Origin of the sequence: Qipengyuania flava, assembly GCF_019448255.1 — a bacterium.
GTDB lineage: Bacteria > Pseudomonadota > Alphaproteobacteria > Sphingomonadales > Sphingomonadaceae > Qipengyuania > Qipengyuania flava_A.
The window spans coordinates 953882-1175963 of record NZ_CP080410.1 but is presented as its reverse complement, the minus strand read 5'-3'; the positions used below and the strand labels follow the sequence as shown (position 1 = coordinate 1175963).

The window sequence follows — 222082 nt, the reverse complement described above, 5'->3', positions numbered from 1 at the left end:
CCGAACAGGACCCCTCGCCCGAAGCTCCCGCAGCCGAACAGAGCCTCGATGCACCGGCGCCACAGGAGACCACCGGCTCGCTCGCCGGTGAAGCCGTGAATGTGGACGAAACACCCGCTTTCGCGGTCTTCTTTGTCCCGCCGACCAGCTACACCAAGGGCGCCCTGGGCGATTGGAACGCGGCGTTGAACGATGCTGATACCGACCGCCTTGCTGCGGTCTTCCTGCGCGGTCTCGCCAGCCCCTTCAACCGCGCCGACGAGCTGTGGGCGCCCAAGTACCGGCAGGCCGCCGTGGGCGCGTTCCTGACCGATGCGCCCGAAGCCACCATGGCGATCGACGCAGCCTACGCCGACGTGGCGCAGGCCTTCGATTATTTCCTGTCGAGCGTGGGAGAGGACAAGCCGATCGTGCTGGCCGGCCACAGCCAGGGTTCGACCCACGTGCTGCGCCTGCTGCGCGAGAAAGTCGCGGGCACGCCTCTCGAAGCGCGCATTGCCGCGGTCTATGCGCCCGGCTGGCCGATCTCGGTTGCGCATGACTTGCCCGCCCTCCCCGTCCCGGCCTGCGCCGCGCCGGGCCAGAGCGGTTGCCTCGTCGCCTACGCCAGCTTCGCCAACGATGGCGATCCCGGACAGCTCTTGCGCCGCTACAGCGCGATCCCCGGCCTCGATGGCGAACCGCGCGGCGAGAACGATCCGATCCTGTGCGTGAACCCGCTAACGGGGATGGTGGGCGGATCGGCCCCCGCCACGGCCAATCGCGGCACGCTGGTGCCCAGCTCCGATCTCGCCACGGCCTCGCTGATCGCCGAGGCCGTCCCTGCCCGCTGCGACGCGCAGGGCCTGCTGCGCATCGGCGACCCGCCCGAACTGGGCGAAGGGGTGCTGCCGGGCGGCAATTACCACGTCTACGACATCCCGCTGTTCTGGAAGAACCTGCAGGATGACGTCCTTGAAAGGGTGAAGGCATGGACGGCGGCGCAGGCCTCGTAACCGACAACGCGCTCGATTACGGCGACGCGCTGCCCGATGGCGGTGCGCTGCTGGGTCTCGACGTAGGCACCAAGACCATCGGCGTTGCCACCTGCGATGCAGGCTGGCGCTTTGCGACCGCAGGCAAGACCATCACGCGCGGCAAGTTCACCCGCGACTGCGCGATCCTGCGCACTCTGGTTGAAGAACGCAGGATCATCGGCGCGGTGATCGGCCTCCCGCGCAATATGGACGGCAGCGAAGGTCCGCGCGCGCAGGCGAGCCGCGCTTATGCGCGCAATGTTGCCAAGGCGCTCGAACTGCCGGTCCTGCTGTGGGACGAGCGCTGGTCCACCGCCAGCGCGGAAGCGGCTATGATCGGCCAGGACATGAGCCGCGCCAAGCGCGCGGAGAAGATCGACAGCCACGCTGCCGCAGTCATTTTGCAGGGCGCAATAGACGCGCTGGCGGGTGGTGGGTTATAAGGGAAGCCGTCATGCGGCTCCTAGACGCCCTCAGGCACCTCGCTCTTGGCGAAGGCGCCGACCCGGATACCGGGCTTGAACAGCGCGAACGATCGCTTTCGCGGGCGCTGGGGATCATCGGACTGATCTTCGTTCTGCTGGGCTTTGCCCTCTTCGCCATGCTCTACAGCTGAAGCGCCGCCCGGCGCATCTGCGCCTCGCGCGCCAGCATCAGGTTCCCCGCTCCTTCTGCCTCGCGCCACAGCGCGTCCCTGTCCTCCGTGCATTGTAGCAGGCCGCTGCGCGCCTCGAAGCTTGCCAGCCGCATGCGGCCGCTGGGATGCGAGCGCCCGAAATGCTCGGCGAGGTCCAGCGCGCTGTCACCGCCAAAGGCCACGGCACACCGCAGAAAAGTTTCGCTCGCCGACGGGTTGAGCACGCCGGTCACCGCGCTGCTGTCGAGATCGAAGCCGTATTGGTCGAACCAGTCCTGCCCCGCATCGACCCGCATGATGTTGAGCGAGACTGAGGTTGCTTCCGGCGGTAGCTGCGAATGCACGTCCACATGCGCGCGGTAGTGCATGAGCTTGCCTTCGCTCAGCGCGCTGCGTTCGACAAAGCGCATGGCGGCGTGCTCCCCCCGGAAACCGGCAATCGCCCCATAATCGATCTCGTAATAGTCGCTGCGATAGCCGGGGCCGAAATAGCCCGCCGTGAGGAAGTCGAAATTGTGATCGTGCGGCAGGCCATAGACGAAGCTGTCGGCCCCGCTCGATCTGAGGCTGCTCTCGCTTTCGGCCGGCCAGATGTTGGCGCGCAAGAAGCAGCCGCCGACCAGCGGAGACAGGACGATCGCCTGCGGGCCGTAGGCGCTGTCTTCGAAGGTGTCGCGGTGACGTTCGCGCAGCTGATCGATCAGCAGATCGCCAAGGAAGCTGCGGTTGTTGGCGAGCCGCTCCAGCACCCCTGCTGCACGGTCGGTGTCGCCTACGTCGCGCGGATCGAAACCCGCGGCGAGCGCTTCGATTGTTGCTTCGAGCGAGGCGACGTCGCTCTCTCTGTTCGCGATCACGCGGGGCATGGGGTAGCCTCCAGGCGGGCAAGTTCGGGATGGGCTTCGAGCAGCTGGGCCTGCACCGCCCCTGCATGCGCGGCTAGCGGATCCAGCGGATCGGCCGCGATGGCGCGGAGAACCGGGAAGCCGGCGCCCGCATCGAGCGCGAGGCATTCGCGAAGCGCCTGCCAGCGGAAATGCGCGCTACCCTCGCGTGCCGCATCGGCAAGCACAGGGGCCGCATCGGATCGTCCCATGCGGCCAAGCAGGGCAATCATCATCTCCTGACGGCTTTCGCGCCGATCCCCGCTCGCACGGTGCACGAGGCGTCCGGTGGCGAGATCGAACTGCCGCGTGGGCCTCGGCTGCGCCGGTATTCGCGCAAGCCGCAAGGTGAGGAGCAGGCCGTGTACCTGCACGATGCGGCGGGATTGGTCCGGCCCGCTGAAGGCGAGGCATTCCCCTGCAACCACACGGCGCGGTTCGCGATCTATAGCGACGCGCTCACCGTGGTCTGCAAGGATCTCCACGAGTTCGAGATCAGCTGCTCCGGCCAGTACGATCTCGTGCCGTTCGGCATCCGGGAATGTCGCGAGCGGCGCGTCCTGAGTGGCGTCGCGCTCCTCGTGCAAGGCAAGGCTGAGAGTCGCTCGTCCCTTCCCGGCGAGCTGCACGAGATGGAAACCCTCGCGCGACTGGTGACGAAACAGCAGTTCGGCGAGCGGCTCTTCGCGAAACAAAGTGACCAGGTGATCGACCAGCGGCGTCATGGCGTCCCGCGCTGCCCCGTCGCACTCGCATAGGGCGACAAGAGCGGCGCAATCCTCCAGCGCCGCGCCCGCGCCATAGGCCTCGAGCGCCTCCAGGACCGGTTGCAGCGCTGCGTCCTCACGGCACTGCGCCACGGCTTCGGCTACTTTCGCCTGGCGTGCGTGCTGCGCGGCCCCATCACCGCGCAGCGTTTCCAAAGTCGGTTCGAAATGCATTCCTGCGCCGCCCGTCAGAGCAGCATTTCGACGAGCATGTGGTCGTAAACATAGACCATGATCACCACGATCGTGTCGTCCGAACCGGCGGAAAAGCTGCCGAACAGGCCGGTTGCAGCGTCAAGATCGGGAAGACTGCTCATGTCGATTTTGGGAAGATTCATGGATTTCTCCGTAGATGCGAGCGGACCTCGACCCCGTGTCCTCGTCCGCCGTGAGCAAAGGCTGGCTGCGTGGTCGGACGACGTGAAATTAAAACATTGTAAGGCGGGGAACCGCACGGCTATCGCCGGAAACGATGAGCGACGACGCACGCAAATTCGATCCGGCCAAGGCCACGTCCTTCTTCACGGGACGCGGGCATTCCGGCTGGCTTGGACTCAAATACTCCGACCACGGCGACGACTGGGTCGAACTGGAACTGCCCTGGCGCGAGGACCTGCTGGGCGAAGACGGCCAGCGCGTGCTCGCCTCCGGCCCGATCCTCAGCCTGATGGACATGGCCAGCGGCATGGCGATCTGGCGCGCGATGGACGATTTCCAGGCCATCGCAACGCTCGACCTGCGGGTCGATTACGTTCGACCGGCGCGCGAAGGGGCCAGCGTGTTCGGTCGCTCCCAATGCTATCGCATAACCCGCAGCGCGGCCTTCGTGCGCGGGCTCGCCCACGATGGCGATTCGGGCGATCCGGTGGCCCATATCCAGGCGGTCTTCATGAAGATCGCATCGAATGCGAGGCTCTGACATGTCGGACACGAACGAAGTCGAAGCCCTGACGCCCTACGCCCGTTCGCTCGGCATCACGCTCGATCGCTGGGAAGACGGCACGCCCGTCATGATGGTGCCGTTTGAAGAGACCGTCGAAGGCCGGCCCGAGCACTATCATGGCGGCGCGACCGGGGGCCTGCTGGAAACCGCAGGCTATTCGGCCCTGCGGGCCGAACTCGCAAGGCTTGACCGCAAGGCCGCTCTCAAGCCGATCAACATCACGGTGCAATACCTTGCCGCCGGAAAGAGCCGGACCAGCTATGCCAAGGGCCGGATCACCAAGCTGGGCCGGCGCAGCGCCAATATCACGGTCGAAGCCTGGCAGGACGATCCCTCCCGCCCCATCGCGACCGCGGTGATGAACGTGCTGATGGCGGAAACCGACGGCTAGTTCGGCGCGCCCTCTTCCAGTTCGCGAAGGCGCTCGTCGCGCCGGTTGCGGATCGCTTCGTAGCGGCGCTCGTCGGCGCGGCGGCGCGCTTCCTCTATCGCTTCCTCATCGATCGCGACGCCGTTCTCGCCGCCAAAGGTGATGTCCACCGGAATGCCGTCGATTTCGGTCGAGAAGGTGGCTTCGCCGTCGCGGATGCGCAGGCGCGAGTTGCCGTCGCCAATCGGGATGTCCTCAAGGTCCGGCACGTCGAGCGGTTCGATCGGGCCGCCCGGATCGTCCTGTTCGCGCGGGGCTGGCTGGCTTGAGACGGCGCCCACGTTCATTGCCCGGTTCATGAAGTCGCGCCAGATGCGCGCCGGCAAGCCGCCGCCGCTGATACCGCCTTTCAGCGGCGAATTGTCGTCATTGCCGATCCATACGCCGACCACCAGGTCGCCCGCATAGCCCACGAAGAGCGCGTCGCGGTTGTCCTGGCTGGTCCCCGTCTTGCCGAAATTCGGCCCGCGCAGCATGGCCGCTCGCCCGGTGCCGTTGTTGATCGCGCCGCGCAGCATGTCCTCGATATCGCCATGCGTGCCGCCCGATAGCGATTTCGAGCCGTCCCACAGCCGGTCCCACCAGCTCGATTCCTCGCGTGCAAAGGCGTGCGGCTCGATCGGGAAGCTGTTCGCGGCAATCCCGGCATAGGCGGAGGTCAGCTCGATCAGGCTCATGCTGGTCGAGCCAAGCGCAATGCTCGGATCGCCTTCGACGAACTCCGCCTCGATCCCGAAGTCGCGCGCGGTGGCAATGACCCGCTCCGAACCGACTTCGTTGAACAGGCGCAGCGTTGCGACATTGCTCGACTGGGCGAGCGCATCGCGCAGGGTGATGCTGTCCGAATACCGCCCGTTGGCGTTGCGCGGGCGGTAGCTGCCTTCGGTGATCTCGGTGTTGGCCACGCTGTCGTCAGGCGACCAGCCGTTCCGCAGGGCCGCGAGATAGACGAAGGTCTTGATCGTGGAGCCGGGCTGGCGCTTGGCCTGGGTGGCGCGGTTGAAGGGGCTTTTGGCGTAGTCCTTGCCCCCGATCATCGCGACGACTTCCCCGTTCCGCCGCATGGCCACCAGCGCCACCTGCGCTTCGCCCAGCGGCGCGCGCTGGGTCACCTGGCGTGCGATCGCCTGAAGCCGGCTGTCGAGCGTCGTGGTCAGCGTCTGGCGGGCGTAGCCCTGTTCGGTGAACTCGCGCGCTTCGGGCAGCGCCCAGTCGGCGAAATAGGTGCCGGTGGGCAAATCGTTGCGCGTGCGCACGTCGAGCGCCGGCGGTTTCATCGCCCGCGCTTCGGCTTCGGTGATGTAGCCGGCATCGACCATCGACTGGATCACGATGCGCATGCGCCGTTCGGCCCTGTCGTAATGCTTGGTCGGATTGTAGGCGCTGGGCGCCTGCAGCAGCCCGGCCAGCATGGCGGCCTGGTTGGGTTTGAGGTTCTCCGGCTTGCGGTAGAAATAGTGCAGGCTCGCGGCTCTCAACCCGTACACATTGTCGCCGAAATAGGCGTTGGAGAGGTAGCGGCTGAGAATCTCGTCCTTGGTCAGCCACCCTTCCAGCCAGAAGGCGATCAGCGCCTCGCGCGCCTTGCGGGTCAGGGTGCGTTCGGGCGTGAGGAAGGTGAACTTCGCCAGCTGCTGCGTGATCGTGCTACCACCGCCCGTGCCGGTGATCGCCGCGCGCGCAATGCCGCGCGGGTCGACGCCCCAATGCGAATAGAAGCGCCGGTCCTCGGTCGCCAGGAAAGCCTCGATCACATGGGGCGGGAGCTGCGCCACCTCGACCGGCTCGTCGGTAATGGCCCCGTTGCGGGCAATCGGCGTGCCATCGGCGGCCAGCAGGGTAATCTGCGGCGCGGCAATGGGTTCGAGGGACTTCGACAAAGGCGCGGTGATCGCCAGCCAGGCGAAGAGCACCAGGACCAGCGCCAGCGCGCCCAGCACGAGCCGCCCCGCCCACCAGCGCTTGCGGCGGCCGCGCCAGTACTCGCGCTGCCACCAACGCGTGCGCTTCTTCTCCTCGGCCGCCAGCGCGCTGTCGAGACGGTCCAGCCGGTCATCCCAGCTGTCGTAGTCGAGCGTGTCATGCGTGGCGTAATAGCCGGCGTGCGAGGGCCGCTCTTCGCCCGCATCGGGCCTGCGCCGGAAGGAATCGAGAAAACCCATTGCCTACTGTGTTAGACTAACAACACAGCGATTCATAGGGGGTGCGCGATGAACCCATCGCAACCGGACTAGCGCCGTTCGCGCGCGGTCATCTCGGACAAACGCTCGATCGCCTTGCGGTTGTCCAGATAGTCGATCAACAGCTTGTCCGGATTGGCGCGGCACTTCTCGCGCGCCTTTGCCCAGCCCTTGCGGTGATCCTCCATCATCTGGAGGAAGCGCTTGGGATCGGTGGGGATAAGCTCCCCGCGCCCGGCCACGATGGTCCGCAGACCCAGAAGCATATTTTCGAGCTGCGTCTTTTCCGGCCGGCCGCGGTCATCGACCTGTTCAAGGCTTTCCCACCAATCCGTATCCAGAGTGAAATCGGCGCAGCTGTAGCGAACCAGCCCGCCGCCCGGCTCGGACGATTTCGACTTGTAGAATTCGTAGGGCACCACGAAGGACAGCGGCATGGGCTCGCCATCAGCGTCGAGGGCCGGTGTGAACCGGGCCGAGCGTGCCGTGGCAAGCGCCGAGGCGTCGAGCAGCTCCGACTTGGTCGACTTGCGAATTTCAGCGGCAGTGACGGAACCGGTCTCGTCGATCGTGACGGAGACCCGTGCCTCGCCGTGATGGCCCAGCGCCTTGGCTTCCTCGGGATAGGGGGCGCGGTCACCCGATACGAAGGTCGGCGGGGTGATCTTGGCGCGCAGTTCGCGGGTAAGCTCGGCAGGCTTTTCCGCGCCCTCAGGCCTCGAGACCGGCTGCGGCGCTTCCTCGGCAGCAGGCGCGGCGACGGGCTGGCTGGCAGCAACCAGCGCAGCGGCAATCACGGAGAACATAAGCGACCCTCCCCTTGAAGGCGGCTAGCCCACCACGCTTTCGGGCAGGTCGTCGCCAAAGACTCGCTGGTAGTATTCGGCCACCAGCATGCGCTCTTCTTCGTCGCATTTGTTGAGGAAGGAAAGCCGGAACGAGAAGCCGACATCCTTGAAGATGGCGTAGTTCTGCGCCCAGGTGATGACCGTACGCGGGCTCATCACCGTGCTGATATCGCCATTGATGAAGCCCTGGCGCGACAGGTCGGCCACCTTGATCATGTCGCCAAGGATCTTGGGATCGATATCCGGGTTCTTCGCCTCGACGATCTTCTGCTCGGTCTCGGCCGGCAGGTAGTTGAGGCCAACCACGATGTTCCAGCGGTCCATCTGGCCCTGGTTGATCTGCTGCGTCCCGTGATAAAGTCCGCTCGTATCGCCGAGGCCGACCGTGTTGGCGGTGGCGAACAGGCGGAAGTTCGCATCGGGGCGGATCACGCGGTTCTGGTCGAGCAGCGTCAGCTTGCCCTGCTGTTCGAGCACGCGCTGGATTACGAACATCACGTCCGGGCGGCCCGCATCGTATTCGTCGAACACCAGCGCAACCGGGTGCTGCAGCGCCCAGGGCAGCAGGCCTTCGCGGAACTCGGTGACCTGCAGGCCGTCGCGCAGCACGATCGCGTCGCGGCCGACAAGGTCGATACGGCTGATGTGCGCATCGAGGTTGATGCGGATACACGGCCAGTTGAGGCGCGCGGCGACCTGTTCGATGTGGGTCGACTTACCCGTGCCGTGATAGCCCTGCACCATCACGCGGCGGTCGTGGGCAAAGCCTGCAAGGATCGCCAGCGTCGTGTCCGGATCGAAGACATAGGCTTCGTCGAGATCGGGGGTGCGCTCGTCCGGCTTGGAGAAGGCGGGCACCTGCCAGTCGATATCGATCCCGAAGGTCTCGCGCACATCGACCGTGGTGTCGGGCGCGGGGAGGACGGTTTTCGCGGCAGCGTCGAAGCTTTTGTCGGTCATATCGTTCATCGCGCCAAGCGGGTTAGACGGATGGATAGGTAGCTGCAAGCAACGAAATTTGCAGGTCGGCCCAAGCCGCGCTCGACTCGCCCGCCGGGGCTGCGCATAGTGGCCTACCAATGCCGCCGACGCCGCTCTCCGAACGCTTCCGCCAGACGCTCGTCGAGCGGGTGCGCGGGGTGTTCAACGATGTCGAAGGCGGCGAGAAGCCGGTGCCCGTTTCCGACGCGGACGCGTTGTTTCTAAAGGATACGCCGATCCGCATGGTCCACGCCGATGTCGTGTCCATGATGGTCGGCGGCATTCGCGGGCTGCTTCTGCAGATGCTCCACCCGCATGCGTTGCAGGGCGTGCTCGACCATTCGAACTTTCGCTCCGACATGCATGGCCGCCTGCGCCGCACGGCGCGCTTCATCGCCGTGACCAGCTTCGGCCACCGGGATGACGCCATGGCGGCGATCGAGCGGGTGAACCGGATCCACGCCAAGGTCTCCGGCACCCTGCCCGACGGAGCGCCCTATTCGGCGCAGGACCCGCGCACGCTGGCCTGGGTCCATGTCGCCGAATCGACCAGTTTCCTGGCCGCTTATCTGCGCCATGTCCGCCCGGACATGCCGGGAAGCGAGCAGGACGAATACTACCGCCAATTCGCGCTGGTCGCCCGCGCGCTGGGCGCCGATCCGGTACCCGAGAACCGCCGCGAAGCCGAAGCGATCTTTCGGGAGCTCCGCGCCGACCTGTCGAGCTCGCCCGCCGCGCGCGAGGTGGCCGATCTCGTCCTGACTCAACGCCCGCAAGGCGCCCCGCCTGCTGTGCAGGCTCTGCTCGGCGCCGAGGCCGTCGCCCTGCTGCCGCCCTTCGCGCGCTCGATGCTGGGGCTGGAGCGCCCCGGCCTCACCGGCATACCGGCGCGCGCGGCGACCTGGGGCATGGGCAAGACGCTGCGCTGGGCCTTCCGCCAGAATTGACGCGGGGATTTAGCATGGGCCTGCTATCTTCGCGTTTGAGAGGAGAGCAGCCATGTATGTCCAGGGATTCCTGATCGCCGTGCCCGAAGGCAACAAGGAGGCCTATCGCGAGCAGGCGGAAAAGGCCGGCGCGAAGTTCCGCGAATACGGCGTCACCGAGATCGTCGAGACATGGGAAGTGGACGTCCCCGACGGCAAGGTGACCGATTTCCGCAAGGCGACGAAGGCCGAGCCGGGCGAGAGGATCGTCTTCAGCTGGATGATCTGGCCGGACAAGGCGACCGCCGACGAGGCCCATGCGAAGATGGAAAACGACGCGTTCTGGGAGGAGGAAATGGGCGAGATGGCATTTGACGGAATGCGCATGATGTGGGGCGGGTTCTCGCTCCTTTACACGACGGGGCGCAACTGATGGCGGACTTCACCTTCTTTACCAACCCGATGAGCCGGGGGCAGATAGCCCGCTGGGCGCTGCATGAGGTCGGCGCGGATTACGAAACCGAACTGGTCGATTTCGAAAACCGGCCCGCGTCGCTTGGGCAAACCAACCCGATGGGCAAGGTCCCGACCCTGGTCCACCACCACGATGGCGATCACATCCATGTCGTGACCGAAGCCGCGGCAATCTGCCACTATCTCGCCGAAACACATCCCGCAGCGGGCCTGCTGCCGCAGGAGCACGAGAAGGCGGATTACTTCCGCTTCTTCTTCTTCGCAGCGGGGCCGGTGGAACAGGCGGTAACCGCCAAGGCGATGGGCTGGGAAGTGCCCGCCGACCGGACGGGAATGGCGGGCTTCGGCAGCTACGACAAGACGATGGACGGCCTCGAACGAATGCTGGCCGATCGCAATTTCGTGTGCGGAGATCGCTTCACGATGGCCGATGTCTATGTCGGCAGCCAGGTCGACTGGGGCCTCCAGTTCGGCTCGATTCCCGAGCGCCCCGCCTTCACCGCGTACGCCGACCGCCTGCGCGAACGCGCGGCTTACCGCGAGGCGAAGGCCATCGACATGAAGCTGATCGCGGAGGCACAGAACAATGGCTGACAACAAGCTGGCGCTTTGCCTGTGGTTCGAAAGGGGAGCGGAAGAAGCGGCGCGCTTCTATTGCGACCTGTTTCCGGACAGCGAGATCCACGCGGTCAACCGTTCGCCGACCGACTCGCCGGGCGGCAAGGCAGGCGACGTGTTGACGATCGACCTTACCCTGCTTGGCCTTCCCACGATGGCGATGAACGGCAACACCGACGACACCTTCTCTAACGCCATGTCGCTGCAGGTCTTCACGGAGACGCAGGAGGAGACCGACCGCTATTGGGACGCGCTGCTGGGCGACACCGGTTCGCCCATGGCGTGCAGCTGGCTCATGGACCGCTTCGGTATCCGCTGGCAGGTCGTGCCGCGCATCCTGATGGAGGGCCTCGGGCACGAGGACCCCGAAACGAAAGGACGCGTCTTCGCAGCGATGCAGCAGATGGTGAAGATCGATCACGCCGGCATCGAAGCCGCGCTGGCGGGCTAGGCGATCGCCCGCGCCTTCCTCAGCGTCTGGTAGGCCTCGACGACGCGGTTGAGGCGCGTTTCGTACTGCCGGTCCCCGCCGTTGCGGTCGGGGTGATAGCGGCGCACCAATTCCGAATAGCGACGCCGCAGGCGGCGACGGTCGGTGTCGAGGCCAAGGCCCATGGTCTCAAGCGCTTCGGCTTCCTCGCGGCTGAAGCGGCCGTCCATTGCCATTTCCGCCTCGCGCCGCGCGCGGCTCTTGATGCCGGCGGCGCGGGCCGAGATCGCCTCGAGCGGATCGTCAAAGTCCGCCCAGCGCGGCATCCCGTCGACGCCTGCGGTCGGGCGATAGGCCGGCTGCTCAGTGCGCCAGCCGGACGCCGGAGATTGCGCGGCGAAGATTTCTTCGGCGCTCATTCCCTCGAACCAGTCGTATCCCGCGTTGAATTCGCGAACGTGTTCAAGGCACAGCCAGCGCCACTCGCCCGGGCCGTCGAAACCGTGCCCGCGTCCGCTTGGCGCGCGGAACTCGCCCGGCTCTTGGCACGCCGGATGGGCGCACACCCGGCCGGTGTCTTCAAAACGTCCGTGAAACTTTGACTGGCGCATTCGTTCTAGGATGGGGAGCGAAGTGCGCTAAGAAAACCCCCGAGAAGGAGATTCGAACCCGTGGCAGGACCCGTTCAGCAGGAAATGGAGCGTCTTTTGACGGACGCCTTTGCCCCCACCCGCCTCGAGGTGATCAACGACAGCGCCAGCCATGCCGGACATTCGGGCGACGACGGCAGCGGGGAATCGCATTTCACCGTCGTGATCGAAGCGCCCGCTTTTGCCGGCAAGTCCCGCCTGGAACGCCAGCGCATGGTCAACAAGGCGCTCGGCGACATTCCCGGCGAACGGGTCCACGCCCTCGCCATCCAGGCGTCGGCCCCGACGGGTTGAGGCGCATCCGGTGAAGCACCTCGAGTTCCGAACCGAACTAAGCAGCGGAGCGCAAGCGGTCTGGAACACGGTCATCACCATGAACGGCATTGCCGACGAGATGCGGCCCCTTGTTCGCATGACCGCGCCTGATGGCGTGAACGACCTGAGGGAAACCTTCCAACCGGACGGCAGACCGATGTTCACCAGCCGCTTCCTCGCCCTTGGGAAGGTTCCGCTGGGCAAAACGCGGCTTTGCTTCTCCGAGTTGTCGGAAGACCTGCCCTCAGGGCGCTTCGGCTTTGTCGAGAATTCGCAGATGACCGGCATGCGCAGCTGGAAGCACGAACGCGAAGTCTCGGGCGACGCAGATACCAGCACAGTCACCGACCGGCTCGCGTTCGACCCACTTTTCGCGCCGGGCGTGGCAGAACTGGCGGTAGCCCGCTTTTTCCGGCACCGTCACAGCAGGCTTAAGGAGATGTTCGGATGAGCCAGATCGACCTCACGCTGACACCGACGACGCACGATCTCGGGCAGTTCGAGGTCCGACGTGTCTTGCCGTCCAAGGCGCGCAGCATGGTCGGCCCCTTTATTTTCGTCGACCAGTTCGGTCCCGCGCAGCTCGATATCGGCACCGGTATGGAGGTGCGCCCGCACCCGCACATCAATCTCGCCACGGTAACCTGGCTGTTCGAAGGCGCAATCGATCACCGAGACAGCCTCGGCACCTTTTCCACCATCCGGCCCGGCACGGTGAACCTGATGACCGCGGGCAAGGGCATCGTCCACTCCGAGCGCTCGCCCAAGGAAGAAAAGGATGCAGGCCCCAAGCTGTTCGGCATGCAGACCTGGCTTGCGCTGCCTGACGGGCGCGAGGAGATAGACCCGGCTTTCGAGGCGGTGAGCGACCTGCCGGTCATCGAGGACGGGCGCGCCAAGGCCATCGTCATCATGGGCGAGCTGTGGGGCGAGCGCGCGGGAACCACGACCTACGCCGATACGATCTACGCCGAAATCCACCTGGCGCCCGGCGGCGCGATCCCGCTGGAAGATGAGGCCGACGAACGCGCGGTGATGCTGGTCGAAGGCGAAGCGATGGTCGATGGCCATGTGCTCAAACGCTACCAACTGGCCGTGCTGCAGCCGGGCCGCGACATGACGCTGGAGACGAAAACCGGTGCGCGGGTCATGCTGCTGGGCGGCGAAGCGTTCGAAACGAAGCGCCACGCCTGGTGGAATTTCGTGAGCTCGCGGCGCGAGCGCATCAACCAGGCAAAAGACGATTGGCGGCAGGGGCGTTTCCCGAAGGTGCCGGGCGACGAGGAGGAGTTCATCCCCCTGCCCGACGGCGCGCCCAAGACCGTGACCTATCCATGAGGGGAGAGATATGAGTTTCGAAGGCAAGACCGCCTGGATCACCGGCGCGTCCTCCGGCATTGGCGCCGCCTTGGCGCGCGAATGGGCAAGCCGGGGTGCAAGCATCATCCTGTCGGGCCGCGACGAGGCCCGGCTTGCCGCCGTCGCCGAGGAGCTGGGGACGGACAGGCTGATCCTGCCCTTTGACGTGCGCGACGATGCCGCCATGCAGGAGGCAACCAGCAAGGCGGCCGACTGGAAGGACGGGGTCGATATCTTCGTCGCCAATGCGGGCGTTTCGCAGCGCAGCGCCGCGGTCGACACGGACATGAGCGTCTACCGTGAGATCATCGATATCGACCTCACCGCGCAGATCGCCGCGACGCAGGCCCTGCTGCCGCACGTGACAGCGCGCGGTACTGGACACCTGCTCTTCATCAGCTCCATCGCCGGAAAGGTCGGCGTACCCATGCGCACCGCCTACAGCGCGGCAAAGTTCGGCCTGATCGGTTATGCCGACGCCCTGCGTGCAGAGCTCTCGCAAAGCGGTGTGCAGGTGCATGTCGTGTGCCCCGGATCGGTCGCCACCGACGTCAGCCGCAACGCACTGACCGCCGATGGATCGAAGCGCGGGCGCAGCGACAAGGTGATCGACAACGGCATCCCGCCTGCCGAGGCCGCGCAGCGGATCATCGACGCGGTCGCGTCGGGCCAGCGCGAGATCATCGTCGCGAACGGCATGGAAGAGGCGATGGGCGAAATGCGCCGCACGCCCGACGAGCTGCTCGACCAGGTCGCCGGCATGGTCGCAGCCGGCTACATGGAGAAGATGAAGGCGGAGGGCTGACCATGACGCTCGAGCAGAAGCGGGTGGAGCTTGCCAACGGAATCCACCTCGACGTGGTCGACGAAGGCCCGCGCGATGCGCCGGTGCTGATCTTCCTTCACGGCTTTCCCGAAAGCCATCGCACCTGGCGGAACCAGATCGCCCATTTCTCCGACCGCTACCGCTGCATCGCGCCCGACCAGCGGGGCTATCGCGGATCGTCCAAGCCGCAGGAGGTCGAAGCCTACACTCCCGACAAGCTGGTGGGGGATGTGTTCCTCCTCGCCGATGCGCTGGGCGTGGAGCGCTTCACCATCGTGGGCCACGACTGGGGCGGCGCGATTGCCTGGGGCGTGGCCTATGGCGGCATGATGAACGGGCGGGTTACCCGCGCCATCATCGCCAATGCGCCGCATCCGGTGCTCTTTCCCAAGCTGCTCTACACCAACAGGGCCCAGCGCGAGGCGAGCCAGTATTTCCGCGAGTTCCGCGATACGGCGAACGATCCGCTGGTGCGCGAGCACGGGCTGGGCGCGCTGCTGATCAAGGCCTTTGGCGGCGAGCTGACGACGACGATGGAGCCCGAAGAACAGGCCGCGCTGTTGGAGGACTGGTCCAATCCGGACGCCGCCATCGGCATGCTGAACTATTACCGCGCAAGCCCGATGGAAGTCCTCTCTCTCGATGCGCCCTACGAATTGCCGGAGGATTACGAGCCCTTCCCGCTGCCCAAGCTCACGATCCCGACGCTGGTCATATGGGCGATGGAAGACTTGGCGCTTCCGCCCGAAAACCTCGACGGTCTGGACGAGGTTATCGAGAACCCGGAAATTGTGCAGGTGCCTGGCTGCGGCCACTTCGTGCAGTGGGAGAAGCCCGACGCGTACAACGCGGCGGCGGAGGCGTTTCTCTCCCGGACCGGCTGATCAGCCAGCCCACTCGATCCAGCTACCATGCGGATGCGCGGTTGCGAGGCGGCGGCGCATTTCCCCGCGCGGCCAATAGGTTACAGTGAGTTCGTGACGATGCGTGTCACGGTTCGCCTCGACGCTCACCCAGGCCAGGGGAGTATCCTCACCCGCCTTGCCGCCCGTTGATTCCATCAGGTCGACGATCGCCTCGCGCTCTTCGCGGGGGATGTATTGCCACACCACCGAATGCATCAGGACGCGGGTGGTGCCGCGTTCCTGTGGCCGCCTGAGCTGTTCGCGCAGGAAATCCAGCGCGCGCAATTTGGCAATCTTCGGAGGCGAGGCGAGAGCCGCCTCGATGGCCGCATCCATCCGGGCGAAGCGCTCGGTGAACTCCGGCCAGATATAGGCGCGAAGGCGCAGCGCCTGCTCGGGATCGGTGAGGTCCACGGGGGCCACGTCGCAACCCTGTGCTGAGACGATGTCGAAGCCCTCCTTGGGCGGGGGCGCGCCGCGCCATTCCGGCTTGAAGGCCATGCGCGCGCCGCGCGGGCCCACGCGCACGCCGCCAAGGTCGTAGCAATAATCACGCATCATCAGGTTGATGCCAGCGCTCGACCCGATTTCGAGAATGTCAAAATGCCCCGGCAATCCATGATCGACCAGCCATAAGAAGGCCGCCGCAAAGTTCGACGAACGGCCCGCTTCGTTGGTCTGCGGCGGCCCGTCGAGCCACGGCAGCAGGAAGGGCTCGTGTCGCTCAAGGGCTTCCGCGATCGTATCGGTGGGATCGCCGCTTGCCTGTCCTTCGTAAAGCGAGGCAAGCGCAGCCTCGTGTCCGCCAAGGTGCAAGGCGTGCAGACCGCCTGCAACGCGCAAGGGGAGCGCATCGGCCAACGGAGCGCCCTGCCAGCCGCGCACCTGCTCCATCACGGCGCCGCCGCGGTCGGTGTCCAGCAGCTCGAGGAGGGACTGGCAAACCTGCGCCGTGATCGGCGCGTTGTTGTCCCGGCAATAGGCGACCTGGTTTTCGAAGGCCCGGTTGACCGCATCGGCGCCCGTGGCGCCCGGCTCGGTCACGACGTATTTCGCTGTGTCGATCGCCATTGCCCTTTGGTCACCTCCTGCCTATCTGCGCACCCCATGAACGAATGCCTGACCTTCGCCGTTCCCAAGGGCCGCATCCTCGACGAGGCGCTGCCCGTGATGGCGCACGCCGGCGTGGTGCCCGAGGACGGTTTCCACGACAAGGCCAACCGCTCGCTGACCTTCGCGACCACGCGTGAGGACATGCGGCTCATCCGCGTGCGCGCGTTCGACGTCGCCACTTTCGTTGCGCATGGCGCGGCGCAGATGGGCATCGTCGGCTCCGACGTGATCGAGGAATTCGACTACGCCGACCTCTACGCGCCGGTCGATCTCGACATCGGGCATTGCCACCTTGCCGTAGCCGAGCCCAAGGAAGGCGCGGCCAGCGTCAATGGTGCAAGCCACCTGCGCGTGGCGACCAAATACCCTAACCTCACGCGCCGCCATTTCGAGCGCATGGGTATCCAGGCCGAATGCGTGAAGCTGAACGGTGCTATGGAAATCGCACCCGAACTGGGCCTTGCCGGCCGGATCGTCGACTTGGTCTCGACCGGCACGACGTTGCGCGAAAACGGCCTTGTCGAAACCAGCCGCATTCTCGACATCTCGGCCCGGCTGATCGTCAACCGCGCCGCGCTGAAGACCGATCCGCGTGTCGCCGCGCTGGTCGAAGCCTTCCGCGCGGACGCCGCCCGGCGCGAGGCCGCATAATGCAGTTCCTGCGAACCAGCGACGAAGACTTCGCCAGGAAGTTCGACCGCGTCGTGCGCGATCGCCGCGAAAGCGACGCGCAGGTCGGCCGCGACGTGGCGACCATGATCAACGAAGTGCGCGAGCGCGGCGACAAGGCGCTGGTCGAATACACCGCGCGCTTCGACCAGCACCGCCTGACCGAGGATGCCGACTGGTCCATCTCCGCCGAGGAGTGCGAAGCGGCCTACAAGGCGCTCGATAGCGAGCTGCGCGACGCGCTCGAGCTCGCCGCCAGCCGTATCCGGGCGTATCACGAAGGCCAGCTTCCCGAAGATCGCGACTACACCGACAGCATCGGCATGCGCCTCGGCGCACGCTGGCGGCCGGTAGACGCGGCCGGCCTCTACGTGCCGGGCGGGCGAGCCGCCTACCCCTCCTCGCTGCTGATGAACGCGATCCCTGCCAAAGTGGCCGGGGTCGACCGTCTGGTCGTCACCACGCCGACCCCCAAGGGCGAGAGCAACCCGCTCGTCCTCGCAGCCGCGCACATCGCGGGCGTGGACGAGATCTGGCGCGTGGGCGGTGCGCAGGCCGTGGCCGCGCTCGCCTATGGCACTCAGCGCATCGGCAAGGTCGATGTGATCGCCGGGCCGGGTAACGCCTGGGTCGCGGAGGCCAAGCGCCAGCTTTACGGCGTCGTCGGCATCGACATGGTCGCAGGGCCGAGCGAAATCCTCGTCATTGCCGACACGAACAACAACCCAGACTGGATCGCAGCCGACCTCCTCAGCCAGGCCGAGCACGATCCGACGAGCCAGTCGATCCTGATCACCGACAGCGAAGCTCTGGCCCGCCAGGTCGAGGACGCGATCGACATCGCGCTGATGAACCTCCCCACGGCCAAGACCGCCAGAGCGAGCTGGGACGCGCACGGCCTGATCGTGCTTGTCGGTTCGCTCGACGAAGCCCCCGCCCTGTCCGACCGCCTCGCCGCCGAGCATGTCGAACTGATGGTCGACGAGCCGCAGGTGCTGTTCGATGCCATGCGCCATGCGGGCAGCGTGTTCCTTGGCCGCCACACGCCCGAGGCCGTCGGCGACTACATAGCCGGGCCCAACCACGTGCTGCCCACCGGCCGCCGCGCACGCTTTGCCAGCGGGCTGTCGGTGCTCGATTTCATGAAGCGCACCAGCTTCATCGACGCTTCCGAAGCCGCGCTCGCCGCGATCGGCCCGGCGGCGGTCAAGCTGGCGGAGGCGGAAGGCCTTCCCGCGCACGCCCTGTCGATTTCCACGAGACTGAAATGAACCAGAACCCCAAATCCCAGGCCCGCAGCGCCGCCCGCCTTGGCGCAGTGCAGGCGCTTTACCAGCAGCAGATGGAGGGCACGCGCCTGCCCAAGCTGCTCGACGAATTTCACCAGCACCGCCTCGGCCGCGTGATCGAGGACGAGGAATACGCCGAGGCCGATGTCGACTTCTTCGATGATCTCGTGAGCGGCGTCGACGCGCGCCGGGACGAGATCGACGAGAAACTGACCGCGCGCCTCGCCGAAGGCTGGACGCTTGCACGGCTCGACAAGACCATGCTGCAGATCCTGCGCGCCGGTGCCTACGAACTGATCGCCCGGCCCGATGTGCCCAAGGCGAGCGCGATCAGCGAATATGTCGATGTCGCCAAGGCCTTCTTCGACGACCGCGAAGCCAAGTTCGTCAACGGCATTCTCGACGCGGTCGCCAAGGAAGCCGGGCGCTGAACGAAGCCGCGTTTATCGCCGCGCTGAAGGCGCTGGCCGATACGCCCGCCGCCCGCGGGCTGGAAGACGATGCAGCGGTGCTCGAAGTGGGCGGCGAAACGCTTGTCCTGACGCACGACGCCATGGCCGAGGGCACGCACTGGATCCCCGGCACCGATCCGTTCGACATTGCCTGGAAGCTGGTCGCAACCAACCTATCCGACCTGGCCGCCAAGGGCGCGCAACCGGTCGGCGTGCTGCTGTCGCATACGCTTGGCGAGGGCGACGAACGCTTCATCGAAGGCCTGTCGGCGATCCTTGGCGAATACGAGGTGCCCCTGCTCGGCGGTGACACGGTTGCAGCCAAGGGCCCGCGCACGCTGGGCCTGACCGCGATTGGCCGGGCAACGCACACGCCGGTCCCCTCCCGGTCCGGTGCCCAGGTCGGGGACGGCGTCTATGTTTGCGGCCTGATCGGGGAAGCCATGGCCGGCCATCACGAATTGCAACGCCTGGAGCGCGAGAAAGAGACGGGTCCCCAGCCTGAATTCGCCGGTGACATCCCCCGACCCTACGTGCCCGACCCGCTGTTCGTGGAGGCCTTCCTGCGCCCTCGCCCCCTGCTGGAGGAAGGCCAGCGTCTTGCGCCGCATGTCACGGCGATGATGGACGTGTCGGACGGCCTGTTCCTCGATGCCAGCCGGATGGCCAAGGCAAGCGGGGTGACACTCAGCATCGAAGTCGACGCCGTTCCGCATTCGGACCGTTTCCGCGAGCGCGCCGCGCAGGGCAACCAGCTCGATGTCATGTCCAAAGGCTGGCCCATGCGCATGGCCGCCTGCCGCTGGGGGGACGACTACGCCCTCCTGTTCACAGCGCCGGACAAGGCCCGCCTGCCGGTCGAAGCGAACCTAATCGGTCGGGTCACTAAAGGCACCGGTTCTCCGCTGCTTGTCGACGGCAAGCCGCCGCGCGAAGACACCCCACTCGGCTACCAGCACTGACCCGTTGCGAAACGCCGTGTCGATAAGCGCGGATTGCTGCGCAATTCGGCCTTGTCACGCAACATAGGCCCCTTATACCCACGCCCTACATGCTCCGACGTCTCCCAAGGTCGGAAAGCATAAACATAAATCGGGAGGGGAAATTTCGTGGACTTAGTGCTCATATCTATTGGGCTGGGACTGCTCGCCGTCATTTACGGCTTCGTCACCAGCCGCCAGGTGCTCAACTCGGGTGCCGGCAATGAGAAAATGCAGGAAATCGCCAGCGCCATCCAGGAAGGCGCGCAGGCTTACCTGAAGCGTCAGTACACCACTATCGGCATGGTCGGCGTCGTCGTCGCCGTGCTGGTTTTCGTGTTTCTTGGCCCGTGGCCGGCTGTCGGCTTCGTGATTGGCGCCGTTCTTTCGGGCGTCGCGGGCTTTATCGGGATGAATATCTCGGTGCGCTCGAACGTGCGTACGGCTGCTGCCGCACAGAGCGGGCTGCAGCAGGGCCTCACCCTTGCATTCCGCGCAGGCGCCATCACCGGCATGCTCGTGGCAGGTCTCGCCCTGCTCTCGATCGCGGTGTTCTTCTGGTACCTCGCAGGGCCCGCAGGCTTTGCCGCCGATAGCGATGAAGTGGTCTATGGCCTTGTCGGCCTCGCCTTCGGCGCCTCGCTGATCTCGATCTTCGCGCGTCTTGGCGGCGGTATCTTCACCAAGGCTGCCGACGTTGGCGCCGACCTCGTCGGCAAGGTCGAAGCAGGCATCCCGGAAGACGATCCGCGCAACCCGGCCGTGATCGCCGACAATGTGGGCGACAACGTCGGCGACTGCGCCGGCATGGCTGCCGACCTGTTCGAGACCTATGTCGTCACCGTCGGTGTCACCATGGTCCTGACCGCGATCCTGTTCGGCACCGCGCTGGGCGATCTGTTTATGCCGCTCATGTCGCTCCCGCTGCTGATCGGCGGCGCGTGCATCGTGACCAGCATCATCGGCACCTATTTCGTGAAGCTGGGCAACGGCAGCACGAACGTGATGGCCGCGATGTACAAGGGCTTCATCGTCTCGGCCGTTCTGGCCATCCCGCTGATCTACTTCGTGATGGACTATGCCCTTGGCGGCATGGCCACCGAGATCACGCGTGACGGCGGCGCGACCTTTACCGGCATGGACCTGTTCTGGTGCGCGGTCATCGGTCTCGCCATCACCGGCCTGATCATCTGGATCACCGAGTACTACACCGGCACGAATTATCGTCCGGTGCGCTCGATCGCCAAGAGCTCGGAAACGGGCCACGGAACGAACGTGATCCAGGGCCTCGCCATCAGCCTTGAATCGACCGCCCTGCCGACGATCGTGATCGTTGCAGGCATCATCGCCACCTTCCAGCTCGCAGGCCTCATGGGCATCGCCTATGCGGCCACCGCAATGCTGGCGCTGGCCGGCATGGTCGTGGCGCTCGACGCCTACGGTCCGGTGACGGACAACGCAGGCGGCATCGCCGAAATGGCCGGTCTCGACGACAGCGTTCGCGAGAAGACCGACATGCTCGACGCGGTGGGTAACACCACCAAGGCCGTGACCAAGGGTTACGCGATCGGTTCGGCGGGCCTCGGCGCACTGGTGCTGTTCGCAGCCTACACGACCGACCTTGCCAAGCTGTTCCCGGATGCTGACGTGAACTTCAGCCTCGAGAACCCCTACGTCATCGTCGGCCTGCTGCTTGGCGCACTGCTCCCGTACCTCTTCGGTGCGATGGGCATGACCGCCGTGGGCCGCGCAGCCGGTGACGTGGTGGTCGACGTGCGCGAGCAGTTCGCAGCCGATGCCGGCATCATGGCCGGCACCAGCAAGCCGAACTACGCCAAGACGGTCGACCTGGTGACCAAGGCCGCCATCAAGGAGATGATCATCCCCTCGATGCTGCCGCTGCTCGCACCGATCGTGGTCTATTTCGCGATCAACCTGCTTGCAGGCCAGGAGAACGCCTTTGCAGCCGTCGGCGCACTGCTGCTCGGCGTGATAATCGGCGGTATCTTCGTCGCACTCTCGATGACCGCCGGTGGCGGCGCATGGGACAATGCGAAGAAGTACATCGAAGACGGCAACCACGGCGGCAAGGGCTCGGAAGCCCACAAGGCTGCCGTGACCGGCGACACCGTGGGCGATCCCTACAAGGACACCGCGGGTCCGGCCGTGAACCCGATGATCAAGATCACCAACATCGTCGCCCTGCTGCTGCTGGCAGCACTCGCGGCCGGCTGATCCGATGCACTGAGGCAGGAGCAATCCTGCAACAAGGCCCCGCGCGGTGCGAACCGCGCGGGGCTTTTGCGTGGTGCTTTGCTCGCGCGTTAAGCCTTTTTCAGCCCCGCTCGGCTAGGAATGCCATGGTAAACGCCAAGCGGGGGGACCTTTCGTGGTCAGACCAACCTATTCGCGCGAGTTCGTGGCACAGGGTCCTGCGCCCGCTCGGCTGCGCATCTTTGCCGCAACGGAGGCGGGCTGCGCCCTCGTTCCCGACGAGTGGGCCGACCTTGCGGCCGAGGCGAGCGAAGCCAACCCCTTCCTGGAAAGCTGGTACCTTTTGCCGTCGCTCGAGCAGTTCAACGCCGACGGCAAGGCCATGCTGCTTGCTTACGAAGTGGACGGGACCCTTTGCGGCCTGATGCCGCTTTCCAGTGTCGCTAGCTATGGCGGGAAACCGCTCTTGCACCTGAGGAACTGGGCTCACGCCAACATGTTTCTGGGCACTCCGCTGGTCCGTCGCGGCCATGAACATGGGTTTTGGCGCGCTACGCTCGCCCATGCGGATAGGGCCACGAACTACGCGCTATTCCTGCACCTCCAGTGCCTTTCCCTCGATGGCGAGGTCTTCGCAGCGCTTCAGTCTGTCTGCGACGAAGAGGGACGCAAACTGGGTGTGGTCGACGCGTTCGAACGCCCGGTGCTCGACACGGCGCTTGGCGCGGAGGCTTACCGGGAGACCACCCTGTCGAAAAAGCGCCGCAAGGAGTGGCGCCGCCAGGCCCGGTTGTTGGCAGAGCGCGGCGAGGTCGCCTTCCGCTGGCATGCGGGGACAGACGATATCGAACGCTGGATCGGGGATTTCCTGCGGATCGAAGCGTCGGGCTGGAAAGGGGAAGCGGGATCGGCGCTCGCCTGCGACCAACACACGCGCTCGACCTTCGCCCAAGCGCTCGCCAAGGGCGCCGGCGAAGACGCACTGATCCGCTGCGAACTGACGCTGGATGGCCAGCCGATCGCCATGCTGGTCAACTTCCGCGCCGCCGATGGACGCACCACCTTCGGCTTCAAGACAGCAATCGATGCCGCCTACCGAAAATATTCGCCGGGCGTGCTGCTCGAAAACGCCTATTTCGAGATCCTCGATCAGGATCAGGCGACCTGGTGCGACAGCTGCGCGGCCGCCGACCACCCGGTCATGACCAAGCTGTGGAATGGCCGGCGGCAGATCGGCCGGGTTTCGGTCGCCATCGGCGGTCCGCTCCGCCGCGCCGCCTTCTCCCCCCTGATTTCCTACGAATGCCGCAGGTCTATTGAATCATGACGATGCAATCCAAACCCGAGGCCTTCGTGGCCGACAGCCTGTTCGACAGCCAATCGCGGGCACGGTTCGCGGAAGCCTATCCCGAGACGGCGCACACGCTTTCGCACACGTTCCACACCCATCCGCTGATGACGCTGGATGCGCTGGGCGATCTCGCCGACCGCCTCGACCCGAAATACATCGAGTCGAACCTTGGCGCGCAGCCTGTTGGCGTGACCGACCGGCCCGAGCAGCTGCTCGAGAATGTCGGGGACCGGATCCGCAATATTGCGACGAGCGAAAGCTGGGTGGCCCTGCGCGAAGTTGACCAGGACCCCGCCTACCGCGCGCTGCTCGAGGACATGCTCACCGAGCTGCGACCCGCGATCGAGGCGAAGACCGGCCCCGTGATCAACATCCAGGGCTTTATCTTCGTCACCTCTCCCGGCGGCGTCACGCCCTATCATTTCGACCCCGAGCACAACATCCTGTTCCAGCTGCGCGGCACGAAGACCTTCACGCAATTTCCGGCTGGCGATCCGTTTTACGCGGCAGACGAGTGCCACGAGCGCTATCACGCGGGCGGACCGGCGGAACTGCCCTGGCGCGACAACATGGCCCCTGGTGGCCATTCCTGGCACCTCGGCCCTGGCGATGCGCTGTTCGTGCCTGTCATGGCGCCGCATTTCGTGCGCAACGGCCCGGAAGTTTCGGTTTCGCTGTCGGTCACGTGGCGCAGCGAATGGAGCTATGCCGAGGCCGGCGCTCGCTCGTTCAACCGGCTCGTACGCAAGCTGGGCGTCCATCCCCAGCCACCCAAGCGCTGGCCGGCCAGCAACCAAGCGAAATCGCTCGCCTTCCGGGCATGGCGAAGGGCTTTCGGCGCAGGCAACTGAACGCTAATGGGCGTTATGGATCCTGCCGACCCACAGGCGCGCGCGGCGGCGATGATCGACGCGCTGGCCGAAGCCGACGCTGCCGAGCGACGGTTTCTGCGCGCCCGTTGGCTGTCATCCCGCCGGCCGGCACCAACCGACCTCTTCGTTGCGGCAGCGTCCGACGGGGCGCCCCTCGCCGGATTTGCTCTTGGCGAACGCAAGATAGGCCCTTTCGCCATTCGCGAGATTGCCGGGGGCTACTGGCCGTTTCGCGGCGTGCCGGTCGCGGCCGCAACGCCGATCAGTGATCTCGCTGACGCCCTTGCGCGAGATAGCAAGCGCCTCGGCCGGATCTGGCGCCTTGGCCCCGCCATAGCTGGCGACCCCGCACTGGAACTGCTGCGGAGCGCCGCCGAGCGTGCCGGATGGCACGCGATCGAACGGCCACTTGGCCAACTCTACGAGCTCGATCTCGCGGCGCTGGCCGAAGACGAACCCTGGCCTTCCACCAAGACGCAGCGCAAGAACCGTTGGCGCAAGCGCCGTCTCGAAGAAGACGGTGGCCCCATCCGTATCGAATTCTTTACAGGCGCCGACTGGACCACCGCCCAGCGCGACGCCATGGGAGCGATTGAGGCGGCTAGCTGGGTCGGCAAACTCGAAGATGGCGGCGACACCAAGTTCCTCGACCCGGAGATCCGCGCCTATTGGGAAAGCCTGTGCGCAGATCCTGTCCTGGCGGCCATGATCTGCGGCAGCGTGATGTGGATCGGCGACGTCCCGGCGGCTTTCGCCTTCGGCATCGACACAGGCGACGTCCGCTACTGCATCGCCAACAATTTCGACGAGCGCTTCACCCAGTTCGGTCCTGGACGCGTGCTCCTTTACGATGACTTCGCCCGCGCTGCCGAAATGGGCACCAGGCGGATCAGCTGGGGAGTGGGCGATGCGGGATACAAGGGCGAAATGGGCGCCCAACCGGGTGAACAGCTAGTCGATCTCCTTTTCGTTCGCGGTTCGCTTTGGCGCCGGCTGCTGAAGCCGCTGTGGGTCCGCTCCGCATGAGCGCGCCGGTCCTTCGGGTTCTCGCCGCAGCCGGCGTGCTGATCGCCTTCATGATCGGGGTCGCGGTATACGAGGGTGTGGCCCTGGGGCTGCACTTTGCGCGTGAGGTCGAACCGAGCTTCGATGCCTGGAGCATCGCCAAGCTGGCCCTCACCGCCGTGCTAAGTCTTGTACTGGTGGCGGCCATCGCGGGCACGGGGAGCTGGCCTGAAGGGATCGGCAAACGCGCCCTCGCCCTTGCCTGGGTGACCATGCTGGTTTCGGTCGGCAGCCTGGCTCTCCTTCGCGCGAATCCGCAACAATTCGCTACAGTGGGCGCTGAAGACAGCGCCATCGAGTGGCTTTCGGCGGCGCTTCTCTTCGCTGCCTCTGCCTTCATGGCGCAGCGCACGCTGCGAAGCTGGCGCGAAAGTGCAACCACGCGGTTTCGCAAGCTTCACCTGATGATCGCGGTCGGATTCGCTTTCCTTTTCTTCCTCATGGGAATGGAGGAAGTCAGCTGGTTCCAGCGCCAGATCGGTTTCGAAACGCCAGCGGGCGTTGCCGAACGCAACTGGCAGGGCGAGTTCAACCTGCACAATTTCCAGACCGACATCGCCGAATTGCTACTCTATTCCTCGACCGGGCTGTTTCTCGTCCTGCTGCCACTCGTCCGGGAGAGCGCGCTGGCGCGCCTGCCGGTTCTCGCCCCCTTCGCCTCGTTCTTGCCCGACCGGACGGTAGCGGCAATTTCTGCACCCATGGTCGTGTTCACATACAGCCACTGGACCCTGCTTCCCGTGCAGGCGACCAGCTGGATCACCCTGGGTGTCTGCCTCGCTTTTGCAGCCTCCAGCTCCACTACGAAGGGGCGCGCGTTTTGGGCTGCATTGGCCCTATGGGTTACGGGCGGGCAGGCCGCTATTCTGGTGACCGGCGACACGATGCTGATGATGTACGACAGCTCCGAATATCGCGAGCTGTTCATCGCCATCGGCCTTGCTGCCTACGCCTTTCGGCAGTGGACGGTCCCGGGCCGCTTGACGGACGCGTAAAGCGCCCGCAAAGCCAAGCGGGTGAGTAGCGAAAAGAAACCCGAAGAGCTGGTGGACGGCTTCGTCCGCCTCCTGACCGTATCGCGCGATGGCGAGGACGCCTTCACCGGCCGCAAGCAGCCTGGCGGGGTTGGCCGCGTGTTCGGCGGCCAGGTCATCGCGCAGGCCCTGCAGGCCGCCCAGGCGACCGCGCCCGAGGGGCTCGAGGCACACTCGCTCCACGCCTATTTCCTGCGCGGGGGCAAGGAAGGGGTCGACATTTCCTATAGCACCGCGCGCGATTTCGACGGGCGCAGCTTTGCCAACCGCCGCGTGGTCGCAAGCCAGCCGGACGAAGAGGGCAACCCGCGCCCGATCCTCAACCTCACCGCCAGCTTCCAGAAGCCGGAAGAGGGCCTCAGTCACGACGATGTGACCATGCCCGATGTCGCTCCGCCGGAAGAGCTCAAGAGCGATATGGAGATGCGCCACAAGATGGTCGAGCGCGCGGGCGACCGCATGACCGAACAGCAGCGCGCCCTGGTCCTGCGCCCGCGTCCTATCGACATGCGCACTGTCGACCGGCTGCACTGGATGAACAGCGAGCCGCGCGAACCGCGCGCACACAGCTGGTTCCGCACCGTTGCCCCATTGCCCTCGATCGAAGACAATGCGGCGCTGCACCGCGCCGTCATCGCCTATGCGAGCGACTACACGCTGCTCGGCACCAGCGCGCTGCCGCACGGCCTATCCTGGATGCGCGGGGAGCTGGTCGGCGCGAGCCTCGACCACGCGATCTGGTTCCACCGCCCGGCACGCGCCGACGAATGGCTGCTCTACGCCACCGACGCCCCGTGGAGCGGCGGCGGGCGCGGCTTCAACCGCGGCCGCATCTTCAACCGCGCCGGCGAACTGGTCGCCAGCGTGGCGCAGGAAGGCATGATGCGGCGGCGGGTGAAGAAGGGCGATTAGCCGCGCCTTTTTGGGCCCGGATCGGCACCGCAACACGCGTTCCATTTCGCACCTGCAAAATAATGCGGGCTATTTGCGCGCAAGCTGTGTATAGGGCCGCCAACTGCGGGCCCCTGCCCGCCACATGGCGCGCCGCCCTTTCCCTTTTGCAGGCGCGCGAAACCGAAAGACCGACATGTCCTTTTCCCACCTCCCGCCGGTGATCGGCGAGGCCTTGGCCGAACGCGGCTATTCCGCCCTCACCCCCGTGCAGGAAGCGGTTTCCGCGCCCGATGCGCAGGGCCGCGACCTCATCGTTTCCGCGCAGACCGGCAGCGGCAAGACCGTGGCCTTCGGCCTTGCGCTGGCCGACCAGCTGCTCGCCGAACTGGGCGGTTCGCCGCTGGTTGAAAGCCCGCTGGCGCTGGTCATTGCGCCCACGCGCGAACTGGCGTTGCAGGTGAGCCGCGAGCTCGGCTGGCTCTATGCCGGTGCGGGCCTTCGCATCGCGACCTGCGTCGGCGGGATGGATGCCAGCAAGGAACGCCGCAACCTGCGCGGTGGCCCGGCCATCGTCGTCGGCACGCCCGGCCGCCTGCGCGATCACATCGAACGCGGCGCGCTCGACCTGTCGGGCCTGATCGGCGTCGTCCTCGACGAAGCGGACGAGATGCTCGACATGGGCTTCCGCGAAGACCTCGAGGAAATCCTCGACGCGACGCCCGAAACGCGCCGCACGCTGCTGTTCTCAGCCACCATGCCGCGCCCGATCGAACGCCTCGCCGAGCGTTACCAGCAAGACGCGCTGCGCCTCAGCCTCGTCGGCGAAACGCGCGGGCATGGCGATATCGCCTACCAGGCTGTCACCGTCGCTCCCTCGGAGATCGAGAACGCGGTGGTGAACCTGCTGCGCTTCCACGAAGCGGAAACCGCGATCTGTTTCTGCGCCACGCGCGAAAGCGTGCGCCGTCTCCACGCCACCTTGCAGAACCGCGGTTTCGGGGTCGTCGCGCTGTCGGGCGAGCATTCGCAGAGCGAGCGCAACCAGGCGCTCCAGGCGCTTCGCGACCGGCGCGCCCGTGTGTGCGTGGCCACCGACGTTGCCGCACGCGGCATCGACCTGCCGACGCTCAGCCTCGTGATCCATGTCGAGATTCCGCGTGATGCCGAAACCCTCCAGCACCGTTCGGGCCGCACGGGCCGCGCGGGCAAGAAGGGCACGGCGGCCATCGTGGTGCCCTACAACCGCCGTCGCCGTGTCGAAGGCATGCTGCGCGGCGCGCGGATCGAGGCGGAATGGATGGACGCGCCCACCGCCGAGGCCATTCACGCCAAGGATCACGCCCGCCTGCTGGAAACCATCACCCAGCCGCGCGAGGTCGAGGATCACGACCGCGAGCTGGCCAGCGAGCTGATGGCGCGCATGTCGCCCGAGGACATTGCCGCAGCGCTCGTCCAGGCACACCGCGCCGAACTGCCGCAGCCCGAAGAGCTGCTCGCCAACACGCCTGAAGCACGCGAGAAGGCCAAGACCGAACGCCATCGTCCCGGTTTTGAGGACGTGGTCTGGTTCCGCATCGACATCGGCCGCCGCCAACAGGCCGAACCGCGCTGGATTCTCCCGATGCTTTGCCGCCGCGGCCACATCACGCGCAACGAGATCGGAGCGATCCGCATTGGCCAGCGTGAAAGCTGGTTCCAGATCCCGCGCCCGATCGCGGCCAAGTTCGCCGACACCGTCCAGCGCACCGCACAGCCGGACCAGGAAGAGCAGGACGCCATCCTGATCGAGGAAGCACCCGAAGGCCCCCGCGTTGGTGCGCGGGAGAACCGTCGTCAGTTTTCCGGCGGTGAGGTCCAGCCCCGCCCCCACGGCAAGCCGCCGCGCGGCAAGCCGGGCTATGGCAAGCCGCACGGGAAACCGGCGTTCCGCAAGGGCGGCAAGCCCGGCGCCAAGGGCAAACCCCATGGCAAGGGCGGCGGCAAGGGCAAGCCGGGCGCGTTCAAGCGCGCCCAGTAAGCCCTCAGTGCTTCAGCAGCAGCGGGACGCGCACGTCCGATAGCATCGAGCGCGTCACCCCGCCGAAGATGCGCTCGCCGATCCGCGTGTGGCCATAGGCGCCCATCACGAGCAATCCGCAGCGACGCAGCTCGGCGGCCTCGTTCAGCGCGCCCGCAACGCCGTATTTGCCGGGCTCGCCAAGCTCGACCACCTCGCAGGCGATGCCGTGGCGGGCCAGGTAATCGGCCCCGCCCAGCGCCGGTAGCTCGGGTTCGGCTGTGCCCCGTTCGGCGACGCTGGCGAGATAGACCTTCTCCACCTTGCGCAGCAGCGGCATGGCCGCACGCAGCGCATGGCTCGCTTCGGCCGACCCGTCCCAAGCGACAAGCGCGGGCGCTTCGTGTTCGTAACGCTTGCAGTCTTCGGGCAGCACCATAACCGGGCAGCTCGCCGAAATCGCCAGCTCGCCCGCGGTCCACGAGGGCGCCTTGCCCTTGTCGATCGGCTCACTGGCACCCAGCACGATCAGGTCCATGAGCGAGGAATGCCGCAGCAGCGCAAGCGCCGCCGGGCCGGAGGCTTCGCGCCAATCCCAGGGCACGTCTTCGTTGGCCATGTCGGCCTCCACCCGCTCGCGCATTTCAGCGGCCGCCTCCTTCCAGATCGGCGTCATGGCGGCAAAGGCCGCGCCGTGCAGGTCGGTCATGGTGCCCGAGGAATAGGGAAAGGCGTGCAGCAGGCTGAGATGCCCCTCGAACACGCGAGCAAGGTCAAGCGCGACATCGAGCCGCTTGCCAAAAGCGCCATCATCGTGAGCGTGAACCAGTATCGATCGCATGGGTCTCTCCTCTGCCGTTCGCCGGGCCGTCCCGGCCTGTTTCGTAAGCATTGGAGTACGCCTCGGCGCCCCTGAGCGCCTTGATGCAGATCAATCTCGTGAATTGCCGGCCAATTATCGATTGCCGCGAGGCCGCGCGGAAACCAGCTGAGCGCTCACCCGCCCGCGTGGTAGAAGTCGTAAATTTGCTGCGCCACGCCCTCGCTGATGCCGGGCGCGCGTTTCAAATCGTCGAGCGCAGCCGCCCTGACCTTCCCCGCCGTCCCGAAATGCAGCAGCAGCGCGCGTTTGCGGGCCGGGCCGATGCCCGGGATCTCGTCGAGCGGGGAAGCCGTGATCGCCCGGCTGCGCTTGGCGCGGTGCGCGCCGATGACATAGCGGTGCACTTCGTCGCGCAGGGTCTGGAGATAGAACAAGAGCGGCGAATTGACCGGCAGCGTCTTCTCGCGCCCGTCGGGGAAATGGAACACCTCGCGCCCCTCGCGCCCGTGGTGCGGGCCCTTGGCGATGGCGATCAGCGGCACGTGCTCGATCCCCATCTCCTCCAGCGTATCGCGCACCGAGGACATCTGCCCCTTGCCGCCATCGATCAGGACGAGGTCGGGCCACACGGTTTCGTGGCTGTTGGCCTTGCCGGTTTCGCCATCAGGGTTTTCGGCCAGGTTGCGGAACCGGCGTTCCATCACCTCGCGCATCATCCCGAAATCGTCGTTGGTCTGCGCGCTCTTGATGTTGAACTTGCGGTACTGGCCCTTTTCGAAGCCTTCGGGGCTGGCGACGACCATCGCGCCCACCGCCTTGGCCCCCTGGATGTGACTGTTGTCATAAACCTCGATCCGCTGAGGCACCTCATCGAGCTCGAGGAATTCCGCCAGCTCACGCAGGATCTTCGCCTTGGTGCCGCTTTCAGCCAGCCGCCGGTCGAGCGCCTCGACCGCGTTGCGCTGGGCCTGTTCCATCAGCTTGCGCCGATCGCCGCGCTGGGGGATCGAGATGGCAACCGCGTGGCCCGCCTTTTCGGCCAGCGCCTCGGCGACCAGCTCCTGTTCCGGCAGTTCTCGGTCGACAAGGATCGTGCGCGGCGGGGGCACCTCCTCGTAAAATTGCAGCAGCACGTTGGAGAGCACCTCGGCTTTTTCGAGGTCACCCGTGTTGCGCGGGTAGAAGGTGCGGTGGCCCCAGTTCTGGCCGCCGCGGATGAAGAAGGCCTGCACGCCCACCTGCCCGCCCTTGGCGGCAAGCGCGAAGACATCGGCGTCACCCACACCGGCCGCATTGATCGCCTGGCTGCCCTGGATGAAGGTCGCCGCGCGCAGGCGGTCGCGCAAGATCGCCGCGGTTTCGAAATCGAGATCCTCGGCCGCCTTCGCCATCTGCTTTTCGAGGTCCTGCTGGACCGCGCTCGACTTGCCGCCGAGAAAGTCCTTTGCCTCGCGCACCAGGCTTTCGTAGCCTGCCTCGTCGATCCGCCCGACGCAGGGGGCGCTGCAGCGCTTGATCTGGTAAAGCAGGCAGGGCCGGTCGCGGTTGTTGAAGAAGCTATCGGTGCAGCTCCTCAGCAAGAACAGTTTCTGCAGCGCGTTCAGCGTCTTGTTGACCGAACCGGCGCTGGCGAAGGGGCCGTAGTAATTGCCCTTGGCCTTGCGCGCGCCGCGGTGCTTCTGGATGCGCGGATAGGCATGATCGGCGCGCAGCAGGATGAAGGGGAAGCTCTTGTCGTCGCGCAGCAGCACGTTGAACGGCGGGCGGTAGCGCTTGATCAGCTGCGCTTCCAAAAGCAGCGCCTCGGCCTCGGAGTTCGTCACGACGATCTCCATCGCGCGGCACTGGCTGACCATGCGCTGGAGGCGGTTCGAAAGGCCCTTCACCTGCGTGTAATTCGCCACGCGCGCCTTCAGGCTACGCGCCTTGCCGACATAAAGTACGTCGCCGCGGGTATCGAGCATCCGATAGACGCCGGGGCGCGGTTTCAGCGTCTTCACCGTCTCGCGGATGGTCCTGATACCGGTTTCCAGATCGGGCTGCGCGCTGGCCACGACTTTGGTGGCGCGTTCCTCGTTGAAACGCTCCTTGCCTCTCGGATCGTGGGGAGAACCGGCTTTCGTCCGCGTCATGGGGCAGCAGATAGGCGGTAGCGGACCATTTCACAATCGCGGCGCTTGCCAAGCCCTCGTCATGCTGTATTGCTACACAAATACACTAACGAGGAACGACTATGCAGGCCAGCGCCGCCATCCATCCGATGGAAGAGAAATCGTCCGCCAACTGGTGGGTCGTGCTTGAGGTACTCGCCTTTACCGCACTTGCTTTCGGGTCGCGGCTGGTATTTGCCGAGATTGCCTGGGCGTACTCCGGGCCGATGTCGCTCCTTCTGACGCTGGTGGTGCTGACGCTCTACATGCGCGCCCGCGGCGTGACCTGGCGCGACATGGGCCTCATCCGTTTGCCAGGGTGGAAGGCGAAGGCGCTGGTCCTGCCGAAGGCGCTTGTGCCCTTCGCGCTGTTCGCTTGCGTCGTCGCGCTCGTGCTCTTCGTCGGAGAGCCCATGGGCCTGACCCGCGGCGACACCTCCGGGGTCGAGGCGCGCTTCGGCAGCGTCGAGGGCAATCTCACCATGCTGCTCGTGTGGCTCGCCATCGTCTGGACCAGCGCGGCCTTTGGCGAGGAAATGTTCTTCCGCGGCTACATGGTCACCCGCCTTGCCGACGGACTTGCGGGCGTGCCTGGCCGGCTCGCAATCGCCGTGCTGCTGCCCGCGCTAATCTTCGGCTACGGGCACTATTATTACCAGGGCCTCTTCGGGCTGGTGATGACCGGGCTGATCGGCCTCGCCCTCGGCATTTCCTTCCTACTGCTGAAGCGCAATTTGTGGCCGCTGGTGCTGGTCCACGGGATGATCGACACGATCAATTTCGTCGCGCTCTATCTCGGCGAGACCTGAGCCTTCCACAAGCGCGCTTGCGTGCCCGCGCGATTGCGGGCACCTCCCGTGCATGGACGGGACCAAACTCGCACCGCCGCGCACAGTCGGCTTCTGGGGCACCTCGCTCTTTCCGCTGAACGGCATGATCGGCGCAGGGATTTTTGCCCTGCCCGCCGTGCTGGTGGCGGCGGTTGGCAATTTCGCGCCGTGGATGATGCTGATCGGCGGGATCCTCTTCCTGCCGCTGGCGCTGTGCTACGCATGGATGGCGAGCCGGTTCGAGCATAGCGGCGGCTCGGTGCTCTATGGCGAGGCCGCGTTCGGGCGCTTCGTCGGCTTCCAGGCGGGCTGGGCGCGCTACGCAAGTGCCATCGTGACGGCGGCGGCGAACATGCACGTGATGGTCGCCTATCTCGCCGCGGTCTTCCCGTGGCTGGGCGAGCCGGGCGTGACGCCGATCGCGGCCGGCATCGGGCTGGCCTTCATCACCATCATCAACCTCTACGGCATGCGCGCCTCGGTCGGCACCCTGGGCTTCATGACCGCGATCAAGCTGATCCCGCTCGGCCTGCTGGTTATCTCGGCCCTGTTCGCAGGCGACGGCATGGGCGCAGTCACCCTGCCCGAATTCAGCGCGGTCGAGACCGTTATCCTCCTCACCTTCTATGCCTTCATCGGCTTCGAAGGCGTGGTCGAGGCGGCGGGCGAGTTCAAGAACCCCAAGCGCGACGTACCGCTCTCCATCGTCACCATGGTGAGCGGTGTGACGCTGCTCTACATGGCGATCATCTGGGCCTTCATCGCTATCGGGCCCGAGTTCGCGGGCGAGAACAACGCGCTGGCCGGTGTTGCGGGCGCATCGATGGGCCAGATCGGCTCACTCGCCATCGTGATCGCGGCGAGCTTTTCCATTGGTGCGAACAACTTCGCAAGCGGCGTCGCCCAGCCCCGGCTGATGTACGGCATGGCCGAGCGCGGCATGCTCCCGCGCTGGTTCGAATACGTCCACCCGAAGTTCCTGACGCCCTTCAACGCGATCCTGTTCTACGGCGTGGTCGCGATCCTGTTCGGCCTGTGGGAGGGCTTCGAGGTGCTAGCCGTCGCTGGCACGCTGGTGCGGCTCGTCACCTACATCATCACCAGCAGCGCCCTGCCCGTGCTCGAGTACCGCGAGGGGCGCATCGTGCCGCTGCACCTGGCCTGCGTGATCTTCGCGATCGGCAGCTCGCTTTTCATCGCGGCGCAGGCGCAGGCCCAGTCGTGGATGGTGCTCGGCGGCTTCGTCGCGACGGGCACGCTGCTGTTCTTCGTGGCTGCGCGCCAGAAGCCCGAATACCCGCTCGACGAGGCCTGACGGGGCCCGTTTCTTCAGGCGTTGGTCGCGCCGCCGAAACGGCTTGGCGAAAAACGCCCCGGCAGTTGCGCGAGTAACATCCTCTAATCAGGGACGTTAACCATTCTTGTTAACGAATGTCAGCCGGCACCTTCGGCTGCGCGGCGAACTTCTACAATAATCGCAACGGCTTGAAGGCCACACTTTCCGTCATCGAGTCGAGAAGAGTTAAGAAAATCCGCCGATTCCGGCGGCGTACGGTCGCGCCCGCATTCTGTTGCAAATCAGGAGACCGAATGATGTCCGCTCACGAGCACCATGGCATGAAACCCCTCGAAGGCATGGACGCCTTTTGCAAGCGCGCCCACTATTCCGACACCGACCAGAGAGACGATCGTTTCGGGCGTCTGTTCGGCACATTGCCGCCCGCCTATACGCCCAAGGGAACGCTGGAAGCGATCGGGCGCAAGGGCGGCCCGATGGACGGAGGATCAGGCAGCGACCGGACCGACAGCGTACCTGTTGGCATGGTGTTCTTCGGCCAGTTCCTCGATCATGACATCACGCTGGACGCCAGCACCACCTTCGACAGCGTGGTCGACAACCCGGGGGAGATCGCAAATGTGCGCACCCCGCAACTCGACCTCGACTGCATCTACGGGGTCGGCCCGGAGGCGCAGCCCTACCTGTTCAGCCAGACCGGACCCTTCGCGGGCGCGAAGCTGCTGACCGGGGCCGATAATCCGAACCAGGCCGGGGAGCGCGACAACGACTTGCTGCGCAGCCCCAACGGCCGCGCGATCATCGGAGATCCGCGCAATGACGAGAACCGGGTCATCAGCCAGATCCAGCTGGCGATCATCCGCTTCCACAATCACGTCTGCGACGTGCTGCACGCCGAAGAGGGATACGAAGGGGCCGAGCTCTACGAACACGCCCGCCAGGAAACCACCTGGCATTACCAATGGGGCGTCGTGAACGATTTCCTCGCTGTCATGTGCGGCAAGCCCCTGGTCAACCGCATCCTCGGCTGCGGGCGCAGCCACTATTGCGCGCAGGTGCCCTTCATCCCGATCGAATTCTCGGTCGCAGCCTACCGCTTCGGGCATTCGATGATCCCGATGAAAGTGCAGGTCCAGAAGGGCAAGCCGGCGCTGGAGCTGTTCGGCACCATTCTGGGCCGGGGCTTCGATGCCCTCACCGATCCGAAGGGCGTCGTTGACTGGCACGAGTTGCTCTTCACGCCTGAAAATCGCCAGGTGGAACGCGCGCAGAAGCTGGACCTCACCATGGCAGGCGACCTGCTCGACCTGCCGTTCATCACCAACGCCGAGAGCTCGCTTGCCACACGCAACCTGCTGCGCGGCAACACCTTCTTGCTCCCCGGCGGAGAAAAGGTGGCGGCCGCGATCGGCTGCGACCAGGCGACGATCGACAAGGTCGTCGCCCGCATCGTTTCTCTTGGCGAAGGGATTGGGAGCTACGGGATCCCGTTGTGGCTCTACATCCTCGCCGAGGCCGAGGTGATCGGACGCGAGGAGGAGAACGGCAGCACCAAGGAAGGCGAAGGCCTCGGCCCTGTGGGAGCGACGATCGTCGCCGAAACCCTGATCGGATTGCTGGAGCTGGATGATCACTCCTATCTCGGCAGCAACCGCAACTGGGCTCCCCGCCCTGAGTGGGACACGCTTGGCAAGCTCGTCACCGCGGCCCAGCCCTAACGAGGGTTTGCGCGCCGCGCCAAGGCGTCTAGGGCGCATCGCATGGAGCACAGCTACGATGCGATCGTCCTGGGCGCTGGGGCCGCGGGCCTCATGTGTGCGGCCCGCGCGGGCCAGCGGGGCAAGCGCGTGGTGGTGCTCGAACGAGCCGAAAAGCCGGGCAAGAAGATCCTGATATCGGGCGGCGGGCGGTGCAATTTCACCAATATCGGTGCGGGGCCTGCGAACTACCTGTCGAGCAATCCGCACTTCGCCAAGTCGGCGCTGGCGCGGTACACGTCGCGCGATTTTCTCGAACTCGTCGAAAGCTACGGCATTGCCTGGCACGAGAAGACGCTCGGCCAGCTGTTCTGCGATGGCTCCGCCAAGCAGATCGTCGCCATGCTGCTGGAGGAATGCGCGAAGGGCGATGTGACCCTACGTTGCGGCGAGGAGATCGCCTCGGTCGAACATGGCGAGGGTTTCACCGTCACCACGCAGACCGGCACCTACAGCGCGCCCGCGCTGGTGATAGCCACCGGAGGCCCCTCGATCCCCAAGATGGGCGCGACCGGCTTTGCCTATGACCTCGCGCGCCAGTTCGGCCTCAAGGTTGTGGAGCCGCGCCCGGCCCTTGTCCCGCTGACGCTAGGCGGAGAGGAAGTGCTGTTCCGCGATATCTCCGGCGTGTCGGCGCCAGTGGTGGCGAAAGCGGGCAAGGCCGCCTTTCCCGAAGCGGCGCTTTTCACGCACCGCGGCCTGTCGGGTCCGGCCATCCTCCAGGCCAGTTCCTACTGGCGCCCGGGCGAGCCTCTGCTGGTCGATTTCCTGCCCGATGAGACCGCCGAATGGCTGCTCGACGCCAAGCGGGGATCCCCGCGAACGGCCATCAAATCGCTGCTTCGTGACCGTCTTCCGGCGCGCCTCGCCGATATTCTTGCGGAAAAACTCGGTCTCGACGGCGATCTAGGCAGCCTTCCCGACAAGAAATTGCGCGCAGGCGGCGAGCGGCTCAAGCGCTGGGAATTCCGTCCCAACGGCACCGAAGGTTTTGCCAAGGCAGAAGTCACCGTAGGCGGTATCGCCACCGCGGAGCTGTCCTCCAAGACCATGGAAGCAAAGCGAATTCCCGGCCTTTGCGCCATTGGCGAGGCCGTCGATGTGACCGGCTGGCTGGGCGGCTACAACTTCCAGTGGGCCTGGGCCAGCGGGGTCGCGGCGGGCGACGCTCTCTAGGCGACCTCCCTATAGGGAAGGCGTTTACGGGGACGGCAAGTTGACGCGAAACTGTCACCTGTTAGCGTCTGCAGCATACGGACCGGCAAAAGCCGGCCGTTTCCCGATCAACGGGACACAGGAGGATGGATGCAGCAGCTCCAGGGCATGGATGCGAGTTTTGTCGCGCTCGAGACGCGCAACTCGCCGATGCACATCGGGTCGATCCTGATCTACAACCCTGCGACTGCGCCGGGCGGTTTCGTCCGCTTCAAGGATATCCTAGCCTTCTTCGAAAGCCGCCTGCAGCTTTCCACCACCATGCGCCAGCGCCTGGTGCGCGTGCCCTTCGACCTCGATTATCCCTACTGGATCGAGGACCCCGATTTCGATCTTGAATACCACGTGCGCCACGTCGCCCTGCCCGCTCCGGGCGATTGGCGGCAGCTGTGCATCCAGGCCGCGCGCATCTTCGCGCGCCCGCTCGACCTCGACCGACCGCCCTGGGAATTCACCGTGGTCGAGGGTCTCGACAATGTCGAAGGGCTGCCCAAGGGCTGCTATGCCTACATAACCAAGGTCCACCACGCCGCCATCGACGGGATGAGCGGAATCGACCTTATGGAAGCGACCCACACGCTGCGGCCCGACGAACCGCCGCCGCCCGGTCCGGACGAATGGAAGCCGGAAAAGGTCCCCAACCCAGTCGAGCTGCTCGGCAAGAGCTATTTCAACGCGATCACCAATCCATTGAAGCAGCTCGAAGTCGCGGCCAAGGCTGCACCGGGGCTGGCCAAGGCGCTCAAGGGACTGGCAGCCAAGGATTTCGACGTCTCGAGCGAAATGATCGCGCCGAAGACGCGCTTCAACAAGAAGATCAGCCCGCACCGCGTGGTCGAAGGCGTGAGCGTGCCGCTTTCCGACATCAAGGCGATCCGCACCGCGCACGAAGGCGCCAAGGTCAACGACGTCTTCCTAACGATCATCGGCGGGGCCATGCGCCGCTACCTTGAAAGCAAGAACGAGCTCCCGAAGAAAACGCTTACCGCGATGGCGCCGATTTCGGTCCGCTCGAAGGACGAGAAGAACGCGATGGGGAACCAGGTGGCCGCGATGATCGCGCCGCTTGGCACCCATATCGAAGATCCGATCGAGCGCCTTGCCTATGTCAACGACCGGACGACCAATTCCAAGGCCATGACCGACGCGATGGGCGCGCGCAACATGACCGAGATGAGCAAGGTCAGCCCGGCGCTGTGGATGAGCCTCGGCGCGCAGCTCTACACCCGCCTCAGCCTCGCCAACCGCGGGGTCGGCCCGATTTTCAGCACCGTGGTCACCAATGTGCCCGGACCGCCCGTACCAATCTATTCCGCCGGCGCGCGGATGGAGAGCATGATGGGCTTGCTGTGCCTGACCGACGGCCTGGGCCTTGGTCACGTGGTGCAGAGCTACACCAAGGAAGCCACCATCGCCTTCACCGCCGACCGCGAGATGATGGACGATCCCGAATTCTACGCTCAGTGCATCCGCGACAGCTTCGAGGAAGTCCGCGATGCCGCTACGGACGCGGTTGCCCCGGCACCCAAAAAAGCTGCACCCAAAAAGGCGGCGCCCAAGAAGGCCGCCGCTCCCACCAAGGCCCGAAAGCCCGCCGCCAAGAAGCGGGCCGCGCCGAAGAAAAAGCCTTCCGAACCCGCAAAAGGAGGCACCAAGACCTCCACCCGGCGTTCGAAGCCCAAGGCTGCCCAACCCCTGAAAGGTCCGACCAAAGCATGACGACAACCGCAATCGAAGCCCGCCCGCCCAGCCGCCTGCTCACGCTGGCCGAACCGGGACGGGCCATGGGCGAACTGGCGAGCTTCTACGCGCTGCGCCCGCTGCTGTCGGGCCTGCCCCGCGGCGATGGTCACGGCGTCCTCGTGCTGCCAGGCTTCATGGCCTCCGACTACTCGACCGCGCCGCTGCGCTCGCTGCTGTCGGACTTGGGTTATGAAGCCGCCGGCTGGAACCTGGGCCGCAACGTGCGCGTCGACAACGCCCGGATCGAGGCGATGATGGGCTGCGTGGAGGAGCTGCACGAGCGCACCGGCCGCACAATCTCGATCGTCGGCTGGAGCCTTGGCGGCGTTTTCGCCCGCGAGCTCGCCAAGATGGCACCGGAAAAGGTTCGCAGCGTCATCAGCCTCGGTTCGCCCATCAGCGATGACCGCAACCACACCAACGCGCGCCGCCTGTTCGAATATCTGAACGGCGAAGAGCCCGAGCCGATGCAGGGCGGGAATTTTCGCAAGCTTGCCGAAGCGCCGCCGGTGCCCACCACCTCGATCCTCACCCGGACCGACGGTGTCGTCCATTGGCGCGGATCGGTGCAATGCGGCGACCGCGAGGATTGCGAGAACATCGAAGTGCATGCCAGCCACTGCGGCCTCGGCGTCAACCCGGCGGCGATCTACGCAATTGCCGACAGGCTGGCGCAGGACGAAGGCGCGTGGAAGCCGTTCCGCGCAACCGGGCTCGCCGCGCTGCTGTTCCCGCAGCGGGCGCTGCACTGAGCGCCTAGAACATCTTCCTCAGATCGATGCCGATGTAGCGGCCGACCGGGTCGATACGGCGCGGATCGTAGGCGTCGGGCACGGCGCCGGTTGCATCGACCACCCGGCGCTGCCCGTCGAACACGTTGTCGAGCACGAAGGCGACGCGGAAGCCTTTGAGGAAGCCTTCGTTGCGGTCGAGCACCTGCCCGAGATTGGCAAAGACGCGGATATCGAAGGTTACGAGGTCGCCGAAGAACAGGTCGCTCGATCCCGGTACGCCGCTGCCGCGAAGGACAGCTTCGCCCAGATAGCGGCCCGACAGGCGCACACCGTATCCGTCCATGAACAGCCCCGCTTCAAGCCGCGTGCTGTGCTTGGGGATGGCGCCGCTGCCGATCACGAATCCGTCGAGCTGGTCGAACACCGGTCCGCCCGCTGACAGCACAACTTCATTCTCGAGCGCGATCGTGTGGTTGAGGTTGAGGAAATAGCGGCCACCCCCGCCCCCGCGGCGGGCAAAGGGGTTCATCATCGGCGGTCCGCCGCTGCCTGCACCGGGACGAGCGCCTTGCTGGGGAGCGCCCGCACCACCATCCGAACACATGCGCGCGCGGGCCTGGGCCAGCCGCTCCTGGTCGATCTCGCCATCTTCGCCCCTCAGGCGTGCCTGCATCGGCGGCGGCAATTGGTCGATCTGCGGCGGGTTCGCGCACAGCGCAGCGCGCATGGCCGCCCGGCGATCCTCGTTCGGTGCGCCGTCTGCGCTGCACAGCCGCTGGCGGGCCGCCGCAATGCGTTCGGGATCCGGATTGCCATTCTCATCGACCAGCCGCGCACGCATGCGCTCGGGCAGGCCGGAGATATCGGGCGTGTTGGTCGTCGAAGCAGAGCAGAACTGCTCGCGCATGCGGGCGAAGCGTTCGGGATCGAAGCCCTGCCCGCCCGCGCCGCCGGGCCTCCCGCCGCGCGCCTGTTCGCCGCCACGGCTGCCGCCACCAAGACGGCCGCGCGTCGACAAGCCGAAGCTGAGCGTGCGGCTGCGCGTTTCGAAAAGGGTCACCGGTCGCTGATCGATGGCGAGCAGATTGCCGGCCCCGTCGCGCGACACACGGCCAGGGAACGCCTGCTCGAACGCCGAAGTGAAGGCAGGCGACGACAGCGTCACATCGCGCGAGCGGTTGATCGCGTAATCGGTCTGGAGCCGCGCGCCGTCCCAAAAGGGCAACTCCCAATTGGCACCGAACTTCCAGTCCGACTGCGTTTCGCGCACCAGCGCCGGATTGCCGCCGCTGACGACCGTTGCGAGCACGTCTTGCCCGCTGGCGAAATCGAAGACGGGAACGTTGAAGCGGTCGACCCGCGGTGCGCCCAGCGCGCTGAGGCCCGGCGCCACTTCGCGCCAGATGCGGGTGGCCTGCAAGTTGAGGCTTTCAAACGGCGACCAGTTGAGGCCCAGCGTCCAGTCCTGCAGCGTCCCGAAGTCGGAAAGGTGGTTGATGCCCGCCTGCCCGGTGATGGACAGATCGCCAACCGCCTCGAGAAAGCCAGTACGTCGGCTGGTGAGCGGGACCACGATGTTGACGCCTGCGGACAGGTCGCCGCGGGTCAGGTCCGTCGGCACCAGCGTGCGCGTGTCCTCGCTCTCGATGCGGCGCCAGTCGTAGCCGAAATCGAAGGTCGTCGCGATTTCACCGGCCGGGATTTCCAAGGCAATGCCGCGGACGGTGGCAAGGCTGGTTGCGTTCCACACGGTCGAACGCGCGGTGTCGAAGCCGCTCGCGGCGTTGCGGTCGATCTCGGTGCGGGTCCTGGTCCGTCCGCCATCGAAGGTTGCGGTTAGGCGGAAGTCGCCCAGCGGGCGGGTGTAGCTTGCCGCCGTTGTCAGCGCGTCGGTGCGCTGGCGCCGCTCGATCGGCTCGGTGATGCCGCCGATGCTCCGCAGGCCCGACAGGTCTAGCTCTTCAGAGCGGGTACCGGTCACATTTAGGCTGATCGACGAACCGCTGTCGATGAAGGCCTTGGCGTAGTTGGCTGTCGCTTCCACTTCGTAACTGTCGGAGACGAGGCTGCGGAACGGCGCTTCGTCGGCTACGCCGGGGATTGCCGAGGGCTGCGAGAGGCCACGCTCGTCTTCGGTCAGCAGGCTGACGTCTTCAACGTCGAGGTTGAGGTTGATCCGCGCCCCATCCTGGATCGAGAGGTAGCCCACCTCCTGCTCGTTGCGCCAATAGCCGCCGCGCGAGGGGCTCTCCGCTTCCACTTCCAGCGTGAGCGAGCCGAAGCTTTCCTTGAGCACGATGTTGACGACGCGCTGGTCGGGCGAAAACCCGAAGCGCTGCGCCACCTCTTCTGCAAAGACCTCGACCTTGGCGACGCTTTCCGGTGGGTAGCGGAAGAATTCGCGGAAGCTCGACACGCGGATGCCGTTGATGAGGAAGATCGGCCGCCCGCCGCCGCGCCCGCCGCGCGCGCTGCCGGTCGCGGGTTCGATCGCGGCGATAATGTCGGAGATGGAGCTGCCACCGAAGGCCGCAATGTCTTCCTCGTCATACTCCGCGATCGGCGGCTGGTCGACGATCAGCTGCCCGCGGATACGCTGGCCGGAGACGACGATCGTGCCGGGGCTGGAGAGGATCTCCTCCTGCTCTTCAGGGGATAGCTCGGGCGTTTGCGCGCTCTCCTGGGCGAGGAGCGCGTTGCTCCAGCCGAGCGCCAGCAGGGAGGATGCGAAAAGGGGCAGGGATTTCAACGCAAGTGCCTTTCGTACTGGCCAGTCTGGTCAGCCCCCTCCGACGAAGACCGTTGCAGGCTAAAAACACCGGCGACAAGGCAGGTTCCCGTATCGGATTGTCGCAGATCAGGCGCGCATGGCGGTTCATCGAAGGACGCGCGCACCGCCAAGGCTTCCCTTTTTGCCCCTTCGCCGCTAAAGGCCGCCGCTCTTACTGCATCAGCAAACGGACACGATAGACTACATGGCGAAAGAAGAACTTCTCGAAATGCGCGGCAAGGTGGTGGAATTGCTGCCTAATGCGATGTTCCGCGTCGAGCTCGAGAACGGCCATGAAGTGCTCGGCCACACCGCCGGCAAGATGCGCAAGAACCGCATTCGCGTGCTCGTCGGTGACGAAGTCCTTTGCGAACTGACGCCTTACGACCTGACCAAGGCGCGCATCACCTACCGCTTCATGCCCGGCCGCGGCGGCCCCGGCCAGGGCCCCGGTCCGCAGTAAGCCTTCGTGGGCCAGCCCACTCTCATTCTAGCATCGGCAAGTCCCCGCAGGCGCGAGCTGATTGCGCGCCTGGGCCTCACGCCGGCTGCCATCAATCCGGCCGATATCGACGAGACTCCGCACAAGGGCGAGCTGCCCCGCGAGTACGCCAAGCGCATGGCCCGCGAAAAGGCAGAAGCCGCGGCGAGCGCTGACGGCCATGTGCTGGCGGGCGACACGGTGGTCGCCGCCGGACGCCGCATCCTGCCGAAAGCCGAAGACGAAGCGACGGCGCGCAAGTGCCTCGAACTGCTGTCAGGCCGCCGCCACCGGGTTCTCTCCGCAATCGCCCTGCGCGCGCCCGACGGCACGCTGCGCGAGCGGCTGAGCGAGACGGTGGTGATCTTCAAGCGCCTCTCCGCGGACGAGATCGACGCCTACATCGCCAGCGGCGAATGGGACGGCAAGGCGGGCGGCTACGCCATTCAGGGCATTGCCGAAGGGCTAATCAGCCGCATTCAGGGCAGCCATTCGGGCGTGGTCGGCCTGCCGCTCTACGAAACGCGCGCGCTGCTCAAGGCAGCCGGGTTCGACATTGCCTGAATGGCTGATCGAAGAGGGCATCGGCGAGCGCCGCGCCCTGCTTGTCGACAAGGACGAAGTGCTGGCCGCGAAACTGCGCTGGGACGGCGAAATGGCCGCTGGCGACGCTTTCGAAGGAAAGCTGCTCCGCAAGACCGGTACGCGCGGACTGGCGCTTCACCCAACGGGGCGCGAGGTGCTGGTCGACAAACTCCCCCGCGATGCGAGCGAGGGCGCTTCCTACCCTTTCACCATTACCCGCGCCGCCATGACCGAGCGTGGGCGGTTCAAGCTTCCTTCTGCCCGCCCGTCGGATGCAGCGAACCAGCCGGTCGATACTCCTTTCGCCAGTGGCAAGACCCTGCGCCACTTTCCTTCAGGCGAATGGGAAGATGTCTGGCACGCGGCATCTTCGGGCGAGGTAGCCTTCGATGGCGGTTCGCTGCTGTTCGCGGTCACGCCTGCAATGACGCTGATCGATATCGACGGCGCCCTGCCTCCGCGCGAACTGGCGCTGGCCGCCGTGCCTTCGATCGCGCGCTGGCTGCCGCTGTTTGACCTGGGCGGTTCCATCGGGATCGACTTCCCGACCCTGCAGACGAAGGCCGACCGCAAGTCCGTTGACGAAGCGCTTGAGGAAGCCCTTGCCGATTTCCCGCACGAGCGCACCGCAATGAACGGCTTCGGCTTCGTGCAGATTATCGCGCGGCTGGAAGGCCCCTCCCTGCTCCACCGCTTTGCCACGTCGCGCGTCGGCATGGCCACGCGCATGGCGCTGCGCCGGGGCGAAATGGTCGAGGGACCGGGCGTGACGCTGCTGACCGTGCACCCTGCGCTCAAGGCCAAGCTCAAGCCGGAATGGCTTGCCGAACTCGAACGGCGCACCGCGCGTCAGGTGCGGATAGAGACCGATCCGGGCCTTGCGATCGAGGCGGCCACCGCCCAGATCGTAGCCCATGACTAAGCCTGCCAAGCCCTGCCCCATCTGCAAGAAACCGCGCAGCGAAGAGCACACGCCCTTCTGTTCCAGCCGCTGCCGCGACCGTGATCTTTCGCAGTGGTTCGGCGATGGCTATGCCGTGCCCGGACGCCCTGCGCTGCCCGAGGAAATCGCGGCCGAGGTTACCGGGGGCAAAGAAGACTAATTACCCCTTGCCAAGGCCCGCCAGCTTCGCCATAGGGCCGCTCTCACCGCTCGCGGGGCTGGTTCAGCCCCTTCGCCGAAGCAGTGTGCCCGGGTAGCTCAGTGGTAGAGCAGACGATTGAAAATCGTCGTGTCGGTGGTTCGACTCCGCCCCTGGGCACCACTTCGCTACCCGAGCGATCCCAGACAGTGAGATACCATGCCCACGCTGCGATCCAGCGCGTCCAGATCGCGCGGGCGGGTCAGCCGCACGACGTGGCAGCCAGCGACGATTCGCGCTGCCAGGACGGCCTGCTCGTTCCACCGCCCCATCTCGCCGAGCGCTTCGGGCCGGTAGATCGTGCCTTTCAGGACCGCCGCCACCGCCTCGGCGCCGCGCAGCGGTTCGATCCGGTGAGTCTCGCCGGTTTCCAACACTACGATCAGGTCGAGCGCGCAGGCGGAAGCAAGGTCCGGGCTTTCCGGCACTGAGCAGTGGAACTTGTCTTCGCGGCGCCAGTCGCGGTGCAGTACGCGCTCGCGCCAGCCGAAATGGTCGACCGCCTCGCCCCACAGCTTGAGCCGCTGCGAAGACGGATAGAGGAGCGGGCCGGACGCATGCGGCTCGACCCGGCTGAGATCGTCGGCGACCAGATCAGCGCCGGCATCGACCATCGCAGCGCCCATAGTGCTTTTGCCCTCGCCCGCATCGCCGCAGAACAGCGCCGTGCGCCCGTGCAGCTTCGCGGCGCTGCCGTGCCACATGGCGTGTCCGCGCTGGTATCCCAGCATCCCCCAGGCGCTTCCAAGCGTGAAGAGGCGCAGTTCTTGCGCGTCGGCGCCTTGCCGGGGCGTCAGCGTGATGGACTGCCCGGCTTCGATGGTCCAGCCGCCGACCTCCTCGACCCCGAACCGGACCCGCTCGTCCTCTACCAGCAGCCGATCGCCGATATCGGGAAAGGGCGCATCCGGGGTGACCGATATGCGCACATCCGCCTCGTCATCCGCTTCGCGGGCGAATGCGGCCCATTCCGGCAGCTCGATCTGGGAGGCCACGAGAAGGCCCGAATGGCGGTAGGTGAACATCCCTGCGGCATGGCGAATGCCGACGTGCGGGGCAACCGCTCGCACACCTGCGCTCCGATTGCTTTCGCGAGGCGGCTTCTGTATGGGACGCGGGCACGCCCCGGACGGTGCAATCGCCAGCCGATTGTCTCGCCGGGGCGGCTAGCTTTTACGCGCGAAGGAACACGTCCATGGCACGTCGCCGCCAGATCTACGAAGGCAAGGCCAAGATCCTCTATGAAGGCCCCGAACCGGGCACGATCATCCAGTATTTCAAGGATGACGCGACCGCCTTCAACGCCGAGAAAAAAGGCACGATCAACGGCAAGGGCGTGATCAACAACCGCATCAGCGAGTATGTGTTCACCCGCCTTTCGCACATCGGCATCCCGACGCACTTCATCCGCCGCCTCAACATGCGCGAGCAATTGGTGCGCCAGGTCGAAATCGTGCCGCTGGAAGTGGTCGTGCGGAACGTGGCCGCCGGCACGCTGTCGAAGCGCCTCGGTATCGAGGAAGGCGAACTGCTGCCGCACACGCTGATCGAATATTGCCTCAAGGACGATTCGCTGGGCGACCCCAAGGTCTCGGAAGAGGAAATCGCCTGCTTCAACTGGTGCAGCCATGAAGAGCTGCAGGACATGTCGAGCATGGCGATCCGCATCAACGACTTCCTGTGCGGCATGTTCAGCGCGATCGATATCCGCCTGATTGACTTCAAGCTGGAATTCGGCCGCATTTGGGATGGCGATTACAGCCGCGTGATCCTGGCCGACGAGATCAGCCCGGACGGCTGCCGCCTGTGGGACATCAACACCGGCGAGAAGCTCGACAAGGACCGCTTCCGCCGCGACCTTGGCGGCGAGAGCGAAGCCTATCAGGAAGTCGCGCGCCGTCTCGGCCTGCTGCAGGGCGACGACAATGGGCCCGGTGAAGTGCTCGACATGAACGCGCATCGCGGCCGCCTGCGAACACCGCCCAAGCCCAAGAAGTAAGCCCGCGGAGCGCTACCCGGCGTAGCTTCATGCCGTTAACGGGCAGCGCCACGCCGCCTGCCGATTAGCACGCCGCGCGCCCTTGGCAGGGCGTCAGGCGATCCATAGGGTGCAAGCCATGGCTGCACCCTCGTTTCGCCGCGTCCTCGCGGCGCTCCCGCTTCTTGCCCTGTCGATGCCCCTTCACGCCCAGGATACCCCCGTCGCGACCGAGGGTGTGCAGCAGCAGGATGTCACTGGCTGGGGTCATCCCGTGTACGACATCGCTCCTGACGCCGCCGTGCGTTTCGGCATGCTCGAAAACGGGCTGCGCTACGCCATCCTTGCCAACGACACGCCCAAGGACACAGCCTCCGTCCGCCTGGGTTTCGATGTGGGCTGGATCGACGAGCGCGACGACGAGCTGGGCCTTGCCCACATGCTCGAACACATGGCCTTCAATGGCTCGCGCAACGTGCCGGAGGGCGAGATGGTCAAGCTGCTGGAGCGGCTCGGCCTGGCGTTCGGGGCCGACACCAACGCCTCGACCGGCTTCGAGGACACGATCTACAAGCTCGACCTGCCGCGCACGGATGAGAAGCTTGTCGACACGGCCCTGATGCTGATGCGCGAAACAGCGAGCGAGCTGACCATTGCCGATGACGCCGTCGACCGTGAACGCGGGATCATCCAGTCGGAAACGCGCGCGCGCAACACCTTCCCGATCCGCCGTTTCAAGCACTATTTCCAGTTCGTTGCGCCGCAGACCCGCTACGCCCAGCGGTTCCGCGCTGATGGCACCGATGCCATCATCGACACCGCTCCCGGCCAGACCCTGCGCGACCTCTACCGCCGGTTCTACCGGCCCGACAACGCCGTGCTGGTGGTGGTTGGCGCGCTCGATCCCGATACGGTCGAGGAGAAGATCCGCTCGCGCTTTTCAAGCTGGTCTGCGCCCTCGCAGCCGCGCACCGAAATCGCCAAAGGCACGCTCGACCTCCAACGCGGGCCGGATGCGGCCAATTTCGTCGATCCCGATGTCCAGTACGTCGTCGTGATCGACCGTTTCGCGCCCTACGCCATTCGCCGCCCGAACGTTGCGGATTCCGAACAGTCGCGCCTGGTCGCGCTCGGCACCGCCATCCTCAACCGCCGCCTGCAACGCATTGCCAACGCCGAGGATGCGCCGATCATCAGCGGGCGTGCCTCGTCCTCCGATTTCTTCGACATTCAGCGCAGCGCGCAGGTGCAGATGCAGGCGCGCGAAGGCGAATGGGAGCGCGCGCTGGAGGTAGGCGAAACCGAATGGCGCCGCGCGGTCGAACACGGCTTTACCGAAGCCGAGCTTGCCGAACAGATCGCCAATTTCGAACAGCGCGCGCGCGATGCGGCGAGCCAGCAGGATACCCGCCGCAACCGCGCGCTTGCCGATGGCCTCCTGGGGACGGCCCGGCGCGAGCGGCTCTTCGTGACGCCGCAGACAGGCTACGAGCTGTTCCTGGCGCACAAGCCGCAGATCACGGCAGCAGCCGTGTCGCAGGCCTTTGCGGAGCATTTCGCGCTTTCCGATCCGCTGATCCATGTCTCCACCAAGGAAGCGATCCCCGAGGCGCGGGAGACTATCCTGACCGCCTGGCGCGCGGCGGCCGCCAGGCCGGTCGAACCGCCCGAGGATGCGAGTGGCCTCGCCTTCGCCTACGCCGATTTCGGGGAGCCCGGCACCATTGCCGAGGATGGGCGGATCGAAGATCTGGGCATTCGCACCATCCGCTTTTCGAACAACGTCCGCCTGAACCTCAAGCCGACCGATTTCGAAACCGGGCGGTTGCGCTTTTCGATCCGGGTCGGTTCGGGACTGCTTGCCCTCCCCGACGAGGCGATGGCGGAAGGCATCTTCCTGTCCTCTGTCGGCGCGCTCGGCGGATTGGGGCAGCACAGCTATGATGAATTGCGGCAGATCTTCGCGGGCCGCCGGGTGCGCTACGGCTTTGCCGCGCGCGGCACGTCCTTTGGCCTGCGCAACAGCAGCACCATGGCCGACATTGCGCTGCAGATGCGGGTCAGCGCCGCCTATTTCAGCGATCCGGGGCTGCGCGCCGAAATGCTCACCCGCTGGCAGGCGATCCTGCCGCCCTACATTGCCCAGCTCGACGCCACGCCGCAGGCTGTGGCCGGAGCCGAGGTCGCGCGCATCGTCGCCAACGGCAACCCGCGCTTCGGCATTCCATCCGAAGAGGAACTCGGATCGGTCACCTTGGACAGCGCCCGCGCGGCGATTGCCGAACAATTTGCCAGCGCGCCCATCGAGATCGCCGTCGTCGGCGATTTCGACAGCGATGCGGTGATTGCGGCGGTTGCGGAAACCTTCGGCGCGCTCCCCGATCGGGCGGCCACGCTGGAGAGCTGGGAAGAGGCCCGCGTCGCCCGTTTTGCGGAGAGCCGCGAGGAACGGGTGCTGACCCACGCAGGGTCACCCGACCAGGCGCTCGCCATGACCTACTGGCCCACCAGCGATGATGACGATGCGCAGGAAGAGGCGACGATGCAGCTGCTCGCCATCGCCATGCGCCTCGAAATGCTGCAGCGCATCCGCGAAGAGCTTGGCGCATCATATTCCCCCGGTGCAAGCTCGCGCATGTCCGATATCTATCGCGATTTCGGGACCTTCTCGACATCGGTCATCGTCGCTCCGGGCGAAGCGGACACGGTCTTCGAGGTGGTCGAGGAGATAGCGCGGGATTTCCGTACGCAGCCGATTGACCAGGACCTGCTCGACCGCGCGCGTACCCCGCTGCTCGAACGCGTTGCGCTCAACCGTCGCGAGAACAGCTGGTGGCTCAGCGTCCTCGACGAGGCCCAGCTGCGCGGTGAACGGCTCGACAGGGTGCGCAGCTACGAAGACCGGGTGCGCGCGGTCACGCCCGATATGCTGCAGGAAGCGGCCCGCCGCTACCTGCGGCCGGAAGAAGCGCTGCGCATCCGTGTTCTCCACGAGAGCCTTGCGCCCACCCCATGAAAAAGGGCCGGGAGGATCGCTCCTCCCGGCCCCAATTCGCTAGGCTGTTGCAGCGCGATCAGTAGTTGATGCGCGCCGAGATGCCGAACACGCGCGGATCGTTCACGAAGGCGGTGTTGTTGTTGAAGTCGATGCCGCCCTTCACATTGTCCGCATTGGTGATGTTGCGGACGAAGGCAGCAACCTCGAACAGACCGCTGGTGTCGGCGTAACCGATACGCAGGCCGCCTTCGATCTGGTTGTTCGCGTTGAACTCGAGGCTTTCGTAGAGGAAGAAGTTGGTCTTCCCCTGGTAGGCCCAGTCGGTGAAGAAGAAGACTTCACCCGAGTTGCTGACCGGGAAGGCGTAACGCGCGGTCACGTCGGCGATCCACTTGGGCGCGTTGGGGAACGGGTTGCCGTCCACCAGTGCGCGGGTGTTGCCCGACAGGACGACGGTCGGATCGGTGACGGTGCACTGGGCGCAGATACCCACGGCCAGCGTGCTGTCCTGGATCTTGGTGTCGTTGTACGAAAGACCAGCGGTGATCAGGAAGTCCGGGGTGACCTGGAACGCGCTGTCAAGTTCGAAGCCAAAGCCGCGACCCTTGTTGGCGTTGACCAGCTGCACCAGGTTGCCGGCACCACCCACGGCCGAGAACTGCGGGTCCTCGATCGTGTAGTAGTAGATCGCACCGTTGAGACGCACGCGGCGATCAGCAAGCTCCGACTTGAAGCCGGCTTCGTAGCTCATGATCTTTTCCGAGGTGGCGATCGACGGCGCAGCGCCGAAGGCCACGTCGCGGCCCTGGATGGTCGGCGCGCGGAAGCCGTTGGCGATGCGCGCGTAGACGCTGGCGTCGTCGCTCACGTCGAGGAAGGCCGACACGTCCCAGCTCAGGCGGTCATCCTGGACAGCGCGGAACTGCGGCGCCGGGCCCGAAATGAACGAGGGCGAGACGACGATGAACTGCTTCTCGTCGTCGGTCCAGCGCAGGCCGCCGGTCAGCTTCAGGACATCGCTTGCCTGCACGCTGACCTGGCCGAAGACCGCCCAGGCGTCGTTGGTGTGGCGCACGGTGACGGACGGCGGGAAGGTGAAGCCGACCGTGGTGACGTCGAAGTCGCTTTCGAAGACGAACATGCCGACCTGCCAGTCGACGACGCCGCCCGGGTTCGAGGCGAGGCGGACTTCATGGGTGAACTGGTCGAGATCGATCGAGTCCTGCGTGTCCGAGGGGAACGGAATGAAGCCCGGACCCATGACCGGCAGGAAGCTGGCGCCGAAGCCGCCGTCGATGTCGCCGCGGCTCGAACCGTCGCTTTCGGCCCATGCGGTGACGCTGGTGAGCGTTGCGAAATCGGCTTCGTAGTCGACCCGAAGGCTGGCAATCAGCGCGTTGTATTCGGCCACGTTGCCGCCACCTGCGTCATAGAAGACGGTGTCGCGGTCGTAATTGGCGTTGAGGTCGTTGTTGCCCGGGCCAAGGATGTTGGCGCGGAACGGGGTCGAGGTGCCGTCGAGATCGCGGAAGGCGAGCGTGCCGAGAACCGAGAGGCGGTCATCCGGCGTGATCAGCAGCTGCGCACGGCCGGCGAATTCGTCATAGCCGCCGATGGCATCGTCCTGGCCGGTGAAGCCGTTGTCGATCCAGTTATCGCGGTGCTGGTAGAGGCCCGAAACGCGCAGCGAGGCAACGCCGGGTGCGATCGGAACGGTGACGCCGCCATCCATCGACAGCGAATTGAAGCTGCCGAAGCTGACCGAATACTGGGCTTCAAAGTCGTCGCCCGGCTTCACCGTGTCGATCTTGACGATACCGGCCGGCGTGTTGCGGCCGAACAGCGTGCCCTGCGGACCGCGCAGGACTTCGATGCGTTCGATGTCGAAGATCGGGAACGACTTGAGCGTCACATTCTCGAGCACGACGTCGTCCATCACCACCGAAACCGGCTGCGAAGCGGCGAGGTCGAAGTCGGTGTTGCCAAGGCCGCGGATGTAGAAACGCGGGGCAGCACGGCCGTTCGAACTTTCGACGAACAGGCCCGGGACGCGGGCAGCGAGCGCGGTCACTTCGGCACCGGCGTCGAAGATCGTCTTCACGGTGCTGGCGTCGAGGGTAGCCGCCGAGACGGCGACGTCCTGGAGGTTCTCTTCGCGGCGGTTGGCCGTGACGATGATGGTGTTGAGCTGGCCCTCGGTGGCTTCGGGCGCCGCATCGGCGTCCTGCGCAAAGGCGGGCTGCGCCGCGATGGCGGCGACGGCGAGAGTGCTGGCGCCGAGGAAACGGGCAGCGGTCGAGCGAATAGTCATGATGGAGAGAGTTCCTGCTTGAGCACGCCGGGAGAAAATCGGGGGAGATCGGCGGGCATTTGGAGGGAGACAGCCTTGCTGGCTGATGCTGCCCTATAGCAGGTTGCGCGATGAAATGGACTTTCGCGGCGCATCACAAGGCACTTTCGTGACACATGTTGCAACCGCGCTACAGCGCGTGACTCCATTGTCACGATAGCGCCCATCCCCAAAGGAGCGCATCGCAGCGCTTGAATGCGCAGTCGTGCTGCGCCATAGGCGCGCCAACACGAAAGGCCCTGCTCGCATGAAGATCCGCGTCCATGTTTCGCTCAAGCCCGGCGTTCTCGATCCGCAGGGCCGCGCTGTCCACCACGCCCTGGAAGGCCTCGGCTTCGATGGGGTCGACGATGTCCGTGTGGGCCGCCTGATCGAACTCGACGTCGCCGACAGCACGGACGACGCAGCGCTTACCGACATGTGCGAGAAGCTGCTCGCCAACACGGTGATCGAAAACTACCGCATCGAGAAGGTCGCCTGATGGCTTTCCGCGCCGCCGTCATCACCTTCCCCGGTTCCAATTGCGACCGCGACATGGCGGTTGCAATCGAACAGGTGTCGGGCACGGCCCCGATCCGCGTCTGGCATGGTGACGCACACCTGCCCGAAGATCTCGACTTCATCGCCCTGCCGGGCGGCTTCTCCTACGGCGATTACCTGCGTTCGGGCGCGATGGCCGCAAACAGCCCGATCATGCAGAGCGTCAAGCGCCGCGCGGAAAAGGGCGTGCCGGTCCTCGGCGTATGCAATGGCTTCCAGGTCCTGACCGAAGCGGGCCTCCTGCCTGGTGCGCTGATGCGCAACGCCAGCCAGAATTTCATCTGCCGCACCGTGGCGTTGTCGGTCGAGAACACCCAATCGCTGTTCACTGCGGGCTACGATGCGGGATCGACGATCCACATCCCGGTTGCGCACCACGATGGCAACTACTTCGCCGATGACGAGACGCTGGACCGGCTCGAAGGCGAAGGCCGCGTGGCATTTCGCTACACCGAACCGTGCAACGGATCGCGCCGCGATATTGCCGGCGTGCTCAACGCTCAGGGCAATGTGCTCGGCATGATGCCCCACCCCGAGCGCGCGGTCGACGCGGCGCACGGGGGAACCGACGGTCGTGCGCTGTTCGAAAGTGCCGTCCGTTCGCTCGTGAAGGCCTGATCAGGCGCTCTTGAGACTGGCTTCAGCCGTCTTGCGAGCAAAAATCCGGCGAGCGTCCTTCGACGGCATCGGGCGACCGAAATGGAAGCCCTGGATTTTGGTGCAGCCGAATTCGCGGATCATCTTCGCTTCTTCGTCGTTCTCGACGCCTTCGGCCGTGGTCGTCATGTCAAGGCTCTCGGCCATGGCGACGACGGCACGGATGATGGCGATCGATTCGGGGCTCTGCTGCGCGGCCCCCTGCACGAACAGGCGGTCGACCTTGATGGTCGAGAACTTCATCTGGCGCAGGTAGCCGAGCGAGGAATAGCCGGTACCGAAATCGTCCAGTGCGATCGAGCAGCCGAGCGCCATGCACTGCTCCAGCGCCTTGCGGGCAATGCCCGCGTCGCGCACGAAGATGCTCTCGGTCACCTCGATTTCGAGGCGCTTGGGATCGAGCCCGCTGTGCGAAAGGGCGCGCACCACCGTGGCGGCGAAGTCCGGCTCCAGCAGCTGTTCGGGCGACACGTTGACGTTGACCTTCACATCCTCCGGCCAATGCGTGGCCGCCTCGCGGCAGGCCTCCTGCATGACCCAGGTGCCGATCGGCACGATGAGGCGCGTGTCTTCGGCAAGCGGGATGAATTTGCCCGGGCTGACGAAGCCGTGCTCTTCGCTGTTCCAGCGGATCAGCGCTTCGAAACTGACGATCTCTTCGCTGTTGGCGTCCACGACCGGCTGGTAGTGGAGCAGCAGCTCGTTCTTCTCGAGCGCGTTGCGCAGCGAATGCTCCAGCTGGCGCTTCTCTTCTGCGTTCGCGTGCAGCGAGGGTTCGTACTCGCAATGGACGCCGCCGCCGTCATCCTTGGCGCGGTAGAGTGCAAGGTCGGCGTTGCGCAGCAGCTCTTCGACCGTGCGGCCATCGCGCGGTCCAAGTGCGGAGCCGACGCTGGCGCCGACATAGAGCACCTGGTTCTCGATTTCATAGGGCTCGGAAAGGCGCTGGATGATGGCCCGCGAGAGACGTTCGATCCTGCCGCGCTCCGAAGCGTCGCGAATGACCACGGCGAATTCGTCTCCGCCGAGACGTCCGCAGACCTCGCCGTCCTGGATCAGCCCCTTCAGGCGCAGCGCCACTTCCGCGAGCATCTGGTCGCCGACGAGGTGGCCGAGCGAATCGTTGATCGCCTTGAAGCGGTCGAGGTCGATCATCAGGAAAGCACACCGTGAACGCCATTCCGCAGCGTATCCCAGCGCTTCGCCGAGCGCCTCATTGAGCATCCGGCGGTTCGGTAGCTGGGTCAGCGTGTCGTAGCGGGCGAGGTATTCGATCTTCTCCGACGATTCGCGCTGTTCGGTTACGTCGGAGCCGACTCCGCGGAAGCCCTGGTACGTGCCAAGGTCGTCGACGATCGGCGTTCCGGAAAGCTCCCACCAGCGATCCTGTCCCTCGATCGAAACCTTGACCGAAAGATTGGAGAAATTCTCCTTGCGCTTCAGCTTGTCGGCAAGCTCATGCAGGCTTGGCGGAAACTGGCCAGTCTTCCAGCCATTGCCCGAAATGAGCTGCAGGAAGGACTGGCCCTCGATCTGCGCAGGCTCCTTGCCGAGCGCGAAGGCAAAGCGCGGCGACACGGCGTGAAGGCGGCGGCGGGTATCGATCTGCCAAAGCCAGTCGGCCTGGCCTTCCTCGAATTCGCGCAGCAGCATCGAGACGACTTCGCTTTTCTCCTGCATGGCCGATTCGGCGAGGCGGGCTGCGACGGCGACCCGGGCGCTTTCGATCACGCCGAAGCTAGCCAGCAAGGTCGAAAGAATGACCACAACTGCCAGCGAAAACTGGAAGGTGATGAGGCTGGCGACCAAGCCGCCGATACCGGCCGCGAGGGTGAAAGTGATCGAGCTCAACGGCGCGCTGAACCGACTCGCAGTCGTGGCCAGGATAAGCATGGCCGCAACCGCCCAAACAATATCGGTGGTATGCCCGTCGGCAAGGAAAGCGCAAGCCACCATACCGACCGCCCAGACGACGCCCTTCGCTGCCGTTGTCCGGGCATGCGCCTTCATTTCCTGGGTGGATATGTTCCGGCTGTCGGCATCGGCGAGCTGGATATCGGCGCGAGCGGAGTACACGACCGCCGCCACCAGCGCGATGCCCCAGGACGCTAGCAGCGTCGAAGGAACGCTGCCGTAGAGCGTCGCTGCGATCAGGACGAAGCCCACCAGATGCATGGCGACTCGCACTTTCACACGTTCCTTCAGGAGCGCGTATTGCTGGCCATGGACAAGCGCCCAATCGCTGCCCTCGGGCGTTTCCAGCCCGATGACTTGCCCAATCGGCAAACTGGCCGCTCTGGCCTGCTGTTTGGTTTTCTGCTCGCTCACACTGTTACGGTTAACCGGAAAATCTTATCTCCCGGTAAAGGCCGCAGGATGCGCGTTTAAAAGAATGGCGCCTTCGTTGCTAGCGCGGCGAACTACTCGACTGTCACAGACTTGGCCAAGTTGCGCGGCTGATCGACATCGGTGCCCTTCACGCAGGCGACGTGATAAGCGAGCAGCTGCACCGGGATGGCATACACCAGGGGCGCGATCAGCGGGTGGACCTTTGGCATTTCGATGGTCGCCAGGCACCCTTCCCCTGCATGCTCAAGCCCCTCCGCGTCGGAAATCAGCACGATCTGCCCTCCGCGCGCGCGGACTTCTTCCATATTGGAGACGGTCTTTTCGAACAGCGGGCCGGACGGTGCCAGGACAATCACCGGAACATCGTCATCGATCAGCGCAATCGGACCATGCTTCATTTCGCCGCTGGCGTAGCCCTCTGCATGGATATAGCTGATTTCCTTGAGCTTCAGCGCGCCTTCCATGGCCAGCGGATAGTCCGGGCCACGGCCAAGATAAAGCACATCGCGCGCCGGCGCGATCAGATGCGCCATGCTTGCAATATCATCGTCGTGATCGAGCGCCGCGTTGAGACACGCCGGCGCTTCGAGCAGGTGCTCGACGACGTCCTGCTCTTCCTCACGGCTCATCAGGCCCTTCTTCACCGCCATATGCGCGGCGAGAGCGGCAAGGACCGCAAGCTGGCAGGTGAACGCCTTGGTCGAGGCAACGCCGATCTCCGGCCCCGCATGAGTCGGCAGCAGCAGGTCCGCCTCGCGCGCCATGGTGCTGGTCGGCACGTTTACCACCGCACCGATGGTCTGGCCGTTGGCCTTGCAATGGCGCAGGGCGGCCAGCGTGTCGGCCGTTTCACCGCTTTGCGAGATGAAGAGCGCCAGACCGCCCTCTTCCAGCACGGGCTCGCGGTAACGGAACTCGCTCGCAACATCGATATCGACCGGAACCCGCGCGAAGCTTTCAAACCAGTATTTGGCGACCATGGCGGCGTAGAAAGACGTTCCGCAGGCGACGATCGTGATGCGCCGGACGCTCGAGATATCGAAATCGAACTGGGGAAGCGCGACCGAATTGTCCGACTGGCGCAGGTAAGACCCGAGCGTCTGCGCGACCACGGTCGGCTGCTCGAAGATCTCTTTCTGCATGAAGTGGCGGTAATTGCCCTTCTCGACCGCCGCGGCGGACGCGCCCGAGGCGCGAACTTCCCGTTCGACCGCCGTGTTCTCGCTGTCATAGATAGTCGCGCCATCGCGCGAAATGACGACCCAGTCGCCTTCTTCGAGGTAGCTGATCTGCTGGGTCAGCGGCGCCAGCGCCAGAGCGTCGGAGCCGAGGTAGGTTTCGCCCTCGCCATAGCCCACAACCAGCGGCGAACCCAGTCGCGCACCGATCAGGAGATCAGGATGGTCGCGAAAGGCTATGGCGAGCGAGAAGGCTCCGCGCAGGCGCGGCAGGACTTCGGAAACCGCGTCCTGCGGCGACTTGCCCTGCTCCACCAGCCAGGAGATGTGGTGCAGCACCACCTCCGTGTCCGTATCGCTTTCCAGCGTACGGCCAGCCTCGCGCAGCTCGGCCCGCAGTTCCTTGTAGTTTTCGATAATGCCGTTGTGGACCAGCGCCACATGGTCGGTCGCATGCGGGTGGGCGTTGGTCGCGGTCGGAGCGCCATGCGTCGCCCAGCGCGTGTGGGCGATGCCAACCGTGCCATCGACCGGGTTGTTCGCCAGCTCGACGACGAGATTGTTGAGCTTGCCTTCCGCACGCCGACGCACCAGCTCTCCGTCTGCGATTACGCACACACCGGCGCTGTCGTAGCCGCGGTATTCCATGCGGCGCAGGCCATCGACCAGGCGATCCGCCACAGGCTCCTTGCCGACGATACCGATAATTCCGCACATGCGCCGTATTCTCCGAACTGAAAGGCAAAGCCGAGACTTAGCGGCTTGGCCGCGGCAATCAATCGGCTCGCTCGCCCTATCCGGTGCCGGGACACAGTTAAGGTACCGCCCGACATGGTAAACGCGGGTCAAGAAGCCTCTGCCATTAGGGAAAAATCAAGGTTTCCTTTTTATTCACCACGCTTCGAGAGACAGGCTTTGCCGTGAATGGGCAGGGTCGCGTTGTACGAATCAAGTGTTACCTCGGGGGTTACCGGAATGAGCGCATTCGGACGGAAGAACGGGCCGGCAGGTATGGGTGCCGGTGCACGTCCGCAGTTCGGGGTGGCCAAGCCTATGCGGGGCGGCGGTGGATCCGCGGCGCCCAAGGAAGAGAAGGCCAAGGGCGGCGAGCAATTCCCGCCGCTTCCCGAGAATGCCCCGCCCCCTCCGGGTGCCGGTGGCGCAGGCGCCAGCAGCGATGCCATGAGCCGCCTCGACGAGCGCATGAACACCACCCATTCGGGTGAAAGCGAAGTCGGCGGCTTCGAGGCAAGCGTCCACAAGATCAAGGAACAGGTGCTCCCGCGCCTGCTCGAACGCGTCGATCCCGAAGCAGCCGCCACGCTGTCCAAGGATGAGCTGTCGGAAGAATTCCGTCCGATCATCATGGAAGTGCTGGCCGAGCTGAAGGTCACGCTGAACCGCCGCGAACAATTCGCGCTCGAAAAAGTCCTGGTCGACGAACTGCTCGGCTTCGGTCCGCTCGAAGAGCTGCTGAACGATCCCGACGTGTCGGACATCATGGTCAACGGCCCGGACCAGACCTACATCGAAAAGAAGGGCAAGCTGGTCATCGCGCCGATCAAGTTCCGCGACGAGACCCACCTTTTCCAGATCGCCCAGCGCATCGTGAACCAGGTAGGCCGCCGCGTCGACCAGACCACGCCGCTGGCCGACGCCCGTCTCAAGGACGGCAGCCGTGTGAACGTCATCGTTCCGCCCCTGAGCCTCAAGGGCACCGCGATCTCGATTCGTAAGTTCTCGGAAAAGCCGATCACGCTCGACATGCTCAAGGACTTCGGTTCGATGAGCGACAAGATGTGTACCGCGCTAAAAATCGCGGGCGCGTGCCGAATGAACATCGTGATCTCGGGCGGTACCGGTTCGGGTAAGACGACGATGCTCAACGCCCTGTCGAAGATGATCGACCCGGGCGAGCGCGTGCTGACCATTGAGGACGCCGCCGAACTCCGTCTGCAACAGCCGCACTGGTTGCCGCTCGAAACGCGTCCGCCGAACCTTGAAGGCCAGGGCGCCATCACCATCGGCGACCTCGTGAAGAACGCCCTGCGTATGCGCCCAGACCGCATTATCCTGGGTGAGATTCGCGGCGCGGAATGTTTCGACCTTCTTGCCGCCATGAACACGGGTCACGACGGTTCGATGTGTACGCTTCACGCCAACTCGCCGCGTGAGTGCCTCGGCCGTATGGAAAACATGATCCTGATGGGCGACATCAAGATCCCGAAGGAGGCCATTTCGCGCCAGATCGCGGAATCGGTCGACCTGATCGTGCAGGTAAAACGCCTTCGCGACGGTTCGCGCCGCACCACCAACATCACCGAGGTGATCGGGATGGAAGGCGACGTGATCGTCACGCAGGAACTCTTCAAGTTCGAATATCTCGACGAGAGCGACGACGGCAAGATCCTTGGCGAGTTCCGCTCGTCGGGCCTGCGTCCCTATACGCTGGAAAAGGCGCGCCAGTTCGGCTTTGACCAGGCGTATCTGGAAGCCTGCCTCTAAGCAGCCAGCCCTGGAAGAACGGCGAGTTCATACAATCGTTTAGTGCGATCTTCGGCCATACCCTCGACAGGGTAGGACGAAACCGATGCTCAACAAGATATTCATTCCGAAGGACGCGCGGCCGCAGCGGCGGCCGCAAAAGCCGGCATGCGACGACGAGAAGCGCTTCGAGGCGCTTTACGTTCGCAGCTTTTCGGACATGCGGGCGCGCAGCCTGCGCCGCTGACAAGGCCTGTTAGGCCTGCAGGATCGCGGGGATTGCCGCCGCCAGCAGGCCGCCGCCAATCACGGCAAACATCACGAACAGGCCCATCCAGGGGACCCAGCCGACGCGGTTGATCTCCGTACGCTTGGTCCGGCGACGCTCCATCACCATGCACACCAGGGCCATGAACAGCGCAGCCACGCCCCAATAGGCGGCAATTTCGGCATCGCTGGCAAAAAGGAGGAAATCGGGCTCGGTCACGCGTGCGCCATATGGGTTGGCCCGAGCGCGGGCGCAATGCCCGCTGGAACCGGTCTTTAACCTGCCCGTTCTAGCCCTTGTACTTGAGCCAGAAAGCCCTTTGGGAAGGACACCATAATGATCAAGAAAATCCTGCTCGCACTTGGCATCACCTCGATGACCCTGACCGCAGCCGCCTGCAACACCGTCCGCGGCGTCGGCAGCGACCTCCAGTCCGCCGCCAATGCGGTCGACGAAGAAACCTGAGTCTTTCCCCAGGACGAACGCAAACGCCCGCCCCCACCGGCGGGCGTTTCTGTTTGGGCGTCAGGCGGCGCGGTAGACGAGCGTGAGGTTGTTCGCCGGCATCGAGTGACGCGCCGTGCGCGCCAGGCCGTTTGCCGCTGCCAGCGCGTCGATAGCCTCCACTTGGCGGAGCCCCCAGTCGGGATTGCGCGCGCGCAGGCTGGCGTCGAACGCCTGGTTGGATTCAGCGGTCGGCGTCTGCTCTTCGATGAAGGGGCCGTAAAGCACCAGGGGAGCGCTAGGCGCCAGCAGGCGCCCTGCCCCCGCGAACAGCCCCTCGGTCGCAGCCCAGGGGCTGATGTGGATCATGTTCACGCACAGTACCGCGTCAGCGCGCCCGATCGGCCAGTCCGGCTGCGACGCGTCGAGAGCGCATGCGGGCAAAAGGTTCGGATGACCCGTCTCTTGCGCCCAGGCATCGACCGATGCGAGCGCGTCGGGATCAATATCGCTCGGCTGCCAGGCCAAATCGGGAAAGCGCGCCGCCATGAACACGGCGTGCTCCCCCGAACCGCTTGCGATTTCGAGCAGTAGGCCGGTGCGTGGCAGCTCCTGCGCCAGCACTGCCGCGAGCGCTTCGGAATTGCGCGCCGTGGCGGGCGCATGGCGTTTCATCGTGGCCGCCCTCAGTTGACCTGCCGGTCACGCCCTTCCCAATAGGGCGCACGCAGCTCGCGGCGCAGGATCTTACCGCTGGCGTTGCGGGGCATTTCGGGGATCACGTCGACGGTCTTGGGGACCTTGAACCCGGCCAGCCGTTCGCGGGTGAAGGCGATGATGTCATTGGGATCGACCTCGCTTCCCGGCTTGGGCACGACGCAGGCCTTGACCGCTTCGCCCCAGGTGTCGTCGGGCACGCCGATGACGGCGACCTCGCCCACCGCCGGATGGCCGTAGATCGCGCTTTCGACCTGTGCGGGATAGACGTTCTCCCCGCCCGAGATGATCATGTCCTTGATGCGGTCCTGAATGTACACATAGCCGTCTGCGTCCATGTAGGCGGCATCGCCGGTGTGCATCCAGCCGTCCTTGAGTGCACCCTTGGTGGCATCAGGCAGGTTCCAGTAGCCCAGCATGTTGGAGGGACTACGACAGATCAGCTCGCCCACTTCGCCAAGGGGAAGCTCCTCACCGTCTTCGCCCACTACCTTGAGCTCGGCTCCGGGCACCGCCTTGCCGGCCGACTTCATCCGCTCGTTGCCTTCCAGCGTGTGGTCATCGGGGGGCAACATGGCAATCGTGCCGGTCGTCTCGGTCATGCCGTAGCACTGGAGGAAACCGGCCTCGGGAATGGTCTGCACCGCCTCGCGCAGCAGGTCGAGCGGGATCGGTGCAGCGCCGTACATAACGTATTTCACCGCCGACATGTCGGTGCTTTTTGCGCGCGGGTGCTGGATCACCATCTGCAGCGCCGCGGGCACGATGAAGAGGCGGGTAATGCCCTGCTCGAAGCCGTCGAGGACCCCATCGGGCGTGAATTCGGCCTGCACGATACCGCGAATACCGGCGGCCATCGCCATGATACCCAGCCCCGTGCCGCCGATATGCGCGCAGGGCATGCAGACGAGGATCGCCTCGTTCTCGCTCCATTGCGACCAGGGCTGCGCGGCCTCTTCCGCCGGTTGGCGCAGCGAGAAGAGGTTTGCGTTGGTCAGCACCGCGCCCTTGGGATTGCCCGTCGTGCCGGAGGTGTAGAGCTGAAGCACCGCATCGTCCGGCCCCGCTCCCTCAATCGGGTCCGCCGGGGCTGCCGCAATCTCTGCAAGCGCGCTTGGCGTGTCGATGATTTCGGGCGGGTTATTCATCTCCCCGCAGGCCTTGGCAGCAAGCTCGTCGAACCCATGGTCGATGAACAGCGCCTTCCCGCCTGTGTCGCCGAGGATATAGGCGATTTCCGGTCCGGCGAGGCGCCAACCGATCGGCACCATCACGACGCCAAGGCGCGCTGCCGAATAGAACAGCTCGAAATAGTGCCGGGCGTTCTTGCCCAGCCAGGCGATCCTGTCGCCCTTGGCAAGACCATGCGCGCGCAGCATCGCCACGATGCGCCGCGAGCGCTCCTCGAGCTCGGCGAAGGTGATGGCATCGCCATCCTGTTCGAGCGCTACCTGACCGGGCTTTTCGGCCGCCCAATGCCGGATGAGCTCATCGAAGGTGAGCTTGTTCGTTTCGGCCATCTATCCTCTCCGCTGTTTTCAGCTGTGAGAGGTATCATGGCAGCCCGGTTGCTTTGCGCAACCTGTTTTCCTTGGGCGATTACTGCCAGCGCCCCTGCGCCCGGGCGCGCTTTTCGCGGATGACGAGCCAGAGGAAGAGGCCGAGCGGTCCCGCCATGAGTGTGGCGAACAGGATCGGCGCCTGGATGATCCGCGAAAAGCCCTTTGCGTCGGCGTCGCGCGCGATCCAGAGACCGACGAAAAGATCAAAAGCGAGGTAGTGGATCCAGCCTACGGTCACGCCGCCATCGCTGGCGAAGATGCCCCGCACCCCCTCGATACTGCCGAAATCGAGCGTCGCACCCGGTCCGCCGGGATCGAGCGTTCCGGTAACGATCCCGATGAGCCCCGCAGCGTAGGCAAAGCAGAGCAGGCCAACGCCGGCGTAGAGGATCGCGGCCAGAAGAGCCGGCCAGCGCGGCAGGAAGACGAGCGCGACCCAGAACACGAGCGCCGCAGCGTTCGCGACCGAAAAAACCGTATCCCACATGGCGCTATTCCTCCCTTTCGCTGCGGCGGCGCCAGAAGCTCGCCAGCAGGCTCCCGATGACCACGTGATAGACCGCCGAGATCGCGCTGGGAACCGGTGCGAGCGCAGCCTGCAGCGGCGTGGCGAATTGCGCGGCGAAGCTGGGGCTCGAGGCCAGCGTAGAGCCAAGTCCGCTGTTCTGCATGCCCACTTCGATGCTGACGGTCCGCGCGCACTCCTCGTCAAACCGCAGCGCGCGAGTGACAAGGTAGCCAAGCGCGAAGCCGGTGAGGTGGAGCAGCAGCAAGGCTAGAAGCAGCACCCCGGCGTGCTCGCTGATAAGGTCCTTCGAGCGCGCGACGATGCCGCTCACAATCAAAACGACGAACAGGATGGAGACCAGCGGCGCGACCGGTTCGATACGGCGGGTGACGCCGGGCAGAAGGGCGCGCAGGGCAACCCCCAGCACGACCGGTACCAGCACCACCGCCACCATCGAGCGGAACAGCGCCCAGCGGTCGATCTCGACGAATACGCCCGCCAGCCATCCGGTAAGGAGCGGGGTTGCCACGACCGCAACGAGGGTCGAAGCCATGGTCATGGTAACCGACAGCGCGACATTGGCGCGGGCGAGATAGGCAACGACATTGGACGCCGTACCGCCGGGGCAGCAGGCGACCAGCACGAGTCCGACCGCAAGGCCGGGCTCGGCCAGCAGAGCGCTCGCCAGCGCAATCCCGGCCAGCGGCATGACGGTGAATTGCAGGGCGACTCCAGCCGCGACAGCCTTCGGCAGGCGCAGGACACGGCGGAAATCGTCCAGCGTCAGGGTCAGCCCCATGCCCAGCATGATGATGCCGAGCATCACGCTCACCAGCGGCTGTCCGAACGGGGTAAACCGGCCATCGACCACCCACAGGAACAGCGCGGGCTCGATCCAGGCGAGCACGGTGCCGAGCACTGTCCAGAAGGCAAACAGCCGTGTCGCCAGCCCTGCCATGTCTGCCCCCTCCCCTTTGTCCGGCCTAATCCGGTGTGTGTTCGATCTGCGGCAAGGCCTTGGCGGCGCGAAGGATCGCGTCGTGATCGTGGACGAAGCGCCCGCGCGCCGCGCGCTTGGCCAGCGACAGCGCCGCCTGGGCCACTGTTTCGGCACGGATTGCCCGGTACTTACGGTACTGCCCGTGCAGCAGCAGGTTTGCGACCGGAGCGGCGACGATCCCGAGCCGCTCGGCCGGGCGGTGATCATCCTCGCGCGAGCCGCGCAGCAGGCCCGGACGCAGGATATCGAGGCGATCGAAGCGGATCTTCGTGAGCTCGCGCTCGACCTCGCCCTTCACCCGCAGGTAGAAGGTCTTCGACATGGCATCGGCGCCGACCGAGCTCACATGGACGAAACGCTCCACCCCAAGCTCCTTGGCGGCGCGCGCGGTGTCGAGGACCAGCTCCTGATCGACGGCGCGAAACGCCGCCTCGTCCTCCCCGGCCTTCTTCCACGTCGTCCCAAGCGCGCAGATCATCGCCTTGGGGCGCACCGCCTCAATGACCTCGCCCCAATTGGCGGGATCGGCCACGAACAGCTCCATGCGGATCCCGCGCGGAAGCTTGGCCTCGCGCCGGGCGATGCCGGTGAGGCGCACATCCTCGCGGCCGATGCATTCGCGGATCACCTGCGAGCCGATCATCCCGGTCGCGCCGATCAGCGCGATGCGAATGGCGTCAGACATTGCTCAGTCCCTCGGGCGCGCGGCCGTAGATTCGGCGGCACTGGTCGATGGCAAAGCGATCGGTCATGCCGGCAATGAAATCGGCAATATGGCGGCTGCGCTGAGGTTCGGTATCCGGGAGGCTGGCCTGCCATTCTTCCGGAAGCGTGGTCGGGTCCTGGTGGTAGGCGACGAACAGGCGCGAAATGACGTCGCGCGCGCGCTCCGCCGTGCCCAGCTGTTCCTCGTGATAATAGAGCCGGTCGTACATGAAGCGTTTGAGCACGCGCTCCTGCTCCTGCATCGCGGGCGAGAAGCCGGCGAGCTGTCGCCCAGCCCCGCGCACCTCGTCCGCGCTCGTAAGGCCCTTCACCTGCTTGCGCGTGTGGGTGAGCATGTCGTTGACCATGATGCCGATCTGGGTGCGGACGAGTTCGCGCAGCTGGCGATCGCGCGGCGCGTGGGGGAAACGCTTTTCCACGGCGCGCCACTGGTCGGCCAGCCAGTCGAGCGCAAGCAAGTCGTCGAGCTGAAGGAAACCGGCGCGCAGGCCATCGTCGATATCGTGGTTGTCATAGGCAATATCGTCGGAAATGGCCGCAACCTGTGCCTCAAGCGAGGGCCAGGTCGACAAATCGAGCGGGAAGTCGCGGTCGATCTCGGCCAGTGCCCAGTTCGGCGCCATGATCGGTCCGTTGTGCTTGGCGAGCCCCTCCAGCGTCTCCCACGTGAGGTTGAGGCCCTCGTGATCGCAATAGGGGCTTTCCAGGCGCGCCAGCGTCCGCAGGCCCTGCGCGTTGTGGTCATAGCCACCCGCGTGAACCATCGCCGCCTCGAGCGCCTTTTCGCCCGCATGGCCGAAGGGCGGGTGGCCGATGTCATGGCCCAGGCACAGCGCCTCGGTGAGATCCTCGTCGAGGCCGAGTTCGCGCGCGAGTACGCGGCCGATCTGCGCCACTTCGATGCTGTGCGTCAGGCGCGTGCGGTAATGGTCGCCGTCGGGTGAGATGAAGACCTGCGTCTTCGACCGCAGCCGGCGGAAGGAGATCGAATGGATGATCCGGTCGCGGTCGCGCTGGAATTCGCTGCGCGGCCCGCGTGAGCCCTCGCGTTCCTCGGGAAATTCGCGCCCGCGACTGGCGCCGGGATCAGAGGCGTAGGGTGCTCTTTGCATGCGGCGGCAGGCTTAGGTCAGCGACCGGAATGCGACAACGTGAACGAAATGCGAACCCTGCCACTTATCGGCGAAAAGAAAGGGCCGCGCGTCCGGAAGACGCGCAGCCCGATCAAGGTAACGGTCGTGCGACCCCAGTGATCAGCGAACGCCGATCCTGTCCGCGTTACCGTCCGGGTCGCCCGCTACCGTGCGATCCCAGTCGATGGCGCCGAGCAGCAGGATGCCGGCCGCGTGGGGCGCGGCCATCGAGGTGCCCGACAGCGTAGCGTAGCCGCCGTCCTTGTAGGTCGACGGGATAGCGGAACCCGGTTCGGCGTAGTCCACCGGCGGGTTGCCGTAGTTCGAGAAGCTCGACCAGGTGTCGCCCTGGGCGAAGCTCGAGATGGTGTAGATGTTGGGGCCATTGGCCGAAGCGGGCGACTTGGTGGTCGCGCTGGTGCTTTCGTTGCCGGCGGCAAGCGTGAACTTGAGGCCGGTCGCGGCTGCCGCGATGACCGCATCGTTCAGCGCCTGGCTGAAGCCGCCGCCAAGGCTCATGTTCGCAACGTCGCCCGGACCGGCGATGTCCGCCGCGTATTCGATGCCTGCGATAACCCCGCTGGTCGAACCCGAACCGCGACGGTCGAGCACCTTGATGCCGATGACCTCGGTCCCCGGAGCGACACCGACGACGCCGATGCCGTTGCCCTTGATCGCAGCGATTGTGCCGGCGACGTGCGTGCCGTGCCCGTTAAGGTCGTCGGCCGACTTGTCACGCGTGAAGTTGACCGACAGGCCAGCATTCACGTTGAGATCGGGGTGGTCGAGGTCGACCCCGCTGTCGATCACCAGCGCGCGGCCCGATGCGGTCAGTTCGCCGCCGCCAACGCGGGCGACACCCCAAGGCGTGGTCTCGGGCGGAGCCGTACCGCCGCCACCGCCGCCGGGCTTGCCGCGCCGCTGCACGACCGACATCACCTGGTCCTGCTCGCAATAGGCAATGCGCGGGTTTCGCGCCTGCATGTTGGCGACGCCCTGCGCCGACGCGTTGACGGCAAAACCGCGGATCGTGTTGGAGTATTCGTGCTTCACCTGCCCGCCGGCGGCCTGCGCGGCGCGGTTGGCTTCGGCCTTCACATTGCCCTTGGTCACAAGACCGGGCTGAAAGACACAAATGTAGCTGTTTTCAATCTTCTGCGCCGAAGCCGGTGCAGCAAAGCTTGCTCCGGCAAGCGCGACAACGCTCGCCGCCGCAAGGCGACCCATTTTCATTTTCATATTTGCAAGTCCCTTCCCACAAGTGAGATGGGCAGCATGACCGCGGTACGACCGATCGCAAGCCGCAATTGGTTAATATGCGCCAAATTGTTCAGCGAGGCCGTCGGACCGAAATCCGGCTGCGATGAGGCGTGTCAGCCCAGAATCCAGTCCGCCGCCGCGCGGCAATGAATATCGGTTGAATCGAACACCGGCAGGATGTTGGCATCGGTATCGAACACCAGTTCCAGTTCGGTGGAGGCTAGGACGATCGCCTTCGCCCCTTCCTTTTCCTTCAGGGTGACGATCGTCTTGAGTGCACGCTCCGCATCGCGGGTAACCCGGCCGAGCATCAGCTCCTTGTAGATGATCCCGTCGACCATCTCGACATCGGCGGGATCGGGCGGGAGCAGGTCGACCCCGTGCGCGACGAGGCGCTGGCGGTAGAAACTCTCGGCCATCACGAAGCGCGTGCCGAGCAGCGCGGCGCTGGTGCAATCCGCTTCCTGCATTTCCTTGCCCACGCAGTCCGCAATATGGAGCACCGGTATCGAAACGCCTTCGGTCAGCCGGTCATAGACCTTGTGCATGGCGTTCGCCGCAATCAGCAGGCCTTCGGCGCCCGCCGCTTCGAGGCGGCGCCCGCTCTCGACCAGGGCGGCAGCAATCGTGTTCCAGTCGCCTTCGTTCTTGGCCGCAGCGATCGGGCCGTAGTCGAGGCTTTCGATAAGGAGTGGTGGGCTCGCCATCGGGGCGGCGCGTTTCTGCACGAAGCGGTTGATGCGTTCGTAATAGGCGCGGGTCGAGATCCAGCTCATCCCACCGATAATTCCAAGCTTGCGCAACGCTTACCCCCTTATCGCCGTATCGCCCGGATTGTGCCCATGGACTGGCGGTTTGTCAGAGGCTTAGAACGTACCAGTCACGAGGCAGTTCCTTCGTTCTCGTCTTCGCCCGCCGCCAGCACCTCGGCAAGCCAGGCCTGAAGGTCAGCAGCGCTGCGTTCGGGCGCTTCTTCCATCGGAATATGTCCGATGCCGGGGTAGTTGACGAGCGTGGCGTTGGGCAGGTTTTCCATGAACCAGCCCGCCGCTTCGTAGGGGATAAGCGCGTCCTCTTCGCCCCACATCACCAGCGTGGGAACCTGCATCTGGGCGACAGCCTCCGCCTCGAAGCTCTTGCGCGGCGTGGAGAAGCGCTTGCGCGTAGCCGCCCGGTTGCCGGGATAGCGTGCCATTTCCCAATAGCGATCGACCGCCTCGGGCGTGACGATGTCCTGATTGGTCACGCTCTGCGACAGGCTGCGCTCGACCAGTGAACGCGGGAGGAGCTGGCTCATCGCGTCGCCGACCACGGGCATGGCGGCCAGGCGGAAGGCAAGGTTGCCGCCGCCTTCGCGCCGGATTGGCGCGCCGCCAGCGTCCACCAGCACGAGCGCATCGAGCCGCTCGGGATTTTCGAGGGCGTAACCCATGGCGATCGCCCCGCCCATCGAATTGCCCGCGAGGGTAAAGGTCCCGACATTGAGCGCGTCGGCGACCGCATCGATATCGTCGCCGAACGCCTCGAGCGTGTATTCGCCGTCCGCAGCCGGGCCGGTCAGCCCATGGCCGCGCTGGTCAAAGCGGATGACGCGGTATTCGCTCTTCAGGGCATCCGCCCAGGCCTGCCATGTGTGGAGGTCCGCGTTGGAGCCATGCAGGAGCATGATCACCGGTGCATCGCGCGGCCCTTCGTCGCGCACATGGATGCGGCGATCCCCGTCAATCGCCAGCATCTGCGACGGCGGTGTGCCGTATTTCGCGTACATTTCGTCCGGGTCGGTATCCGGCACGCGCAGGATGAAGAACGCCAGCACCAGCGCGAGGACCAGCCCGCCAAGTATCCGCCACAGCCACTTCACGGTGCCATCTCCTCAATCCAGCGTTGCACGATATCGAGCCCCTCCTCGTCCACGGTAGCCTTGCCGAGCTCTGGCATGGCGACACCCGGTTCCGGGCTGGCCATGCGGTAGGTCAGGATCGAGGTTTCCGGCGATCCCGGGACAATGTCGAAGAGGTGCCCGCCGGCCCCGCGCCCTGCGGCGACTGGCCGCTTGCCAATACCGAGCGCTGCGGGGTCCTGCTGCTCCCACCTGAGGTCGAGGCCGCTGTTCGAAGCGGTCGCCCCCGGGCGGTGGCAATGCGCGCAGTTGACGTCGAGATAGGCGCGCGCGGCGGCAGTGAGATTGGCGTTCTCACGCTCCTCCCACAAGGGCAATTGGTCTGCCCCGTCAGGCAAGCGGTCGAGATGGCCGTCAGCGACCATCGCCTCGAGCCAGCCTTGCGCAACGTTCCGCGCTTTCGGGCCGATGGGGACAACCGCGCCGTCCAGCCCGTGGCATTCCTTGCACTGGTTCTTGTTCGGCACGCGGTAACTGATCGCCTCGCCTTTGGGCGTCGTGAGGTCCAGCCGCGCGCCCGCAATCGCGAGGCGCGCGTCCGTCTGGTCTTCGTTCCAGAGGTAGGGCAACGCCAGCCAGCCATCGGCGCGGTGCAGCAGCACGCGCGTTTCGATGAGCCGCCGCTCCTCGCCTTCGCCAAAGGCAAAAGTCTTGATGAGAGCGCCGCCGACCGGGATGTCGAGCAGCCCCTCGCCCTGCGCCGAAGCCTGCGTGCCCTCGGGCAGGTAGACGAAGCGCAGCTTTTCAGCGCCATCGGAATAGAGCGGCGTGTTGAGGCGATAGGGTTCGACGTCGATGGTCGGAACCTGCGTATTCATGCGCCGGAAAAAGCCGAATTCGGACAGCAGCCGGGGCATGCCCTCGCGCACGGCCTCGTCGTTCACCGGCTCAAGGACGATAACCGGCAAGAAGACCGTAGCGCGGGCGACCACGGCGCCAGTCAGCGCAAGGCAGGCCGCGGCAAGGATGGCTCCCGAGCGTTTCATCCCGCGATACGGGCATCCAGCTCGGCCGGCGCGCCGATACCGCTCCGGTCGAACTCGGCCGCTGGCACGGCAACCTGCAGCGGACCGGGCTGCGCGGCGGCGAGGCCTTTGCCCTGTTCGGTCAGGTTGAGGCTCCAGCCCATGGTCCCCTCGACCGCCGCGAGTGTGCCAAGCCCGTCCCACAGCACCGGCGGGAGTTCGCCGCCAAAGGCGCCCTTCAGCATTTCCGCGCCTTCAAGCTGCGGATCGTAGCCGCCGCCGTTGTAGGTGTTGTTGCCCAGCACGACTTCGCGCGGGAGCGGGTTGTAGCGCTCGTCCTCATAGGGCTGCGTATAGGCGATCACCATGACCGGCGCGGTCGGGTTCTGCGACAGGATGTTGTTTTCGACTAGCACCTTGTCGTTGGCCATCACCATGATGCCGGTGCCGCGCCGCACGCCCGCCACGATATTGCCCGGAGGCGCGAAATTGGGCGTGTCGTTGGCGACTACGAGATTGTTTGCAACGATCACGTTTCCGCCGCCCATCACGGGCAGCGCAGGCAAGTCGAACACCAGGATGCCGCCGGTGTTGCGCGTGGCGATGTTGTGTTCGACCAGCGCGTTGCGGCTGTTCTCGATCTCGATCCCGGCGACGTTGGCTTCGGCGATGGAATTGCGCACCGTGATCTTGTTCGACTGGCCGACGTAAATGCCCGCATCGCTGGCACCGGTAACCTTCACCCCGTCGACCAGCACACCCGTGCTTTCGACCGGGTAGATCCCGTAAGCGCCGTTCTCCGGGTGGGGCCCACGCGTCCAGGTCACGCGAATGCGGTGGTAGACGATGTTGTCCGCACCCTTGGACTTGATCCCGTCGCCCTTGGGGTTCTCCATCGCGAAATCGCGCAGGGTCACGTTGTCGCTGGTGACCAGCATGCCCTCGCCTGATCCCTGCTGGCTCGTAAAGTCGAGGACCGTTCCGTCCATCCCCGCGCCGCGCACGGTGACGCCGTCAACGTCAAGGCTGAGGCCATCGGTCAGCGTGTAACGCCCGGCTTCGAGCACGATCTCGTCGCCGGGTTCGGCCAGGATCAGCGCTTCCTGAAGCGCTTCCTGTGCGTTCTCACCGGGCGATACCGTGTGCGTTGCGGCAAGGGCCGGTGCGGCGCTGGCGAGCAGTGCGGCGGCAAAGGTCAGTCGAATGGTCATGAGTCTCTCCCCTTGAGGCCGCATTGTGCCGCAAGGACGAGCGATTGCAAGCCGCTCAACCGCCTGAAAACGCGCAAATCGCAGCCGAGCTCGCCGTGACCTCGACGACCTCGTTGTCGCCGATGCGGCGCACCCGTTCGAGGAACTCCGCCATGCTGAGCGGAACCACCGCTTCGCCTTCCTGCGCGCGCAGTTCTTCGAGCTTGCGGATCTGCGTGACCGACAGGCGTTCGGCCATGCGGCCCGCCATGCATTCAGCCATGGGCTGGGGAATGCCCCGCGCGACCATTTCGGCCTCCAGCCGGTCCTCCACCGTGTCCTGCAAACCGCCGCCGATGGTCGCCCACACGATCACGCCTGCAATCAGGAGCAGCGCAGCGACGATCAGCGCGCGCCCCACCCTAGTCGAGAGCCTTGACGATCTCTTCGACCATCTTCTTGGCGTCGGAAAGCAGCATCATGGTCTGGTCCATGTAGAAGACGTCGTTGTCGACGCCGGCATAGCCCACGCCGCCCATGGAGCGCTTGATGAAGAAGACCTGCTTGGCCTTGTCCACGTCGAACACCGGCATGCCGTAAATGGGGCTGGACTTGTCGGTCTTGGCTGCCGGGTTCACCACGTCGTTCGCGCCGATAATGAAGGCGACATCGGCCTGCGCGAATTCGCTATTGATGTCCTCCAGCTCGAAGACCTTGTCATAGTCGACGCTGGCTTCGGCGAGCAGCACGTTCATATGGCCCGGCATGCGCCCGGCGACGGGGTGAATGGCGAACTTCACCTCCACGCCCTTCTCCTCGAGCATGTCGGTCATCTCGCGCAGCGCGTGCTGTGCCTGCGCCACGGCCATGCCGTAGCCCGGAATGATGATCACCTTGTCCGCTTGTTCGAGCATGAAAGCCGCATCGTCCGCGCTTCCCTGCTTGTACGGCCGCGCCTCGCGCGCTTCGCCGCCGCCGGCGCTGTCATCCGCGCCGAAACCGCCCGCGATAACGCTGATGAAGCTGCGGTTCATCGCGCGGCACATGATGTAGCTCAGGATCGCGCCCGAAGAGCCGACCAGCGCGCCGGTGATGATCATCGCCGTATTGCCGAGCGTGAAACCCATCGCGGCAGCCGCCCAGCCCGAATAGCTGTTCAGCATCGAGACCACGACCGGCATGTCGGCCCCGCCGATGGGGATGATCAGCAGGAATCCGATAAGGAAGGCGAGCACCGTCAGCGCGACGATCAGCGGCATGGTCTCGGCAGGTCCGGCCATGGCGAAGAGCGCGGTCAGCACAATGATCGCCGCCAGCGTGCCGAGATTGATCACATGGCGTGCGGGCAGCAGGATCGGCGAACCGCTCATCCGCCCCGACAGCTTGGCAAAGGCGATGACCGAACCGGAGAAGGTAATCGCCCCGATGGCGATGCCGAGGCCCATCTCGACTTTCGAAACCGCGCCGATGCTGTCGCCCACGAGCAGGCCGAACGCGCCCGGGTTGAGATAGGCCGCCCAACCAACCAGCACTGCGGCGAGACCCACGAGCGAGTGGAACGCTGCGACCAGCTCGGGCATGGCGGTCATGGCGATACGGCGAGCTATGATGATGCCGATAATCGCCCCGATGGCGATGGCGATAAGGATTTCGCCGAAGGAGAATAAGTGTGAGGGGAAGTCGACCTGACAGTCGATAATGATCCCGAAGCCCTCCGAAGACTGCGGCTCCGGGCACGGCTCGTAATTGAACAGGCTTACGTGCGTCACCAGCGTCGTCACCACCGCGATCAGCATGCCGATCATGCCGAAGCGGTTGCCCGCACGGCTCGACGCGGGCGAGGACAGGCCGCGCAGCGCGAGGATAAAGAACACGCCCGATACGAGATAGGCGAGCGCGACCCACGGGTTCACTGCCTCGCCAGTCGCGGCGTGAGCAGGTGAGGCCAGCAACGCAAGGGGCGCGGCAAGGAGAAGGCGACGCATCACTTCTTCTCCTTCTTCTTGTACATCGCCAGCATTCGCGCCGTCACCGCAAACCCGCCGAAGATGTTCACGCTTGCGAGCACGATGCCGAGCAGTCCCAGCCACTTCGCCCCAGGCACATCCGCCGCAGCCGCCGCGATCAGCGCACCGACGATGATCACCGAGGAAATCGCATTGGTCACTGCCATCAGCGGCGTATGCAGCGCAGGCGTGACCGACCAGACCACGTAATAGCCGACGAAACACGCCAGCACGAAAATCGACAGGATCGAAATGAAGTCCATGTGCGGCCCCTCCCCGGGCCCGAATTACGTAGCCGAAAGCCGCTCGTTCACGACCTTGCCGCCCTGCGTCAGGCGGACAGCATCGCCGATCTCTTCATCGAGCACGGGCTTGCCAGCGTCCTTGTCCCAGAAGGCGGAAAGGAAGTTGTAGAGATTGCGCGCGAATAGCGCCGATGCGTCCGCTGCAAGATGTCCGGCGGTGTTTGAATAGCCGATAATGGTGACGCCATGCTTCTCGACCGCCTCGTCGGGCTTGGAGCCTTCGACATTGCCGCCCTGCGCCACGGCGAGATCGAAGATCACGCTGCCGGGCTTCATGCTGGCGATCTGCGCGTCCGAAATTAGCTTCGGCGCGGGCCGGCCCGGGATCAGCGCGGTGGTGATGACGATGTCCTGCTTGGCGATATGGCCGGAGACCAGCTCGGCCTGGGCCTTCTGGTATTCCTCACTCATCTCGGTGGCGTAGCCGCCCGAGCCTTCGCCCTCGATCCCCTCGACGCTTTCGACGAAGATCGGTTTGGCGCCGAGTGACTGAATCTGTTCCTTGGTCGCCGAACGCACATCGGTCGCGCTGACCTGCGCCCCCAAGCGTTTGGCGGTCGCGATCGCCTGCAGGCCCGCAACGCCCACGCCCATGACGAAGACCTTGGCCGCCTGCACCGTGCCGGCAGCGGTCATCATCATCGGGAAGGCGCGGCCATAGGTGTTGGCGGCGGTGAGCACGGCCTTGTAGCCGGCAAGGTTCGACTGGCTGGAGAGCACATCCATGCTCTGCGCACGGGTGATGCGCGGCATGAATTCCATGGAGAGCGCCTCGAGGCCGGCCTTGGCATAGGCCTCGACCAGCTCGCCGCTGCGGAAGGGATCGAAGGTCGCGGCAACCCATGCGCCAGCCTTCGCGCCCGCAAGCGCGGACACCTCTGGTGCCTGGACGCCGAGCACGATGTCGGCATCCTTCACGACCTGTGCGGCGGAGGCCACTTCGGCCCCGGCATCGCGGAAAGCGTCGTCTGTCACGGCGGCGCCCAGCCCGGCGCCCTCCTCGACAGCGACCGTGGCCCCGAGGGCAGCGAATTTCTTCGCTGTTTCGGGCGTCAGCGCGACCCGGTTTTCACCGGGAGCGCGCTCCTTCAGCACCGCAATGCGCACGCTTCGCGCTTATTCCGCGATCAGGATGACGACGAGCAGGGTGATGACGGCGATCAGCGGCACCGACCACTTCAGGTTGGCGATGAACGAGCTGTAGGTCTTGTTATGCGCCTTGTAGTCGTTGGCGGAACCCATGACGATATTCTCCGAATGGATGGAATGTTTGCACGGCGGTCTATCGTGCGCCTCGCGCTCGCTCAAGCCCTCGCTTCGCCCCCGTCCCCGCGAAACAGCCTTAATTGGACCTTTACCCAATGCTTGTAGGGCGGAGGGACGATGGACGCGCTTTTGCGTCCGTCAGACTTCGAGGGAGCACGGCAGACCAGATGGCGAATCAGGATACGCGCCTGTTGATGCTGATCGACGATGAACCGGCACAGGGCCGGCTCGTCGCCGCGCTTGCTGCCCGCGACGGCTGGCGCACGCTCACCGTCGCCAGCGGGGAAGAAGCCCTCGCGGCCCTCGCTTCGGACGAAGGCCGCAATGTCAGCGCGATCCTGCTCGACCAGTGGGTTCCGGGCGACGCCGCCTGCGACCTGATCCGCGAGCTGCGCGCTGCCCGGCCGGAAGCGCCGCTGCTGATGCTTACCGCCAGCACCTCGCCGCTGCTGGCCGTTGAAGCCATGCGCGCCGGTGCGACCGATTACCTGATCAAACCCGTGGGGCCCGAGCGCCTGCTCCAGGCCCTTGCCAGCGCGTCGCGGGTCGAAAAGCCCAACGCCGAACTGCAGCCGATGGCGGAAAAGCTCCCCCATCCGGTCGATTTCGACGCCATGGTCGGCACCGCCGCCCCGTTCCGCACCGCGCTGGCCAAGGCCGCCACTGCCGCACGCGGGCACGCACACGTCCTCGTCGAAGGCGAAAACGGTACGGGCAAGGACATGCTGGCCCGCGCCATGCACGCCGCCAGCACGCGGGCAAAGGCCCCGATGCGCGTCGTCCATTGCGCCGGCTTCCCTCCGGCATCCCTCGAATCGCTGCTGTTCGGGCATGAGAAAGGCGCCTTCCCCGGTGCCTTCGATCGCCAGGCCGGCCTGATCGAGCATTGCGACGGCGGCACGCTGATCCTCGACGACGTGGACCGCATTCCCGCCGAACAGCAGGAGCGCCTCGCCGAAGTGCTCAAGACCGGCATCGTGCGCCCGACCGGCGCGGCGCATGGGTTCAAGATCGACCTGCGCATCTTTGCCTCCAGCGATTTCGCCCTCGACGAGCTGGTCGCCGCCGGCCAGTTCTCAGAAGGCCTCTTTACCGAGCTTTCCGCCACCCGCATCCGCCTGCCGGCGCTGCGTGAACGGATGGGCGATATCCCCGCCCTCACTCGTTACTTCCTTTCCAAGATCGGCCAGCAGCCGGGGCTAAAGCACCACTCGATCGCCGACAGCGCGCTGTCGCTGCTGGAGGCTTACGACTGGCCGGGCAATGTCCGCCAGCTCCAAGCCGTGTTGTTCCGCGCCTGCGTGTTCGAACAGCGCGAGGCCCTGACCGCGCACAGCTTCCCGCAGCTTTCCGAATTGCTCGGCGACCTTGCCGACCGGGGCGAAAGCCGTGCGCGCGGGCTAGGCGTGCTCCTGTACACCGACGACGGCAACGTCCGTCCGCTGGAGGAGATCGAGGCCGACATCATCCGCCTCGCCATCGGCCATTACCGCGGCCGCATGACCGAAGTCGCCCGCCGCCTCGGCATCGGCCGCTCGACGCTCTACCGCAAGCTGAGCGAACTCGGCATCGACAACGCGGCGTGACAACGAGGCGCGATAGCAAGAACCGCAAGCGTCGTGAGCGCCTTGCGAAAGATCCGATGGTTCAGGCGGCCGCGGCCGGCGTGTCAGCATTGGCGTGCGCTGGACTTTATGCCTTCCTCCGAAGCTCTCCGGAGCGCTGGAGCAAGGTTGTCGAAAGGACCGAGCGCGAACGCCAGCAAAAAGCCGGGTGGGCGAAAGCCCGGGAACTCGACGAGGCCCGCTGGGAGCAATTCAGAGGGGATAGTGCCGCCCAAGCCCGCCTCCATCAAGACTTGTATCTCGTGATCGACGAGCCCGCCGTACCGGCGCAAACCGAGTATGATAGTACAAGCAATTATGGCCATGTCACGGAACGCTGGTCTGCAAGGCTCGGTGACGAGGTACTGGCGATTTCGCTAGATCACGATGGCGGAGGAGCTTTCCTGACATTCAAAGATCCCGAGCAGACTTACAAGGCGCTAACTTCTATCCGCGGCGCGCGCTGCGTGATCGGGACATGGGATGGGCCGCCTTCACCCGTTCAGCGCCGTGTTGCTGCCTTTGTGGGTGCGCTGCGCGATGCCGGTCATGTGGAAGGCGTTCCATGCCTGAGTGCCCCCAACTATCAGGAACTGACCGCGCGCCACTATGCGGACTATGCACGGCAGCGCGGTTGGCCCGAAGAGCGCGGCGGTGAAAGCGCCAAGGCTTGGGCAGACCGCAGTTGATGGCTATGCTGTTCAGCAAGCTGAGCGAACTCGGCATCGACAACGCAGCCTGACCTGCGTTACCCCATCGGGGTCATGCAAAAACTGAACGACATGCTGTGCGTCGTCACCGGCGGTGCGCGCGGGATCGGCAAGGCCGTTTGCGAAGCTTTCCTGGCGGAGGGCGCAAAGGTCGTGCTCACCGATATCGACGAAGAGGAAGGTAGGAAAGCCGCCGATGAACTCGGCTGCACCTTCCATCCGCTCGACGTTGCCAGCGAAACCGAGTGGGATGCGCTGGCCGCAGCCTTTCCCGCCATCGACGTGCTGGTGAACAACGCAGGCATCACCGGCTTCGAGGACGGACCCGCCGCGCACGATCCCGAGAACGCCAGCCTTGCCGAGTGGCACAAGGTCCACGCGGTCAACACCGACGGCTGCTTCCTCGGTTGCCGCTATGCCCTCAAGGCGATGAAGGCCAAGGGCACCGGCTCGATCATCAACATGTCCTCGCGCTCCGGCCTCGTCGGCATTCCCGGCGCGGCGGCCTATGCGGCGAGCAAGGCGGCGATGCGCAACCACACCAAGTCGGTCGCGCTCTACGCCGCGCAGCAGGGCTGGCAGATCCGCTGCAACTCGATCCACCCCGCCGCCATCCTCACCCCGATCTGGGAGCCAATGCTGGGCGACGGGCCGGACCGCGAGGCCAAGATGGCAGCGCTGGTCGCCGATACGCCGCTGAAGCGCTTCGGCACGGTCGAGGAGGTCGCCGCGCTCTGCGTCTTCCTCGCGAGCGAGGACAGCGCCTACATGACCGGCTCCGAACTCACCCTCGACGGCGGGCTGCTCGCGGGAAGCGCCGCCTCTCCGGGCTAGCCCGGCAGGTCGGCGAAGTCGGTCAGGGCTGCGTCCCTCAGGCCCCGCCAGACGTTGCGTGCCTGGACGGTTTCGGGGACATCGTGGACGCGAAGCAGCTGGACGCCTGCGCGCATGCCTTCGAGCGCCAGCGCCACGCTGCCGCCGAGGCGCTCCTCGACCGGCGCTTCCTTGCTCAGCGCGCCGATCATGCGCTTGCGGCTGGCACCCAGCAGCAGCGGGTGGCCGAGCGCGTGAAACAGCGGCAGCGCGTTGATCAGCGCGAGGTTGTGCGCAAGGCTCTTGCCGAAACCGATGCCCGGATCGAGCAGGATATTCCTCGCCTCGATCCCCGCCTCCAGCGCCGCATCGCGCCGCGCTCGCAGGGCATCGAACACCTCGAACACCACATTGGCGTAATCCGCGCCCTCATGGAGATCGTCGCCAGCCGCGCCCGGCGCGTGCATCAGCACCACGGGACATCCGGCAGAGGCGACCACCTCCGCGCTGCGCGGATCATGCGCGAGGCCCGAGACGTCGTTTACCAGATGCGCGCCTGCCTCCAGCGCGGCCTCCATCACCGCCGCCTTGCGCGTGTCGATGCTGACCGCTGCGCCCATGCCCGCGGCGGCCTCGATCGCCGGGACGACGCGCTCGATCTCGTCGCCTTCCCACAGGGCCTTGGCGCCGGGCCGCGTGCTCTCGCCGCCCACATCGATGATCGCCGCGCCCGCTTCGACCATGGCGGCCGCGTGTTCGCGCCCCGCTTGCGGATCGTCGAGGAAGCGCCCGCCGTCGCTGAAGCTGTCGGGCGTGACGTTGAGGATGCCCATCACCTGCGGCTGGTCGAGCGGCACATTGCGCGCGCCCAGCGTGAGCGGCGGATGCGCAAGCGTGAGGTTCGCCCACTGCTGTTCCGCATCGCCCGCAACCTCGTCGGGCAGCTGGCCCAGCACCTCGGCCATCGTATCCGGCGCGGCGAGCCAGCGTTCGACCACAGCGCCATCGCGCCGCAAGATCACTGCAAAGCGGCTCGCATAGACCATGGTGCCGGCAAGCCGGATGGCATTGCCATGCTCGGACTGCGGACCCGGCACGAGGCCGATGGGGCGGATGTAGATGCTGTCAGTCATGTTGGGACAACCCTAGCCTATTGCCCGCAGGATGGAACACATGGAACACGGTCCTGGGGGAGAAACGTGGCAGTTGACCGAATGGAGACCCGCTTGGACGAGAGGCGTGGTCGGGGTGCGCAAATCATGCAACTGCGCTAGTCCCAATACACACGGTAGGACAATAATTAGGGGCAACCTGTTCAAGATGGGTCCGTCGGCTAACGACCCGATTGCGGACGGATGAACCTTGCAAAAACGCAGGGGCTGCGCAGTTCGCTTTGTACCTAGTAGGGAAGAGCCCCGCAGTTCCCCTCGACAAGCTCGCCTGAAAAGGCCGCTCTTGCAAAGGATATCGAATCCGCCGTCGACGCTGGCACGACCCCGCGATGGTCAAGCTCCGGATAATAGACTGCTGTAACCTGCGTCCCTGCAGCACATGCGCGCCTTACGAGAGCGGCTTGCATCCGCAGCGGAGTGTCACGATCCTTTCCGCCCGTTCCGACAAACAGCGGCACCCTAAGTCCAAGCGTGGGATAACCCATTCTCGCAAAGGCCTTAACCAGATGCTCGCTCGGCGGGCGCTTGAAGGTCTCATTGTAGGATAGCCCTTCTTGAACGACTTTGGCCCGAACCTGTTTATGGCATGTTTCACGGATGGAGAGCGCAATTGGCATCGCGCGATCAGAAACATACTCCTCCAGCCGGAAATTCGCATCTGTTCGCTGCACCAGCGAGAGCGCCAGGAGATTATAGGCCAGCAAGGGATCAGCCACATCGCGCGGCCGGGCTTCTTGCAGCGCCACAAGCGTTTCGGGTGAGAAGAATGGCACTCCCGTCGCCACCACGCCCACAATCGCCAGTTCGGATGCATACTCCGGTGCGTAGGCAGCAGAAGCCACCGCTGCCCCGGCACCCTGCGACTGGCCGAATAGCAATACCTCATTCGATACTGGAAAGCTGCCCGACTGAACCGCACGGATTATGTCCAGATTGCTGTAGGCTTCGGGCCTGGTAGCCAGATAGGGGTGCGTCCCGCGTGTGCCGAGGCCTTGATAGTCCGACGCCACGACCGCGAAACCTTGCTTGAGCCAAAACTCAAGATATTCCCTGTCCTGCATCTGCCGACCATCCCACGATGGCGCGCAAACATCCGCGATCCCAACCGTACCGTGGGTCCACGCCATGAGAGGCCAGCCGCCCGCGGGCGCAGCACCTTCAGGCAAGAACAACACACCCGATACAGGCAGGATATCCTCACCTCCAAGCCCATCGGTGGAAGAATAGAGAAGCCGGATGTTTGCGCCCGCACCTGGATTGGATTGGGTAACTCCCAACTGTTCCGTTTTCAGGAGAACTCCCGGTTTGTCGATCTCGCCTTCGTAGAAATAGAAATCGGAGAGAAAGCTATCCCCTAAAGTAAGGCGATCGTCATTCACCTCCAATCGATCCGCTGCCCGTTCAGGCAGTGACGCGCAGGCACCAATGCCCATCAAGCCGGCGATCGCGCCTAATGCGGCAAGCAAATTCGAGATGGGCGAGCGTAGCATGATGGTGGAGTTGCTATCGCGCCTCTATCGCAATCGCAATGCATGCAATCGCAGCAAAGCCCCAACAACAGCTTTTCAATTCACCTACGGAGATCCGAGACGGTCGCAGGACAAACACGCTTCACACCGCAGTTTCGTTTTTAAATTAATCCTCCACCGCCAGCAGGTAGGTCTGCCGCGCGGCGTCGATGGGTTTCACATCCCCATCCACCTCGTAGTGCCAGAAGGTCCAGCCGTTGCAGCTGGGCGCGCCTTGCAGGTCCTTGCCGAGGCCGTGGATGCTGCCGGTCTGTTTCTCATGGGCGAGCGAGCCGTCGGCGCGCACGGTGGCGGTCCAGCGGCGTTTCTTGTCGAACACTTGGGTGCCCGGCTTGATGTAGCCGTTTTCGACCAGCGCGCCGAAGGCGACCTTGGGCGCGCTGCGCTTGGACTGCATCGTGGTGAGCGCGCTTTCGTCGAGCGGCAGCTCTTTCTCGATCCGCTTCAGCGCCGCATCCCGGTAGACGCCCTCGCGCTCGCAGCCGATCCATTCGCGGCCCAAGCGCTTGGCGACCGCGCCGGTGGTGCCGGTGCCGAAGAAGGGGTCGAGCACCACGTCGCCGCGCTCGGTGGTGGAAAGCAGCACGCGGTAGAGCAGGCTTTCGGGCTTTTGCGTCGGGTGGACCTTGTGACCGCCCTCCTTCAGCCGCTCCGCCCCGTTGCAGATCGGCAGGACCCAGTCGCTGCGCATCTGGAGCTCGTCATTGAGCGTCTTCATCGCGCGGTAGTTGAAGTGGTACTTCGCCTTCTCGCCCTGCGAGCACCACAGCAGCGTCTCGTGCGCGTTGGTGAAGCGGGTGCCGCGGAAATTGGGCATGGGGTTGGACTTGCGCCAGACAATGTCGTTGAGGATCCAGAAGCCCAGGTCCTGCAGGATCGCGCCGACACGGTAGATGTTGTGATAGCTGCCGATCACCCACAGCCCACCGTCGGGTTTGAGCACGCGCTTGGCTTCGGTCAGCCAGGCACGGGTAAAATCGTCGTATGCCTTGAAGGTGTCGAACTTGTCCCAGTCGTCGGTTACCGCATCGACATGGCTGCCATCGGGCCGGTTGAGATCGCCGCCGAGCTGGAGATTGTAGGGCGGATCGGCGAAGATGAGGTCGACGCTCGCATCGGGCAGCTTGCGCATGGCTTCGACGCAATCGCCGTCGAGGATCTGGCCGAGAGGCAGCTGTTCCCTGGGCGTTTCCGCCGGTTTTACAGTCGCTTTGGCGCGACTCTTCGTGGTCGTAATGACCCCCATGATGCATACCCCTGTCCGTAGTTATCCACAGGGTGAGTCCAAACGGATTCCCGGTCAAGCACGAAAATCCTCGCACACGATGGTTAACACCGGGTTGCTGAGGGAGAACAGAAGGTGTCCGCCACAAGATATTGAGTCTGCGCAGAATCTGCGGACTCAAGATGGTGGGGTGTGGCCGGGAAGACTCTACAGCAGCGCGAGTTGCGCCACCGGCGCGAAACTCTTGCGGTGGAGCGGGGTCGGGCCGTGGACCCGCAGCGCTTCCATATGCTGTTTAGAGCCATAACCCTTGTTGCTGGCCCAGCCATATTGCGGGTGCCGCTCTGCCGCCTCCAGCATCAGCCGGTCGCGGTATTCCTTGGCGAGGATCGAGGCGGCGGAGATGCTCGCCTCCTTCCCGTCGCCGCCGACGATGGGCTTCGCCTCGGGCCAGCGCCAGCCGGGCTGGCGGCCGTGCGGACTCATATTGCCATCGATCAGCACAGCCTCCGGCTCGTCCCCCAGAACCTCGACCGCACGAGTGACCGCCAGCGTCATCGCCAGCATGGTTGCCTGGAAAATGTTGATCCGGTCGATCTCCTCCGGATCGACCACGGCCAGGCCCCAGGCGCATTTTTCGCGAATTTGCGGCTCGAGGATGGAACGCCGCTTGGCCGAAAGCTTTTTGGAATCATCCAGGCCTGCGGGCGGGCTCTTGCAGAGCACGACTGCGGCCGCCACCACCGGTCCGGCCAAGGGGCCGCGTCCCGCCTCGTCGACGCCGACGACCAGGGGCGCACCGCCAAGGCCGCCAATGGGAGAATGCTTGAACATGCGTACGTCCGTCCTGCTCGCCACCCTATCCCCGCTGGTGCTGCTCGCAAGCTGCGGCAACGGCTATTCCACCGATGGCACGGCCGAGGCGGTGTCGACGCCCTCGCCCGATGGCGATTTCGACGGGACCTTTGCGATCACCGATCATGGCGAGTTCGCCGAACCCTGGGCCTCGGCCTTCATCCCGGGCACGAAGATGCTGTTCGTCACCGAACAGGCGGGCACCGCAAAGATCGTGGACACCGCAACCGGCCGCCTGATCACGGTCAGCGGCCTTCCCGAAGTGGACTATGGCGGCCAGGGCGGACTTGGCGACGTCGCCTTCCTGCCTTCGCAGGCAAGCGCCACGATGAGCGAACGCACAATCTACCTCAGCTGGGCCGAAGCGGGCGATGGCGACACGCGCGGTGCGGTGGTCGGCCGGGGCACGCTGGCCTGCCAGGAAGCGGATGCCTGCACCATCGAAGGCCTCTCGGTGATCTGGCGCCAGGCGCCCAAGGTGACGGGCCGCGGCCACTATTCGCACCGCATCGCCTTCAGCCCGGATGAAAGCCACATGTTCATCGCCAGCGGCGACCGGCAGAAGCTCGATCCGGCGCAGGATACGTCGAACACGCTCGGCACCATCGTGCGCCTCAACCTCGACGGTTCGCCCGCTGCCGGCAATCCGGTGGGCGCAGAAATCTGGTCCTACGGCCATCGCAATATCCTTGGCATGGATTTCGATGCCGCTGGGCGCCTGTGGGAAATCGAGCACGGGCCGGCCGGCGGTGACGAGCTCAACCTTGTCCAGCGCGGCGCTAACTATGGCTGGCCGACACGCTCGGACGGCGATCACTACAACGGCGACGACATTCCCGACCACACGGCCGATGATGGCTTCGTGAAGCCGGTACTGGGCTGGACCCCGGTCATCGCACCCGGCAACATGACCTTTTATTCCGGCGACCTGTTCGGCGGCATGGCGGGCGACCTGCTGATCTCCGGCCTCAGGACCGAAGCGATCGTGCGGGTTGCCATCGACGGCGATACCGCAACCGAGGTGGCGCGCTATCCGATGGACGCGCGCATCCGTTCGGTCATCGAAGGCCCAGACGGTGCGCTGTGGGTACTCGAAGACGGTGAGCAGGGCCGCCTGCTCGAACTTCGCCCGGGCTAAGCCGAAATTGATCGACTTGCCGATGCGCCGCGCGTAATCGGCGCGGCCCATGGCTACTCTCGTGCCCCTTCCCGCGATCGACCCCGCGCTGGTCGAAGAGCTGCTCGACGCCGCGTTTGGAGAAGGCCGCCACGCGCGCACCGCCTATCGCATTCGCGAGGGCGCGCCGTGCCTGGAGGCGTTGAGCTTCGCCGTTCTCGACGAGGATGACTATCTCGCCGGATCGATCCAGCTCTGGCCCGTCGCCCTTACCGATCCGCAGGGGCGCGCGCATCCGATGATCATGGTCGGCCCGGTTGCGGTTGTCCCCGGCCGCCAGGGCGAAGGCTTCGGCAAGGCGCTGATGGCGGCCAGCCTCGGCGCCATCGACGCAGGCTTCGAAGACGGCGCGGCTCCTTTGCCGCAGGTCATGATCGGCGACCCGGAGTATTACGGGCGCTGGGACTTCACGGCGCAGTTCACGGGCGGCTGGCATTGTCCCGGACCGTACGAAAAGGAGCGCCTGCTGGTGCGCAGCGGCAATCCCGCAATTCTCCCGGCCGAGGGTATGCTCGGCCCGTGGGTGGGATAGTTTTCTGTTGGGTGCGGTCAGGACATCCGTCCTGACCTTGCTTTTCCATCCCGCTCCTCCTCCCGGCCACCCATAGAATACCGTGCCGTGGGTGGCCGGGAGGGGGAGCGGGCTGAAACAGGGCGCAGCGACCGCAAGGGAGCGAACAGACGCCATTGAGAAACCCCGCCCCATCTGCCATCGCTCACGCGTGCCTTACACACCGCCCCCCGAACTCGCCGGAATGTCGCTCGGCCAGATCGCGGAGGCGGTGGCCGAGCGCAAATTGCCGCCGGTGGAGCAGTGGTCGCCCGAAAACGTGGGCGAAAGCCACATGCGGATTGCTGCCGATGGCACCTGGTATCACGACGGTTCGCCGATCACGCGCCCGGCCATGGTGCGCGCTTTTGCGGGCCTCCTCAACCGCGAGGAGGACGGCAGTTACTGGCTGGTCGTGCCCTACCAGAAGCTCTCCATCGAGGTGGAGGACGCCTGTTTCATCGCCACCGATGTGAGCGAGACCGAAGGCGACCTCGCCTTCCGCCTCAACACCGACGAGCTGGTAGTTGCGGGGCCCGACAATCCGATCCGCGCGGGGGGCGATGCGGACAGCCCCTCGCTCTACCTCCACGTACGCCGCGGCTGCGAAGCGCGCCTCAACCGCTCCACCTACGAACAGCTGGCGCAGATCGCGCTCGAACGCGGCGAGGACTGGACCGTTGCCAGCGGCGGCGAGACCTTCTCGCTCCTGCCCGCATGACGGCGATCTTCAACCGTCTCACGCAGCTGTTCGAGCATGGCCACGCCCGCGATGTGGGTGAGCTGATGTCGGACAGTCGCTTTGCCGATCTCGACCGGACGGCCGACGCCGCCGTGCTGATCGCCGTGACCGAGCGGCCCGACCCCACGGTTCTGCTCACCCAGCGTCCGCGTACCATGCGCGACCACCCCGGCCAGGTGGCCTTTCCCGGCGGCAAGCTCGATACGGGCGAAACCGCGACCGAGGCCGCCCTGCGCGAAGCGTGGGAGGAGCTTTCCATCGACCCCGTACATGTCTCCATCATCGGGACGACCGACCGCTACCAGACCGGCACCGGCTTCGACATTACTCCCGTGCTCGCCACGGTTCCGCACGACCTGCCCATCCGGCCCGACCCGCGCGAAGTGGAAAGCTGGTTCGAATGCCCGCTCGACAAGCTGATGGATGCATCGCAATGGAGCCGCAATTCAGTGTTCTGGAAAGGGGCGATGCGCGAGTATCTGGAAATGGACCACGAGGGGTACCGCATCTGGGGCGTCACAGCCGCCATTTGCTGGAACCTGTCGCGCCGGATCGACTGGCTGGAGACACGGGCATGACCGTGCATCTTCCCCGGGCCGATTGGACGCAGCGCGCGAGCCTTGCGAAACTGGTCGCAGCGCTGGGCGCAGATGACATCCGCTGGGTCGGCGGCTGCGTGCGCGACACGCTGCTCGGTCTTGAAAGCAACGATATCGACGCGGCGACGCGCCATGCACCCGCGCGCGTCATCGACCTGTGCAAGGCGGCCGGCATCCGCACCGTGCCGACCGGCATCGACCACGGCACCGTCACTGCGGTCTTCGACGACGGCAATGTCGAGGTCACCACCCTGCGCCGCGACGTCGCCACCGACGGCCGCCGCGCCACGATTGCGTTCAGCGAGCGCTGGGAAGACGACGCCTCGCGGCGCGATTTCACCATCAACGCGCTCTACGCCCATCCCGACACGCTGGCGGTTGACGACTACTTCGGCGGGCTTGCCGACCTCGAGGCCAAGCGCGTGCGCTTTATCGGCGATGCCGAAACCCGCATCCGCGAGGATCACTTGCGGATCCTGCGCTATTTTCGCTTCGCAACCCGTTTCGGCGGCGGATGGGACGAAGAGGCGAGCGCGGCCTGCAAGGCGCTGGCCCCCACGCTCAAAGGCCTCAGCCGCGAGAGGGTCGGCGGTGAGTTGCAGAGCTTGCTCGCCCTGCCCGACCCTTCTGCCACCATTGCCCTCATGCGCGAGCTTGGCGTGCTGCAGGAAGTCCTGCCCGAAGGCGGCGCGCGCGAAGTGGCGCAGCTCGCCCGACTGGTCGAGGCCGAGGGCAGGGCCCGCCTTGCCCCCGATGCCATGCGCCGTATGGCGGCGCTCCTCCCGGCCATCGCGCCGGTCGCCGAGACAGTGGCGGCCCGCCTGCGCCTGTCGCGCCAGCAGCGCGAACGGCTGATGTGCGTGGCCCAGCGAAGCCCCGATGACGCGGACCACGCGCGCGGGCTCGCCTATACGGTCGGCACCGACTGCGCGGTCGATCGCCTGCTGCTGATCGGCGCCGATCCCGCACCGGTTGTTGGCTGGGAGGCCCCGGCCTTCCCGCTCAAAGGTGGGGAGATCGTGGCGCGCGGCGTGGCCAAGGGTCCCGAAGTCGCGCGTATGTTGCAGCGCATCGAAAAACGCTGGATTGAGGAGGAATTTCCGCCCCGCTCGCGTGTGGAAGAGTTGCTCGAAGAGGAACTTGCCGCATCCTAAACCGCATGGTTTGCGTCTCTTAAGGCTCGCTTAAGGTGCAATGCAGCAAAACCGTCACGCGGTTGCAAAAAGACGCATTCCGTGAAATAGAGTGGCCGTTCCCTAGCGGAACCGGCGGGTGGCCCAGGCCAATACCCTATCCCGCTCTTTCCAGTTTAGCCGGCTCTATCGCGCGTCCCGCGTGTGGGAGAGCCGCGTGTTTCGAATACCAAGTCTTGGAGTTGCATTATGAAGTTCGCGAAGCTGGCCGTTGCTGCTGTTGCCCTCGCCGCCACCCCCGCCCTTGCCAACGACCAGGTCGTCACCGGCGTGACCGTGACCGGCCCCGAAGGCAACGCCGTGGGCACCATCGTCTCGGTCGAAAACGGCACCGCCGTGCTCGACACCGGCAAGCACCAGGTTCCCCTCGCTGTCAGCATGTACGGCGTCGGTGAAGCCGGCCCGACGATTACCGTGACGAAGGCGCAGCTCGACGGCATGATCGACGCACAGCTCGCCGAAGCCGCTGCCAAGCGCGACGCCGCCCTGGTGGTCGATGCGGCCGTGGTCGACGCAGCCAACGCTCCGCTCGGCACCGTCCTCGAAATCGACGGCGACAACATCGTTGTGGCCCGCGGCGGCGACGAAGCGAACAAGGTCACGCTGCTGCGCGAATACTTCAGCGCAACCGACACCGGCCTGATGGCTCGCCTCACCAACGCGCAGATCGACGCTGCGATGGCGCAGGCCGCTCCGGCAGCCGACGCGACCGGCGAATAAGCCGAGAGCCTTTCGGGGCTAGAAAAAGAGCCGGGAGCGTTCACGCGCTCCCGGCTCTTTTTGTTGGGTGCGAGTTTGTTTGTTGCGTGCGTGAAGCGCATCCGCACTTCCCTAGGGCTGTTCCATCCCGCTCCCCCTCCCGGCCACCCATAGAATACCGTGCCGTGGGTGGCCGGGAGGGGGAGCGGGATGGAACAGCAAGCCTTCGACGGATGTCGAAGGCGCACCCGATCACAAACCTAAAACTTGTTGTCCCGCGGGAAGCCCTGCGGCGGGAGGCGGCCGGCGCCGCCGCGCGCGACCTTCCATTGCCACATTTCGCTTTCGGTACGGGTGCGGTCGCCCTTGCCGCCCATCTGCCATGACAGGCCTTCTTCCATTGTGAAGGTCGTCGCATCGGACAGGCCGCCGTCGCGGTAGTTCTGCAGCTTGTTGCCCTGCCCCTTGGCAAGACGCGGCAGCTCTTCGAGGTTGAAGACCACCAGCTTGCGGTTCTCGCCCACCACGGCGACATGATCGTGCCCCTCCTCGATCGGGCGGGCCACCATCAGGCGCGCATCGCCCGGCAGGTTGACCACCTGGCGGCCCTTGCGGGTTTCGGCCAGCATGGCTTCGGTCGAGGCGGCAAAGCCCTTGCCCGTGCTTGCAGCAAGCAGGACCTCAAGCCCCTCGCGGTGGACAAGGACCGCCATGATCCGCGTCGCCCCGTCGATGTCGAGCGTGTTGCGCACCGGCTCGCCGAAACCGCGCGCGCCGGGCAGCTTGTCCGCGCCCAGCGTGAACACGCGGCCATCGTCACCGATCAGCAGCAGCTTGTCGGTGGTCTGCGCGTGGAGGACGAAGGCCGGGCCGTCGCCTTCCTTGTACTTGAATTCCTGGTCCAGCGGCAGGTGGCCTTTGGCCCCGCGTACCCATCCCTTCTGCGAGAGGATGACCGTCACCGGCTCCTTCTCGATCATCGCGTCCATGCTGAATTCGACTGCCGGGGCGGCTTCCTGGATGCGCGTGCGGCGCGCGCCAAGCTCGGTATCCTCGCCATATTCCTTGCGCAGGCCATTGAGATCGCGCTTCAGGCGCGTGCGCTGGCGGGCGGGCGAGCCGAGCAGCTTTTCAAGCTCGTCCTGTTCCTTGAGCAGCTCGTCCTTTTCGGTGCGCAGCTGCATTTCCTCCAGCTTGCGCAAGGACCGCAGGCGCATGTTGAGGATCGCCTCGGCCTGACGGTCGGTGAGCTTGAATTCCTCCATCATCACCGGCTTGGGCTCGTCCTCGGTGCGGATAATTTCGATCACGCGGTCGAGGTTGAGGAAGGCGATGATGTAGCCTTCGACCAGTTCCAGCCGCCGCGCGATCTGGTCGAGCCGGTGCTGGCTGCGGCGCTGGAGGATGTCGATCTGGCTGGCGATCCAGTTGTTGAGCAGCTCCTTGAGCCCCATGACCATTGGCGTGCGCGTGGCGTCGAGCACGTTGAGGTTGAGGCCGAAGCGCGTTTCGAGGTCGGTCAGCTTGTAGAGGCTTTCCTTTAGCAGCTCCGGATCGACGTTGCGGCTGCGCGGGACAAGCACGATGCGGATCTGCTCGTCGCTTTCATCGCGCACGTCCTCAAGGATCGGCAGCTTCTTGTCGGCAATGGCCTGCGCGATCTGTTCGATCAGCTTGCCCTTGGCGACCTGGTAGGGGATTTCGGAAATGACCAGCTGCCACTGGCCGCCACCCAGCCGCTCGATACCCGCATCGCGGTCCTCGGCCTTCTCGGCCTCGGCCGCGTGGAAGCGGCCGCGCACACGGAAGGACCCGCGCCCGGTCTCATAGGCAGCCGCAACGGTCTCTGCGCTTTCGGCGACGATGCCGCCGGTGGCGAAGTCCGGTCCCTTGAAGATCTCCATCAGCCGCGCATGTTCGACATGCGGGTTGTCGATCACTTCCAGCGTCGCATCGACGATTTCGGCGACGTTGTGGCTGGGGATGTTGGTCGCCATGCCGACCGCAATCCCGCTCGCGCCATTGGCGAGCAGGTTGGGGAAGAGGCCCGGCATGATCTCCGGCTCTTCTTCCTCGTTGTTGTAGGTCGGGATGAAATCGACCGTGCCGGCGTCGAGGCCTTCCATCAGGCGCATCGCCGTCTTCGTCAGGCGCGCTTCGGTGTAGCGGTAGGCGGCCGCGTTATCGCCATCGATATTGCCGAAGTTCCCTTGGCCCTCCACCAGCGGATATCGAAGCGCGAAATCCTGCGCGAGGCGGACCATCGCGTCATAGGCAGCGGTATCGCCATGCGGGTGGTACTTGCCGATCACCTCGCCCACCACGCGGGCCGATTTCTTGAAGCCGCTCGAGGGATCGAGCTTCAGCTGGCGCATGGTCCACAAGAGCCGGCGGTGGACCGGCTTCAGGCCATCGCGCAAGTCGGGAAGCGAGCGCGCGGTGATCGTGGACAGCGCATAGACGAGATATCGCTCCGAAAGTGCGCTGTCGAAGGGCGCATCGACGATGGCGTCGAAGGGGTCTTTATCGCTGTCGAGAGTCGTGTCGTTGGCGGCCATGCAATCCGCCCTACCACTGCCACGGCTCACCTAGAAGAACGGAACGGCCCGCTTTCCCCACGCATTGAACGGGTAACACGAAATCAAGGAGTTACCTATGACGAAGCGCGTTATGATCCTCGCCACCGATGGCTTTGAACAGTCGGAACTGATGGGCCCCAAGGCCAATCTGGAGAAGGCCGGTATCGAGACCGAAGTGGTGAGTCTCGAAAGCGGCGAGATCAAGGGCTGGCAGGACGGCAACTGGGGCGAGAGCGTCAGCGTCGACAAGACGGTCGACGAGGTATCCAGCTGCGAAAGCTATGACGCCCTGCTGCTGCCCGGCGGCCAGATGAACCCCGACATCCTGCGCATGAACGATCGCGCCGTCGCCATCGTCCGTGAATTCGGCATGGCCGGCAAGCCGATCGCCGCCATCTGCCACGCGCCCTGGCTGCTCTCCGAAGCCGGCCTCATCGACGGCAAGACCGTGACCGGCTGGCCCTCCATCCGCACCGACCTTTCGAACGCCGGCGCGACCGTCGTCGACCAGGAAGTCGCTCAGGACGGCCAGATCATTACCAGCCGCAATCCGGACGACATCCCGGCCTTCAGCAAGGCGCTGATCGATACGCTTGGCGCGACCATCGAAGAGCGCCAGCTCGAGGCGGCCTGATCCGCTAGATAACAGCTCACAGCGAGGGCCCCGCCGCAGCAATGCGGTGGGGCTTTTTGCTTTGCACTCAGCACCTTACTCAAGGGCGAAGTTTGCATGCAACAAGATATGTTGTAACATCAATTAAATTGTGTTTTGATTGTGTTCATATTGTGGCAAAAATAAGGCACAAATGGGGCGGGTGATGAGAGAGGAGTGCGATATGAGGAGAATCCTTCTGACATGCGCGGCTGCGCCGCTGGCCTTGGCCGGGTGCAGCGGAGCCGAAGACGCGGTCACCGAGCGGGTTGCCTCGATGGATGTCGAGGCGGCGGAGATGGCGAGCTACGACATGCAGGCCCCGCCTCCGGCACCGGCCACGGCTGAGATGCTCGAGGCGGACGCGTCCGAAGCGATCAGCGCCTCCGGCGCGATCCCCGTCGGTATGCCGCAGGTGGCTTACCGCTATGCCTATGGTTTCCGCCTCCCCTCCAACGCGATCAAGCCGCTGCAGGAACGCCACGCCGACATGTGCGAGGCCAGGGGGCCGGACGTGTGCCGCATCATCTCGATGGACCAGGCCGAAAACGAAGGCGATTACGCCTACGGCAGCCTGACTCTGGCGGTTCGCGCTCGCGACGCGCGCGGTTTCGGCAAGGAACTCGCAACGGCCAGCGGCAAGGTAGACGGCGAACTGGTGTCTTCCTCTATCGAGGGCGAGGACCTGTCCAAGCGCATTGTCGACACCGAGGCGCGGCTGCGCGCCCGTACCGTCCTGCGCGACCGGCTGATGGATGTTCTGCGCAACCGCCGCGGCACGGTTTCCGAGCTGGTCGCGGCCGAACGCGGCGTGGCGCAGGTGAACGAAGAGATCGACCAGGCGCAAAGCTGGCTTGCCGAGATGCGGGGCCGGGTCGCCTATTCGAACATGACCGTGTCCTACGAAAGCGGAAGGCCTGCAACGGGCGGCTTTGCCGAGCCCATCCGCAGCGCGTGGAATTCGCTTGGCGGGATCTTCGGCACCATGATCAGCGTCCTGATGGTGCTGCTGGCGGTTATCGTTCCGATGGGCCTGCTGGGCTGGATCGCGTTTCGCCTGTGGCGCCGAGCAGGGTTTTCGACCGGTATCGGCGAAGGCTGGCGGCGCGAGGGCAACGCGTCCGGTTCGTCCTGATCCCCGCTCAGCGAGCGCTGGTCAGAACCAGGCGCGCAGGCCGATCAGCAGTTTGAAACCGTCCGGATCCTCGCCCGCAAGGCGCGCGATATCGGCGGTTTCGCCCAGCTTCGCTTCGTATTCGACACCGATGTAGGGTGCGAACTCGGGCACGAATTCATACCGCAGGCGCAGGCCCGGCTCGATCTTGGTGAACCCCGCGCCGATACCGCGTGCGGGAATGTCCTGCGCGCTCGCCTCGATCTCGATCCGCGGCTGGAGGATCAGCTGCTGGGTGATCTTCTGGTCGTATTCGGCCTCCACCCGCGCGGTGAGGTCGCCCTGGTCGGAGAGGAACAGCGCGCCGTCGACGTGGAACATGTACGGCGCAAGGCCCTGCACGCCGACCACGGCATAGCCGCGTGTGCCGTCGATGGGGTCGAGCCGGATACCGGCCTGGAGGTCGAAAAAGGGCCCGATCGCGCGGCTGTAGAGCGCCTGTATCTCGGCGTCTTCGACCGCCCCGCCGAACTCGCCCTCACCCTCGGTCTTGAGGACGAGGCGGTTCACGTCCCCGCCATACCAGGCCTGCGCGTCCCACAGATAGCCGTCTTCGCCGTCGCCGGCATCGATGCGGGCTTCCAGTCGCTCGACCAGCACCATGCCGGTCCGCATGCCGCCGTTTTCCTTGGCGAGCTGCCGCCGGCTGGGTTCCATGGCCTCGGCACCCCAGACCGCGTCGGCGGCATGGCGCGGCCCTTCGAAGGCGCGCGCGGGCACGGCGCTTTCCGGCGCAGCATCGGGAGCAGACTTGTCGGCGCCGGCCCCGTGGGCCGAGTGGTCCATTCCGCTATGATCCATGCGCGGCGGCGCCGCTGCATCCTGCCCATGAGCACCATGGGTCGAATGGTCCATCGACGGTGCCGCCTTGTCCTCACCCTTCGGCGGGCACTTTTCGGGTGACAGGTGCCCCATCGCGCAGTGGTGGACCTCCGGCGCTTCGGCCGCAGGCGCATGCTGTGCGTGGCCCGCGTGACCGCCGTGGCCGGAGTGATCCTGCGCGGCGAGCGCGCCGGGTGTCAGCGCAGCGGCGGCAAGAAGCAACGCGCGCATCAGGCTTCACCCTCGTCCGGGAAGGGGCGCACAGTGACGACCTGCATCATCCCAGCGTGCATGTGATAGAGCAGGTGGCAGTGGAAGGCCCAGTCGCCCGGCTCGTTGGCGGTGAGGTCGAAGGTTGCCTTCCCGCCCGGCTGAACGACCACCGTGTGCTTCAGCGGCTGGTGCATGTGGTCGGCACCATTGACCAGCTCGAAGAAGTGCCCGTGCAGGTGGATCGGGTGCGCCATCATGGTCTGGTTGACCAGCGTCACCCGCACGCGTTCGTCATAGCCAAAGCGGATCGGATCGTCGGTTGCGGCGGTGAACTTCTTGCCGTCGAAGCTCCACATGTAGCGTTCCATATTGCCGGTAAGATGGATTTCCATCTCCCGGTCGACTTCGCGGTGCGGGTTCATCCGCTTGGCCTTGAGGTCGGTGTAGCGCAGGACGCGGTGCGGGACCTTGTCGAGGCCGAGGCCGGGAAAATCCATCCGGTTGACGGGGCTCGGCGCGACCATGTCGAGGCCCGGGCCGACCTTCACGTCCTCCGGCAGCTTGGAGGTGTCGCGCATCGAATGGTCCATCGCGCCCATATCGTGGCCCATGGCGGCGTGGTCCATCATGCCCATGTCGGTCATGGTCAGTGTCACCGGCTCGCGCAGCGGCGGCGGGGTCGCAATATGGCCCTTGTGGCTCGTCAGGCTGGCCACACCCATACCCGAACGGTCCATCGCCTCGGCCACGATCGCATGGCTGCCGGCGGGCGGCGCAACGATCACGTCGTAGGTTTCGGCGACACCGATCTGGAATTCGTCGACCTCGACCTCGTCGACATACTGCCCGTCGGCCTGGATGACCGTCATCAAGACGCCCGGAATGCGCACGTTGAAGAAGGTCATCGCGCTGCCGTTGATGATACGCAGGCGCACCCGCTCGCCGGGCGCGAATGCGAATTGGAGATCGTCGGACGGGCCGTGGCCATTGACGAGGTAGGTGTAGGTCGCCGCCGTCACATCGGAGATATCGCGCGGGTTCATCCGCATCTCGCCCCACATGCGCCGCATCTCGCCCGGCATCTCGCCTTCGGTCGCGGTCATCATCTGGCGGTTGAAATAGTGCTCGCCGACCTTGAGCTTGCGCATGATCTCATGCGGGTGGATCGGCGTGAATTCGCTCAGCAGCACCACATAATCCCGGTCGTAACGCGGGTCAGGATCGGCACTCTCGACGATGATCGGGCCATAGTGCCCTGCCTGTTCCTGCAGGCCGGAATGCGAGTGCCACCAATAGGTGCCGTTCTGGCGCAGCGGGAATTCGTAGGTGAAACGCTCGCCGGGGCGGATGCCGGGGAAGCTCACACCCGGCACGCCGTCGAACTGGAAAGGCAGCAACAGGCCGTGCCAATGGATCGAGCTGTCTTCGCTGAGGTTGTTGGTGACGTGGAGGCGCACGTCCTGCCCTTCGCGCAGGCGGATCAGCGGGCCAGGCACCGTGCCGTTGACGGCAAAGGCGTGGCCCATGCGGCCGCCGGTCATGAAGGAGTGCTCGCCGATCGACAGCTCGATATCGCTGCCCGACAGTTCGCCGAAGCCCTTGGATGCATGGCTCATGGAGGCTCCGCGCGCCCATGCGGGCATCGGCAGGGCGCTCGCCGCGGCAAGCGCGGCGGTGCTCTTGATCAGGGAACGGCGGGTAAGAACGGTCATCGAGAAATCTGCTGGCAACCTCAGGTTGTAGGCGATATATATACCCCCATGGGGTATGACAACGGGTGTCTTTCATGAGTGACGCGAAGCTTGCCAAAACCAACCGATTGAACCGGATCGCCGGGCAGGTGCGCGGCGTTGCCAAGATGGTCGAGGACGATCGCTATTGCATGGATATCCTGCACCAGATCCAGGCGATCAAATCCGCCCTCGCAAAGGTGGAATCGCAGGTCCTGAAAGACCACGCGGCCTGCTGCGTGAACGAGGCCATCGCCAGTGGTGATGAAGCCGAGCAGCGCCAAAAGTTCGAGGAGCTGGTGGACCTGCTGGAAAAGCGGCGCGGCTAGGAGCGCCGGCCCGCAGAAGTACCTCAGGCGAGCACGGCCGTGTCGAAAACGACGTGCTCTTCCACCGCCATGCCGTTGCGAATACGGAAGCGGTCGACGCCGTTGTATTCGCGCCGCTCACCGTTGATCAGCGCGCTCGTGCGCCAGTAGATATACAGCAGTTCGTCGTTGCCGGCGCAGTCGAGTGGCGTCACTTCCAGGCCCTCCATCGCGTCCAGCATCCCGCCCATCACCTCGATGTATTCGGCGCCGGTGAAGGTGCCCTGGCCGGAAAAGGTAATGCGTGCGTCCGGAGCGATGATCTCGGCAACGCGCTCACCGGAAGGGGCATCCCAGAAGGATTTGAATCGCTCAAAATAATCGAGATGCTCTGCGCTCAGACCGCTGCCATCGAAATCCGTCACGTCCATTTCCTTTCCCTTGCGCCGCGAACAGCGTGTAGAAAGGAATTTATGTGCGCAGCGCACATATCGTCAAGTTGAAATATGTGCATTCCGCACATAAGCACCGAGTTATGTCCGATTACACCGCCAACTTACTGGGCGTCGTCTCCCTCGCCATCGCCAACCGGATTGAGGACGCCGCGCGCGAGATTCTCAACCATGTCGGGGAATCGCCGGCCGCCATCGTCGTGATCGGTTACGGCTTCGGCCCCACCAACGAACAGCTCAGGCGTACACTAAACCTCTCACATCCAGGCGCAGTACGCCTAGTCGATCGGCTCGCAGCCGACGGCCTTGTCGAGCGACGCAAGGGCGAGGACAAGCGCTCGGTTGCCCTTCACCTTACCGAGGCAGGGCACGCCAAGCGCGAAGCCTTGCTGAAGGGCCGCCTGGCCGCGATCCGTCCCATGCTGGATGGGTTGTCGCCCGAAGACGATGAGGCTCTTGCCGGGCTGCTTCACAAGATGCTGACGGCGATGGATCCGCCCGATGCCGAACGTTGCCGCCTGTGCCGCCTGTGCGACGACAGCGTTTGCCATACCTGTCCGATACCCGCCGACTTCCGCGAGGAAGCGGCTTAGAACCGCCGCATATCGTGGCTCTCGGCGGGAATGCGCACGGTGAGACCGTCCATCTCCGCCGTCAGCTCGATCTGGCAGGAGAGGCGGCTGGTGCGGGCAACGCCGGCGGCAAGGTCGAGCATGTCCTCTTCTTCCTCGCTCGCCTCTTCCAGTCGGCCGAACCATTCGTCGGCGACGATCACGTGGCAGGTGGAACAGGCCATCTGGCCCTCGCAGGTCCCTTCCAGCGGCAGGCCCGCGCCCTGCGCCACGCGCAAGAGGTTGTCGCCCGGCTCGGCCTCGGCCGTCACGGTTTCGCCGCCGGAGGTTTCAAACGCGATTTTCACAAGTCCTGCACCTTTGCTGCGGCGTTGATTGTCGCGGCCGCCTGTTCGATGTCTTCCAGGGTGGTGTAGCGCCCGAAACCGATCCGGATAGAGCTTTTCGCCTGCTTGTCGGAAAGGCCGATGGCTTTCAGCACGTGGCTGGGCCGGCCCGATCCGCTGGCGCAGGCGCTGCCCGCGCTGAACATCACGTCGCGCACCTCGCTCATCAGGCGGCCCACATCGAGCCCGTCGCGGCGGATGTTGAGATTGCCGTGCCAGCGCGCGTCCTCACTGCCGTTGAGCGTCCAGTCGGCAAACAGCTCGCGCGCCCGGTTCCAGAGCGCTTCCACATGATCGCGGTCCTGCTCCATGCGCTCTTTCGCTTCGGCCGCCGCCGCGCCCATTCCGGCGATCAGCGCCGGGCTGAGCGTGCCCGAACGAAGCCCGAATTCCTGGCCACCGCCGGTCTGCACCTCGGCCAGGTCCACCCCGTCGCGCACCCACAGCGCGCCCACGCCCTTGGGGCCGTGAAACTTGTGCGCGGAAATCGCGAGCATGTCGGCGCTGGTCACCTCGATCCGGCCATAGGCCTGCACCGCATCGCACAGGAACAGCGCGCCCGCGCCCTTGGCCTTGCGGTGCCATTCAAGCGTCGGCTGGATGGTGCCGATTTCGTTGTTGACCTGCATGACGCAGACCAGCCGCGTGTCGGCGGGCAGGTCCTGCTTGGTGTTGCACTGGCCGGTGTTGGCGACGTTGAGCACATGGCTCTTGCCCGCAGCCTGCGCCGTGTCGCCCACCGCCGAATGCTCGATCGCGGAATAGGACACGGTGCCGCCCTGCCCCGAACCGCGAATGGCGAGGTTGAGCGCCTCGGTCGCGCCGCTGGTGAAAATCACCCGGCCGCCTGCGGGAAACAGCGCGGCGACCTGGTCGCGCGCCAGTTCGATCGCGGCCTTGGCCTGCCGGCCCATGCGGTGCGCGGAATGCGGGTTGCCGAAGCCGGTGCCGCCCGGCCCGTCGAGCCAGCGCATCATCGCATCGCGCGCTTCGGGGGCAAGCGGGGTCGTGGCCTGGTAGTCGAGGTAGATCATGCCTGTTCCACCATGGGATCTTGGCAATGAGGACAGTTTCTCAGCGTCTCGGCTCCGCGAAAATGTGTGGCGATGCGATGATCATAGGCATGCAGACCACACGACCGGCATTTCAAGGCGAGGACCGGAAAGACGAGCATGGCTAGCACGAATGGCAAGGCCCAAATCGTCCGGAACGCTAAGTACTCGACCAGCGGTACGACGACTGCAAACTGGCAGATACGCAGATAGCAGGTCCAAAAGGTTTGGGTCATGCCTTCGCCATCTCAAGCCATAGCTCGCAGAAGCGTTCCACCTCTTCGCGCGTCGTGTTCCAGCCGAGCGAGACGCGGATCGTGTTGGCCGCGATTTCGGGCGGGACCTGCATCGCCTCAAGCACGCGGCTGGTCTTCATGGTGCCGGAGGAACAGGCCGAACCTTGCGAGACCGAGATCCCCGCCATGTCGAGGCGCATGACCTGCGCGCTGGCGCTCATGTTGGGCATGGCGATGGCGCGGATGTAGGGCGTGGGCGTATCGAGAGTGAGGCTGCCGGATAGGCTTTCGAGCGGCGCCGCGATATCCGGGTCGAGATAGGGGTCCCCGGCCGCCTCCAGCGCTGCGGCCATGCCCAGCGCGCCGGGCAGGTTCTCTGTTCCGCGCCGATAGCCGCGCTCGTGCCCTCCACTCGCCACAAGCAGGGCGTAGTCGCGCACCAGCAGCGCGCCGATACCGATGGGCCCGCCGAACTTGTGCGCCGAGACAATGGCCATGTCGCAAGGCGGGAGCGCGAACTTGCCCGCGCTCTGCGCGCAATCGGCCAGAAGCAGGCCGCCCGCCTGACCGACGATACCGGCAATGGCCGCGAGATCCTGCCGGTTGCCCGTCTCCGAGTTTACATGCTGCACCGCCACCAACGGCCGTTCGCGCTGCACCGCTTCGGTGAGCACTTCGAGGTCGAGCGCGCCATCGGGTCGCACGGCCACGCGCTCGGCGTCAGGCACGGCTTGCAGGATGCAGTCATGCTCCACCGCCGACACCAGCCGCGCGCCGGCCTTGGCCCTGTCGAGCGCAAGCGCCGCCGCCTCGCTCGCGCCGGAGGTGAAGATCACCTCGCCCTCCCAGCCGAGCGCCCCCTTCACCCTTTCGCGCGCGTCTTCCAGCAGGCTGCGCGCCTTGCGACCTTCGGCATGCGGGCTGCTCGGATTGGCCCACAGCGCGAAGCCTTCCTCCATCGCGGCGCGCGCTTCGGGGCGTAGCGGGGTGGTGGCGGCGTGGTCGAGGTAGATGCGGTCCGGAATGGTACGGTCTCGAAATGATTGCGATTTGGCAGGCAAACCCTATATAGCGCGCCACTTCGCGCAAAGCCTTATCGGGCGCAAGCGCTCCGACATTTCGACCAGGGTACACCTCCCATGCCGACCGTGATCTTTCCCGGCCCCGAAGGCCGCCTCGAAGGCCGTTTCTCCCCCGCCCCGCGCCCGCGCGCACCAGTGGCGATGATCCTGCACCCGCACCCGCAGGGCGGCGGCACGATGAACGAGCAGATGACGCAGCGTCTCTACAAGACCTTCGTCAACCGCGGCTTTGCCACGCTGCGCTTCAACTTCCGCGGCGTGGGTCGCAGCCAGGGCAGCTTCGACAACGGCATTGGCGAGCTGTCGGACGCGGCCAGCGCGCTCGACTGGGTGCAGCAGGTCCATCCCGAAGCGCAGACCACCTGGGTCGCCGGCGTCAGCTTCGGCGCGCTCATCGGCATGCAGCTTCTCATGCGTCGCCCGGAAATCCGCGGCTGGATTTCGATCGGCGCGCCGGCGAGCATGTACGACTTCTCCTTCCTCGCGCCCTGCCCTGCCAGCGGCATCTTCATCCACGGCGCGCAGGACACGGTCGTCCAGCCGCAGGCGGTGACCAAGCTCGTCGAGAAATTGCGCACGCAGAAGCACATTACGGTGCATCACGAGGAAATTCCTCGCGCAAACCACTTCTTCGAAAATGAGCAGGCAGAGCTGATGAAGTCGGTCGACAATTATCTCGACTTCCGCCTCGACCCGAGCTGCCCGATCACCTGACGAACACGGGGCTTTCCGCCCCGCACCCGGCCTTCGAAACCGGCTAAGGTTGCGGAATGCAACGCGAAAACGCTTTTCCTTTTCCTGTTATGTTGTAACATTGCACAAACGAGAGGTCGCAAACGCCTCCGCAAATGGAAGAGGAGAAACCCCATGTCCTTTGTCGATCAGACCCGCAGGCCGTCGCCCGCCAGCATGGCCGCCGTGATCGGTGTGCACGCCGCTGTCGGGGCGCTCTTGGTGACCGGGCTTACCGTGACGGGCGTCATTGCCGAGGTGGATAAGCCCTGGGAGGTCCGCGATATCCCGCTGACACCGCCGCCCCCGCCTGAGCCGCCAGCCGATCCGGTCGAAGCGAGGCCAACGCAGCCGACCGAGCCGCTGGTTCACATCCCGCAGCCCAAGTTCGACCTCGACACGACAGCGCCGATCATTCCCTCAACGGATTTGATCATCCCGCTGCCCAAGCCCTCGCCCGGCCTCGGCGTTGAGCTTCCCAAGCCGACCCCCGCGCCGAGTTTCAACCCGGTTGCGGCCAAACCGCGCAACAATCCCGGTGCGTGGCTGTCGAATGACGACTACCGCCCCTCGTGGATACGCAAGGACCTCACCGGCCTTGCCACCTTCCGGCTGGAGATTGCCGCCAACGGCCGCGTGACCGGCTGCACCGTCACCGGCTCTACCGGGCACGGCGAGCTCGACGCAGCCACCTGCCGCCTCGTTACCAAGCGCGCGCGGTTCGAACCGGCACGCGGCGGCAATGGCGAAGCGGTAGCGGGCAGCTACACCGGATCGGTGCTGTGGCAGGTGCCCGAATAGGCGGGGATTAGCGCGCGTCCTGCTCGATCTTGTCGAGCGGGACCTCGCCGCTCGCATCGGGCAAGGTCCAGATGGCGACGTTCATCAGGGCCACCACGGCGAGCAGCACCATGAGCAGCGCGTTCTTCACATTGCCGGTACGGCGCCACAGGAAGAAGGCACCCAGCACCAGCAGGATCGCGGCAAGGACGGTGATGGAAAGGACGGCATCGAGCATGCGTCCTCCCATACTGTCCTCGTGCGGCATTTGACAGCCCTGCGCGCGCACCGCACACGGGCTGGCATGAGCATAGAGCAGACCGCCATCACCCGCCGCCAAGCCCTCGCCGGGCTCGGCGCAACCTCCGCCCTTGCCCTGACCGGTTGCGCCAACGCCCCCCGCCCCGAAGCGGTCACGCAGGCGCGGGCCATTGGAGCGGAACGCCTGCTTGAAGTGGTCGGCTACAATCTCCTCGGCCACGAGCCGGAGCGGGCCACGGCGCTGGGGGTCGACACCGGCCGCTACGCCTCGCTGCGCGGTCTGCTCGAAGACCAGTCACCCGAAGGCCAGCAAGCCTACGCCGCCACGCTGCGCCGCGACCTCGAACGCGTGCGCGCCTATCCGCGCGAGGGCCTCGAAAGCGAAACGCTGACCAATCTCGATGTGGTCGAAAGCGCCTACGACCTCGCGCTCGACGGGTTCGCCCTGCCCTATGGCGACACGCCTGTCGGTAACTGGCGCACAGCGCCCTATGTCGTCATCCAAAACGTGGGCGAATACCTCGCGCTGCCGCGCTTCATGCAGTCGAACCACAAGGTCGAGAACGGCGACGATGCCGACGCCTATATCGAGCGCATGGAGCAGATGCCCGCCGTGTTCGATGGCGAGCTCGCCCGTATCCGTGCCGCGCGCGAGATGGGCGTGGTTCCGCCTTCCTTCCTGCTCGACAAGGCCATGCGCCAGATGGAACAGACCGTCGCCAGCGCCGGCAAGGGCGAGCTGTTTGCCGATGACCTGCGGGGCAAGCTCGCTGCCAAAGGCATGCCCGAAAGCCACGCCAACCGCGCCAAGACCCTCGAAAGCGGGCCGATCGCAGAGGCGCTGACCCGCCAGCTCGAAGAATTGCGCGCCGAGCGCTCCGTGGCGACGGACGATCCCGGCATGTCCGCCCGCCCGCGCGGCGACGAATTCTACGCCTGGGCGCTGCGCTCCAGCACGACCACGCGCCTGTCGCCCGACGAGGTTCACCAGCAGGGGCTCGAAGAACTCGAGGCGCTTCACGCCCGCATGGATCCGATCCTGCGCTCCATCGGCTATACCAGCGGCTCGGTGGGCGAGCGCATGCAGGCGCTCGCCGCCGACCCCCGCTACAAATTCGCCGAGGGCGATCCCGGGCGCGAGGAGATCATGGCATTCATCTGGGACCGGGTGGAGTGGATCAAGGCGCAGATGCCGCGCGCCTTCAACACGCTGGTCGATCCCAACATGGAAGTCGTGCGCATCCCGGTGGCCGAAGAAGTCGGCGCGCCGGGCGCCTATGGCGGGGCGGGCAGCAAGGACGGCACCATCCCGGGGCGCTTCTGGATCAACCTGCGCACCACCGACCTCCACCGCAAATACGACCTCGCCGATCTCACCTATCACGAGACCATTCCCGGCCATGTGTGGGAGGGCGAATATTCGAACCGCCTGCCGCTGATCCGCTCGATCCTGGCCTTCAATCCCTTCAGCGAAGGCTGGGCGCTGTATGGCGAGCAGCTGGCGGACGAGCTGGGCGCTTATGACGATTTCACCGTCGGGCGGCTCGGCTACCTGCAAAGCCTAGCTTTCCGCGCCTGCCGCATGGTCGTCGATACCGGTCTTCACGCCAAGGGATGGAGCCGGGCGCGCGCTGTCGATTTCTTCGTCACCCGCAACGGCAGCAAGCCGGCCGAGGTGGAAAGCGAAGTGGACCGCTATTGCAGCTGGCCCGGCCAGGCGACGGGCTACAAGCTTGGCCACAGCCGCATCGTCGACCAGCGCGCCCGCGCCGAGGCGGAATTGGGCGCGGCCTATGACATGAAGGCGTTCAACGACGCGGTCATCCTGGGCGGCAATGTCCCGATGGATGTGCTGGAAAGAAATGTCGCACGGTACATAGAAAACGCAAGCGGATGATACATTTACAATAGTATTTGTCCGCCGTTCTTCTATCGTGGGACGGCATCATTTCATTGGGGGTCGCAACCTTGTACCGTATTCTCGTAGCGCTCGTCGCTTTTGCCTTCGCCCTGCCCGTGCAGGCCGCGTGGCATCGCGCCGAATCCGACCATTTCGTCATCTACGCCGACGACAGCGAGAAAGACCTCGCGCGCTTTGCTGAGGCGCTGGAGAAGTATCACGCGGCCATGTCGCTCGTGACCGGGCGCGAGGTTGAAAAGCCGAGCCCCTCCAACCGTGTCACCATCTACGCCGTGGGCGGGTCGCGATCGATGCGCAAGCTGGCCGAGACGAAGAACGTTGGCGGCTTCTACATGCCCCGCGCCGGAGGTTCGGTGGCGTTCGTGCCGGATGTGAGGCCGAGCTACGGCGAACCGCGGCATTCCTTCCGCGTCCTCCTGCACGAATACGCGCACCATTTCCTGATCGGTAGCGCGCGTTTCGGCATGCCGCGCTGGATGGACGAAGGCGGGGCGGAATTCTTCGCCTCGGCCCGCTTCATGCGCGATGGGGAGGTTCATCTCGGCCGCGCGGCCAACCATCGCGCCGGCGAACTTGCCTTTGCGACCAAAGTCTCGATGGAAGAGCTGTTCGAGCGCGGCAACGTGCAGCGCGGTGGAACGGTGGAGCGCGACAGTTTCTACGGCCGCAGCTGGGCGCTCTACCACTACCTGACCTTCAGCGAAGAGCGGAAGGGGCAGCTGCTCGACTACGCCCGCCGGATTGCGGCGGGGCAATCGTCGCTCGATGCCGCACGCAGCGTCTTCGGCGATATCGACGCGCTCGGTCACGAGGTCGACGAATATCTCAAGCAGCGAAAGATGAACGCCTTCGTGATCGCGCCCGATCGCCTGACCATCAATCCCGTCATCGTGCGGCCCGTCAGCGCTGGTATGGCCGAGATGATGCCGGTTATCATGCGCTCGAAGCGCGGCGTTAAGCGCGAACAGGCCAACGAAGTCCTGATCGACGCACGCGAAGTGGCCGCCGCCTATCCGCAGGATGCCGATGTGCTGGCGGCACTTGCCGAGGCCGAATACGACGCGGGCAATCTGACCGAGGCCATTGCTGCCGCCGATGCGGCGCTCGCCATCGACCCGGCGTCCAAGAATGCGCTGGTCCAGAAAGGCTACGCGCTGTTCGCGCAGGCCCGCGACGCCGAGGATGCCGACGCGGCGTACGCACAGGCGATGAAACCCTTCTCCGCGCTCAACCGGCTGGAGCAGGATCATCCGCTCCCGCTGATCTACTATTACCAGAGCTTCGTGAGGCGCGGGGCGGCGCCGAATGAAACGGCACGGCACGCGCTCGAGCGCGCATCGCGGCTCTCGCCCTTTGATCGCAGCCTGGCGATGAACGCAGGGCTGATGCAGGCGCGCGAAGGAAAGATAGCGCTTGCCCGCAGGACCCTTCAGCCGGTGGCCGCAAACCCGCACGGCGGGCGCATGGCCGACGACGCGCAGCGGTATCTCGACGAGCTGGCTGAGGTCGAGGAAGGCACCGAATGGCGTCCCCGCCGCACGGTCGATCTTGGTGCCGTGCTCAAGTCCCTCGCCAAGGAAAGAGAGGACGACGCCGACGAAAGCGCGGAGTGAGGGGCGGCCCGACCCGGACCGCCCCCGCAAGGCATCAGTTGCCGATACCGAGCTTGGTATCCATCGGGTCCGAAACCGTGGCTACGCCGTCGCCGGAAACCGAATCCGCCCAGCCGCCAAGGAACGTGCCCGCTGCTTCGCAGGTCGCCGCGCCGGAAACCGAGCCCGTGATCGCGCCGCACACCGCGCTGAAGGTGTCGCCGAGGTATTCGCCGATGGTCGCGCCGCCGACCGAGGCGATTTCTTTGGTGTCGAGAATTTTCATGTCTGGTCCTTTCCAGGTTTGGATCATGCTCCCATGAGCGCCCCCTTCCTCGGTGAAGACCGAAACCTCTTGAATAGGGCGGCGCGACTAGGTTTGCTGTCCTAGGTCTGCCCTCTCGCACCACAGCCCGACTTGATTAGGCGGGCAATGCAGCCGACATGGGGCGCAGCACCGCGGTGGGCGGGAGAGGAGCGAACGCAATGGAAGCGCTGGGCGAAAATCTTGAAACCATGCCGCGGGTGCCGCTTGCGGACAGCCACGTGGCGGCGCTGCACGCAATCGGCAGCGAATGCAGCTACGCCGCGGGCGAGATGGTGGTCGAGGCCGGCGACGCGATGGATCGCTTTGTCTATGTCCTCGATGGCGAGATCGAAGTCGTCGATCCCTGGTCGGGCGCGCGCCTGATGGAGAGCTCGCTCGGTCCCACGCAGTTCATGGGCGAGATCGCCTTCCTCAACGCGGGATCCTATTTCCTGCCCATGCGCGCGGCCAAGCCGACCCGCACGCTGGAAGTCCCGCGAACCGATATGCTCGACCTGATGGCGCGCGTGCCCGAGCTGTCGGATCACGTCATCCGCGTGTTCTCCGCCCGGCGGCGACGCCAGTTCGAGCTGAAGAACAGCTCGGTCAAACTGATCGGCGCTGACCGCGACGCGAAGGTCCAGAAGGTCGAGCAATTCCTCAGCCGCAACCGCATCCCGTTCGAAAGCATCGACATGGACGGGCGAGACGACGAGACGCTCGAAGCCTGCAACCTGTCCGATCACAAGCCGGGCGTGATCCTCGGCAAGGACCGCGTCCTCGACGATCCGAGCCCGCGCAAGGTTGCGCAGTACCTGAACCTCGATCTCGATGTCTGCCGGGAGACGCTCTACGACGTGCTGATCGTTGGCGGCGGACCGGCCGGTGTCGCAGCATCGGTCTATGCGGGCAGCGAAGGGCTGTGCGCCCTCACCATTGAGGACACCGCTATCGGGGGACAGGCCGGCACCAGCAGCCGGATCGAGAACTACATGGGCTTCCCGACCGGCATTTCGGGCGCAGACCTCGTCTATCGCGGGCAGATCCAGGCAATGAAATTCGGCACCCGGTTTGCCATGCCGCGCGCGGTGCAGGGCCTCGCGAAGCGAGACGACGGGACGTTCTGCGCTATGCTCGACGATGGCGACGAGGTCTGCGCGAAATCGATCCTCGTCGCGACCGGCGTGCAGTATCGCCGCCTGCCGATCGACCGGCTGGAGGAATTCGAGGGAGCCGGCGTTTTCTACGCGGCGACCGACATGGAATCGCGCTTTTGCCAGGGCACCGAGGCGGTGGTGATCGGCGGAGGCAATTCTGCGGGCCAGGCGGCCATGTACCTCAGCCGCGCCGCCAAGCACGTGCACATCGTGGTGCGCGGGGACAGCCTTGCCTCCTCCATGTCGAGCTATCTCACCGAGCGGCTCGAAGCCGACCCGGCGGTCACCATCCACTACAACACAACCGTGACCGAGCTGCATGGCGGCGACCATCTGGAGGGTGTGACCTTCACCACGCCCGATGGTGACCGGCGCATCGACACGCGCGCGCTGTTCATCATGATCGGCGCGGCGCCAAATACCGATTGGCTCTCAGGCCTCGTGGAAACCGACGAAAAGGGCTTTGTACGCACCGGCGCCGAAGTCGGCCGCGACACGCCATTCGAGACCGGGACCGACGGCATCTTCGCTGTCGGCGATGTGCGCGCCGGATCGGTCAAACGCGTCGCAAGCGCGGTGGGCGAAGGCTCGGTCGTGGTCAGCCGGATCTGGGACTATGTCGACCGGCTGGAGGAAGCGCAGGGCGAGGCCTAGCCCCGCCCCTGCGCCACAGGCGCTACTTCTTGCCGAAGAAGCTGCTCGCCATGCCGGCGATGTCGTCGAGCGGGCTGCCGTCCTTGTCGAGGTCAAGCATGCTGGCAAACTTCGCCAGCGATCCTTCGCCGCCGATGGCGTCGCGGATCTGTTCGAGCATGGCGGCGTCCATTCCCGTCTTGGAAGACGCAACTTCGATCGTGTCGCCCGGATCCTGGTGCGCTTCGCCGAGCGCCGCGACGGCCTTGGCGGCCAGTTCGGGATCGATGCCGAACTTTTCGGCCATATTGGTCACGGTGGGGTGGTCACCAACCTGACCCAGGATGCTGTCGAAAAGGCTCATGCTGCGAATCTCCCAAGGTTGCGCGGCGTCATGGTGCCAAGCGGCGGCCAAACGATAAAGCCCCCGATCCACGTCAAGCGCGGATCGGGGGCCTCCTCTCCAACCGGTGGGTCCCGCCGGGGCGGAACCAAATAGGTCAGGCAGCGACCGGCGTCGCGGGCGCAGCGTCGCGCACGCCCTGGTCGACATGCGCTGCGAAGGGTTCGAAGTTGTCGACGAAGAGCTGCACCAGCTTCTGTGCGGTGCGGTCGTATTCGTCCTTGTCGGCCCAGGTCGAACGCGGGTCGAGGATGCCGTCGTCCACGCCTTCCACGCTGACCGGCACTTCGAAGCCAAAGTTCGGGTCCTTGCGGAATTCCGCATCGTTCAGGCTGCCCTCGAGCGCGGCGTTCAGAAGCGCGCGAGTGGCCTTGATCGGCATGCGGTTGCCGACACCGTACTTGCCGCCGGTCCAGCCGGTGTTGACCAGCCAGCAGGCGACTTCGCCCTTGGCGATGCGTTCTTTCAGAAGGTTGCCGTAAACGCTCGGGTGGCGGGGCATGAAGGGTGCGCCGAAGCAGGTGCTGAAGGTCGCCTGCGGCTCGGTCACGCCGATTTCAGTGCCGGCGACCTTGGCGGTGTAGCCCGACAGGAAGTGGTACATCGCCTGATCGGGCGTGAGGCGTGCGATCGGAGGCAGCACGCCGAATGCATCGGCGGTCAGCATGATCACGTTCGAGGGCGGCGGCCCCATGTTCTCTTCCGAGGTGTTCGGGATCGAGGACAGCGGGTAGGCGCCGCGGGTGTTCTCGGCCTTGGAATTGTCGTCGAGGTCGATCTCGCCGGCCTCGTTCATCACGACGTTCTCAAGGATGGTCCCTTCCATCTTCGTGGTAGCGTAGATTTCCGGCTCGGCTTCGGGGTCGAGGCGGATCATCTTGGCGTAGCAGCCGCCTTCGAAATTGAAGACAGCCGTATCCGACCAGCCGTGCTCGTCATCGCCGATCAGCGTGCGGCTCGCATCGGCCGAGAGCGTGGTCTTGCCGGTGCCCGAGAGGCCGAAGAACACGGCGCTCTTGCCGTCGGGGCCGACATTGGCCGAGCAGTGCATCGGCATCACGCCCTTGGTCGGCAGCAGATAGTTGAGGATGCCGAAGACGCTCTTCTTCATTTCGCCGGCGTATTTGGTGCCGCCGATGAGGATAAGCTTTTCTTCGAGGTTCACCGCAATCACGGTTTCGCTGCGCGTGCCGTGACGCGCCGGATCGGCCTGGAAGCTCGGCAGGTCGATGATCGTGTATTCGGGAACGAAGCCGTCGAGTTCGGCCTCGGTCGGGCGCACGAGGAGCGTGCGGATAAACTGGTTGTGCCAGGCGAGCTCGTTGATGACGCGCACGTTGACGCGGTACTCGGGCTGCGAGCCACCGAAGAGGTCGGCGACATAGAGGTCCGACTTATCGGCCACGGCCTTGAGGAAATCCTCTTTCAGGGCGGCGAAATGCTCGCTCGTCATCGAGGCGTTGTTGTCCCACCACACGGTGTTCTCGGTTTCGGCGTTGCGCACGATGAACTTGTCGTTCGCGCTGCGGCCCGTGTGCTTGCCGGTTTCGACGACCAGCGGACCGTCCTTGGCACGGCGACCTTCGCCATTGGCGAGAGCGGCTGCAGTCAGTTCGTCCGACGTCAGGTTGGGATGAATAGTCGCAGAAGTATCAATGCCCTGCGAGGCAAGCGAATGGGAAAGCGAAAAGGTCACTGAATTCTCCGGCGCGTGATGCGGGTTCGTCAGGGAATCGGTTGCGCATACGAATGCGCGCCCCTCGAGACCGCCATTACTTTGCCCGCGTCGCGGCGTCAAACCGGATGCGGCCAATATGTACTGGTCCGGGACACAGCTTGCGTTGTTTTGCCCGAATATTGCGGCTAATTACATGACGATGGAGAGCACCAGCGCCGATACGCCCTCGCCGAGCGAGGAAAACCGCACCGTAATTGCGCTGGTCGATGACGACCGGAACATCCTTACGACGGTGTCGATTGCGCTCCAGGCCGAAGGCTTCGACACACGCGTCTATTCCGATGGGGAGGCGGCGCTCGGCGCGCTGCTGTCCAATCCGCCGGACCTTGCGATCTTCGACATCAAGATGCCCAAGATGGACGGGATGGAATTGCTGCGCCGCCTGCGCGAGCATTCACCGCTGCCGGTGATCTTCCTCACCAGCAAGGACGATGAAAGCGACGAGGAAGCCGGTTTCGAGATGGGCGCCGACGACTACATCGCCAAGCCCTTCAGCCTGCGCCTGCTGCTCGCCCGCATTCGCGCGATCCTGCGCCGCAGCGACGGGGAACACCCGCTGCTCTTGTCCGAGCAGTTCGACGACACCCCCGGCGAAGTGCTGGAGCGCGGGCGCCTCTACATGGACCCGGCGCGCCATCATGTGACCTGGGACGGGGAAGCGGTGTCCCTCACCGTGACCGAATTCCTGCTGCTGGAGGCGCTGGCCAGCCGCCCGGGCGTTATCAAGAGCCGCAACCAGCTGATGGACGCCGCCTATCCCGACGATGTCTTCGTCGATGACCGCACGGTCGACAGTCACATCAAGCGCATGCGCCGCAAATTCCGCAGCGTGGACCGCAGCTTCTCCGCGATCGAGACGCTCTACGGGGCTGGCTACAGCTTCAACGAGAGCTGAAGACGGGTAGCCGCACGCCATGTCCGAAACCGGCAGTGTCCTCAAAGGCGATCCGCGCGAGAAGCTGCGCTGGTCTCGCCGCCTCTCGCTCACCAGCCGCATCCTGTTCGTCAACGTGCTGCCGCTCGTCCTGCTGGGCGGCGGGGTCATCTATGTCGATGCCTATCGCAAGCAGTTGCTGGACGAGCGCTTCAAGCTGGCGCTGGTCGAGGCCCAGATCACCGCTGAAGCGCTAGCCGGCGCCACGCCGCAGCGTCAGGAAGCCCTGCTGATCCAGATCGGCAAGGAACAGCGCCTGCGCCTTCGCGTGTATGGGCCCGACGGCATACTGGAATCAGATAGCTTCAAGCTGGCTCCACCCAGCTTCACCCTGCCCAGCGCGGACCAGGTGGACCAGGACGCGTTTGCCCTGCAGCTCGACCGCTGGTTCGATCGCGTGGTCGGCGCGCCGGCCTTGCCCGACTACCTCGAGCCGGAAAGCGACGATGCCGAGGATTGGCCCGAACTGCGGCGCGCGCGCGAGGAAAGTCTCACCCAGATCGTGCTTCGCGATGCCCCCGACGGCACCCATGTGATCAACGCTGCGGCCCCGGTCGGGCTGGATGGCGACACACTCCTGCTCACACGCAATCCGGTCGATATCACCGAAAGAGTGCGCCAGGCGCGCTCCTCGGTTGCTCTGGTTGTCCTGCTCGCCCTTGCCATTTCGATCCTGCTCTCGCTGTTCCTCGCGCAAACCATTGTGCGCCCCTTGCGCGAATTGGTGCAGGCCGCCATTCGCGTGCGGCAGGGGCGCGACCGGCAGGTCGAGGTCCCCCGCCTGCCGCAACGGCGTGACGAGATCGGCATGCTCGCGCGCTCGATATCGGACATGACAGCGGCCCTGCGCCAGCGGATCGACGCGGTCGAGCACTTCGCCGCCGATGTGGCGCATGAGATCAAGAACCCGCTTGCCAGCCTGCGCAGCGCCACCGAATCGCTGAGCAAGGTCGAAGACCCGCAGCTGCGCGCCCAGCTGCTCGACATCGCAACCCACGACGTGCGCCGGATTGACCGCCTGGTGACCGAGATCTCCGACGCCAGCCGGATCGATGCGGAAATGTCGCGCACCGAGTTCGAGCCTGTCGACCTTGCGCACCTGCTGTGCACCATCATCGAAAGCCGCGCCGCGCGCGCCGAAGACGAAGGGCGGACGCTCGAAGTCTCCGGGGCGGAAAACCCGGTCCCTGTCATGGGCGTACCTGTACGGCTGGAACGCGTGATCCAGAACCTGCTCGACAACGCCGTATCCTTCTCGCCCCCCAACGGCCGGGTCTGGGCCGAGATCGCCCGCCACGACGGCTGGGTCACCTTGCGGATCTGCGACGAGGGACCGGGCATCCCCGAAGAAAAGCGCGAGGCGGTGTTCCAGCGTTTCCACTCCGACCGGCCGGCCGAAGAGGATTTCGGCAACCACTCCGGCCTCGGCCTCGCGATCGCACGGACCATTGCCGAAGCGCATGACGGCACGCTCATCGCCACCTCGCGGTCCGATGGAGAACCGGGCGCCTGCCTCGAACTCGGCCTGCCCGCCAAGCGATGAGCGCGCGCATCCTCGCCAACACCACGGCGGTCGCTATCGGCGGACGCGCCCTGCTGATCGAAGGGGTGCCGGGAGCCGGCAAGTCCTCGCTCGCCCTCGCTCTTATCGACCGCGGCGCCACGCTGATCGGCGACGATGCCGTCAGCCTTGAGGTCCGGGACGGCGCGCTGCTTGCTGCGTCGCCTCCCAACACGAAGGGCCTGATCGAAGTGCGCAATGTCGGCATTGTGGAGATGCCGGTGACTACGGGGACCGTCGCTCTCATGCTTACGCTTGACCCGGCGGCCCCGCGCTTCCCGATGGACCCGTCGTCCCGGACAATAGAGGGCGTATCCGTCCCCCTCCTGCCCTTCGCGCCGGGTGACGCCATCCAGGCCTTGCGAGCCGAGCACGCGCTGGCGCAACACGGCCTCCCCCTCCCCAAGCCGCCAGAAAACGCATAGGCATTCCGGCCGATGACCGACGAATCGCCTTCCGCGCCCCAGCGCATCCTCCTCGTCACCGGCCTGTCCGGTGCGGGAAAGTCGACCGCGCTCCAGGTTCTGGAAGACCTCGGCTGGGAAGCGATCGACAATTTTCCGATCCGCCTCCTTGGCGGGCTGGTCGGCAGCGGCAGCGGCTCTACCCCCATGGCAATCGGCTTCGATTCCCGTACCCGTGGCTTCGTGCCGGGCGAGATCATCGAGCTGTGCAAGCAGTTCGAAACACGCGACGATGTCGAGCTGACCACGCTGTTCATCGACTGCACCAGCGCCGAGCTGGAGCGCCGGTACAACGAAACCCGCCGGCCGCATCCCATGGCCCGCGGCCGGCCCGCGATCGACGGCATCAAGGCGGAACGCGAGCTCCTCGAACCGCTGCGCCGCTGGGCCGATATCGTCATCGATACAACCGATTATGCAACCAACCAGTTGCAGCAGGTGGTCCGCGAACGCTTCGCCGAACAGGCCGAGCGCAGCATGACGGTGACAATTTCGAGCTTCGGTTTCGCGCGCGGCATGCCGCCGCTGGCCGACCTGTTGTTCGACATGCGCTTCCTCGACAATCCGCATTGGGTGGAAGGCCTGCGCGAACTCACCGGGCTCGACGATCCGGTGGGCGAGCACATCGAGGCCGATCCGGCCTTTGCGCCGGCGTTCGATCGCATCACAGATCTGCTGCGCGAAGTCATGCCCCGCTACGCCGCGCAGGGACGCAGCTATCTCAACATCGCCTTTGGCTGTACCGGCGGGAGACACCGGTCGGTCTTCAGCGCCGAACGCGCCGCCGAGGTCTTGCGCGCCGAAGGATTTTCGCCCACGGTCCTCCACCGCAACCTGGGATCACGCCCCGCCGACCCTCTCGAGCGCCGCTGACCCCCTCGCGAAACCAAGGCTAGAGCACCCGATATCCTCCCCATGATCGCAACTGGTATCCGCGCATGATCGGCATGATCCTCGTCACACACGGCAAGCTGGCCGAACACTTCATCGACGCGATGGAGCATGTCGTTGGCAAGCAGGAAGGCGTTGCCACCATCTGTATCGGCCCGAACGACGATATGGAGCAGCGCCGGCAGGACATTGCCGATGCGATCAAGGAAGTGGACACCGGCAAGGGCGCGATCATCCTGACCGACCTGTTCGGCGGCACCCCGTCGAACCTTGCAATCTCGCTCCTCGATACGGGCCATGTGGAAGTGATCGCCGGCATCAATCTGCCGATGCTGATCCGCCTTGCCGGCGCGCGCAAGAGCATGGGCGTGGTCGAAGCGGTCAACGCCGCGCAGACCGCCGGGCGCAACTACATCACGGTCGCCAGCGAGTTCCTCGGACAGGAGCTCGAAAGCACCCGGAAAGCCTCTTGAGCGAGCTGCGCAAGAGCCTCGAAGTGGTCAACCAGCGCGGCCTGCACGCGCGGGCGAGTGCCAAGTTCGTCAGCGCCGTGGCAGAGCTGCCCGAAGGCTGTAGCGTACGCGTGGCCAAGGGCGACAACGAGGCGGCCGGCGGCTCGATCCTCGGCCTCATGATGCTGGGCGCCGCCAAGGGCGATACGATCGAGCTGATCGTTGCCGGCGACAATTCACACGATGTGATGGCCGAGCTTTCGGCCATGATCGAGGATGGCTTCGGGGAGCCCTGAGATGCCCGGTGAGCGCCGGGTCATTACCGGCTTTTCCAATCCCACGGTCAAGGCGCTGCGCGCCCTGCGCGAGAAGAAGCACCGCAAGGCGGCGGGTAAGTTCCTTGCCGAAGGACTGCGCTTGCTGACCGATGCGCGCGAAAGCGGCCATGTGCCCGAAACGCTCGTGCTTGCCGACCGGCGCGATCCGCACCCCCTACTGACGGCGCTGGAAGAGGCGGTCGAAGCAGGCGGCGGCGAGATCATTGAAACCTCGCCCGACATCCTGTCCAAGATCACCGGCAAGGACAATCCGCAGGCTGTTGCCGGGGTCTTTGCCGAATTCGACACCTCGCTCGCCGCGCTTGATCGCACCAGCGCCGATATCTGGCTGGTGGCGCAGGCGCTGCGCGATCCTGGCAATCTGGGGACCATGCTGCGGACCGGCGACGCCATCGGGGCTGGCGGATTGATCCTGATCGACGATTGCGCCGACCCTTTCAGCGTCGAGGCCGTACGCGCCAGCATGGGTGCCTTGTTCACCCAGAGAATCGCCCGCGCCACGTGGGACGAGTTCGAACCTTGGCTGCGCGCGGACGCCGGCCAGCTGGTCGCTGCCAGCCTGCGCGAGGCCCAGCCCTATCGCGGCGCTCCCTATGCCGCGCCCTGCTTCGTGATGGTCGGCAACGAAAGCCGCGGGCTGCCCGAAGCCTATGAAATGGCCTGCGACCTGCGCGTCACCATGCCGATGAAAGGCCGCGCCGACAGCTTGAACGCGGCCGTCGCGGCGGCGGTACTCGGCTACGAGGTGCTCGCCTCCTTCGACTGATACCGAAACCCGCACTTGGCATCGACCCATTCTAGTATATAAGAGCTTATATGAATAGCCCTGTTCAGGCCGGGATCGGCACGAAGCTTCGCCTCCTCCTTACCCGCATGGACGGAGATCTCGCCGCGCTTTACGCGCAGCAGGACACGGATTTCCGGCCGCGCTTCTTCCCGGTGTTCCAGCTTCTCCTGCGCGAAGAAGAGGCGCTCGTTTCGGATATTGCGCGCGCCCTTCAGGTCAGCCAGCCTGCTGCGACGCAAACGCTTGGCGAGATGAAGCGGCTTGGTTTCGTTAGCTTCGAAAAGGGCCGCGACGCGCGCGAGCGCTTGGTTCGCTTGACGCCCCATGCCCACGAAACGGCGGAAAAACTCGCGCCCCTGTGGGAGGCCGTGAGCGCGTCTGCGGGTGAACTCGATGGCGAACTTTCGCAGCCCCTGGGCAAGAGTCTCGACGAGGCCAACGCCGCGCTCGCTCGCGAGAGTTTCGCGGACCGGATTTCCCGGCATCTCGCGAAAGCCGGTCGAGCGGTGAAAGCGATCTCTGCCGCTTGCCTCACCGGGCTAGCGCTCATGGCGGCCAACCCGCTCGAGGCGCGAGCGATTGATGCCCGAGATCGGGCGCAGGTTGTCGAGAACGCGGCAGCGCTCCTGACCGATCGCTATGTGGATGCGGCCGAAGGCGCGCGCCTTGCGCAACGCATGCGCGAGGAAGCCGGACGCTGGAGCGCCGTGGACGATGCAGAAGCCTTTGCCCGCGCTGTAACCGAGTGGCTGCGGGCGAAGTCGGGAGACGGGCACCTCGGCCTCAGCTACAGCGAGGAGCCGATACCTGTCGGCACAGGCGAGGCCGAATTCTCCGCCGCCGAAATGGAGAAGTGGTACGGCGCGCATATCAACCACGGCATTGCCAAGATCGAGCGGCTCGAGGGCAATATCATGCTGCTCGACCTGCGTGTCTTCCCGCCTCCTGCCATGGCGGGTGACGTAATCGCCGCGGCCATGACCCTGGTTGCGCAGGGCGATGCCCTGATTATCGATTTGCGCCGCAATGGCGGCGGTGCGGAGACCGCCAACCTCATCACGGGCTACCTCCTCGACGAGGGAGAACTACCCCTGACCGGGACTTACAACCGCCCGCGCGACGAACACCGGGCAAGCGTATCGCCCGCATGGGTCCCCGGGCGCAGGTTCGGGGGGACGAAGCCGCTTTACATCCTCACATCGAAACGCACGTTTTCGGCCGCCGAAGCGCTGGCCTACAATTTGCAGGCGCTCGAACGGGCCATTCTGGTGGGCGAGGTCACGGGCGGCGGGGCGCATCCCTTCGAGTACCGGCGCGTCCACCCGCACTTCGCGCTCGACCTGCCCGAGGGGCGCTCGATCAATCCGATCACGGGAGGCAATTGGCAGGGCACGGGCGTGCAACCCGACGTGATGGTCCCGGCCGAAGACGCGCTCGAAACGGCCCTGTCGTTGGCGCGCAAGGCGATTACCGCTGAGGAAGAAGACTAGACCGCGCTAGTCGCCGGCGATGAAGGCTGTGATTTGCCAGCGACCGCTATCATCCTTGCCGGCGATCAATCGGTAGTCGAGCTGGTGGCGCAGGTTTGCGACGGGAGCCCAGCCCTCCGCGCCGTCCTTGGTGCGCACACGGATGAACTCCTCGTCACCCTGCCATGTGCCGAGCTGTTCGATCGCTTCCCAGTCCATCCGCCGGATTACGCGCGCATCGGCGCTGTCCTCGGCGAGCAGCGGCACGCCCTCGCCCACCACCAGCCAGGCGGCGAACGGATCGTCGATACCGAAATCCTCGCCCCATGCGCTCGGCATGTAGAGTTCACCTGCGCCGTCGCTGCCACAGCCTAGCGAGAGCACCTTGTCGAGTTCGCTCCACAGGTCGCGCTCGGTCAGGCGCTCGGCCAGTTCTTCCCACCCGCTGCCGCCACCGAAGTCGAGAAGGACCTGCTCGCTGATCAGCGGGCGGAGCATCGCGGCGTCGCGATTGGCCACGGCGGTGGCGAGTGTCATGCGAAAGGCATCGGCACCGGGGAGCGAGCCGCATTCGTTGCGCGGCGCCAGGTCCTGCGCCTGCACCGGCGGGGATGACGCGAGCGCGCCCGCCGCAGCCGCTGTCCAGATTCCGTATCGCATGCCTTCCCCCTATTCCGCCGCGTCGCGCCGATCCTCGATCTGAGAGGTTTCCGGCGGACGCGGATTTGCCTCGATCATTTCGACAGTCCCCATCTCACGCTTACCGATCTCAATACCTTTGTCCTGCATCTTGCGTGCTGAGACGAGCACACGACTCTCGAAACTGCGCGTGAAATCGTTGTAGCTGGAGACGGCCCGACCAAGGTGCGTGCCCATCTTACCGAGGTCCTCGGTCACCTTCGCGAGGCGATCGTAGAGTTCGCCACCAAGTCTGCCGATTTCCTTAGCCTCTTCGGCCATTTTGTCCTGCCGCCACACCTGCGCGACCGTACGCGCAATGGCGACAAGGTTGGTCGGCGTCGCCAGCAGCACCTTGTTGTGGAAGGCAAAGTCCCACAGGTCCGGGTCCGCCTCCAGCGCGGCGGCGACGAAATGCTCGCCCGGCACGAACATCACGACGTAGTCGGGCGCTTCGTCGAACTGGCTCTGGTAGCTTTTCGCGCCGAGCGTCTGGACGTGGGTGCGCATCGATTTCGCGTGGAGCGACAGCTGCTGGCGCTTCACCTCGTCGTCATCCGCCTCGAACGCCGCCTGGTAGGCGTTGAGCGACACCTTGGCATCGATCACCAGCTTCTTCTGACCCGGCACGTTGACGATGGCGTCGGGGCGCAGGCGGCCCTCGTCCGTCTCCAGCGAGTGTTCGAGGATGAAGTCGGTGTGTTCGGCAAGCCCTGCTTGTTCGAGCACGTTCTGCAGCGCCCGTTCGCCCCAGCGCCCGCGCGCCTTCGGCGCGTTGGTGAGCGAGTTGCCGAGCCGCTGGGCTTCCTTGCGCACTTCTTCCTGCGAAGTTCGCATCCCTTCGATCTGCTGGTGCAGGCGCGAGAACGCATCGGCGCGCTGGCGTTCGAGCGAGCCGACCTGTTCTTCGTATTTCTGCAGGCGATCGTTCACCGGCTTCAGCAGGGACGCAACGGCTTCCTTGTGCTTGGCCTCCGCTTCGCCGAGCCGGCTCGTCGCTTCGTTGCTGAACCGCTCGCGCGCGGCTTCGAGCACCTTGGCGCCGGTGTTCTCGAATTCCTTGAGCAGGTTGGCGCGGCTTTCCTCAAGCAGGCGCTTCTGTTCCTCGAACCCAGCGCGTTCGGCCTTGAGCGCGGCCAGTTCCTCGCGCGCCGTGTCGAGCTTTGTGGCAAGCCCATCGGCCCGCGCCGCGCGTTCGGACATTGTCGCAAGCTCGGGCGCCATGCGCGCCAGCTTCTCATTCGCTTCCTTGGTCGCTGCTTCCGCCTCTTCCTGGCGGGTCCTCAGAGCGCCAAGGGGGGCAGCCCCCATCCGGTGGCCGATAAAAACCCCCAGCGCGAGGCCGAGGACGAGCGTAACGATGGCAAGAACTGTGGAATCCATGCCGCCAGACTAGGCGGAACGCATGGGGAACGCCAGCCCGCGTTTGACCCTATCTACGGCTTTTGGCGCATGGTGTAGTCGACGATCAGCTTGAAGCCGGTCGTGAAGGCCAGGAAATAGACCGCGAAGCGGATCGCGAGCTGGTCGAAACCCGGCGCGCGGTCGATCCAGATATAGGTGCACATGCCCAGCGCGAAGAGCAGCCCGGCAATCGCCGCGCGCGACCACGCCACGGCGCTTACGCCGCCTCGCGCAGCTTTTTCAGCTTCTTCAGCGCCATGTTGCGCTTCAGGCGCGAGAGGTGGTCGATGAAGAGGATGCCTTCGAGGTGGTCCATCTCGTGCTGGATACAGGTGGCCATGAGGCCTTCCATGTCTTCCTCATGCACTTCACCTTCGAGATCCTGGTAGCGCACGCGGCAGGTCGCCGGACGGTCGACATCGGCGAAGATGTCGGGGACCGAAAGGCAGCCTTCCTGGTAGCTCGCCAGCTCTTCCGCCGGGTCGAGGATTTCGGGGTTGATGAAGACCCGCGGTTCCTTCTTGGTCGGATAGTGGACGTGTTCGTGGCCGCCGTGGTTGCAGACCTCGCCCTCGGCTTCCTCGTCCTCCGGCTGGAGGTCGATGACCAACACGCGCTTGGGGACGCCCACCTGGATGGCGGCAAGGCCGATGCCCGGTGCGGCGTACATGGTCTCGAACATGTCGGAGACGAGCTCTTTCAGCTCGTCGTTGAACTCGTCGGGTTCAACTTTCGTAGACACGGTCTTGAGCCGCGGGTCGGGTACTTCAAGGATTTCACGAATAGCCATGAGGGGGAAATATGCGGCCAGGCACGATTGTTCAAGCGGCGCTTGCATTGGTTTTGGTGTCCACAGTGAGCGGCCAGCCCGCTTTTGCGGAGGACGGCAAAGCGCAAGCAGCACCCAAGGCCTATGTCCTGTCCGAAATCGCCCCGCGCGACCGCGAGGTCTATATCGAATACCTGCGCAATGTGCTGCCGATCATCGAACGGCATGGCGGGCGCGTCGTGGTCAATCCATTCGAGCCAAAAGTGCTGATTGAAGGGCGGCCGCTCGAAGGCAATCTCGCCATGATCGAATTCCCTTCGGCCGAAGCGCGCGATGCGTTCTGGAATTCACCCGAATACCAACCGTGGAAGGCCCGGCGCGAGGCCAGCGCGACCTCTCGGATCATTCATATCAACTGACGGTGGGAGTCTTTGTTGCGTACGGCCGGGACATCCGTCCCGACCTCGCTGTTCCGTCCCTCTCCCCCTCCCGGCCACCCACGGAATTATCCTGAATGGGTGGCCGGGAGGGGGAGCGGGATGGCCCAGCCAAGGGAAGCGCGGATGCGCTTCACGCACGCATCAGGAAACCGGCCGCCGCGCCCTCAAAGCCTGTGCGAGCGTTCCCTCATCGAGGTAATCCAGCTCGCCTCCCACCGGCAGGCCGTGGGCAAGCTGGGTGATACGGACGGGAAACGCCTCCAGCCGTTCGGCGAGGTAATGGGCGGTGGTCTGCCCTTCGAGCGTCGCGTTCATCGCGAGCACGATCTCGTCCACCCCGCCTTCCTCGACGCGCGCCATCAGGCTTGCGATGTTGAGATCCTCGGGACGCACGCCGTCAAGCGCCGAGAGCTTGCCGCCGAGCACGTGGTAGCGGCCCGTGAACAGCTTCGCTCGGTCGAGCGCCCAGAGGTCGGCCACATCCTCCACCACGCAGAGCGATTTCGTATCGCGGCGCGGGTCCGAGCAAATGCCGCAAGGGTTGGTGGTGTCGACATTGCCGCAGGTCTCGCATTCGACCAGCGCCTCGCCCACCGTCGCCAAGGCCTCAAGCAAGGCGGGAAGCGCGCTTTCGCGGCGCTTCACCAGCCATAGCACGGCCCGCCGCGCGCTGCGCGGTCCGAGGCCGGGAAGGCGGGCCAGCGCAGCCGCCAGCGTCTCGATCTCTTGCGATGCCATGCGCTCACAGATAGGGGCGCGGGCGGAACAGAGAAAGACCACAAGGGCCCTTCATGCGCATAATCTTCATGGGATCGCCGGATTTCGCCGTGCCGACGCTGCAGGCGCTGGTCGATGCGGCGCATGAGGTGGTGTGCGTCTACACCCAGCCGCCCCGCCCCGGCGGGCGCCGCGGCAAGGAACTGACGAAGACAGCGGTTCACCAGCGCGCCAGCGACCTCGGCATCGAAGTGCGCCACCCGAAGTCGCTCAAATCGGCCGAGGAGCAAGAGGCCTTTGCTGCACTCGAGGCCGATGTGGCGGTGGTGGCGGCTTACGGCCTGATCCTGCCGCAGCCGATCCTCGACGCGCCCAGGCACGGCTGTCTCAATGTCCACGCCTCGATCCTGCCGCACTGGCGCGGGGCCGCGCCGATCCACCGCTCGATCATGGCCGGCGACACGGTGACAGGTATCACGATCATGCAAATGGAGGCCGGCCTCGACACCGGCCCCATGCTCGCCACCGCGCGCACCCCGATCGAGGACAAGACGACCGGCGAGCTGACCGAAGAACTGGCGGAGATCGGCGCGCAGCTGATGGTGGGCACTCTGATCGACCTCGAAATGCTGCACCCGCTCGCGCAGGACGACAGCGAGGCGACCTACGCGTCCAAGATCGACAAGGCCGAAGCGCGGATCGACTGGGACCGTCCGGCTTCTGGGGTGGTGCGCCACATCCACGGCCTCTCGCCCTTCCCCGGTGCCTGGTTCGAGCTGGACGGCGTGCGCGTGAAAATCCTGCGCGCCGAAGCGGCGGACGGTTCGGGGATGCCCGGCGAAGTGCTCGACGACAGGCTGACCATTGCCTGCGAGGAAAGCGCGATCCGCCCAGTCGAACTCCAGCGCGCGGGCAAGCCGAAGATGGACCTCGACACCTTCCTGCGCGGCAACGTGGTTGCGAAGGGGACCGTGCTAGCATGAAGATCCGAAGTGCTCGCCTCTCGACAATCCTAACCGTAGCAGTGCTGTCCGCGGGCGCCATATTGCTCGGAAATGCACTCGGAATGCTACATCAGGGCGAAGAGATGTATTGGTTCGGGAAACTAGTAATCTGGTCCGCTTCTGCGGCGATCCTTGCGTCAGGGGTTGCCGCTATTTCCGTCTTCTTTTCCAAGCGCATCACTGGGTGGGCCACTCTGATGGCGTTATGGCTCGCTGTGCCCATCTTCATCGTGACGATGGCGCCTGCAGTCTGGTGCGCGTTCCTTCCGTGCAGCGATAGTACGTCAAACCCTGCTCCGTTGAACCTGCTAGGATTACTCCTACTCGTGCCGCAGATTGTGACGCTCTTGCTCCTAAAGCACCGGCAATCGTGACCCGCTTCGCGCTCACCCTCGAATTCGACGGCACCCCCTTCTTCGGCCTCCAGCGTCAGAAGGACGGGCCGAGCGTACAGCAGGCGGTGGAAGAGGCAGCCTTCCGCGTGCTGGGCGAGGAAGTGCGCCTGCACAGCTCGGGGCGGACCGACACCGGCGTCCACGCGCTCGCCATGCGCAGCCATTTCGATATCGATAAGGATATCAAGCCCTTCCGCCTGATGGAGGCGTTGAACGCCCACCTCCGCCCCGACCCGATTGCGGTGACGCATTGCGAGGTGGTGCCGGATGACTGGCATGCGCGCTTTTCCTGCACGGGCCGCGCCTATGTCTATCGCATCGCCAACCGCCGCGCGCCGCTGACGCTGGACAAGAACCGGCTGTGGCTGGTCCCGCAGGAGCTCGACCACGAAGCCATGCACGCCGCCGCACAGGCGCTGGTCGGCCTGCATGATTTCACCACCTTCCGCTCGGTCCATTGCCAGTCGGACAGTCCGGTGAAGACCCTCGACCGTCTCGATGTCGAACGCGAGGGCGACGAGGTACGTATCCACGCAGAGGCCCGCAGCTTCCTGCACCACCAGGTCCGCAGCATGGTCGGCTGCCTCGCGCTCGTCGGCATGGGCCGCTGGCGGGTGGAGCAGGTGGCCGAGGCGCTGGAGGCGAAGGACCGGCAGGCGCTCGGCCTCAACGCCCCGCCCCACGGGCTCTATTTCGTGCGCGCCGAATACCCCACCGACTAGCGCCGTGCCGCGGTCAGCTTAAAGCTTTACAATACTGCATATTCAAAAAAAGCGTCGCCACCCTCTTGTGAATGGCGTGCCGCATCCTTAGCACCTCGCTTGCAGATATCACTTCTGGAGAGAGATCATGGCGACCACCGGCAAGCAGCTTTTCACCACCCTCGAAAGCGACGGCACCCTCACCGTTGAAATTGCGAACAGCGAGTTTCCCGATCCCACGGGCAACCAGGTCCTGGTCAAGATGGAAGCCGCACCGATCAATCCCTCGGACCTTGCGATCCTGACCGGCGCTGCCGACTTCGAGAACGCGGAATATTCGCCGGGCAAGGTCGTCGCCAAGATGCCTGAACCGTTCAATTCGGGCCAAAAAGCCCGCCACGGCCAGCGCCTGCCCGCCGGCAACGAAGGCGCCGGCACCGTCGTCGCCACCGGTGACAGCGACATGGCCAAGGCGCTGATGGGCCAGCGCGTCGCCTGCGTGCCCGGCAACGCCTACTCCGAATACGCCATCGCCGATGCTGCCATGTGCCTGCCGCTGGGCGATCACAGCGCCGAAGCCGGCGCGTCGAGCTTCGTGAACCCGATGACCGCACTGGGTTTTGCCGAGAACGCCAAGATGGACGGCCAGAAGGCCATCCTGCACACGGTCGGCGCATCGAACCTGGGCCAGATGCTGGTGAAGATCTGTCAGGAAGACGATCTCGCGCTCGTGAACATCGTGCGCAAGGACGATCAGGTCGAACTCCTGAAGGGCCTCGGTGCCCAGCATGTAGTCAACTCCTCGGATGCCGATTTCTTCGCCAACCTGAAGGCGACGATCGACGAAACCGACGCCTTCTACGGCTTCGATCCGATTGGTGGCGGCCAGATGGTTGATACCTGCTTCAAGGCCATGGAACAGGTCGCGGTTGCCAAGATGACCGAATATTCGCGCTACGGTTCGAACCAGGCGAAGCGCATGTTCATCTACGGCCGCCTCGACTTCACCCCGACCACGCTGACCCCGTCCTACGGCTTTGGCTGGACGCTTTCGGGCTGGCTGCTGACGCCGTTCCTGCAGACGGCCGGCATGGAAACGGTGATGCGGATGCGCAAGCGCGTGCTCGACAACCTCACCACCACCTTCGCCAGCCACTACAAGACCAAGGTCGACCTTGAAGGCATGCTGACCAAGGAAGCGATCCTCGACTATCGCCAGATGAAGACGGGCGAGAAGTACCTCGTCCTGCCCAACGGCTAAGCCCTAACGGCCGTCGAAGGCGCGCTGGATGGCGGCGGGATCATTCTCGCCGCCGGCCAGCAGCAATTGCAGCAGGATGCGCGCCTTCTGCGGGTTGAGCGCACGCGCCGCGACGAAGCGGTTTTCCTCGTCCTCCGGCTCGCGGTTGACCAGCCCTTCGTCGGCGCGGCTTGCGCGCACCACCGGGATGCCGCGCTGCGCCAGGACGACCAGTGCCTGCCGCGCGCTTTCGGGCATGTTCCCCTCGCCCACCCCGGCAATCACGACCCCGCGGGTCGCCTCGCCGATCTGGCGTTCGACCCCGGCTGCGTCGAGACCGGCAAAGGCGTAGACGATCACCACCTCGGGCAGCGCCTCGGGCAAGCCGAACGCCGCCTCGGGTGCGCTGCGCCAGGGCGCGCCGAACCACTCGAGCGATGCAGGAGTTACGAGGCCGACCGATTCGCGCGGAAAACCGCGGAAAGCTTCCGTCCCGCGTGTCCGCACCTTGTAGACATCGCGCGCGGCGAACACCCGGTCGCCCATCACCACCAGCACGCCGCGCCCGGCGGCGTCCGGATCGCTGGCGACACGCACCGCGTTCGCAAAGTTTCGCAGCCCGTCATAGCCGACCGCATCGGCCGGTCGCATGGCGCCGACAACGACAACGGGCTTGGTCGCCGGAAGCGTCTGATCGAGCAGGAAGGCGGTCTCTTCCAGCGTATCGGTCCCGTGGGTGACAATCACGCCGTGGCAGCCCTGATCGCCGAGCGTGGCCATCGCCGCATCGTGCAGCGGCTGCCAGACGGAGGGGCCGATATCGGCCGAATCGATATTGGCGATCTGCGTTCCCGAAAGCTCAGCCTCGAGGCCAAGCCCCCCGACTCGTTCCAGATAGTCCTCGATCCCGATCTCGCCCGAGCGGTAATCATGCGCGATGGCCGATCCGGCGATGCCGGCAATCGTGCCTCCGGTGGCGAGAACGGTGAGCCTGGTGGTCATGCGCCGCCGCCTAGACCCCCGCACGCGATCTCGGCAATTGATTTTGAAGATTTGGACGCTATGTGCAGCACTCCCGCAACGGAAGCGGGCGCTTAGCTCAGTTGGTAGAGCATCTCGTTTACACCGAGAGGGTCGGCGGTTCGAGCCCGTCAGCGCCCACCATTATTTCGCTGCCGAAGCCGCCGGATCGCTGTCGTAGACGAGGCGGAACCCCACATTGCTGGCCCCCATCCCTGCATCCTGCCCCTGCCTCGCAGCGGCGCGGTAGCGCATGCAATAGTTGGGCGCGCACAGATAGGATCCGCCCTTGATCACCGCCGCTGCGGGAAGCGCATTGCCGCCCGCCGATACCGAACTCACGCTCGGCAGCCGTTCACCGCCCGGGGCGTAGGGGTCCGCGGTCATTTCCCACGCGTTGCCGACCATGTCGTAGAGGCCGAAAGCGTTGGCCTCGAAGCAGCCAACTGGCGCAAGCCCGGCAAAGCCGTCTTCTTCAAGGTTCGCCATGGGAAACACGCCCTGCCAGCTGTTCGCCTTGGTCGGCCCGGGCTGTTCGAGCCCGCTCGGGCTGCCGGCGCGGGCTGCGTATTCCCATTCCGCCTCGGTCGGCAGACGCCCGCCCTTCCATTCGGCATAGGCGAGCATATCCGCAAGGGCGAGGTGGACGATAGGCTGCGCGGGTTCCGCTTCGCCGCCGCCCGGCCCGAACGGCGCCTTCCACGAGGCACCGGGCACGTAACTCCACCAGTCGGCCTCGCCCCTCGGGGGGCCATCGGGCGGAGTGAAAACCGCCGATCCTGGCTTGAGCATATCGGCAGGAATGGTCTCGACCGGCGCGCCGAAGATCGCCGGATCGACCGGGCGTTCGGCTACGGTGACATAGCCGGTCGCCTCGACGAATTGGGCAAAGCTGCGGTTGGTGACCTCGACCGGATCGATCCAGAAGGCACCGACGGTTGCGCTGCGTTCCGGCCCTTCCTCGGCATAGGCGTTGTCGGAGCCCATGGTGAAGGTCCCGCCCGGCAGACGCACGGGAGCCGGCGGCTCGGCAAGGCACGAGGGCGCGCCCGCTGCTGCGACCGCAACATCCGGGCTATCGGGATCGCCCTGCCCGGAACAGGCCGCGAGAGCCGCTAGGATCAGGACGAGAGACGACTTCTTGAGAACCATGGCGGGAAAGACGACCACTTTTATTCCGAATCCGGCAAATCCCGGAAGCATTGCAAGTGCTTTATACTTCGCCCGCCTTTGCGACCACAGACAAATGCAAGACAACAAGGCCGGATAGCAATTTCCCCGCGCGCACCCTCTTCCGCGGCAGAAGGAACTTGCTATGGCGGGGCCGTCTCGGGGAACGCAGGGGACGGGGTATCCGCCAGGCCTACGACATTGCGATTATCGGCTGCGGGCCGGCTGGCCTTGCCGCAGCCCTCTTGCTGCACAAGGACGGGCACGCGGTCACGCTGTTCGAGCGCTTCGAGACGCCCAAGCCGCTGGGCTCGGGCCTCATGCTGCAGCCGTCCGGAATGGCGGTGCTCGATGCCATGGGGCTCGCTGGTCCTATCGCCAAGCGCGGCGCGCGGATCGACGCGCTGCGCGGACTTACCGAAACCGGACGCACCGCGCTCGATGCGCCCTATTCCAAACTGGGGTCCGGCGAGGCCTTTGGCATCGGTATCCACCGGGCGAGCCTGTTCAGCGTGCTCTACGAAGAGGTGCTTGGCGCCGGACTTGACGCGCGCACCGGACACACGGTCGAGGACACACGCCTGGATGGCACCAAACGCCGCCTGGTGTTCGCAGACGGGCAGTGTTCGGACGGCTTCGACCTCGTCGTCGATGCAAGCGGCTGGGCCTCGCGCATCGAATTCGGCGAACGCCAGGGTCTGCTGCCCTTTGGCGCGCTGTGGGCGACCCTTACCGTCACGGCAGACGACCCGCATGCTCCGAACTTGCTCGAGCAGCGCTACCGCCGCGCCTCGCAGATGGTCGGGGTGCTGCCGATCGGATCGCGAGGGCCCTCAGAGCCTCAGGAAGTCGCCTTCTTCTGGTCGCTACGCCGCGATGCTTTCGAGCGCTGGCAATCCACGCCGCTCGGTCAGTGGAAGGACGAAGTGCGCGCGCTGTGGCCCGAGGTCGACTTCCTGCTCGATCGGATCACCGCCCATGAGGACCTGACCTTTGCCCGCTACGCCCACCGCAGCGCCCACCGGCCCTATCGCGAGCGCCTGGTGCGGATCGGCGATGCCTGGCACTCGGCAAGCCCGCAGCTGGGTCAGGGGGCAAACATGGCCCTGCTCGACGCCTGGGGGCTTGCCGCGGGCCTACGCGAAGGGCGTGTTCTGCGCGAAGGCCTGCGCCTTTCGGCCAGCTGGCGGCGCGACCATGTCGATCTCTACCAGGCAGTGACCGCCGCCTTCACGCCGCTGTTTCAGTCCGATGCGACCATCTGGCCTGCGCTGCGCGACCGGATCGTCGCGCCCCTGTCCCGCTTCGCGCCCATCGCCCACCTCCAGGCGCAGCTGATGAGCGGGCTCTTCGGCTTTCCGCTGCCCATGCTGGGGCTGGAGATGCCAGACTATTCCGCGATTGCCGCGTCGATGGCCGCGCGCGCCTCTGCCGAAGACCAGTCGTAGTCGCCCTGCACGCGCCAGATTTCGCGCCCATCACTGCCGAAGAGGACCGTGGTCGGCATCATCCCCCCACCAATCCCGAAGCCGAGTTCGTTCGCCGGGTCCATCCACGGCTCGAGCCACGCGAAGGAATTGGCCGCGAAGAACGGCTCGACTTTCTCCGCACCCTGAAGGTCCTGGCTGACAGTGATGACCCGCAGGCGGCCCTGATAATCGCCCTGGAGCTCGTCCAGGAGCGGCATTTCCTTCACGCAGGGCGCGCACCAAGTGGCCCACAGATTGAGGAGGACAGGACCGCCCAGATCGCCCGGAAGGTCCAGGGTCTCGCCCGCAGGGTCCTCCACCGTGACCGCCGGGATGGGCGATCCGGCGGCACCCCTGTCGATCTCGCCGATTGAGGCGGGCGAAGCGCTGCTTTCTTGCGCCGCTTCGGGCGCGCCCCTATCGCAGGCCGCGACAGCCAGACCAAGGACAAGTGCAGACGTGAACGAGAAGCGGGACACGAAGAGCTCCAACAGCATGTGGGGCGGCAGGTTCGCCGAGGGACCTAGCGCGATCATGCGCGAAATCAACGCCTCGATCCCCTTCGACAAGGCGCTGTGGCGCGAGGATATCGCCGGCAGCCGCGCACATGTCGCCATGCTGGCCAAGCAAGGCATCGTGAGCGAAGCCGATGCGGCGACGATCGACAGCGGTCTCCAGCAGATTGTCGAGGAATACGAGCGCGACGGCGTGCCCGAAGACTGGGGCCTGGAAGACATCCACATGACGGTCGAGGCGCGGCTGACCGAGATCGTGGGTCCTGTCGCCGGTCGCCTGCACACCGCTCGCAGCCGCAACGACCAGGTGGCGACCGACTTTCGCCTATGGGTGCGCGCCGCCAACCAGCGCGCCATTGCCGGGATCGAGGCGGTGCTTGCCGCGCTCGTCACCCGCGCGGAAGAACACGCCGAAAGCATCATGCCCGGCTTTACCCACCTCCAAACAGCGCAGCCGGTCACGCTCGGCCATCACCTGCTCGCCTATTTCGAGATGCTGATGCGCGACCGCAGCCGCTTCGCCGATGCGCTGGAGCGGATGGACGAATGCCCGCTCGGTTCGGCTGCGCTCGCCGGCACGGGCTTCGATCTCGATCGCGAGATGACGGCCAGGGCGCTGGGCTTTGCCCGCCCGACCCGCAACAGCCTCGATGCCGTATCCGACCGTGACTTCGCGCTCGATTACCTGATGGCGGCAAGCCAGTGTTCGCTCCACCTCAGCCGCCTGGCCGAGGAATTCATCATCTGGGCGAGCCAGCCCTTCGGCTTCGTAAAGCTGCCCGACACGCTTTCGACCGGCAGCTCGATCATGCCGCAAAAGCGCAATCCCGATGCCGCCGAACTGGTGCGCGGACATGCGGGCCGCGTGATCGGCTGCGCAACCAGCCTGATGGTCACGATGAAGGGCCTGCCGCTCGCCTATTCGAAGGACATGCAGGACGACAAGCCGCCGGTGTTCGAAGCCGCCGGCCTGCTCGACCTCAGCCTTGCGGCCATGGCGGGCATGGTCTCGGACAGCGGGTTCGAGACGGCCAGGATGCGCAAGGCCGCCGAGGCTGGGCACGCGACCGCGACCGACCTAGCCGACTGGCTGGTGCGGCAGGCCGACATCCCTTTCCGCGAGGCGCATCATATCACCGGCGCAGCGGTGAAGCTGGCCGACCAGAAAGGCACCGCGCTCGACGGGCTTTCGATCGAGGACCTCAAGGCTATCGACGAGCGGATCGACGAACGCGTGTTCGATGCGCTGTCGGTCGACGCTTCGGTCGCCGCACGCGCCTCCTATGGCGGTACGGCGCCGGTTCGAGTAAGGGAGCAGGCAGATGCCGCGCGCAAGCGCCTCGGCATGGAGGATTGATGCGGTACTGGGTCGCCCTTGGAGCAGCCATCGCGCTGAGCGCATGCGGACAGCGGGCCATGCTGCAGCCGGTCGAAGGCGCGTCGCTGCCGCCCGCGCCCTATGGCGCCGAAGTGCAGCCCGATGCGGACGACCTGCTCGCACTCGATCCCACGGCGGCGCCCGATCGCACTGTGGAACTGCGTACCCGCTCCGAAGAGCGCGAAGACGACCCCTTCGATCTGCCGCCCGAGTAATTTCAGCGCGAGAAGCAAGCCTTGCTCGACATGGCGCGCGGCTTTGGGCAGAGGCGCGCGCATGGACCATTTCCAGCTTCGTGACGGCGTCCTCCACGCCGAAGATGTCTCCCTGCCGCGAATTGCCGAAGAAGTCGGCACGCCAGTCTATGTCTATTCGCGCGCCACGCTTGCGCGCCATGCACGGGTGTTCCGCGATGCGCTTTCTGCGCTCGACAACCCGCACATCGCCTTTGCGGTCAAAGCGAACCCCAATCTCGCCGTGCTCAAGGTGCTGGCGAACGAAGGCTATGGCGCCGACGTGGTGTCGGGCGGCGAGCTGACGCGCGCCCTCGCCGCAGGGATGAAACCCGAGGACGTCGTCTTCTCCGGTGTCGGCAAGACCCATGCCGAGCTGCTGCAGGGCCTTGAGGCCGGGATCGGCCAGTTCAACATCGAGAGCGAAGAAGAGGGCTACGAGCTCGCCGCGATCGCTGCCCGTCACGGCAAGCGCGCCGCCTGCGCCCTGCGGGTGAACCCCGATGTGGATGCGCGCACACACGAGAAAATCTCGACCGGCAAGCGCGAGAACAAGTTCGGCGTCCCGCTCGACCGCGCGGCCGAAATCTACGCCCGACTGGCCGAGGAAGAGGGCCTCGATATGCGCGGCGTGGCGGTCCATATCGGCAGCCAGCTTTCGACGCTCGAACCGCTGGAAACGGCATTTGAAAAGGTCGGCGCTCTGATCGCGGAGCTGCGCGCCGCGGGTTGCACGGTGACCCATGCCGACCTCGGCGGCGGGCTCGGCGTCCCCTACAAGGCCGGCGAAGAGCTTCCCGCCCCGGCGGAATACGGCGCAATGGTCGCGCGCGTCACCAAGGACTGGGGCGTACGGCTGATGTTCGAACCGGGCCGTGTCATTGCAGGCAACGCCGGCGTGCTGGTCACCCGGGTGATCCGGTCCAAGCGCAGCGGCAACGGCCCGCCCTTCGTGGTCGTGGACGCCGCGATGAACGACCTTGCACGCCCCGCCATGTACGGCGCCTGGCACGATTTCGAGGCGGTTAAGCCGACCGGCGAGCGGATGACCGCCCATATCGTCGGGCCGATCTGCGAGACTGGCGACACCTTCGCCATGGACCGCGAATGCGACGCCCTGACCGCAGGTGACCTCGCCGTCTTCCGCACCGCAGGCGCCTATGGCGCGACCATGGCCAGCAGCTACAACTCGCGCGGTTTCGTTGCGGAAACGCTGGTCGATGGCGACCGCTACGCCGTCGTGGCCGACCGTATTGCGGCGAGCGCGATCATGGACGCCGAGCGCGTTCCCGACTGGCTGGAGTAAGCCCTTTGCCGATGCATAGCCTCCCGCTGTTCCACCGCATCGGCGGCGCGCGGGTGGTCGTGGTCGGCGAAGGCGACATGGCAGCAGCCAAGGCGCGGCTGGTGGAACGCGCAGGCGGCATCCCCTGCCCGGAAACCGAGGCCCACCACGCGAAGCTCGCCTTTGTGGCGCTAGAGGACGAGAAAGCCGCCGAAGCGGCCTGGCTCCGGCTCAAACGCGGCGGCCTGCTGGTGAATGTGGCCGACCGGCCGGACCTCTGCGATTTCACCCTGCCCAGCGTTCTCGACCGCGATCCAGTGCTGGTCGCAGTCAGCACCGGCGGCGCATCGGCGGGGCTTGCCAAGCATTTGCGGCTGCGGCTGGAACGGCTCCTGCCCCAGTCGCTGGGCGCACTTGCAGCCGCGCTCGGCACCGCGCGGGAGGCGATCCGCACGCGCTATCCCGATGGCGATACGCGCCGCCGCGCGATCGACGCCGCACTGCAGGAAGGCGGAACGCTCGATGTTCTGGCGCCTGGTAGCAGCGCGAAGGTGGAAGGCTGGCTGGAGGGCGATGCGGAGGGCGATGCGACCGGCGTGATCGAGTTCACGCTCACCAGCGACGATCCGGAAGACCTTACCCTGCGCCAGGCCCGTGCGCTGGGCGTGGCCGACACGGTGATCCATGATCCCGCGATCCCCGAACCCATTCTTATCCGCGCCCGCGCCGATGCGGTTCGCATGGGGCTGCCCGCCGATCCGCCCGGAGACGGGCTGACTGTCATTTTGCACCGCGCGGGTGTTTGAGCGGGCTATTGCCCCGCTCTGATCATTAGGCGACGGCCAGCTCGCTCACGCCGATGTCCGCGAAATAGCGGGCCATGCAGTCCGCCGTGCTGTCCGCCAGCGCGATGTAAGCGCGGCGGCGGTCGTGCGGGTCGGCCACACGCACAAGCAGGTCGGCATCGACCATCTGCCCGATCCAGCGCAGCGCGGTGGTTGCCGGGACGCCTGCCGCAATGCACAGCGAGGTGACGCTGACCTGCAGCCGTTCGGCCCGCGCGGCGGAAAGGTCGAGCAGGATATCCCAGGCCGGATCGGCGAACAGCTCCCCATCGAAATAGCGGCTGCGCATCTGGCGCGCCTTGATCAGCGTGCGAATGACCGCCGCGTCCGGAAGACGAGGACGTTCCGCCTCCTCCTTCTGAACGGTGTAGTCCTCGCCCTGCCCATGCCAATGGGGCGCGGGCGATTCGAAGCGGAAGGCCCCACCACCCGCGCGCTGGCCGGGCGAAAGCTTCTCCAGTCGCTCGGCAATCTGGCCAACCTGTTCGGTGAGCCGCAGCAGCATCAGCCGATCCTCCTCTCCCATTTCGCGCAGGCGCAGATTTGGCACGCGCGCCAGCACACGGCCAATCGCGATCACCCGCTCCGCCCGGCCCGGATCGACCAGGATCTGCGCCGAGGACATGGAGAAGCAGCCGAACACGCTGTCGAGCGCGCCCATGGTGGTGGAGACGACCAGCTGCGCGCCCGCTTTCCCCCCGCGCATGTCGAGCCGCGAGAGCAGCGCCATGGCGTCGGCCGTGGCCTGCGAACAATCGACCAGCACAAGATCGCCAAGCGCCGCGAGCGGGCCTTGCGCGTATTCTTCGAGGCTGCAGCATTCGAGCACGCGAAAGCCCGCAGCTTCCGCATCGTCGCGCATTTCGGCGCGCACGTGGTCGCGGTCCGCCAGGACCGTCACCGCCAACTGGCACCCGGCCGCATCGCACACCGGCTCGTAGAGGAAATCCTCCTGCATCGACTCGCACTCCTTGCTCGAAAGATGGGAACACAGTGAGAACAAATGCAGATCGTGTCAAGAAATCGGGCAAAATTGACAGGGTCGATTGAACCTTTGCGTCCTGTACTGCGACTATCGGGTCATGACGGGCAAACGCGCCTTACCGCCGGACTCGGGACGGCTTTACGACGAGCTTCTCGTCACGCTGGTGCAAACCGGCGACCGCCGTGCAGCGCAGCGGCTCGCGGTGCGCTGGCAGCCGCGCCTGGCGCGCACCGCTCGCCGCCTTCTGGGCGATGACGAAGCGGCGCTCAGCGCAGTGCAGGAGGCGTGGCTCTCGATCCTGCGCGGGGTGCGGTCTTTGCGTGACCCCTCTCGTTTCGCGCCCTGGGCCTTCGGCATCCTGCGGCGGCGCTGCGCGGACCATATCCGTTCGGCGCAGGCCGTCCGGGCGCGGACGGGAGAGAGCGAAAGCGAACCCGCCCTGCCCGCCACCAGCGACGAGAAGGTGGCCATTGCGCAGGCCTTCTCAGCCCTGCCGCCCGACCAGCGGCTCGCCGCGCAACTCTTCTTCGTCGAGGGGCTGACCCTCGCCGAGATCGCCGAGGCGCAGGATGTCCCCCTCGGGACAGCCAAGACCCGCCTCTTTCACGCCCGCCGCAAGTTGAAAGCGGCCCTAACCGGAGACGACAGATGACCGATATCGACGACCGGATCCGCGGCGCGCTCGACGCCGACGACCAGGAATTCCTCAAGACGCTGGAAGAAGATCGCGGCATGTTCCGCCAGATCGGCGACGCCATGGGCGGCGCGCTGGGTGGCTGGGCCAAGCTGATGATGGTCATGGCCTTCGTGATCGGCTTTGCGGTGCTCTACACCTTCTACCGCATGCTGACCGCCGATGCGCTGGATGATCGGATCGTGTGGGGCGTGCTCAGCCTCGCCACGCTGATCATGCAGGGCTTCCTCAAGGAATGGATGTTCGCGCGCATGAACATGCTCAACGTCCTGCGCGAAGTGAAGCGCCTGCAGGTGCAGGTCGCCATGCTGGCCGAAAAGCGCGGCTAGGGACGGATTTCGATGGGCGTGCCATCGGGCACCAGGCTCCACAGCTCGGCAATCTCGGCGTTGGACAGGGCAATGCAGCCGTCGGTCCAGTCGCCGGGAACGCGCGCATCGAAGGGCAGGCCGTTGGGCTGGCCGTGGATGAAGATCAGCCCGCCCGGCGAGCGCCCGCGGGCCCGCGCATAGGCCCTGTCCGCCGCATTGGGGTAATTGATGAACAGGCTGAGGTAATAGCTCGACTGCTCGTTGCCGTAGGTAATGGTGTAGCGCCCTTCCGGCGTGCGTTCGTCACCCTGGAAGCGCTTGTGGCCCACCGGCTGGTCGCCATACTGGAGGCCCGAATAGGACCGGATGACCTTGCCGTCCTGGTACACCCACAGCTTGCGATCGGACTTGTCGATGAGGACGAAATCGGCCCGCTCGCCCGCCCGCGCCTGCTGGGCGTGCACGGCTTCAGCCGGGGCAAGGCCGGCAGCAAGCACAAGGGCAAGGGCAAGGGGTAGGGCGAAAGCGCGCATGGTGAGCATCACCATAGCGCGCGATCATCATCAATCCATGAACGGATCGCGCATAAGGATAGTATCGTCGCGCTCGGGGCTGGTGGAGACCAACGCCACGGGCGTCTCGATCAGTTCCTGAACGCGCTGGATATACTTCACCGCATTGGCGGGAAGGTCCGCGAAACTGCGAGCACCGGCGGTGGATTCGCTCCAGCCTTCCATGGTTTCGTAAATCGGCTCCACCGCGGCCTGGTCGGCGGCGTGGCTGGGGAAGTAGTCGTAGACGTTGTTGCGCAGGCGATAGCCGGTGCAGATCTTCACCTCGTCCAGCCCGTCGAGCACGTCGATCTTGGTCAGCGCGATGCCGGTCACGCCGCTGATCGCACAGGTCTGGCGTACTAGCACGGCGTCGAACCAGCCCACGCGGCGCTGGCGGCCGGTGACGGTGCCGAATTCATGGCCACGCTCGCCGATGCCCTTGCCGACCTCGTCGTCGAGCTCGGTCGGGAACGGCCCGCTGCCGACGCGCGTGGTGTAGGCCTTCACGATGCCAAGCACGAAGCCCGTGCTGTTGGGACCAAGCCCGCTGCCCGCCGCAGCCGTGCCGCTGACGGTGTTGGAGCTGGTCACGAAAGGATAGGTGCCGTGGTCGATATCGAGCAGCACGCCCTGCGCACCTTCGAACAGTATCTTGGCGCCGGCCTTTCGGACCTTCTTGAGGCGCTTCCACACGGGCTGCGCGTATTTGAGCACGAAGGGCGCAATCTCGCGCAGTTCGGCGAGCAGCGCTTCGCGGTCCACCGGCGGCTGGTCGAAACCGGCGCGCAGCGCATCATGGTGCGCGCACAACCGGTCGAGCTGCGGTTCGAGATGGTCGAGATGCGCAAGGTCGCACACGCGGATCGCGCGGCGGCCAACCTTGTCTTCATAGGCCGGACCAATGCCGCGGCCGGTGGTGCCGATCTTGCCCGAACCCGCAGCCGCTTCGCGCAGGCCGTCGAGATCGCGGTGGATCGGCAGGATCAGCGGGCAATTGTCGGCCACGGCGAGGTTGTCGGCGGTGACCGAAACGCCCTGCGCCTCGATCTTCTCGATCTCCGCCTTGAGCGCCCAAGGGTCGAGGACCACGCCGTTGCCGATCACCGAAAGCGTGCCCGACACGATACCCGAAGGCAGGAGCGAAAGCTTGTAGGTCGTGCCGTCGATCACCAGCGTGTGGCCGGCGTTGTGCCCGCCCTGGAAGCGGACGACGGCATCCGCGCGGCTGGCGAGCCAGTCCACGATCTTGCCTTTGCCCTCATCGCCCCACTGGGCACCGATTACGGTAACATTTGCCATGAATACGCCTTTTCCCCTGCCAGGGGATCCACGAGGTCCTTCGACAGGACTCGACCACGGGATGGAATTGGAGAAGCGCGGTCCGCTTCAAATGCGGTGCGCGGGTTACGGGCCGCGACGAGTCCCGTCAAGCCGCAGAAACAATGCGCGGCGCACGTCATTGGTAGGGGAAAGGAGACATTATGACCGACTATCCCACCCTGCCCCTCAACGATGGCCGCCAGATCCCCCAGCTCGGTTTCGGCACCTGGCAAATCGAGGAAGAAAACGCGCCCAAGGCGGTGAAGACCGCGATCGATGTCGGCTATTGGCTGATCGATACCGCCGCGATTTACGGCAACGAGCGCGGCGTGGGCGAAGGGATCGGTGACTGGTCCGACATCTTCCTCCAGACCAAGATCTGGAACGACAGCCAGGGCTATGACCGGACCCTGAAAGCGGCCGAAAAATGCCTTGGCCGGCTGGGCCGCGACCATGTCGACATGCTGCTGATCCACTGGCCCTGCCCGGATAAGGATCTCTATGTCGACACGTGGAAGGCGCTGATCGAGCTGCGCGATCAGGGCAAGGCGAAGTCGATCGGCGTGTCGAACTTCCGCGAGGAAGATTTGAAGCGCATCGCCGATGAAACGGGCGTCGTCCCCGCGCTGAACCAGGTGGAACTGCATCCCAGTTTCCAGCAGCGCGATCTGCGGGCGGTCCATAAGGAGATGGGGATCATCACCCAGAGCTGGTCGCCCCTTGGCCAGGGCGGCGGCATGGATGCCGATGCCATCCAGCAGATTGCGGGCGAAACGGGCCAGCCGGCGAGCGCGGTGGTTTTGCGCTGGCATATCCAGCACGGCCTCGTCCCCATCCCCAAGTCGACCAGCCGCGACCATGTCGAGCAGAACTTCGCTGCCCTGTCCTTCGAGCTGTCGGACGATCAGATGACCCGCATCGATGCGCTCGACGAGGCGGACGGTCGCCTCGGACCCGATCCGGCAAAATTCAACGGATAACGCGAAAGGGATGCAGCGCGGCGGCAGCTTTGCTAGGGGCCGCCGCGTGACCCAGACCCGCGCCAATCTCCCTATCCGCGTCGCCGCGCTCTACCAGTTCGCGCGCTTCGACGATCCGGCCGCCATCAAGCCCGACTTGCTCGCCGCAATGGAGGGCGCCGGCGTGCGCGGTACGTTGCTGCTCGCGCGCGAGGGGATCAACGGGACGATCGCGGGGAGCGACGTGGCAATCGAAGCCGTCCTCGATCATGTCCGCACCCTGCCGGGCTGCGCGGATATCGAGGTCAAGGAATCGCGCGCCGCCACGCTCCCCTTTCACCGCACCAAGGTGCGGCTGAAGAAGGAGATCGTGACCATGGGCGAGCCCGATCTCGATCCGCTGGAGGGCGTCGGCACCTATGTCGCGCCCGAGGACTGGAACGCGCTCATCTCCGATCCCGACACGATCCTGATCGACACGCGCAACGATTACGAGGTGCAGATCGGCACCTTCGAAGGCGCAATCGATCCGGGGACCAAGAGTTTTCGTGAGTTTCCAGCTTGGTTCCGCGCCAAGCGCGACGAGCTGGAAGCCGAAGGTCGCTCACCCAAGATCGCCATGTTCTGCACCGGCGGCATCCGCTGCGAAAAATCGACCGCCTTCGCGCGCGCCGAAGGGGTGGAGGAGGTCTATCACCTTAAGGGCGGCATTCTGAACTATCTCGAACACGTGCCCGAGGCCGAAAGCCTGTGGCGCGGCGAGTGTTTCGTGTTCGACGAGAGGGTCAGCGTGGGCCACGGCCTGGCGCTTGGCGATCACGCGCTGTGCCGCGCCTGCCGCCGCCCCTTGAGCGCCGAGGACATGGCGCATGAGCACTACGAGGAGGGCGTGAGCTGCCACCGCTGCTGGGACGAACGCAGCGACGAGCAGCGCGCCCGCTACGCCGAGCGCCAGCGGCAGGAAATGCTCGCAGAAGCGCGCGGGGCCGAGCATGTCGGACGGCGCGAGGAAGACGCGGACAGCGATGGCTGAACCGGTCCTCTACAGCTTTCGCCGCTGCCCTTACGCCATGCGCGCGCGAATGGCGCTCAGCGTCAGCGGCGCGGCCTACGAACACCGCGAGGTGGTGCTGCGCGACAAGCCGGCGGAAATGCTGGAGGCCTCCCCCAAGGGCACGGTGCCGGTGCTGGTCGCGGCCGATGGCGTTGTCCTTGAAGAAAGCCTCGACATCATGCGCTGGGCACTGGGCGAGAGCGATCCGGAAGGCTGGCTCACGCGCACGGACGAAGCGTTGCTTGCCGCCAACGATGGTCCGTTCAAACACCATCTCGACCGCTACAAATACGCAACGCGCTACGAGGACGTGGACCCCGAGGAACATCGCGCTGCCGCGCTTGCGATCCTGCGGGCGCTGGAGGCACGGCTGGAGAATAGCGCCTTCCTCTGCGGCGAGAAGCGCGGCTTTGCCGACATTGCGATCTTCCCCTTCATCCGCCAGTTCGCCAACGCGGACCGGGCGTGGTTCGACGCGCAGGACCTGCCGAAACTGCAGGCCTGGCTGGAAAGTCTCGTTACGTCGGAGCTGTTCAACGGAGTGATGCGCAAGCATCCCCAGTGGAAGCCCGCTTAGAGCGCCTTAGGCTCCTTGCCCTCGAGCACGTGCGAACAGCCGAGCGCTGCCCCGTCATCACCCTCGCCGATCGCCGCCACCGTGCGCCAGCCGATGGCGCGCAGGCGCGCGGCCGCATCGCGGTCGTGGCCAAGCGGCAGGAACAGCTTCTGCGCTGCATCGCCAGTCGCGCAGCCAAGCGCATCGAGCAGCGGATCCATGTAGAGCGAGAAGCCGGTGGCAGCCTCTTCGCTGCCACGGATCGTGTAGGTGCCGCCCCGGCCCAGCGCGCCGCGCGCGCCTTCGCCGTAAAGCGTGAAGCCGAACCAGCTCTGGTATTCGAAGCCGTGCCGTTCGGTCGGGTCGAGCGTGACGCGCGCGCGGTCGCCGATGGCAGCGGCGATGGCGCGCAGCCCTTCGATCCGGCTTGCCAGCGCACCGCCCGCGTCGATTGCGGCCAGCGTGTCGATCGCCTTGGCGAAATCGCCGGTTGCGTAGAGCAGCGGGAGATAGGCCTCGCCGCCCGCATCGCGCAGGCCGCCGGCATCCTTGGTGTCGAGTTCGCGCCGCACAGCCTCGCGCTTTTCGGCGTCGAGCGGCATCGCCTCTTCGGCCAGCGTGTCAACCAAGTCAGGCAGCGTGAAATCGACCGAGATATTGGCAGCGCCGGCCGCCTTGAGCGCATCGATGGCAACCGAGACCACCTCGCTCGCTGCGGCGACGCTGTCTGCCCCGACCAGTTCGGCGCCCAGTTGCAAGCGCTGGCGAGCGGGATCGAGCTGGTCGGCGCTCAGCAGCGCGACATCGCCGGCGTAGCACAGGCGCAGCGGGCGCGGCGCCTCGCTCATGACGGTAGCGGCAATGCGGCCGACCTGCACGGTCATGTCGCTGCGCAGCGCGAGCGTGCGGAGCGATTGCGGGTCGGTGAAACGCACCATGCGGCGCGTTGCGACCCCGTCCATGCGCCCGGCAAGCGAGCGTTCGAACTCCACCAGCGGCGGACGTACCCGGTCGTAGCCATGGCCGTCCATCGCATCGAGAACGGCGCGCATGGCCTGGGTGATGGCAAGGGCGCGCTGGGGCAGCGCGTCTTCGAGGCCGACGGGCAGGAGGTCGTCAGGTGTCGTCATAGCGCCGCGCCCCCTGCCCCATCGGCGATCAGAATGCCAGAGGCATAACGACCTTCACGCCTTCCAGCGCGCAGGCCTGCTTCACCACATCCTGCGGGATCGGCGCATCGACGCTCAGCAGCAGCACCGCTTCCCCGCCCGCCTGGCGGCGGCCAAGGTGGAAGGTGCCGATGTTGATGCCGCTTTCGCCCAGCAGCGTACCGATACGGCCGATGAAGCCCGGCGCGTCTTCGTTGACGATGTAGAGCATGTCGCCCGACAGTTCGGCTTCGATGCCGACACCGAACATCTCAACCAGGCGCGGCGCGTCGGCACCGAACAGCGTGCCGGCGACCGAACGGTCACCCGCATCGGTGCCCACGGTGACGCGGATCAGCGTGTTGTAGGCGCCTTCCTTCTCGTGCCGGATCGAGCGGATATCGAGCCCGCGTTCCTTGGCGAGGAAGGGCGCGTTGACCATGTTCACCGTGTCCGAATACTGGCGCATCAGGCCTGCAAGGACAGCGCCTTCGATGGGCTTGCCCGACAGCTCGGCCGCCGCGCCTTCGCGTTCGATGCTGATCTTGGTGAGGTTGCCATGGGCAAGCTGGCCGACAAGGCTGCCGAGGTTTTCGGCAAGCTTCATGTAAGGCTTCAGCTTCGGCGCTTCCTCGGCCGAGAGGCTGGGCATGTTGAGCGCGTTCGTAACGCCGCCGTTGACGAGGTAGTCGGCCATCTGCTCGGCCACCTGCAGCGCGACATTGACCTGCGCTTCGGTGGTGCTGGCGCCGAGATGCGGGGTGCAGATGAAGTTGGGTTTGCCGAACAGCGGCGACTCCTTGGCCGGTTCGGTCTGGAATACATCGAGCGCCGCGCCTGCCACCTGGCCGCTGTCGAGCGCTTCGGCCAGCGCCGCCTCGTCGATCAGCCCCCCGCGCGCGCAGTTGATAATGCGCACGCCCTTCTTGGTCTTGGCGAGGTTTTCCGCCGAGAGGATGTTGCGCGTCTCGTCGGTCAACGGCGTGTGCAGCGTGATGAAATCCGCCTTGGCCAGCAATGTGTCGAGATCGGCCTTTTCGACACCGATTTCGATGGCACGTTCTTCGGTCAGGAAGGGATCGAAGGCGACGACTTTCATCTTGAGGCCAAGTGCGCGTGCCGCGACGATCGAGCCAATGTTGCCCGCGCCTATCAAGCCGAGCGTCTTGCCGGTCAGCTCGACGCCCATGAAGTCGTTCTTCGGCCATTCCCCGGCCTGCGTGCGGACATTGGCCTGCGGGATCTGGCGCGCGAGCGCGAACATCATCGCCACCGCGTGTTCGGCGGTGGTGATCGAATTGCCGAACGGCGTGTTCATTACCACCACGCCCTTGGAGCTGGCGTAGGGGATGTCGACATTGTCGACACCGATGCCGGCGCGGCCGATGACTTTCAGGTTCGTTGCCGCATCAAGGATCGCAGGCGTGACCTTAGTTGAGGAACGGATGGCGAGACCGTCGTACTCACCGATGCGGGCGGCAAGTTCCTCGGGGCTTTCACCGGTAATCACATCGACGTCGCAGCCGCGCTCTTCGAAGATTTTCGCGGCGTTCGGGTCCATCTTGTCAGAGATGAGGACTTTGGGTTTGCTCATGACGGATTGCTCCTGTCTGTCGTCCCGGAACGCGCCGGGCACGGGAATTTCAAGGAAAGGCGGCGGCCCGCTGTCGGGCCGCCAGCCGGATCAGCCGTTCTTGACGGTCTCGTAAGCCCACTCGATCCACGGCAGGAGACGCTTCAGGTCTTCCTGCTCGAGCGTGCCACCGCACCAGATGCGCAGCGACGGCGGGGCATCGCGATAGCCGTTGAAGTCGTAACCGACGTCGCGCTCTTCGAGCAGCTTGACGATCTTCTTCGGGACGGCCGCCTGGTCTTCGGCGCTGAGGCTTTCGTACCAGTCGCCCTGGAAGACGAAGCAGACGCCGGTGTTGGTGCGCTTGGCCGGATCGGACACCATGTTGCGCAGCCAGGGGGTCGCCTCGATCCAGTCGGTGACGATCTTTGCGTTGGCGTCGGCGCGCTCGAACATCGCCTTGCGGCCGCCGATCGACTGCGCCCATTCGAGCGCCGCGATATAGTCTTCGGTCGCTAGCAGGCTCGGGGTGTTGATCGTCGCGCCTTCGAAAATGGCGCGGTTGATCTTGCCGCCCTTCTTCATGCGGAAGAGCTTGGGCAGCGGCCATTCGGGATCGTATTCCTCGATCCGCTCGACCGCTTTGGGGCTGAGGATCAGCATGCCGTGCTGGGCTTCCGAGCCCATCACCTTCTGCCAGCTGTAGGTCGTGGCATCGAGCTTGGCCCAGTCCATCTCCATGGCGAAAACGGCGCTGGTGGCATCGTTGATGGTCACGCCTTCGCGGCCCGGCGCAAGCCAGTCCGTGTTGGGGATCTTCGCGCCGCTGGTCGTGCCGTTCCAGGTGAAGACGACGTCGTTCTCCTGCGGGATCGAGGCGAGATCGGGGATTTCGCCATAGTCCGCGTCGAGCGTGGTCAACTGCGGCAGCTTGAGCTGTTTGACCGCGTCCTGAATCCACACATTGCCGAAGCTTTCCCACGCAGCGACCGTCGCCGGACGGTCGGGGCGCAGCATGGTCCACATGGCGGCTTCCAGCGCGCCGGTATCCGAAGCGGGCATGATGCCGACGAGGTAGTCCTCGGGTACGCCGAGCATCTCTTTCGATAGGTCGATGGCGTATTTCAGGCGCGACTTGCCCAGCGCCGAGCGGTGCGAGCGCCCGAGCGATTCGGTCTTTAGATTGTCGAGGGACCAGCCCGGGTGCTTGACCGTGGGACCGGACGAGAAAAAGGGACGCTCGGGTTTGAGCGCGGGTGTATCAGTCATGTATTCTCTCCTTGCAGAGAGCACGCGCGGCGTTGGGACCGCGTGGCCCGTCGGCCGCAATAATGTTGCCCTGTCGGGAGTCAATGCGAAATAGGTATGCTTCGACAGGTCGTGCCATGCCTGTGATAAGCGAACCCTCGCCAAAAGTGTTCCGAGACCCTAAAGCCGCCGCGATGGACGTGACCGATCTTCGCATTGCGCTGTTCAGCGGGAACTACAACTACACCCGCGACGGCGCGAACCAGGCTCTCAACCGGCTGGCCGACTACCTGCTGCGCCAGGGCGCGGCGCTGCGCGTCTATGCGCCTGTAGTGGAGAACCCGGATTTCGAGGCCACCGGCGATCTGGTCGACGTGCCCAATATCCGCATGCCGGTGAAAGGGCGCGGCGAATACCGCCTGCCGCTGCGCATCGACGATGCGGTGCGCGAAGACCTCAAGCGGTTTGCACCGAACACCGTCCACCTCTCCTCGCCCGACCCGGCGGCGCACAAGGCACTCAAATGGGCGCGCGAGCGGGACATTCCCGTGCTCGCATCGGTGCACACCCGTTTCGAGACCTATCCGCAATATTACGGCGCTGGCTTCCTCGAGCCTGCCGTGGTGTCGATCCTGCGGCGCTTCTACGGCCGATGCGACGCGCTTGTGGCCCCGTCGCAGAGCCAGATCGACGAGCTCAAGGCGCAGCGGATGCATGACGACATCAGCATCTGGTCGCGCGGCGTCGACCGGACGATCTTCGACCCCTCGAAGCGCGACCTCGAATGGCGCCGCTCGCTGGGGCTGGAAGACAACGACGTCGCCATCGTGTTCCTCGGCCGGTTGGTCATGGAAAAGGGCCTCGACGTCTTTGCCGAGACCATCGTCCAGCTACGCAAGCGGCAGGTCCCGCACAAGGTCCTCGTCATCGGCGATGGCCCGGCGCGCGGCTGGTTCGAAAAGGCGCTGCCCGGCGGAATTTTCGCAGGGTTCAAGACGGGTGCCGATCTCGGCAAGGCGCTGGCGAGCGGGGATATCTTCTTCAACCCCTCGATCACCGAGACCTTCGGCAATGTGACGCTGGAGGCGATGGCCTGTGGGCTACCGGTAGTGGCAGCTGGCGCGACAGGCGCGGCGAGCCTCGTGAAGGATGGCGAGACGGGACGGCTGGTGCCTCCGGGCAAGCCCGATGTCTTTGCGCCTGCCTGCGCCGAAGCGCTCGCGCCCTATTGCACCGACGACGCCCTGCGCCTGCAACATGGCGCGAATGGCGAAAAGGCTGCCCGCGCCTATAGCTGGGACGCGATCAACCAGGCGGTGGTCGACACCTACCTTCGGCTGCACGAAGAGCGCGCGGCCGCCCGTTAGGCGATCACCGCAGGTTTCCGGCCCTGCGCTGCCAGAATGCATAGCCCAAGAGGGCGATGGCAACGGCCCAGATGGCCATCCGCTGCGCCTCGTCCACCGGCACGTCCCAAGTGATCTCGTAGTAGGTGGTCCCGACCAGGCCCAGTAGCGACACGGCGAAAGCGGGCACAGCCCAGCGGCTCCGCATCAGCAGGAGGAGCGAGCCCGCAAGCCCGCCCCAGACCCCGAAGGCCCAGGCCCCGTTCGACCAGGCCGGTGCGGCTTCGAAGGCAGCGACCATCTCCGGCGGTGCGCTGGCGAAGGTCTCCGGATCGCGGATCATCGCCATCGTGTAGATATAGCAACCAAACGCGTTCCACGCCGCGCCGAGCACACCCACCAGCCACAGGTGCCAGGGGGTGCCCGCCGGCGCGCTGGTCACTTGAGGACGCCTGCTGCCGCCATGCGCCGCGCGTAGAGCAGCAAGGCGATGGTGATAACCCAGATCGCCAGGGCGAACAGGAGCTGTCCCGTGTTCTGCAGGCTTTCTGGCACATCGGCCACTGCGCGTTCGTAGAACGTCGTCCCTGCAAGACCGACAATCGAGATGGCGTAAAGAGCTACGGCCCAGCTACGGCGCAAAAGGAGCGCGGCCGAGCCAAGGAAGCTCCCCCAGACACCCAGCGCCCAGAAAGCCGAGGCCCAGGCCGGAAAATCGTAGAAATAGGAGTGGTTTTCCGGCGGCATGCCGAACGCGTCCAGATTGCCGGTCTTGGTCGCCAAATAGCTGGCAACACCGCCCGCGTTCCACAGCAGCGATACGACACCGACCACCCACAGGTGCCACGGCGCTTTGGTCGTAGTGTTCATGATACTCCCCCTCTTATGCCTCTCCGCAGGCGAGATTAGCGTCTCGCCTGCGGATGGCAAATCGGGGGCGCGTATCAGAGGCGCTCGATCTTCTTCGCCAGCTCGTCGACCAGGTCGACGATTTCCTGGACGGTCTTTTCATCGAGGCTGCCCGAACGGGCCTTGTTCTTCAGCACCGAGGCAAGATTGCCCGCCGCCCGGAACATTTCCGGCGTCGCATAGACCCGGCGCTGTTCGCCATGGCCAGAGAGCCGTTCGAACAGGGCGGTCACTTCGTCCGCACGCTCTTCCAGTTCGGCGCGCCCGGCATCGGTCGCCTCGAAAGCCTTGCGGGTTTCATCGCCCGCGGCCTGCGCAATCGCGCCCTCGTCCTCGAGCAGGGAAAGCGTCGGATAGATCGTGCCCGGGCTGGGCGAATAGGCGCCTTCAGTCATTTCCTCGATCGCCTTGATCAGCTCATAGCCGTGGCGCGCCTCATCGGCGACCAGCTTGAGCAGGACGAGGCGAAGCTCGCCAGGTCCGAACATGCGCCGCCGGCGCCGTCCGCCACTTCCGCGCGAACCGAAATCAAACGCCCAGCCGGGGCCGCCGAACTTGGCCGAAGCGCCCATGCCTTCGCGGCACTCCGTCTCTGCCATCATCGCGGCGACGAAGGGCCAGCCGCCCATCTTGCGCATCTTGCGCCACTTGTGTGCCTTGTGCATTGGCAATGTCCTTACTGTATCTTCGATAGCTCTAAGATATATCGTAATAGCGGTATGGCAAGTGCCCCCTGCAATTCCTCGCCGAACACCCTATGTCAGCCGACCAATGGCCGACCTCTTCCCCGACGACCTGCCCCAGGCATCTGCCACCGACACGCCGCGCGAAGACGCGCCGCTGGCCGACCGCCTGCGCCCCGCCAGTCTGGGAGAGGTCATCGGGCAGGACCACCTGACCGGGCCGGAAGGCGCAATTGGCCGGATGGTCGCCGCCGGGCGCCTGTCGAGCATGATCCTGTGGGGACCGCCCGGCACGGGCAAGACCACCATCGCCCGCTTGCTCGCCGACAGCGTCGGGATGCGGTTTGAAAGCGTATCCGCCGTGTTCAGCGGGGTTGCCGACCTCAAGAAAGCTTTCGCTGCTGCCGACAAGGCCGCCGAGGCGGGCCAGCGAACGCTGCTGTTCGTTGACGAGATCCACCGCTTCAACCGCGCGCAGCAAGATGGTTTCCTGCCCTTCGTCGAGCGCGGGACGGTCACGCTGGTCGGCGCGACGACGGAGAACCCCAGCTTCGCCCTTAACGCGGCGCTGCTGAGCCGCGCGCAGGTGCTGATCCTCCAGCGGCTCGACCACGAGGCGCTCGGCCAGCTCCTTGACCGCGCTGAGGTGCTCGAAGGGCCCCTGCCCCTTGCGCCCGAGGCACGCGATGCGCTGGTGGCCAGCGCGGACGGAGATGGGCGCTTCCTGCTCAACCAGGCCGAAACGCTCTACAATGCGAAGATCGACGGGGAGCTCGACCCGGCAGCCCTCGGCAAGTTCCTCCAGCGCCGCGTGGCGGTCTACGACAAGGACCGCGAGGGGCACTACAACCTCATTTCCGCGCTCCACAAGGCGGTGCGCGGCAGCGATGTGCAGGCAAGCCTCTACTACCTCGCCCGCATGCTGACCGCCGGGGAAGAACCGCGTTTCCTCGCCCGCCGCCTCGTGCGCATGGCGGTGGAAGACATCGGCATGGCCGACCCGCAGGCGCTGGTGCAGTGCATGGCCGCCAAGGACGCCTACGAGTTCCTCGGCAGTCCGGAAGGCGAGCTCGCGCTGGTGCAGGCCTGCACCTACCTCGCCACCGCGCCCAAATCGAACGCGGTCTACAAGGCGCAGAAGGCCTCGTTCAAATCGGCCAAGGAAACCGGCAGCCTCATGCCGCCGCAGAACATCCTCAACGCGCCGACCAAGCTGATGAAGGATATCGGGTATGGCTCGGGCTACAGCTACGACCATGACGCCGAGGATGGCTTTTCGGGCGACAATTACTGGCCCGAGGAGATGGAGCCGCAGAGCTATTACGAGCCGGTCGAACGCGGCTTCGAGCGCGAGGTGAAAAAGCGCCTCGACTATTGGGACAAGCTGCGGCGCGAACGTGGCGAATAGGTTTCGCCACTTCCTTGCGATCGACTGGTCGGGCGCGAAGGGGCCACGGCAGAAGGGTATCGCGCTCGGTCTCGCCCATCTTGATGGCGGCCCGCCTGTCCTGGTCGATCCTGGGCAAGGCTGGTCGCGCGAGGATGTGCTGGCACTGCTGGCGAACGACTTGCCCGACGACACCCTTGTCGGCGTCGATCTCGGCATCGCCCTGCCCTTCGCCGATTGCGGCGCCTATTTCCCGCGCCGCGAGGTCTTGCTTCCCGACGCGCCCTCGCTCTGGGCGCTGATCGACGACATTTGCTCAGGCGATCCCAACCTCGGCGCGCAGAGCTTTGTCGACCATCCCGAATTCCGCCCCTATTTCCGCGACGGCGCCGACACCGGCGCGCATTTCGGCTGCGACGGTGCCGACCATGGCCGCGGGCGCTTCCGTGTGACCGAACAGGCGCAGGCGGCGATGGGCTGCAAACCCTATTCGAACTTCAACCTCGTCGGCGCTGCGCAGGTCGGCAAATCGAGCCTTACCGGCATGCGGATGCTGCACCGCCTGCGCGGCCACCTGCCTGTCTGGCCGATCGACCCTCTGCCCGCATCCGGCTCCGCGCTCGTCGAGATCTACACCAGCCTTGCCGCAATGGAGGCCGGACGCAGCGCGGCCAAGGCGAAGATGCGCAGCTACGAAGCGCTCAATAAGGCGCTCGGCGCGCTGGGCTCGCCGGCGGTGCCCGGTGAAGGTGCGCTAGACGACCATTCCTCCGACGCACTGCTCACCGCCGCCTGGCTGCGCGCGGTGGGAGACCAGCCCGATCGCTGGTCGCCCGGCGGTCTGACCGACACGGTCGCGCGCACCGAGGGGTGGACCTTCGGAGCGCTGTGAAACGGCTGAACTGGAAGGAAGCCTGGTGGAGCCGAGCGGGATCGAACCGCTGACCTCGTCATTGCGAACGACGCGCTCTCCCAACTGAGCTACGGCCCCGTTCCAGGTCGAGAACACCCTGCCAAATGCAGAAGTGCGAGGCGCGCCGTTTATCCAAAAGCGGCGCGCCTGAAAAGAAGCATGTGCCTCACGATTGCGGCGTGTCGTCCTCGCCAGCATCGTTCGGGATCGGCTGGACGATGGGCACCGAAGCCTGCGTCTCGTCCACCGGGGCAACCGGGATGGATGCACCAGTGGTGGGATCGATGACGGTGGTTTCCTGCAACGGCTCGGCCGTCAGCAGGACTGGATCCTGGCCCGGAGAGGGCGCAAAACCGCGCGCGTTGCGCACCGCGACATAGCCCGGCTGCGAAGCGCCGTAGCGTTCGCCGTAGCGGGCATCCCAGGCCGCCGAATCCCTCTCATACTGCTCGTAGGCGAGGAAGAAGCGTTCGAACGGGCCTTCCATTGTCGGGAAATTGGCCAGCGCAAATGCGACCGGGTCGACCCCGCCGGAGGCAAGGTACTGCTGCGACACGCCCAGCGCGGTACGGCAGAAATCGGACCGCGCCGGCGGCAGGGCGAAGTAGTTGTAGACCATGGTCATCTGGCTTTCGCGAGCCATGATGGCCGCGCGGCGCGCACGGTGTTCCTTGCGGTATTCACCGTCGATCCGGTCGTTCACGCGCTTCAGCGGACGAGCGTAATCCTTGATGTAGCTGCTGTAGGCATCGAGGATCGGCTGGTACTGCGGATCGAGGCAGTTGAGCGCCGCAACGTTCCACGCCGAACGGAAGTGCCAGACCTTCTCGTCGTCCGAGATGCCCAGGTTCACCGTTTCGCGCAGGCCCATCGAATTGAGGCGCGGGATGTCCATGACGTAGGACGCCTGTCCCGGAGGCAGCGGGCGGACGGGAACGCGCTCCTGGACCGGTGCCGGCGGCGGCGGCGGCGGAGGCGGCGGCGGCGTGGCGCAGGCCCCAAGGACGGCGAGACCAGTCGCCACGGCGGCGAAACGAACGGTGATATTGGCTTTGCGGCCCATGGCGCGCGACCCTCCTCGAAACTCTCTTATGCTGCGCCGCCGATCCTTGACGGCGCATGAAGGACGCAGGGTCTAGCGCGTCCTTCAGGCAAAGAAAATGCCCGGAGCGCATGGAGCGCCCCGGGCACGTTCAAGCGATTCTCGCGTGCGACGAGTGGTTTACTCGCGATTGCCCATGAAGTTCAGGAGGAACATGAACATGTTGATGAAGTCGAGGTACAGGCTGACGGCGCCCATGATGATCGCCTTGCCGGCGAACTCGGTGCCGCGCAGGTACTGATACTCCATCTTCAGGCGCTGCGTGTCGTAGGCGGTGAGACCGGCGAAGATCAGCACGCCGATGAAGCTGATGGCCAGGGCCATCGTGCTCGACTGCAGGAAGATGTTGATCACCATTGCGATCAGCAGGCCGATCACACCCATCACAAGGAAGGTGCCAAAGCCCTGCAGGTTCTTCTTCGTGGTGTAGCCATAAAGGCTGAGACCGGCGAAGGCGCCGGCGGTAGCGAAGAAGGTCGCCGCGATCGATTCACCCGTGAAGGTAAGGAAGATCGTCGACATCGACAGGCCCATCACGGTCGCGAAGGACCAGAACAGCACCTGCAGCGTCGTCTTACTCATGCGGTTGAGGCCGAAGTTCATCGCGAGGATGAAGCCCAGCGGGGCAAGCGCGACGATCCACATCAGCGGCCCGCTTGCAAACGCGAGAGCAAGGCCGCTCTGCGCCGTCAGCAGGGCAACGATGCCGGTCAGCAGCACGCCCGAAGTCATGTAGTTGTAGATCGACAGCATGTGCTTGCGCAGCCCTGCGTCGAAGGTTTCCTGCCTGGCAACGGCGTCGCCAGCGCGCGGCACGGAGCCAAGGCCCTGCCTCTGGTCGGTGTCGTTCCAATTGGCCATGTGTGTGCAACTCCTCTTGGCAGCGCGGAAATACGCCCTGCTCCTAGGCCTTGAATATTGGCATTTCGCACGGCGATTTCAAGCGAAACCGGACGCAGCAGCCCGGCGCGTGGTTAACGCCCGATGGAGCTCGGATCAGGCCTCGCCGGCGGCGTCCACCATGGCCGCCTCGAGCGCCTCGGTCGGAGTACGGCCTCCCCACAGAACGAACTGAAATGCCGGGTAGAACCGGTCGCATTCATCGACCGCAATCTCCACCAGCGCCTGCGCCTGGCCGAGGCTCAGAAGCCCGTCATCGCCCAGCATGGTGCCGTTGCGGTAGAGCAGCACGCCGCCGCTCGACCAGATATCGAAATGGCCGAGCCACATCTGCTCGTTCACCAGGCTGACCAGCTCGTGCGCCTGGGGCAGCTTGTCGCCCGAAATGCGGATGTCAGGGAGGCACAGGATCTGCAGGACACCGTCTTCGGGCCGCCAGATGCCGCGCAGCTGGTACTTGGTCCAGCTGCCCTGGACCTCCCCGCTCATCTCCGTCGGCGTGGATTCGCAAGGCCACCCGCGCGCTTCGAACAGCGCAACGAGCATGTCGAGCGGAGCAGCGTCCTGCTCGGCCTCGTAGCGGTCCTCTGAAGGTCTCATCGAAGCGGTTCCGTGCGCGTCATGAGACGATGGATGCAGAACCCGGCAGGCGTTTGGCAATGGAGGCGCCCATCGGTGCTGGGGAGAACCGTTAAGGCTTGTGCAAAGCTTGTGAACAAATGCACCGCACCGGTTAACCCTGCGACCCGCTAGAAATCGTTGATCGCCTCGCCCTTGGCGCTGGTGAAGGGGAAGGAATCCAGCCCCAAGCCCCTGAGCTGATTGACCATTTCACGGGCTTCGGCAGCGCTGTCATACGGTCCTGCCAAAAGGCGGTTCGCTACACCCCAGGGGGCGGTGAAGGGTCCCTTCCCGTCCAGCGCCCCTTCGGCCTGGCGCGCAATGCGCCGCCAATCGAATCGCAGCGCGCCAAGATCACGGCCCGTGGCCACCTGCACCCAATGCCGTGCGGGGTGGACCGGCGGCGGAGGCTCCTCGCGTTCGCGAGGGATATCGATCCGCGTGATGTCGACCGCCCCTGCACGCGCCGGATCGGGCTCGGAAGGCGCGAGGCTGAAGCTGCTGAACGCCTCGTCGAGCGAGACCGTCTCCGGCTCGGGGGCCGGCTCAGCGGCGGGCTGTGGCACGACAGGTGCCGGCGTTTGCGCGCGGGCCACGACCACCGGTTCGACAGCGGTCGGAGGCGACGACGGCTCCGGAGGCGGCGGAGATGGCGGAGGGGGAGGCGGCGGAGGCGGAGGCGGAGGTGGCGCGACAGGCTCGCTCTCCACCGGCTCGGAGGCCGCGCGCGTAACGGGTGCCGGACGCTCGCGCCCCCAGCGATCGTAGAAACCCTGCCGGCCCGCCGCACGCGGGCCACTTTGTGCTGGCTGTGCGGTCGCGGGTCGTTCGCGGGTTTGTCGCGCCGGTGGAGGCGGAGGAGGAGGAGGCGCCGCTGGCGCTGCTGTCTGCGGCTCCGTGCGCGCAATACGCACGGGGCTGCCCGCGTAGTCGGCAATGCCCTGCTCGTCCGTGCCGATGTTCGCCACCAGCGGGAACACACCGAGGTTGCCGGCTGCGGCCTGCTGCGCCTTTGTCAGGCGAGGCATGTAGTCGAAATAGGCCGCCAGCCGCGCGCCGAGGCCAGAGGGGAGCATGGTGTTGGCGATCGACTTCGCCTCTTCGGTGTCACCAAGGATGGCAAGGCCGAAGGCACGCGTGCGAAAGGCGGTAACATCGCCGCGCTCAAGCAGCGGCAGCAACGTCGCCTCGAAACCCTCGCGGTCGCCCGAAATCGCCTGGTTTAGCGCAAGTCGGCGCTGGGTCGGTGCGCCTGCCCCTTCGGCCAGCGCCAGCCGGTAAAGCTCCTGCGCGCTCGCGGTATCGCCAACGAGGTCGAAGGCCAGCGCCCGGTCTTCTGCCATGCGTGCGTTGGAGACGCCCGCCCGTTCCGCCTCGGCAAACAGGAGGAGAGCCTCCACCGGGCGGCGCGCCCGGGTGTAGGCCTTTGCCAGTCCTAGCTTGGAGGACGCATTGCCCGGCCGCAATTCGTTCGCCCGCCCGAAAAACCCGATCGCCGCCTCGATATCATCGAGCTTGAGCGCGGCGTTGCCCGCATCGAGCAGCGCGCCGACATCGGCTGCGTTGGCTGCAAGACGGGTGAGCGCCGCGTTCAGCTCGCGCTCCCCTTCGGAGGGTAACGGCTGTACGATTTCGCGTTGCGCCCACGCCGAAACCGGCAGCGCAGCTGAGGCAAGCAGCACAGCAGCGGCAGCAAGGCGCCTGGTCGGTATCATGGGCTTTTCCTAGCAGCGCGGGGGTGAACCCGCGCTGACATGGTCGTGATTACTGGTTGTTCTGGCGTCCGAGGAAGCGGGGGATGTTGAGGCCGCCGGAGCTGCTGTCATCGCCATCCTCGTCGTCATCGTCCTCGTCGGAACTGCTTGCACCGCGCGAGAGGTTGGCCATGCGCTCGAACAGCGTGTTGCCGGGAAGCGACGATGCGCCGCCACCGCCTGCTGCGCCGCCCCCTGCGCTTCCGCCGGCACCACCGCCCGCATCCGCGCCGTCGTCATCGCCGCCCAGCACCGGACGCTTGCGGCCCGGCTTGGTCGCCAGCGGGCTTTCGCCGGAGACAGGCTCGTCATCCAGCGAGAACTCGTCCTGCGAGCTGTCGGCGGGCTCGGCCATGTCGCCCGAAAGGTCCAGCGTCGGACGTTCGTCGCCAAAGCCGCCTTCGCCAGCAGCGCCGCCGAATTCGGTGTCCTCGGCCGGCGGCGGGACGCCATCGTCCTCGCCGGCATCGAAACGTTCGGTGTGTTCGTTACGCAGGCCCGCGAGCGGATCGACGATCTCGTCCACGTCGTCGTAGTCGTCCTCTTCCGCATCATCCGAAGCAGATGTCGCGGGCGAGAGGCCGAAGGACGTTTCCGGTTCGTCTTCAACGGCTTCGTCGGTGAGGTCGAACGCATCGTCGCTGGCCACTTCCGGCTCGGGCTCGGGAGCCTGATAAGGTTCCGGTTCGGGCGCCTGGAACGGTTCCGGCTCCGGCTCGGCGGCGAGGCCTTCGTTGAGCTCGAACGGCTCGTCCTCGGTTACCGTCTCGCTGGGGAGGTCGAGGATCGGCCGCTTGGGCGCGCTGCTTTCGCGCATCGAGAATGCTCGCGGCGCCGCGGCTGCGGGAACACCGTCGCCCTCGATGCCCGTGGCAACCACCGAGACACGGATCTTGCCTTCCAGGTCGGGGTTGAAGGCGCTGCCCCAGATGATGTTGGCGTCTTCGTCGACCAGCTCGCGGATGTGGTTCGCCGCTTCGTCGACTTCGAGCAGCTTCATGTCTTCGCCGCCGATGATCGAGATGATCACGCCCTTGGCGCCGGTCATGGAAACGCCGTCGAGCAGCGGATTGGCAATGGCGCGTTCGGCGGCTTCGAGAGCGCGGTTGTCGCCCTCGCCTTCGCCGGTGCCCATCATCGCCTTGCCCATCTCGCTCATCACGCTGCGCACGTCGGCGAAGTCGAGGTTGATGAGGCCAGGCATGACCATGAGGTCCGTGATCGAACGTACGCCCTGCTGGAGCACTTCGTCGGCCAGCTGGAAGGCTTCCTTGAAGGTGGTTTCCGCCTTGGCGACCAGGAACAGGTTCTGGTTGGGAATGACGATCAGCGTATCGACGTGCTTCTGCAGCTCTTCGATGCCGGCTTCTGCGGCGCGCATGCGGCGCGTGCCTTCGAACAGGAAGGGCTTGGTCACGACACCAACGGTCAGCACGCCCTTCTTGCGCGCGGCTTCGGCGATCACGGGGGCCGCGCCGGTACCGGTGCCACCGCCCATGCCGGCGGCGATGAAGACCATGTTCACATTATCGAGCGCGTCTTCGATTTCCTCGACCGTTTCCTCGGCCGCAGCCTTGCCCACTTCGGGGCGCGCGCCCGCACCCAGGCCGCCGGTGATGTCGGGTCCCAGCTGGATGCGTTTTTCGGACGGGGAACTGCTCAGCGCCTGCGCGTCGGTGTTGGCGACGATGAAGTCGACGCCTTCGATCTCGGCCTCCATCATGTTGGCGATGGCGTTGCCGCCCGCGCCGCCGACGCCCACGACCATGATCTTGGGACGAAGATCGTCGTCCGATGCTGGTCCGATATTGATGCTCATCAAGAGTCCCCGTGTAAACGTAAGTCGCCCTGCGGGCTTTATGTCACAAGTCTGGCACAAAGCGAATCGCTCGCGCCGGCATAATCCGCCTTATCCACAAGGGCTAAACGCGCGATTCCGCCGCGCATCAAGCCTCAGAAGTATTCGCGCACCGCTTGAAACACACGGTTCACCAGACCCACGCCGCGATAGCGCTTGGTGGGCTGGTAGCGCGGCCCGACCGAGCGGATATCGGCCGGATCGTCGGCGGCGTAGAGACACAGACCCGCCAGCGTTGCAAAGCCCGGTGTGGCGTGCGCTTCGGGCAGGCCCTGAAGCGCCGGCGGCTTGCCAATGCGCACCGGGCGGCCCAGCGCGCCTTGCATGAATTCGGCGATCCCGTGGAGCTCCGCCCCCCCGCCGGTGAGGACGACCTGGCCGCCCTGCGCGCCCGAAAAGCCCATCGATTTGAGTGCCTTGCCAATTTCGGCCGTAACAACGCCCAAGCGGTCGGTGACGATGGCAACCAGCTCGGCCCGGGCAATGCGGTTCTGTTCGTCCGCCCCGCGCGCCAGCCTGCCGCCGGGCTCTTCGCCGGGGGCGTTGACGGGGATCATCTCGCGGTGGTCGGTAGGTGTGGCGATGGCCGAACCGGCAACGCATTTGAGGCGCTCGGCCTGGCTGCGGCGAATGCCCAGCGAGGAGGCTATCGCATCGGTGATATCGTTGGACCCGACGGGAATGGATTTGAGGCCCAGCAACATGCCCGCGGCATGAACCGAGACATTGGTGACCTGCGCGCCGATTTCCACAAGCGCTACGCCGAGATCGCGTTCCTCGCCCGTCAGGCAGGCGTAAGCGGCCGCCAGCGGGCTCGCGACAACGCCTTCGACGTCGAGGTGAGCGGTCTGGACCGCCTCGATCAGGTTCCTGACCGGCGCGCCCTCGGCAAGCGTCACATGGACATCGACGCCCAGCGCCTCGGCGTGGAGGCCCTTGGGGTTGGCCACGCCATGCGCGCCGTCGAGCGTGTAGTGCGCCGGCTGCGCGTGCAGCACCATGCGCCCGTCCGGGTGCAGGTGATCGCGCGCCGCATAAAGCAGGTGCTCGATATCGTCTTCTTCGATGCGCCGTCCGCCGATGGCGATCTCGACGCTCGAGATCTTGCTGGAAAGTCCAGCGCCCGCACAGCCGATCCACACGCTTTGGACCGAAGTGTTGGCGTTGGCCTCCGCCTTCTCGACTGCGGTGCGGATCGCGTGGCTGGCAGCGCGCATGTCGGTGACATAGCCGCGCTTGATCCCGTCGCTCGCCCGGTGGCTGGAGCCGAGCACGACCATCTCGCCGCCTTCGGCCTCGCCCATGATCATGGCGGATACGCGGAAGGACCCGACGTTCACCGCACCGAACACGCGGGTGATGCGAGGCTGCGGCCCGGCCATTACTGCGCCCGTCCGTTAAGCGCGACCTGCTTGGGGCACGGCCCGTCTTCGCAGCGCAGGTAAGCCCGGTCGGGCACGCGCATGTCGATCGCGATGGGCTTGCCGCCGATCAGACGGTGCATCCCGTCGAGCTGGGCGAACTTGACCAGCGCCGGCGCGCCGAGATCGCCTTCGGGAAGCGCCAGCAGCTGGCCGGTCTTGAAGGTGAGGTTCCAGCGCCGGTTGCCGACCCATTCGGCAGAGGCGATCTGCGGCTTCAGCGCAGGCGCTGCGTCGAGCAGCTTGCCCAGTTCCTGCACCTGGCGCGCTGCGCCCGGCCCCTCGATCAACAGCTTGCCCTCGGCATCCTTGGCGCTGATCGGCTCGAGCTCGTTGCCCTCGGGATCGATCAGCATCAACCGGTCGGGCTTGCGCAGCACCGCATGCGGCACGCGCTCGACGATATCGATCTTGAGCGTATCGGGGAGCTGGCGCGACACGCGCGCATCGGCGACCCAGGACAATTCCAGCAGCCGCTCGCGCACATCGCCAAGCTCGACCAGCGGCATCGGCCGGTCCTGTTCAGCCAGAACGCGCTCGTAGACGAGCTGCTCGTTCATCCGCTCAACGCCGGACACCTGCACCCGGCTGACCTCGAACCCCGAGCGCGAGGCGGACTTGGCCAGCTCGCTTCGCGCCAATTCGGGCACGCCTGCAAAGCTGGCAATGGTCCAGGCAACGGCCAGGCCAGCGGCGACAATCACGAACAGGAAAAACTTGTGCCACTGCTCCTCGGTGAAGGGCAGCGCCGCCATGGCGCGGTCGAGCAGGCCGCTGGTGTGCCGCTTGGCCGCGCGCGCCTTCTGGCTGCGGTTGCGCGCTGCAGCGGACCGCCGCACGCCGGTAGGCTTGCGCGAGACCTTAGCCATCTGTGCCGTCCGATTTGGAGGTATGGTGACGCATTGCCGCTGCCACCACCAGTTCGCACAGCTCGCCGTATTCGATACCCGCGTGCCGCGCCTGTTCGGGCACCAGGCTGAGCGGGGTCATGCCCGGCTGGGTGTTGGTTTCGAGCACGAACAAGCCATCTTCGCCCTGCTCCTCGTCCCAGCGAAAATCGGTCCGGCTGGTGCCGCGGCAGCCAAGAACCTTGTGCGCCTTGAGCGCGTATTCGTGGCACAACGCCGCGATCCGATCGGGGATGTCGGCCGGGCAGATATGGTCGGTCATGCCGTCGGTGTATTTGGCGTCGAAATCGTAAAAGCCGCTCTTGGGCTTCAGCTCGGTAACCGCGAGCGAACGCGGTCCGTCTTCGAAATCGACCACCGCCGTCGTCATCTCGCGGCCCTTGATATAGGGCTCGGCCAGAAGCTCGGCAAACTCCTGCCACGGCCCCTTGGCATCGCGCGCAATCGGATTGCCGTAATTGCCCTCGTCGGTAACGATGGCGACGCCGACGGAACTGCCTTCGTTTACCGGCTTAAGGACATAGGGGCGCGGCAGGGGATCACGCGCGTAGAGATCGGCGCTTTTCACGATCCGGCCGCCCGGCATGGGGATGCCATGCGGCACCAGCGCCTGTTTGGTGAGCTGCTTGTCGATCGCGATAACCGAGGTTGCGAGGCCGGAATGCGTATAGGGGACGCCCATCAGGTCGAGCATGCCCTGCACCGTACCATCCTCGCCCGGAACGCCGTGCAGCGCGTTGAAGACGACATCGGGTGCGACTTCCGCAATGCGCGCGGCGACTTGCCGGTCCATGTCGATGCGCGTGACCTTGTGCCCGCGTTCCTCGAGCGCCTTGGCGACGCCCTCGCCAGACATGAGGCTCACGGGTCGTTCGTTGGCCCAGCCACCCATGAGCACGGCCATGTGAAGTTTCGTTTCGAGCGTCACGGCCGTCCCACCCGCTGGATTTCCCATTCGAGCTCGACGCCCGAGTTTTCATAGACGCGGCGTTTCACCTCCTCACCAAGCTGTTCGATGTCGGCGCTGGTGGCCTCATCGATATTGAGAAGGAAGTTGGTGTGCTTCTCGCTCACTTGCGCCCCGCCCAGCTTGAGGCCGCGGCAGCCGGCCGCATCGACAAGCTCCCAGGCCTTCTTGCCCGGCGGGTTCTTGAAGGTCGATCCGCCCGTGCGCGTGCGCAGCGGCTGCGATTTTTCCCGTGCTTCGCCAATCGAGTCCATCTTGGCGCCGATGACTTCCGGATCGCCCGGTTCGCCCTGGAAACGCGCGCGCACCACGACCGCGCCTTCGGGCAAGGCCGAGTGGCGGTAGGTGTACTGAAGGTCCGCAGCCGGAAGCGTCACATATTCGCCGCCCGGCAAGACCACGTCGCAATCGATCAGCACGTCGCTGACCTCGCGGCCATAGGCGCCGCCGTTCATACGCACGAAGCCGCCGACGGTGCCGGGGATGCCGCGCATGAATTCGACACCGGCAATGCCCGCATCGCGCGCGGTCGAGGCAACCAGAATGCCGTGCGCGCCTGCGCCGCAGGTCAGCGTGCAATCGTCCGAATAGGTGATCCGCGCGAATGGCTTGCCCAGCTTCACCACAACGCCCGGCACGCCGCCGTCGCGCACGATCAGATTGGAGCCAAGGCCCAGCGCCATGACAGGCAAGTCCCCGCCGAGCCGTTCGAGGAAGAGTTTCAGATCGTCGAGATCGGCCGGCTCGAACAGCCAGTCGGCCCGGCCACCGGCCTTGAACCAGACGAGCTTTGCGAGCGGCGCATCCGCCGTCAGCTTGCCGCGCAGGCCCTGTATTTCGACGGGCGCAGCGATGCCGCCCTCGACTTCGCAGTCGGGCGCCATGCCGCTGTCCCAGTTCCAGGCGTCTCCGGGCTGGTCGAGATCGCTCATGACGTGGTCGCCTTGGCAATGCCGTTCTGAAGGCCAGCTGCCCATTGGGTTATGTCGCCCGCGCCGAGGCATACGACGAAGTCGCCCGCGCGCAGTTCCTGCGCAAGGACGCTGGCGAGTTCGCCTTCGTCAGCGACGGTGCGCGCTGCGCGGTGGCCGCGCGCCTTGAGGCCCGCCACGAGTGCATCGGCGTCGACGCCCTCGATCGGGTCCTCGCCCGCGGCATAGACCGGGGTCACGAAGACCTCGTCGGCCGCGTTGAAGCAGCTCTGGAAGTCGTCCATCAAATCGCGCAGGCGGGTGTAGCGGTGTGGCTGGACGACCGCGATCACGCGGCCTTCGCCTGCGCTTTCGCGCGCTGCGCCCAGCACGGCTTTGATCTCGACCGGGTGGTGGCCGTAATCGTCGATGATGGTCGCCACGCCCTCGCCGCTCGGCACTTCGCCAACCTTGGTGAAGCGGCGGCGGACCCCGCCAAAGGCGGAGAAGCCGTTGCAGATGACCTCGTCCGGGCAGCCCATCTCGATCGCCACCGCAATCGCGGCGAGCGCGTTCTGGACGTTGTGACGGCCGGGCATCGGCAGGCGCACGCCTTCGATACGTCGATCTTCCTGGCCGCGGCGGCGCACTATCACGTCGAAGCAGTTGCCGCCCGCATCGGGCCGCACATTCACCCCGCAGATATCGGCCTGCAGGTTGAAACCATAGGTCACGACATTGCGGTCGCGCACCTTGCCGATCACCGCCTGCACTTCCTCGTGGTCGATGCACAGCACCGCCGCGCCGTAGAAGGGCACGTTGTGGATGAACTCGACGAAGGCGTCCTTCACCCCGTCGAAATCGCCGTAGTGATCGAGGTGTTCGGGATCGATGTTGGTGACCACCGCGATGGTCCCGTCGAGGCGCAGGAAGCTGCCGTCGCTTTCGTCGGCTTCGACCACCATCCACTCGCTGTCGCCGAGGCGCGCGTTCGAACCGTATTGCTCGATGATGCCGCCGTTGATGACCGTGGGGTCGATCTTGCCTGCATCGAGCAGCGCGGCGATCATGCTGGTCGTGGTCGTCTTGCCATGCGTACCCGCGACCGCGACGGTCGACTTGAGGCGCATAAGCTCGGCCAGCATTTCCGCGCGCCGCACCACGGGAATGCGGTTTTCCAGCGCATAAGCGACCTCGGGATTGGTGCGCTTCACAGCGGTCGAGGTGACGACCACGGCTGCGCCTTCGACGTTCTCCGGCGCATGACCGATCGCCACGGTGATGCCGCGCTTGCGCAGCCGCTCGACCGTCGGGCTTTCCTTCATGTCCGAACCTTGGACCGAATAGCCGAGGTTGTTCATCACCTCGGCAATGCCAGACATGCCGATGCCGCCGATGCCGACGAAATGGATCGTGCCGATGTCTGTGGGAACGCCCCTCATTCCGCCCGCTCCTTTGCCGCGCCCTGTCCGGCAGGAGCCCCCTGCGATGCGGCGCGCGCGTTGTTTCCGCCCACCTTGATGACATCCATCATGTCCGCCCCGCCGAAGCTTTCGACGAGGTCGGCAAGGTCCTCGACCGCCCTGGGCCGGCCGCAATTCCACGCTGCATGGGCGGCCTTGGCGAGCCCTTGCGGGTTTTCCGCGAGCGCCTTGATCTGCTTGGCCAGCTCCTTGCCGGTGAACTTTTCCTGCCGGACCATGCGCGCCCCACCCGCCTTGGCGAGCTCGCGCGCGTTGGCGGCCTGGTGGTCGTCGGTCGCGATTGGCAGCGGAATGAGGATTGCCGGGCGGCCTACTGCTGTCAGCTCGGCAATGGTCGAGGCGCCTGCGCGGCCGATGAACAGGTGCGCATCGGCGAGACGCGCGGCCATGTCCTCGAAATAGGTCGCGAGTTCGGCCGGGATGCCGTGGACGCGGTAGCGTTCGCGCACCGCGTCGAGATCTTCCGGACGGCACTGCTGGGTCACCTGCAAGCGCTCGCGCAGCGCGGGCGGAAGCATCGAGAGGCCATCGGGCACGACTTCGGACAGCACCCGCGCGCCCTGGCTGCCGCCGGTGACGAGAACGCGCAGCAGGCCTTCTTCGGTGAAAGCTGGGAAGGGTTCGTCGCGCAGGGAAAGCACGCCCGCGCGCACTGGATTGCCGACAAGGTGGGTCTTTTCCGCGTGCTTCGCGTCGAGCCGCTCGACTTCCGGATAAGCCGTCGCGATGGCCTGCACACGGCCGGCGAACAGGCGGTTCACCCGGCCGAGCACGGCGTTCTGTTCGTGCACGATGGTCGGCACGCCCGCGCTGGTTGCCGCGAGGATCGCGGGCAGCGAGGGGTAGCCGCCAAAGCCGACCACCGCGCTCGGCTCGAAGCTTTCGAACAGGCGCAGCGCCATGCGGCGCCCTTCCAGCACGGCCTTGCCGCCCTTGATCCAGGTCAGCGGGTTCTTGCCGAAGCGGCCCGCAGGAATGACATGGGCGGGCAGGAAATCGGGCTTGCCGGGGATTTCTGCCCCGCGTGCGTCGGTAATCAGCGCAACATGGTGCCCGCGCCGCTCCAGCTCGGTGGCCAGCGCAAAGGCGGGCAACAGGTGGCCGCCGGTACCTCCGGCTGCAAGGACATAGTGACGGCTGCTGGCCCCGGTCATGGTTGAATCTCCCGGCGCGGGGAACCCGTGTTCTCGTTCATCGGGGCCGTCTGCCCGATGCCGAGGCGGTCGCCAAGTCCCCTGGTCCGGCTTTTCAGGAACGGATTGCGCCGCGTGACCGCCAGCAACAGGCCGACCGTGATACAGATCGCGATGGTCGAGGACCCGCCATAGCTCACCAGCGGCAGCGTCATGCCCTTCGATGGGAAGAGCTGCAGGTTGACGAGGATGTTGATGAAGGCCTGCCCGCCCAGCAGCGCGGTCAGCCCCGCGCCCGCAAGGAGAGCGAACAGGTCGTCCTCGTCGATCAGGCGCATCAGCACGCGCACGACGATGGCGAGGTAGAGGAGCACGATCATCGCGCAGGCGATGAGGCCGAACTCCTCCCCGATAACCGAGAAGATGTAGTCCGTATGCGCTTCGGGCAGGCTCATCTTGCGAATGCCGAGGCCGTAGCCCGCGCCGGTCCATCCGCCGGCAAGCAGCGTGCGGCTGGCAAGGTCGACCTGGTCGTAGGCCGTGCCGCCGCCAAGGAAGGCGTCGATGCGGTGGCGCGCGTTGTCGTAAAGGAAATAGGTCGCCGTCAGGCCCACGATGCCGCCACCGACCACGGCGCCCAGGCGCTTCACGTCGACGCCCGAGAGCACGACCATCACGAACCACACGCCGGCAAACAGGATCGTGCCGCCGAAGTTGGGCTGCATCATCAAAAGCGCGGCGATCAGCGCGAGGTAGGCGGTGGCGATGCCCAGCACCGGAAGGTTTGGATCGCGCAGGCGCCAGCTCAGCACCCAGGCCAGCGCAATGGCGTAGCCGGGCTTCAGGAATTCGGACGGCTGGAATTGCATGCCAAGGTTGATCCAGCGCCGCGCGCCGTTGATCTCCACCCCGATCAGCGGGACGAGGAACAGCAGGCCCGTCATCCCCGCGGCCAGCAACAGGGCAAGCCTGCGGGCGTTCTCGCGCGTGAGCATCGAGATGCCGAGTAGCGTGCCGATGGCCAGCACCTGCCAGGCGAGGTGTCGGTAGAAGAAATAGAGCGGGTCCAGCGTGATGCTGGCGGTCGACAGGCGGCTGGCGGTTGCAGGGCTGGCGGCGGCAACGGCAATGGTGCCAAGGCTCATCAGCAACAGCACAAGCAGCAGCAGCACGCGGTCGATCTCGCGCCACCAGATCTTGAGTTCCGACCAACGCGAAAGCTTGCCCTTGGGCATATGCGCCGGGGCGCGCTTGCCGGGGACGTAAGGCTGCACGGTGCTCATGCCAGCGCCTCCACCAGCGCGCGGAAATGCTCGCCGCGCTTCTCGAAGTCAGGATACTGGTCAAAGCTCGCGCAGGCGGGCGAGAGGAGGACGGTATCGCCCGCTTCGGCCTTGGCTGCCGCAGCACTCACCGCACGGTCGAGCGTTTCGCACTGTTCCACCGGGACGCGGCCGTCCAGCAGGGCTGCAAAGTCCGGCCCTGCCTTGCCGATGGTGTAGGCGGCTTTCACGTGCGGCAGTTCGGCCTCGCACTCGCCCAGACCCGGCTCCTTGGCGAGCCCGCCGAGTATCCAGTGGATGTTGTCGAAGGCCGCCAGCGCGGGAGCGGAGGCGGCGGTGTTCGTGCCCTTGCTGTCGTTGACGTAAGCAACGCCGGAGATTTCCGCGACACGCTCCATGCGGTGCGGGAGGCCTCGGTAGGTACGAAGAGCGTCCCGTACCCGATCCTTCTTTACCCCGAGTGCGTCCGCCACTGCCATTGCAGCTTCAGCATTCTGCCAGTTATGTGGCCCCTTCAGAGACGGCCATTCGTTCATGCCGCTAAGCGTGCCCTCTAGGCAGAACTTCTTCGACGTGGTTCGAAGCCATAGATCCTCGACACTTCCAACCACCGAATCCGTCATGATCGCCAAGCTGCTGGCTGACTGCATTTCGAACAACCGAGCCTTTGCAGCAGCATACTTCGCGAAATCCCCATCGTACCGATCGAGATGATCCGGCGTGATGTTCAGCAGCACCGCCACGTCGCAGTCGAGCGAGTAGGTCAGGTCGATCTGGTAGCTCGACAGCTCCAGCACATAGACCCCGCCATCCGGAAGCGGCTCCTGTTCGAGGATCGGAAGGCCGATATTGCCGCCCATGGTGGTCGGCACGCCTGCGGTCTTGAGGATGTGATGGACCAGCGCGGTGGTGGTCGACTTGCCATTGGTACCGGTGATGCCGACGACCTTGTGCGGCGGCAGCTCCGCCCTCGCCTGCGCGAAGAGTTCGATGTCGCCGATCACCGGCACGCCGAAGCTGTCGGCATGCGGCTTGATCGGGTGGGTGTTGAGCGGCACGCCCGGGCTGACGACCACGCCCGCATAGCCGGTCAGGTCTGCTTCCAGCGGATCGCCGATGGCACAGCGTCCGGCGTAAGGCTCGCGGGCCTCGGCGCGGTCGTCCCACACCAGCACATCCGCGCCCGCCGCCAGCAGCGCCTCGACCGTCGCCCGGCCGGACCGCGCGAGGCCGAGCACCGCGTATCTTCTGTCCTTCCAGGCGGGTGAGGTGATCATCGTAGCTTGAGCGTCGCGAGCCCCATGAGTGCGAGCACGATGGACACGATCCAGAACCGGATCACCACCTTGCTCTCCGACCAGCCAAGCTGTTCGAAATGGTGGTGGATCGGCGCCATGCGGAAGACGCGGCGACCGGTGCGCTTGAACCAGAAGACCTGGATGATGACCGAAAGCGCCTCGAACACGAACAGACCGCCGACTATGGCGAGGACGACCTCGTGGTGCGTCGCCACGGCAATCGCGCCCAGCGCCCCGCCGAGAGCCAGCGACCCCGTGTCACCCATGAAGACAGCAGCCGGCGGCGCGTTGAACCACAGGAAGGCAAGCCCCGCCCCCATGATCGCCGCGCAGAAGATCGCGAGCTCGCCCGCGCCTTCGACATGCGGAATGCCGAGATAGGTCGAAAAGTCGACGCGGCCGACGAGGTAGGCGATCAGCGCGAAGGTGCCCGCCGCAATGATCACCGGCATGGTGGCAAGGCCATCGAGCCCGTCGGTGAGGTTCACCGCGTTGCCCGCGCCCACGATCACAATGGCGGCGAAGACGTAGTAGAAATAGCTCAGCTCGAGCCCGAGGTTGTTGAAGAAGGGCACGTAGAGGAAGGTGTTGATCTGGCTGACGATGATGTAGCTTGCGACGCCCGCCACGATGAATTCCATCAGCAGTCGAACTTTTGCCGATACGCCCTTGTGGCTCGCCTTGGAGACCTTGTCGTAATCATCAAGGAAGCCGATCAGCCCGAAGCCCAGCGTCACCGCCAGACAGGCCCAGATAAATGGGTTCGACAGGTCCATCCACAAGAGCACCGACAGCGTCAGGCTGATGAGGATCATGAGCCCGCCCATGGTCGGGGTGCCGCGCTTGGCGAGGTGGGTCTGCGGCCCGTCTTCGCGGATCGGCTGGCCCTTGCCCTGGCGCACGCGCAGCATGTCGATGAAGCGCGGGCCGATCAGCATGCCGATGATCAGCGCGGTCATCAGCGTCGCGCCCGCGCGGAACGTCTGGTAGCGCACGAGGTTGAAGACGCCTTCGAAGTTCAACCATTCGGCGAGGTGGTAAAGCAAATCCGGCCTCTCGTCGCGTCAGGTGACGCGGGTGAAGTGTTCCACGAGCCGCCCCAGGCCGACCGAGTTGGAGCCTTTGACCAGCACGGCGTCGCCTGCGACGACACCGAAGGTTTCGAGCAGCTCGATCGCCTCTTCGGCACTCTCGCAATGCGCGTAGGCAAGCGGCTTGCCAAGCGCAGAGTTCTGCGGTTTCCCCAGCTCCTGCGCGAGGGCGCGCATCTCGTCGCCCACCAGCACCGCATAGTCGACATCGGCCTCGGCAATCGGCTCGGCAAGCGCGGCGTGGAACTTGGGCGCGAAATCGCCCAGCTCCTTCATCGCGCCCAGCACCGCGATGCGGCGGGTCGAGGGGGTCTGGCCCAGCTGCGCGAGCGTGGCGCGCATGCTGGCAGGGTTGGCGTTGTAGCTTTCATCGATCAGCAGCGCCTTGCCGCCCGGCGCCTCGATCCCGTGGCGCGCGCCGCGCCCCTTGAGGCCGCCCATCTCGGCCAGCGCCAGCCCGGCTGCGGCCATATCGCCGCCCGCCGCGCGCACTGCCGCCATGACAGCAAGCGAATTGACCACCCAGTGTTCGCCCGGCTCGGCCACCGTGTAGCACAGGCGCCCTTCGGAAAACTCGCAGGTCACCAGGCTGCCGCCGTTGGCGCTTGGAATAGCGTCGAGCAGGCGGACGTCCGCAAAGCGCGCGGTGCCGAAGCTGACGATGTTGGCACCCAGTTTCTCGGCCGCTTCGCGCAGTTGCTCGTAATGCGGGGTGTCAGTCGGAATGACGGCGGTGCCGCCCGGTTCGAGGCCCATGAAGATTTCGGCCTTGGCGTCAGCGATGGCCTCCATGCTGCCGAGGTTCTCGATATGCGCGGGCGCGATGGTGGTGATGACCGCGACATGCGGGCGGACCTGCGTGGTAAGACCTTCGATCTCGCCCGCGTGGTTCATGCCCATTTCGAAGATGCCGAAACGGCTGCGCGCCGGCATGCGCGCCAGACTCAGCGGCACGCCGACATGGTTGTTGTAGCTGCGCGTGGACCGGTGCGCCGCGCCGCGGCTGGCGCGTTCGAGCGATGCAAAGATGGCTTCCTTGACGCCGGTCTTGCCGACCGATCCGGTCACGCCGATGATCTTGGCCTCGACCCGGTTGCGAGCTGCGCGGGCCAGCGCCTTCAGCGCTTCAGTGGTGTCCTCGACGAGGATATGCGGCCAGTCGACCGGGCGATCGACGATCGCACCGGCTGCGCCATTGGCGAAGGCCTTGTCGAGGAAGCGGTGGCCGTCCATCGCCTCGCCCTTCAGCGCAATGAAGAGATCGCCGTTGACCACGTCGCGGCTGTCCATTTCGACACCGGCGGCCTGGAAATCATGGCTTGCGGTTCCGCCCACGGCCTCGGCAATGGCCTTCGCGTCCCACAGGGTCAGCGGCAGGCGGTCGCGCGGGTCGGCGGGCCATTCGAGATAGGCCGGATGGCGCAAGATGGCGGCGCTCATGCCTCACCTCGTGCAATTTGAGCCGCGCATTCGCGCGCAACCTCGACGTCGTCGAAGGGCAGGACCTTCATATTCTCTCCCGATCCGATGATCTGACCCGTTTCGTGTCCCTTGCCGGCGACGAGCACGATGTCGTTCTCGCCCGCTTCGGCAATGGCAGCGTGGATCGCTTCGCGGCGCCCACCCACTTCGCGCGCTCCCGGCGCGCCTTCAAGCACCTGGCGGCGGATATCCGCAGCATCCTCGCCGCGCGGATTGTCGTCGGTGACAATGACAAGATCGCTGGCCTTGGCCGCCGCCTCGCCCATGGGCGCGCGCTTGCCGTGATCGCGGTCCCCGCCTGCGCCGAAAACGGTGATGAGCCGGCCCGAGACATGCGGGCGTAGCGCGGCAATCGCCGCTTCCAGCGCGTCGGGCGTGTGCGCGTAATCGATATAGACCGGAGCGCCCGAGGGGGCGATGACCGCGCGTTCGAGCCGCCCGCGAACCGGCTGGAGGCGGGCTACCCCGTCCCACACCTGGCCAGCGTCGACACCCGTCGCCAGCGCGAGGCCTGCCGAGACCAGCGCGTTCGAAACCTGGTAGGCACCGATCAGGGGCAGGTTGATGGTCCGGCTCGTCCCTGCGTGCTCGACCGTCAGCGACTGGCCGAGCTGGGTCGGCTCGCGCTTGGTCAGGCGGATGGCATCGCCCTGCTCGCCCACGGTCATGATGGTGAGGCCGCGCTTCTCGGCGTGTTCGACAACGCGCGCGTTCCAGCCACTCTCGCCCGAACCCATCCAGATAACTGCCGTTGCGCCGTCTGCCACGACCTCGTCGAAGAGGCGCATCTTGGCGGCGAAATAGTCTTCCATGTCGACGTGGTAATCGAGGTGGTCGCGGCTGAAGTTGGTGAAACCGGCGGCCTCGACCGCCACCCCCTCGTTGCGAAACTGGGAAAGGCCGTGGCTCGATGCCTCGTAGGCCACATGGGTCACGCCTTCGCGCGCCAGCCCGCTGAGGTTCGACAGGAAGGTGACGATGTCGGGCGTCGTCAGGCCGGTGGAAACGCTTTCGTCGGGCGTGGTCACACCCAGCGTGCCGATGCTGGCCGCGCGCTCGCCCGCCATACGCCAGATCTGGCGCGTCATTTCGACACAGGATGTCTTTCCATTGGTCCCAGTGACCGCGACGATGTGCTCGGGGACGGGCGTGAAGAACTGCGCGGCAAGCGCGGCAAAGGCGCGGCGCGGGGTGGCATCCGCGATGTGGATCGCGCCCTCGACCTTTGCCTCCGGCCGGGCGACGACAGCGACGGCACCGCTTTCGATGGCGGCGGGAATGAAGTCCTCGCCGTTGACCTGTGCGCCCTGGAACGCGCCGAAGACGGTGCCGGGGGCAACCTTGCGGTTGTCGATCGCAAAGCCGCTCACCGTGGCATCACCGTCGCACGAAAGGCCAGCGGCCGCGCAAAGCTTGGCGAGGGTCACTTGCGCGCCTCCGGGATCAGCGGGGTGATGTCGGATATATCGATGTCTCGCGTGTCGTCCGGGCGCACGCCGATCAGCGGGCCGATACGCGGCACAAGGCGGCCGACGATCGGCGCAGCGTTCCAGGCCGCGGTCCGCTGGTAGGAGCTGGCGAGCGTCCCGCGCGGCTCGTCGAGCATGGCGATGACGACATAGCGCGGGCGATCCATCGGGAAAGCCGCGGCAAAGGTCGATACGAGCGCCGTGCGGCGATAGCCTGCGCTGCCTCCCGGCTTCTCGGCCGAGCCGGTCTTGCCGCCCACGCGGTAACCCGGCGCGTCGGCGTTCTTGCCGGTGCCGTAAATCGCGATGGCGCGCAGGATCTGGCGCATGCGGCTGGAGGTCGAGGCCTTGAACACGCGGCGGCCCTTGGGCGCTTCACCGGGGCCGAGCTTGCGCAGGGTTGCCGGACGCCAGATACCACCGTTGACCATGGCGGCGTAGGCGCTGGCGAGGTGCAGCGGGGTAACGGCAATGCCGTGGCCGTAGCCCACGGTCATGTTGCGCAGGCGCGGCCACTTGTCGCCCGGCCAGATCGGGAAGCCCTTGGCCGGCAGCTCGATATAGGGCCGCTCGTTCATACCGAGATCTATCATCGTGCGGCGCATGCGTTCCGGGCCCAGCTCGTCGGCGACGCGCGCGGTCACGGTGTTGGACGAATGGATCAGCGTCTCGACCACGTTGAGGTCGGCGCCCATGTCGTGGCTGTCCTTGATGCTGAAGCGTCCGACCTTGACCGGGCTTGCATCCCAGCGCCGGCCGAGGTTGCGCACCACGCCCGCGTCGATGGCAGCGGCAACCGACAGCGGCTTGAAGGTCGAGCCGAGTTCGTAGACCTGGTTGGTCACGCGGTTGAACATCAGGCTCTGTCCGCGCGCGTCGATCTTGTTGGGGTCGAATTCGGGCAGCGAGGCCAGCGCCAGCACTTCGCCCGTATCCACGTCGAGCACGATGCCCGCCCCGCCCTGCGCCTGCACCAGCTTCATGCCGCGGCGCAGCTCGTCCTCCAGCGCGCCTTGCACGCGGCTGTCGATCGACAATGCCACCGGCGTGCCGCGGGTGGCGGGGTTGGAAAGCTGCGCGTCGAGCACCTGCTCCATGCCGACCCGGCCCTTGCCGTCGGCCGCGACATAGCCAAGCACGTGCGCCGCCATCGACCCTTGCGGGTAATGGCGGTCGTTCTCCATCGGCATTTCCAGCGCGAGCTCGCCGATGTCCTGCACCCTGTTCGCTTCTTCCGGCAGCACGCGGCGACGGATGTAGCCCTGCTTGCTCGAGGCGAGTTGGACGGCGACATTCTCTTCGTCGAGATCGGGGAAAATCGCCTTGAGCTTGGCGGAAACCGTGGCCGGGTCACGCACCAGAGGCGCGCCGTCTTCGCCCAGCGCCTTGGGGTTGAACCACAGGGCGTAGGCGGGAAACGCGCGCGCCAGCGGCACGCCGTTGCGATCGGTGATCTCGCCGCGCGGGGGCAGCAACGCCTCTTCAAGCGAGGTGCCGCGAAGGCCGTGGTCGGACATGCCGAGATAGGCGATGCGCACCAGCGCGAGCAGCGCGACAAAGGCGAAGCCGAGGACGATCCACAACACACGCCAGCGGGCAAGCGTGAGCGAGCGCTGGCGAATGGTGACAAGCTGGACCCGGCCCGAGGCCACCGCCATGCTTACTGCCCCGTGCCCGCTCCTGCCTGCGGCGATTGCCGGGCCGAAGCCGGAGAAGGCGTTCACTGGCTCACCTCCGCAACGGCGGTCATCTTCACGGTCGGGCTGGCCAGGCGTTCGGCAAGGCCGGTGGCTGCCACGAGGTCGCGGCGCTCAGGGCGCTCAGGGACTTCACCAGTCTCGGCAAGCCATTCGGCAAAGAGGTTCTCTTCCTCAGGTGCCGGACGGTTGAGCGCGACGCGCACCGGCTTGGGCGCATCGATCCCGCGCGGCGTTCCAAGCGCGGCGAGCTGGCGTTCGCTCTCAAGGTACTGGTCGGCGCGCGGCGCTGCGTAGCCGAATTCGACCGCGTTCCAGTCGGACAGCTGCTGCTGGCTGGCGCGGGTTTCGAACTCGGTTTCGAGCAGCAGCTTGGCGCGCTGCGCGGCAACGATCTGGCGCTCGGCAAGGCGCACGTCGCTTTTCACCGCGTTGACCTTGAATGTCAGCGCGAGAAGCAGCGCAAAGCAAATGCCCAGCACGAGGGCCCAGCCGATCTGGCGAATGCGCGAACCGCCAACCATCACGCGGCCTCCCGTGCAAGAGTGGCGGTGCGGGTAGCGTGGCGCAGCACGGAGGAACGGGCGCGCGGGTTGCGCTCGACCTCGGCCGCGCCGGGCTTGATCGCCTTGGAAACCTTCGAAAAAACCGGATCGTCCTGCGCGACCATGGGGACATGACGCGAGGCGCTCGGGGTTGAGGACGCCTCGCGCAGGTAGCGCTTGACGATCCGGTCTTCGAGGCTGTGGAAGCTGACCACGGCAAGGCGGCCCCCTTCGCACAGCAGGTGTTCGGCAGCCGACAGGCCTTGGGACAGTTCGTCGAGCTCGCCGTTCACATGAATTCGGATGGCCTGGAAGGTGCGGGTGGCCGGGTCTTTCTTGTCGTGCGGCTTGTGGCCCAGCGCCTTGCGCACCACGCGGGCCAGTTCGCCGGTGGTCGACAGCGGGCGCGCGGCCACGATCGCGCGGGCAACCCGGCGCGACTGGCGCTCTTCGCCATAGGTGTAGAGCACGTCCGCAATCACGCCCTCATCGGCGGTGTTGAGGAAATCGGCTGCGCTTTCGCCGTCCTGGCTCATGCGCATGTCGAGCGGCCCGTCCGAGGAGAAGGCAAAGCCGCGATGCGCCTGGTCGAGCTGCATCGAGGACACGCCGATATCCATGACGACGCCATCGATCTTGGCGACGCCGGCCGATGTCATGACGTCGAGCATCTCGGAGAAGCGGTGCGGATAAAGAACGAGGCGCGGCGGATTTTCCTCCGTCTCGCGCCAGGTGCGGCCCTGGGCTATCGCGTCGGGATCCCGGTCGAAGGCGTGCACGGTCGCGCCGCGTTCCAGCAGCGCGCGGGTGTATCCGCCCGCACCGAAGGTTGCGTCGATCACGACGTCGCCCGGTTGCGGGTCGAGCGCTTCGATCACTTCGTCGAGCAGGACGGGGATGTGGGGCGCTTCGCTCATTTGCCCTTCGCCTTCGCGTCGGCGAGGAAGCTTTCGCAGGCCGCCTTAGCGCCCGCCCAGTCGTCGCCCATCTTGGCGAGCTCTTCCGGATTCCAGAGGGTGAAGAAGCGGCCACCGCCCTGGAAGTAAAGGCCGTCCTCGATCCCGCCGAGAGTGCGCAGGTGTTCGGGCATGACGAAGCGGCCGCTGTCGTCGAAGGGCATTTCCTGGAAGCCGAACAGCTGGCTCGAGCGCGTATCGCGGTCGAATTCCTTGCCGAGGCGCACCGCCATCTCTTCCTCGCGGTCGAGCTGGGCTTCGAGTTCGGGTTTACGGCTGAGGCCGAAGCCGACGAGACATTTCCAGCTGGGGTGCTTCATGAGGCACAGGACGCGCCCGTCGCTGCTTTCCTTCAGCGCCTTGCGGAAGAGGGGCGGAAGCACAAAGCGGCCCTTATCGCCTGCGGGCGAATAGGCCTGACCGCTGTACCCTCCAAAAGACACTGTCCCTGCACCCCGAAATCGGTTTTGCGTTCCTCCCCATCAGGCAACACCCTCCCCCACTCGCCCAGACGTGTGGGCGAGCCGCTCCGGCTGCGGGCCGGGCGCGCATAGACAGTGCTTGTCCGATGTGTGGTCGGTTTATCGCGGGAGAGGCGGGGATGGAAGGGAAAATTGCGGGATTTTACGGGATAAGCCTGCAAGTATCTGATTTAATGCATCTATTTTTGCACCAACGCACTCGAAAGAGTTACCACTTTCCTAAGGAAGAATCTGGAAATGCACGCAATTCTGCGGAGTCGCGCGGGCTTCCCCGGGAGATCCCCGATCCCGTCCCGCATAATCCCGTGTCAGCGCAAAAACGCGGCATCCGTAAGCGCAACAAGCACCGCGGCGCGATCCTTCGGCTCCTCGCCATGATGGCCAGACTCCAAAAGCGCAGCATCGACCATCACTAGGACCTGGCCCTCGCCGATGGCGCACCGGGCAAAGAGGCCCTCTCCCTCGAGCGAGCACTGCGACGAGGCCCGCAAGGCTAGCTCGCCCGCAAGATTGATTGGCGTTTCGCCATAGGGTGTTTCGACCAGGCGCTCGCCCCCCGGCTGCGCCTCATCGAACCGCAATTCCAGGCCCCAGCGCGTCAGGATCGGCGATATCAGCACGACATCCTGCGGCCGCCGCTTGTCGCCAAGGGCAAAGTCCGAATGGTGCGTCAGCAAGGGATCGGCGAAGACAAGAAGCTGCCCGCCGGCGCTGACCCAGTCGTCGAGCGCCACGTTTTCCGATGGCGCGAGCGGTCGCGGCTGGGCGAGGATGACGCGGTCGAGCCCGGCCAGGGCCTCTGCCTCGAGCGTATCGAGCGGTTCGAGCGTGTAGCTTTGCTCCAAAACGCGGCGCACCCAGCTTTTCTCATCGGTGCCATCGAGCACGGCGGCGAATCCGCCCTCACCCCAATAGATCGGCAGTGTCGAGAACAGGCCGACCTCGGGCCGGTCACCCGCCTGCTCGGTAGCCGGACCCGCCGAGCAGGAAGCCAGCAGCAGGAAAAGCGCCGAAACGAGCGCGCTAGTCTGCAGGGACCTCGGCATCGGTTTCCGGCGGTGTAGCGGCGGTGGGGGTTGCGACCGGCGGCGTGTTCGGCTCGGCCGGCAAATCTGGCACCACGCCCGCTTCGACCAGCGGGTCGTTCTGCGTTGCTGCTTGCGTCGGCTCGGTGGTCGGCGCGGCATCGGGGACCGTGGTCGCGTCGCTTTCCATCGCGCGGTCCTGGATGATGTTGGCAAGGCCCACCAGCAGGATCATCATCACGATGCCCGTGATCCCGATCTGCAGGCGCTGCACATTGCGCGCGCGGCGCGCATCGCTCACGCCGACATCCGAAACTTCGCCTGCTGGCGGTTTGCGGCTCATGTCGAAAAACTGGGGCACGCGCTTAGCCTAGGGACGCCGCAGCGCCAGTCAATCGCCCGCTTGCAACCAATCGAATACGGGCAGGTCCTTCGAAGCCAGCCATTCGGCGTTGTAGAGCGTCGAGAGATAGCGGAAGCCGGTATCGCACAGGATGGTTGCGACGCGCGGGTTCTCCCGACCTTCGGCGACCAGCTGCTTGCCCAGCGCAATGGCGCCGGCAACGTTGATGCCGCTCGACAGGCCGAGGCACAGCCCCTCTTCGCGCAGCAAGCGCGCGACCCAGGCGATGCCCTCTTCGTCCGAGACGCGGAACTGCGTGTCGATCGGAGCGCCTTCGAGATTGCCGGTGATGCGGCCCTGCCCGATCCCTTCGGCGACCGAGGAGCCTTCGGCCTTCAGCTCGCCGTGGGCGTAGTAATTGTAAAGCGCGGCGCCGTGCGGGTCGGTGAGCGCGATGGTCACCGTCTCGTCCAGCTCCTTCAGGCCCATGCCGACGCCGGCAATGGTCCCGCCGGTGCCGGCGGCGCAGGTGAAACCGTCGATGCGGCCGTCAAGCTGCTCCCACAGCTCCTTCGCCGTGGTCTCGATATGCGCCTTGCGGTTGGCGGTGTTGTCAAACTGGCCGGCCCAGATGGCGCCATCGATCTCGCCTGCCATGCGGCGCGAGACGTGCTGGAAGTGGTTGCAGTCGGCGTATTTGGTCGGCGGTACCGTGACCAGCTCCGCGCCCAGCGCGCGCAGGGTCTGCATCTTTTCCTGGCTCTGGTTGTCGGGCATCACGATGATCGTGCGATAGCCCAGCGCGTTCGCGACCAAGGCGATGCCGATGCCGGTGTTGCCGGCCGTGCCTTCGACCACCGTGCCGCCGGGCTTGAGCTCGCCGCGCTCTTCCGCATCACGGATGATGTAAAGCGCGGCGCGGTCCTTCACCGAGGCGCCAGGATTGGCGAATTCGCATTTGCCGAAAATGTCGCAGCCGGCTTCCGCGCTCGGTCCTTCGAGGCGGACGAGCGGCGTGTTGCCGATAAGGTCGAGCGCATGCTCGCGTACGGGAATTGCAGTCATGATTGGGGAGGTAGGCGCACGCACCTTAACCCGCAAACAACATCAATCTTCAGGCGGGAAAGGAGGACTGGATTATTGTCGGGTGCGTGAAGCGCATCCGCGCTTCCCTTCGGCTGTTCCGTCCCGCTCCCCCTCCCGGCCACCCATAGAATACCGTGCCGTGGGTGGCCGGGAGGGGGAGCGGGACGGAACAGCAAGCCTTCGACGGATGTCGAAGGCGCACCAAACAGAAAAGGAAGGGAAAAGCTGGTGCCGCAGCAAGATCAGGACGAACGTCCTGACCGCACGCAAGCCAAAATCAATCTTCCGGCGCGATGGTGACCTTCAGGCCGTCGAGATCCGGCGTGAACGGGATCTGGCACGACAGGCGCGAGGTCGCTTCGCGGTGGTCGGTCGATTCGAGGAGGTCGTCCTCGTCCTCGCTCATCGCCGGCAGCTTGTCGGCAAAGGCCGGGTCCACCGTGACGTGGCAGGTCGCGCACGAACAGCAGCCGCCGCACAGCGCCAGCAGCTCGTCAAAGCCGTTGTCGCGGATCGCTTCCATCACGGTCAGGCCGTCGGCGACGTCGATTTCGCTGGTTTCGCCTTCGCGGGTGGTGACGATCAGTTTGGGCATTGCGCGTATCCTCGGTTGCAAAGGGCCACTGGTCGACCCTATTCGAGCGGCTGCTATTCAATCGCGGCGGGGAAGGCAAGCGCGCAGCCCATGGGCCTCACAAACGAACAATTGCGGCAGCATCTCGATACGGTGGCGCAAGACGACCCGGTGGTCGCATCGGCCATTGAGCGCTGCGGCTATCCCGAAGAGCGTATCCGCCCCACCGGCTACAAGACCCTGCTTCGCACGATCGTCGGCCAGCAGGTCAGCGTGGCCGCTGCAGCATCGGTCTGGAACAAGCTCGAGGCTGAACTGGGCGAGGAGATGCACGCGCATGAGCTGCTTGCGCGCGATTTCGACACACTGCGCGCCTGCGGCCTTTCGCGCCAGAAGCAGGGCTACGCCCGCAGCCTGTGCGAACTGGTGACGGGCGGCGAGCTCGACATCGAGAAACTGCCCGAAAGCGACGAGGAGGCGATTGCCGAGCTGACCCGGATCAAGGGCATCGGGCGCTGGTCGGCCGAGATTTACCTGCTGTTTGCCGAAGGCCGGCAGGACATATGGCCCGCGGGCGACCTGGCGGTGCAGGAAGCCGTTGGGCGCCTGCTCGAACTGCCGGCCCGCCCAAGCGAGAAGGAAACCCGCGCGCTGGGCGAGAAATGGAGCCCCTATCGCGGCGCCATGGCCATCTTCACCTGGCACACTTACAACAACGCGGCGCTCTAGGCGCGCGACGAGGGAGAGAGAACATGAGCGAGCGCAAAGCGATTTTCATCACTGGTGGCGGTTCCGGCATCGGGCGCGCCGTGGCCCTGTATTTTGCCGAACGCGGCTGGTTCATCGGCCTCGGCGACATAGACAAGGCCGGCATGCGCGAGACCGCCGAGCTGATCGGCAACGGTTTCGTCTATTCCCACGCCTTCGACGTGCGCGACCGCGCCGCCTGGGACGAAGCGCTGGAAGCCTTCTCGGTCGCAACCGGCGGGCGCATCGACGTGCTGTTCAACAACGCGGGTATTCCGCTCGGCGGATCGCTCATGGAAAACAGCACCGAGGAAATCGAGCGCTGCCTCGACATCAACCTCAAGGGCGTGCTGTTCGGCGCGCAGGCAGCCCATCCGCATCTCAAGAAGACCGCTCCCGGCTCGTGCCTGCTCAACACGGCAAGCGCGGCGGGGATCTACGGCACGCCGGGCGCGAGCGTCTATTCGGCGACCAAGTTCGGCGTGCGCGCCATCACCGAAAGCCTCGATGGCGAATGGGCGGAAGACGGCATCAATGTAAGAAGCCTGATGCCGAGCTTCATCGACACCCCGCTGCTCGACCACAATCCCAACGCCCGCACCAACGAAGGCATTCGCCAACGGGTTACCGAAGCGGGCCTTGAAATCACCCCTGTCGAGGAAGTCGCCGCAGCCGCCTGGGCTGCCGTGCACGGCGAGAAACTGCACACGACTGTCGGCAAGACCGCCAAGTCGATGGCCTTCGCCGCGCGCTGGCTGCCGGGCCGCGTACGCAAGCAGACCCGCGAAAGCGCGCGCCCGCTCGGCCAGTAGGCCTAGGCGACGAGCGCGTCGATCTTGCGCGCCATCTTCACGTCGCGCAGGGACAACCCGCCCGCGTCATGCGTGGTCAGGGTGACTTCGACGCGATTGTAGACATTGAACCATTCGGGATGGTGATCGCGCGTCTCGGCAATCATTGCCACGCGGGTCATGAAGGCGAACGCTTGCGAGAAATCAGCGAATTCGAAAGTCCGCTCGATCGCCTTGCCCTCGCGCGCCAGCGACCATCCGTTGAGGCCGCGCAGCCAGCTGTCGCGTTCTTCCTCGGTCAGCTGCTCTACGGTCATGGCGCGCGAATCTCCTATTTGTCTTGCTTGTCGCTGCGGGCGCTTTTGCCTATCGCTCCGGCCCATGCAAGCTCGCCTCGTCGCAAAGGATATTGCCTGCCGCCGCGGCGAGCGGCTGCTGCTGCGCGCCTTTTCGCTAGAGGCAGGAGCGGGCGATGCGGTGCATCTCACGGGCCCCAACGGCATCGGCAAATCGAGCCTGCTGCGCATCCTTGGCGGGCTGCTGCGGCCCTTTGCGGGCACGGTCGAGCGCGAGGGCGCCGTCAGCCTTGTCGATGAACGCCTTGCGCTCGATGCGAACCTGCCGCTGGGCGATGCGTTGGCCTTCTGGGAGCGGCTCGACGGGGCGGCGGACACGGCTGCGATCTACACCGCGCTCCAACTCGAACCGCTGCTCGATGTGCCGGTGCGATACCTGTCGACCGGGCAGAAAAAACGCGCGGCGCTCGCGCGGCTGATCCATTCCGGCAGCGCGATCTGGTTGCTCGACGAACCGCTCAACGGGCTCGACCGCGACGCGACCGCAGCGTTCGAGCGTATCATTGCAGAGCATTGCGCAGGCGGAGGCCTGGCGCTGGTTGCCTCGCACCAGCCGATTGCCCTGCCCTCCCCGCAAGTCATCGACCTGTCGGAGTACGCACCATGATAGCGGCACTCCTGAGGCGTGATCTCGGCCTGCTGCTCCCCGGCGGGCGCGGCGGCGGCGGCGTGCTGCCGCTGCTGTTCTTCCTCGCCGTCGCCATGCTCTACCCCTTCGCGGTGGGGCCGGACGCGCAGCTGCTGGCGCGCACCGGCGGCGGAGTCATCTGGGTCGCGGCGCTGCTCGCCGCGATCCTGCCGCTCGAAAAGCTGGTCGCGGGCGATCTGGAGGCGGGCGTGTTCGACCAGCTGCACCTGCGCGGTGTGAGCGAGGAATGGGCCATGGCCGTGCGGCTTCTTGCCCACTGGCTCGCCTTTGCGCCGCTGCTGCTGCTCGCCACCCTGCCCGCCGCCGCGCTGCTTGGCCTAGACGGGTCAACGACGCGCACGGTCCTTCTCGGCCTGCTGGCGGGAACGCCGGGGCTTGCCGCAGTCGGCCTTGCCGTGGCCGCGCTGACGGCCAGCCTCAGGGGCGGCGCAGCGCTGGCGGGCCTGATGGTCATTCCGCTGGCCGTCCCCATCCTGATCTTCGGCGCGGGCGCGCTTTCGACCACCGGCGATGGAGGCATCGCCCTCGCCGCCGCGATCAGCCTCGGCCTGTGCGCAGTCACACCCTTCGTCGCCGGCGCGGCGATCCGCTCGGCACGAGAGGGGTGATCGCGCGGCGATAATGTGCTTTGTCCCCAAGTGCGAACCACGAAGGACTAACGGGAGAGACGGCCTTGGGTGCACTGAAGGAACCGCACGGCGGCGAGCTGAAAAACCTCTATCTGAGCGATGAGGAGGCCGCCGAGGAGAAGGCTAGGTCCAAGGACTGGCCCAGTTGGGACCTCACCCCGCGCCAGCTCTGCGATATCGAATTGCTGCTGAACGGCGGCTTTTCCCCGCTCGAAGGCTTCCAGGGCAAGGAAGACTACGACGCCGTGGTTTCGACCATGCGGCTCGCCAACGGGCTGCTCTGGCCGATCCCTATCACGCTCGATGTCAGCCAGGAATTTGCCGACACTGTCAACGAGGGTGAGGTCATCACCCTGCGCGACCGCGAAGGCGTGCTGATTGCCACCATGACGATTTCGGACAAATGGACGCCCGACAAGCGCGCCGAATGCGAGGGCGTGCTGGGCACCACCGATGACAAGCATCCCGAAGTCGACCGGCTCCTTAACCATTCGGGCCCGGTCTATCTCGGCGGGAAGCTGAAAGGCGTGCAGGCCCCGCGCCACTTCGACTTCATGCAGCACCGCCACAGTCCGCAAGAACTGCGCGACATGTTCGCCAAGCGTAGCTGGCGCAAGGTGGTCGCTTTCCAGACCCGCAACCCTCTGCACCGGGCACACCAGGAGCTCACCTTCCGCGCCGCGCGCGAGGCGGAGGCGAACCTGCTGCTGCATCCGGTGGTCGGCCTCACCAAGCCGGGCGATATCGACTATTTCACCCGCGTGCGCTGCTACGAAAAGCTGATGCAGCACTATCCCGACCAGACCAGCGCGCTCTCGCTCCTGCCGCTCGCCATGCGCATGGCCGGACCGCGCGAGGCCGTGTGGCACGGGATCATCCGCAAGAATTTCGGCTGCACCCATTTCATCATCGGGCGCGATCACGCCGGCCCCGGAAAAGACAGCAAGGGCGAGGAATTCTACGGCCCCTACGACGCGCAGGACCTGTTCGTGGAGCACCAGGAGGAGCTCGAGATCAGCCTCGTGCCGTTCAAGATGATGGTCTATGTCGAAGAGCGCGCGCAGTATGCGCCGGTCGACGAGGTCGAGGATAACGAGACCCAGCTCAACATCTCCGGCACCGAACTGCGCCGCCGCCTGAAGCACAATCTGGAATTGCCCGACTGGTTCAGCTTCCCCGAAGTGGTCGAAGTGCTGCGCGAACGGCATCCGCCGCTGACCGAGCAGGGTTTCACCCTATTCTTCACCGGCTTTTCGGGCAGCGGCAAGTCGACCATCGCCAACGCGGTGATGACCAAGCTGATGGAAATGGGCGGACGCCGCGTCACGCTGCTCGACGGCGATATCGTGCGCAAGAACCTGTCGAGCGAGCTGGGCTTTTCCAAGGAGCACCGCAACCTCAACATCGAGCGGATCGGTTATGTTGCGAGCGAGATCACCAAGAACGGCGGCATCGCCATCTGCGCGCCGATCGCGCCCTATGCGGGCAGCCGGAGGGTGGTGCGCGAGCTGATCGAACCGCTCGGCGGGTTCCTCGAGATCCACGTCAACACCCCGCTCGAAGTGTGCGAGGCGCGCGATCGCAAGGGCCTCTACGCCAAGGCGCGCGCGGGCGTGATCAAGGAGTTCACCGGGATTTCCGACCCTTACGAGGTGCCCGAAAACCCGGAAATGACGATCGACACGACCGACATCACCATCGATCAGGCCGCGCAGCAGGTTCTGCTCAAGCTGGAGAAGCTTGGGTATCTTGCCTAGAGCGAATTCGGTCTTGGGCGCGCCTCAATTACCAAGGCGCGCCAAACGAACGCGGAGCAAGTCCCGCCTATCACGAACGCGATCAGCGAGAAGGCAAGGTCATCGTTGCCGATGATATCGCCTGCATCGGTGGTAATCGCTACGAAGACGACCCACAGGGCGATGGCACCCGTGATGCTAACCGCATAGTGGAGTGGTGGCTGCAATTGCCTGCGACGGGCGATGATGGCGTGAGGAATTTCGACTATCAAAGCCACCGCTGCTGCCGCAGGAACCGCGACTGCCATGCCGAGAAAAGCCACGAAACCGATGGCCTCGAAATAGCCCGCCATCGAAGGCGAAGCCTGTGGGCTACCGAAGACGCTGACCATGATCCCCGTGCCCAGCGAAATCGCGAAGGAAGCTAGCAGGGCAGTAAGAATGACGGCGAAAACACCGCGCGTCACCAGCGAAATTATCTTCATCGTTTTCAGTAAGGAGGCTGGTGCAGGCCCTTGGGGCTTTCGGTGAAGATCTCCACCCCATCCTCGGTGATGCCGATCGAGTGTTCGAACTGCGCCGAGAGCGACTTGTCGCGGGTTACGGCGGTCCAGCCGTCGCGCAGGATCTTGGCGTGCGGACGGCCCGCGTTGATCATCGGTTCGATGGTGAAAAACATGCCGGGCTTCAGTTCAGGTCCGGTCCCGGCGCGCGCGGCGTGGATCACTTCGGGCGCGTCGTGGAACAGGCGGCCAAGGCCGTGGCCGCAGAACTCTTGCACCACGCCATAGCGGAACTGGCGCGCGTGCGCTTCGATGGCCGCGCCGATATCGCCAAGGCGGGCGCCCGGCTTCGAGGCGGCCTCGATACCGAGCATGAGGCATTCATAGGTCACATCGACCAGCCGCCTCGCCTTGATCGACGGCTCGCCGGCAAAGAACATGCGGCTCGTATCGCCGTGCCAGCCGTCGAGCAGCGGGGTCACGTCGATGTTGACGATGTCGCCGTCCTTGAGCGCCTTGTCGCTCGGGATGCCGTGGCAGATCACGTGGTTGATCGAGGTGCAGCAGCTGTGCGCATAGCCGCGATAGCCCATGGTTGCGGGCACCGCGCCGGCGTCGAGCATCATGGTGCGCGCCTTGTCGTCGATCTCGCCCGTGGTCACGCCCGGCTGCACGAAGGTCGTGAGCTCGTCGAGAATTTCGGCGGCCAGCCGGCCCGCCTTGCGCATGCCTTCGAAGCCGTCCGGCCCGTGCAGCTTGATGGTGCCGTCGCGATAGACGGTCTCGTCCGCCTCGATTACCTGATATTCGGTCATGCGGCCTCACATAGTGTGTTTGGCGCGCAATTGCGAGATGCCTAGCCGCGCACGCTGAAAGCGCCTGCGTATTCGGGCTTCACCGCGTCGATCACGCTGGCCGTAACATCGAAATCGAGCTCGTAGGCGCCTTCGGCATAGGGGCCTGCGACATAGGGCCCGAAATAGACCGTGATGCGGTCGAAGGTGCGGCCGTTTGACGAACCGACCAGCACGCTGGCTTCGTCGAGGCCGGGGCAGGTGTCGAAGGTGTCGGTGCTGCCATCTTCGATTTCCATCCCGCGCCGCCGTTCGCGCGCGGTGTTGAGCGTGTCGCACAAGCGCTGGCCCAGCCCCTGTTCAAGGGCAACGGGCGAGTTGAACAGGGCGACCCCGTCCATCCCCTCACCCGCCTCGCGGTCCCACACCAGCGAGCTGACGCCGTACATGCCGTGCGCCCCGCCCGAATAGGTCGCCATCTCGCTCGACAGGCTGAGGAAGCGCGGCGTGTCCGCCACGACCTTCCATTCGACCGAAGCGCTGTGCTGGCGCGGGGTCCACTCCTGCCCTTCGGCCGCGTTCCAGTCGTCGTCGGCCTGGCTCGCCAGCTCGGCGCGCAGATCGTCGGCGCGCTGCTGCAATTCCTCGCCAAGCGCGGGGATCGCGCTCGCTTCCCCGGGCCATGCGTAGGCGAAGACGAAGCGTTCGCTTTCCTCTTCCAACGACACAGCCTCCGCTGCGGCGGCATCGCCCGATGGCGCGGCACCCGTAGCCGCTGCGGCGCTGTCGTCTACACCGACATCCTCGGCATACTCGGCCCCGTCGGAACAGGCCGCACTCGACAGGGCGAGGGAAATGAGGAACAGGGACGCACGCATGGCGGTTTCCTTTGCGAGACCGAACAAAAGGACAGATACAGAATATGCCCGACACGCAGCCGCTTATCCAGCCCGACCGCGGACAGGAGGCGATTTCGATCCACCTGGTAAACCGCGACGGCTATCCCGAATGGCTCAAGTCGCTCTCCGCCAGCCAGCGCGCTTCGCTCGCTGCGCAGAAGTTCGACGGCAGCGGGTACCAGGTCGGCATCGTGCCCGATGGGGACAGCTGGTTTGCCGTGGGCGGCGTTGCCAATCCCGACGACCTGTCGAGCTGGTGCCTTGCCAAACTCGCTGAAAGCCTGCCCGAGGGCACCTATCGCCGCGCCGAGGGTGAGCCCGGCCCCGCGCTGCATGGCTGGCAGACGGCGCAATACGTCTTCGACCGCTACAAGAAGCCCGAGCGCCCCGTCGGCCCGCGCGTGCTGTTGACCAAGGATGTGAAGGCCATCGACGGTGCCATTGCCGAGGCAAAGGCCGTTGGCCTCGTGCGCGATCTCGTCAACACGCCGGCCGAGGACATGGGCCCAGCCGCTCTCGAAGCTGAGTGCGAGACGCTCGCCAAGACCTATTCGGCCAAGCTCAGCGTGACCAAGGGGGACACGCTGGAGCAGGAATACCCGATGGTCCACGCGGTCGGCCGCGCCGCCACGCGCCATCATGCGCCGCGCATCATGCATCTCACCTGGGGCAAGGAAAGCAATCCGGTTCTCGCCATTGTCGGCAAGGGCGTGTGCTTCGATTCCGGCGGGCTCGACGTGAAGAGCGCGGCCGGCATGAAGCTGATGAAGAAGGACATGGGCGGCGCGGCGCACGCTATCGCGCTTGCGGGCCTGGTCATGGGCGCTGGCCTTCCCGTGCGCCTGCACCTGCTGGTGCCCGCGGTCGAGAACGCCATCAGCTCGAACAGCTTCCGCCCCGGCGATGTGCTGAAGACCCGCAAGGGGCTGACCGTGGAAATCGGCAACACCGACGCCGAAGGCCGCCTGATCCTCGGCGACGCCCTGCAGCGCGCGAGCGAGGAGGATCCCGACCTGATCCTCGACTTCGCCACCCTCACCGGAGCCGCGCGTGTAGCACTTGGCCCGGACTATCCGGCGCTGATGACGCGTGAGGATTCCACCGCCGATGCGCTGATCGCCGCAGGCCGCGGATGCGACGACGAACCCTGGCGTCTGCCCTTGCCGGAAGCCTACAAGGAATGGCTCGCCTCCGACATTGCCGACACCAACAACGCCCATGGCAACGCTTTTGCAGGCGCCAGCGTTGCGGGTCTCTTCCTCGACAAGTTTGTTGGCGAAGGCATCGACTGGGCGCATTTCGACACCTTCGCCTGGCGCCCGACCGCCAAGCCCGGTCGGCCGCGCGGCGGCGATGCCTACGGCCTGCGCGCTTCGTGGCACATGCTCAAAGCGCGCTACGGTGGAGCATGACCGCCGCGCGTCTTGCGGGATCGGCCCTGCGCGGTTAAGCGCGCGAAACGTTCACATACGGAAACCGAAACAAGCGTGACTGCGTCAGACAGCTATTCTCTTCCCGAAGGTATCGTCGGCCTTACCGGTCCGGTTGCAAAACCGGCACCCGGAACCCTGCCGCTGCGCGGTGATCTGGCGCACATCGCGCTGGCGAAGGATTACCTCGCGGCGCACTATGTGATTCCGAAGGCCCGTACGATCGGGAATTCGCCTGTTACGCTCAAGATCGCCATGCGCGACGACGCCGAGGACGGCGTTACCCTTGAAGCGGGCGTGCCAGTCGAGCTGCTCGATTGCGCCGGAGACTGGGCGTGGATCACCTGCGGCCCGCAGGGCCCGAGCGGCTACGTCCACCTCGGCGCGCTCGCCCCTTCCAGTGACGCATAAGGTCTTTATCGACGGCGCCGCCGGGACCACCGGCCTCGAGATCGCCGAACGGCTTGCCGGACGCAGCGAATTTTCGCTGATCACGCTGGACAATGCGCAGCGCAAGGACACCGATGCCCGGCGCGAAGCGCTGAACGAAGCGGATGTCGCCATCCTCTGCCTGCCCGACGATGCCGCCCGCGAAGCGGTCGAGCTGATCGATCCGGCGGGCGGAACGCGCGTGATCGATGCATCCTCAGCGCACCGTACCACCGAAGGCTGGTGCTACGGCTTCCCCGAAATCGTCGGGCGCGAACGCGTGGCCGATGCGCGCCGGGTGAGCAATCCGGGGTGCTACCCAACCGGTTTCCTCGGCCTGGTCGCCCCGCTCGTGCGCGCTGGCCTGATCCCGGCCGACTGGCCCTACACGGTCAATGCGGTGAGCGGTTATTCGGGCGGCGGCAAGGCGCTGATCGCGCGCTTCGAAGAGGACGGCGCACCCGCCTTTCGCGGCTATGGCTACGACCTGTCGCACAAGCACCTGCCCGAGATGAAAGCCCACGCTGGGCTCGAGCATCCGGTGATCTTCGCCCCCTCGGTCGTCCCGGCCTATCGCGGCATGCTGGTCGAAGTTCCGCTGCATCTGGGAGCAATGGCCGGTGACCCGCACGCTGACGCCTTGCGGGCCGCGCTCGCCGAGTTCTACGCTGGCTTGAAGATCGTCCGCGTCCATGAAGGCGCTGCGCCGGGCGAGCTGCTGCTGGAACCGAAGGCGGAGCCGAACGACGGTATGGAGCTGTTCGTGTTCGGCAACGAAGGCGGATGGAACGCCCGCCTCGTCGCGCGGCTGGACAATCTCGGCAAGGGCGCCAGCGGGGCTGCGGTGCAGAACCTCAACCTGATGTGCGGCCTGCCGGAGACCGCGGGCCTGCAACTGACTGGTGCCTAAAAAACAGGCAACTTGTGTTCGCCCGGCAGGCATTGCCTCCCGGCCCGTCTTCGCTAAACCTCGTATTTCCGCCATCGCCGCGATTGGCACGGTTCTTGGAACACGTGCGAGCGCGACGCGTAATTTACGTGCGTTACCGGCACCAGACTTCTCTCGGGGGACACCACCAGGTGAAAAAGATCGAAGCGATCATCAAGCCCTTCAAACTCGATGAGGTGAAGGAGGCGCTGCACGAAATCGGCGTGTCCGGGATCACCGTTACCGAAGCGAAGGGTTTCGGCCGCCAGAAGGGCCACACCGAACTCTACCGCGGCGCCGAATATGTCGTCGACTTCCTGCCTAAGGTGAAGCTCGAGGTGGTGGTGCCCGACGGCATCGCCGAGCGCACCGTGGAAGCGATTGCCGCTGCGGCGCAGACCGGGCGGATCGGCGACGGCAAGATCTTCATCTCGTCGATCGAAGGCGCGCTGCGGATCCGCACGGGCGAAAAAGACGACGACGCAATCTGAGTTACCGCGGGCCTTGGCGCCCGCACAACACGTTCAGTTCAAACGGAGGCAATACTAATGGCAAGTGCAAGCGACGTCCTGAAACAGATCAAGGACGAAGGTATCGAGTGGGTCGACCTGCGCTTTACCGATCCCAAGGGCAAGTGGCAGCACCTGACCATGGTTGCAGGCGTGCTCGGTGAAGACGAGCTCGAAGACGGCCTGATGTTCGACGGTTCGTCGATCGCCGGCTGGAAGGTCATCAACGAAAGCGACATGATCCTGAAGCCGGATCTCGACCGTGTCTATGTCGATCCGTTCAGCGCCGAACCGATGATGATCGTCTTCTGCGACATCGTCGAACCTTCGACCGGCGAGTGGTATGCCCGTGACCCGCGTTCGACCGCGAAGCGCGCCGAGGCGTACCTCAAGTCGACCGGCGTCGGCGACACGATCTATGTCGGCCCCGAAGCCGAATTCTTCATGTTCGACGATGTCCGCTTCGAAGACGGCTACGCCGGCTCGGGCTACGCCATCGACGATGTCGAGCTGCCGACCAACTCGGGCAAGGAATACGAAAGCGGCAACCTCGCTCACCGTCCGCGCGCCAAGGGCGGCTACTTCCCCGTGGCACCGGTCGACAGCGCCGTCGACATCCGCGGCGAGATGGTCTCGACCATGATCGAAATGGGCCTCAACTGCGACAAGCACCACCACGAGGTGGCCGCCGCGCAGCACGAACTGGGCCTCACCTTCGGCACGCTCGTCGAAACCGCCGACAACATGCAGATCTACAAGTATGTCGTGCACCAGGTTGCGCATATCTATGGCAAGACCGCGACCTTCATGCCCAAGCCGATCAAGGACGATAACGGTTCGGGCATGCACACCCACATGTCGATCTGGGACGATGGCAAGCCGACCTTTGCGGGCAACCAGTACGGTGGCCTCAGCGAAAACTGCCTTTACTACATCGGCGGTGTCATCAAGCACGCGAAGGCGCTGAACGCCTTCACCAACCCGACGACCAACAGCTACAAGCGCCTGGTCCCGGGCTTCGAAGCCCCCGTGCTGCTCGCCTACTCGGCGCGCAACCGCTCCGCTTCGTGCCGCATCCCCTATGGTGCGGGCGACAAGGCGAAGCGCGTGGAATTCCGCTTCCCCGATGCGATGGCCAACCCCTACCTCGCCTACTCGGCCCTGCTGATGGCGGGCCTCGACGGGATCACCAACAAGATCCACCCGGGCGAAGCCATGGACAAGAACCTCTACGACCTGCCGCCGGCAGAGCTCGCCGAAGTTCCGACCGTGTGTGGCTCGCTGCGTGAGGCACTCGAAGCGCTTGAAGCCGATCACGAGTTCCTGCTGAAGGGCGACGTCTTCACCAAGGACCAGATCGAGGCCTATGCCGAGCTGAAGTGGGAAGAAGTCCTCCGGGTGGAAACGACTCCGTGCCCGGCCGAGTTCGACCTTTATTACAGCGCGTAATTCTATTTCGCCCGACGGCGGAAAAATTATTTTAGAGGGGCGGCCGGAGCAATCCGGCCGCCTTTGTCTTTGAACTGTATGAAAAAGTGCGACCTTGGCGCAACAATATGGCGCAAAACCGGTCATCTACGTGTCTTAAGGCCCTTTCCTTTCCCCCCGACCCGGTTCTAGAACAATCGTATGCGCTGCTTGGGCATGCGCTTTGCGAACCAATCCTGGAGGGGCTTTCGTAATGAAATCTACATTTACCCGCCGTGGCGGTCGTTTCCTGACCGGCGCTGCAACCATCGCTTTCTCGGCGATGGCCCTGAGCACCCCTGCTCACGCCATCGTTCCCAATGACAATGTCGACCCCAACGCCGACCGTTCGGACGGCGGCGCAGTCGATGCAGACAATGAATTTGCCGGTGTCGGCATGTTCTTCCGCAACGACGGCTTCGTCTGCTCTGGTACGCTGATCAATCCGCGTACCGTGCTTTTCGCTGCGCACTGCGTGAACGATCGTCCGGAAACCGACTACAATGACGGGCTCATCCGTTCGGCGTGGTCGTTCAATCCCAACGCCCTTCCGGGCTTCATCGACTGGATCAACAACGCTTTCACCAGCAACCCGGATCTGGCCGTCTTCGACGTCAACCGCATCTTCATCCATCCGGGTTCGGTCGCACGCCCGGACGGCTTCGGCTTCCTCGAAGGCGACGTTGCGCTGGCCAGCCTCGACACCCCGGCAGCCGACCTGCCGACCTGGTCGATCCTGTTCTCGCCGCTGCCGGCTCCCGACGAGATCACCGATGCCGACGGCACCGGCTATCACGTCAACATCACCGGCTACGGCCGCTCGGGCACCGGCACGACCGGCGCCTCGCAGGGCATCGACTGGCGTCGCCGTGCTGCCGAGAACATGATCGGTTCGCTGACCTCGTTCGACGATCGCAACACCTTCCTGTTTGGTAACCCCTTCGGCGACCTGCCGCAGGTTCTCTATCGCCTCGACTTCGACGATCCGAACAAGACCAACCCGTTCGACTTCAACCTCTACAAGGATGAGCCGCGCGCCAACGAAGGCACGACCGCAGGCGGCGACTCGGGTGGTCCGCTGATCCTCGACGCAGCCAACAACCCGATCACCGACGAAGACCTCGTCATCGGCGTCCTGTCAGGTGGTTCGCGCTTCTTCGGCCCGCAGGTCTTCTCGAGCTACGGTACGGAAAGCTTCTATCAGCCGCTGTTCCTGTTCTGGGACTGGATCGCTGCCAACAACCCCTATCGCTATGTCACCGCCAAGGAAGGCGACGGCAATTGGGAAGATGCGAACCACTGGGAAACCACGCTTGACCCGAACTACCGCGTCATCACCGACGGGCAGATCGTGAACGGCATCCCGACCTCGCCGGGCAACGAAATCGCCGGCGACGCACCGCAGTGGGGCGAAGTCTGCTTCGATCCCGAAGGCGACAACCCGGGAGACGGCTGCCAGGATCTCGGTAGCGGCGACGCAACCCCGCCGGCGCGCAGCGTTGACGGTCTTGTCAGCTCGGGCATCGGCGAAGTTGGCGAAGACGCCCTTGGCGGCAACGGCAAGGTCGCTGCTTCGCCCGAACCCGCTGCGGTTACTGCCGTGTCGGGTGGCCGTGGCGCACTCAGCCGTGATGGCCTGATCATGGCCGTCGAAAGCCAGAACAATGGTCCCGAGATGTTCGAGAACATTGCTCACGGCGTCGACTTTGCGGACGACGAAGCGCAGAACGGCGCGGAAATCGCCGAAGACGAAGCCCAGGGTAGCGACGGCGGAAGCCCCGAATTCTCGGATGATCCGCTGCCCGATCCGACGATCGACAACGGTCTGCCCGGCGCGTCCGGCTTCGTGCCGAACAATGTCGATCCCATCGTCGACGCCGATCCCGACGTGAACGTCAATCCGCGTTACTACGACGTGACGCTGGCCAACGCCGGCACGACGACGCTCAGCAGCGCGGTCACCATCGACCGCCTGACCGTCCGCAGCACCGCGGGCCTGAACATCACGTCCGATGGCAGCCTGACCTCGCTGATCGACGTCAGCCAGTTCGGTGGCACGATCACGGTTGACGGTGCGCTCAACTCGGTTGGCGATTACAGCATCTTCGGCGGTGCCCTTCAGGGCGGCGGCACGGTCACGGCACCGTTCGTCACCAACCTGATGGGTGCGATCTCGCCGGGCACGATCGGCGGCATCGACACGCTGACCATCGACGGCAACCTCGTCCTCACTTCCGCTTCGACGCTGATGATCGACATCGGCCCGGGCGGCGCATCGGACAAGGTCGCGGTCACGGGTGAAGCATCGGTCGGCGGCATCGTCGCTGTCGGCGCCGGCGCCACCACGATCGTCAACGGCAACGGCCAGGAGTACAACATCCTGACCGCTGATGGCGGTGTGACCGGTCGCTTCACGCGCGGTACGCTTTCGCCGATCCTGCGCCAGACCTTCCGTTACACCGATACGGATGTGTTCATGCAGATCGTGGCGAACAGCTACCTCACGGCTGTCGACACGTCGAACCCGACGCAGCGGGCCTACGCTCGCCTGCTCGATGCAAACCGTGGCAATGCCGCTCTGGCTGACCTGTTCCTGGCTCTCGACTTCGCTAGCGAGGACACGATCCAGAGCACGCTCACCAGCTGGGCTCCGACCACCGAGTCGGCAACCCGCCAGCTGGTCGCCCAGTCGTACAACCAGATGCAGTCGTTCAACGCGACGCGTATGCGTGAATCGACCCTGGAAAGCACTGGCGGCACCATCGCCACGCTCGGCAACCCGATCCAGACCGCAGGTCTTTCGGTGTCGCGTGGCAGCCAGCCGGTTCTGGCCGGTGCCATGGGCCTCGACCAGGTCGACGAACCGACCCGCGTCCAGGACGGTGCAGTCCGTGAAGACGTCGCCATCTACCTTGCTGGCGGCATCCTCCAGGGCAGCGGCGCTTCGATGCCGGGCTTCACCACGGTGAAGACCGACGTTGACGGCTACTTCTTCGGTGGCGGTATCGAGTACTTCCCGAGCGAGAATTCGATGGTGGGCCTCTCGGTCCAGTATTCGGACCTCGAAGCGGACGTTGCGCTCGGCCATGAAGCGGAATCGCAGATGCTCGCGGTCTCGCTGTATGGCTCGGTCAAGACCGACAGCAACTGGGTCATCGACGGTCAGATCAGCCTGACCGATGTCGACCTCGAAACCGAACGTACGGTCGGCCTGGGCGGCACGCCGTTCACGCTCTCGAGCGACAGCAGCGACGGCGGTATCGCCGGCGCCCTGGGTCTCTCGTACGACTTCGAAGGCGATTTCGGCACGATCTCGCCGGGCATCGAAGTTCGCTTCGTGGACCACTCGCTCGACGTCGTCGACGAATCCGGAGGCCCGATGGCCCTGCGCATCAGCCGCCAGGACTTCGAAAGCTTCCAGGGTCGTATCGGCTTCGACTACCAGAAGACCGCTGGCTCGTTCCAGATCGACGCTCACGCCGACTGGGTCCACGAGTACGAAGACGGACCGTTCGCGGTTGCCGCTTCGTTCGCAGCCGGTACCGGTGCAGCCCAGCTGTTCCCGGTCGCCAGCCAGGACAAGGACTGGGGTGAGATCGGTCTGTCGGCCACCTTCGGTTCGGGCGCGTTCCAGTTCGGCGTCGGTGCCGACACCACGCTGGGCCGCAGCAACGCCAATGCGCAGTCCTACCGCGCTACGGCAACGCTCAAGTTCTAAGCGAACCTGACGGAGCCTCCGGCTCCACAAGCGAAGGGCCGTCCGGGAAACCGGGCGGCCTTTCCTTTTGCGCGAAAGGATTTTCCTACTCGGGTCGATTGTGCCTAATCGGATGGCTTCCCGCTCGAAGGAGGCTCCATGGACCGCAAACCCCTGTTCGATACCGTCCGCCGCCTGATCGGTCGCGGCTTGCGCCAGTCGGAAGTCGATGCTCTCGATACCGTGCTCGACGCAGTCTCCGACTGCTCGCCGGACCGCCCACCACCTGTTCCATCCCGGCGGATCGGCCCGCGCGGGATCCAACTGATCCGCGAGTTCGAGGGCTGTGCCAGCCTGCGCCCCGATGGCCTGATCGAGGCCTATCCCGATCCGGGGACCGGCGGTGATCCCTGGACCATTGGCTGGGGCGCGACGGGCAAGGGCATCGGTCCGGGCACCGTGTGGACGCAGGCGCAATGCGACGAGCGCCTGGTCGCCGATATCGCGCGCCATGCGGCCGAGGTAGCCTCGCTGATCGAAGGCAGTGCGACCACACAGGCGCAGTTCGATGCGCTGGCCAGCTTCCATTTCAACACCGGTGCGCTGGGCCGCTCGACCCTGCTGAAGCGGCACCTGGCGGGCGAGACCGACGCTGCCGCCAGTGAGTTTACCCGTTGGAATCGGGCCGGCGGGCGTGTTCTCAAGGGGCTGGTGCGCAGGCGCAACGCCGAGGCGAAGCTCTACCGATCAGCCGCGTGAGCGGCACGGTCTGACCCGCACAGCGGGGGCTTTTCCGGAACCGTTGCCATCGCCGTCCCGTTGCAAGTGCCAAAGGAGATAGAACAATGCGTACTGTGTTGGTCGGCGTCGCAACCGTGGCGCTCGCGGCCGGGACGGCATTCGCCCAGCCCGGTAAGAACAACGGCAATAACGGACAAGGAGGTGGCAAGGGCCCGCCCGCAGCCTCCATGGATCGCGGAAAGCCCGATCGCGGGCCGCAGGGTGCCGCCAATGGCAACAACCGCGGTCGCGCAGCCCTGCCCGCCGCAAGCCGCGGTAACGATCGCGCACCGCAGCGCAACGCGGTTCGCCAGGAGCAACGCCAGGTCGTCCGCGATATCGAGCGCCGTGTAAGTCACGGCAACAGCCCGGCGGCGCGCGGAACGAACGTGCGCACCCTCGATCGGGTTCGCACGGGCAGCGTCGATGTGTTCCGCGACCGCGACCGGCGCCGCGCCATTATCGATGGATGCCCTCCGGGCCTCGCCAAGAAAGGCAATGGTTGCCAGCCTCCGGGCCAGGCGCGCAAGCGCAGTGCCTATTACGACGGCTGGAACGGCTACACCTACCGCCCGAGCCTTTTCGGCCTGAGCAATTACGGCGCCGGCAGCTATCGCTATGACAACGGATACCTGCTGCGCTTTGGCAACAACGGCGGAATTGCCGGCTACATCCCGCTGCTTGGCGGCGCGCTGGCGATCGGCAACACCTGGCCGACGCGCTACGAAAGCTATTCCATTCCCGACTATTACGTCGATTATTTCGACCTCGGTCCGGCTGCATCCTACCGCTACGCCGATAACGTCATCTATCGCGTCGATCCGGAAGATGCAGCCATCCGCTCGGTGGCAGCGCTGCTGACCGGGGATGACTTCGTGGTCGGCCAGCGCCTGCCGCGCGGCTACGATGTCTACAACGTGCCCTACACCTACCGCGATCGCTACTACGACACGGACGACGCCTGGTACCGCTATTCGGACGGCTATGTGTACCGCGTCGACCCGGAAACCCAGCTCATCGCTGCTGCAATCGACCTGCTGGTCTGAAGGAGACGGACATGAACCCGATCAAAACCGGATCCATTGCCCTTGCGCTGGCATGCGTCTCGCTCACCGCCGCCTGCGGAGGCGTGGAGGACGAAGACCCGACGACTGCGACACAGGATGACGGCTCGATCACCATGGCCGCCGCGCTTTCGGCCGACGACAACCTGTCGGTCGCCTTGCGCGCGCTGGAGCGCTCCGACCTTTCCGACATCCTGGAAAGCCGCGCCAGCTACACCCTCCTCGCCCCGAACGACGCGGCCTTCGAGGCCTTGGGTGAGACGGGGCAAGCCCTTGTCGAAGACGAAGACCAGCGTCCCATCCTTGTCGGATTGCTTCGCGGCCACATGCTTCCCGGCCACCTGACGCCGGAAGCCATTGGCGAGGCTATCGAGCGCAATGGCGGGCCGGTCACGATGACAACGCTGGGCGATACCGAGGTCACCTTCTCGCGCGATGGCGAGGCGATTGCGGTATCTGTTGGCGGTAGCGAAAGCGCAAGCTTTGCAGGAACCGCCGCCGCGACAAGCAACGGCGTGGTCATCCCCATCGACACGGTCCTGCTCCCGCCATCCGCCGGGTAAGACCGAGCGTCAGTAATCCCGGCTGATTTCGGCGACGACGCTTTCGCGCCCGACGGTCGAGACCGCGCCCAGCAGCGATAGCCAGCTGGTCACGCGGAACTCGACCTCGGTTGCGCTGTAGCCGCGTCCGTCGGTGATGATCTCGGCGTAGAAGCGCCGTCCGAAGTTCTTGCCCAGCGCCACGCCGGTGCCCCGTCCAAGCGCGGGGTCCGCGCTGACGATGCGCAGACGATCGAGGCCGATGGCCGTGCGCAGCTGGTTGATCGGATCCATTCCGCCGCCGCCGCGAAGGCTGGCCACCGCGGCGCCCAGCTGGAGCGCATCGGTCGCCGAGAGGCTGGTTACCGACCCGCCGAACAGCAGCCGTGCAAGAAGCTCTTCCTCCGGAAGCGAGGGGGTCGAGCTGAAAGCGATCTCGGGCTGCGTTGCGCTGCCCCTTACCGTGACCTCAACCGTCAGCCCGTCGCGTTCGGTCTCCGCGAGGATGTCGAGCCGCGGATCGATCGGAACACTCGCATCGAATTCGATTTCGCCGCGCGTCAGCTCGAACCGCGTGCCGGCAAAGGTGTAATCCCCGCGCACCACCTCGGCCTCGCCGCCAATGCGCGGATCATCCGTCGTACCCCGCAGAAGGATATCGGCCGACCATTCGCTGTCGAGCCCCATGCCGTCGACATCGATACGGCTGTCGGCGCGTGCGTCGATCAAGTAGCGCCAAGGCCGCGCCGGAGCGGCCCGCGGCGCGCGGCTTGCCGGTGCGTTGACTTCGCGCGTGGCTATCCGCGGCAGGCGGAAATCGTCGGCGGCCGTGCCCAGGCGCCAGCTTGCACGGTCGACCTGCAGGCGTCCCGCAATCGTCCCGCCCAGCCCGTCCGAGACAATCCGCAAAGGGCCCGTGATCGTGGCGCTGAGCCCTCCTGTCTCAAGCAAGCGCGCATTGCGCGCCGATACCCGTAGATCGAGCGTCGGGCCGCGGATCTCCAGAACCCGGCCCTCCACCGCTTCGCCCAGCGTGCGCAGGTCGACGATGCCGCTGCCGGACACCGAACCACCGTTCACGGTTGTCCCGGCAAAGCGGGTCAGTTGAAGGCGCGACCCGCGGAACTGGCCGCTGAGGGCAATATCGCGAATATCGGTACCCGACAGTGAGCTGCGCAATTGCAGGTCCTCGCCGGAAAGCGAGCCGCGCACGCGCGGGTTTTCGAGCGTGCCAGTGGCGTCGGCGGCGATGGCGATCGGTCCTGTAATGTCGAAGGTGTCGAGCGCAGCAAGCCGCCAGAGGCTTTCCGCCGCGCCGCGATAGCGCAGCTGGGCGAAGAGCGCTCCGGCTCGCAGCCGGTCGATCAGCAGGCCCGATTGCGGCAGGCCCGTGATGCGCGCCTGCACCCGCCCGCGCTGGATGTCCTCGTTTCGCAGCAGCGCCCGCGCCTCGAGGTCGTTCTCGGTCAGCTGGGCAACGAGCGAGACATCGACGGGGCGCGAGGTCAGCACCAGGCCGGACCGGGTCAGCCCCTCGATCTTCACCTTGGCCTGCGACACCGGCAGCCTGCCCGCCCCGGTCTGGTATTCGACCGTCCCGGATATCGTCCCGCCAAGCCCCGTGTCGGCGCGGACCACGTCGATCAGCGAAAGCGGCATGTCGGCCAGCTTGAAGTCGAAATCGAGGTCGCCGCCGCCGAAGCGGCCCGATGCAATCACGCCGCCATCGCCATAGGACAATTGTGTCGGCGAAAGCTGCCACCCGCCGCCCTCGAGCGCAGTCAGGACCGCACGGCGCGGCATGACGATCCTGCGGCCCGCGAACTCGCCCTGTGCGGCCACCGCGATACGGCCCGGTGCGAAGAGCGCGTTGGTATCGAGCACGAAGCGGCCGCTGCGGCGACCCGAGAGCGAGGCGTCGATGCGGCCCTTGCCGTTCTCGACCGATCCCTCCGCCGCCATGCGGCCGATGAAGAGGGTTCCATAGGACAGGCCAGTGGCGGTGCCGGAGCCGGAAAACTGGGTCACCCCGCTCCCGATCACACCCGTTGCGTCGATATCGGCGCGGGCGATCCTGAGCGGCGTCGATCCGCCGAACCGCGCGTTGCGGGCGACAAGGTCGATAATGAGACCCTGCCCGCGTGCATTGGGAGAGAGACCGAGCGTCCCGTCAACGCCGCCTCCGGCAAACGCAAGCATGCCCTGCGCTCCCCCTTCGACGAGGTTCACCCCGCCCGTCACACGCGTATCGGAGACGCGCAGGGTCTCGATCGCGATCCGCGTCGGGCCGCCCTCGGGCGACACGAGGTCGAGCCGGCCCGCGAACGGACCAAGCAGCGACTGGCCCTCCGTGTCGATGGCGAAGCCGTCACCCTCCGGTGCAATCGCCAAGCGGACGTCCTCAAGACCGGTAGCCGGCCGCACGAACACGAGCGCTGCGCTGGGTCCTGCCTCGTTGACGCTTGCTTCGAGGGTGAAGTCGCCGAAGTCGACGTGACGGCCGGTGCCCGCGACCTGGGTCACGCCCTCGTTTACGCCGCCATCCAGCGCCAAGCTCACCTTGCTCGCATCGACCCGTAGCGCGTTGAACGCGAGCGGCGCAGAGCCGCCAACCGCCACACCGCCGCGCACGCGAATGGGATCGCCCGCGAGGTTGGCGAGTGTTGCGTTGGTGACCGGGGCCACCTGCGCGTCGAGATTGGCCGACAGCCGCCAGGGACGCCCCGGAGCAAAGGCAAAGTCGACCAGCGCCGTCCCGCCAAGCGCGCCGACATTTTCCAGCGCAAGCCCGGAAGCGCGTACGGGCCCGCGAACCTGGTATTCGCCGCTCGAAAGATTGCCGCGCAGCGCAAGATTGGCTGCTGCGGCCGGAAACACGATGCGCAGGTCGTCGGACAGAAGGGTCGAGCCGTTGAGCACCAGCGTACCGCGCGCGCGACCCCCGACAAGGCGGGGATCGACCAGCGCGTTGCCGCTCACGATGCGGCCGACCGAGACATCGAGCGGCACGTTGGCCCGCGTCCCGTCGTAGGTTGCGGTTCCCTCTTGGCTAAGCGCGACGAGCTGGGTGCCGCTGATATCGAGCGTGCCGATGTCCAGCGTGTGCGCGATGTCCAAGGCGTCAAACGCGCCATCGAAGGTGGCGGTAAGACGCGTATTTTCCAGCGCCACCCCGTCACCAAGCAGCGCGGGGTCGCGCACGAACACGTCCACATCGAGCGCCTCTGCGCGGTTGGCAGCCAAGTCGACCACCCCGTCCGTCTGCACTCGCAAGCCGCGCCCGACCAAGAAGGCCTCGCCATCGAAGCGCCGGTCGTCGATCGCCATGTCGGCCTTGATCGCGACCCGCTCTCCGAGAGCCCTCGCCGGAAGCCCGGTCAGGAAGTCCGAGGGGTTGAGCGTTCCGAGCGCACCGAACCGCCCGGCGCGGTTCGTCAGCTTGAGCGCAGCAACCCGCGTGTCGTCCGACCGGACCAGCAAGCCGCCGTCCCAGCGCGTCCATGTCCCTTCGCCGCGCAGCCTCGCCCTGTGCGGCCCGGTGAGGCCCGCCAGCGCAGCTACAGGGCCATCGCCCGCCGCATCGAGATCGAGCGAGAGGTCGAACGCATCGCCATCCGGTTCCGCATCGAGCAGCAGGACGAGCCGGTCACGCTCGCCGAAGCGCCCGTCGAGGTCCAGCATCAGGCGGCGGTCTTCGACAGCCGCGCTTCCAGTGAGGTCGACACGTTGCGGCTGGTCCCCGGCGATACCGCGCGCAAGGGTCAGGGCGTCGATCTCGAGGCGCTCGATGGCGATGTCGAAACCGGGCAGGATCGGCCCGTCTTCTTGGCTCGGCAGGAACTCTGGCACCCGCGCCATGGCTGCGCGGCGCGCGGCGAAGCTGTCGATCTCGAGCCGGTTGGAAAGCCATGCGCCGGGGTTCCAGTCCACCTCTGCGCGCGGGATGGTAAGGAACACGCCCTTGGGATCGGACAGCTGCACATCGTGCAACACCGCCGCGCCGTAGAGATTGCCCTCGATCCGGCCGATCCGGATGTTGAGGCCATTGGGAAGCGTCTGTTCGGCGATCCGGTTCGCAAGGAAGCGTTCGCCCAGCGACGTGTTGAGCAACGCTAGCGCTGCCCCGAGCAGGAGCAGCACGCCCAGCACGGCAATCAGCGCCCATTTGCCCACGCGCCGCACCATCAGAAGGCCTGCCCCAGCGAGATATAGACACCGATCGCGGAATCGTCCGGGTCGGGATTGAGCGGCACGCCGACATCGAAGCGGATCGGCCCGAAGCCGGTCGCGTAGCGTACGCCAACCCCGGCGCCGAACTTCACGAAGCGGAAGTCGGGCACGGAATCGATCGAGACGGTCCCGGCATCGACAAAAGGCACGATGGATACCGCCCCGCCCAGAATGCCGGTCCCGATGCGCGCTTCAACCGAAGCTTCGACGAGGCTGCGCCCGCCCGTCGGTTCGAGGAAGTCGTTCTTCGGGCCAATCGCCTGGAAACCATAGCCGCGCACCGAGCCACCACCGCCCGCGTAGAGGCGCCGCGAAGGGGCGATACCGGCAAGAGCGGCCCCCTGGATGCTGGCAAAGCGCAAGCGGCCCGCAAGCACGGTGCGTTCGCCAACCGACTGGTAATACGTGGCGTCCACCTGGTTGCGCAGGTAGTAGTATTGCTGGCCGCCGGTCCGCGAGGTTTCCGGCCCGAGAAAGCCTGTCAGACGGAAGCCCCGTGTCGGGTCGAGCAGCGAATCGCTCGTGTCGAGCGTGGCGCGCCCGAACAGCGATGCGATGAAATAGGTCTGGCGCGGACGGGCGATACCGCCAATCACCCGGTTGCGTTCGTCGGTTGCGAGGATCTCGGCGCCCACGCCCCAGGCCAGCGGCTTTTGGAACAGCAACGTCGATGTGCGCTCATAGGTGCCGGTCAGCGCCACAGTGCGCGCATCGAAGGCAACCGTATCGAGGCTGGAGGCATAGGCATCGATCGTCAGGACCTTGTCCCGGCCACCGAAATTGTTCTTGCGGAAGGTCGCGCCCAGCAGCTGCTCGCGGGTACCGAGTATACCGCGCACCCGTAGCGATCCTTCGGGCGGGAAGAGATTGCGATGCTCCCAGCTCGCCTGGATTCGCACGCCTTCTTCCGAACCATAGCCGATAGCGCCGGAGATGGTGCGCACCTTGGCGCGCTCCATCGTGACGTCCATCGCCACCACACCCGGTTCGTCGCCCTGCGGCGGTGCGATCTCCCGCGCTTCCACGCCCACGGTCGAGACAAGGCCTGTCGCGGCGATCGCGCGGCGCAGGTCGAAGGCCAGGCTGCGCTGGTAGGTTTCGCCTTCATCGAACCGGGCAATGCTGGCGAGGTGACGGCTGGAGAGGAATTCCTCGTCGTTGCTGACAACGCCGCCGAAGACGTATTTGCCGTTCGGGCGCACGGGCAGCGAAAGGTCGCCTTCCAGCCGTTCGTGGTCGATCAGCAGCTCAGGCTCGTCGATCTCCGCAAAGGGATAGCCGGTCTCGCCCAGCGCGCGGTCGAGGTTGAAGCGCTCGCGCATGATCGTATCGGACTGGAGGAAATCGCCGGGCTGGATGCCGAAGGAATCGCGCAGAAGGGAGGCATCGGGCGCCGTGTCGAGCGCGCCGAGATCGATCGCACCGAAGGTGTACCGCGGCCCGGGAATGATATCGAACCGCACGCGCGGCCCCTGGCTTGCCGTGTCTTCGCCTGCATCGCGCGTGCCGATGGTCCGCACGATCTCGCCATCGTAATAGCCGTAAACCCGCAGAAGGTTCTCGAGCAGTTCCTCGTCCGCTCGCGCCCTCGCGGCGAGCTGGGCCACGTTCTCGTCGCCGTCGTCCAGCTCTTCGATCGTCGAGAGGGCTTCGAACCGGTCGACGAAGTCGGCGCGTTCGCTGAACGGGGGCTCTTTCTGCGGGAAGCCCAGGACCAGGCTATCGTCGAGTTCGAAAGTCTCCGCTTCGTCGAACGCAATCTGCGGTGCTTCGTCCAGCAGCTCGGCGAAGCGAATGTCCTCTTCCGGCTCCAGCGGCTCAAGCGGGTCGAGCTCGACCTCTTCCGGCCAGGACACCGACATGTCCGGCAAATCGGCAATCGGGGATTCCGCTGCGAGCGCGGAGGGCCCGTCGGCTTCGCTGGCGGGCTCGCTATCCGTTCCCTGCTCGGCCCAGGCATCGGGGTTCTCGACCGCGCTGTCGGGGATCAGCTCTTCGAGCGAGGGCGGCGCGCTGGTGCTTTGCGCATGAAGCGGCGAGGCAAGGCTAAGGGCAACCGCCGCAAGGCAGCCGCTCCAGCCCCTTGGAAGCCGATCAGTCCGTGAGCTTGTATTCGGAAGCGAGGCCGTCTTTCGCCGGCAGGGCTTCTTCGCGGCGTGCGCTGCGCGGAGCGGTAGCTTCAGCGATGAGGCGCTTCTGCTCCTGTTCGGGCATGCGCTGCCATCCGCCGCGGGTGAGCCGTTCGAGCGGGCGATAGCGGACCTTGTATTGCATCCGCTCGGCCCCTTCGACCCAGTAGCCGAGGTAGACGTAGGGCAGGCCGCCTTCCGCCGCGCGGCGGATGTGGTCGAGGATGATGTAATTCCCAAGCCCGACGCGATCCTCATGCTCCGGGTCGTAGAAGCTGTAGATCATCGACAGCCCGTCACCCTGGTAATCCGTAAGGCACGCCCCAACGAGGCGACCCGGCTCGGCGCCGATGCCCGGCTCCCGATATTCAATGACATAGCTGGATACGCTGGTGTGTTCCACCATATCCGCGAAGTCATTTTCCTCCATCTGCGTCATGCCGCCCCCGGGGTGGCGCGCCGCGAGGTATTTCTGGAGCAGTTCGAACTGTTCGGGTGTCGCCCAGGGGCGGCACTCGGTTGCGATCAGATCGTCATTCGCCTTCAGCGTGCGCTTCTGGGTGGAGGACGGCTTGAAGGCGCTTGCCACCACGCGCACCGACACGCAGGCCTGGCAGTCGAGGCAGGAGGGGCGGTAGGCGACAGTCTGGCTGCGGCGGAAACCGATGCGGCCCAGCGCTTCGTTCAGCTCGTCGGCGTTTTCACCGCGCAGCTCGGTGAACACCTTACGCTCGCTCTTGCCCGGCAGATACGGACACGGCGCAGGGCTGGTCACGAAAAAGCGGGGAAAGCGAATCGGTGCGGTCACTTTGGGCTGCGTCCTTTCAAAGGTTAAGAAAGTCTTACCTAGTAGGCGCATGAATGCCAGAGCGGGTCCCGCGTTAAAACCCTCTTAACCATGAAAAGCACAAGCGATCCGACGAATATCGGGACCAGCAGCGATTTTTGCCGCAATCACAGGGCGTGCGGACGGGATGGGTAATCAGGCCAGCTCGGCCATTTCGACCTTGTAGCCCTTCGCGTGCAGGCTCTTCACGAGCCGGTCGATCTGTTCGCCATCGCGCGCTTCGCACTCGATTTCCGCTGTCAGGCCTTTCGCCGGGAGCGTGGTGAAAATGCGCTGGTGGTAGATCTCGATGATGTTCACATTGTGCGCGTTGAATTCGCGCATGACCTTGAACAGCGCGCCCGGACGATCCTGCAGGACGATCTGCAGCCGCGCAAGGCGACCGGATCGGGCAAGGTCGCGCAGCAGGACATTGGCGAGCAGGCGCGTGTCGATATTGCCGCCGCACAGCACGAGGCCGACGGTCTTGCCGGCGAATTTTTCGGGATTGGAAAGGACCGCGGCCAGGCCAGCCGCGCCCGCCCCCTCGACCACGGTTTTCTCGATCTGGAGCAGCAATGAGACCGAGTTTTCCAGCTTGGACTCCTTCACCAGCAGCACATCATCGACCAGTTCGGCGATGATCTGGCGGGTGAATTCGCCCGGTGCCTTGACCGCGATCCCTTCGGCCAGCGTGTCGCCGCCGCAAGGGCGATCGTCACCGGTTATGGCCGAATACATGGAAGGGTAGAGTTCGGCCTGGACGCCGACCATCTCGATATCGGGCTTCAGAGCCTTCGCGACGGTTGCCATCCCGCTCATCAGGCCGCCACCGCCGATGGGCACGACCAGGCAGTCGAAATCGTCCTTGTCCTCCAGCATCTCGAGCGCGACCGTGCCCTGGCCGGCTGCGACCAGCGGATCGTCAAAGGGATGTACGAAGGTGAGGCCGCGCTCCTGCTCGAGCTGGCGCGCGTGCGCATAGGCTTCGTCGAAGGTCTCGCCGAAGAGCTCGACGTTCCCGCCCACGCTCTCGGTCTGCATGACTTTCACGCTCGGCGTGGTCTGGGGCATCACGATGGTCACCGGCACACCGAGGCGGCGGCCGTGATAGCTCAGGCCCTGGCTGTGGTTGCCGGCCGATGCGGCAATGACGCCGCGCGCCTTTTGCTCCTCGTCGAGATGCAGCAGTGCATTGAGCGCGCCGCGTTCCTTATAGGCGGCGGTGAACTGGTGGTTCTCGAATTTCAGCCAGATATCGGCCCCGGTAATGTCCGAAAGCGTTTGCGAGCGCAGCATGGGCGTCCGCACAACCGCGCCTTCGATGCGCGCGGCAGCGGCGCGGACATCGTCGAGGGTCAGGAGCTCGGTCGCCTTGGTGGCGCGCACGGGAGATGCTTCGGTCATGGTCCCGCCCCTACGGCCCGCGTGCCGTCGGCGCAATCGCCGAAAGGGTTTGCCTGCGCCAAGCTATGCCTTATCGCCCACTTGCGAAAACCGACGGGACTGCCTGAAATGAAGCTCAAATTGCTTGCCTCCGCCCTTGCCATGGCGCTTGCCGCACCCGCGCAGGCCGATGTGCTGATCGACAATGTCGAAGGGATCACCATTGGCGCGGATGGCGCCGTGGAGCGGTTCGTGGCGCTGGTGATCGACGATGACGGCACAATCACCCAGGTCGTCAAACGCGGGGAAGACAAGCCGCAGACCGATTACCGCGAGGACGGCGAAGGCGCGGTCATGATCCCTGGCCTGATCGATGCGCACGCCCACGTCATGGGTATCGGCATCGGGGCACTGACGCTGGACCTGTCGGACACGAATTCGCTGGACGAAGCGCTCGACAAGATCCGCGCCTTCGCCGCCGAGAACGAAGCCCGTCCCTGGATCCTCGGGCGCGGGTGGAACCAGGAGAAGTGGGGCCTCGGCCGTTTCCCGACCGCAGCCGAACTCGACAGCGCGGTCGCCGACCGGCCGGTCTATCTTGAGCGGGTCGATGGCCATGCCGGCTGGGCGAACACGCTCGCCATGCAGGCCGCCGGCGTCACGGCTCAGAGCACCAGCCCCTCAGGCGGCCGGATCGAGCGCCTTCCCGGTTCGCGCCAGCCTTCCGGCGTGTTCGTCGACGCCGCCGAGCAATTGATGCGCGCCGCTATCCCTGCGCCGCGTCCCAACGAACGCGACCTCGCCTTTGCCGAAGCGCAGCGGGTCCTGCACCGCTACGGCATCACCGCCGTGGCCGACATGGGCACGACGATCGAGGACTGGCAGGCCTTTCGCCGCGCGGGCGACAAGGGCGCGCTGACGCTGCGCATAATGGCCTACGCCGCCGGCCCCGACCAGATGGAGCTGATCGCCGGCGCGCGCCCCTCGCCCTGGCTCTATGACGACAAGCTGCGCATGAACGGAGTGAAGCTGTATCTCGACGGCGCACTCGGCAGCCGCGGGGCCTGGCTCAAGCGTCCCTATGCCGACGATCCGGGCAACACCGGCCTGCCGCTGACCGGCCCTGCCAAGCTGCGCAACATCCTCGTGCGCGCGGCCCAGGGCAATTTCCAGCCCGCCATCCACGCCATCGGTACCGCCGCCAACGAAGACGCGCTCAACGCCATCGGCGAGATTGCCGAGAGCTTCCCCGGCGACCGCCGCTGGCGGATCGAACACGTGCAGATCGTCGATCCGGCGGACCTGCCCAAGCTTGGTCGGAACGGCATCATTTCCTCGATGCAGCCGGTCCACCAGACCAGCGACCGTACCATGGCCGAAGCGCGCCTTGGTCCCGATAGGCTCGACGGGGCCTACGCCTGGAACACCATCCTTCAGCTGGGCGGACGGCTGGCCTTCGGCTCCGACGCACCGGTGGAATCGCCGGATCCTTTCGCCGGTCTGGCCGCAGCGACCACGCGCATGGATGCCAATGGCGAACCCTTCGGAGGCTGGCGCCCGCAAGACAGGGTCAATCGCGAACAGGCGCTGGCCGGTTTCACCAGCGAAGCGGCTTATGCAGGCTTTGCAGAAGGGCGCTTCGGCCGCCTGATCCCTGGCGAGCGGGCCGATTTCGTCCTGATCGACCGCGATCCGCTGCTGGCAAGCCCGGCAGAACTGCGCGCGACCAAGGTGCTCGAAACCTGGGTCGGCGGGCGCAAGGTTTACGAGGCGGACTGAGGCTCTTCGGGCGCTTCGACCTCGGCCTTGCGGCGCTTTTCCGTCACGCGCATCAGCACCAGCGAACCTTCGAAGAGCAGCAGCAGCGGGATCGCCAGCAGCAGCTGCGAGCCCGGGTCGGGCGGCGTGATGATCGCCGCCAGAGCCACCACGGCCACGATGACATAGCGCCTCGCAGAGACCAGCTGGTCACGCGTCACGATGCCGGCACGGTGCAGCAGCAAGAGCAGCACGGGCAGGAGGAAACTCATCCCGAAGGCAAGGATGAACTGCATCACGAGGCCAAGGTATTCGTTCGCCGTGGGCAGGGCCTGGATTTCGAGGCCGCCCGCCGTACCCTCGAAACCGAGGAACCAGCGAAACGCGGTGGGCATCACGACGTAATAGGCCAGCGCAGCGCCCATGGTGAAAAGGATCGGCGTGGCCAGCAGGAAAGGCAGGAAGGCCTTCTTTTCCTTCGCATAAAGGCCCGGCGCAACGAAGGCCCAGAGCTGATTGGCGATGATCGGGAAGCTCAGGCAGAAACCGGCAAACAAAGCCACCTTCAACTCGACGAAGAACACTTCGTAGAGCTTGGTGAAGATCAGCTGCCCTTCCCCTTCCGCGAAGGAGTTCTTGAGCGGCTGGATCAGGAACCCGAGGATCGGATCGGCAAAGTACAGGCACACGCCAAAGGCAATGGCGAGCGCCAGCACGCAGCGCACAAGGCGCGCGCGCAGCTCGATCAAATGGTCGAGCAGCGGGGCCTGGCTTTCATCGATATCCTTGATCACGGCCATGTCAGGCGTCCTTGGCCGCAGGCGGCGGCTCGAGCGGCAGGGGAGGCTCGTCCGTGTGTTCGGGGGCTTTTACGGGCGCGGCGCGCTTGATCGCGGCTTCGGCGGCTGCATCGGCGTCGGGCACGTCCCCGGCAGACGCCAGCGGCTCCATTTCGGCGGGAAGCAGGTTCTCCGGCGCGCCGCCTTCCGGCGTGGAGACGTCGGGATACTTGGCCATGATGTCCTTGTTCCGCTTGGCCCATTTCTCTTCCATTTCCTCGATCTCGGCCTGGCGAACGACTTCGTCGAGACCGGCGCGGAAATGGTTGGACATGCGGCGCAGCTTGCCGATCCAGCGGCCAGCATGGCGCAGGGCCTTGGGCATGTCCTTCGGGCCGATCACGAGGATCGCCACGATGACGATCACCAGCAGTTCGCTGGCGCCGATATCGAACATGGCCTGCCTCCGCTCGCTTCGCGGATTACTTGGTGTCGGGGGTCTGCTTGACCTGGTCCGCGGTCAGCCCTTCGTCGGCGGGCTTCGCCTCGTGGCTGATCTGCTTTGCAGGCGCTTCGTCTTCGTTCATGCCCTGCTTGAAGCTTTTGATTCCCTTGCCGAAATCACCCATCATTTCGGAAATGCGACCGCGACCGAAGAGGACGAGGACGACGATGGCGATAATGGCGAGCTGCCAGACACTAAGACCCATGGGACCTACTCTTTCACATTGCTTGTCTGTGGATATAGGCGCTGGCGCGCGATAGCGCCAGTCACGCCTCGTCCGAAGGCTCTTCCTGCGGTTCTTCCTCCGCCGCCGTATCGGCCATGAGGTCCTCGTAAGCGTCATCGACCGGGTCTAGCAGCCCGGTCGCGCGCAATTCCGCTATTCCGGGCAAGTCGCGGCGGCTGGAGAGGCCGAAATGTTCGAGAAATTCGGGCGTCGTTGCGTAGATGGTGGGACGTCCCGGCACCTCGCGGCGACCGGCGATCTTCACCCAGCCCGCCTCCATCAGCACATCGAGCGTGCCTCCGCTCGTCTGCACGCCGCGAATCGATTCGATTTCCGCGCGGCTGACCGGTTCGTGATAGGCGATGATGGCGAGCACCTCGGTCGCGGCACGGCTGAGGCGGCGGACCTGCTCGCGTTCCTTGCGCAGCAGGTGAGCAAGGTCGGGCGCGGTCTCGAAGTGCCAGCGTTTTCCCCGCTCGACGAGGTGGATGCCGCGCTTTTCATAGTCTTCGGCGAGGCTCTTGAGCGCCGCCCGGACATCGCCGGGAGCCGCATCGCCCAGAAAACCGGCCAGCGCCTCCGCCGTCATCGGTTCTTCCGCTGCAAACAGCGCGGCTTCGACGGCGCGGGCGAGTTCGTCCATCAGGCGCGCACCCGCCTCAGGTGAAGCGGCCCGAAGGTATCCTCCTGCTGCAGTTCCGCCTTGCCGAGACGCGCCAGTTCGAGCGCGGCGACAAAGCTGGAGGCGAGCGCCGATTTGCGTAGGCGCGGTTCGGCGTGCTGCGGCAGGAAATCGCGCAGCTCCATCCAGTCGAGCGTCACGCCAAGCATGTTGGAAACCCGGTCGAGCGCCGATTCGAGCGTCATCACCGGGCGCTCGCGCACCATGTGGATAGCGGGCGCGGTGCGCGCCTTCACCCGGCCATAGGCCTCGATCAGCGTAAACTGGTCGCATTGCCAAGCGGTCTTGCGCACGATGTCGAGACCTTCGGGCGCCCCGCGCAAGAACACATCGCGCCCGATCCGGTCGCTGCCCATCAGGCGCGCGGCTGCATCGCGCATCGCGCCAAGCCGCTGGAGGCGCAGCTGGAGCTTCAGCGCGAGCTCTTCGGGGCTCGGGTCCTCCTGCTCTTCCTTGGGGAGGAGCATCGCCGATTTGAGGAAGGCCAGCCAGGCGGCCATCACGAGATAGTCCGCCGCAAGCTCCAGCTTCAGCGCTTCGGCGCGCTCGATATAGCCAAGGTACTGGTCGACCAGCGACAGGATGGAGATCGAGCGCAAATCGACCTTCTGGCGCCGGGCAAGGTCGAGCAGCAGGTCGAGCGGGCCTTCCCACCCGTCGAGCTCGAGGTAGAGCGCGTTTTCATCGACCGGGGCTTCGGCCGCGATGCCGTCCCAGTCGTCCTCGCTATTGGCGGGCGATGTGTCGAAGAGGAGGCCGTCGCTGGTCATGCCGCCTGTTCCTCGGCGAGCGCCAGCAGCGCGTCGCGCTTGGCGATGAGCTCGGCAATATCGGGGCCGTCCTGCGGCGCAGCCATGGCCTCGTGCACGCGCTCGAGGCGCGCGGCGGTTTCCGGCTTCATCGCCCCGCCCCGTTCGGCGATGGCTGTCATGTCGTCCATCTTGGCCCAGCAATTGAGCACGATGTCGCACCCCGCCTCCAGCGCGCGCACGGAGCGCTCCGGAATGGTCCCTTCGAGCGCTTCCATGTCGATATCGTCGGAGAGCAGCAGTCCATCGAACCCGATGTCTCCGCGGATCACCTGTTCGATCACCGTCTTGGACAGGGTCGCCGGATGGTCCGGATCCCAGGCTTCGAACACAATATGCGCGCTCATGCCCAGCGGATGGGCGGACAGCGTGCGGAACGGCTCGATATCGGTTTCCAGCTCCTGCGCGCTGGCCTCGACCCGCGGCAGCTCCTTGTGCGAATCGCACGTCGCACGGCCGTGGCCGGGCATGTGCTTGAGGCAGCCGACGATCCCGGCGCGGCCCATCCCGTCGAGCACGGCGCGGCCGAGCGCTGCAACCTGCATCGGCTCGCTGCCCAGCGCGCGGTCGCCGATGACGTCGTCGGTTTCGGGCCGCCGCACGTCGAGCGGGGCGTGATAATCGACCGTGATGCCCATTTCAGAGAGCTCGCGGCCCATGGCCTCGGCGTTGACCCGCGCGGCTTCGATGGCCGACGCGGGCGCCACGTCCCACAGGCGGGCAAAGGCCTCGCCAGCCGGATAGCGCTGCCACACCGGAGGCTTCATCCGGGCGACCCGCCCGCCTTCCTGGTCGATGGAAACGATCAGCCGATCGCGACCGTGGAGACTGCGCAGATCGTCCGTCAGGGCGCGCAGCTGGTCCTTGTCTTCGCAATTGCGCGCGAACAGGATGTAGCCCGCCGGATCGGCCTCCTTGAAGAAGGCGCGTTCGTCGGCCGTCAGGGTTAGACCGGAAATGCCGAAAATGGCGGGCGTCATGGGCGGCAAGGTGGAGTCTTCCCCCCGTTCCCGCAAGCTCGATGCGCGCGGGAGGTGTGGAAATTGCGCTCTGGCGAGTCGCTATTTGACGAAGCAGGCGAGCCCGTCGGCCTTGAGCGCGGAGCACAGGCGGTTTGCCTCGGCCCGGCTGCCGGTCACGGCCTGCAGGCGATAGACACGGCCGATATCGACTTGCGCCTCCACCACACGGTGCCGCACGCCGCTCAGCGCTTCGGTCTGGCGGGTCAGGCGCGACCAGGCCGCTTCGGCGTCCTCGCGGCGCGGAAAGGCGCCCACCTGCACTGCCGTACCCGGCGCGGTTGCCGAGGCAGGCGTGGAGGTTGCTGCTGTGCGCGGCCCTTCGTTCACGGTCGAGGCGATTGACGGACCGGATGCGGCCGTGTCGCGCGGCGCGGTCGTGGGTTCGGCCAGCCGGCTTTCGCGGCTCTGGCCCTCGCCAACGGCAAAGCTCGTGTCGCCGGTGCCGGCAAAAGTCTTGCCGCCCGGATCGTCCGGCCGGGTCTTGTAGGGTTCTTCCGGCGCGGCGATCACGCTGCCGTCGGCCTCCGGCTCGTCCGAGGTCTGGTTGGTCACGAACCAGATCGCGCCAACCACGGCGGCCAGCAGCGCCAGCGCCAGTATGGCGAGCAGGATCAGGCGCGAGGTGTCGAAGCCAGCGGCTTCATCCTCGTCCTCGCCCGCTTCGAGCCAGGGCAGGCTCTCGTCATCGGCCAGGTCCAGCTGATCGTCGCCTTCCCAGTCCTCGTCCGTATCGTACGGCGTCGACCCCACCATGATCACATCTCCTCGACCGCTTCGACCCCCAGGATGGCGAGGCCGTTGCGGATCACCTGCCCGACCTGCGCCGCAAGGAAGAGCCGCGCGGCGGTAAGGTCGGAATCGCTCTCCTGGATGATCCGCTTCGAAGGATCATCGTTACCCGCATTCCAGAAGCTGTGGAAGGCGGCAGCAAGATCGCCGAGGAAGAACGCGATGCGGTGCGGTTCGCGCGCCTTTGCCGCGGCCTCGACCACGCGCGGGAACTGCGCGGCTTCACGCACCAGCGCCAGTTCGTCCTCGCCCAGCCGGTCGATCGCCGCGCTGCTCGGCTCCACCCCTGCCTTGCGCAGCGTCGAGTGGATGCGCGCGTGGGCGTACTGGAGATAGAAAACCGGGTTTTCCTTCGAGGCTTCGACCACCTTGGCGAAGTCGAATTCCATCTGCGCGTCGGGCTTGCGGGTCAGCATGGTGAACCGCACCACGTCCTTGCCCACTTCCTCCACCATGTCGGCGATGGTGATGAAATTGCCCGAACGCTTGGACATCTTGGCCGGCTCGCCGTCGCGCATCAGCTTGACCATCTGGACCAGCTTCACGTCGAAAGGCACGTCGCGGCCGGCGCCCTTGGTCAGCGCGGCGACAGCGGCCTTGATCCGCTTGACGGTACCCGCGTGGTCCGCCCCCCAGATATCGATCAGCGCATCGGCGCTTTCCGCCTTCTGGAAGTGGTAGGCAAGGTCGGCGCCGAAATAGGTCCACTTGCCGTCCGACTTCTTGATCGGGCGGTCCTGGTCGTCGCCGAATTCGGTCGAGCGGAACAGCGGCAGTTCGACCGGCTCCCAGTCTTCCGGCGGCGCCTTGCCCTTGGGCGCTTCAAGCACGCCGTCATAAACGAGGCCCTTCTCGCGCAGCCACGCCTCGGCGGCTTCCGGCTTTCCGGCCGCCTGCAGTTCGGCCTCGGAGGAGAACAGGTCGTGATGGATGCCAAGCAGCGCCAGATCGTCGCGGATCATGTCCATCATTGCGGCGACCGCGCGCTGGCGGAACAGCTCCAGCCATCCGCTTTCCGGCGCATCCTTGTAGGTCTCGCCGAATTCCTTCGCGAGCGCTTCGCCAACCGGCTTCAGGTAGTCGCCGGGATAGAGGCCTTCGGGGATCTCGCCCACCTCTTCGCCCAGCGCCTCGCGGTACCGGATGTGCGCCGACCGCGCGAGGGTATCGACCTGCCCGCCGGCGTCGTTGACGTAGTATTCGCGGGTGACCCCGTAGCCCGCCCATTCGAGCAGGCCGGCCAGCGCATCGCCTACCACCGCGCCGCGGCAATGGCCCATGTGCATGGGGCCGGTCGGGTTGGCCGAGACATATTCGACATTGACCCGCTGGCCCTGCCCCATGTCCGAACGGCCATAGGCATCGCCCAGCTCGGCAATTGCCAGCAGCTCGCGGCGCCAGGCGTCGGGCGACAGGCGCAGGTTGATGAAGCCCGGACCGGCGATCGTCGCCTCGACGATATCGGGATCGCGGGCCAAGTGCTCGACGATGGCCTCGGCCAGCGCGCGCGGGTTGGTCTTGGCCTGCTTGGCCAGCACCATGGCGGCGTTGGTCGCAAGGTCGCCGTGCGAGGGATCGCGCGGCGGCTCGACCGTGACGTTCGTGCGCACGGTTTCGGGGGGAAGCGTGCCTTCCGCCTGGAGCGCGTCCAATACTGCATCGATGCGCGCCGCGAAGGCCGCGTGAAGTGTCTGCGTGTCAGCCATGGCGCGCGCCTAGACTATCGGCGCAAAATGGCAAGATGCGAGGGTGCTCAGCGGGTCGCGTTATACGCCAGCTGGTTCTCGGTCAGCTGGAAGCCGACAAGCAACTCGAAGGTTGCGCGCTGGACCGCTGCGCGCACCGTCGGATCGGCGAGCGGATCGAGCGCTGCATCGGGATCGCCGGCGCGGCGCTTGCGCGTGATCTGCTCGCGGATATCGGCCGGCAGGGTCGCTTCGGAGCGGTTGACGTAAGCACCCGCAGTGCCGCGCGCCTGGGCGCGTTCCTGGCCATCGGCGAACTGCAGCGTGACGCTGCCGACGCGCTTGCTGACCACGGCCGAACCGCCGCGCAGGACGGTGGAGAAATAGGGCAGGGTTACCGTGCGCGCACCGCGCGTATCGGTGCGGCGCGCCACCACGTCGAAGCTGGCTTCGGTATAAACCCGGTCGCCGGCCTGCTCGTTACAGGTCGAACGCAGGTTGGTGATCGCCGCCGTCACGTCGAGATTGGCGAAGGTCGTCGAACCCGGCGTGCGGAAGGTCGTGATATCGCCCGTGTAATCGGGGATGCCGACCGCAGGACAGGTGCTGCGAACCGCGGAAATACCAACGCCCTGGTCGATCACCAGGTCGCCCTCCCTGCTGCATCCGGCCAGCGCAAGACCAAGGGCAAGCGCGGGAAGAAGGCGGGTTCGGATGGTCATGCGGCTAATTTCCCTTTTGCGGTCATTCGAATTCGTAGCCCGTCCAGGCTGCGGCTTGCCCTAGCTTGGCCTGCGCGAAAGCGCTAGAGGGCGGCACATGAACGCCCCCTTTCCATCCACGCCTGCATCGCCGGGTAACGACCCGCGCCTTCCCCTCAAGCTGCTGATCGCGGCCCCGCGCGGCTTCTGCGCCGGTGTCGACCGGGCGATCGAGATCGTGGAGCGCGCGCTGCAGAAGTACGGCGCGCCGGTCTATGTCCGCCACGAAATCGTGCACAACCGCTATGTCGTGGACAGCCTCAAGGCCAAGGGCGCGATCTTCGTCGAGGAACTGGACGAAGTGCCGGACGATGCGCCGGTGGTGTTCAGCGCGCACGGCGTGCCCAAGACCGTCCCGGCTGAGGCCGAGCGGCGCAACATGCTCTATGTCGATGCGACCTGCCCGCTGGTAAGCAAGGTCCACCGCCAGGCCGAGCGCCAGATCGAAAAGGGCCAGCACATCCTGTTCATCGGCCACGCCGGCCATCCCGAGGTCATCGGGACGATGGGCCAGGTACCCGATGGCCGCATCACGCTCGTCGAAACGGTCGAGGATGTCGCCGCGCTGCCGTTTTCGGGAGAGGACGACTTGTCCTACCTCTCGCAGACCACGCTGTCGGTTGACGACACGCGCGAGATTATCGAGGCGCTGGTAGCGCGCTACCCGCAGATTGTGGCGCCGAAGGCCGAAGACATCTGTTATGCGACCAGCAACCGCCAGGCGGCGGTCAAGCAGATCGCGGACGAATGCGAACTGGTGCTGGTCATCGGCGCTCCCAATTCCTCCAATTCGCTGCGCCTCGTCGAAGTGGCCGAGCGCATGGGCACCACCTCGCGCCTGATCCAGCGCGCCGACGAGATCGACCCGAGCTGGCTCGAAGGGGTTGCCACGATCGGCCTCACAGCCGGTGCCTCGGCCCCGGAAAAGCTCGTGCGCGAAGTGGTCGATCGCCTTTCCGACTGGCGCCTCGTCGAGGAAGAGGTCGTGACCAGCGCCGAGGAGAACATGGTCTTCAAGCTGCCGCGCCAGCTGACCGAATAAGGTGGCCGTTTATACCCATCTCGGGGCCGAAGACCTTGCGCAGCTCATCGCGCATTACCCGGTCGGCGAACTCGTGTCGGCCAAGGGGATTGCCGAGGGCGTTTCCAATTCGAACTGGCTGATCGAGACCACCCAAGGCCGGTTCATCCTGACGATGTACGAGCGGCGGATCGAGCTTGAGGACCTGCCGTTCTTCCTGGGCCTGCTCGACCATTTGTCGGCCGCCGGTTGCCCGGTGCCGCGCACGATCCATGATAGGGGCGGCAATGCTTCGCGCCGGGTCGATGGCAAGGCGGTCGCGCTGATCGAGTTCCTGCCGGGCGTCTCGCCCACGGTTCCCGAACCGCTGCAGGCCCGGGCAGTGGGCGAGGCTCTAGCCCGCACCCATCTTGCCGCGCGCAATTTCGAAGGCGCACGGGCCACCGACCTTGGCCCGACCGACACGTTGGCCATCCTCCAGGATTGCGGTGCAGAAGCTCTCGCCTCGATCAACCCGGACCTCCCATCGATTCTCGAGACCGGAGCCGATATCGTCGCCGCCTGGCCGGATGACCTTCCGCAATCGATCATCCATTCGGACCTTTTTCCCGACAATGTCCTGATGCTCGGGGACACCGTAACCGGCATGATCGATTTCTATTTCGCCTGCACCGGGGCCATGGCCTACGACATCGCCGTGACGCATGCCGCGTGGTGTTTCGATGGCGAAGGGCGCAGCTGCAACGCCGCGCTCTCTGCCGCGCTGATCGAAGGGTATGAAAGCGTGCGCCCATTATTGGAAGCCGAACGCGCCGCGCTGCCTCTGCTGGCTGAGGGCGCCTGCCTGCGCTTCATCGCCAGCCGCGCGCAGGACTGGCTGGACACCCCGGCCGATGCGATGGTCCGCCGCAAGGATCCGATGGATTTCCTGCGCCGACTGGAATTCTATCGCCGCGCAGGCCAAGGCGCCTTTGCATGAAAAAGGTCGAACTGTTCACCGATGGCGCATGCAAGGGCAATCCCGGCCCGGGTGGCTGGGGCGCGCTGCTGCGCATGGGCCGCCACGAGAAGGAACTGGCGGGCGCGGAGTTGGACACCACCAACAACCGCATGGAAATGACGGCCGCGATCCGGGGCCTCAGCGCTCTGATCGAACCATGCGAGGTCGATCTCTACACCGACAGCAAGTACCTGATCGACGGGATCACCAAGTGGGTCCACGGCTGGAAGAAGCGCGGCTGGGTCAACGCGAGCAAGAAGCCCGTTCGCAATGCCGAATTGTGGCATGACCTGATCGAGCTGACCGAGCGCCACAAGGTCGAGTGGCACTGGGTAAAGGGGCATTCCGGTCACCCGGAGAACGAGCGGGTGGACCGCCTCGCCAGCGACGAGGCGGACCGTATCGCCCGCGAGGGCGTCTAACCCTTAGCTGTTGTCGACCACCTCGGCGCCGGGGCCGTTCTTCTTGATCGATTTGATCGCGTTCTGTGCGCTCGACTTCGAGGAATAGCCCTCGGTCGAGAACATGATTTCCGAATTGTACTTGAAGCGGACCCGGAATTCGCCGGCCTTGTCTTTGTAGATCTCGAAATGATGCGCCATCGTTATGGTCTCCCTTGGTTCGGCTGAATCGGAAGGCACCCTAACAAATGATAGGCGCTTGGCCAGCGAAACCGCTTCAGGCGAAACGTGCAGGCGAATACAGCTCCGCGTCGAGCGTCTCGGTCAGCGCATCGCGCTCTTCTCCCAGCAGCAGCTGACGCCCAAGGCGCGCGGCGGCCGGTGACGTCTGGATGCCGAAGCCCCCCTGCCCCGCAAACCAGGCAAAGCCTTCGACCACCGGGTCGTAGCCATAGACCGGACGGCGATCGGCGGTGAAGCTGCGCAGCCCAGCCCATTTGTGTTCCACGGCCTCGACCCGCCAGTCGACCACCTCTTCCAGCCGCGCGATCGCTTCGGCCACGGCCAGCTCTTCAGGCGCCGCGTCGCAGGGCTCGCTCGGCTCCTCGTCATGCGGGCTCAGCCACAGGCGGCCGGATTCGGGCTTGAAATAGAACCGGCCGCGAATGTCGAGCACCAGCGGCAGGTCGTCGGGCACCGGCGGGTCGACGCGCACCTGCGCCACGGTCCGGCGATAGGGCGCAATGCCCGCAGGCTTGGCCCCGGCCAACAGAGCGAGCTCGTCGGCCCACGCGCCCGCAGCGTTGACGACGGTCCTGGCCGCGAACTGCGACCCGCTTTCCAGATCGATCGTCCAGGCGTCATTTACGCGCTCGAGACCCGACACACGGGCGCGGCATTCCAGCACCACGCCATGTTCGCGCCCCAACGCCAGGTAATGCGCGTGAAGCCCGGCCACATCGATATCCGCGCACACCGGTTCCCAGATCGCGTCGGACCATTCGTAGCGTATGCCCGGAACGCGCTTTTGCAGGTCGGCACGGCCAAGATGCTGAATGGTCGCGCCCGTCGGGACGAAGCGCTGCATGAATTCGGTAACCCGGTCTTCGTCGCCCTCGCGCCCGATATAGAGCGCACCGCGTTCGCGCAGGAAACCGCCGTCGCGCAGGTAAGACCCCGAAGCGAGTGTAAGCGGCACGATTTCCGGTCCGCCGTAGCATTCCTCCCAGAACGCCGCCGAACGGCCGGTCGCGTGGTAGCCGGGCCGGTCCTCGGCTTCGAGCAGCAGCACGTGTGCCCCGCCCTGCGCCAGTTCGGCCGCAAGGCTGGCCCCGGCGATGCCCGCGCCGATGACAGCGAAATCGTAAGGTTTCACGCAGCCTCCTGCGGAGCGACCCGATCAAGGAACTGGGCAATGCCGTCCATCGCGCGGTCGCGCACCGCGTCCACTTCGCGCAGGATCTCGTGCCGCGCCTCGCTACCGAAGGCGAGCAGCTCGCCCTTAGGCAGGCGTTGCGCCGCGCGCACGGCAGCGGGATGGCTGACGAGCTTGTCGGCGGACGTGCTCACGACAAGCACAGGGGTCTGGACGGCTTCCAGCGCGCCGGGTTCTTCCAGCCGCCGGACAGAGGCGTAGGCGCGTTCCACCCATCCCCAACTTCCCGGGCCCATCACCAGTTCCGGGCGTTCCTCGCGCCACCACAGCTCATCGGCGTAGCGATCGGTATCGTGGGTGAGGAGCCCGCTGCGGTTGGCGGGCATCTCGCCGGGTTTCTCGCTCCACTTCCATGCCGGGCGGGTCGGCGCGCCGATCTTCGTCATGAGCCTTGCAACACCATGGAGGAAGGGCAGCGGCAGCGGCGGTCCGCTCATCCCGACCATGGGCGCGCTGAGGACCGCGGCATCGGGGTCGACTACACCGTCGACCAACGCACGGGTGACGAGATGGCCACCCATCGAATGGCCGGCAAGGATATGCGGGCCCGGCGTCTCCGCCTTCCAGACCTTCCACAGATGGGCAAGGTCGCTGGTCCAGTGGGTAAAATCCCCGATATGGCCGGTCACAGGATCATCGCCGAGCCGGCCCGATCCGGCCTGCCCGCGCCAATCGGCGGCGGTGACGCGCCAGCCGGCCCGGTGCCACTGGTCCAGCGTCTCGAGGTACTTTTCGTAGAAATCGCCGCGACCGGGGAGGAAGAGGATCGATCCGCGCGCGCCGCCACCTGTTCCCGGCCAGTCGATCCGGCGAATGGCATGGCCGTCTTCGAGCGGAAAGGTGCTCTCGCTTGCAGCGGCGGGAATGGCGCGGCGATCCATCGCCTTGTCCTGCGTGGGCATGCCGGTGATGGCGACCTCCTCTATGGTTACTTTTTGCTAACCACGTTCCTGTAGCACCGACGCCCGAAGGAAACCCTCGAGGGCGACATGCAAAGCGAAATTTTCACCTACGTACTGCTTGCCGGATTGGCAATCGCACTCCTGTGGGTGATCGTCACCGACCTGAAGAGCCGGACCATCAGCAACAGGCTGACGCTGAGTGTGGCTCTCGGCGCGCCGCTCTACTGGCTTTCCGTCGGCCTGCCGCTGTGGCCCGGCATCGGCTACCAGATCGGGCTCGCCATTGCCGTCTTTGCGGTGTGCTGCTTCCTTTTCGCCATCCGCCAGATGGGCGGCGGCGATGTGAAACTGCTCAGCGCGCTGGCGCTGTGGGTACCGCCCTCGCAGTTCACGCTCTTGCTGATCGCCATGGCCATGCTCGGCTGGGTCCTGACGATGGCCGTTGGCGCCTGGCGCGTGGCCCGCTCCAACACGATCAAGACCCACCCCATTCGCGATTCGATCCTGCTCGCGCTCGGAACGGGCGTTGCCGCCATGTTTGCCAGCGCTGTCCTGGGCGGCCCGAAGCTGCCTATGCCGCAGGGCCTGATCGAATCGGCAACCACCAGCACGGCTGCCGCGATGACGCTCGTCCTCGCGCCCTTCGTCGTGCTGCTCATCGTAACACTCGGCTCGATCCGCATCATCCGGCGTCACGACCGCGATGTGTGGGTTCCCTACGGCCCCGCCATCTCTCTTGCGGGCCTGTGGATCGTGGCCAGCGGGCAGCTTCTTGCAAGCGGATTGGCGGCAAGCGCGGGCTAACAACCCGATCTTAACCAATTCGCCCGTACAGCGTGAAACCATACTTGCCCGCACTGGGATTTCGCGGGCCGAACTAGGGGGCTAGATAGCCATGGATAGGAAGAAGCTGGTTCTGCTGATTGGTGCACTGATCGTTGCGGTCGGTACGGCGCTTGTCGCGCGGAGCATGTTCGCAGGAGCAAGCGCACCGACGGCCGATGCCGCCGCGCAGGTCGAACCGCAGGGGCCGAAGGTCCTGGTGGCGCAGCGCGCGCTGCCGGTCGGCACGATCATCACCGCCGACGCCATGGGCTTCCAACTGTGGCCGGAAGAGCTGGTGCAGGATGCCTACTTCCTCGATGGCGAAGCGGACATGTCCAAGCTTCTCGGCACGGTCGTCCGTCACCCGATCACGGCCGGAGAACCGGTAACGCAGGGCTCGCTTGTTGCCCCGGGCGACCGCGGCTTCCTTGCTGCGGCCCTTTCGCCGGGCATGCGCGCCATCACCGTTCCCGTCACTGCCCAGTCGGGCGTGGCCGGCTTCGTCTTCCCGGGCGACCGTGTCGACATGGTCCTCACCCAGCAGGTCGAAGGCACCGATGGCACCAACCTGAAAGCGTCGGAAACCATCCTTCGTAACCTTCGCGTGCTGGCAACCGACCAGTCGACCGTGTCGGAAACGGCAGAAGACGGCTCGACCGTGGTCAAGGCCTTCCGCACGGTGACGCTCGAAGTGACCCCGGTGATCGCCGAAAAGGTTGCCGTGGCCCAGACCATCGGCACGCTGAGCCTCTCGCTGCGCTCGCTCGCCGACAACCAGAGCGAACTCGAACGCGCTATCGCGGCTGGCGACGTCGCCATCCCCGACAACGCCACGCCGGAAGAAGAAGAAAAGATCCTTCGCGACGCCATGGCGCGTCCCGACGACGGCAAGAGCACTTTCGTGACCGGCGGCGACGTCTCGCGCTTCCAGCGCCGTAACGCTCCGCCGCAGGGCAACCCGGCACCGGCCGCCTACGCACCTGCCGGTGCGGCTCCGGCTGGCGCTGCCCCGGTCCGCCAGGGTCCGAGTGTCCGCGTCACCCGCGGCAAGGATGTCGAAGATGTGCCGGTCGGCGCAGCCGGGTTCAGCGCTGCCAGCGCCGCCTTCCTCGGCAAGCAGGCCCACGGTGCCGCACAGGCAGCCAAGACCGTGCCCGTCGCACAATCGACGGTGATCAAGTGAGCCGGTCCCGCAAACAGGAAAGCCATTCAGGGGGCAATTCCATGAAACGTCGTCTTACCACCAAACTGCTGGTTGCCAGCCTGGCCGTTGCGCCGCTGGCCACCACGCCGACGACCGTTGCGACGGCCCAGTCGGTTGTCAGCCCGGACTCCGAAGTCGTGCTTTCGATTGGCCGTGGCCAGCTGGTCAACGTGCCCGGATCCATGACCGATGTGTTCGTCGCCAACGACGCCATCGCCGATGTCCAGGTCAAGTCGCGTCGCCAGCTCTATGTTTTCGGCAAGGCCGGCGGTGAGACCACGATCTACGCCAGCAACGCAGCGGGCGACATCATCTGGTCGGCCAACGTGCGCGTCGGTTCGAACATCGGCAGCATCGACCAGCTGCTCGCCCTCGCCATGCCGGAAGCCAAGATTTCGGTTGCGACCATGGGCTCCAACGTCATCCTCCTGACCGGCACCGTTGCCGCTCCGGAAGACGCAGAGGAAGCGCAGCGTCTTGTCGAGGCCTATGTCGGTGAAGACGCCAACGTCATCAGCCGCCTGCGCATGGCAACCCCGCTGCAGGTCAACCTGCAGGTCCGCATTGCCGAAGTGAGCCGCAGCTTCGTTCGCGCCGTTGGCGTGAACCTTGCCAGCGTCGACCAGACCAGCGGCTTCCAGTTCGGTATCGGCCAGGGCCGCGCGGCCACCTTCCCGCAATACGCCCCGGGTAGCCCGAACGGCGTGGGTGTCGGCCTTGTTGCCGGACCGGAAGGCGGCAGCGTCGTTACCAGCATTACGCCGGGCACGACCATCGGCGCCTTCGGCAAGTTCCTCGGCCTCGATATCGCATCGGCGCTCGACCTTGCCGAGACCGAAGGCCTCGTCACCACGCTTTCGCAGCCGAACCTGACCGCCCTTTCGGGCGAGACGGCCGAATTCCTGGCGGGCGGTGAATTCCCGATCCCGATGAGCCAGGGTCTCGGCACCACGGCGATCGAGTACAAGAACTACGGCGTGAGCCTTGCCTACACGCCGACGGTTCTGGCCAATGGCCGCATCTCGATGCGCGTGCGTCCGGAAGTGTCCGAGCTTTCGAGCCAGGGCGCCATCGTGCTCAACGGCTTCCAGGTCCCCGCCCTCGTCACCCGCCGCGCGGAAACGACGGTGGAACTGGGCTCGGGTCAGAGCTTCATGATCGCCGGTCTGCTGTCGAACAATGCGACCAACACGATCGACAAGGCCCCCGGCCTCGGCGACGTGCCGATCCTGGGCAACCTGTTCCGCTCGACCAACTACCGCAAGGGCGAAACCGAGCTCGTGATCGTGGTCACGCCGTACCTGGTGCGCCCGGTCAACGCGAACGACATCAAGCTGCCGACGGACGGCTTCCGCAAGCCGACCGAATACCAGCGCCTGCTCGGTTTCCAGCAGAGCGACGGTGTCACCGGCGGTGACCGTCCGAAGCCGAGCGCGGTCGAAACCACTCCGGCCGACCCGGCGATCTCGCAGGGCCTGCCCGCGAACAAGGGCGAGCAGCAGGCGGCAACCCAGTCGGAAGCACGCCGCAACGAACGCACCGCATCGGCCCAGCCCGGCTTCAGCTTCGAATAAGAGGAACGCGTACAATGGCAAAGGCAATCAATCGCAAGCTCGCCGGTTCGCTGGCCGTTTCGCTCAGCCTCGTGCTTGGCGCCTGCGGCGGCATGCCGAGCGACAACCGCTCGCTCTACAGCGCCCGCCAGCCGGTCGTGGAACGCACCAACTTCACGATGGACGTCAACACCGCAAGCGACGGCCTGCCGGTCAGCGAACAGCAGCGCGTTGCCGGCTGGTTCGAGGCCATGGGCCTTGGCTACGGCGATCGCGTTTCGATCGATGATCCCACGGCCAGCCTCGCGGTCAAGGAAGACCTCGAAGCTCTCGCCGGCCGTCACGGCCTGCTGGTCGCCGAAGGTTCGCCGGTCACCGCCGGCTATGTGAACCCGGGCCAGGCCCGCATCGTCATCACGCGTTCGACCGCCAGCGTTCCGGGGTGTCCGGACTGGTCGGCCAACAACGAGGCCAACGAGCTGAACGCGACCTACCCCGGCTATGGCTGCGGTGTGAACGGCAACCTCGCAGCCATGGTCGCCAACCCGGAAGATCTGATCTCCGGCCAGACGGGCACGGGCGAAACGGTCGTGACCACCTCGACCAAGGCCATCCAGTCCTATCGCGAACAGGCTCCGACCGGTGCGGGCGGCCTGCCCGCAGTCAGCAGCAAAGAAGGAGGCTAAGCAGCCATGAGCGCTTCACTCAAATCCGGCATGGCGGGCAACCGCGACGCCTTCGCCGCCTATATTTGCGACGAGAACGCGCTGGACGTCCTGCGTCCGGTGGTGATCGAGCTCGGCTGGGCACCCGAAAAGTGCAACAAGGGCGGTCTTCGCAACGCCATCCAGTCGCTGTCGGTTTCGGCTAGCCCGAACATCCTGATGGTCGACCTGTCGGAAAGCGGCGACCCGCTGAACGACATCAACGCGCTGGCCGAGGTTTGCGAACCCGGCACGGTGGTGATCGCGATCGGCCAGGTCAACGACGTGCGCCTCTACCGCGACCTGCTCGCGAGCGGCATCCACGACTACCTGCTGAAGCCGCTGTCGGCCAACATGCTGCGCGATTCGCTGAACCAGGCACAGGCGGTGTTCATGGCACCGCGCGCCGGTGAGGAAGAGGGTGTGAAGCGCCACATCTCCACCGCCGTGATCGGTACGCGTGGCGGGGTGGGCGCATCGACGCTGGTCACCTCGCTCGCATGGCTCTTCTCCGGTGAACAGCGCATGCCGACCGCACTGCTCGATCTCGACGTGCACTTCGGTACCGGCGCGCTTGCGCTCGACCTCGAGCCGGGCCGCGGGCTTACCGACGCGATCGACAACCCCAGCCGCATCGACGGCCTGTTCATCGAACGCGCGATGATCCGCGCGAACGACAACCTGGCCATCCTGTCGGCGGAAGCTCCGATCAACCAGCCGCTGATGACCGATGGATCGGCCTTCATGCAGCTGCAGGAAGAGTTCAAGCACACGTTCGAAATGACCGTGCTCGACATGCCGCGCAACATGATGATCAACTTCCCGCACCTGCTGAACGACGTGAACGTCGTCGTGCTGGCAACGGAAATGTCGCTGGCTTCGGCCCGCGATACGATCCGCATCCTGTCGTGGCTCAAAACCAACGCTCCGCACGCCGAAGTGCTGATCGTCGCCAACAAGGTCCAGCCCGGCGCGGCCGAGATCAGCAAGGCCGACTTCGAAGCCTCGATCGAGCGCAAGATCGATATCCTGATCCCGTTCGACCAGAAGGCTGCTGCCAACGCAGCGAAGCTGGGCAAGACCTTCGTCGATGCCAACGGCGGTTCGAAGGCCACCGCAGCCATCAAGCAGCTTTCCACCCGCGTCATCGGCGCTGGTGACGAAGATGGCGAAGGCGCGGAAGAGGCAGGTGCGAAGAAGTCGCTGCTGGGCGGCATCGACTTCAAGAACCTGCTTGCCAAGAAGAAGGACGCGCCGGTCGAAGCACCGGCGGAGTAAGCGGGCCCATCGGGGGCGCTGCCCCCCGGCTCGTGGTTAGTTTGGACGGAGAGTACGCATGAACATCATCCAGCTGGTGCTGTTGGCCGTAGGGGTCCTGGCCTTGCTGGCGATCGGATACACGGTGCTCTCCGGTCCGAACGCTGCGAAATCCAGCCAGCGCCGCCTGCAGCAGCTGCGCTACCGTCACTCGGAAAGCACGGACGCCAAGGTCGAATCGCAGCTCAAGAAAGCAATCGCAGCGCGCAAGCCCAAGGTCCATCAGGCCGCCGGCTCGACGTCGCGCATCGATGCGTTGGCCGTACGCCTTGACCGGACCGGCAAGGGCTGGACGCTAAGCCAGTATGCCTACGCTTCGATCGGCATCGGTGTTGCCGTCGCGCTGCTGTTGTTCCTGCGCAGCGGATCGCTGGGCCTATCGCTCGGCGTGGGCGTGCTCTTCGGCGCCGGCCTGCCCCACTTCATCGTTGGCTGGCAGATCAAGAAACGCACCAACAATTTCAACGTGAAGTTTCCCGACGGCATCGAACTGCTTGTCCGCGGCCTTCGCTCGGGCCTTCCCGTGACCGAAACCCTCGGGGTGGTCGCGCAGGAGATCGACGGCCCGGTGGGCGAAGAGTTCAAGGGCATCGTCGAGCGCATCAAGATCGGCCGCACCATGGAGGAATCGCTCCAGGAAACGGCCGATCGGCTCGGCATTCCCGAGTTCAACTTCTTCTGCATCACGCTCGCCATCCAGCGCGAGACGGGTGGTAACCTTGCCGAGACGCTCTCCAACCTCTCGGACGTGCTGCGCAAGCGCGCCCAGATGAAGCTGAAGATCAAGGCAATGAGCTCGGAATCAAAGGCCTCGGCCTATATCGTGGGCGCGCTGCCGTTCATCGTCTTCACGATGATCTGGTGGATCAACCCGACCTACATCAATGGCTTCTTTGAAGACGATCGCCTGATCGTGACCGGGCTTGGCGGCCTGGTGTGGATGAGCATCGGCGGCTTCATCATGGCCAAGATGGTCAGCTTCGAAATCTGAGTTGAGGAAAGAGTAGAGCAATGGATCCCGCAACCGGCCCCACCCTCCTCGGCTTCGATGTGTTCCTCGTCGGCTCGATCCTGTCCGGGATCGCGGCCATGGCCGTGATCTTCGCGATCTACACCGCGGTCACGATCAAGGACCCGATGAGCAAGCGCGTGAAAGCCCTCGAGGGCCGCCGTGAAGAGCTCAAGATGGGCCTCGTCACCTCGACGGCGAAGAAGCGCCAAAGCCTTGTTCGCAAGACCGACACGACCGAGAAGCTGAAAGACGCCCTGGGCAACATGAAAGTGTTGCAGCAAAGCCAGGTCGACATCGTCCAGCAGAAGCTCGCGCATGCCGGTATTCGCAACAAGGAACTGGCGATCATCATCATCGGCCTGCGCGCCGTGCTGCCCGTGCTGCTCGGCGGCTTCGCCTTCGTGATGCTCTACATGGTCGAGATCTATCCCGACTGGCAGATGAAGCGTGTCGCAGCCCTCGGCGCGGCGCTGTTCCTGGGCTACAAGGGTCCGGAAATCTATCTCAGCAACATCGCCAGCAAGCGCTCGGACGCTATCCGCAAGGGCCTGCCGGACGCACTCGACCTGCTGGTCATCTGCGCCGAGGCCGGCCTGACCGTCGACGCTGCCTTCAACCGCGTCGCGAAGGAACTGGGCCGCGCCTATCCCGAACTCGGCGACGAATTCGCGCTGACGGCGATCGAGCTCTCCTTCCTCAACGAGCGCAAGAAAGCCTTCGACAACCTTGCCTACCGCGTCGACCTCGAAGCGGTGAAGGGCGTGGTCACCACCATGGTGCAGACCGAACGCTACGGTACGCCGCTCGCCTCCGCGCTGCGTGTGCTGTCGGCCGAATTCCGCAACGAGCGCATGATGCGCGCGGAAGAGAAGGCTGCGCGTCTGCCCGCCATCATGACCGTGCCGCTGATCATGTTCATCCTGCCGGTGCTGTTCATCGTCATTCTCGGCCCGGCGGCCTGTTCGATCGCCGACGCCTTCAGCGGCGGTATCGGATAACCCGTTTCTCCTGCGACGGATCGCAAAGGAAGCCTGGTCGACTAACCCTAGTCGGCCAGGCTTTCTGCGTCGAAGTCCCCTGCCTGGTCGCGCACCCGCACGAGCATGTCGCGCAGGCTGGCGCGTTCCGCTTCGCTGAGGACGGAAAACAGCTCGCTCTCGATCGTCAGCGCCAGCGGCATGATGCCCGCGTGGACCGCCCTGCCCTCGCTGGTCAGTTCCAGCAGGTGCGAGCGCCCGTCCTTCGCGTTGGGCGAGCGCTGCACGAGGCCGCGATCCTCCAGCCGCTTGCACGCGCGGTTGACCGGCACCTTGTCCATCAGGGTCTGCTGCGACAGCTCGCGCTGGGTCAGCGCGCCATGGTCGCCAAGCACCGCCATGATCCGCCATTCGGTGGTCTTGAGCGCAAAGCGCTTGCGATACTGCTCGGCAATCCGGGTCGACACCGCGTTCGAGGCGATGGAAAGCTGGTAGGGCAGGAACTCGGCTAGGCGCTGGGCAGGCTGGCGTTTCGACATGCCGTTACATTTAGATGACGGCCCCTGCTTGGCAAGGCCGTTGCGAATGTAACTTTCTCGGCCCGACTCACGCGTAGTCCGGCTCGTCCCACCAGGGGTAGAAATCGGGCATGTCCCCGCTCACCGTGTCCGGATAGGCCGGCGGACGTTTCTCGAGGAAGCTGGCGATCCCTTCGTTCGCATCGGCGCTGCGGCTGAGGCGGTAGATCGCGCGGCTGTCGATCTTGTGCGCGTCCATCGGATGGCCGCTTGCCCCGTTGCGCCACAGCATCGCGCGCGTCATGCTGACCGACACGGCCGAGGTGTTGTCGGCGATCTCGCGGGCTATACCGCGAGCTGCGTCCATCAGCTCGCCCTGCGGATGGACCGAGCGTACCAGGCCCCGCTCGAGCGCTTCGCCGGCATCGAAAATCCGCCCGGTCATGCACCATTCGAGCGCGGTCTGCATGCCGACGAGCCGAGGAAGGAAGTAGCTGGAGGCAGCCTCGGGCACGATGCCACGGCGCGCGAAGACGAAGCCATAACGCGCGGTGTCGCTGGCCAGGCGAATGTCGAAGGGCAGCTGCATGGTCGCACCCACGCCGACGGCCACGCCGTTGCAGGCGCCGATCAGCGGCTTTTTCGACTGGAACAGGCGCAGCGTGAGCCGCCCGCCGCCATCGCGCACGCGCTCGTCCGAAAGATCGTCCACCGGGTTCGGATCGGAGAAGACATGGCCGCCGCCTTCGGGCGTCAGGTCCGCCCCCGCGCAGAACGCCCGCTCGCCCGCGCCGGTCACGATCACCGCGCGCACGCTGTCGTCCGCGTCGGTGATGTCCATCGCCTTGATGATTTCATCCATCATCGTGCGGGTGAAGGCGTTCATCTTTTCGGGCCGGTTCAGCGTCACGGTCGCGATACCATCGGCGATATCGAGCGTGATCTGTGTGAAGTCGGTCATTGTGGTCTCTCTCCCGTTCTCTCGATCGGGATGGAACACAAGGAACGCCGGTCTGGCAAGGAAAAGCCGAACAGGGGACGCAAGCGCCGCAGGTCGCCCGCACCCTGCAAGCGACTGCGCGGGCCGGCGCCTAGCCGCCGACGCCGAGCCAATAGAATTCGAACCGGTCGACGCCGGAGGCGAAGTTCTGCCGGTTCGCTTGGTATTCGGCCGATTTCTGGACCTTCTCGAAGCCGTCCAGCGAATCCCATTCGACGAAGGTGATCTGGCCGGGCGCAGGCGGCGTGCCGGCGTTCGCCTCGTAAGCCGGATCGTTGAACTTGGCGATGAAGCGCCCGCCAGAACGCGTCACTGCTTCTTCGATCCCGTCGAGATAGCGCGTGTAGTCCGCGCCGTTTTCGGCATCGAGCCAGGCGACGACCACCGTGTAGTGCTTGGCCGGGTCAA

222 protein-coding genes and 3 tRNA genes (2 of these 225 cut by a window edge) are annotated in these 222082 nt (G+C 65.5%); 113 read left to right on the top strand and 112 right to left on the bottom strand.

Annotated elements, in window-relative coordinates:
• The 3 genes in view from KUV82_RS05755 to KUV82_RS05745 are tightly spaced (at most 11 nt apart) and all read left to right on the top strand, a layout consistent with a single transcriptional unit that may run on beyond the window.
• A protein-coding gene (locus KUV82_RS05755) for a DUF3089 domain-containing protein (RefSeq protein WP_219955922.1) crosses the window boundary here: on the top strand, positions 1-995 show its 3' portion. Its footprint begins 250 nt before the window's first position; only the last 995 of its 1245 coding nucleotides appear in the window; the start codon falls outside the window, past its left edge; the stop codon is at positions 993-995.
• The gene (gene ruvX / locus KUV82_RS05750) at positions 971-1459 is read left to right on the top strand and encodes a Holliday junction resolvase RuvX (RefSeq protein ID WP_219955921.1); all 489 of its coding nucleotides are present in this window, start codon (positions 971-973) and stop codon (positions 1457-1459) included. Before KUV82_RS05755 ends, ruvX begins: the two co-directional genes overlap by 25 nt.
• Positions 1460-1470: 11 nt before the next feature.
• Positions 1471-1632 carry a hypothetical protein gene (locus KUV82_RS05745; protein WP_219955920.1) on the top strand — a complete coding sequence of 54 codons (162 nt, stop codon included), beginning with the start codon at positions 1471-1473 and terminating at the stop codon, positions 1630-1632.
• Here the strand turns inward: KUV82_RS05745 and KUV82_RS05740 are convergent.
• The 3 genes from KUV82_RS05740 to KUV82_RS05730 are packed head-to-tail and all read right to left on the bottom strand — an operon-like array spanning position 1623 to position 3642.
• Positions 1623-2519, bottom strand: coding sequence for a transposase (locus KUV82_RS05740; RefSeq protein ID WP_219955919.1), 897 nt, complete (start codon positions 2517-2519; stop codon positions 1623-1625). The two genes, KUV82_RS05745 and KUV82_RS05740, sit on opposite strands and share 10 nt — an antisense overlap.
• Complete coding sequence (locus KUV82_RS05735; RefSeq protein WP_219955918.1) at positions 2507-3478, bottom strand: hypothetical protein; 972 nt, start codon at positions 3476-3478, stop codon at positions 2507-2509. The genes KUV82_RS05740 and KUV82_RS05735 overlap by 13 nt, the downstream gene beginning before the upstream one ends.
• Before the next feature lie 14 nt (positions 3479-3492).
• Positions 3493-3642 carry a hypothetical protein gene (locus tag KUV82_RS05730; RefSeq protein WP_219955917.1) on the bottom strand — a complete coding sequence of 50 codons (150 nt, stop codon included), beginning with the start codon at positions 3640-3642 and terminating at the stop codon, positions 3493-3495.
• Positions 3643-3776: 134 nt separating this feature from the next.
• Between KUV82_RS05730 and KUV82_RS05725 the strand changes: the two genes are divergently transcribed.
• On the top strand, positions 3777-4223 hold the full coding sequence (locus KUV82_RS05725) for a PaaI family thioesterase (RefSeq protein WP_219955916.1): 447 nt from the start codon (positions 3777-3779) through the stop codon (positions 4221-4223).
• A 1-nt stretch (position 4224) separates the two neighbouring features.
• Positions 4225-4638, top strand: a complete 414-nt coding sequence (locus KUV82_RS05720; RefSeq protein WP_219955915.1) for a PaaI family thioesterase — start codon at positions 4225-4227, stop codon at positions 4636-4638.
• Here KUV82_RS05720 and KUV82_RS05715 read toward each other — a convergent pair.
• The 3 genes from KUV82_RS05715 to KUV82_RS05705 all read right to left on the bottom strand — a co-directional run bounded on the left by KUV82_RS05715 (position 4635) and on the right by KUV82_RS05705 (position 8674).
• Positions 4635-6839 (bottom strand): transglycosylase domain-containing protein, encoded by a 2205-nt coding sequence (locus KUV82_RS05715; protein ID WP_219955914.1) that lies wholly within the window; start codon positions 6837-6839, stop codon positions 4635-4637. The genes KUV82_RS05720 and KUV82_RS05715 overlap by 4 nt on opposite strands.
• A 68-nt stretch (positions 6840-6907) precedes the next feature.
• A complete protein-coding gene (locus tag KUV82_RS05710) occupies positions 6908-7663 on the bottom strand; it encodes an energy transducer TonB (protein ID WP_219955913.1) in 756 nt (251 codons plus the stop codon).
• Between the two features lie 24 nt (positions 7664-7687).
• On the bottom strand, positions 7688-8674 hold the full coding sequence (locus KUV82_RS05705) for an AAA family ATPase (protein WP_219955912.1): 987 nt from the start codon (positions 8672-8674) through the stop codon (positions 7688-7690).
• Between the two features lie 110 nt (positions 8675-8784).
• Between KUV82_RS05705 and KUV82_RS05700 the strand changes: the two genes are divergently transcribed.
• From KUV82_RS05700 to KUV82_RS05685, 4 genes are read left to right on the top strand one after another with little or no spacing between them, the layout of a single operon-like run.
• Complete coding sequence (locus KUV82_RS05700) at positions 8785-9633, top strand: oxygenase MpaB family protein (RefSeq protein WP_219955911.1); 849 nt, start codon at positions 8785-8787, stop codon at positions 9631-9633.
• Between the two features lie 52 nt (positions 9634-9685).
• Positions 9686-10045 carry a DUF1428 domain-containing protein gene (locus KUV82_RS05695; RefSeq protein WP_219955910.1) on the top strand — a complete coding sequence of 120 codons (360 nt, stop codon included), beginning with the start codon at positions 9686-9688 and terminating at the stop codon, positions 10043-10045.
• Positions 10045-10680, top strand: coding sequence for a glutathione S-transferase family protein (locus KUV82_RS05690; protein WP_219955909.1), 636 nt, complete (start codon positions 10045-10047; stop codon positions 10678-10680). The genes KUV82_RS05695 and KUV82_RS05690 overlap by 1 nt, the downstream gene beginning before the upstream one ends.
• A complete protein-coding gene (locus tag KUV82_RS05685; protein WP_219955908.1) occupies positions 10673-11155 on the top strand; it encodes a VOC family protein in 483 nt (160 codons plus the stop codon). The genes KUV82_RS05690 and KUV82_RS05685 overlap by 8 nt, the downstream gene beginning before the upstream one ends.
• Here the strand turns inward: KUV82_RS05685 and KUV82_RS05680 are convergent.
• Positions 11152-11745: a DnaJ domain-containing protein gene (locus KUV82_RS05680; protein WP_219955907.1), complete on the bottom strand. Its 594-nt coding sequence runs from the start codon at positions 11743-11745 to the stop codon at positions 11152-11154. The two genes, KUV82_RS05685 and KUV82_RS05680, sit on opposite strands and share 4 nt — an antisense overlap.
• A 60-nt stretch (positions 11746-11805) precedes the next feature.
• On the opposite strand from KUV82_RS05680, the gene KUV82_RS05675 reads away from it, so the two are divergent.
• The 5 genes from KUV82_RS05675 to KUV82_RS05655 all read left to right on the top strand — a co-directional run bounded on the left by KUV82_RS05675 (position 11806) and on the right by KUV82_RS05655 (position 15168).
• Positions 11806-12078, top strand: a complete 273-nt coding sequence (locus KUV82_RS05675; RefSeq protein WP_219955906.1) for a BolA family protein — start codon at positions 11806-11808, stop codon at positions 12076-12078.
• Between the two features lie 79 nt (positions 12079-12157).
• Positions 12158-12550 carry a hypothetical protein gene (locus KUV82_RS05670; RefSeq protein ID WP_219955905.1) on the top strand — a complete coding sequence of 131 codons (393 nt, stop codon included), beginning with the start codon at positions 12158-12160 and terminating at the stop codon, positions 12548-12550.
• Positions 12547-13437 carry a pirin family protein gene (locus tag KUV82_RS05665; RefSeq protein ID WP_219955904.1) on the top strand — a complete coding sequence of 297 codons (891 nt, stop codon included), beginning with the start codon at positions 12547-12549 and terminating at the stop codon, positions 13435-13437. The genes KUV82_RS05670 and KUV82_RS05665 overlap by 4 nt, the downstream gene beginning before the upstream one ends.
• Before the next feature lie 10 nt (positions 13438-13447).
• Complete coding sequence (locus tag KUV82_RS05660; RefSeq protein WP_219955903.1) at positions 13448-14263, top strand: SDR family NAD(P)-dependent oxidoreductase; 816 nt, start codon at positions 13448-13450, stop codon at positions 14261-14263.
• A gap of 2 nt (positions 14264-14265) precedes the next feature.
• Complete coding sequence (locus KUV82_RS05655; RefSeq protein ID WP_219955902.1) at positions 14266-15168, top strand: alpha/beta fold hydrolase; 903 nt, start codon at positions 14266-14268, stop codon at positions 15166-15168.
• Here the strand turns inward: KUV82_RS05655 and KUV82_RS05650 are convergent, their stop codons facing one another.
• Entirely contained in the window at positions 15169-16260 is a 1092-nt protein-coding gene (locus KUV82_RS05650; protein ID WP_219955901.1) for a DUF2332 domain-containing protein, read from the bottom strand.
• Between the two features lie 36 nt (positions 16261-16296).
• Between KUV82_RS05650 and hisG the strand changes: the two genes are divergently transcribed.
• The 11 genes from hisG to KUV82_RS05595 all read left to right on the top strand — a co-directional run bounded on the left by hisG (position 16297) and on the right by KUV82_RS05595 (position 29139).
• On the top strand, positions 16297-16953 hold the full coding sequence (hisG, locus tag KUV82_RS05645; RefSeq protein WP_219955900.1) for an ATP phosphoribosyltransferase: 657 nt from the start codon (positions 16297-16299) through the stop codon (positions 16951-16953).
• Positions 16953-18242 (top strand): histidinol dehydrogenase, encoded by a 1290-nt coding sequence (gene hisD / locus KUV82_RS05640; protein WP_219955899.1) that lies wholly within the window; start codon positions 16953-16955, stop codon positions 18240-18242. The genes hisG and hisD overlap by 1 nt, the downstream gene beginning before the upstream one ends.
• Positions 18239-18691 carry a transcription antitermination factor NusB gene (gene nusB, locus KUV82_RS05635; RefSeq protein ID WP_219955898.1) on the top strand — a complete coding sequence of 151 codons (453 nt, stop codon included), beginning with the start codon at positions 18239-18241 and terminating at the stop codon, positions 18689-18691. Before hisD ends, nusB begins: the two co-directional genes overlap by 4 nt.
• Before the next feature lie 23 nt (positions 18692-18714).
• Positions 18715-19674: a thiamine-phosphate kinase gene (thiL, locus tag KUV82_RS05630; protein WP_219956229.1), complete on the top strand. Its 960-nt coding sequence runs from the start codon at positions 18715-18717 to the stop codon at positions 19672-19674.
• 147 nt (positions 19675-19821) lie between these two features.
• On the top strand, positions 19822-21927 hold the full coding sequence (locus KUV82_RS05625; RefSeq protein WP_219955897.1) for a sodium-translocating pyrophosphatase: 2106 nt from the start codon (positions 19822-19824) through the stop codon (positions 21925-21927).
• Positions 21928-22081: 154 nt separating this feature from the next.
• Positions 22082-23233: a GNAT family N-acetyltransferase gene (locus tag KUV82_RS05620; protein WP_219955896.1), complete on the top strand. Its 1152-nt coding sequence runs from the start codon at positions 22082-22084 to the stop codon at positions 23231-23233.
• A complete protein-coding gene (locus KUV82_RS05615; RefSeq protein WP_258319861.1) occupies positions 23230-24108 on the top strand; it encodes a cupin-like domain-containing protein in 879 nt (292 codons plus the stop codon). Before KUV82_RS05620 ends, KUV82_RS05615 begins: the two co-directional genes overlap by 4 nt.
• A 6-nt stretch (positions 24109-24114) precedes the next feature.
• A complete protein-coding gene (locus KUV82_RS05610; protein ID WP_258319860.1) occupies positions 24115-25155 on the top strand; it encodes a GNAT family N-acetyltransferase in 1041 nt (346 codons plus the stop codon).
• Positions 25152-26189: a hypothetical protein gene (locus tag KUV82_RS05605; RefSeq protein WP_219955895.1), complete on the top strand. Its 1038-nt coding sequence runs from the start codon at positions 25152-25154 to the stop codon at positions 26187-26189. Before KUV82_RS05610 ends, KUV82_RS05605 begins: the two co-directional genes overlap by 4 nt.
• Positions 26190-26210: 21 nt before the next feature.
• Entirely contained in the window at positions 26211-27140 is a 930-nt protein-coding gene (locus KUV82_RS05600) for an acyl-CoA thioesterase (RefSeq protein ID WP_219955894.1), read from the top strand.
• Positions 27141-27315: 175 nt separating this feature from the next.
• The gene (locus tag KUV82_RS05595) at positions 27316-29139 is read left to right on the top strand and encodes a DEAD/DEAH box helicase (RefSeq protein ID WP_219955893.1); all 1824 of its coding nucleotides are present in this window, start codon (positions 27316-27318) and stop codon (positions 29137-29139) included.
• Between the two features lie 4 nt (positions 29140-29143).
• On the opposite strand, the gene KUV82_RS05590 is transcribed toward KUV82_RS05595, so the two are convergent.
• Positions 29144-29959: a universal stress protein gene (locus KUV82_RS05590; protein WP_219955892.1), complete on the bottom strand. Its 816-nt coding sequence runs from the start codon at positions 29957-29959 to the stop codon at positions 29144-29146.
• Between the two features lie 155 nt (positions 29960-30114).
• Positions 30115-32073, bottom strand: a complete 1959-nt coding sequence (gene uvrC, locus KUV82_RS05585) for an excinuclease ABC subunit UvrC (RefSeq protein WP_219955891.1) — start codon at positions 32071-32073, stop codon at positions 30115-30117.
• 101 nt (positions 32074-32174) lie between these two features.
• Between uvrC and KUV82_RS05580 the strand changes: the two genes are divergently transcribed.
• The 6 genes from KUV82_RS05580 to KUV82_RS05555 all read left to right on the top strand — a co-directional run bounded on the left by KUV82_RS05580 (position 32175) and on the right by KUV82_RS05555 (position 39685).
• Positions 32175-32900: a CPBP family intramembrane glutamic endopeptidase gene (locus tag KUV82_RS05580; RefSeq protein WP_219955890.1), complete on the top strand. Its 726-nt coding sequence runs from the start codon at positions 32175-32177 to the stop codon at positions 32898-32900.
• A gap of 52 nt (positions 32901-32952) precedes the next feature.
• Positions 32953-34236, top strand: coding sequence for an APC family permease (locus tag KUV82_RS05575; RefSeq protein ID WP_219955889.1), 1284 nt, complete (start codon positions 32953-32955; stop codon positions 34234-34236).
• 302 nt (positions 34237-34538) lie between these two features.
• Positions 34539-35936 (top strand): peroxidase family protein, encoded by a 1398-nt coding sequence (locus KUV82_RS05570; RefSeq protein ID WP_219955888.1) that lies wholly within the window; start codon positions 34539-34541, stop codon positions 35934-35936.
• 42 nt (positions 35937-35978) lie between these two features.
• The gene (locus KUV82_RS05565; RefSeq protein ID WP_219955887.1) at positions 35979-37151 is read left to right on the top strand and encodes an NAD(P)/FAD-dependent oxidoreductase; all 1173 of its coding nucleotides are present in this window, start codon (positions 35979-35981) and stop codon (positions 37149-37151) included.
• A gap of 129 nt (positions 37152-37280) precedes the next feature.
• Positions 37281-38909, top strand: a complete 1629-nt coding sequence (locus KUV82_RS05560) for a WS/DGAT/MGAT family O-acyltransferase (protein ID WP_258319859.1) — start codon at positions 37281-37283, stop codon at positions 38907-38909.
• The gene (locus tag KUV82_RS05555) at positions 38906-39685 is read left to right on the top strand and encodes an esterase/lipase family protein (protein ID WP_219955886.1); all 780 of its coding nucleotides are present in this window, start codon (positions 38906-38908) and stop codon (positions 39683-39685) included. The genes KUV82_RS05560 and KUV82_RS05555 overlap by 4 nt, the downstream gene beginning before the upstream one ends.
• A 4-nt stretch (positions 39686-39689) precedes the next feature.
• On the opposite strand, the gene KUV82_RS05550 is transcribed toward KUV82_RS05555, so the two are convergent.
• Complete coding sequence (locus KUV82_RS05550; protein ID WP_219955885.1) at positions 39690-42416, bottom strand: hypothetical protein; 2727 nt, start codon at positions 42414-42416, stop codon at positions 39690-39692.
• 226 nt (positions 42417-42642) lie between these two features.
• Here KUV82_RS05550 and infA point away from each other — a divergent pair, with 226 nt between their 5' ends.
• From infA to KUV82_RS05525, 5 genes are all read left to right on the top strand, one after another.
• Positions 42643-42900 (top strand): translation initiation factor IF-1, encoded by a 258-nt coding sequence (gene infA, locus KUV82_RS05545; protein WP_011413465.1) that lies wholly within the window; start codon positions 42643-42645, stop codon positions 42898-42900.
• Positions 42901-42906: 6 nt separating this feature from the next.
• Positions 42907-43482: a Maf family protein gene (locus tag KUV82_RS05540; RefSeq protein WP_219955884.1), complete on the top strand. Its 576-nt coding sequence runs from the start codon at positions 42907-42909 to the stop codon at positions 43480-43482.
• Complete coding sequence (locus KUV82_RS05535; protein ID WP_219955883.1) at positions 43475-44425, top strand: ribonuclease E/G; 951 nt, start codon at positions 43475-43477, stop codon at positions 44423-44425. Before KUV82_RS05540 ends, KUV82_RS05535 begins: the two co-directional genes overlap by 8 nt.
• Positions 44418-44606: a DNA gyrase inhibitor YacG gene (gene yacG, locus KUV82_RS05530; protein WP_219955882.1), complete on the top strand. Its 189-nt coding sequence runs from the start codon at positions 44418-44420 to the stop codon at positions 44604-44606. The genes KUV82_RS05535 and yacG overlap by 8 nt, the downstream gene beginning before the upstream one ends.
• 87 nt (positions 44607-44693) lie before the next feature.
• Positions 44694-44768: transfer RNA gene (locus KUV82_RS05525), tRNA-Phe, on the top strand.
• Between the two features lie 5 nt (positions 44769-44773).
• Here KUV82_RS05525 and KUV82_RS05520 read toward each other — a convergent pair.
• Positions 44774-45715 carry a hypothetical protein gene (locus KUV82_RS05520; RefSeq protein WP_219955881.1) on the bottom strand — a complete coding sequence of 314 codons (942 nt, stop codon included), beginning with the start codon at positions 45713-45715 and terminating at the stop codon, positions 44774-44776.
• A gap of 125 nt (positions 45716-45840) precedes the next feature.
• Between KUV82_RS05520 and purC the strand changes: the two genes are divergently transcribed.
• The gene (gene purC, locus KUV82_RS05515; protein WP_219955880.1) at positions 45841-46644 is read left to right on the top strand and encodes a phosphoribosylaminoimidazolesuccinocarboxamide synthase; all 804 of its coding nucleotides are present in this window, start codon (positions 45841-45843) and stop codon (positions 46642-46644) included.
• Positions 46645-46762: 118 nt separating this feature from the next.
• Positions 46763-49639, top strand: coding sequence for a M16 family metallopeptidase (locus KUV82_RS05510; protein ID WP_219955879.1), 2877 nt, complete (start codon positions 46763-46765; stop codon positions 49637-49639).
• 58 nt (positions 49640-49697) lie between these two features.
• Here KUV82_RS05510 and KUV82_RS05505 read toward each other — a convergent pair whose 3' ends face one another.
• The gene (locus tag KUV82_RS05505; protein WP_219955878.1) at positions 49698-51932 is read right to left on the bottom strand and encodes a TonB-dependent receptor; all 2235 of its coding nucleotides are present in this window, start codon (positions 51930-51932) and stop codon (positions 49698-49700) included.
• 286 nt (positions 51933-52218) lie between these two features.
• On the opposite strand from KUV82_RS05505, the gene purS reads away from it, so the two are divergent.
• Together purS and purQ are read left to right on the top strand one after the other, a co-directional pair.
• Positions 52219-52452, top strand: a complete 234-nt coding sequence (purS, locus tag KUV82_RS05500) for a phosphoribosylformylglycinamidine synthase subunit PurS (RefSeq protein WP_219955877.1) — start codon at positions 52219-52221, stop codon at positions 52450-52452.
• Positions 52452-53129 carry a phosphoribosylformylglycinamidine synthase subunit PurQ gene (purQ, locus tag KUV82_RS05495; protein ID WP_219955876.1) on the top strand — a complete coding sequence of 226 codons (678 nt, stop codon included), beginning with the start codon at positions 52452-52454 and terminating at the stop codon, positions 53127-53129. Before purS ends, purQ begins: the two co-directional genes overlap by 1 nt.
• Here purQ and KUV82_RS05490 read toward each other — a convergent pair whose 3' ends face one another.
• Together KUV82_RS05490 and glmS are read right to left on the bottom strand one after the other, a co-directional pair.
• Entirely contained in the window at positions 53130-55448 is a 2319-nt protein-coding gene (locus KUV82_RS05490; protein WP_219956225.1) for a putative bifunctional diguanylate cyclase/phosphodiesterase, read from the bottom strand.
• 140 nt (positions 55449-55588) lie between these two features.
• On the bottom strand, positions 55589-57412 hold the full coding sequence (gene glmS / locus KUV82_RS05485) for a glutamine--fructose-6-phosphate transaminase (isomerizing) (protein ID WP_219955875.1): 1824 nt from the start codon (positions 57410-57412) through the stop codon (positions 55589-55591).
• A 258-nt stretch (positions 57413-57670) separates the two neighbouring features.
• Between glmS and KUV82_RS05480 the strand changes: the two genes are divergently transcribed.
• Entirely contained in the window at positions 57671-59200 is a 1530-nt protein-coding gene (locus KUV82_RS05480; RefSeq protein ID WP_219955874.1) for a CpaF family protein, read from the top strand.
• 85 nt (positions 59201-59285) lie between these two features.
• Complete coding sequence (locus KUV82_RS05475) at positions 59286-59426, top strand: hypothetical protein (RefSeq protein WP_219955873.1); 141 nt, start codon at positions 59286-59288, stop codon at positions 59424-59426.
• A 9-nt stretch (positions 59427-59435) separates the two neighbouring features.
• Here KUV82_RS05475 and KUV82_RS05470 read toward each other — a convergent pair whose 3' ends face one another.
• The gene (locus tag KUV82_RS05470) at positions 59436-59666 is read right to left on the bottom strand and encodes a hypothetical protein (RefSeq protein WP_219955872.1); all 231 of its coding nucleotides are present in this window, start codon (positions 59664-59666) and stop codon (positions 59436-59438) included.
• A gap of 117 nt (positions 59667-59783) precedes the next feature.
• Between KUV82_RS05470 and KUV82_RS14205 the strand changes: the two genes are divergently transcribed.
• Positions 59784-59912, top strand: coding sequence for an entericidin A/B family lipoprotein (locus KUV82_RS14205; RefSeq protein WP_157075177.1), 129 nt, complete (start codon positions 59784-59786; stop codon positions 59910-59912).
• Between the two features lie 60 nt (positions 59913-59972).
• Here KUV82_RS14205 and KUV82_RS05465 read toward each other — a convergent pair whose 3' ends face one another.
• The 16 genes from KUV82_RS05465 to KUV82_RS05390 all read right to left on the bottom strand — a co-directional run bounded on the left by KUV82_RS05465 (position 59973) and on the right by KUV82_RS05390 (position 74405).
• Positions 59973-60566, bottom strand: a complete 594-nt coding sequence (locus KUV82_RS05465; RefSeq protein ID WP_219955871.1) for a DUF938 domain-containing protein — start codon at positions 60564-60566, stop codon at positions 59973-59975.
• An 11-nt stretch (positions 60567-60577) separates the two neighbouring features.
• Positions 60578-62128 (bottom strand): fatty acid--CoA ligase, encoded by a 1551-nt coding sequence (locus KUV82_RS05460; RefSeq protein ID WP_219955870.1) that lies wholly within the window; start codon positions 62126-62128, stop codon positions 60578-60580.
• A gap of 79 nt (positions 62129-62207) precedes the next feature.
• Entirely contained in the window at positions 62208-62657 is a 450-nt protein-coding gene (locus tag KUV82_RS05455) for an ABA4-like family protein (RefSeq protein WP_219955869.1), read from the bottom strand.
• Positions 62658-62661: 4 nt separating this feature from the next.
• Complete coding sequence (locus tag KUV82_RS05450; RefSeq protein WP_219955868.1) at positions 62662-63636, bottom strand: bile acid:sodium symporter family protein; 975 nt, start codon at positions 63634-63636, stop codon at positions 62662-62664.
• Positions 63637-63661: 25 nt separating this feature from the next.
• On the bottom strand, positions 63662-64363 hold the full coding sequence (locus KUV82_RS05445) for an NAD(P)H-binding protein (RefSeq protein ID WP_219955867.1): 702 nt from the start codon (positions 64361-64363) through the stop codon (positions 63662-63664).
• Complete coding sequence (locus KUV82_RS05440) at positions 64356-65516, bottom strand: deoxyguanosinetriphosphate triphosphohydrolase (RefSeq protein ID WP_219955866.1); 1161 nt, start codon at positions 65514-65516, stop codon at positions 64356-64358. The genes KUV82_RS05445 and KUV82_RS05440 overlap by 8 nt, the downstream gene beginning before the upstream one ends.
• 141 nt (positions 65517-65657) lie before the next feature.
• Complete coding sequence (locus KUV82_RS05435; RefSeq protein WP_258319858.1) at positions 65658-66776, bottom strand: S8 family serine peptidase; 1119 nt, start codon at positions 66774-66776, stop codon at positions 65658-65660.
• A gap of 134 nt (positions 66777-66910) precedes the next feature.
• On the bottom strand, positions 66911-67600 hold the full coding sequence (locus KUV82_RS05430) for an aspartate/glutamate racemase family protein (protein ID WP_219955865.1): 690 nt from the start codon (positions 67598-67600) through the stop codon (positions 66911-66913).
• A 77-nt stretch (positions 67601-67677) separates the two neighbouring features.
• Positions 67678-68658 (bottom strand): alpha/beta fold hydrolase, encoded by a 981-nt coding sequence (locus tag KUV82_RS05425; RefSeq protein WP_219955864.1) that lies wholly within the window; start codon positions 68656-68658, stop codon positions 67678-67680.
• Positions 68655-69683 carry an SO2930 family diheme c-type cytochrome gene (locus KUV82_RS05420; protein ID WP_219955863.1) on the bottom strand — a complete coding sequence of 343 codons (1029 nt, stop codon included), beginning with the start codon at positions 69681-69683 and terminating at the stop codon, positions 68655-68657. The genes KUV82_RS05425 and KUV82_RS05420 overlap by 4 nt, the downstream gene beginning before the upstream one ends.
• Positions 69680-70873, bottom strand: a complete 1194-nt coding sequence (locus KUV82_RS05415) for a parallel beta-helix domain-containing protein (protein ID WP_219955862.1) — start codon at positions 70871-70873, stop codon at positions 69680-69682. Before KUV82_RS05415 ends, KUV82_RS05420 begins: the two co-directional genes overlap by 4 nt.
• 55 nt (positions 70874-70928) lie before the next feature.
• Complete coding sequence (locus KUV82_RS05410) at positions 70929-71273, bottom strand: hypothetical protein (protein WP_219955861.1); 345 nt, start codon at positions 71271-71273, stop codon at positions 70929-70931.
• A 1-nt stretch (position 71274) separates the two neighbouring features.
• Complete coding sequence (locus KUV82_RS05405; protein WP_219955860.1) at positions 71275-72837, bottom strand: NAD(P)(+) transhydrogenase (Re/Si-specific) subunit beta; 1563 nt, start codon at positions 72835-72837, stop codon at positions 71275-71277.
• Positions 72837-73121 (bottom strand): NAD(P) transhydrogenase subunit alpha, encoded by a 285-nt coding sequence (locus KUV82_RS05400; RefSeq protein WP_006833497.1) that lies wholly within the window; start codon positions 73119-73121, stop codon positions 72837-72839. The genes KUV82_RS05405 and KUV82_RS05400 overlap by 1 nt, the downstream gene beginning before the upstream one ends.
• A 24-nt stretch (positions 73122-73145) precedes the next feature.
• Complete coding sequence (locus KUV82_RS05395) at positions 73146-74270, bottom strand: NAD(P) transhydrogenase subunit alpha (RefSeq protein WP_219955859.1); 1125 nt, start codon at positions 74268-74270, stop codon at positions 73146-73148.
• A 9-nt stretch (positions 74271-74279) separates the two neighbouring features.
• Entirely contained in the window at positions 74280-74405 is a 126-nt protein-coding gene (locus tag KUV82_RS05390; RefSeq protein ID WP_219955858.1) for an aa3-type cytochrome c oxidase subunit IV, read from the bottom strand.
• Between the two features lie 191 nt (positions 74406-74596).
• Here KUV82_RS05390 and KUV82_RS05385 point away from each other — a divergent pair, with 191 nt between their 5' ends.
• The 3 genes from KUV82_RS05385 to KUV82_RS05375 all read left to right on the top strand — a co-directional run bounded on the left by KUV82_RS05385 (position 74597) and on the right by KUV82_RS05375 (position 77577).
• Positions 74597-76015 (top strand): sigma-54-dependent transcriptional regulator, encoded by a 1419-nt coding sequence (locus tag KUV82_RS05385; RefSeq protein ID WP_219955857.1) that lies wholly within the window; start codon positions 74597-74599, stop codon positions 76013-76015.
• Positions 76016-76071: 56 nt separating this feature from the next.
• A complete protein-coding gene (locus tag KUV82_RS05380) occupies positions 76072-76722 on the top strand; it encodes a hypothetical protein (RefSeq protein ID WP_219955856.1) in 651 nt (216 codons plus the stop codon).
• A 75-nt stretch (positions 76723-76797) separates the two neighbouring features.
• The gene (locus tag KUV82_RS05375) at positions 76798-77577 is read left to right on the top strand and encodes an SDR family NAD(P)-dependent oxidoreductase (RefSeq protein ID WP_219955855.1); all 780 of its coding nucleotides are present in this window, start codon (positions 76798-76800) and stop codon (positions 77575-77577) included.
• Here KUV82_RS05375 and folP read toward each other — a convergent pair.
• The 4 genes from folP to KUV82_RS05355 form a co-directional block, all read right to left on the bottom strand.
• Positions 77574-78689, bottom strand: coding sequence for a dihydropteroate synthase (gene folP, locus KUV82_RS05370; RefSeq protein ID WP_219955854.1), 1116 nt, complete (start codon positions 78687-78689; stop codon positions 77574-77576). The genes KUV82_RS05375 and folP overlap by 4 nt on opposite strands.
• 266 nt (positions 78690-78955) lie before the next feature.
• Entirely contained in the window at positions 78956-80218 is a 1263-nt protein-coding gene (locus KUV82_RS05365) for a lipase family protein (protein WP_219955853.1), read from the bottom strand.
• 145 nt (positions 80219-80363) lie between these two features.
• On the bottom strand, positions 80364-81503 hold the full coding sequence (locus KUV82_RS05360; protein WP_309148098.1) for a site-specific DNA-methyltransferase: 1140 nt from the start codon (positions 81501-81503) through the stop codon (positions 80364-80366).
• A gap of 186 nt (positions 81504-81689) precedes the next feature.
• Positions 81690-82316 carry a ribonuclease HII gene (locus KUV82_RS05355; RefSeq protein ID WP_219955852.1) on the bottom strand — a complete coding sequence of 209 codons (627 nt, stop codon included), beginning with the start codon at positions 82314-82316 and terminating at the stop codon, positions 81690-81692.
• Here KUV82_RS05355 and KUV82_RS05350 point away from each other — a divergent pair.
• From KUV82_RS05350 to KUV82_RS05325, 6 genes are all read left to right on the top strand, one after another.
• On the top strand, positions 82315-83475 hold the full coding sequence (locus KUV82_RS05350) for a PQQ-dependent sugar dehydrogenase (RefSeq protein ID WP_219955851.1): 1161 nt from the start codon (positions 82315-82317) through the stop codon (positions 83473-83475). The two genes, KUV82_RS05355 and KUV82_RS05350, sit on opposite strands and share 2 nt — an antisense overlap.
• 49 nt (positions 83476-83524) lie before the next feature.
• Positions 83525-84046: a GNAT family N-acetyltransferase gene (locus KUV82_RS05345; RefSeq protein ID WP_219955850.1), complete on the top strand. Its 522-nt coding sequence runs from the start codon at positions 83525-83527 to the stop codon at positions 84044-84046.
• Positions 84047-84236: 190 nt separating this feature from the next.
• On the top strand, positions 84237-84785 hold the full coding sequence (locus KUV82_RS05340; protein ID WP_219955849.1) for a DUF1285 domain-containing protein: 549 nt from the start codon (positions 84237-84239) through the stop codon (positions 84783-84785).
• Positions 84782-85384 carry a CoA pyrophosphatase gene (locus KUV82_RS05335; RefSeq protein WP_219955848.1) on the top strand — a complete coding sequence of 201 codons (603 nt, stop codon included), beginning with the start codon at positions 84782-84784 and terminating at the stop codon, positions 85382-85384. The genes KUV82_RS05340 and KUV82_RS05335 overlap by 4 nt, the downstream gene beginning before the upstream one ends.
• A complete protein-coding gene (locus tag KUV82_RS05330) occupies positions 85381-86559 on the top strand; it encodes a CCA tRNA nucleotidyltransferase (RefSeq protein ID WP_219955847.1) in 1179 nt (392 codons plus the stop codon). Before KUV82_RS05335 ends, KUV82_RS05330 begins: the two co-directional genes overlap by 4 nt.
• 228 nt (positions 86560-86787) lie before the next feature.
• Complete coding sequence (locus tag KUV82_RS05325) at positions 86788-87318, top strand: hypothetical protein (RefSeq protein ID WP_219955846.1); 531 nt, start codon at positions 86788-86790, stop codon at positions 87316-87318.
• 239 nt (positions 87319-87557) lie between these two features.
• Here KUV82_RS05325 and parC read toward each other — a convergent pair whose 3' ends face one another.
• Positions 87558-89855, bottom strand: a complete 2298-nt coding sequence (gene parC / locus KUV82_RS05320; protein ID WP_219955845.1) for a DNA topoisomerase IV subunit A — start codon at positions 89853-89855, stop codon at positions 87558-87560.
• A gap of 97 nt (positions 89856-89952) precedes the next feature.
• Here parC and KUV82_RS05315 point away from each other — a divergent pair, with 97 nt between their 5' ends.
• Both KUV82_RS05315 and KUV82_RS05310 read left to right on the top strand, forming a co-directional pair.
• Positions 89953-90510 carry a type 1 glutamine amidotransferase domain-containing protein gene (locus tag KUV82_RS05315; protein ID WP_219955844.1) on the top strand — a complete coding sequence of 186 codons (558 nt, stop codon included), beginning with the start codon at positions 89953-89955 and terminating at the stop codon, positions 90508-90510.
• A gap of 202 nt (positions 90511-90712) precedes the next feature.
• On the top strand, positions 90713-91663 hold the full coding sequence (locus KUV82_RS05310; RefSeq protein ID WP_219955843.1) for a DUF4349 domain-containing protein: 951 nt from the start codon (positions 90713-90715) through the stop codon (positions 91661-91663).
• Between the two features lie 21 nt (positions 91664-91684).
• Here KUV82_RS05310 and KUV82_RS05305 read toward each other — a convergent pair whose 3' ends face one another.
• Both KUV82_RS05305 and KUV82_RS05300 read right to left on the bottom strand, forming a co-directional pair.
• Positions 91685-92755: a copper resistance protein B gene (locus KUV82_RS05305; protein WP_219955842.1), complete on the bottom strand. Its 1071-nt coding sequence runs from the start codon at positions 92753-92755 to the stop codon at positions 91685-91687.
• Positions 92755-94449 (bottom strand): copper resistance system multicopper oxidase, encoded by a 1695-nt coding sequence (locus KUV82_RS05300; RefSeq protein WP_219955841.1) that lies wholly within the window; start codon positions 94447-94449, stop codon positions 92755-92757. The genes KUV82_RS05305 and KUV82_RS05300 overlap by 1 nt, the downstream gene beginning before the upstream one ends.
• A gap of 74 nt (positions 94450-94523) precedes the next feature.
• Here KUV82_RS05300 and KUV82_RS05295 point away from each other — a divergent pair, with 74 nt between their 5' ends.
• Positions 94524-94796 (top strand): metal-sensitive transcriptional regulator, encoded by a 273-nt coding sequence (locus KUV82_RS05295; protein WP_219955840.1) that lies wholly within the window; start codon positions 94524-94526, stop codon positions 94794-94796.
• Between the two features lie 23 nt (positions 94797-94819).
• Here the strand turns inward: KUV82_RS05295 and KUV82_RS05290 are convergent, their stop codons facing one another.
• Positions 94820-95206 carry a nuclear transport factor 2 family protein gene (locus tag KUV82_RS05290; RefSeq protein WP_219955839.1) on the bottom strand — a complete coding sequence of 129 codons (387 nt, stop codon included), beginning with the start codon at positions 95204-95206 and terminating at the stop codon, positions 94820-94822.
• Positions 95207-95310: 104 nt separating this feature from the next.
• Between KUV82_RS05290 and KUV82_RS05285 the strand changes: the two genes are divergently transcribed.
• On the top strand, positions 95311-95820 hold the full coding sequence (locus KUV82_RS05285; RefSeq protein WP_219955838.1) for a MarR family winged helix-turn-helix transcriptional regulator: 510 nt from the start codon (positions 95311-95313) through the stop codon (positions 95818-95820).
• On the opposite strand, the gene KUV82_RS05280 is transcribed toward KUV82_RS05285, so the two are convergent.
• The 3 genes from KUV82_RS05280 to KUV82_RS05270 form a co-directional block, all read right to left on the bottom strand.
• Entirely contained in the window at positions 95817-96146 is a 330-nt protein-coding gene (locus KUV82_RS05280; RefSeq protein WP_219955837.1) for a 2Fe-2S iron-sulfur cluster-binding protein, read from the bottom strand. The two genes, KUV82_RS05285 and KUV82_RS05280, sit on opposite strands and share 4 nt — an antisense overlap.
• Positions 96143-97219 carry a cysteine desulfurase family protein gene (locus tag KUV82_RS05275; protein WP_219955836.1) on the bottom strand — a complete coding sequence of 359 codons (1077 nt, stop codon included), beginning with the start codon at positions 97217-97219 and terminating at the stop codon, positions 96143-96145. The genes KUV82_RS05280 and KUV82_RS05275 overlap by 4 nt, the downstream gene beginning before the upstream one ends.
• A 250-nt stretch (positions 97220-97469) precedes the next feature.
• A complete protein-coding gene (locus KUV82_RS05270) occupies positions 97470-98432 on the bottom strand; it encodes a cysteine desulfurase family protein (protein WP_258319882.1) in 963 nt (320 codons plus the stop codon).
• A gap of 180 nt (positions 98433-98612) precedes the next feature.
• Between KUV82_RS05270 and KUV82_RS05265 the strand changes: the two genes are divergently transcribed.
• On the top strand, positions 98613-99269 hold the full coding sequence (locus KUV82_RS05265) for an alpha/beta hydrolase (protein WP_219955835.1): 657 nt from the start codon (positions 98613-98615) through the stop codon (positions 99267-99269).
• 153 nt (positions 99270-99422) lie between these two features.
• The gene (locus KUV82_RS05260) at positions 99423-100088 is read left to right on the top strand and encodes a TonB family protein (RefSeq protein ID WP_219955834.1); all 666 of its coding nucleotides are present in this window, start codon (positions 99423-99425) and stop codon (positions 100086-100088) included.
• Positions 100089-100095: 7 nt separating this feature from the next.
• On the opposite strand, the gene KUV82_RS05255 is transcribed toward KUV82_RS05260, so the two are convergent.
• A complete protein-coding gene (locus tag KUV82_RS05255) occupies positions 100096-100305 on the bottom strand; it encodes a hypothetical protein (RefSeq protein ID WP_219955833.1) in 210 nt (69 codons plus the stop codon).
• A gap of 66 nt (positions 100306-100371) precedes the next feature.
• Here KUV82_RS05255 and KUV82_RS05250 point away from each other — a divergent pair, with 66 nt between their 5' ends.
• Positions 100372-102225: a DUF885 domain-containing protein gene (locus KUV82_RS05250; RefSeq protein WP_219955832.1), complete on the top strand. Its 1854-nt coding sequence runs from the start codon at positions 100372-100374 to the stop codon at positions 102223-102225.
• A gap of 71 nt (positions 102226-102296) precedes the next feature.
• Positions 102297-103862, top strand: a complete 1566-nt coding sequence (locus KUV82_RS05245; protein ID WP_219955831.1) for a DUF1570 domain-containing protein — start codon at positions 102297-102299, stop codon at positions 103860-103862.
• Positions 103863-103896: 34 nt separating this feature from the next.
• On the opposite strand, the gene KUV82_RS05240 is transcribed toward KUV82_RS05245, so the two are convergent.
• The gene (locus KUV82_RS05240) at positions 103897-104127 is read right to left on the bottom strand and encodes a hypothetical protein (RefSeq protein ID WP_219955830.1); all 231 of its coding nucleotides are present in this window, start codon (positions 104125-104127) and stop codon (positions 103897-103899) included.
• A gap of 200 nt (positions 104128-104327) precedes the next feature.
• Here KUV82_RS05240 and KUV82_RS05235 point away from each other — a divergent pair, with 200 nt between their 5' ends.
• The gene (locus KUV82_RS05235) at positions 104328-105959 is read left to right on the top strand and encodes an FAD-dependent oxidoreductase (RefSeq protein ID WP_219955829.1); all 1632 of its coding nucleotides are present in this window, start codon (positions 104328-104330) and stop codon (positions 105957-105959) included.
• 22 nt (positions 105960-105981) lie between these two features.
• On the opposite strand, the gene KUV82_RS05230 is transcribed toward KUV82_RS05235, so the two are convergent.
• Both KUV82_RS05230 and KUV82_RS05225 read right to left on the bottom strand, forming a co-directional pair.
• A complete protein-coding gene (locus KUV82_RS05230) occupies positions 105982-106302 on the bottom strand; it encodes a hypothetical protein (protein ID WP_219955828.1) in 321 nt (106 codons plus the stop codon).
• Between the two features lie 136 nt (positions 106303-106438).
• Positions 106439-108037, bottom strand: coding sequence for a phosphoenolpyruvate carboxykinase (locus KUV82_RS05225; RefSeq protein ID WP_219955827.1), 1599 nt, complete (start codon positions 108035-108037; stop codon positions 106439-106441).
• Between the two features lie 175 nt (positions 108038-108212).
• On the opposite strand from KUV82_RS05225, the gene KUV82_RS05220 reads away from it, so the two are divergent.
• The 8 genes from KUV82_RS05220 to KUV82_RS05185 all read left to right on the top strand — a co-directional run bounded on the left by KUV82_RS05220 (position 108213) and on the right by KUV82_RS05185 (position 114996).
• Positions 108213-108974, top strand: a complete 762-nt coding sequence (locus KUV82_RS05220; RefSeq protein ID WP_219955826.1) for a response regulator transcription factor — start codon at positions 108213-108215, stop codon at positions 108972-108974.
• Positions 108975-108993: 19 nt separating this feature from the next.
• Positions 108994-110556: an ATP-binding protein gene (locus tag KUV82_RS05215; RefSeq protein WP_219955825.1), complete on the top strand. Its 1563-nt coding sequence runs from the start codon at positions 108994-108996 to the stop codon at positions 110554-110556.
• Complete coding sequence (locus KUV82_RS05210) at positions 110553-110999, top strand: HPr kinase/phosphorylase (RefSeq protein WP_219955824.1); 447 nt, start codon at positions 110553-110555, stop codon at positions 110997-110999. The genes KUV82_RS05215 and KUV82_RS05210 overlap by 4 nt, the downstream gene beginning before the upstream one ends.
• Positions 111000-111011: 12 nt before the next feature.
• The gene (gene rapZ / locus KUV82_RS05205; RefSeq protein WP_219955823.1) at positions 111012-111911 is read left to right on the top strand and encodes an RNase adapter RapZ; all 900 of its coding nucleotides are present in this window, start codon (positions 111012-111014) and stop codon (positions 111909-111911) included.
• A 65-nt stretch (positions 111912-111976) separates the two neighbouring features.
• Positions 111977-112402: a PTS sugar transporter subunit IIA gene (locus tag KUV82_RS05200; RefSeq protein WP_219955822.1), complete on the top strand. Its 426-nt coding sequence runs from the start codon at positions 111977-111979 to the stop codon at positions 112400-112402.
• On the top strand, positions 112399-112677 hold the full coding sequence (locus tag KUV82_RS05195) for an HPr family phosphocarrier protein (RefSeq protein ID WP_219955821.1): 279 nt from the start codon (positions 112399-112401) through the stop codon (positions 112675-112677). The genes KUV82_RS05200 and KUV82_RS05195 overlap by 4 nt, the downstream gene beginning before the upstream one ends.
• Position 112678: 1 nt before the next feature.
• A complete protein-coding gene (locus tag KUV82_RS05190; RefSeq protein WP_219955820.1) occupies positions 112679-113485 on the top strand; it encodes a TrmH family RNA methyltransferase in 807 nt (268 codons plus the stop codon).
• Positions 113486-113535: 50 nt separating this feature from the next.
• Positions 113536-114996, top strand: coding sequence for a S41 family peptidase (locus KUV82_RS05185; RefSeq protein ID WP_219955819.1), 1461 nt, complete (start codon positions 113536-113538; stop codon positions 114994-114996).
• Between the two features lie 6 nt (positions 114997-115002).
• Here KUV82_RS05185 and KUV82_RS05180 read toward each other — a convergent pair whose 3' ends face one another.
• The 4 genes from KUV82_RS05180 to def are packed head-to-tail and all read right to left on the bottom strand — an operon-like array spanning position 115003 to position 117847.
• Positions 115003-115635 (bottom strand): hypothetical protein, encoded by a 633-nt coding sequence (locus KUV82_RS05180; RefSeq protein ID WP_219955818.1) that lies wholly within the window; start codon positions 115633-115635, stop codon positions 115003-115005.
• Positions 115636-115644: 9 nt separating this feature from the next.
• Entirely contained in the window at positions 115645-117036 is a 1392-nt protein-coding gene (rmuC, locus tag KUV82_RS05175) for a DNA recombination protein RmuC (RefSeq protein WP_219955817.1), read from the bottom strand.
• A 53-nt stretch (positions 117037-117089) separates the two neighbouring features.
• A complete protein-coding gene (locus KUV82_RS05170; protein WP_219955816.1) occupies positions 117090-117269 on the bottom strand; it encodes a hypothetical protein in 180 nt (59 codons plus the stop codon).
• A 5-nt stretch (positions 117270-117274) separates the two neighbouring features.
• The gene (gene def / locus KUV82_RS05165) at positions 117275-117847 is read right to left on the bottom strand and encodes a peptide deformylase (protein ID WP_219955815.1); all 573 of its coding nucleotides are present in this window, start codon (positions 117845-117847) and stop codon (positions 117275-117277) included.
• Between the two features lie 11 nt (positions 117848-117858).
• Here def and KUV82_RS05160 point away from each other — a divergent pair, with 11 nt between their 5' ends.
• A complete protein-coding gene (locus KUV82_RS05160) occupies positions 117859-118245 on the top strand; it encodes a DUF1330 domain-containing protein (RefSeq protein ID WP_219955814.1) in 387 nt (128 codons plus the stop codon).
• Between the two features lie 162 nt (positions 118246-118407).
• On the opposite strand, the gene recR is transcribed toward KUV82_RS05160, so the two are convergent.
• Positions 118408-119004: a recombination mediator RecR gene (recR, locus tag KUV82_RS05155; protein ID WP_219955813.1), complete on the bottom strand. Its 597-nt coding sequence runs from the start codon at positions 119002-119004 to the stop codon at positions 118408-118410.
• A 53-nt stretch (positions 119005-119057) separates the two neighbouring features.
• Here recR and fmt point away from each other — a divergent pair, with 53 nt between their 5' ends.
• The 3 genes from fmt (at position 119058) to KUV82_RS05140 (ending at position 122344) form a co-directional block, all read left to right on the top strand.
• Positions 119058-119966: a methionyl-tRNA formyltransferase gene (fmt, locus tag KUV82_RS05150; protein ID WP_219955812.1), complete on the top strand. Its 909-nt coding sequence runs from the start codon at positions 119058-119060 to the stop codon at positions 119964-119966.
• Positions 119967-120357: 391 nt separating this feature from the next.
• Positions 120358-121104 (top strand): tRNA pseudouridine(38-40) synthase TruA, encoded by a 747-nt coding sequence (gene truA / locus KUV82_RS05145; RefSeq protein WP_219955811.1) that lies wholly within the window; start codon positions 120358-120360, stop codon positions 121102-121104.
• A gap of 127 nt (positions 121105-121231) precedes the next feature.
• Complete coding sequence (locus KUV82_RS05140) at positions 121232-122344, top strand: zinc-binding dehydrogenase (RefSeq protein ID WP_219955810.1); 1113 nt, start codon at positions 121232-121234, stop codon at positions 122342-122344.
• A gap of 3 nt (positions 122345-122347) precedes the next feature.
• Here the strand turns inward: KUV82_RS05140 and KUV82_RS05135 are convergent, their stop codons facing one another.
• Positions 122348-123325: an asparaginase gene (locus tag KUV82_RS05135; RefSeq protein WP_219955809.1), complete on the bottom strand. Its 978-nt coding sequence runs from the start codon at positions 123323-123325 to the stop codon at positions 122348-122350.
• 86 nt (positions 123326-123411) lie between these two features.
• On the opposite strand from KUV82_RS05135, the gene KUV82_RS05130 reads away from it, so the two are divergent.
• A tRNA-Val gene (locus tag KUV82_RS05130) sits at positions 123412-123487 on the top strand.
• On the opposite strand, the gene KUV82_RS05125 is transcribed toward KUV82_RS05130, so the two are convergent.
• The gene (locus tag KUV82_RS05125) at positions 123488-124513 is read right to left on the bottom strand and encodes a formylglycine-generating enzyme family protein (protein ID WP_258319857.1); all 1026 of its coding nucleotides are present in this window, start codon (positions 124511-124513) and stop codon (positions 123488-123490) included.
• Positions 124514-124653: 140 nt separating this feature from the next.
• On the opposite strand from KUV82_RS05125, the gene KUV82_RS05120 reads away from it, so the two are divergent.
• Positions 124654-125961: an FAD-dependent oxidoreductase gene (locus KUV82_RS05120; protein ID WP_258319856.1), complete on the top strand. Its 1308-nt coding sequence runs from the start codon at positions 124654-124656 to the stop codon at positions 125959-125961.
• On the opposite strand, the gene KUV82_RS05115 is transcribed toward KUV82_RS05120, so the two are convergent.
• Positions 125904-126518 carry a TlpA family protein disulfide reductase gene (locus KUV82_RS05115; protein WP_258319855.1) on the bottom strand — a complete coding sequence of 205 codons (615 nt, stop codon included), beginning with the start codon at positions 126516-126518 and terminating at the stop codon, positions 125904-125906. The genes KUV82_RS05120 and KUV82_RS05115 overlap by 58 nt on opposite strands.
• Here KUV82_RS05115 and argH point away from each other — a divergent pair.
• From argH to KUV82_RS05095, 4 genes are all read left to right on the top strand, one after another.
• On the top strand, positions 126517-127854 hold the full coding sequence (gene argH / locus KUV82_RS05110; RefSeq protein ID WP_258319854.1) for an argininosuccinate lyase: 1338 nt from the start codon (positions 126517-126519) through the stop codon (positions 127852-127854). The genes KUV82_RS05115 and argH overlap by 2 nt on opposite strands.
• Positions 127854-128090 carry a hypothetical protein gene (locus KUV82_RS05105; RefSeq protein WP_219955806.1) on the top strand — a complete coding sequence of 79 codons (237 nt, stop codon included), beginning with the start codon at positions 127854-127856 and terminating at the stop codon, positions 128088-128090. The genes argH and KUV82_RS05105 overlap by 1 nt, the downstream gene beginning before the upstream one ends.
• A gap of 61 nt (positions 128091-128151) precedes the next feature.
• The gene (gene lysA / locus KUV82_RS05100) at positions 128152-129414 is read left to right on the top strand and encodes a diaminopimelate decarboxylase (RefSeq protein WP_219955805.1); all 1263 of its coding nucleotides are present in this window, start codon (positions 128152-128154) and stop codon (positions 129412-129414) included.
• Between the two features lie 11 nt (positions 129415-129425).
• Positions 129426-130199 carry a precorrin-2 dehydrogenase/sirohydrochlorin ferrochelatase family protein gene (locus KUV82_RS05095; protein WP_219955804.1) on the top strand — a complete coding sequence of 258 codons (774 nt, stop codon included), beginning with the start codon at positions 129426-129428 and terminating at the stop codon, positions 130197-130199.
• 25 nt (positions 130200-130224) lie between these two features.
• Here the strand turns inward: KUV82_RS05095 and KUV82_RS05090 are convergent, their stop codons facing one another.
• Positions 130225-131196 (bottom strand): MarR family transcriptional regulator, encoded by a 972-nt coding sequence (locus KUV82_RS05090; protein WP_219955803.1) that lies wholly within the window; start codon positions 131194-131196, stop codon positions 130225-130227.
• 124 nt (positions 131197-131320) lie between these two features.
• Between KUV82_RS05090 and KUV82_RS05085 the strand changes: the two genes are divergently transcribed.
• Both KUV82_RS05085 and KUV82_RS05080 read left to right on the top strand, forming a co-directional pair.
• Positions 131321-131875, top strand: a complete 555-nt coding sequence (locus KUV82_RS05085; protein ID WP_219955802.1) for an RNA polymerase sigma factor — start codon at positions 131321-131323, stop codon at positions 131873-131875.
• Positions 131872-132246, top strand: coding sequence for a DUF6768 family protein (locus KUV82_RS05080; RefSeq protein WP_219955801.1), 375 nt, complete (start codon positions 131872-131874; stop codon positions 132244-132246). Before KUV82_RS05085 ends, KUV82_RS05080 begins: the two co-directional genes overlap by 4 nt.
• On the opposite strand, the gene KUV82_RS05075 is transcribed toward KUV82_RS05080, so the two are convergent.
• Positions 132243-132776 carry a L,D-transpeptidase family protein gene (locus tag KUV82_RS05075; RefSeq protein ID WP_375541238.1) on the bottom strand — a complete coding sequence of 178 codons (534 nt, stop codon included), beginning with the start codon at positions 132774-132776 and terminating at the stop codon, positions 132243-132245. The two genes, KUV82_RS05080 and KUV82_RS05075, sit on opposite strands and share 4 nt — an antisense overlap.
• A gap of 15 nt (positions 132777-132791) precedes the next feature.
• Positions 132792-134081 carry an adenylosuccinate synthase gene (locus tag KUV82_RS05070; protein WP_219955800.1) on the bottom strand — a complete coding sequence of 430 codons (1290 nt, stop codon included), beginning with the start codon at positions 134079-134081 and terminating at the stop codon, positions 132792-132794.
• A 182-nt stretch (positions 134082-134263) separates the two neighbouring features.
• Here KUV82_RS05070 and KUV82_RS05065 point away from each other — a divergent pair, with 182 nt between their 5' ends.
• From KUV82_RS05065 to KUV82_RS05055, 3 genes are read left to right on the top strand one after another with little or no spacing between them, the layout of a single operon-like run.
• The gene (locus KUV82_RS05065) at positions 134264-135082 is read left to right on the top strand and encodes an aldo/keto reductase (RefSeq protein WP_219955799.1); all 819 of its coding nucleotides are present in this window, start codon (positions 134264-134266) and stop codon (positions 135080-135082) included.
• Between the two features lie 46 nt (positions 135083-135128).
• Entirely contained in the window at positions 135129-136094 is a 966-nt protein-coding gene (trhO, locus tag KUV82_RS05060; RefSeq protein WP_258319853.1) for an oxygen-dependent tRNA uridine(34) hydroxylase TrhO, read from the top strand.
• Complete coding sequence (locus KUV82_RS05055) at positions 136087-136692, top strand: glutathione S-transferase (RefSeq protein WP_219955797.1); 606 nt, start codon at positions 136087-136089, stop codon at positions 136690-136692. The genes trhO and KUV82_RS05055 overlap by 8 nt, the downstream gene beginning before the upstream one ends.
• On the opposite strand, the gene KUV82_RS05050 is transcribed toward KUV82_RS05055, so the two are convergent.
• The 3 genes from KUV82_RS05050 to KUV82_RS05040 all read right to left on the bottom strand — a co-directional run bounded on the left by KUV82_RS05050 (position 136689) and on the right by KUV82_RS05040 (position 140661).
• Positions 136689-137801, bottom strand: coding sequence for an ATP phosphoribosyltransferase regulatory subunit (locus tag KUV82_RS05050; RefSeq protein WP_219955796.1), 1113 nt, complete (start codon positions 137799-137801; stop codon positions 136689-136691). The genes KUV82_RS05055 and KUV82_RS05050 overlap by 4 nt on opposite strands.
• A 28-nt stretch (positions 137802-137829) precedes the next feature.
• Positions 137830-139413 carry a phosphoglycerate dehydrogenase gene (gene serA / locus KUV82_RS05045; RefSeq protein WP_219955795.1) on the bottom strand — a complete coding sequence of 528 codons (1584 nt, stop codon included), beginning with the start codon at positions 139411-139413 and terminating at the stop codon, positions 137830-137832.
• A 90-nt stretch (positions 139414-139503) separates the two neighbouring features.
• Positions 139504-140661, bottom strand: a complete 1158-nt coding sequence (locus tag KUV82_RS05040; protein WP_219955794.1) for a phosphoserine transaminase — start codon at positions 140659-140661, stop codon at positions 139504-139506.
• Between the two features lie 173 nt (positions 140662-140834).
• Between KUV82_RS05040 and KUV82_RS05035 the strand changes: the two genes are divergently transcribed.
• Positions 140835-142007, top strand: a complete 1173-nt coding sequence (locus tag KUV82_RS05035; protein WP_219955793.1) for a glycosyltransferase family 4 protein — start codon at positions 140835-140837, stop codon at positions 142005-142007.
• A gap of 4 nt (positions 142008-142011) precedes the next feature.
• On the opposite strand, the gene KUV82_RS05030 is transcribed toward KUV82_RS05035, so the two are convergent.
• The 3 genes from KUV82_RS05030 to KUV82_RS05020 form a co-directional block, all read right to left on the bottom strand.
• On the bottom strand, positions 142012-142428 hold the full coding sequence (locus KUV82_RS05030; RefSeq protein WP_219955792.1) for a hypothetical protein: 417 nt from the start codon (positions 142426-142428) through the stop codon (positions 142012-142014).
• A complete protein-coding gene (locus KUV82_RS05025; RefSeq protein WP_219955791.1) occupies positions 142425-142856 on the bottom strand; it encodes a hypothetical protein in 432 nt (143 codons plus the stop codon). The genes KUV82_RS05030 and KUV82_RS05025 overlap by 4 nt, the downstream gene beginning before the upstream one ends.
• Before the next feature lie 74 nt (positions 142857-142930).
• Positions 142931-143560 (bottom strand): PadR family transcriptional regulator, encoded by a 630-nt coding sequence (locus KUV82_RS05020; RefSeq protein WP_258319852.1) that lies wholly within the window; start codon positions 143558-143560, stop codon positions 142931-142933.
• A 106-nt stretch (positions 143561-143666) separates the two neighbouring features.
• On the opposite strand from KUV82_RS05020, the gene KUV82_RS05015 reads away from it, so the two are divergent.
• Positions 143667-144986 carry a replication-associated recombination protein A gene (locus KUV82_RS05015; RefSeq protein WP_219955790.1) on the top strand — a complete coding sequence of 440 codons (1320 nt, stop codon included), beginning with the start codon at positions 143667-143669 and terminating at the stop codon, positions 144984-144986.
• Positions 144976-145857, top strand: coding sequence for a hypothetical protein (locus KUV82_RS05010; RefSeq protein ID WP_219955789.1), 882 nt, complete (start codon positions 144976-144978; stop codon positions 145855-145857). Before KUV82_RS05015 ends, KUV82_RS05010 begins: the two co-directional genes overlap by 11 nt.
• 23 nt (positions 145858-145880) lie before the next feature.
• Here KUV82_RS05010 and KUV82_RS05005 read toward each other — a convergent pair.
• From KUV82_RS05005 to KUV82_RS04885, 25 genes are all read right to left on the bottom strand, one after another.
• A tRNA-Ala gene (locus tag KUV82_RS05005) sits at positions 145881-145956 on the bottom strand.
• 88 nt (positions 145957-146044) lie between these two features.
• Complete coding sequence (locus KUV82_RS05000) at positions 146045-146941, bottom strand: hypothetical protein (protein WP_258319851.1); 897 nt, start codon at positions 146939-146941, stop codon at positions 146045-146047.
• A gap of 159 nt (positions 146942-147100) precedes the next feature.
• Positions 147101-147841, bottom strand: a complete 741-nt coding sequence (locus KUV82_RS04995; protein WP_219955788.1) for a Bax inhibitor-1/YccA family protein — start codon at positions 147839-147841, stop codon at positions 147101-147103.
• Between the two features lie 135 nt (positions 147842-147976).
• The gene (locus KUV82_RS04990) at positions 147977-148480 is read right to left on the bottom strand and encodes a YbjN domain-containing protein (RefSeq protein WP_219955787.1); all 504 of its coding nucleotides are present in this window, start codon (positions 148478-148480) and stop codon (positions 147977-147979) included.
• A gap of 149 nt (positions 148481-148629) precedes the next feature.
• Positions 148630-150216: a tetratricopeptide repeat protein gene (locus KUV82_RS04985; protein ID WP_258319850.1), complete on the bottom strand. Its 1587-nt coding sequence runs from the start codon at positions 150214-150216 to the stop codon at positions 148630-148632.
• A 49-nt stretch (positions 150217-150265) separates the two neighbouring features.
• Positions 150266-152074, bottom strand: coding sequence for a cell division protein FtsZ (gene ftsZ, locus KUV82_RS04980; protein ID WP_219955786.1), 1809 nt, complete (start codon positions 152072-152074; stop codon positions 150266-150268).
• 134 nt (positions 152075-152208) lie between these two features.
• Entirely contained in the window at positions 152209-153495 is a 1287-nt protein-coding gene (gene ftsA / locus KUV82_RS04975) for a cell division protein FtsA (RefSeq protein ID WP_219955785.1), read from the bottom strand.
• Positions 153495-154403: a cell division protein FtsQ/DivIB gene (locus KUV82_RS04970; RefSeq protein ID WP_219955784.1), complete on the bottom strand. Its 909-nt coding sequence runs from the start codon at positions 154401-154403 to the stop codon at positions 153495-153497. The genes ftsA and KUV82_RS04970 overlap by 1 nt, the downstream gene beginning before the upstream one ends.
• Positions 154396-155346, bottom strand: coding sequence for a D-alanine--D-alanine ligase (locus KUV82_RS04965; protein ID WP_375541237.1), 951 nt, complete (start codon positions 155344-155346; stop codon positions 154396-154398). The genes KUV82_RS04970 and KUV82_RS04965 overlap by 8 nt, the downstream gene beginning before the upstream one ends.
• A gap of 20 nt (positions 155347-155366) precedes the next feature.
• On the bottom strand, positions 155367-156293 hold the full coding sequence (gene murB / locus KUV82_RS04960; RefSeq protein ID WP_258319881.1) for a UDP-N-acetylmuramate dehydrogenase: 927 nt from the start codon (positions 156291-156293) through the stop codon (positions 155367-155369).
• Positions 156294-156337: 44 nt separating this feature from the next.
• The gene (gene murC, locus KUV82_RS04955) at positions 156338-157762 is read right to left on the bottom strand and encodes a UDP-N-acetylmuramate--L-alanine ligase (RefSeq protein WP_219955781.1); all 1425 of its coding nucleotides are present in this window, start codon (positions 157760-157762) and stop codon (positions 156338-156340) included.
• Positions 157759-158958: an undecaprenyldiphospho-muramoylpentapeptide beta-N-acetylglucosaminyltransferase gene (gene murG, locus KUV82_RS04950; RefSeq protein WP_219955780.1), complete on the bottom strand. Its 1200-nt coding sequence runs from the start codon at positions 158956-158958 to the stop codon at positions 157759-157761. The genes murC and murG overlap by 4 nt, the downstream gene beginning before the upstream one ends.
• Positions 158955-160220 (bottom strand): FtsW/RodA/SpoVE family cell cycle protein, encoded by a 1266-nt coding sequence (locus KUV82_RS04945; RefSeq protein WP_219955779.1) that lies wholly within the window; start codon positions 160218-160220, stop codon positions 158955-158957. The genes murG and KUV82_RS04945 overlap by 4 nt, the downstream gene beginning before the upstream one ends.
• Positions 160217-161497, bottom strand: coding sequence for a UDP-N-acetylmuramoyl-L-alanine--D-glutamate ligase (murD, locus tag KUV82_RS04940; RefSeq protein ID WP_219955778.1), 1281 nt, complete (start codon positions 161495-161497; stop codon positions 160217-160219). The genes KUV82_RS04945 and murD overlap by 4 nt, the downstream gene beginning before the upstream one ends.
• Complete coding sequence (gene mraY / locus KUV82_RS04935; RefSeq protein WP_219955777.1) at positions 161494-162564, bottom strand: phospho-N-acetylmuramoyl-pentapeptide-transferase; 1071 nt, start codon at positions 162562-162564, stop codon at positions 161494-161496. Before mraY ends, murD begins: the two co-directional genes overlap by 4 nt.
• Positions 162565-162582: 18 nt before the next feature.
• Positions 162583-164049, bottom strand: a complete 1467-nt coding sequence (locus KUV82_RS04930; protein ID WP_219955776.1) for a UDP-N-acetylmuramoyl-tripeptide--D-alanyl-D-alanine ligase — start codon at positions 164047-164049, stop codon at positions 162583-162585.
• Positions 164046-165518 (bottom strand): UDP-N-acetylmuramoyl-L-alanyl-D-glutamate--2,6-diaminopimelate ligase, encoded by a 1473-nt coding sequence (locus tag KUV82_RS04925; protein WP_219955775.1) that lies wholly within the window; start codon positions 165516-165518, stop codon positions 164046-164048. Before KUV82_RS04925 ends, KUV82_RS04930 begins: the two co-directional genes overlap by 4 nt.
• Entirely contained in the window at positions 165515-167218 is a 1704-nt protein-coding gene (locus tag KUV82_RS04920; RefSeq protein ID WP_219956215.1) for a peptidoglycan D,D-transpeptidase FtsI family protein, read from the bottom strand. The genes KUV82_RS04925 and KUV82_RS04920 overlap by 4 nt, the downstream gene beginning before the upstream one ends.
• A gap of 62 nt (positions 167219-167280) precedes the next feature.
• Positions 167281-167781: a hypothetical protein gene (locus KUV82_RS04915; protein WP_258319880.1), complete on the bottom strand. Its 501-nt coding sequence runs from the start codon at positions 167779-167781 to the stop codon at positions 167281-167283.
• Positions 167781-168719: a 16S rRNA (cytosine(1402)-N(4))-methyltransferase RsmH gene (gene rsmH / locus KUV82_RS04910; protein ID WP_219955773.1), complete on the bottom strand. Its 939-nt coding sequence runs from the start codon at positions 168717-168719 to the stop codon at positions 167781-167783. Before rsmH ends, KUV82_RS04915 begins: the two co-directional genes overlap by 1 nt.
• The gene (locus KUV82_RS04905) at positions 168716-169141 is read right to left on the bottom strand and encodes a division/cell wall cluster transcriptional repressor MraZ (protein WP_258319849.1); all 426 of its coding nucleotides are present in this window, start codon (positions 169139-169141) and stop codon (positions 168716-168718) included. The genes rsmH and KUV82_RS04905 overlap by 4 nt, the downstream gene beginning before the upstream one ends.
• Before the next feature lie 407 nt (positions 169142-169548).
• A complete protein-coding gene (locus KUV82_RS04900) occupies positions 169549-170286 on the bottom strand; it encodes a GldG family protein (protein WP_219955771.1) in 738 nt (245 codons plus the stop codon).
• A complete protein-coding gene (locus tag KUV82_RS04895; protein ID WP_219955770.1) occupies positions 170264-170626 on the bottom strand; it encodes a hypothetical protein in 363 nt (120 codons plus the stop codon). The genes KUV82_RS04900 and KUV82_RS04895 overlap by 23 nt, the downstream gene beginning before the upstream one ends.
• Positions 170627-170656: 30 nt before the next feature.
• Entirely contained in the window at positions 170657-171673 is a 1017-nt protein-coding gene (locus KUV82_RS04890; protein ID WP_219955769.1) for a cysteine synthase A, read from the bottom strand.
• 298 nt (positions 171674-171971) lie between these two features.
• The gene (locus tag KUV82_RS04885; RefSeq protein WP_219955768.1) at positions 171972-172289 is read right to left on the bottom strand and encodes a 2Fe-2S iron-sulfur cluster-binding protein; all 318 of its coding nucleotides are present in this window, start codon (positions 172287-172289) and stop codon (positions 171972-171974) included.
• A 90-nt stretch (positions 172290-172379) separates the two neighbouring features.
• On the opposite strand from KUV82_RS04885, the gene KUV82_RS04880 reads away from it, so the two are divergent.
• Together KUV82_RS04880 and KUV82_RS04875 are read left to right on the top strand one after the other, a co-directional pair.
• On the top strand, positions 172380-172997 hold the full coding sequence (locus KUV82_RS04880) for a DNA-3-methyladenine glycosylase family protein (protein WP_219955767.1): 618 nt from the start codon (positions 172380-172382) through the stop codon (positions 172995-172997).
• 23 nt (positions 172998-173020) lie between these two features.
• Positions 173021-173827 (top strand): SDR family oxidoreductase, encoded by an 807-nt coding sequence (locus tag KUV82_RS04875; RefSeq protein WP_219955766.1) that lies wholly within the window; start codon positions 173021-173023, stop codon positions 173825-173827.
• Between the two features lie 2 nt (positions 173828-173829).
• On the opposite strand, the gene KUV82_RS04870 is transcribed toward KUV82_RS04875, so the two are convergent.
• Complete coding sequence (locus KUV82_RS04870; protein ID WP_219955765.1) at positions 173830-174123, bottom strand: 4a-hydroxytetrahydrobiopterin dehydratase; 294 nt, start codon at positions 174121-174123, stop codon at positions 173830-173832.
• Positions 174124-174187: 64 nt separating this feature from the next.
• Here KUV82_RS04870 and ccmA point away from each other — a divergent pair, with 64 nt between their 5' ends.
• The 3 genes from ccmA (at position 174188) to KUV82_RS04855 (ending at position 177197) form a co-directional block, all read left to right on the top strand.
• Positions 174188-174769 carry a heme ABC exporter ATP-binding protein CcmA gene (ccmA, locus tag KUV82_RS04865; RefSeq protein ID WP_219955764.1) on the top strand — a complete coding sequence of 194 codons (582 nt, stop codon included), beginning with the start codon at positions 174188-174190 and terminating at the stop codon, positions 174767-174769.
• Positions 174766-175419, top strand: a complete 654-nt coding sequence (locus KUV82_RS04860; RefSeq protein WP_219955763.1) for a heme exporter protein CcmB — start codon at positions 174766-174768, stop codon at positions 175417-175419. Before ccmA ends, KUV82_RS04860 begins: the two co-directional genes overlap by 4 nt.
• A gap of 65 nt (positions 175420-175484) precedes the next feature.
• Positions 175485-177197, top strand: a complete 1713-nt coding sequence (locus KUV82_RS04855; RefSeq protein WP_219955762.1) for a bifunctional sulfate adenylyltransferase/adenylylsulfate kinase — start codon at positions 175485-175487, stop codon at positions 177195-177197.
• Here KUV82_RS04855 and KUV82_RS04850 read toward each other — a convergent pair.
• The 3 genes from KUV82_RS04850 to KUV82_RS04840 are packed head-to-tail and all read right to left on the bottom strand — an operon-like array spanning position 177194 to position 179351.
• Complete coding sequence (locus KUV82_RS04850; protein ID WP_219955761.1) at positions 177194-177661, bottom strand: hypothetical protein; 468 nt, start codon at positions 177659-177661, stop codon at positions 177194-177196. The genes KUV82_RS04855 and KUV82_RS04850 overlap by 4 nt on opposite strands.
• Positions 177662-177666: 5 nt before the next feature.
• The gene (gene map, locus KUV82_RS04845; RefSeq protein ID WP_219955760.1) at positions 177667-178494 is read right to left on the bottom strand and encodes a type I methionyl aminopeptidase; all 828 of its coding nucleotides are present in this window, start codon (positions 178492-178494) and stop codon (positions 177667-177669) included.
• 41 nt (positions 178495-178535) lie between these two features.
• On the bottom strand, positions 178536-179351 hold the full coding sequence (locus KUV82_RS04840) for a PdaC/SigV domain-containing protein (protein ID WP_219955759.1): 816 nt from the start codon (positions 179349-179351) through the stop codon (positions 178536-178538).
• A gap of 44 nt (positions 179352-179395) precedes the next feature.
• Here KUV82_RS04840 and KUV82_RS04835 point away from each other — a divergent pair, with 44 nt between their 5' ends.
• From KUV82_RS04835 to KUV82_RS04795, 9 genes are all read left to right on the top strand, one after another.
• Positions 179396-180784 (top strand): leucyl aminopeptidase family protein, encoded by a 1389-nt coding sequence (locus KUV82_RS04835; RefSeq protein ID WP_219955758.1) that lies wholly within the window; start codon positions 179396-179398, stop codon positions 180782-180784.
• Between the two features lie 75 nt (positions 180785-180859).
• The gene (locus tag KUV82_RS04830) at positions 180860-181213 is read left to right on the top strand and encodes a hypothetical protein (protein WP_219955757.1); all 354 of its coding nucleotides are present in this window, start codon (positions 180860-180862) and stop codon (positions 181211-181213) included.
• Entirely contained in the window at positions 181203-182141 is a 939-nt protein-coding gene (gene argC, locus KUV82_RS04825; protein WP_219955756.1) for an N-acetyl-gamma-glutamyl-phosphate reductase, read from the top strand. The genes KUV82_RS04830 and argC overlap by 11 nt, the downstream gene beginning before the upstream one ends.
• A 170-nt stretch (positions 182142-182311) precedes the next feature.
• Entirely contained in the window at positions 182312-182650 is a 339-nt protein-coding gene (locus tag KUV82_RS04820; protein ID WP_219955755.1) for a P-II family nitrogen regulator, read from the top strand.
• A gap of 57 nt (positions 182651-182707) precedes the next feature.
• The gene (gene glnA, locus KUV82_RS04815) at positions 182708-184117 is read left to right on the top strand and encodes a type I glutamate--ammonia ligase (RefSeq protein WP_219955754.1); all 1410 of its coding nucleotides are present in this window, start codon (positions 182708-182710) and stop codon (positions 184115-184117) included.
• Between the two features lie 232 nt (positions 184118-184349).
• Complete coding sequence (locus KUV82_RS04810; protein ID WP_219955753.1) at positions 184350-187853, top strand: autotransporter domain-containing protein; 3504 nt, start codon at positions 184350-184352, stop codon at positions 187851-187853.
• 138 nt (positions 187854-187991) lie between these two features.
• A complete protein-coding gene (locus tag KUV82_RS04805) occupies positions 187992-188591 on the top strand; it encodes a lysozyme (protein ID WP_219955752.1) in 600 nt (199 codons plus the stop codon).
• Positions 188592-188677: 86 nt separating this feature from the next.
• Positions 188678-189658 carry a hypothetical protein gene (locus tag KUV82_RS04800; protein ID WP_219955751.1) on the top strand — a complete coding sequence of 327 codons (981 nt, stop codon included), beginning with the start codon at positions 188678-188680 and terminating at the stop codon, positions 189656-189658.
• Positions 189659-189669: 11 nt separating this feature from the next.
• The gene (locus KUV82_RS04795; RefSeq protein ID WP_219955750.1) at positions 189670-190239 is read left to right on the top strand and encodes a fasciclin domain-containing protein; all 570 of its coding nucleotides are present in this window, start codon (positions 189670-189672) and stop codon (positions 190237-190239) included.
• A gap of 9 nt (positions 190240-190248) precedes the next feature.
• Here KUV82_RS04795 and KUV82_RS04790 read toward each other — a convergent pair whose 3' ends face one another.
• Both KUV82_RS04790 and KUV82_RS04785 read right to left on the bottom strand, forming a co-directional pair.
• Entirely contained in the window at positions 190249-194403 is a 4155-nt protein-coding gene (locus KUV82_RS04790; RefSeq protein ID WP_219955749.1) for a translocation/assembly module TamB domain-containing protein, read from the bottom strand.
• The gene (locus KUV82_RS04785) at positions 194403-196310 is read right to left on the bottom strand and encodes an autotransporter assembly complex protein TamA (protein WP_258319848.1); all 1908 of its coding nucleotides are present in this window, start codon (positions 196308-196310) and stop codon (positions 194403-194405) included. Before KUV82_RS04785 ends, KUV82_RS04790 begins: the two co-directional genes overlap by 1 nt.
• Here KUV82_RS04785 and KUV82_RS14200 point away from each other — a divergent pair.
• The gene (locus KUV82_RS14200; RefSeq protein WP_258319847.1) at positions 196309-196479 is read left to right on the top strand and encodes a hypothetical protein; all 171 of its coding nucleotides are present in this window, start codon (positions 196309-196311) and stop codon (positions 196477-196479) included. The two genes, KUV82_RS04785 and KUV82_RS14200, sit on opposite strands and share 2 nt — an antisense overlap.
• A 63-nt stretch (positions 196480-196542) precedes the next feature.
• Here the strand turns inward: KUV82_RS14200 and KUV82_RS04780 are convergent, their stop codons facing one another.
• The gene (locus KUV82_RS04780; protein ID WP_219955748.1) at positions 196543-197385 is read right to left on the bottom strand and encodes an arginyltransferase; all 843 of its coding nucleotides are present in this window, start codon (positions 197383-197385) and stop codon (positions 196543-196545) included.
• Positions 197386-197559: 174 nt separating this feature from the next.
• On the bottom strand, positions 197560-198810 hold the full coding sequence (locus tag KUV82_RS04775) for a threonine ammonia-lyase (RefSeq protein ID WP_219955747.1): 1251 nt from the start codon (positions 198808-198810) through the stop codon (positions 197560-197562).
• Positions 198811-198918: 108 nt separating this feature from the next.
• Between KUV82_RS04775 and KUV82_RS04770 the strand changes: the two genes are divergently transcribed.
• Positions 198919-200568 (top strand): amidohydrolase, encoded by a 1650-nt coding sequence (locus tag KUV82_RS04770; RefSeq protein ID WP_219955746.1) that lies wholly within the window; start codon positions 198919-198921, stop codon positions 200566-200568.
• Here KUV82_RS04770 and tatC read toward each other — a convergent pair.
• The 9 genes from tatC to KUV82_RS04725 all read right to left on the bottom strand — a co-directional run bounded on the left by tatC (position 200553) and on the right by KUV82_RS04725 (position 207766).
• Positions 200553-201347 (bottom strand): twin-arginine translocase subunit TatC, encoded by a 795-nt coding sequence (gene tatC, locus KUV82_RS04765; protein ID WP_219955745.1) that lies wholly within the window; start codon positions 201345-201347, stop codon positions 200553-200555. The two genes, KUV82_RS04770 and tatC, sit on opposite strands and share 16 nt — an antisense overlap.
• Before the next feature lies 1 nt (position 201348).
• On the bottom strand, positions 201349-201783 hold the full coding sequence (tatB, locus tag KUV82_RS04760; protein ID WP_219955744.1) for a Sec-independent protein translocase protein TatB: 435 nt from the start codon (positions 201781-201783) through the stop codon (positions 201349-201351).
• A 25-nt stretch (positions 201784-201808) separates the two neighbouring features.
• Entirely contained in the window at positions 201809-202036 is a 228-nt protein-coding gene (gene tatA, locus KUV82_RS04755; protein WP_219955743.1) for a twin-arginine translocase TatA/TatE family subunit, read from the bottom strand.
• A 61-nt stretch (positions 202037-202097) separates the two neighbouring features.
• A complete protein-coding gene (gene scpB / locus KUV82_RS04750; RefSeq protein ID WP_219955742.1) occupies positions 202098-202700 on the bottom strand; it encodes an SMC-Scp complex subunit ScpB in 603 nt (200 codons plus the stop codon).
• Complete coding sequence (locus tag KUV82_RS04745; protein WP_219955741.1) at positions 202700-203509, bottom strand: segregation and condensation protein A; 810 nt, start codon at positions 203507-203509, stop codon at positions 202700-202702. Before KUV82_RS04745 ends, scpB begins: the two co-directional genes overlap by 1 nt.
• The gene (gene nagZ, locus KUV82_RS04740; protein ID WP_219955740.1) at positions 203506-204528 is read right to left on the bottom strand and encodes a beta-N-acetylhexosaminidase; all 1023 of its coding nucleotides are present in this window, start codon (positions 204526-204528) and stop codon (positions 203506-203508) included. Before nagZ ends, KUV82_RS04745 begins: the two co-directional genes overlap by 4 nt.
• 81 nt (positions 204529-204609) lie before the next feature.
• On the bottom strand, positions 204610-205323 hold the full coding sequence (locus KUV82_RS04735; protein WP_219955739.1) for an SPOR domain-containing protein: 714 nt from the start codon (positions 205321-205323) through the stop codon (positions 204610-204612).
• A gap of 2 nt (positions 205324-205325) precedes the next feature.
• Positions 205326-207065, bottom strand: coding sequence for an arginine--tRNA ligase (argS, locus tag KUV82_RS04730; protein WP_219955738.1), 1740 nt, complete (start codon positions 207063-207065; stop codon positions 205326-205328).
• A gap of 47 nt (positions 207066-207112) precedes the next feature.
• Entirely contained in the window at positions 207113-207766 is a 654-nt protein-coding gene (locus KUV82_RS04725) for a hypothetical protein (RefSeq protein ID WP_219955737.1), read from the bottom strand.
• Between the two features lie 97 nt (positions 207767-207863).
• On the opposite strand from KUV82_RS04725, the gene ispH reads away from it, so the two are divergent.
• Genes ispH through rnhA form a run of 3 tightly spaced genes read left to right on the top strand, consistent with a single transcriptional unit; the run spans position 207864 to position 210248 of the window.
• Complete coding sequence (gene ispH / locus KUV82_RS04720) at positions 207864-208847, top strand: 4-hydroxy-3-methylbut-2-enyl diphosphate reductase (protein ID WP_219955736.1); 984 nt, start codon at positions 207864-207866, stop codon at positions 208845-208847.
• A 1-nt stretch (position 208848) separates the two neighbouring features.
• Positions 208849-209805: a homoserine kinase gene (thrB, locus tag KUV82_RS04715; RefSeq protein WP_219955735.1), complete on the top strand. Its 957-nt coding sequence runs from the start codon at positions 208849-208851 to the stop codon at positions 209803-209805.
• Positions 209802-210248, top strand: coding sequence for a ribonuclease HI (gene rnhA, locus KUV82_RS04710; protein WP_219955734.1), 447 nt, complete (start codon positions 209802-209804; stop codon positions 210246-210248). The genes thrB and rnhA overlap by 4 nt, the downstream gene beginning before the upstream one ends.
• Positions 210249-210251: 3 nt before the next feature.
• Here the strand turns inward: rnhA and KUV82_RS04705 are convergent, their stop codons facing one another.
• The 3 genes from KUV82_RS04705 to KUV82_RS04695 all read right to left on the bottom strand — a co-directional run bounded on the left by KUV82_RS04705 (position 210252) and on the right by KUV82_RS04695 (position 212564).
• Positions 210252-210428, bottom strand: a complete 177-nt coding sequence (locus tag KUV82_RS04705) for a YegP family protein (protein WP_219955733.1) — start codon at positions 210426-210428, stop codon at positions 210252-210254.
• A gap of 76 nt (positions 210429-210504) precedes the next feature.
• The gene (locus tag KUV82_RS04700; protein ID WP_219955732.1) at positions 210505-211602 is read right to left on the bottom strand and encodes an NAD(P)/FAD-dependent oxidoreductase; all 1098 of its coding nucleotides are present in this window, start codon (positions 211600-211602) and stop codon (positions 210505-210507) included.
• Complete coding sequence (locus KUV82_RS04695) at positions 211599-212564, bottom strand: alpha/beta fold hydrolase (protein ID WP_219955731.1); 966 nt, start codon at positions 212562-212564, stop codon at positions 211599-211601. The genes KUV82_RS04700 and KUV82_RS04695 overlap by 4 nt, the downstream gene beginning before the upstream one ends.
• An 87-nt stretch (positions 212565-212651) precedes the next feature.
• On the opposite strand from KUV82_RS04695, the gene KUV82_RS04690 reads away from it, so the two are divergent.
• The 7 genes from KUV82_RS04690 to KUV82_RS04660 all read left to right on the top strand — a co-directional run bounded on the left by KUV82_RS04690 (position 212652) and on the right by KUV82_RS04660 (position 220177).
• Positions 212652-213368, top strand: a complete 717-nt coding sequence (locus KUV82_RS04690; protein WP_219955730.1) for an A24 family peptidase — start codon at positions 212652-212654, stop codon at positions 213366-213368.
• A 91-nt stretch (positions 213369-213459) separates the two neighbouring features.
• Positions 213460-214572 (top strand): Flp pilus assembly protein CpaB, encoded by a 1113-nt coding sequence (gene cpaB / locus KUV82_RS04685; RefSeq protein WP_219955729.1) that lies wholly within the window; start codon positions 213460-213462, stop codon positions 214570-214572.
• Positions 214573-214613: 41 nt separating this feature from the next.
• Positions 214614-216167 carry a type II and III secretion system protein family protein gene (locus KUV82_RS04680; protein ID WP_219955728.1) on the top strand — a complete coding sequence of 518 codons (1554 nt, stop codon included), beginning with the start codon at positions 214614-214616 and terminating at the stop codon, positions 216165-216167.
• A 14-nt stretch (positions 216168-216181) separates the two neighbouring features.
• Positions 216182-216832 carry a CpaD family pilus assembly protein gene (locus KUV82_RS04675; RefSeq protein WP_219955727.1) on the top strand — a complete coding sequence of 217 codons (651 nt, stop codon included), beginning with the start codon at positions 216182-216184 and terminating at the stop codon, positions 216830-216832.
• Between the two features lie 6 nt (positions 216833-216838).
• The gene (locus tag KUV82_RS04670) at positions 216839-218128 is read left to right on the top strand and encodes a pilus assembly protein CpaE (protein WP_219955726.1); all 1290 of its coding nucleotides are present in this window, start codon (positions 216839-216841) and stop codon (positions 218126-218128) included.
• 58 nt (positions 218129-218186) lie between these two features.
• Positions 218187-219158, top strand: coding sequence for a type II secretion system F family protein (locus KUV82_RS04665; RefSeq protein ID WP_219955725.1), 972 nt, complete (start codon positions 218187-218189; stop codon positions 219156-219158).
• A gap of 20 nt (positions 219159-219178) precedes the next feature.
• A complete protein-coding gene (locus tag KUV82_RS04660) occupies positions 219179-220177 on the top strand; it encodes a type II secretion system F family protein (RefSeq protein ID WP_219955724.1) in 999 nt (332 codons plus the stop codon).
• A 47-nt stretch (positions 220178-220224) separates the two neighbouring features.
• Here KUV82_RS04660 and KUV82_RS04655 read toward each other — a convergent pair whose 3' ends face one another.
• From KUV82_RS04655 to KUV82_RS04645, 3 genes are all read right to left on the bottom strand, one after another.
• The gene (locus KUV82_RS04655; RefSeq protein WP_219955723.1) at positions 220225-220695 is read right to left on the bottom strand and encodes a MarR family winged helix-turn-helix transcriptional regulator; all 471 of its coding nucleotides are present in this window, start codon (positions 220693-220695) and stop codon (positions 220225-220227) included.
• A gap of 67 nt (positions 220696-220762) precedes the next feature.
• Positions 220763-221635 (bottom strand): crotonase/enoyl-CoA hydratase family protein, encoded by an 873-nt coding sequence (locus KUV82_RS04650; RefSeq protein WP_219955722.1) that lies wholly within the window; start codon positions 221633-221635, stop codon positions 220763-220765.
• 130 nt (positions 221636-221765) lie between these two features.
• Positions 221766-222082, bottom strand: the 3' end of a protein-coding gene (locus KUV82_RS04645; RefSeq protein WP_219955721.1) for a DUF1330 domain-containing protein. The gene runs 457 nt beyond the window's last position; 317 of the gene's 774 nt are visible here — the last part of the coding sequence; its start codon lies beyond the right edge, outside the window; its stop codon occupies positions 221766-221768.

What these genes read in the sequence shown, in the direction of transcription:
- KUV82_RS05135 (WP_219955809.1), bottom strand. Translation starts at nt 123,325, where the DNA reads ATGACCACCAGGCTCACCGTTCTCGCCACCGGAGGCACGATTGCCGGC.
- tatA (WP_219955743.1), bottom strand. Translation starts at nt 202,036, where the DNA reads ATGGGTCTTAGTGTCTGGCAGCTCGCCATTATCGCCATCGTCGTCCTC.
- KUV82_RS05000 (WP_258319851.1), bottom strand. Translation starts at nt 146,941, where the DNA reads ATGGGCCGCAAAGCCAATATCACCGTTCGTTTCGCCGCCGTGGCGACT.
- KUV82_RS05360 (WP_309148098.1), bottom strand. Translation starts at nt 81,503, where the DNA reads ATGGGGGTCATTACGACCACGAAGAGTCGCGCCAAAGCGACTGTAAAA.
- KUV82_RS05660 (WP_219955903.1), top strand. Translation starts at nt 13,448, where the DNA reads ATGAGTTTCGAAGGCAAGACCGCCTGGATCACCGGCGCGTCCTCCGGC.
- KUV82_RS05075 (WP_375541238.1), bottom strand. Translation starts at nt 132,776, where the DNA reads ATGGTGATGCTCACCATGCGCGCTTTCGCCCTACCCCTTGCCCTTGCC.
- yacG (WP_219955882.1), top strand. Translation starts at nt 44,418, where the DNA reads ATGACTAAGCCTGCCAAGCCCTGCCCCATCTGCAAGAAACCGCGCAGC.
- rmuC (WP_219955817.1), bottom strand. Translation starts at nt 117,036, where the DNA reads ATGGATTCCACAGTTCTTGCCATCGTTACGCTCGTCCTCGGCCTCGCG.
- KUV82_RS04995 (WP_219955788.1), bottom strand. Translation starts at nt 147,841, where the DNA reads ATGGCCAATTGGAACGACACCGACCAGAGGCAGGGCCTTGGCTCCGTG.
- rsmH (WP_219955773.1), bottom strand. Translation starts at nt 168,719, where the DNA reads ATGAGCGAAGCGCCCCACATCCCCGTCCTGCTCGACGAAGTGATCGAA.
- infA (WP_011413465.1), top strand. Translation starts at nt 42,643, where the DNA reads ATGGCGAAAGAAGAACTTCTCGAAATGCGCGGCAAGGTGGTGGAATTG.
- KUV82_RS05210 (WP_219955824.1), top strand. Translation starts at nt 110,553, where the DNA reads ATGAGCGCGCGCATCCTCGCCAACACCACGGCGGTCGCTATCGGCGGA.
- KUV82_RS04990 (WP_219955787.1), bottom strand. Translation starts at nt 148,480, where the DNA reads ATGAGACCTTCAGAGGACCGCTACGAGGCCGAGCAGGACGCTGCTCCG.
- KUV82_RS04930 (WP_219955776.1), bottom strand. Translation starts at nt 164,049, where the DNA reads ATGAGCGCCGCCATCTTGCGCCATCCGGCCTATCTCGAATGGCCCGCC.
- KUV82_RS04880 (WP_219955767.1), top strand. Translation starts at nt 172,380, where the DNA reads ATGGGCCTCACAAACGAACAATTGCGGCAGCATCTCGATACGGTGGCG.
- KUV82_RS04875 (WP_219955766.1), top strand. Translation starts at nt 173,021, where the DNA reads ATGAGCGAGCGCAAAGCGATTTTCATCACTGGTGGCGGTTCCGGCATC.
- purC (WP_219955880.1), top strand. Translation starts at nt 45,841, where the DNA reads ATGGCACGTCGCCGCCAGATCTACGAAGGCAAGGCCAAGATCCTCTAT.
- KUV82_RS05480 (WP_219955874.1), top strand. Translation starts at nt 57,671, where the DNA reads ATGAGCGCATTCGGACGGAAGAACGGGCCGGCAGGTATGGGTGCCGGT.
- scpB (WP_219955742.1), bottom strand. Translation starts at nt 202,700, where the DNA reads ATGGACGAACTCGCCCGCGCCGTCGAAGCCGCGCTGTTTGCAGCGGAA.
- KUV82_RS05350 (WP_219955851.1), top strand. Translation starts at nt 82,315, where the DNA reads ATGCGTACGTCCGTCCTGCTCGCCACCCTATCCCCGCTGGTGCTGCTC.
- KUV82_RS04705 (WP_219955733.1), bottom strand. Translation starts at nt 210,428, where the DNA reads ATGGCGCATCATTTCGAGATCTACAAAGACAAGGCCGGCGAATTCCGG.
- KUV82_RS04810 (WP_219955753.1), top strand. Translation starts at nt 184,350, where the DNA reads ATGAAATCTACATTTACCCGCCGTGGCGGTCGTTTCCTGACCGGCGCT.
- tatB (WP_219955744.1), bottom strand. Translation starts at nt 201,783, where the DNA reads ATGTTCGATATCGGCGCCAGCGAACTGCTGGTGATCGTCATCGTGGCG.
- KUV82_RS05475 (WP_219955873.1), top strand. Translation starts at nt 59,286, where the DNA reads ATGCTCAACAAGATATTCATTCCGAAGGACGCGCGGCCGCAGCGGCGG.
- KUV82_RS05270 (WP_258319882.1), bottom strand. Translation starts at nt 98,432, where the DNA reads ATGGAGGAAGGCTTCGCGCTGTGGGCCAATCCGAGCAGCCCGCATGCC.
- ispH (WP_219955736.1), top strand. Translation starts at nt 207,864, where the DNA reads ATGAACGCCCCCTTTCCATCCACGCCTGCATCGCCGGGTAACGACCCG.
- KUV82_RS05700 (WP_219955911.1), top strand. Translation starts at nt 8,785, where the DNA reads ATGCCGCCGACGCCGCTCTCCGAACGCTTCCGCCAGACGCTCGTCGAG.
- KUV82_RS04725 (WP_219955737.1), bottom strand. Translation starts at nt 207,766, where the DNA reads ATGACCATCCGAACCCGCCTTCTTCCCGCGCTTGCCCTTGGTCTTGCG.
- cpaB (WP_219955729.1), top strand. Translation starts at nt 213,460, where the DNA reads ATGGATAGGAAGAAGCTGGTTCTGCTGATTGGTGCACTGATCGTTGCG.
- murG (WP_219955780.1), bottom strand. Translation starts at nt 158,958, where the DNA reads ATGACCGGGGCCAGCAGCCGTCACTATGTCCTTGCAGCCGGAGGTACC.
- KUV82_RS05450 (WP_219955868.1), bottom strand. Translation starts at nt 63,636, where the DNA reads ATGGCAGGGCTGGCGACACGGCTGTTTGCCTTCTGGACAGTGCTCGGC.
- KUV82_RS05415 (WP_219955862.1), bottom strand. Translation starts at nt 70,873, where the DNA reads ATGACCATTCGACTGACCTTTGCCGCCGCACTGCTCGCCAGCGCCGCA.
- KUV82_RS05055 (WP_219955797.1), top strand. Translation starts at nt 136,087, where the DNA reads ATGGCTGAACCGGTCCTCTACAGCTTTCGCCGCTGCCCTTACGCCATG.
- KUV82_RS05260 (WP_219955834.1), top strand. Translation starts at nt 99,423, where the DNA reads ATGTCCTTTGTCGATCAGACCCGCAGGCCGTCGCCCGCCAGCATGGCC.
- KUV82_RS05295 (WP_219955840.1), top strand. Translation starts at nt 94,524, where the DNA reads ATGAGTGACGCGAAGCTTGCCAAAACCAACCGATTGAACCGGATCGCC.
- KUV82_RS05330 (WP_219955847.1), top strand. Translation starts at nt 85,381, where the DNA reads ATGACCGTGCATCTTCCCCGGGCCGATTGGACGCAGCGCGCGAGCCTT.
- KUV82_RS05290 (WP_219955839.1), bottom strand. Translation starts at nt 95,206, where the DNA reads ATGGACGTGACGGATTTCGATGGCAGCGGTCTGAGCGCAGAGCATCTC.
- murD (WP_219955778.1), bottom strand. Translation starts at nt 161,497, where the DNA reads ATGATCACCTCACCCGCCTGGAAGGACAGAAGATACGCGGTGCTCGGC.
- KUV82_RS14200 (WP_258319847.1), top strand. Translation starts at nt 196,309, where the DNA reads ATGTCCGGCAAATCGGCAATCGGGGATTCCGCTGCGAGCGCGGAGGGC.
- KUV82_RS05070 (WP_219955800.1), bottom strand. Translation starts at nt 134,081, where the DNA reads ATGGCAAATGTTACCGTAATCGGTGCCCAGTGGGGCGATGAGGGCAAA.
- murB (WP_258319881.1), bottom strand. Translation starts at nt 156,293, where the DNA reads ATGGCGCCCGACTGCGAAGTCGAGGGCGGCATCGCTGCGCCCGTCGAA.
- KUV82_RS05250 (WP_219955832.1), top strand. Translation starts at nt 100,372, where the DNA reads ATGAGCATAGAGCAGACCGCCATCACCCGCCGCCAAGCCCTCGCCGGG.
- KUV82_RS04970 (WP_219955784.1), bottom strand. Translation starts at nt 154,403, where the DNA reads ATGGCTAAGGTCTCGCGCAAGCCTACCGGCGTGCGGCGGTCCGCTGCA.
- KUV82_RS05380 (WP_219955856.1), top strand. Translation starts at nt 76,072, where the DNA reads ATGGTTCAGGCGGCCGCGGCCGGCGTGTCAGCATTGGCGTGCGCTGGA.
- KUV82_RS04665 (WP_219955725.1), top strand. Translation starts at nt 218,187, where the DNA reads ATGAACATCATCCAGCTGGTGCTGTTGGCCGTAGGGGTCCTGGCCTTG.
- KUV82_RS05695 (WP_219955910.1), top strand. Translation starts at nt 9,686, where the DNA reads ATGTATGTCCAGGGATTCCTGATCGCCGTGCCCGAAGGCAACAAGGAG.
- KUV82_RS05180 (WP_219955818.1), bottom strand. Translation starts at nt 115,635, where the DNA reads ATGCGATACGGAATCTGGACAGCGGCTGCGGCGGGCGCGCTCGCGTCA.
- KUV82_RS04900 (WP_219955771.1), bottom strand. Translation starts at nt 170,286, where the DNA reads ATGCCGAGGTCCCTGCAGACTAGCGCGCTCGTTTCGGCGCTTTTCCTG.
- map (WP_219955760.1), bottom strand. Translation starts at nt 178,494, where the DNA reads ATGACCGAATATCAGGTAATCGAGGCGGACGAGACCGTCTATCGCGAC.
- KUV82_RS05715 (WP_219955914.1), bottom strand. Translation starts at nt 6,839, where the DNA reads ATGGGTTTTCTCGATTCCTTCCGGCGCAGGCCCGATGCGGGCGAAGAG.
- glmS (WP_219955875.1), bottom strand. Translation starts at nt 57,412, where the DNA reads ATGTGCGGAATTATCGGTATCGTCGGCAAGGAGCCTGTGGCGGATCGC.
- KUV82_RS04805 (WP_219955752.1), top strand. Translation starts at nt 187,992, where the DNA reads ATGGACCGCAAACCCCTGTTCGATACCGTCCGCCGCCTGATCGGTCGC.
- KUV82_RS05405 (WP_219955860.1), bottom strand. Translation starts at nt 72,837, where the DNA reads ATGCGTCGCCTTCTCCTTGCCGCGCCCCTTGCGTTGCTGGCCTCACCT.
- parC (WP_219955845.1), bottom strand. Translation starts at nt 89,855, where the DNA reads ATGGCCGCCAACGACACGACTCTCGACAGCGATAAAGACCCCTTCGAC.
- KUV82_RS05105 (WP_219955806.1), top strand. Translation starts at nt 127,854, where the DNA reads ATGCGGTACTGGGTCGCCCTTGGAGCAGCCATCGCGCTGAGCGCATGC.
- KUV82_RS04745 (WP_219955741.1), bottom strand. Translation starts at nt 203,509, where the DNA reads ATGACCAGCGACGGCCTCCTCTTCGACACATCGCCCGCCAATAGCGAG.
- KUV82_RS04965 (WP_375541237.1), bottom strand. Translation starts at nt 155,346, where the DNA reads ATGGCCGTGCTCATGGGTGGCTGGGCCAACGAACGACCCGTGAGCCTC.
- KUV82_RS05390 (WP_219955858.1), bottom strand. Translation starts at nt 74,405, where the DNA reads ATGGGTTCCGCCAACGACTACAAGGCGCATAACAAGACCTACAGCTCG.
- ruvX (WP_219955921.1), top strand. Translation starts at nt 971, where the DNA reads ATGGACGGCGGCGCAGGCCTCGTAACCGACAACGCGCTCGATTACGGC.
- KUV82_RS04945 (WP_219955779.1), bottom strand. Translation starts at nt 160,220, where the DNA reads ATGAGCACCGTGCAGCCTTACGTCCCCGGCAAGCGCGCCCCGGCGCAT.
- KUV82_RS05735 (WP_219955918.1), bottom strand. Translation starts at nt 3,478, where the DNA reads ATGCATTTCGAACCGACTTTGGAAACGCTGCGCGGTGATGGGGCCGCG.
- KUV82_RS05355 (WP_219955852.1), bottom strand. Translation starts at nt 82,316, where the DNA reads ATGTTCAAGCATTCTCCCATTGGCGGCCTTGGCGGTGCGCCCCTGGTC.
- KUV82_RS05035 (WP_219955793.1), top strand. Translation starts at nt 140,835, where the DNA reads ATGGACGTGACCGATCTTCGCATTGCGCTGTTCAGCGGGAACTACAAC.
- KUV82_RS04670 (WP_219955726.1), top strand. Translation starts at nt 216,839, where the DNA reads ATGAGCGCTTCACTCAAATCCGGCATGGCGGGCAACCGCGACGCCTTC.
- KUV82_RS04655 (WP_219955723.1), bottom strand. Translation starts at nt 220,695, where the DNA reads ATGTCGAAACGCCAGCCTGCCCAGCGCCTAGCCGAGTTCCTGCCCTAC.
- KUV82_RS04770 (WP_219955746.1), top strand. Translation starts at nt 198,919, where the DNA reads ATGAAGCTCAAATTGCTTGCCTCCGCCCTTGCCATGGCGCTTGCCGCA.
- KUV82_RS05160 (WP_219955814.1), top strand. Translation starts at nt 117,859, where the DNA reads ATGCGGCCAGGCACGATTGTTCAAGCGGCGCTTGCATTGGTTTTGGTG.
- KUV82_RS04695 (WP_219955731.1), bottom strand. Translation starts at nt 212,564, where the DNA reads ATGCCCACGCAGGACAAGGCGATGGATCGCCGCGCCATTCCCGCCGCT.
- KUV82_RS05020 (WP_258319852.1), bottom strand. Translation starts at nt 143,560, where the DNA reads ATGCACAAGGCACACAAGTGGCGCAAGATGCGCAAGATGGGCGGCTGG.
- KUV82_RS05435 (WP_258319858.1), bottom strand. Translation starts at nt 66,776, where the DNA reads ATGAAAATGAAAATGGGTCGCCTTGCGGCGGCGAGCGTTGTCGCGCTT.
- KUV82_RS05670 (WP_219955905.1), top strand. Translation starts at nt 12,158, where the DNA reads ATGAACGGCATTGCCGACGAGATGCGGCCCCTTGTTCGCATGACCGCG.
- KUV82_RS05200 (WP_219955822.1), top strand. Translation starts at nt 111,977, where the DNA reads ATGATCGGCATGATCCTCGTCACACACGGCAAGCTGGCCGAACACTTC.
- KUV82_RS05275 (WP_219955836.1), bottom strand. Translation starts at nt 97,219, where the DNA reads ATGATCTACCTCGACTACCAGGCCACGACCCCGCTTGCCCCCGAAGCG.
- nagZ (WP_219955740.1), bottom strand. Translation starts at nt 204,528, where the DNA reads ATGACGCCCGCCATTTTCGGCATTTCCGGTCTAACCCTGACGGCCGAC.
- rnhA (WP_219955734.1), top strand. Translation starts at nt 209,802, where the DNA reads ATGAAAAAGGTCGAACTGTTCACCGATGGCGCATGCAAGGGCAATCCC.
- KUV82_RS05285 (WP_219955838.1), top strand. Translation starts at nt 95,311, where the DNA reads ATGTCCGATTACACCGCCAACTTACTGGGCGTCGTCTCCCTCGCCATC.
- KUV82_RS05690 (WP_219955909.1), top strand. Translation starts at nt 10,045, where the DNA reads ATGGCGGACTTCACCTTCTTTACCAACCCGATGAGCCGGGGGCAGATA.
- KUV82_RS04920 (WP_219956215.1), bottom strand. Translation starts at nt 167,218, where the DNA reads ATGGCGGTGGCCTCGGGCCGGGTCCAGCTTGTCACCATTCGCCAGCGC.
- KUV82_RS04915 (WP_258319880.1), bottom strand. Translation starts at nt 167,781, where the DNA reads ATGGTTGGCGGTTCGCGCATTCGCCAGATCGGCTGGGCCCTCGTGCTG.
- murC (WP_219955781.1), bottom strand. Translation starts at nt 157,762, where the DNA reads ATGAGGGGCGTTCCCACAGACATCGGCACGATCCATTTCGTCGGCATC.
- KUV82_RS05510 (WP_219955879.1), top strand. Translation starts at nt 46,763, where the DNA reads ATGGCTGCACCCTCGTTTCGCCGCGTCCTCGCGGCGCTCCCGCTTCTT.
- ftsA (WP_219955785.1), bottom strand. Translation starts at nt 153,495, where the DNA reads ATGGCCGGGCCGCAGCCTCGCATCACCCGCGTGTTCGGTGCGGTGAAC.
- KUV82_RS04835 (WP_219955758.1), top strand. Translation starts at nt 179,396, where the DNA reads ATGCCCGACACGCAGCCGCTTATCCAGCCCGACCGCGGACAGGAGGCG.
- KUV82_RS05080 (WP_219955801.1), top strand. Translation starts at nt 131,872, where the DNA reads ATGACCGATATCGACGACCGGATCCGCGGCGCGCTCGACGCCGACGAC.
- KUV82_RS05215 (WP_219955825.1), top strand. Translation starts at nt 108,994, where the DNA reads ATGTCCGAAACCGGCAGTGTCCTCAAAGGCGATCCGCGCGAGAAGCTG.
- ccmA (WP_219955764.1), top strand. Translation starts at nt 174,188, where the DNA reads ATGCAAGCTCGCCTCGTCGCAAAGGATATTGCCTGCCGCCGCGGCGAG.
- KUV82_RS04985 (WP_258319850.1), bottom strand. Translation starts at nt 150,216, where the DNA reads ATGATACCGACCAGGCGCCTTGCTGCCGCTGCTGTGCTGCTTGCCTCA.
- serA (WP_219955795.1), bottom strand. Translation starts at nt 139,413, where the DNA reads ATGAGCAAACCCAAAGTCCTCATCTCTGACAAGATGGACCCGAACGCC.
- KUV82_RS05440 (WP_219955866.1), bottom strand. Translation starts at nt 65,516, where the DNA reads ATGCAAAGAGCACCCTACGCCTCTGATCCCGGCGCCAGTCGCGGGCGC.
- KUV82_RS04680 (WP_219955728.1), top strand. Translation starts at nt 214,614, where the DNA reads ATGAAACGTCGTCTTACCACCAAACTGCTGGTTGCCAGCCTGGCCGTT.
- purQ (WP_219955876.1), top strand. Translation starts at nt 52,452, where the DNA reads ATGGCTTTCCGCGCCGCCGTCATCACCTTCCCCGGTTCCAATTGCGAC.
- KUV82_RS05140 (WP_219955810.1), top strand. Translation starts at nt 121,232, where the DNA reads ATGGCGACCACCGGCAAGCAGCTTTTCACCACCCTCGAAAGCGACGGC.
- KUV82_RS04860 (WP_219955763.1), top strand. Translation starts at nt 174,766, where the DNA reads ATGATAGCGGCACTCCTGAGGCGTGATCTCGGCCTGCTGCTCCCCGGC.
- KUV82_RS05375 (WP_219955855.1), top strand. Translation starts at nt 76,798, where the DNA reads ATGCAAAAACTGAACGACATGCTGTGCGTCGTCACCGGCGGTGCGCGC.
- KUV82_RS05265 (WP_219955835.1), top strand. Translation starts at nt 98,613, where the DNA reads ATGCCGACCGTGATCTTTCCCGGCCCCGAAGGCCGCCTCGAAGGCCGT.
- nusB (WP_219955898.1), top strand. Translation starts at nt 18,239, where the DNA reads ATGAACCAGAACCCCAAATCCCAGGCCCGCAGCGCCGCCCGCCTTGGC.
- KUV82_RS05705 (WP_219955912.1), bottom strand. Translation starts at nt 8,674, where the DNA reads ATGAACGATATGACCGACAAAAGCTTCGACGCTGCCGCGAAAACCGTC.
- KUV82_RS05555 (WP_219955886.1), top strand. Translation starts at nt 38,906, where the DNA reads ATGACGACAACCGCAATCGAAGCCCGCCCGCCCAGCCGCCTGCTCACG.
- KUV82_RS05050 (WP_219955796.1), bottom strand. Translation starts at nt 137,801, where the DNA reads ATGACGACACCTGACGACCTCCTGCCCGTCGGCCTCGAAGACGCGCTG.
- KUV82_RS05745 (WP_219955920.1), top strand. Translation starts at nt 1,471, where the DNA reads ATGCGGCTCCTAGACGCCCTCAGGCACCTCGCTCTTGGCGAAGGCGCC.
- hisD (WP_219955899.1), top strand. Translation starts at nt 16,953, where the DNA reads ATGCAGTTCCTGCGAACCAGCGACGAAGACTTCGCCAGGAAGTTCGAC.
- KUV82_RS04795 (WP_219955750.1), top strand. Translation starts at nt 189,670, where the DNA reads ATGAACCCGATCAAAACCGGATCCATTGCCCTTGCGCTGGCATGCGTC.
- KUV82_RS05685 (WP_219955908.1), top strand. Translation starts at nt 10,673, where the DNA reads ATGGCTGACAACAAGCTGGCGCTTTGCCTGTGGTTCGAAAGGGGAGCG.
- KUV82_RS05040 (WP_219955794.1), bottom strand. Translation starts at nt 140,661, where the DNA reads ATGACTGATACACCCGCGCTCAAACCCGAGCGTCCCTTTTTCTCGTCC.
- KUV82_RS04785 (WP_258319848.1), bottom strand. Translation starts at nt 196,310, where the DNA reads ATGTCGGTGTCCTGGCCGGAAGAGGTCGAGCTCGACCCGCTTGAGCCG.
- KUV82_RS05190 (WP_219955820.1), top strand. Translation starts at nt 112,679, where the DNA reads ATGCCCGGTGAGCGCCGGGTCATTACCGGCTTTTCCAATCCCACGGTC.
- KUV82_RS05095 (WP_219955804.1), top strand. Translation starts at nt 129,426, where the DNA reads ATGCATAGCCTCCCGCTGTTCCACCGCATCGGCGGCGCGCGGGTGGTC.
- KUV82_RS04790 (WP_219955749.1), bottom strand. Translation starts at nt 194,403, where the DNA reads ATGGTGCGGCGCGTGGGCAAATGGGCGCTGATTGCCGTGCTGGGCGTG.
- KUV82_RS04885 (WP_219955768.1), bottom strand. Translation starts at nt 172,289, where the DNA reads ATGCCCAAACTGATCGTCACCACCCGCGAAGGCGAAACCAGCGAAATC.
- KUV82_RS05185 (WP_219955819.1), top strand. Translation starts at nt 113,536, where the DNA reads ATGAATAGCCCTGTTCAGGCCGGGATCGGCACGAAGCTTCGCCTCCTC.
- tatC (WP_219955745.1), bottom strand. Translation starts at nt 201,347, where the DNA reads ATGGCCGTGATCAAGGATATCGATGAAAGCCAGGCCCCGCTGCTCGAC.
- glnA (WP_219955754.1), top strand. Translation starts at nt 182,708, where the DNA reads ATGGCAAGTGCAAGCGACGTCCTGAAACAGATCAAGGACGAAGGTATC.
- rapZ (WP_219955823.1), top strand. Translation starts at nt 111,012, where the DNA reads ATGACCGACGAATCGCCTTCCGCGCCCCAGCGCATCCTCCTCGTCACC.
- KUV82_RS05220 (WP_219955826.1), top strand. Translation starts at nt 108,213, where the DNA reads ATGACGATGGAGAGCACCAGCGCCGATACGCCCTCGCCGAGCGAGGAA.
- KUV82_RS04775 (WP_219955747.1), bottom strand. Translation starts at nt 198,810, where the DNA reads ATGACCGAAGCATCTCCCGTGCGCGCCACCAAGGCGACCGAGCTCCTG.
- recR (WP_219955813.1), bottom strand. Translation starts at nt 119,004, where the DNA reads ATGGCATCGCAAGAGATCGAGACGCTGGCGGCTGCGCTGGCCCGCCTT.
- KUV82_RS05300 (WP_219955841.1), bottom strand. Translation starts at nt 94,449, where the DNA reads ATGACCGTTCTTACCCGCCGTTCCCTGATCAAGAGCACCGCCGCGCTT.
- KUV82_RS04660 (WP_219955724.1), top strand. Translation starts at nt 219,179, where the DNA reads ATGGATCCCGCAACCGGCCCCACCCTCCTCGGCTTCGATGTGTTCCTC.
- KUV82_RS05595 (WP_219955893.1), top strand. Translation starts at nt 27,316, where the DNA reads ATGTCCTTTTCCCACCTCCCGCCGGTGATCGGCGAGGCCTTGGCCGAA.
- hisG (WP_219955900.1), top strand. Translation starts at nt 16,297, where the DNA reads ATGAACGAATGCCTGACCTTCGCCGTTCCCAAGGGCCGCATCCTCGAC.
- purS (WP_219955877.1), top strand. Translation starts at nt 52,219, where the DNA reads ATGAAGATCCGCGTCCATGTTTCGCTCAAGCCCGGCGTTCTCGATCCG.
- KUV82_RS05560 (WP_258319859.1), top strand. Translation starts at nt 37,281, where the DNA reads ATGCAGCAGCTCCAGGGCATGGATGCGAGTTTTGTCGCGCTCGAGACG.
- folP (WP_219955854.1), bottom strand. Translation starts at nt 78,689, where the DNA reads ATGACTGACAGCATCTACATCCGCCCCATCGGCCTCGTGCCGGGTCCG.
- fmt (WP_219955812.1), top strand. Translation starts at nt 119,058, where the DNA reads ATGCGCATAATCTTCATGGGATCGCCGGATTTCGCCGTGCCGACGCTG.
- KUV82_RS05565 (WP_219955887.1), top strand. Translation starts at nt 35,979, where the DNA reads ATGGAGCACAGCTACGATGCGATCGTCCTGGGCGCTGGGGCCGCGGGC.
- KUV82_RS05615 (WP_258319861.1), top strand. Translation starts at nt 23,230, where the DNA reads ATGACGATGCAATCCAAACCCGAGGCCTTCGTGGCCGACAGCCTGTTC.
- KUV82_RS05575 (WP_219955889.1), top strand. Translation starts at nt 32,953, where the DNA reads ATGGACGGGACCAAACTCGCACCGCCGCGCACAGTCGGCTTCTGGGGC.
- KUV82_RS05610 (WP_258319860.1), top strand. Translation starts at nt 24,115, where the DNA reads ATGGGCGTTATGGATCCTGCCGACCCACAGGCGCGCGCGGCGGCGATG.
- KUV82_RS05065 (WP_219955799.1), top strand. Translation starts at nt 134,264, where the DNA reads ATGACCGACTATCCCACCCTGCCCCTCAACGATGGCCGCCAGATCCCC.
- KUV82_RS05725 (WP_219955916.1), top strand. Translation starts at nt 3,777, where the DNA reads ATGAGCGACGACGCACGCAAATTCGATCCGGCCAAGGCCACGTCCTTC.
- KUV82_RS05465 (WP_219955871.1), bottom strand. Translation starts at nt 60,566, where the DNA reads ATGAAACGCCATGCGCCCGCCACGGCGCGCAATTCCGAAGCGCTCGCG.
- KUV82_RS05730 (WP_219955917.1), bottom strand. Translation starts at nt 3,642, where the DNA reads ATGAATCTTCCCAAAATCGACATGAGCAGTCTTCCCGATCTTGACGCT.
- KUV82_RS05740 (WP_219955919.1), bottom strand. Translation starts at nt 2,519, where the DNA reads ATGCCCCGCGTGATCGCGAACAGAGAGAGCGACGTCGCCTCGCTCGAA.
- KUV82_RS05115 (WP_258319855.1), bottom strand. Translation starts at nt 126,518, where the DNA reads ATGATCGCGCTAGGTCCCTCGGCGAACCTGCCGCCCCACATGCTGTTG.
- KUV82_RS05310 (WP_219955843.1), top strand. Translation starts at nt 90,713, where the DNA reads ATGAGGAGAATCCTTCTGACATGCGCGGCTGCGCCGCTGGCCTTGGCC.
- KUV82_RS05655 (WP_219955902.1), top strand. Translation starts at nt 14,266, where the DNA reads ATGACGCTCGAGCAGAAGCGGGTGGAGCTTGCCAACGGAATCCACCTC.
- KUV82_RS04650 (WP_219955722.1), bottom strand. Translation starts at nt 221,635, where the DNA reads ATGACCGACTTCACACAGATCACGCTCGATATCGCCGATGGTATCGCG.
- KUV82_RS05720 (WP_219955915.1), top strand. Translation starts at nt 4,225, where the DNA reads ATGTCGGACACGAACGAAGTCGAAGCCCTGACGCCCTACGCCCGTTCG.
- KUV82_RS05325 (WP_219955846.1), top strand. Translation starts at nt 86,788, where the DNA reads ATGAAGTTCGCGAAGCTGGCCGTTGCTGCTGTTGCCCTCGCCGCCACC.
- KUV82_RS05230 (WP_219955828.1), bottom strand. Translation starts at nt 106,302, where the DNA reads ATGAGCCTTTTCGACAGCATCCTGGGTCAGGTTGGTGACCACCCCACC.
- argH (WP_258319854.1), top strand. Translation starts at nt 126,517, where the DNA reads ATGCGCGAAATCAACGCCTCGATCCCCTTCGACAAGGCGCTGTGGCGC.
- uvrC (WP_219955891.1), bottom strand. Translation starts at nt 32,073, where the DNA reads ATGACGCGGACGAAAGCCGGTTCTCCCCACGATCCGAGAGGCAAGGAG.
- KUV82_RS05580 (WP_219955890.1), top strand. Translation starts at nt 32,175, where the DNA reads ATGCAGGCCAGCGCCGCCATCCATCCGATGGAAGAGAAATCGTCCGCC.
- KUV82_RS05025 (WP_219955791.1), bottom strand. Translation starts at nt 142,856, where the DNA reads ATGAACACTACGACCAAAGCGCCGTGGCACCTGTGGGTGGTCGGTGTC.
- KUV82_RS04890 (WP_219955769.1), bottom strand. Translation starts at nt 171,673, where the DNA reads ATGACTGCAATTCCCGTACGCGAGCATGCGCTCGACCTTATCGGCAAC.
- KUV82_RS05445 (WP_219955867.1), bottom strand. Translation starts at nt 64,363, where the DNA reads ATGTCTGACGCCATTCGCATCGCGCTGATCGGCGCGACCGGGATGATC.
- def (WP_219955815.1), bottom strand. Translation starts at nt 117,847, where the DNA reads ATGGCTATTCGTGAAATCCTTGAAGTACCCGACCCGCGGCTCAAGACC.
- KUV82_RS05505 (WP_219955878.1), bottom strand. Translation starts at nt 51,932, where the DNA reads ATGACTATTCGCTCGACCGCTGCCCGTTTCCTCGGCGCCAGCACTCTC.
- KUV82_RS05315 (WP_219955844.1), top strand. Translation starts at nt 89,953, where the DNA reads ATGACGAAGCGCGTTATGATCCTCGCCACCGATGGCTTTGAACAGTCG.
- ftsZ (WP_219955786.1), bottom strand. Translation starts at nt 152,074, where the DNA reads ATGAGCATCAATATCGGACCAGCATCGGACGACGATCTTCGTCCCAAG.
- KUV82_RS05590 (WP_219955892.1), bottom strand. Translation starts at nt 29,959, where the DNA reads ATGCGATCGATACTGGTTCACGCTCACGATGATGGCGCTTTTGGCAAG.
- KUV82_RS05305 (WP_219955842.1), bottom strand. Translation starts at nt 92,755, where the DNA reads ATGCGCGCGTTGCTTCTTGCCGCCGCTGCGCTGACACCCGGCGCGCTC.
- KUV82_RS05665 (WP_219955904.1), top strand. Translation starts at nt 12,547, where the DNA reads ATGAGCCAGATCGACCTCACGCTGACACCGACGACGCACGATCTCGGG.
- KUV82_RS04800 (WP_219955751.1), top strand. Translation starts at nt 188,678, where the DNA reads ATGCGTACTGTGTTGGTCGGCGTCGCAACCGTGGCGCTCGCGGCCGGG.
- KUV82_RS05085 (WP_219955802.1), top strand. Translation starts at nt 131,321, where the DNA reads ATGACGGGCAAACGCGCCTTACCGCCGGACTCGGGACGGCTTTACGAC.
- KUV82_RS04840 (WP_219955759.1), bottom strand. Translation starts at nt 179,351, where the DNA reads ATGCGTGCGTCCCTGTTCCTCATTTCCCTCGCCCTGTCGAGTGCGGCC.
- KUV82_RS05345 (WP_219955850.1), top strand. Translation starts at nt 83,525, where the DNA reads ATGGCTACTCTCGTGCCCCTTCCCGCGATCGACCCCGCGCTGGTCGAA.
- KUV82_RS05015 (WP_219955790.1), top strand. Translation starts at nt 143,667, where the DNA reads ATGGCCGACCTCTTCCCCGACGACCTGCCCCAGGCATCTGCCACCGAC.
- KUV82_RS14205 (WP_157075177.1), top strand. Translation starts at nt 59,784, where the DNA reads ATGATCAAGAAAATCCTGCTCGCACTTGGCATCACCTCGATGACCCTG.
- KUV82_RS04675 (WP_219955727.1), top strand. Translation starts at nt 216,182, where the DNA reads ATGGCAAAGGCAATCAATCGCAAGCTCGCCGGTTCGCTGGCCGTTTCG.
- KUV82_RS04735 (WP_219955739.1), bottom strand. Translation starts at nt 205,323, where the DNA reads ATGGTGGGGTCGACGCCGTACGATACGGACGAGGACTGGGAAGGCGAC.
- KUV82_RS05605 (WP_219955895.1), top strand. Translation starts at nt 25,152, where the DNA reads ATGAGCGCGCCGGTCCTTCGGGTTCTCGCCGCAGCCGGCGTGCTGATC.
- KUV82_RS05650 (WP_219955901.1), bottom strand. Translation starts at nt 16,260, where the DNA reads ATGGCGATCGACACAGCGAAATACGTCGTGACCGAGCCGGGCGCCACG.
- KUV82_RS05400 (WP_006833497.1), bottom strand. Translation starts at nt 73,121, where the DNA reads ATGGACTTCATTTCGATCCTGTCGATTTTCGTGCTGGCGTGTTTCGTC.
- KUV82_RS05335 (WP_219955848.1), top strand. Translation starts at nt 84,782, where the DNA reads ATGACGGCGATCTTCAACCGTCTCACGCAGCTGTTCGAGCATGGCCAC.
- KUV82_RS05090 (WP_219955803.1), bottom strand. Translation starts at nt 131,196, where the DNA reads ATGCAGGAGGATTTCCTCTACGAGCCGGTGTGCGATGCGGCCGGGTGC.
- KUV82_RS05385 (WP_219955857.1), top strand. Translation starts at nt 74,597, where the DNA reads ATGGCGAATCAGGATACGCGCCTGTTGATGCTGATCGACGATGAACCG.
- argS (WP_219955738.1), bottom strand. Translation starts at nt 207,065, where the DNA reads ATGGCTGACACGCAGACACTTCACGCGGCCTTCGCGGCGCGCATCGAT.
- lysA (WP_219955805.1), top strand. Translation starts at nt 128,152, where the DNA reads ATGGACCATTTCCAGCTTCGTGACGGCGTCCTCCACGCCGAAGATGTC.
- KUV82_RS05240 (WP_219955830.1), bottom strand. Translation starts at nt 104,127, where the DNA reads ATGAAAATTCTCGACACCAAAGAAATCGCCTCGGTCGGCGGCGCGACC.
- KUV82_RS05680 (WP_219955907.1), bottom strand. Translation starts at nt 11,745, where the DNA reads ATGCGCCAGTCAAAGTTTCACGGACGTTTTGAAGACACCGGCCGGGTG.
- KUV82_RS05235 (WP_219955829.1), top strand. Translation starts at nt 104,328, where the DNA reads ATGGAAGCGCTGGGCGAAAATCTTGAAACCATGCCGCGGGTGCCGCTT.
- KUV82_RS05710 (WP_219955913.1), bottom strand. Translation starts at nt 7,663, where the DNA reads ATGTTCTCCGTGATTGCCGCTGCGCTGGTTGCTGCCAGCCAGCCCGTC.
- KUV82_RS05365 (WP_219955853.1), bottom strand. Translation starts at nt 80,218, where the DNA reads ATGCTACGCTCGCCCATCTCGAATTTGCTTGCCGCATTAGGCGCGATC.
- KUV82_RS04690 (WP_219955730.1), top strand. Translation starts at nt 212,652, where the DNA reads ATGCAAAGCGAAATTTTCACCTACGTACTGCTTGCCGGATTGGCAATC.
- KUV82_RS04850 (WP_219955761.1), bottom strand. Translation starts at nt 177,661, where the DNA reads ATGAAGATAATTTCGCTGGTGACGCGCGGTGTTTTCGCCGTCATTCTT.
- KUV82_RS05570 (WP_219955888.1), top strand. Translation starts at nt 34,539, where the DNA reads ATGAAACCCCTCGAAGGCATGGACGCCTTTTGCAAGCGCGCCCACTAT.
- KUV82_RS05455 (WP_219955869.1), bottom strand. Translation starts at nt 62,657, where the DNA reads ATGTGGGATACGGTTTTTTCGGTCGCGAACGCTGCGGCGCTCGTGTTC.
- KUV82_RS05460 (WP_219955870.1), bottom strand. Translation starts at nt 62,128, where the DNA reads ATGGCCGAAACGAACAAGCTCACCTTCGATGAGCTCATCCGGCATTGG.
- KUV82_RS04870 (WP_219955765.1), bottom strand. Translation starts at nt 174,123, where the DNA reads ATGACCGTAGAGCAGCTGACCGAGGAAGAACGCGACAGCTGGCTGCGC.
- KUV82_RS05420 (WP_219955863.1), bottom strand. Translation starts at nt 69,683, where the DNA reads ATGAAACGCTCGGGAGCCATCCTTGCCGCGGCCTGCCTTGCGCTGACT.
- KUV82_RS05255 (WP_219955833.1), bottom strand. Translation starts at nt 100,305, where the DNA reads ATGCTCGATGCCGTCCTTTCCATCACCGTCCTTGCCGCGATCCTGCTG.